Here is a 174,948-nt window from a genome sequence, read left to right on the forward strand (position 1 = left end):
CGAAGTGACTTGGCGCTGCTCTACGACTATGTGAAAGACGGTCTTTCCAACTATGAGATTCTGGAACGCTGCCCCATGTTTATGACCCGACTAACTGATATAGACCGTGCTCGTGCAACAATTCGCAGAGAACAATATAAGAACACCTTCCGCCATCTTCAAGTCATTTATATATCAGGAGCCACCGGCACAGGAAAAACAAGAACTGTCATGGAAGAAAACGGATATGAAGCTGTGTATCGTGTGACTGATTATGAACACCCCTTCGATTCCTATGCTGGTCAAGAGGTTCTGGTGCTGGACGAGTTCCGAAGTCAATTAAAGATTTCTGAAATGCTCAATATTTTGGACGGTTATCCGATTGATTTGCGATGCCGCTATGCAAACAAGGTGGCCTGTTTTACTACCGTTTATATTATAAGCAACATTCCATTATATGAGCAATACCCCAATGTGCAGACGAGTGACAAAGAAACCTGGAACGCTTTGTTGCGCAGAATCCACACCGTCAAGGATTATCATAAGGATGGCAGCGTCCATGAATATACAATAGAAGAATACCTGCATGGCTTTATAACCCTTGATCCTGCCCGTTATCCTCTCCCATTCAAGAACCAATATAATAGGGAACCCCGTCTCATTTCATCTGAACAAACCGATTTAGCCCAGGCATTTTAAGGAGTGTTTTATATATGTTTGAAAGCTATCCTGAGATTCTGACCACCAAAGATTTGCAGCAGATTTTTCCCAAAAACAAAGGGGCCATTTATGACCTACTCAAAACCGGGCAAATTCAAAGCTTCAAGATCGGGAGAGAGTATATGATTCCAAAGTCCAACCTAACGGACTTTATTAACCAGCAGATGAAAAAGTAATAGCATGTTCATTATAGGGGTGTTATACTTTATCTGTACCCGGTTCTTCTGCAAGCAGACCTGCCGCAGTAATTGGAAAGGATGCTGTATATGACAGGCAGATTGCAGAAGAAAAACGATTATTATTATGTGGTACTTCAACTGAGAGACACGGACGGAAACCGCAAACAAAAATGGATTGCCACAGGATTGCCGGTAAAAGGAAACAAGGCAAGGGCCACCGAAGAGATGCGAAAGATTCTAAACGAGTATGAGAGGGCCAATCTTTTATTTAGCCCAAACGAACCGTTTGTTGATGTTCTAGAGCAGTGGCTGGAGCACGCCAAACTTCATTTGGAGATTAACACCTATTCCAATTATGAGATTATTTTCCGTGCTCACCTTCAACCCTATTTCCTGGAACACCCCATAGAGCTGAGAAAGATTCAGACCGCCCATATTCAGGCATATTGTAATTATAAGCTGAAAACCCTCAGCCCTGTTACCGTCAAAAAGCATTTAAGCAATATTTCCTGTGCTTTAGAAGAGGCCCGAAAGAATCACATTATACCCTATAACCCCGCCCATGATGTGATCCTTCGGGGGAGCAAGAAGTTTATTCCGAACTTCTACGATGAAAAGCAGATTGCCCAGCTCTTCCAGGCAGCACGGAAAAGCAAAATTGAAACTGAGATTATTTTAGCCTGCACCTATGGCCTGAGAAGAAGCGAGGTTGCCGGGCTTACATGGTCACAGGTCGATTTTGAAAAGGAAACTATACTCATTTCCAAAACTGCCGTTATCAGCAAAGGCGGCACCGTCTACAAAGAGCGCACCAAAACAAAGAAAAGCTGCCGTGTGCTTCCTATGAGTTCAGAGATTAAGCAATACTTGCAGAACCTCTATAATAGGCAGCAACAGCAGCAGCAAAGTTTAGGCGCTCATTATCACCCATCCGACTTTGTATGCCGACAGGCAGATGGAAGAGTTTTCTCCGTTGAAGCAATCAGCAGCAACTTCAAGAAACTTTTAGCAGACAACGATCTTCCCCCGATTCGGTTTCACGATCTTCGACACTCAGCAGCCACAAAACTTCTAGCAGATGGCTATAATATGAAGTGCGTTTCTGAGTTCCTGGGGCACTGTGATATTCACACAACCATGAACATCTACGCACATGTGAGCAATCAAACCAAGAAAGAAATGGCTGGCAGCATGGGGGGATTATTAAACAGTCTGAATGATCCACCGCCTCAAACACCGGTAGAAGCACCGGTAGAAAAGATTATCTACTTCCCAGCTTCCCGCGCAATATAAGGAATCAGGGTAGAAGATGGTAGAAAAGCGGTAGAAAAAACCTTCACATCAGGGGAATTCCATAATAGGAATATATAGCAAAACCCCTGTAAACCATTGAGTTTACAGGGGTTTTAACTGGTGCGGATGAAGGGACTTGAACCCCCACGGTATCGCTACCACTAGAACCTGAATCTAGCGCGTCTGCCAATTCCGCCACATCCGCATATTCTCTCTCGCTTCGGCCGTTCACCTCAGCGACGTGTTTTATTATAGCACGGATTCAGAGAATGTCAACACCTGTTTTCAAATTTTTTGAAAATATTTTTCCCGGCGGTTTTGCTACCTTTGGAATTGACATTCCCTTTGCGGATGCGTATAATATATAAAATGTTAGGACAAAGGCGTCCATCCCAAGGCGGTAGTATCCGCTTTCACGGGATGGGCGCCTTTTCTTTCTATTATTGCGTTATGAAAGACACCATCTTCAAGGGGGATATTGGGATTATGGCAAGCAAGCATATTTTTGTGACCGGTGGCGTGGTTTCCGGCCTGGGCAAGGGCATCAGCGCGGCCAGCCTGGGACGGCTGCTCAAGCAGCGCGGCCTGAAGGTGGCTGCCCAGAAGCTGGACCCTTATGTGAACGTGGACCCGGGCACCATGAGCCCTTACCAGCACGGTGAGGTATTCGTGACCGAGGACGGTGTGGAGACCGACCTGGACCTGGGCCACTACGAGCGCTTCATCGACGAGGATCTGAACAAGCTCTCCAACCTGACCAGCGGCCGGGTCTACTGGAACGTACTGCACAAGGAGCGGGCTGGTGAATATCTGGGCCACACGGTGCAGATCATTCCTCACGTAACCAACGAGATCAAGGAATTTGTTTACGGCCTGGGCGAATACACCAAGGCAGATGTGGTCATCACCGAGATCGGCGGTACCATCGGCGATATTGAGAGCCAGCCGTTTCTGGAGGCCATCCGGCAGATCAGCCGGGAGGTCGGCCGGGAAAACTGCCTGTTCCTGCACGTGGTGCTGGTTCCCTATCTGAAATGCTCCGGCGAGCACAAAACCAAACCCGCCCAGCATTCGGTGCATGAGCTGCAGAGTATGGGCATCATGCCAGATGTGATCATCGCCCGCTGTGACGAGCCTCTGGAGGACGGCATTTTGCAGAAGATCGCCGCCTTCTGCAACGTGGAGCAGGACTGTGTGATCGAAAACCGCACCCTGCCCAGCCTGTACGATGTGCCGCTGATGCTGCACGGCGCACGGCTGGACGAGCTGGTCTGCCGCCGGTTCGGCTTTGCCGCGCCGGAGCCGGATCTGACCGAGTGGCGGCAGATGTGCACCCGCATCAACGGGCTGAACCGTTCGGTGACCATTGCCATGGTGGGCAAGTATGTGGAGCTGCACGACGCTTATCTCTCGGTTGTGGAGGCGCTGCGCCACGGCGGCTATGAGAACAGCGCGGCAGTAAGCATCCGCTGGGTGGATGCGGAGCAGCTGAGCGAAGCAAATCTGAACGAGCAGCTGGCCGGCGTGGACGGCATTCTGGTGCCCGGCGGCTTCGGCCAGCGCGGCATCGAGGGTATGATTCTGGCGGCGCGCTACGCCCGGGAGCACTCCCTGCCCTATCTGGGCATCTGCCTGGGCATGCAGATCGCCGTAATCGAAGCAGCCCGGAATATGGCCGGTCTGACCCGGGCCAACAGCCGGGAATTCACCCCGGAGAACGACCAGTGCGTGATCGACCTGATGCCGGATCAGACCGGCGAGCTGCCCAAGGGCGGCACCATGCGTCTGGGTGCGTATCCCTGCGCGCTGGCAGTGGGCAGCCGGATGCGTGATATTTACAGCGGCGCTGAACTGATTCATGAGCGCCACCGCCATCGCTACGAAGTAAGCAACGCTTTCCGCCCGGTGCTGGAAGAGGCGGGCGTACGCTTCACCGGTACCTCGCCGGATGGCCGTCTGGTGGAGGCCATGGAGCTGCCGGAGCATCCCTTCTTTGTGGCGGTGCAGTATCATCCGGAGTTCAAGAGTCGCCCCAACCACGCTCATCCCCTGTTCCGTGAGCTGATCCGCGCCTGCCTGAAGGGCTGAGCACTTTCTCACCATTTCAACAAAAGCGTGCCTTCCGTCCGCATTGTGCAGATGGAAGGCGCGCTTTCCTTTTACAGGCCAACCCAGCAGACCGAAGCGAGCAACTTTTGCTCGACGAAAAAACACCCCGTTCGCAGCATCGTATTTTCTACGATTCCGCAAACAGGGTGTTTTGTTTTATCTCATGGTCACATGGGTGCGTAAAGGGCTTTGTACTGGTTTTCCGGATTGGGCTCCAGCACCCAGAAGGGGCTATTCAGCAAAGAGTCCAGATCTTCATCAAAGGCGGTGCAGAACTGCTCCAGCAGGGGCCGGATGGCCTCCTTGTCTGCCTGCTGTGCCCGACGGCAGAGGATCTTTTCGGTCAGATCCCGGGGCGGTATCGCACTTCTCAGATAGATCCGGCCGCCGTACATGCCGCGGCCACAGAAGCCGCCCACCACCGGCTGGCCCTCCGGTGCTCCCAGGCCCAACACCACGATCACACCACCTGCTTGGTACTCGCCCAGGAAGCTGCCCGCCGTGCCGCCGATCACGATGTTGGCGCAGGAGTCGCCGAAGGCCTTCATATGAACGCCCGCCCGGTAGCCCACATCGCCCCGGATCATCAGCGCACCGCCTCGCATGGCATAGCCCGCAGCATCACCCGCACGGCCTTCTACCCAGATAGTGCCCGCATTCATGGTATCGCCCACCGCGTCCTGAGCATTGCCGTGGACCCGGATGCTGCCGCCGTCCAGATAAGCACCCAGCGCATTGCCCGGTGTCCCCCAGATTTCCAGCTCACGGCCCTGCATGCCGCTGGCAATATACCGCTGGCCGCAGCAGTTGTGAATCTGAACATGGGAATCAGTACAGGAGCGCAGGCAGCGGCCCAGCTCCTCGTATTCCATTCCCGTGGCATCGATTTTCATTTATGTTTCTCCCCTCTCTCATTCCCCGGCGTGCTTCACGCCCAGGATATCCAGCTCCTTCTGGGTAAGCCCAATTCCACGCAGCGCCAACCGGTTGCCGCACAGCGCCTCGATGGAGTTGATGCCCATGCCGCCCATCATCTCGCGGATTTCACGGGTCCAGGCGTTCACCAGGTTTACCAGACGCCGTGCGCCCTCGTCCGGGTCCAGACGGGCAGCCAGGTCCGGGCGCTGGGTTGCAATGCCCCAGTTGCACAGGCCGGTATGGCAGGAGGCGCACAGATGGCAGCCCAGCGCGCACAGGGCAGCTGTGCCGATGGACACCGCGTCCGCACCAAGGGCAATGGCCTTGACCACATCTGCCGAGTTGCGGATGGAGCCGGAGGCAATGACGGAAATACGGCGGCGGATCTGCTCCTGGCGCAGCCGCTCGTCCACCGCAGCCAGGGCCAGCTCGATGGGAATGCCCACATTGTCCCGGATACGGGCAGGAGCTGCACCCGTACCGCCCCGGAAGCCGTCGATGGCAATGGCGTCCGCGCCGCTGCGGGCGATGCCCGAGGCGATGGCCGCGATGTTGTGCACCGCCGCCACCTTCACGATCACCGGCTTGGTGTAGCCGGTGGCTTCCTTCAGCGAGGCCACCAGCTGGCGCAGGTCCTCAATGGAATAAATATCATGATGGGGCGCGGGACTGATGGCATCCATGCCTTCGGGCACCATGCGGGTGCGGGCCACATCGCCCACGATTTTGGCGCCGGTCAGATGTCCGCCGATGCCGGGCTTTGCGCCCTGACCAATCTTGATCTCGATGGCCGCGCCCGCCATCAGGTATTCCCGGTGCACGCCGAACCGGCCGGAAGCAACCTGCACGATGGTATTGGCTCCATATGGATACAGATCCCGATGCAGGCCGCCCTCACCGGTATTGTAATAGGTGCCCAGCGCTTGGGCCGCCCGGCTGAGGGCCGCATGCACATTGTAGCTGATTGCTCCGTAGCTCATGGCCGCAAACAGGATGGGGGTCTTCAATTCCAGATGCGGCGGCAGGGTGGTATCCAACTTGCCGTCCGGCCCACGGTGGACCTTATCTGGGCGACGGCCCAGATAGACCTCGGTTTCCATGGGTTCCCGCAGGGGGTCGATGGGCGGATTGGTCACCTGAGAGGCGTTCAAAAGCAGTTTATCCCAATAGCAGGGCACCTCCTCCTGCCCGCTGCCCATGCTGGACAGCAGCACACCGCCGGTGGCCGCCTGGCGGTAGATTTCCTGCCGGGAGTCCTGGCTCCAACCCGCATGGGGCCGGAAGGTATTTTCCGCCGGGCGGATTGCCAGCGCCCCGGTGGGGCAGCAGGCCACACAGCGCTGGCAATCCACGCACAGGGTGGCATTTGCCTGCATCCGGCCTGTTTTTTCGTCCTTTTTATGCACACCAAAGGCGCATTGCTGCTCGCAGATGCGGCAGTTCACGCACAGCTCCCGATCCCGCAGAACCGCAAAGCGGGGCGTATCCCATTGTATCTTCATTATTTCCGTTCCTCCTCCTTCAGCCGCACGATCACCGGTTCGCCGCCATTTGGCGCCCAGATACGGTCCAGCTCCGGTTCAACCGCCCGGATGGCGGCCTCTTCACTGGCAAAGTATACCCGGTCGCCCCGCTCGGCCACCACCAGACTGCGCAGCTTGAGCCGGTCATTCAGGGCCATCATGCCGCCCTCGAAGCCCACCAGAATAGAGAACGGGCCGGTGATCAGCAGATCACTGTACATCTGGCGCAGGAAACGGCGCTGCTTCTGCTCCGGCTGAGGCATGGCAGCCAGCTCACTCCAGAAGGGAGCCGCCACCACCTGGGCAGCCTCCTCCAATGTGAGGCCCTGATGGCGCAGCAGATAATCTAATGTATAGGTAATGACCTCGGTGTCGGTGAGCAAATTGCAGCGATAGCCGTACATCTCCACCGCACGACGGTTTGCATCGTAGGAAGAAATCTCACCATTGTGGACCACCGACAGATCCAGCAGTGCAAAGGGGTGCGCACCGCCCCACCAGCCCGGTGTATTGGTGGGATACCGGCCATGAGCGGTCCAGGAATAGCCCTCATATTCCTCCAGGCGGTAGAAATCCGCCACATCCTCCGGGTAGCCCACTGCCTTGAACACGCCCATATTCTTGCCGCAGGAAAACACATAGCAGCTCTTGAGCTGGTCGTTGATGCGAATCACACAGCGGGCGACATATTCCTTTTCGTCCAGATGGCTGTCCGCCAGCTTGTGGGGCAGCGGCTGCACAAAATATCGCCAGATCAGCGGCGCATCCTTGATCTTGGGGGTGGGCCGGGTGGGAATTTTAGAAAGATTGATCACATCGAAATGGCGATCCAGAAACCGTTCGCACTCCTCCCGGGCGGTCATATCATCATAAAACACATGCAGTGCATAATGATTTTTGTATTGCGGGTAGATGCCGTAACCGGCAAAACCGCCGCCCAACCCGTTGCTGCGCTCGTGCATCACCGCGATGGACCGGCGGATCACCTCACCGCTGATGGGCTGACCGTCCCTGGCAAATACTCCGCTGATGGCACATCCGGACGGGATGCGCACCTGGCCTTCCTTTAACATGGTCCTCCTCCTTTTTCACCGCGCACCGCGCGGAAAACAAAAAGGCGCCCGCACCGGTGCCTTTGCATCGATGCGAACGCCTTTGTTCGTATGCGTTATCATAGCACCGCATTAAAGCAAAAGTCAAGTGTTTTTTTACTCTTTTAACACTTTCCCGCAGTTCCGACAAAGCACTCTGGGCAAATGCGTGCAACTTTTGTGCAAAGACAAAAAATTGCTTTTTGCAGTCGCTTGCCCCCTTGACGCGGCGCCGTTTGGGGGCTATAATGCAGCTATTGGCACAGCAAAGGCGCTGCGATCCCCCACGGATTTGCGGCGCCTTTGTCCTTTTTTATTCCCGGCATTCAAGGAGGAATTGTCCATGAGCCACACCCTTTCGCAGCTTATGCAGTTCATAGAAGAAAACGACATCAAGTTCATTCGCCTGGCCTTCTGCGATATGTTCGGCGTACAGAAGAACATTGCCATTATGGCCAGCCAGCTGCCTCACGCGGTGGAAAGCGGCATCTCCTTTGACGCTTCCGCCATTGCGGGCTTTGCCAACGTTGCGGAGTCGGACCTGTTCCTCGCTCCGGATCTGGACACCTTCGCCATTCTTCCCTGGCGGCCCAGTGAGGGCTGCGTGGGCCGGTTCTTCTGCAACATCAAATATCCGGACGGCCGCCCCTTCGAGGGCGACGGGCGGCATTTGCTGCAGACCATGGAGCAAAAGGCGGCACAAGCCGGATACCGGTTTTTGCTGGGTCCGGAATGTGAGTTTTATCTGTTTGAAACCGATGAAAAGGGCCGCCCCACCCTGGAGCCTTTCGACCGGGCGGGCTACTTCGACATCGCTCCCATGGACCGGGGCGAAAACGTTCGGCGGGAAATCTGCCTGACGCTGGAGGAGATGGGCATCCAGCCCGAGCGAAGCCATCACGAACAAGGCCCCGGCCAGAACGAGATCGATTTCCGGTGCGCTTCTCCCCTGCACGCGGCAGATGACCTGATGACCATGCGGGCCGCAGTAAAAGCCATTGCCGCCCAGAACGGCTTGTTCGCCTCCTTCCTGCCAAAACCGTTGCAGGACGAGAGCGGCAGCGGGCTGCACATCAATCTTTCCATCTTCCAGAACGGCGTGAATCTGTTTGAGAATTTCCGCACCGACCCGCACCCCACTGCTGCCGCTTTCCTGGCAGGTATTCTGCGGCGCATTCCCGAGATCACCGTTTTTGCTGACCCGCTGCCCGGCTCCTATGAACGGCTGGGCCGCTGCGAAGCGCCGGGTGTGGTAAGCTGGTCCTGCCAGAACCGTTCTTCTCTGGTGCGTGTGCCTGCTGCCAGCGGACCCGACTGCCGCATGGAACTGCGCAGTCCGGACCCCTCCTGCAATCCCTATTATGTAACCGCATTGCTGCTGGCTGCCGGGTTTGAGGGTGTACAGGAAGGACTAAGCCTGCCCGCCGCTGCGGACTATGACGCATTTGCCCGGCCTGCCGGACTTACCCCGCTGCCCGCCAGCCTGGACGAAGCGCTGGCTCTGGCCCGGGAAAGCGAGTTCTTAAAGCAGGTTCTGCCGGAAAAACTGCTGGTGGATTATCTGGGCCACAAGCAGCGGGAGGCGGATGCTTACGCCGCAGAAAGCAAACCCTATGAATATGAGATCCGCCAGTACTTTGAACGGATCTGACCATTGGTTTCGAAAAGTGAGGTGAACGGGGATGCCGGGTGTTCTGATCGCAAGCGACAAGCAATACCACGAAACGCTGCGGGCATTTTTTGCCGCCGGTCAGCCTGCACAGTGCTGCGCCAACGCCGGGGAAGCCCGACGAGCCATGTGCGGCGGCTCCTTCGAAACCCTGGTGATCAACGCGCCGCTCCCCGATGAATTCGGCCGGGAGCTGGCCGTACAGGCGGCGGATGCCGGTATGGATGCCATTCTCCTCTGCCCCGGACCCCAGGCCGACAAGCTGGCCGCCGGGCTGGAAAAATACGGAGTCTTCGTGCTTGCCAAACCCCTTTCCCGCCAGCAAACCGCTTTTGCGCTGCGGCTGATCCGAACCGGCCGCCAGCGGCTGCAGAAGCTCACCGCGCAAAACCGCCGCCTGACCAAGCGGCTGGACGAAGCCCGGATCATCAGCCAGGCCAAATGTGCGCTGGCGCTTTGCCGGGGGCTGACCGAAGAACAGGCCCACCGTTTAATCGAAAAAGAGGCCATGGACGGCCGCATCTCCAGCCGGGAGGCCGCACTGGAAATCATGCGAAGACTGGAAGACGAAGGCCTTTTATAACTGCTTTTTCCATTTCACAATTGATAATAAATACGCCAAACAGGCAAAGGCGCCTGCATGAATGCTTGAGGAGATTTCTCCCCGGGCTTTGTGCAGGCGCCTTTGCTTTTAAACCATACAAAGTGAGGGACATTTTTATGCAGAAACTTCCCCGGCATATGCCGATTCATTACGAAGACTACGCACCTGATCTCGCACCGGAGCAGCGCAAAGCATTTTACGGTCTGCCCAAAAACGTGCAGTTCTGCCGTGAGTGTGTGATGAGCAACCAGAAGCCCAACAGCTGCTACGAGTTTGAGCACACCATTCATTCCAAAAAGAAGACTATGGTTATCCAGGAGGACGGCGTCTGCGATGCCTGCCACGCCTGCCACAACAAGGAAGGCAAAATTGACTGGGCCGACCGGGAGCGTCAGCTACGAGAGCTGTGCGACAAATACCGCAAAAATGACGGCAGCTACGACTGCCTGGTACCAGGCAGCGGCGGCAAGGACAGCTTTTACGCCGCCCACCTTCTGAAGTACAAATACGGCATGCATCCGCTCACCGTAACCTGGGCGCCTCACATCTACACCGACTGGGGCTGGAAGAACTTCGAGGCCTGGATTCATGCCGGGTTTGACAACTACCTGTGCACCCCCAACGGCCTGACCCACCGGCTGCTCACCCGCCTGGCCACCGAGAATCTGTTCCATCCCTTCCAGCCCTTCATTCTGGGCCAGAAGCAGCTGGCACCCAAGATGGCCGCGAAGTTTGGCATTCCTCTGGTGTTCTACGGCGAGAATGAGGCCGAGTTCGGCAACCCCATCGCGGATAACGACAGCGCCCTGCGGGACGAACACTTCTTTGCCACCAACGACTTCGATCACATCTATCTGGGCGGCGTTTCGCTGCGCCAGCTGGAGGAGGATTTTGGTGTGGATAAGGCGGACCTGGCCATCTACCTGCCCTGCGAGACCAGTGATCTGGAAAAAAACCACATTCAGGTGCACTACATGGGCTATTACGAAAAATGGCATCCTCAGGGTGCATACTACTACAGCGTGGAGCACGGCGGGTTCATGCCCAGCCCGGAGCGCACCGCCGGTACCTACTCCAAATACAACTCCATCGACGACAAGGTAGATGACTTCTTCTACTACACCACCTACATCAAATACGGCATCGGCCGCTGCACCTACGATGCAGCTCAGGAGATCCGCAACAACGAGATCGACCGGGATGAGGCAGTGCTGCTGTGCAAGAAATACGACGGCGAATTCCCCAGCCGATTCGCCGATGAGTTCTTCCGTTACATCTCCATCGACAAGGAGCACTTCGGCAAAGCAGCCGACTGCTTCGAGCAGCCCACAATGGATCTGGACTACTTTATGCATCTGGCGGACCGGTTCCGCTCGCCCCATCTGTGGCAGTACGAGAACGGCGTCTGGAGCCTGCGGCACACTCCCTTTGAGGGGCCGAGCCTGTGCGGCTTCGGCGCACCGGAAAAAGGCGGTGCCAAATGAGCGCGGCACTTCGGCTCATCGCCCGGCTGGACGTAAAAGACCGGTATCTGGTGAAGGGCATCCAGTATGAGGGCCTGCGCAAGCTGGGCGATCCCCACGACTTTGCGCTGGACTATTACCGGCAGGGCATCGATGAGCTGCTCTATCTGGACACGGTGGCCAGCCTGTACGGCCGCAACAACCTGAGCGGCATTCTGGAGCAGGTCACCCGGGATGTGTTCATCCCCATCACCGCCGGGGGCGGCCTGCGCAGCGTGGAGGATGTAGGCACCGTACTGAAGGCCGGTGCAGACAAGGCGGCCATCAACACCGCCGCCCTGCTCCGTCCCCAGCTGATCAGCGAGGTGGCCCGGGCCTTTGGCAGCCAGTGCATGGTGCTGAGCATTCAGGCCAAGCGCCGGGACCCGCTGAATCCCGCCGCCGGTTGGGAGGCCTATTACGACAACGGCCGGGAGCACTCCGGGCGGGATGTTCTGGAATGGGCCCGCGAAGCCCAGCAGCTGGGCGCGGGTGAAATTCTTCTCACCGGTGTGGACCGGGAAGGCGTACGCCGCGGCCTGGACCAGGAACTGATCCAGGCGGTGTGCAGTGAGGTAACCATCCCGGTGATCGCGGCAGGCGGCGCAAGCAATTCCGGTGATCTGATGCAGGCCGCCCGCCTGGGCGCAGGAGCCGTGGCAATGGGCAGCCTGCTGCATTACAAACAAGCCACAATCCCCCAGCTGAAAAAGGAACTGGCGGGAAACGGTGTGGAGGTGAGACCATGCATCCAATAGTGACCATTGTGGATTACGGGCGCAGTAATCTTTTGAGCGTGCAGCGCGCCCTGGAATACTGCGGCGCGACAGTGGAATACGCCTCCACCCCTGAACAGGTTACCGAGGCCACCGCGTTGGTGCTGCCCGGCGTGGGCGCCTTTGCAGACGGCATGACACTGCTGCGGGAAAGCGGCCTGGCCCGGGCGGTCTGCACCAGAGCAAGGCAGGGCGTTCCTCTGCTGGGTATCTGCCTGGGAATGCAGTTTTTGTTTGATTCCAGCAGCGAAGGCGGGATTACTCCCGGCCTGGGTCTTTTACCGGGCACGGTGCAGGCCATTCCTGCACACTCCACCCAGGGGCAGCCGCTGCGGGTTCCGCACATCGGCTGGGCACCGCTTTATCCCGCCCAGCAGCGGGAGGGCTTTTCGGGCAGCACTCTGGAAGCCATCCCAGCAAAGAGCCAGGTGTACTTTGTACACGGCTACCGGGCGATGCCCGCCCGCCAGGCCGACCGGCTGGCAGATACGCTGTATGGTGGGCACCGCATCTGCGCCGCCGTTCAGCGCGGCAATATTACCGGGGTACAGTTTCACCCGGAAAAAAGCGGCGAGGTGGGACTTGCCATTCTGCGCACGTTCCTGGGCAATTGCCCGGCGTGAAGATAGAGGGTAACTTTTAAGGAGGGAATTTATTATGAAACAGACCTATCGACCTGCTCTGAGCCTTTACGAGACCCAGAGTGCCATCGGCATGATCAAGCAGTGCTTTCCCGCACACCTGACCCGCCAGCTCCGGCTGACCCGGGCCACCGCTCCCCTGTTCGTGGACCCCACCACCGGACTGAACGATGATCTGAACGGCGTGGAGCGTCCGGTCTCCTTTGACATTCCCGCCATTCCCGAACTGGAAAAGGATGCTCAGGTAGTACACAGCCTGGCCAAGTGGAAACGCCAGGCACTGGGCCGCTTCGGCTTCGCACCGGACACCGGTCTGTATGCGGATATGAACGCCATCCGCCGGGACGAGGAGCTGGATGAACTGCACTCGGTGTATGTGGATCAGTGGGACTGGGAAAAGGTCATCACCCGAGAGACCCGTACCGAGGAATACCTGAAGAACACCGTGCGTTCCATCGTGAGCGCCGTCTGCGCCACACTGGAGGAGGTCAAGAAAGCCTATCCTCAGCTGTGCGTAAATCTTTCCGAGCATGTGAGCTTTGTGACCACCCAGCAGCTGGAGGATATGTGGCCCGACCTGACGCCCCGTCAGCGGGAGAACGCTTATGTGGAGCAGCACCCTACCACCTTTATCATACAGATCGGCGCACCTCTGGCCAGCGGCAAGCCCCACGACGGCCGCGCCCCTGATTACGACGACTGGAGCCTGAACGGCGACCTGCTGTTCTGGGACGACGTTCTGGGCTGTGCGCTGGAGGTTTCCAGCATGGGCATCCGGGTGGACGCCGAAGCCATGGAGCGTCAGTGCAAGGCGGCTGGCTGCCCCGAGCGGCTGGAGCTGCCCTTCCACAAGGGCGTGCTGGGCGGCACTCTGCCCCTGACCATGGGCGGCGGCATCGGCCAGAGCCGCCTGTGCATGCTGCTGCTGGGCAAGGCTCACATCGGTGAAGTACAGGCCAGCCTGTGGCCCAAGGCCATGCGGGAGCAGTGCGAGGCTGCCGGAATCCCCCTGCTGTAAGCGTATCCGCACATTTTGATCTGAATTTGAAAAGGAGCTGTGACATATATGAATCATGTACCTGAATTGTTCGGCAGTATGGTATTCAACGACAAAGTCATGAAAGCCCGCCTGCCCAAGGAAGTTTACCGTTCTTTGAAAAACACCATCCAGCGGGGCGCTCCCCTGGACCCCAGTGTGGCCGATGTGGTGGCCGCCTGCATGAAGGACTGGGCCGTAAGCAAGGGCGCGACTCATTTCACCCACTGGTTCCAGCCCATGACCGGCATCACCGCCGAAAAGCACGACAGCTTCATCAATCCCTGCGGCGACGGCAGCGTGATCATGGATTTCTCCGGCAAGGAGCTGGTCAAAGGCGAGCCGGATGCCTCCAGCTTCCCCTCCGGCGGGCTGCGTGCTACCTTCGAGGCCCGCGGCTATACCGCCTGGGACCCCACCAGCTACGCCTTTATCAAGGATGACACCCTGTGCATCCCCACTGCCTTCTGCAGCTACAACGGCCAGGTGCTGGACAAGAAGACTCCCCTGCTGCGCAGCATGGATGCCATCAGCAAGCAGGCGGTTCGTGTGCTGGCTCTGTTCGGCAAGGACGTGCAGCGGGTAAACGCCACCATCGGACCTGAGCAGGAGTATTTCCTGATCAACAAGGAAGATTACGCCCGACGCCCCGATCTGATTCTGACCGGCCGCACCCTGGTTGGCGCTCCCGCCCCCAAGGGCCAGGAGCTGGAGGATCACTACTTCGGTTCCCTGCGGCCCCGGGTCAAGGCCTTCATGGCCGACCTGGATGAGGAGCTGTGGAAACTGGGTATCCTGGCCAAGACCGAACACAACGAGGTGGCCCCCTGCCAGCATGAGATGGCTCCCATCTTCGCCACCGCCAACATCTCCACCGACGCCAACCAGCTGACCATGGAGGTGATGAAGAAGGTTGCCGACCGTCACGGCTTTGCCTGCCTGCTGCACGAAAAGCCCTTTGAGGGTGTGAACGGCAGCGGCAAGCACAACAACTGGTCGCTTTCCACCGACGGGGGCGAAAATCTGCTGGACCCCGGCACCACACCCGCCGAGAACACCCAGTTCCTGCTGTTCCTGACCGCTGTGATCAAAGCGGTGGACGATTATCAGGACCTGCTGCGCATCAGCGTGGCCAGCGCGGGCAACGACCATCGCTTGGGCGCCAACGAAGCACCCCCGGCCATCGTTTCCATGTATGTGGGCGACGAGCTGCAGGCCGTAATTGACTGCCTGGTGGCGGGCAAGCCCTGCCAGCCCAACGCTCCCACCGTGCTGGACACCGGCGCTGTGGTGCTGCCCAATCTGCCCAAGGATACCTCGGACCGCAACCGCACCAGTCCCTTCGCCTTCACCGGCAACAAGTTCGAGTTCCGCATGCCCGGCTCCTCCTTCAACATCGCCTGCACCAACGTGATGCTGAACACCGCTGTGGCGGAATCGCTGCGGCAGTTTGCCGATGTACTGGAGCAGGCCGACGATCTTCCCCGTGCTCTGCTGGAGCTGGTCCGCAGCGAGCTCACCGCTCATCAGCGCATCCTGTTCAACGGCAACGGCTACAGCCAGGAATGGGAGGCTGAGGCCGCGCGCCGCGGGCTTTCCAACTTCCGCACCACCCCTGAGGCGCTGGTTCACTACACCGACTCGAAGAATGTGGAGCTGTTCGCCCGGCATGGCGTCTACACCCGGGATGAGATCCAGTCCCGTCAGGACATCCTGCTGGATGAGTACGCTAAGGCCATCCGCATTGAGGCATTGACCCTGCTGGATCTGGTGCGCTGCCGCATCTTGCCCGCCTGCGTGACCTATGCCACCGGCCTGGCCCAGGGTGTGAGCACCAAAAAGCAGCTGGGCATTGAGGTTCCCCAGGAGGAAACACTGGCCCGCCACATTTCCTCCCTCACCGGTCAGCTCATCCAGGCTGCCGACCAGCTGGAAGGCCATCTGGCCGACCCGATGGCCGAGGATGTTGCCGGTGCTGCAAGCTGGTGTGCCCAGACGCTGATTCCCGCAATGGATGCGGTACGCACCCCGGCTGACCGTCTGGAGCAGCTGGTGGACCGTTCCGTCTGGCCGCTGCCCACCTACAGCGACATGCTGTTCTATGTTTGATTTCTTCTAATTTTTTGTTTTCTCCCCTATAAAAATGCGCAGAGCGCGCGGTTTGCCGTTTCGGCAATGCCGCGCGCTCTGCGCATTTTGTGTTATTGAGTCAAATTGGGATTTTCTAACCCCATGGTCCGGTAAACTGCGTCCAGGTCCAGACTGGCGCGCACCGCATCCGCCAACAGATCATACTGGCTTTGCTGGTAATCCCAGTGGCTCTGGGGCCGGAAGTTTTCCCGGGCAATGCCCTTACGGGCCAGCAGCCAGGCAGCCAGCGCCTCGGTGAGCGAGCCCTCGTCAAACAGGCCATGCAGATAGGTGCCAAACACATTGCCCTGTGCTGCACCTTCCTCCTGACCGTTTTCCAGCAGGCACAGAGGCTGACCCGCCATCCGCTTCGTACGGCCCATGTGGATCTCATAGCCCTGAATCGACGCCCCGGCAAAGGGACCGGCCATCACCTTTGCCGTCGTGCGGATGCGTGCCTTGCTGGGGGTGAATTCCGTCTCGCAGGGCAACAGGCCCATGCCGCGCATCTCGCCCGCCTGCTCTACGCTCTCCGGGTCCCGCAGGGTCTGGCCCAGCATCTGATAGCCGCCGCAGACCCCCAGCACCGGGGTTCCGGTTGCCGCCAGCTTTCGCACCGCCGCCTCCAGGCCGTTCTGCCGCATCCAGCCAAGATCCGCCATGGTGCTCTTGGTACCGGGCAGGATAATCAGATCCGGCGCACCCAGACCGGCGGCCTGCTCCACATAGCGCACACCCAGTGCGGGATGGCTTTCCAGCGGGGAAAAGTCGGTGAAATTGGAGATGTGCGGCAGCCGGATCACCGCCACATCCACCGGCCGGTGAGCCTCGTGGGCGTTCAGCCGGGGAGCCAGACTGTCCTCATCGTCGATGTCCACCCGGGTATAGGGAATCACACCCACCACCGGCAAGCCGGTAAGCTCCTCCAGCTGGGTAAGGCCGGGACGCAGAATGCCCACATCGCCCCGGAATTTATTGATGATAAGGCCCTTAACCCGCTTGCGCTCCTCTTCCTTCAGCAGCGCCACCGTGCCGTACAGCTGGGCAAACACGCCGCCCCGGTCGATATCGCCCGCCAGCAGCACCGGTGCATCCACCAGCTCGGCCAGGCCCATGTTCACGATGTCGTTTTCCCGCAGATTGATCTCCGCCGGGCTGCCCGCGCCCTCAATGACCAGAATGTCATTCTCCTCTGCCAGACTGTTGTAGGCCTTCAGCACATGGGGAACCAGCTGGGTTTTGTTTTTGAAGTAATCCGCCGCCGAGTAATCACCCCAGACCTCGCCGTTCACGATCACCTGACTGCCGGTATCGCTGCTGGGCTTGAGCAGGATGGGATTCATCCGCACATCCGGCTCGCACCCGGCCGCCTGCGCCTGCACCGCCTGGGCGCGGCCCATTTCCAGGCCGTCGGCGGTGATGCAGCTGTTCAGTGCCATGTTCTGGCTTTTGAAGGGGGCTACCCGCCAGCCGTCCTGCGCAAAAATACGGCACAGTGCGGTGCAGAGCAGGCTCTTGCCCGCCCCGCTCATGGTCCCCTGAATCATAATACATTTTGCCTTAGCCATTCTCGCAGCCACACACCTTTCTGAGGGCAGCGATCAGCTGCCGGTTTTCCCGCCGGGTGCGCACCGCCACCCGGTACCAGCCCTTGTCAAGGCCGGGATAATTGGAGCAGTCCCGAATCAGCACGCCCAGCGTTCGCAGCGGGGATGCCAGCTCCGTTTCGCTGTACAAAAGCAGATAATTGGCACTGCCCGGCAGCACCCGCAGGCCAAGAGCGGCCAGCTGACCCGTCAGCCAGGGGCGCTCTGCTTGAATGACCGCCCGCAGCCGGGCCACATACCTGTGCTGGCCCAGGGCCGCAAGCCCCGCCTCCTGCGCCGGGCCGGACACCGCCCAGGGCTGGCCGCAGCGGGCCATGGCCTTCAGCAGGGCTTCGTCCCCGCACAGGCAGTACCCCAAGCGCAGACCTGCCATGGCATACAGCTTGGTGAATGCCTTTAAAATCAGCAGATTGGGAAAGCGGCCCAGCTCCCCCTTCAGGGTGTGGGCGGCGGAGTCATCCAGCCAGTCGTTGAAGCACTCGTCCACCACCAGCAGAGTACCGCAGGCCGCACACCGCTCCAGAATCTTTCGCAGCAGATCCGGCTCGGTGAGCGCTCCGGTGGGGTTATTGGGCTCACACAGAAACAGCATATCCAGTTCCGGGGTGATTTGCTCCAGAATGGCAGGCGTGACAGCAAAGCCGGTTTCTTCGGTGAGCATGTGATGCCGCACTTGGCAGTCCACCGTTTCCAGCGCCTGGCCGTATTCCGCGAAGGTGGGCGCGGTGACAAGAGCCGTGCGGGGCTTTTTCGCCAGCACCACCCGGAAGATCAGGTCCGCCGCGCCGTTGCCGCACAGGATCTGCTCCTGCTTCACACTCTCGTGCCGGGCCAGCGCCTCGGTGAGCCGGCGGCAGAGGGGGTCCGGGTAACGGGCTGCCTGCCGGGCTGCCTTTGCCACAGCCCGCCGTACCGCCCAGGGCACTCCCAAAGGGCTCACATTGGCGGAAAAATCCAGCGGCGCGCGGCCATACTCGGCCTCAAAGCCCGCCCAGTCTCCGCCATGGGTCAGTTTTTGCTGCATTGCAGTTGATTCTCCTTTTTCTTATAAAGCCAGCAGCACCGCCCAGCGCACCGCCGCCAGCACCGCCAGACCCAACAGGCTGGCGGCCAGCATCATCCGGTTGGTGCGGGGGATGTCCTCCACCTCCACCGGGCGCAGCGCGTCGCCCAGCGTGGGCTTTTCGTGCAGCTTGCCAAAGTACCAGGCCGGGCCGGCCAGCTGAACCCCCAGCGCACCCGCACAGGCGGATTCCGGCTGGGCCGCGTTCGGGCTGGCATGCTTGCGCCGATCCCGACGCCAGATGCGCCAGGCGTTTGCCGCGTTGCCGCCGGTGAAAAAGGCTGCGGCGATCCAGAACAGGGCGGACAGCCGGGCGGGGATGTATCCGGCCGCGTCGTCCAGTTTGGCTGCGGCCCGGCCGAAGTACAGATACTTGTCGTTTTTATAGCCCACCATGCTGTCCATGGTGTTGATGGCCTTGTAGGCCAATCCCAGGGGCGCGCCGCCAATAAGCAGATAGAGCATGGGGGCAATGACGCCGTCCGAGAAGTTTTCCGCGATGGTTTCCACCGCGGCCTTGGTCACGCCTTCACTGGTGAGGGACTGGGTGTCCCGCCCCACCACACGGCTAACCGCTTTTCGGGCGACAAGCAGATCACCTTTACAGAGCGGTTCGTACACATGCATGGTCTCCACCCGTAGGTCCTTCACCGCCAGCGCCTGCCAGCACCAGAGCACCTGCACCGCAAAGCCCAGCGCGGGATGAATCCGGCCTGCCAGCCAGATAACACCTGCACTGAAAGCAAGCGTTCCCAGCGGCAGCACTACCGCCAGCACCACACCGCCCCAGAACAGAGCGCGAGGTGTATCCGGCAGAAGGCGGCGCAGCAGCCGTTCCAGCCGGGTAATGGCCTTGCCCATGTACACCACCGGGTGGGGCATCCAGCGGGGGTCGCCCAGAATCAGGTCGACACAAAAGCCCAGCAAAACAGCCAGTAAGATCGTCATACCTGCCCGCCTCTTTCATAGCACACCGTGCACTGGTATTCCAGCGTGTGGTCCTTGTGCCAACACTCGGCATCGGTGGTCACCAGATAGCCACCGCCGTTGGGGCCGCACCAGCTGTAATAATCCTTTTTGGGCAGGCCGTACTGCTCCATCAATGCCATCTGAGTACCGCCATGAGCCAGAATCACCAGCTCCTTCTCCCCGGCTGCTAAAGCATCCTCCAGCAGGCGACAGAAGGCCTCGCAGGTGCGCTGAGTGAACTCCGCCTTGGTCTCGCCGCCGGGGCAGCGGCCGGTGCAGTCCTCCCCCACCCAGGCAAGATAGTCCGGGTCCTTTTCCATCTCGATGTAGTTGCGGCCCTGAAACACGCCGAAGCACATCTCCTTCAGGTCCTCCACCTCCACCAGCTGAGCCTCCGGGAAAAGGATCTCGGCGGTGCGGCGGGCGCGAATCAGGGGGGAAACATATACCGCCTTGGGTGAAATCGGCGCTTTTTGCAGCCGGGCAAGGCCCTCGGCGCTCAGGGGGATATCCAGCGTGCCCTGGTAGCGTTTTTGTTTGTTGTATTCCGTTTCGCCGTGACGAAGCAGATAGATATTCATTCCGGCAATTCTCCTTTTAATAAGATGGGCAGGCCGCAGAAGACCCGCACCACGGTATCCGCCCGCTGGGCCAGCAGGCAGGCCAGACGGCCAGCCGCTTCCCGGTCGGCCCGTTGCTTTGCATCCACCGGCACCACGCCGCCGCCCACCTCGGTGGCGATGACCACCGGCCAGGCTGCGAGCTGTTCCGCCAGCTCCTCCGGGGTCTGCTGCCCGGCCAACTCCTGTACATCCCACACCGCATGTCTGGCAAGCTCTTCCGCTTTACAGCCTAGAATGCGGCAGGCAAAGTCCCGTTTGCCCGCAAACAGCGGGCCTGTGATAAAAATCATAACGCTGCCTCCAACAGCTGCACCGCCACAAGGGCAGCCAGCATCCAAAGTTCCGCAGTCTGCAAGAACCAACCCGCCAGATCGCCGGACAAGCCGCCGAACTGTTTGTCACTCATGCGGCGGTAGTAGAGCAGCACCAGAAAGGCCGCTGCCGCCATGGCCGCGCCCTCGGCCCGGCCCACCGCGCACATACAAATCGCCAGCAGGATCGCCAGCACCAGCAGCACCCGGCGCACCGCCGCCCGGTCCGCCGAGGTGGCGAAGGTGTGGGCAAGGCCGGTGTTTTTGGCCAGCGGGAAGATGGCCACCGCCCAGCCGGACAACGCCCGGCTGAGCACAAAGCTCATCCCAAAGCAGACAAGGGCCGGACTGTCCAGCCGCACCGCAGTACACAGGGCGAAGCTGGCCACGAACCAGACGCCCAACCGAATTACTGCAAAGGCACCGCAGCGGGGGTCCTTTAAAATCTCCTGCTTTTTCTCCGGCGGCGCGCAGCTGGCCAGCGCGTCGCTGGTGTCGGCGTAGCCGTCCAGATGGATGCCCCCGGTGAGCAAAATGGGAATCAAACAGAGTCCCGCGCCCCGCAGCATTTCCGGCATGCATAGCCAATTAGCTGCAATCAGCCACAGTGCCTGCGCCAGCCCAATCACCACCCCGATCAGGGGCAGCGCGCACAGCGCATACCGCATATTGCGCGGCCCCCACACCGGCTGAGGCACCGGGATGGCGGAAAACATGGCAAAGGCCACCGCGATGGTCTCAAGCACGATCATGCAGATAGGGCTCCTTTCCTTTATAATACCGGGCAATGCCGCATTGTACTTCGCACACATTGTCCGCCCAGGCGGCCAGCTCCCGGTTGAGCCGGGCCAGCAGCCGCAGGTATTCCAGCGTATCGCCCTCGTATTCGCTGCCGCCGCTGAATACCTCGTTGCTCACAAGAATCAAATCGCTGCACTGGCTGAGGAGCTTGTCCACCCCGTCCAAAATGGAGCAGAAGGCATCCTCACCCGCACCCGCGGGATCATATCGTTCGTTGGCCGCCAGATTGCTCAGGCATTCCAGCAGCACGGTGCCTTTTTCCGGCAGCTGCAGGCCCGCCAGATTCAGCGGACACTCCACCGTCTCAAAGCCTTTGCCCGCCCGCATGGCCCGGTGCCGGGCAATGCGCTGACGGGTCTCCTCACCCCAGGGCTGCATGGTGGCAATGTAAAACCGGCGGGCCGCCGGAGCCGCCACCGCCAATCGCTCGGCGTATTCGCTTTTGCCGCTGGCCGCACCACCCACGATCAGGGTAAACATGGCTCGCCTCCCTGGGGCTGGTAGGCCTCCATGCCGTAATTTTCAAAGGTGTTGGATTCCTCGTACACCGCCTGGGCCATATCCAGCAGCGGCATGGCCGCCAGCGCTCCGGTGCCCTCGCCCAGGCGAAGCCCGGCGGTAATCAGGGGATGCTTGTCCAGCGCATTCAGCAGCAGCGCACCCGCAGGCTCCGCCGATACATGGCTGGCCAGAATTGCCTTGCCCGCATCCGGGCAGAGGCGCACCGCCAGCAGAGCCGCCGCCGCGCTGATCACACCATCCATAAGCACCGGCACCCCAAAGGCCGCGCCGCCCAGAAATGCGCCGCACATGCCTGCGATGTCAAAGCCGCCCAGCTTGGCCAGCACATCCAGCGGGTCTTCCGGGTCTGGTCGGTTGATTTGAATCGCCCGGCGAATGGCTTCCTTTTTGCGGGCAAGTCCTTCATCGGAAAGGCCCGCGCCCCGGCCGGTGATGGCTTCCGGCTCACAGCCCAGCAGCACGCTGGCCACCGCGCTGGCGGTGGTGGTGTTGCCGATGCCCATTTCTCCGGTGGCCAGAAGGCCCACGCCCTGCTGCTTGCAGTCCTGTACCAAAAGCGCGCCGGCCAGAATGGCCTGCTCGGCCTGCGCACGGGTCATGGCCGGCCCTTTAGAAATATCGCCGGTGCCGTTGGCCACCCGCCGGTCCAGCACACCGGTCTGCGGGGTAAAATCCTTGATGCCCATATCCACCGGAATCAGCTTACAGTTTGCCCGCCGGGCCATCCGGCAGGCGGGCGTAGTCCCCTCGGCAAAGCCGCGGGCCACCATTGCCGTTACCTCGCTGCCGGTCTGGGTCACCCCCTGGGCCACCACGCCGTTGTCCGCGCAGAAGATCAGCAGGGCTTTTTTGTTCAGATCGATGTCCGCTGAGCCGGTGACCGATGCGATCTGGCACAATGCATCCTCCAGAAGGCCCAGACTGCCCAGCGGCTTTGCACAGGCGTTCCAGCGGCGGCGGGTTTCCTGCTCTGCCGCTTCGTTTTTCGGCTCGATCTGTTTTAAAAGCTGTGCCAGTGTCACGCCTCTTTCTCCTCTCGCTGTGCATATTCCTTTGCCGCTGCCGCAAAACGCTCGGCCAGCGGCAGGTCTCCGGCAAGATACAGGTGCGGAAAGCCTGCGTACAGGCTCTGGGTGGCAAAGCAGCAGCTCCACTGCCTGCCGCCGGAGGTCTTTTCCGCCTGCAGGGCCGCGCCGTTCTCGGTGCTGTCCCAGCAATGGAACTCGTGGGCGTTGGTGCTTTCGTCGGTGCGCAGCAGCATGCTGTCGCTGCGGGCGGTCAGCCGGTTGTAGCCGAATCGCACCAGTCCGCCGGTTTTATGGCCCGCGCCGGGCAGCACCCCGGCCATGGGCCAGGCGTCGCCGTTTGCGTCCTCCAGACTCTGGCCCAGATACAAAAAGCCGCCGCATTCCGCCACAGTGGGCATCCCTCGCTCAACTGCCGCCCGAATGGCATGCCGCATGGGGCGGTTCTCGCTGAGAGCCTTGGCGTGCAGTTCAGGATAGCCGCCGCCCAGATACAGGCCCGCCGCACCGGCCGGAAGGCTCTCATCATGCAGCGGGCTGAAAAAGTGCAGCCGCACTCCGGCCCGGCGCAACGCGTCCAGGCTCTCTTCATAATAGAACTGGAAGGCCTCATCCCGGGCCACGGCGATCATCGGGCCATCCGCACAGGGCTGCTCCGCAATTGCGGGCCCCGACTGCCGCCCGGTCTGGTAGACTGCCAGAAAGCGGGGCCAGTCCATTGTGGTTTCCAAGCAGGCTGCAATGGCCCGCACCCGCTGGGCCAGATCCTCCACCTCGCCGGCGGTGACCAGACCCAGATGCCGGCTGGTCAGGGACGCCTGCTCCAGCTCGGGCAGATAGCCCAGCACCGGTACGCCGATCTCCTCCTCCAGCATGGGTTTAAGCGCGGCGTACAATCCGGCGCTGCACCGGTTCAAAAACAGCCCTTTGATCCGGCTGTCCTTCCGGAAGGAGAGCATTCCCTTCACCTGAGCCGCCAGCGTCAGGCTGGAGCCGTAGGGATGCAGCACCAGCAGCACAGGAAGTTCCAGCAGGCGGGCCACGTCCCAGGCGCTGGCCTTGTCGCCGCCGAAGGTCATGCCGTCATAAAAGCCCATCACGCCCTCGCATACCGCAGCATCGCAGCCCGCCGTGTGGCGGCGGTAGAGCCCGCGCACCCGCTCTTCTCCGGCGAGAAATACATCCAGGTTGCGGCTGGGTACCTGCAGCACCGAGCGGTGGAACATGGGGTCGATGTAATCCGGCCCGCACTTGAAGGCCGCGGGGGCCAGGCCCCGGTCTTTCAGCGCCTGCAGCAGGCCGCAGGTGACGGAAGTTTTGCCGCTGCCGGAAGCCGGGGCGGCGATCATCACTTCGAGCATTGCTCCTCCTTATCCAAACAGCGGGCTTTGCCGCCGCACAGAGAAAAAGGCCTCTCCCGCCTTGCCGGATAGCAAAGCGAAGAAAGGCCCGGAAACGTACAACCCACACCGGCCCAGCAGCCGGTGCTTTGCCCTGCGCACGTTTGGTCCGTCCGGCGCGGGGGTTCCTGCCTTTGGCAGTGATTCGTCCGTCAGGCAGGTCTTCCGGCTCAGGCCTTGCGCGCACCGGCAGCGCCTTCCCGGGAAATAACTTCCCAGTGGCTTTTTCTGCCGGAGCTCAGCCTTTACGGCGGCGGTCCCGCATGGGCATTGCACCCATTTCCCTATTCTCCCGGACAGCCTTACACGGCCCCGGGCACCCGGCGGCGATTTAACCTATACACTATACCACAAAATCGGCTGCTTGTATAGGCAAAACGGCCACAAATTCAGGCGGCACTGCCTGCAGGCTTTCGCCGGGCCAGGATGGCCTGCACCGCGTCCCACAGGCCAAAGCGGAGCATCAAAAGGCAGTACAGCCCGCCGGTGACAAGGCAGCCCAGCAGCAGCTGCGGCCAGTCGCCACTCACTCCCATCAGGCGCAAACTCCTCTGCCCCAAAAGCGCTGAGATCAGAAAGATCAAGGCAGGCTGCACAAACCACCGGTACCAGCGAGTGCGAATGCGTGCCACCTTCTCGATGCGGAAGATGTTCAGCAGCGCGGACAGCACGTTGGAGCAGATCATCACAAACAAAAAGCCCTTCATGCCCATGCGGGGCATGAGCAGAATCACCAGACCGATTCGAATCAGGGAATCCCAGATGCTGTAGCGGAAGGTAGCCACCTCCTCGCCCAGGCCCTTTAAGATGGAATCGCCCATGGCGTCCAGGTACATGCCCGGCAGCACCGGGGCCAGCACCGCCAGATAAAAGCCGATGGTCTCATCGTGGTAGAGAATGCGGCCCAGCGGGTAGGCATACAAAGCGATCAGGCCCCCGGCCAGCACCGAAAAGGTGGTGGTGAACAGCATGATGCGCCCCACCAGCGTTTCCAGCGTTTTCTGCCGTCCTAAAATGTGAGCTTCGGTGACCTCCGGCATCAGCAGGGTGGCCAGCGGAGTGAGGAAGGAAAACGGAAACAGCAGTATCGGCATGGCCATGCCCTTGAGTGCGCCAAACTGAGCCAGCGACTCCTCCCGGCTGCCCAGAAAGGCCAGCAGGCAGGCGGGAACCAGCGTGTTTTCCACGGTGTGGAGGGCACTGTCCAGGCAGCGGCCTCCTTCCACCGGGGCCAGAATGCGCCAGATTCGCCCGGAGGTGCCCCTGGGCACCTGGGCCGGGGCATCGCCGAAGGTCCGGTTCATATCCCGCCGGTAGTACCACATCACCAGCAGGGTAGATACAACCTCGCTGACCATGCTGCCCACCAGCACCGCAGCGCAGGCGTACTGCACACCCCGCTGCACCGCACCGGGAAGAATCAGCAGCACCAGGACAATACGGATGATCTGTTCAAGAATCTGACTGACCACATTGGGACCCACCTTGCGTCGGGCGAAGAAATAACCCCGGGCCGCTGAGCCCACTGCCATGAAGGGCAGACTGGGCGCCAGCAGTGCCAGCGAGGGCGCTGCCCGTACATCCCCCAACCAATAGCGGGCGGCAGGCCAGGCCAGTATCAGCTGCACCACCCCTGCGGCAAAACCAAAGGCTAAGGCAAGCGCCATCACCCGGCCCAGAACTCCTTTTGCCCGGACGGGCTGCGGGCGGGCCAATTCCTCCGCTGCCAGCCGGGTGGCTGCCACCGAAACACCCGCAGTGGCCACCGTGATGCACAGGCTGTAAAGCGTGAAGATCAGCTGATACAGGCCCATACCCTCGGCCCCGATGCGTGCGGCGATGTATACCCGAAAAAACATGCCCGCCGCCCGCAGCCCCAGGCCGGTGATCGTGAGGATTGCCACATTCTTTAAATAGGTTTTTAGTCTGCCCATGGGCCCACCCTTTCTTTCGGCTCAAGCTGCCTGTTCCATGGGTATTCATTCGGGTGACAGAATATGCTTTGATGCGGCAATCGCTTTTGGTTTGTTGGCGGATTCTTTTCTTTTGTTGACAGGTGTGGTAAAATCATTACCGGACACTTTCACTTTGCCCGCGCGCGTTTTGCGGCGGGCCGCAGGAGGATTTACAATGATGATGGAAACCATTCAGCAGGCGGCCGATCTGCTGCGCAGCCGTCTGCCCGAAACGCCCACTGTGGGCATCGTTCTGGGCAGTGGACTGGGCGGGCTGGCCGATCGCATTGAAGCGCCGGTATATGTGCCCTACAGCGAGATCCCGGGCTTTGCGGTCTCCACCGCGCCGGGCCATGCAGGCCGCTTTGTGGCCGGGCAGCTGGCCGGCAAGCAGGTGCTGTGCATGCAGGGTCGGCTGCATTACTACGAAGGCCACTCCATGCAGGACATCGTGTTCCCCATCCGGGTGATGAAGGCTCTGGGTGTGGAAACCCTGATCCTGACCAACGCCGCGGGCGGTGTGAACACCAGCTTCTCGGTGGGCGATCTGATGCTGCTGGAGGATCACATCAACTTCATGGGTGCCAATCCCCTGACCGGCCCCAACGACGAAGCCGTCGGCCCCCGCTTCTGCGACATGACCTTCGCCTACACCCCGGCACTGCGTGAGCTTGCTGAGCAGGTGGCTGAAAAGCAGGGCGTTGCATTGCAGAAGGGTGTGTATCTGGGCTACATGGGCCCCAGCTACGAGACCCCCGCCGAAATTCGCGCCTTCCGCACCCTGGGTGCGGACGCAGTTGGCATGAGCACCGTGCCCGAGGTGATCGCTGCCAGCCATTGCGGCTTGAAAGTTCTGGCCATGAGCCTGATCACCAACATGGCCGCGGGCATTGAAAAGAAGAAGCTTTCCGGTGATGAAGTCATTGAGATCGCCAACCAGCGCGCACAGGTGCTGCAGAATCTGGTGAGCGGCATCATTGCCGAGCTGTAATAGAAAAAAGGAGAGAAACAAATCATGAGCGAATGTTCGCATGATTGCAGCAGCTGCAGTCAAAATTGCTCCAGCCGTCAGAATCCTCAGGATTTCCATGAGGCCCCCCACAAGCTGAGCAGCATTAAGAAGGTTATTGGTGTGGTAAGCGGCAAGGGCGGCGTCGGCAAGAGCATGACCAGCGCCCTGATGGCCGTGGAGATGCGCCGCCGCGGCTACGGCGTGGGCATCCTGGACGCCGATATCACCGGCCCCTCCATCCCCAAGCTGTTCGGCATCCATGGCCGCGCCATGGGCGACGAGAACGGCATCTGGCCCATCGAAAGCCGCATGGGCATTGATGTGATGAGCATCAACCTGCTGCTGGAGCACGAGGAGGACCCCGTTGTATGGCGTGGCCCCGTGATCGCCGGCGCGGTGAAGCAGTTCTGGCAGGACGTGATCTGGAAGGACGTGGACTTCCTGTTCGTGGACATGCCTCCGGGCACCGGTGACGTTCCCCTGACCGTGTTCCAGACCCTGCCGGTGGATGGCATCATCGTGGTTGCCAGCCCGCAGGAGCTGGTAAGCATGATCGTGGGCAAGGCCGTGAAGATGGCTCAGATGATGAACATTCCCATTCTGGGCGTGGTGGAGAACATGAGCTACGTGGAATGCCCGGACTGCGGCAAGCAGATCAAGGTATTCGGCGAGAGCCATGTGGACGAGGTTGCCGCCAAGTACGGCATCTCCGTTCTGGCCAAGTGCCCCATCGACCCCAAGCTGGCAGAGTGCGCCGACCAGGGCCTGATCGAGGTGTATGGCGGCCAGTACCTGAACGCCGCAGCCGACGCGGTGCAGGCGCTGCTGAAGTAAGCTATCCTGGCTTATGGGAGGCGCCAAACCACCGAAGGAGTGGACCCGGATGTTCCGCGAGCATCTGACCGCCGGGTATCTGCTCGGCTTTCTTTTGATCGTTGCGGTGATCTTCATCGCCGGAGCCGTTTTCTGGTCCACCGCCTTATTCTGAACCGAATGCCCCGTGGCAAGCCGGGTGATCCTTCCCGCCTGCCCGGGGCATTTTTTTATCTCACCAAGGAGGTATTTTTCCATGCACATTCCCGCCTGCGAAACGCGGCAGCTTGAGATCCTCACCTTTCAGCAAGCCATGGAGCACCGGGACCAGAGCGCCGAATACGACCGAAGCCGTTGGCTATACATCCCGGATTTTTACTCGGAATACCGGTATATTCTAGGCACCGTGGGCAAGCGCCCGCTGATCACCATCGGCATCAATCCCTCCACCGCCGCCCCCGACGCGCTGGACAACACCCTGAAATCCGTGCAGCGCATCGCTCTGGGTAACGGTTTTGACTCCTTCATCATGTTCAATGTGTACGCCCAGCGAGCCACCAACCCGGACCAGATGGACAAGGAGTTCAACGAGCCTTTGCACCGGGAGAACATGAACGCCTTCCGCTGGGTGCTGGAGCGCAGCGGCGAACATCCGGCTTTGTGGGCGGCCTGGGGCACCATCATCGAAAAGCGTCCCTACCTGAAGCAGTGCCTGGCGGACATGATGGAGCTGGGCCAGCAGTTTGGTGCGGTGTGGTATCAGGCGGGCAAGCCCTCGGTGAAGGGACATCCCCACCACCCGCTGTATCTGAAAAAGGATTCCGCTCTGGACCCCTTTGACGTGGCTGCCTACCAGGCAAGTCTGTAAGAAAAAACACCCTGAACCCGTTTTCACGGGATCAGGGTGTTTTTTTCATTGAATCAACCGGAAGTGCTCCGCCAGTGCGGCGCGGCCCAGTGGAGCATCGCCGGTTTGCAGCGCCTTCAGAATCCGGCGGTGGGTATCCAGCAGAGGGGTGCGGGTGGCCTCGTCCAGCTGGGCAAGCGTCTCCCGCCGGTAAAGATCCCCCTGGCTGGAAAGTGCCTCCATGATCGCGGCGATGAGTTGATTCTCCCCCGCCTCGATCAAGCTCCGGTGAAACCGGCTCTCGGCCTCTTCCAGCTGGCCCGGCTCCTGTGCCTGCTCCATCGCCTGCACCGCCTGTTCCATCGCCTGGATTGGCTGCGGAGGAGCAAGGCGCACCGCCCGTTCGTAAGCGGCACCTTCCAGACTTTCACGCAAGGTAAGGAATTCGCCCCGGTCACTCTGGCGAAGCAGCAGCATCATGGAAAGGATGGAGGAAAACCCCTGCCCGGCCTCGTTCACCAGAAAACTACCCTGCCCGTGCACACTGCGCACAAAGCCCATGTTTTCCAGCTGGCGCAGCGCCTCCCGCACCGAGTTGCGGCTAAGTCCCAGCTCCGCCATCAGGCTGCGCTCAGAGGGCAGCTTCGCCCCCAAAGTCAGCTTGCCCTCCAGAATCTGGCCTTTCAGGTATTCCAGCACCAGATCGTAGGTACGGGCGGTGGATTTCTCCTCACTTGCTGGTGGCTTCGCTTTCATCCAGCAATCCCCTCCAGCGCAGATAGTTCAGAATCATTTCCACGCAGCCGTCCACGCCCAGAATCCCACTGTCCAGACAAAGCTCATAGCCCTCGGCCTGGCCCCACTGCTCACCAGTGAAATACTTGTGGAACTCAGTTCGTTCCTCGTCCACCTCCTGCATGCGTATCGCTGCCTTTTTCGGCGAGATGTTCTCCAGCTGGGCAATGCGCTGGCAGCGGATCTCGGGAGCCGCATGGATAAACACACTCACGGCGTTTGCATCCGGGCGGAAAATCACATTGCCGCACCGGCCGATCAGTACACCGCTGTGATCCTGCATCAAGGCGCGAATCCGGCGGAACACCGTCTCGCTTGTTACGGCAGGCTCCTCATTCATGGCAATGGCATAGAGCAGGCTGTTCACCGGCCGCTCCTCATAAAAGGCCTTGACCTCGCTGTAATCCGGCGTGCTGCGGGCAATGGACATCAGCTTTTCCTTATCGTAAAAATCCACACCCAGGCGCTCGGCCAGCTTTGCGCCCACCAGACGGCCGCTGCTGCCGTATTGACGGCCCACCGCCACGATCAATGGTTGTTTCATGGTTATCCCCTCCGCAGGTTACATAAATTGGGCAAACACCGAAGCGCCCACCACGGTGCACAGGCCCGCCACCGCAATGGCCAGGCTGCTCATGGCACCCTCTACCGCACCCAGCTCCATGGCCTTGGCGGTACCGATGGCATGGGCGGAGTTGCCCAGCGCCAGACCCTTCGCCACCGGCTCTTGGATATGGAACAGCTTGAACACACCGTCCGCGATCACATTGCCCAGAATGCCGGTGATGATGATGGATGCCACCGTGATGGTGACAATGCCGCCCAGCTCCTGAGACACGCCCATACCGATGGCCGTGGTGATGGACTTGGGCAGCAGGGTCACATAAAGCTCGTGGTCCAGCCCGAACAGCTTGGCGCAGGCCAGCACACCCACAAGGCTTGCCAGAACGCCGGACAGGATGCCGCAAACCACTGCCTTCAGATTCTCCTTCAGCAGGCTCAACTGCTCATACAGGGGCACCGCCAGGCAGACCGTTGCCGGGGTGAGCAGGTAGGACAGATACTGCCCGCTGGCGTTGTAGCTCTGGTAATCCACACCCAGCACCAGGTTCACCCCGATCACGCAGATCACCGCAATGAGCAGCGGGTTGAGCACCGCCAGACGAAATTTCTTTTTCAGCGCAAGGCCCAGCTCGTAGGCCAGCAGGCTGACCGCCGCCCCATAAAACAGCGACGAGGCAAAAAACTCACGCATCCTTTTTCCCCTTTCCCCTTTGGATCACAAACTGAGTGGCCCGGCCGGTGACCACCATCACCAACACGGTGGTGAACACAACAGTGAGCGCAACCGGCCAGAACACCGAAGCCAAACTGGGCCAGGCATCGGTCAGGCCCACCGCCGCCGGGATGAACATAACCGGCATGATCTCGATGAGAAACAGCGCCGCCTCCCGCACCTGACTCACCCGGAGCAGACCGGTGCACAGCAGCACCAACAGGATGACCAGCCCGTATACACTGGCTGGAATCGGCAGCGGAATAACCGCTTTCAGCACCTCACCCACAAAGGAGATGGCGAGGATGCGGGTCGCTTGCTTTAAAAACTTCATTCGACTTCCCCACTTTATCCAAGCATTGCGCAACTGGTAGGACCAGTTGCGTTTTTGATTATACGGCGCACTTCCAGCCTTGTCAAGACAACGGAAAACAGAAAACCGCCCGCGGAGGAAAATTCCCCCGCGGGCGGTCATTCATAACAGACTGGTCAGAAATTGCTTCCGTTCCAGCCCCAGTATTCCGTTTCGGCGTATTTCACATAGATGCGCTCCGGCTGCACATCCAGCGTGCTTTCCAGAATTTCGGTGATCCGGCTGGTCAGATCGTCGTAGGCATCGTAGCGGGCACCGCCGTACAGGCTCACCTCGGCCAGAGCCGCCGGGGCATCGCTGCCCGCGAACCACAGGCGGGCGTCGCCGGTGAAGTTCAGCATCAGCCAGTTTTCGTTTTTGCCGGGCAGAATCTCGATGGCGCGGCCCAACTGGGTTTTCAGCATCTCCTCGGTATTATCCGGAATGGAAGCATTGGTCACAATATGAATATAGGGCATGAAGATTGGTCCTTTCTGATTATGAAGTAAATCCGACTCACGATTACTCGGTGCGCCAGTAGGCCACGCTGTAGGGCGGCATCTGGCTGCCGCCGCCGAAGTCATGGTCCGCACCGGTGATCAGGTCCACCGCGCGGCCGGCCTGGGCATCGAAATGGGCGGTGTAGGTCTCGCCGGAGGCGTTCACTGCCACCAGCACCCGCTCATCCTCAAATTTGCGCTCGAAGATGATCTGGTGATTGGTGAGCATCACGTTGCGGTAGTTGCCGTAGCACAAAGCCTTGCTTGCCTTGTGAGCTGCCGCCAGCTTGGCGATCCACTCGGTAAGCTCATTTTCCCGGGGCAGCTCGATGGCCGGGCGCAGGGCGGCGTCGCCATCGCTCTTTTTACCCTCAATGCACCACTCGCTGCCATAGTACACCGCCGGAGTGCCGGGCATACCGAACAGAAGGCCATAGGCCGGGCGCAGGTGTTCCTTGTTCTGCAGAATGCTGGCAATGCGTTCCACATCGTGGTTATCCAAAAAGGCCAACAGGTGCTTGCCCTTGTAGAGGGTCCACTGCTCGGGGCCGAACTGGCGGGCCAGACTGTGGCCGATCTCGAACATATTCATGCAGTTGAAGCTGGAATACAGACCCTTGTAGCATTCGTAGTTGGTGACGGAGTGGCACATCTCGTCGTTCATCCAGCGGTTGTAGTCCCCGTGCAGGGTCTCGCCCATCAGTGCGAAATCCTCCTTCAGACCGGAGGTGAAGCCGCGCAGCTGCTTTAAGAACTCCGGTGCCAGACTGTAAGCCACGTCCAGACGCAGGCCGTCGATGTCAAACTGCTCCACCCAGCCGCGGATGGAACGGAACAGATAATCCACCACCGCCGGGTTGTGGAGATTCAGCTTGACCAGCTCGTTGTGGCCTTCCCAGCCTTCATACCAGAAGCCGTCGTTGTACTCGGTGTTCCCATCGAAGCTGATGTGGAACCAGTCCTTGTAGGGGCTGTCCCATTTCTTTTCCCGCACGTCCTGGAAGGCCCAGAAGCCCCGGCCCACATGATTGAACACGCCGTCCAGCATGACGCGCAGCCCGGCCTCATGCAGCGCCGCGCAGACCTTTGCAAAGTCCTCATTGGCGCCCAGGCGACAGTCCACCCGGGTCATATCACGGGTATCGTAGCCATGGCGATCGCTCTCAAACAGCGGGTTGAACAGCACGGTGTCCGCCCCGAGGGCTTTGATGTGCTCCACCCAGTCCAGCACCCGGAGAATCCGGTGTTCCTGCACTCCGTCGTTCTCCGCGGGCGCACCGCACAGGCCCAACGGATAGATCTGGTAAATCACTGCTTCGTCAAACCACATATCGCGTTCTCTCCTTTATGCCCAAAAGGCATCCGTTTCTGCTTTCCAGTATACCATAGATTTGCCTAAAATTACACAAAAAAACGCGCACAGAACGAAAACTCTGTGCGCGTTATGCTTATTGACTTTCCGAAAGAGTTTTCTCTCCGGGAGCAACCGCTTCCGGCTCCAACGGCTCGCCATTTGCAGTAATGCCCTTGGCCTTCAGCTGGCTGGCAAGGAAATCACTGGTGAGCGAATACAGCACCGCGAAGGTGGGCACGCCCACCACCATACCGGCAAAGCCGAACAGACCGCCGCCCACGATGATGGCCACCAGCACCCAGATAGCGGACAGACCGGTGGAATCGCCCAGGATCTTGGGGCCCAGAATATTGCCGTCAAACTGCTGGAGCGCCAGCACAAAGATGGCAAACTTGATGGCGTCGATGGGACTTGCCATCAGCAGGATCATAACGCTGGGAATCGCACCAATGAAGGGACCGAAGAAGGGAATCACATTGGTCACACCCACGATCACGCTGATCAGCAGAGTGAAAGGCATGCCCAGCAGGCTCATACCCACAAAGCAGATCACGCCGATGATGGCGCTGTCGATGATCTTGCCAATGATAAACCCGCTGAACACCTGGTTGGCATGGCTGCACACCGTGAGCACTCGCCGGGCCTTGGGCAGCGGCAGGAAAGCATAGGTGATCTTGTGCAGCTGACTCAAAAGCTTGTGCTTGTCCATCAGCATGTAAACCGAGGCGATGAGGGCCGTGAGGGCACTCACCACGCCGCTGCCCACTGCCATACCGTAGTTGAGGATCTCCGGCATAAATCTGGTCGCCAGCTGAGTAGCCTGATTCATCAGATCGGTATAGGAGACCAGCATGCCGGAGGTGACCTCCGGGTCAATGTTCAGCCGGTCGCCCCAATTGTTCACTACCCCGTTCAGATTGTTCAGATAACCCGATGCATTGTTGATGAGCATGGTCACACTTTGTACCAGCTGCGGAATTACAAAGCTGAGCAACACCACCAGCATGGCGACTGCCAGCAGATAGCTGATGAGAATGCTCAGAATCCGCCGTCCGCCAAGCTTCGTTTCAAACCAGCGCACCGGGGCATCCAGCAGATAAGCCACCACAAAGCCCCAGATAAACGGCGCAAGAACATCCATTACGGTTTTCAAAGCGCCATGGACCAGATCCAGATTGGACATGGCCAGATAAAAGGTAATTCCAATCAACACCACCGCCAGATTGGAAAAAAAGCGGTGGTTGGGCCGCCATTTGTTCACACTGTTTCCTCCGTTAAATCGATTCCTTATTCATTTACATTCCGCCGGAACTCACAATATCCGCCGCAAACGGGGCTGCATTTTGAGTACATAAACATGCAGCAGATTGTTCAGCGCCGCGTCGTAGATCCAGAAGCAGGCGTTGCCCATGACCAGAAGTGCCGCCAGCATCCACTGCGCTGTTTGCGCAAATTCCTCCATCAGACTCGGCATCGGAAAAACGAACAGCAGAACGCCGTACATTGCCAGCACCGCACCATTGAAGAAAACTGCCTTCACCAGCATCTGTAGCGCCCTGGTCGGAATCCGCTGGATGTACGCCTTCAAAAGCGGATAACACCCGAAGAAGAAGACGAAAATCGCTGCCATCTCCTTATCCGGCACAAAAAGCACCGACAGCACACCAATGGCCCCATAGCTCACCCAGGCCAGCCGCATCCCACATTCCACCGCCACCGGCATAAGCAGAAGCCCGCTCACTGCCGGAGCACAGAAGGTCGCAAAGGGAATAATGCTGCCGCTGAGCATCAACACAATGGAAAGCCCGCACATCACACCGCACAGTGCGATCCGGCCGCTTTGCCGCCTGCGCATCTCAGCAGCACCCCTGCCCGCCGCAGCTGCAGCAAAGATCCATGCAATACATGGCCATGCACATATCGCAGCAGCTGCAGCCCACCGCATTGGCCTGCGCGCCGCCGTAGGGTCCGTAGGGATTGCCGGGCATCTGCCCCTGGGCGCTGCTCTGCAGGTTGTGCAGGGCAGCAGCATACTCCCGGTTGGCCGGGTCCAGCCGGCAGGCCTGCTGGAAGTAGCGCAGCGCCTCGTTCATCCAGCCCTTGTAATAATAGGCACTGCCCATCAAGAAGTTCCACTCGGCATTGGCCGGGCCGTTGGGAATGCTCTGCAGCTGAGCCAGCGCCTCATCCGCACGGCCCGCGCGAATCAGCGCCCGGATCTCCGGGTAGCTGCCGGTCGCCCCCTGGGGGCCGCCCTGCTGCTGGCCGGGATTCTGCCCGTAGGGATTTTGGCCATAGGGATTCTGCGCGCTGTTGCCGGAGCTTCCGGTGCGCAGCTCGCTCATCACCGTGTCAAAGGCCTCGTTGATCTGGTTCATCTTGCGCTCGGCATCCTCCCGCAGGGGACCTGCCTCGTAGTTTTCCGGGTTGTACTTCTGCGCCAGTGCCCGGTAGGCTGCTTTTACCTCTTCCTCGCTTGCGCCCCGCGCAAGGCCCAAAACCTGATATGAGTCCATTCTCGTCCTCTCCTTCTCTCATTCCATGCAAATTCAATTCAAACCGCCGCGCCGTGCGCCGCGTGCCGGCATTCCCGCCCGCTGAATACTGCCGGGAATGCCCAGGAAAATAATGTTATCCAAAATCGGGCGGTTCAGCCGCAGCTCCAGCAGATTGTAGCAGCGGGCTGCTTCCCCCGCTGCCAGCCTGCACTGCAGCCTGGCCTGCTCCACAGCCTGTTCCTTGCTCAGGCCATTTTGCAGAAATACATTGTACCGGTGCTTTTCCCGGTCCTCCTCGTAGTCCTCCGCCGCGTCCAGCCAATAGAGAATCTTGCCCAGAAACAACCCCAGGCGGCGCAGCACCCGCTCCTGCTCCGGCGTTTCGGCGCAGGCCGCCAGGATCTGAGCCGTCATATTTCCGGTGGGCTCGGCCGCTTCGTCATAAATAGCCGTCTGCTTTTGCTCCACCTGCTGCTGCAGCTCGGTCTGGCGCGCCAGCTCTGCGTCGATTTCAGGATAAAACGCCGCCGCTCGTTTATAGGCCCGCCGCAAAGCAAACCGCAGCATACGGGCCGCCAGCCGCTTGAAAGCGATCTCGTCCGCTTCATCATCCACCAGCTTGTACCAGCTGAGCAGTACAAGACCCGCAGCCGCCAGCCGCAGCCCCTGGGTGCCCTTCTGCACACAGCGCTTTTGCAGCGGATTGGCAATGCACCGTTCCCGGCAGGGGCTTCCCGTCTCGCCGGAAAGGCCGTCGGCCAGAAGGGCCACCGTGACCAAGTCGTAGTTCAGCAGCATCCGGGGCAAAAAGCCGTAATCTGCTTTAAGCTGCTTGCACAGCCCGCAGTACATGGCCCGGTAGCTCTCGAATTCCTTCACTTTCATCTCCGGTTTTTCCGGAGTGACATATCCGAACATTCCACCGTTTCCTTTCCGCGTTTTGTGTGAAGCCCTGGGCAAACATCTGGCAACGCCGTATCATCCATTCTCCTTGGAATCATGCGGTATTGCACTAGGCTATCATACAATATTTTATCGCGCTTTACAACGCGAATGCACCTTTTCCTGACAAAGTTCCAAAAAAATTTACAAAGAAAATCTCCGGCCCGAAACCCGGGAGCACACAGAAAGACCGGGGCATGGATGTACCCCGGCCTTTCTGACTCAAATCTGCTGATCCAGTTCGCTGATGCCGCAGAACCGGTAGCCGTTTTCCGAAAACCAGTCAATAATATCTGGCAGAGCCTTCACCGTATTCTTGGTAGCCTTTGTATCGTGCATCAGCACCACGCAGGTGGTTTTGCCCTCAGCCTCCTTCACCACATTTTCGTAAATCGTTTCAGCGCTGGGATGGCCACCCGCCGCATCCTCCGCGCAAACGTTCCAGTCCACATACCGATACCCTTTTTCCTCCGCCTGCTCCTTCAGGGTTTTCATGATCCCGCTGCCGCCGTACTTGTGGCTCACCGTATTGGTACTGCCGCCGGGAAACCGCAGCCAATGAATGGCATCCAGATCCACATAGGGTTCAATGGTCTGACGCAGTTGCTTGATGTCCGCCCAGAAAGCCGTGGGACTTTCGTAAATGGTCTTGTAACTGTGGCTGCAGCTGTGCAGGCCGATCTGATGCCCCTCCTCGGTCATACGCTGCAGCAGAGGGAGATATTTCTGGTTATTCTCGGCTCCCACTACAAAAAAGGTGGCACACGCCCCTTTCTCTTTTAAAATATCCAGCACCGATTCCGTGGTGACGTTGGGGCCGTCGTCAAAGGTCAGAAACACCCGCTTTTCCTGCTCTGGTGTCTCGCTTTGTCCCGCTGCCGCCGGAACCACCGGCACGTTGGTCAAGTCCGCATTGCTGCATACCGCACTCTGCCCGGCAGCCCAGAGCATTGCCCCGGCCACTGCCGCGCAGCACACTCCCCACGCGGCCAGCCAGAAAATACGCTTTCGTTTCATGGATGCTTTCATATCCGATCCCCTCGTTTTCCGTTGTTGATTTGCCCCGGCAAACCTTTTATACTTATAGCTATGAAGTTCGGGGATGGGTTATCCCCTTTTTAAAGGAGAAAAACATGGAAATTGCAACCCTTGTACTGGCCGCTCTGGCCTGTGTATTCAGCCTGCTGGCTCTGCTGCGCCGTCCGCCGCAGAGCGATTTGTCCGGGGAGGACCTGGAAAAGGTACGGCAGGACCTGCTGGCGGAGATTCGCCAGACCCGTCAGGAGCTGAGCGGCCGCGTAATGGCCGGCATGCAGGCGGGCGCCAACCAGACCGAGCAGAAGCTGGAGAGCATCCGTACCACCATGGAGGTGCGTCTGAACTCCATGCAGGCCAGCAACGACCGCCGTCTGAACGAGATGCGCCAGACTGTGGATGAAAAACTGCAGAAGACCCTGGAGGACAAACTGCAGAAGAGCTTTGGTCTGGTAAGCCAGCAGCTGGAGATGGTCTACAAAGGGCTGGGCGAGATGCGCACTCTGGCCGCCGGTGTGGGCGACCTGAAAAAGGTTCTGAGCAATGTAAAAACTCGGGGCATTCTGGGTGAGATTCAGCTGGGAGCAATTCTGAATGAAATTCTGGCCCCGGAGCAGTTCGCTGAAAATGTGGCCACGGTACCCGGCAGCTCGGACCGGGTGGAGTTTGCCCTGCGTCTGCCCGGTGACGGTGACAGCCAGGTATGGCTGCCCATTGACGCAAAGTTTCCCTCGGACGCCTATTCCGCCCTGCTGGCCGCTTACGATCTGGGCGACCGGGCCGCAGTGGAAACCGCTGCCAAGGAGCTGGACAAGCGTATCCGAAGCTTCGGCAAAGACATTCGCGACAAGTACATTGCTCCTCCTCACACCACCGATTTCGGGGTCATGTTCCTGCCGGTGGAGGGGCTTTATGCTGAAGTGGTGCGCCGCGGCATTGCGGAGCGGCTGCAGCGGGAATTCAAGATCGTGGTGGCAGGCCCCACCACCATGGCAGCGCTGCTGAACAGCCTGCAGATGGGCTTCCGCACCCTGGCGATCCAGAAGCGTTCCAGTGAAGTTTGGAAGGTGCTCGCCAGCGTGAAGGCGGAATTCGACACCTTTGGCCAGGCACTGGCACAGGCGCAGAACCGACTGAACCAGGCCAGCCATGAATTGGAGAATCTGGTGGGCGTGCGCACCCGGCAGATCCAGCGCAAGCTGCGCCAGGTGACCGAGCTCCCGGCAGACAGCGATCCTGCCGCCATGATCGTTTCGAGCGGCCTGGAAGAAAATGAAAGTTAAGTATTGACTTTTTGCTTTAAACCTGATAGACTATTTCTTGCGGTCACAATCGGCCGCAGGATTATGCGAGGGTGGCGGAATCGGCATACGCGCATGTTTGAGGTGCATGTGGTTTTTACCTTGAGGGTTCAAGTCCCTTTCCTCGCACCAGAAAAGAAAAGCCCCGGTCTTTGACCGGGGCTTTTCTTATTTTCTGTTTCAGCGGGAACCGATAAAGGAGCGCGGCTTGGGCAAACGGCTGACCATGGAGCAGCAGTTTCAAATGCTTCAGGACTTCAAGGTCTGGCTGAAGGACAACGGGCTTGAGTGCCCTTATCTTAAATAATGACTCTGTCTTTATTTGTTTTAACTTTGTGTTATCCAGAAAACCATCAAAAAGCAGAAAAGGGGCGGGAGTTTTTGGCTTCCGCCCCTTTCCTGCTTATCTCAAATAAAGCTGTACCATAATACATCACCCGCTCATTGTTGAAGCGCAGGAATCTGACAAACCCACAGATTCTCACTGCTGTTGATGTATCCGCTAAATTCGTAAACCGGCTGATAAAAACCCTTTGTATCGTAACGATACTCCAGTTTGCATTCCGTGATATGCAGTGTATCCCCTGGCTGGAATGGTACATACTGTTCAAATTTGCCCCGCCGCACCTGCTCATACGCTTCCTTTTCTGAAATAATCGGTTCGGTGCACACATATTCATTCCAGGTAACCTGATAAAAGAAATCCGCCAGCAAACCGGATTTATCCAATCGAATCATCACAGAACCCTGCTGAAATGCCTTTTCCCCTTCAAACAAACTGGAAATTGGCAGAACATCCCACCTCAGAGTATCACCGTTCTGGACAGAAAACTCTACATTTTCCGGAAGCAACTCCTGTTCGTTCATCCATACTTCATAGCGCACTCGCAGCGAATCTATGGTTTCTTCTGTCAGTCGCGCAGCTGTTTCTACAAACGTAGTATAGCTCCACTCTCCTGTTCGGGAGAAAAAAATCATTCGGCATTCCGCTCCTTCCGCATTCTCCCCCAGACATCCAATATTCTCATTCTCTCGACGAATGGCTCTGGAAAAGGTTAGCGGTTCCAATTCTGCAATGGCTCCTCTGATCTTCTCGAACCTGCTCTTATCCCCGGAAAATTTGTTCTGATACACTGCAGCTGATACCTTTTGACACGAGGACTCCCATTCTTGTACAATTTTGATTGCTGACAGATCCTGATCTGCCGCCGGTAGGATGTCCATATTTCCATATGGCTGATTGTAATAGGCCCAAAATACCACTCCCAGAATCAGAGCAATCAGTGAAGGAATCAAAAAGACTTTTCCGAATGGAGCAAGACGGAGTTTCTTTTCTCGAGCAACATCCAAACCCGCCATAATACAGAAATATCCAAACATGCTGCCAAGTAGATTGTGAAACAGATCATCCAACTCAAAAACTCCGGTTCCCGTAAGGAGCTGAAATACTTCTATTCCCCCGGTCAGGCAAAGGGATACCACAACCGTAACCCACATTTTTTCCGCCTTTTTCCATAACAGTGGCAACAGGAAGCCCAGTGGCGTAAACATGATAATATTGAAAAGAATCAGCTGCAACTCACTGATCGACCAGTTATTCCATGCGCTGATATACCCACTAAGGAAGTCGACGTTAATAGAATCAGTAAAGTTTGCACCACGGCTCATTGATGTGAGGCAAAACACCAGGAATAGCCAGCAAATCAGCAGCCCTGCACAAATCACCTTTTCTATTGTTATTCTTTTCTTTCCATGAAAGAGTTTTCTGTAAATCAGATAAACTCCCCCAAGTGTCAGCAGCAGAATCATTGTGCCAACCAGCGCAATGATTCCCCAGTGAAACAGGGTTTGAAAAATTGTAATAACATCCATATATAATCCTCCTTACAAATTACAATGCTGACTTTTTGCTTTTATCTTAATTTTTCTTTTATCAAAACGATAATCCATTCCTTTTGTTTTCAATGAGAAAAGATTACATTTTCCAAGCCGTCCCCCCTCTTCATCAGTAATTTTTTCCGCTGTTACCTCGCCAGTATCCATTAACCGGGCACAAAAGTGGCCACCGAAAATTTCTTACGATTTGTGGGAACACATAGCGCTCATACAGGATTTTTCTCCATCTAAACATTAAAGGTGCGGTAAACATGTCCGTCTTTGGCTTTTTTCGAAAAAAGTGCTATACTATTAACGAAAGAAATATTGCCTGCTTTGTCCCCCAGTGGAAAGCCCGGTTGTGGGTGAAGCAGGCAGATATTCCCGCGCTTTGCTGCCGATCACATCGGCGGCAAGGCGCTTTCTTACAGGCAAAATCACACGGGCTTGAAATGTGAGGTGGAGCATGTATCAAATCGGACAATACATCATTTATGGCAGCACCGGCGTATGCAGGGTGGAAGGTGTGGTGGAGAAGCCTCCACTTGGTCTTTATTATGTTTTATCTCCTCTGTACGAGAGCGGCACCATTTATACCCCTGCTGAGCATCCCAAGGTTTTTATGCGGCCAGTCATCAGCCGTGACGAGGCGGAGGCGCTGATCGATCAGATTCCTCAGATTGTTGCCCGGCCGGACTGGACCAAAAACCTGCAGGAGCTGCGGGAACACTACCGCACCGCCGCTTGCAGCCATAACTGTTCCGATTTGATCCGGCTCACCATGTCGATCCATGCGAAGAAAAAGGAACAGGAGGAGCGCGGGCGGCGCTTCGGCCAGGTGGACGAGCGCTTTATGAAACAGGCGGAAAGCAGTTTGTTCGGCGAGTTTGCCGTTGCACTGGGCATTCCCAAAGAGGAGGTCCATGCCTATATTTCCCGCCGGGTGGAGAATCTGCGTGCCATGCAGGTATAAGTAATTTATAAAGCCGCATTTGCATTTTGACCAACAGGTCAATGCAAATGCGGTTCTTTTTTGCTTTTTCATAAAACTTGTTCATCATTACGCCATATTTTTGTATAATTGTTTGTCTAATTTATCAATTGAAACAATTGCATAAAATATTTATACTATATATCAACACACTGAACGACAGATTTTAGAAGGGGGTGTACGGAATGAGCGAACCTACCGCACGCGAACTGTTGGTTCAGCTGACCCAGGAGGCGGAACGTCTCCGGCTGTTGGATTTGGCAGACCGTTGCCGTTCTTTGGACGAACTGAAGGACTGCCTGCGCGCCATGTTGAAAGGCGTTGTTTGATTATATCCTTTATCTTTGCTCTCTATCATCTCTACATAGGGAAAGCCCCGGGCCAATCGGCCCGGGGCTTTCCTTTTCTTGTATTATTCCGCTGCCTCTGCATCTGCAGGCGGCGCTTTTTTCAGATAGCGGGAAGCGAATTCCTCCGGTGGAATGGGGCAGCTGTAGAAGAAACCCTGCCCATATTCACAACCAATGGAAGAAACGAACTCCTCATCCTGCTGCACCTCCACGCCTTCGGCCACGGTGGTGATCTGCAGGTCTTTGGCCAGCTTGACCACATTTTTCAGAGCCAGCTTGTTTCTTTCCTTCTTATCCGGCGCACTTTCCAGCAAAAAGTCCTTGTCGAACTTTACCTCGTCCACCTGGATGCCCGCCAGCACATTCAGAGAAGAATATCCGCTGCCGAAATCGTCCAGCGACAGGCGGAACCCTTTTTCATGCAGCTGGGTCAGCGTTTTGTTCATCTGTTCGATGTTCTCGATGGCCAATCCTTCCAGAATCTCCAACTGAATGAATCCGTTCGGAATGCCGTACCGCTGCAGAATCGAACACAGCCGGTCCACATAATCGGATTGATAGAACAGCAGCCGGGACTGATTCACCGAAATACAAATCGGCTCATAGCCCGCATCGATCCATTCCCGCAGCTGGCTGCAGGTCCGATCCACCATATAAAGGTCCAGACGTGCGCAAAAACCGTTCTTTTCGAACGCAGGGATAAACTCATTGGGATAGACCAGCGTTTCATCCGGGCGAATCCAGCGCACCAGGGCCTCGGCACCTTCTATCTGACCGGTCTGCAGGCGTACCTTGGGCTGCAGGAACAGCTGGAATTCCTGCTTGGCCAGCGCATTCTGCATGCTGCTTTCGATGCTGTTCTGGAAATTCTCCTTCCGATGCATGGCCCAATCGTAGAAAGCAAGCACGTTCTGATATTTTTTCACTGCATGCTTTTGTGCAAATTCCGCCTTGTGCAGCAGAAGCCGTACCTGATCCTCCGGCGGCGCGTCCTCCTGCACCACCGCTGCGCCCGCATACAGAATGATGGGATAGCTTACATTCAGCTCCTGAGCAATGCCTCCGGCACGTTCCATGATCTGCTCCACCCGAACACGAACCTGCTGCTCCTCATTGGTGTGAAGGAACAGATAGAACTGGTCTGCACTGGAGCGGCAGAAACATTCCTTCTCCCCCATCAGCTGGCTCAGCACTGCCGCCAGCTTTTTCAACACCTGGTCCGCCTGCGCTTTGCCCAGAATCTCGTTGATATACTGAAACTGCCGGATGTTCATGGTGACCAGCGCGTATGAAGTATCCTCCTCCAACAGATCCTCGGCACACTGCGTGAATTTTTCGAAATTATAGGTACCGGTCAGCCGGTCATAGTAGGCCAGCTTCATCAATTCCTTATTGCTGCCCCACATGGCCCAACGCACATACCACAACAGGCCCAGACACAGCAAAATGATCATTCCGCTGAGCACGTTGGAGGTGATGAGAATGGAATAAATCGGGCTTTTGCCGGAGTTCACCGTATCTGCATAACCCAGATACCAGCCATTCATTCCGAAAGGCTGCATATAAACGGTTTGGTCATTTCCCTCCAGATGGAAGGTGAAATGAAACGCTTCATTATTTTTCATCTGCTGCAGAGCCGACTGTGCAGCCTGTTCCTCCACGCCGGACTGGCTGAGGAAATTCTCCGTTCCCTGCGGGGCAAGCGGATTATTTTCCGAAGCCGCAATGATCTGTCCGCTCTGATCCACCCAGACCACATCCAGCTTATTCTGAGAGATAGGAGGCTGTGCGAGAATCTTCTGGAAGGCACTCAGATCCTTGGACGCTGCCACCACGCCAGTCACCTGCCCATCGGCAGACTGCACCGGCGCAGCATACATAATCAGCTGCTGCTCCATGCCCAGATCGTAATAAACCTGAGAAGCGGTTTTTTTGCCCTGCAGCGCATAGCGAATCAGCTGCTGCACCTCCGGCTCCAGAGACTCCATGGAGATGTTCTCTTCCAATGTACCATCCGCCCGGACGCGGCTCTGCATCCCCTGCCAGGTGTAATATCCCATGCGCAAAAAGGAATTTTCCTGGCGAGCATCCTGCAGATCGATCGCAAAGCTGCGGAACTCAGTGCTGGATTTTCCCTGCATAAACTCCGCCAGAATCTGCAGTGCCTCCCGGTCGGTACTCATTCGGTTGCGCATCTCCAGCCAATATTCGTTCATGGAGGTTTGCAGCTGTGTATTATAGGACTTTCGGTTGGCCTGCTGGATCGATGCAATTCCCATACAGGAAACAACAATCAACGAAACACCGATCAACACCGTGGAAAGGGTGATCTGCACAAAGCGCTGATGCATCCGAGGCCGTGACGCCCGTTTGACTGTTCTGTTCTTTTTCAGGAGCGCCATCTCCTGCCTCCTTTCCCGGCATTTTCCACATTATAGATTTTTATAAAAACAGCAAAATTCTTTTAATATTTTACTCCATATCAGCTATTGTGCGCAAGATGTTGCCGGGCCCTTCGGCTGGATAAATGGCCTGTGCGGCAAAATTTTCTTCGCCTTTATCCGTTTTCGCCTCTTTTGGGACTACCCCCTATTATATAGGTAACAACCATGCTGCCCGATGCAGCAGGCAAAAAAAGATTCAATTTTTTTAAGTTTTCCCCTTGACAATTCCTGGATTCTTGCTAAAATGTACTTAAATAATTTTAGTTAAATAATTTTAATTAAAATTATAAAACCATTTTTTGACACATTTCAACACATCAAAAAAACAACCCAAGAAAGTGAGAGTTTTATCATGTTTGAGAAAGTACGCGACATCATTGTGGACACCCTGAGCTGCGACGCTGACAAAGTGACCATGGAGGCCAGCCTGGCCGACGATCTGGGCGCTGACAGCCTGGACGCTGTTGAGCTGAACATGGCTCTGGAGGACAACCTGGGCGTTGCTATCTCCGACGAGGAGCTGGCCAACATGAAGACCGTCGGCGACATCGTGAATTACCTGGAGGCCAACGCCTGATTTTTGCGGCGTAAAGCAAAGCGCTTTTTACCGGCGTTTTGCATCAGCTCTGGCAGGGCGGCCGGAACGCGGCGATCCGCCGCCTGTTCCGGCCTGCTCTCTGCCGGGGCTGATTTTCTTTTGGCGCAAAAGGCAGCGCAGCGCGCCGCCTTCCTGTGCCCGACTACGATTTATAAGGAGGTTCCCGGCATGACCTTGGAACAAATCACCAGCCTGCTGAAGGCGTTTGACGAAAGCTCCGCCAGCCGTTTGAAGTACACCTGCGGTGAGGAGCAGATCACTTTGGAAAAAGCAGTCGCCCAGAGCGCCGTCGTTTGTGCGCCGGTCGTGGAGGCTGCCCCTGTTGCTGTGGCCCAGCCCGCAGCCGCACCCGCCGCTGCTGCCCCTGCTGCCGGGGCCACCATCGATGCTCCTCTGGTGGGCACCTTCTATGTGGCCAGTGCACCGGGTGAAGCCCCCTTTGTGAAGCCCGGCGACACGGTGCATAAGGGTCAGACCATCGGCCTGATCGAAGCCATGAAGATGATCAACGAGATCCCCGCTCCCTGCGACTGCGTGATTGAAAGTCTGGTCGCGCAGGACGGCGCTCTGGTGGGCTTTGGCGATCCGCTGTTCCAGATCCGGGAGCTGTAAGCCATGTTCAAACGAATTTTAATTGCCAATCGCGGCGAAATCGCGGTGCGCATCATCCGCGCCTGCCGCGAGCTTGGCATCGAGACTGTGGCGGTGTACTCCACCGCCGACGCCAGCGCCCTGCATGTGCAGCTGGCTACCCGGGCCGTATGCATCGGCCCTGCTAAGGCGGCTCAGAGTTACTTAAACCAGACCGCCATTCTGACCGCTGCGGTGGAAAGCGGCTGTGAAGCCATCCACCCCGGCTACGGTTTCCTTTCCGAAAACGACGAATTCGCGGATCTGTGCACTCAGTGCGGGCTCAAGTTCATCGGCCCCAGCGGCGATGTGATCCGCAAGATGGGCAACAAGGCCGCAGCCCGCGAACTGATGATCAAGGCGGGCGTGCCGGTGGTGCCCGGCTCCGACGGCGTGATTGAAAGCGCCGAAGACGCTTTGAAGGTAGCCGAGCGCATCGGCTACCCGGTGCTGCTGAAGGCCAGCGCCGGCGGCGGTGGACGCGGTATGCGCCGGGTGTTCAGCCCGGAGGAGCTGCCCGCTGCCTTTGCCTCTGCACAGGCGGAGGCTGTGGCCTGTTTTGGCAACGGCGAGATGTATCTGGAAAAGCTGGTTCTTTCCCCCCGGCACATTGAATTCCAGATCATGGCCGACCAGCAGGGCCATGTGGTCCATCTGGGCGAGCGCGACTGCTCGATCCAGCGCAAGAACCAGAAGCTGATGGAGGAATCCCCCTCCAAGGCGCTCTCCCCCGAGCTGCGCCAGGCCATGGGCCGGGATGCGGTAAAGGCCGCCCAGAGCTGTGGCTATGAGGGCGCGGGCACCATTGAGTTCGTGCTGGACCCGGACGGCAACTACTACTTTATCGAGATGAATACCCGCATTCAGGTGGAGCACCCGGTCACCGAGATGGTCACCGGGCAGGATCTGGTGAAAGAGCAGATCCGTGTAGCTGCCGGGCTGCCTCTCTCCTTCACTCAGGAGGATGTGAAGCTGAACGGCCACGCCATCGAGGTGCGGATCAACGCGGAAGACCCCGCCAAGAACTTCGCCCCCATGCCCGGCAAGACCGAGTTCGTGCACTTCCCGGGCGGCTGCGGCGTGCGGGTGGATTCCGCTTTGTACAACGGCTATGAGCTGAGCCCCTTCTACGATTCCATGGTAGCCAAGCTCATCGTGCACGCCCCCACCCGCCTGGCCGCCATCCGTCGGATGCGCCGGGTGCTGGAGGAGTTCATCGTGGAGGGCTACCCCACCGGCGCGGATCTGGCTCATCTGATCCTGTATCACCCGGATTACCTGAAGGGCGACTACAATACCTCCTTCATCGAGAACAACCTGGACGAGGTGCTCAGCTGGATGGAGAAGGGTGCGCCTCTGGCCGACGAGGAGGAACGCTAAATGCTGAACGAACGATTTTCTGACCGGCGGCAGCGGCTGCTGCGCCTGAAGGTAATGCGGGAGGGCGGACGTCTGCCCTCCTCCAGCCGCATCGACGCGCCGGCCATTTTCGAGCAGTGCCCTGCCTGCGGCGAAGCCGTGAGCAAGCGGCAGTGGGCCGATCAGCTGTACGTCTGCCCCCACTGTGGCCATCACCGGCCCATCGGCGCATACCAGCGACTGGCTCTCACGCTGGATTCCGGCACCTTCCAGGAATTGAACGACGGCCTGTGCGGCGATAACCCCCTGGATTTTGAGGGTTACGACGCCAAGCTGGAGGGCCTGCGCCGCCGCACCGGACTGTCTGAGGCGGTGGTCACCGCCAAGGGACTCATCGGCGGCTGGCCCGCTGTTGTGGCTGTAATGGATGGCCGCTTCCTGATGGGCAGCATGGGCGTTGCGGTGGGTGAAAAGGTGGCTCTGGCCGCCGACACCGCCCGCAAGGCGAAGCTGCCCCTGGTGATCTTCTGCGCTTCCGGCGGTGCCCGGATGCAGGAGGGCATCCTCTCGCTGATGCAGATGGCCAAGACCGCCGAAGCCATCACCCGCTTCCAGCAGGCGGGCGGGCTGTACATTGCCTGCCTGACCCATCCCACCACCGGCGGCGTGACCGCCAGCTTTGCTTCCCTGGGCGATATCACCCTGGCTGAGCCCAAGGCTCTGATCGGCTTTGCCGGCCCCCGCGTGATCGAGCAGACCATCGGCCAGAAGCTGCCGGAGGGCTTCCAGCGCTCCGAGTATCTGGAGGAGCACGGCTTTGTGGACGCGGTGGTTCCCCGCGGTCAGATGAAATCCACACTGATGCAGCTGCTTCGGCTGCACGCCAAAGGAGGTGCCCGCCGTGGCTGAACTGCATACCCCCGCTGAGAAGGTAGCGCTGGCCCGGCATGCGGGCCGCCCCGGTACGGCGGATTACATCAAGGCCCTGTTCACCGATTTCTTTGAGCAGAAGGGCGACCGGCTGTGCGGCGAGGACGCGGGCATTCTGGGCGGCATCGCCATGTTTCATGGCCGCCCGGTCACGGTGATCGGCCATCGCAAGGGCCGTAATCTGGAGGAGAACACCCGCTGCAACTTCGGCATGCCCAGTCCTGAGGGCTACCGCAAGGCCCAGCGGCTGATGCGCCAGGCAGACAAATTCGGCCGGCCCATCATCACCTTCATCGACACCCCCGGTGCCTACCCCGGCCTGGAGGCCGAGGCCCACGGTCAGGGCGAGGCCATTGCCCGCAGCCTGGCTGTGATGAGCGAGCTGAACGTGCCCCTGATCGCGGTGGTTACCGGCGAGGGCGGCAGCGGCGGCGCGCTGGCGCTGGCCATGGGCAACACCGTACTGATGCTGGAGAACGCCATCTATTCGGTACTTTCCCCCGAGGGCTTTGCCAGCATTCTGTGGAAGGATTCTTCTCGCAGTGCCGAGGCCTGCGATGTGATGAAGCTTACTGCCCAGGATCTGGAGCAGCTGGGCATCATCGACGGGATCATTCCCGAACCGGCGGAAGGCGCACACGCAAATCCCGCCGCAATGTTTGACGCGGTGGATGCGGCGCTGCAGAAGGCCCTGCGCCAGGCGGACCGCATTGCCGATCCTGCGGCTCACCGGCACAAAAAATTCAGAACCATGGGTTCCGCATTCCTGCAAGAGCCCGGAAAGGACTTTTTCTGATGACGGGACTGGAAATTCTGGGCACCGGGCGCTGCCTGCCTCAGCGCTGTGTGACAAACGACGATATGGCCCGCATGGTGGACACCAGCGACGAGTGGATCTCCACCCGCACCGGCATCCGCCAGCGGTATTTCTGCGGGGAAGACGAGGGCGTTGTGAGCCTTTCCACGGGCGCAGCCCGCAAGGCACTGGAGAAGGCCGGTGTGAGCGCGGATCAGCTGGGGCTGATCCTGACCGCCACCTTCACCCCGGACAGCTTTACTCCTTCGGTGGCCTGCCAGGTCCACGAGGCGCTGGGCTGCACCGCCACCATCCCCTGCTTTGATCTGAACGCCGCCTGCACCGGCTTCATCTACGCGCTGGAGACCGCCCGCTCCCTTCTGATGGCGGGCAGCGCCGGGGAATATGCCCTGGTCATCGGCGCGGAGTGCATCTCCCGCGTGCTGGACATGGAGGACCGCTCCACCTGCGTTCTGTTCGGCGACGGCGCGGCCGCTGCTGTGGTTCGTCTGGCCGATGTGCCCTACGCCTGCATTCTGGGCGGCCGGGGCGAAGCTGCCGGTCTGCATGCCAACAGCCTGCTGCCCGGCCAGAACCGCTATCTGTTCATGGACGGGCGGGCGATCTTCCGCTTTGCGGTGGACATCATTCCCAAGTGCCTGAACCAGCTGTTCGAAAAGAGCGGCACCAGTCTGGAGCAGGTGGACCATGTGGTCTGCCACCAGGCAAACAGCCGCATCATCGACCATGTGGTGAAAAAGCTGGGCGCACCGGAAGACAAATTCTACAAGAACATGCATCGCTACGGCAACACCTCCGCCGCCAGCATTCCCCTCGCTTTGGACGAGATGCTGGAATCCGGCGCGATTCGGCCCGGTCAGACCGTGGCCTGTGTGGGCTTTGGCGCGGGGCTGACCTGGGGCGCGGTACTGCTGCGCTTCTAAGGAAAGGCCCCTCTGATAAAAAAGGAGTAACAATATGCGTTTGAACGAAATTCTCGGAACCGAATTCCCCTTTATCCAGGGCGGTATGGCTAACATCGCCACCGGCACCTTCGCCGCCGCGGTTTCCAACGCGGGTGCGCTGGGTCTGATCGGCGCGGGCGGCATGACCGCCGACATGCTGCGGGAGCAGATCCACATCTGCCGCAGCCTGACCGACAAGCCCTTCGGCGTGAACATCATGCTGATGAATCCGGACGCTGAGAAGATGGCTCACATCGTGGTGGAGGAAAAGGTTCCCGTTGTGACCACCGGTGCTGGCAACCCCGGCGCTTACGTTCCCATGTGGAAGGAAGCGGGCATCAAGGTGTTCCCTGTTGTGCCTGCTGTTGTGCTGGCCCGCCGCATGGCCGGTCTGGGTGTGGACGGCATCATCGCCGAGGGCACCGAGAGCGGTGGCCATGTGGGCGAGATGACCACCATGGCTCTGGTGCCTCAGGTGGTGGATGCTATGAAGGAGTACAATCTGCCCGTGATCGCCGCCGGCGGCATCGCTGACGGCCGCCAGCTGCTGGCTGCCTTTGCACTGGGTGCCTGCGGCGCACAGCTGGGCACCTGCCTGCTGGTGAGCGAGGAATGCCCCATTCACGAGAACTACAAGAACGCCGTGCTCAAGGCCAAGGACAACGACACCGTGGTCACCGGCCGTATCGCCGGTACTCCCGTGCGTATCCTGAAGAACAAGATGGCCCGGGCCTATGTGGCGCAGGAGAAGGCCGGCGCCGACAAGATGGAGCTGGAGAAGTACACGCTGGGCTCTCTGCGCCGCGCCGTATTCGAGGGCGACACCGACACCGGCAGCCTGATGGCCGGTCAGGTAGCAGGCATGCTGCATGAGGTACGCCCCCTGCGCGCCATTTTCGAGGAGCTGAACAACGGCTGCGCCGAGCGGCTGCGTCAGCTGGAACAGGAGTAAGCTTATGCAGGCTGTAACCATTCGCGGCCGCACGCTGCAGCTGCCCATTCTGCAGGGCGGCATGGGTGTGGGCGTGTCCCTGGGCGGTCTGGCCGGTGCCGTGGCTGCCTGCGGCGGCATGGGCACCATCAGCACCGCGGTGGCCGGTTTCAACGAGCCGGATTTCGACCGCGACCCCAACGGAGCCAACCTGCGTGCTCTGGAAAAGGAAATCAAAAAGGCCAAGGAGCTGGCCGGCGGTCTGGGCATGGTGGCCATCAATGCCATGGTCGCCACCACCCAGTATGCGGACAGCATCCGCACCGCCATCAAGGCCGGTGTGGACGCGGTGGTCTGCGGCGCGGGCCTGGCGGTGGATCTTCCCGCCATTGCCGGTGATGCGGATGTGGCGCTGGCGCCCATTGTGTCCAGCTCCCGGGCCGCTGCCACCCTGTGCAAGCTGTGGTACAAGCGCTTCGGCGTGCTGCCCGACTTCATGGTGGTGGAGGGTCCCCTGGCGGGCGGTCATCTGGGCTTTGAGGAGCAGGACGTGAAGAACGGCTCTGCTCAGTGCCTGGAGACATTGGTTCCGGCCATCACCGAGCAGCTGCGCCCCTTTGAGGAACTGGCAGGCCGCCCCATTCCGCTGTTTGCGGCGGGCGGTGTTTACACCGGCGAGGATGCGGCCCGGCTGGAGCAGCTGGGTGCGGCAGGTGTGCAGCTGGCCACCCGGTTCATCGGCACCTACGAGTGCGACGCCTCCCCCGCTTACAAGCAGGCCATGCTGGACGCAAAGCCCGAGGATGTGCGCATCGTGCACAGCCCGGTGGGCATGCCCGGCCGGGCGCTGAACAGTCCGCTGATCCAGCGGCTGGCTGCAGGCGAGACCTTCCCGCCCAAACGCTGCGTAAACTGCCTGGTCCCCTGCAAAAAAGCCGATACCATCTACTGCATTGCCAATGCGCTGATTGAAGCAGTGCGCGGCAACTGGCAGGAGGGACTTTTCTTCTGCGGCGCCAATGTGGGCCGCATGACCAAACTGGTTCATGTGCGGGAGCTGATGGATGAGCTTGCCGCCGAATGGAGGAAACAGACACAATGAAACTTGCGATTTTGTATGCCGGTCAGGGCGCTCAGCACGCCGGGATGGGCAAAGATCTTTACGAGAGCGAACCCTTGTTCCGCGCCGCGCTGGATGCCGCGGACACTTCGGTGGATTTCGACCTGAAGCAGCTGTGCTTTGAGGGCCCGGATGAGACCCTGAGCCAGACCCAGTTCACCCAGCCCTGCATGGTAGCCTTCGCCGCCGGTCTGACCGCCGTGCTGAAGGACAAGGGCATCGAGCCTGCCGCTGTGGCGGGCCTGAGCCTGGGCGAGTATTCCGCCCTGTGCTGCGCCGGTGTGTTCGACGCAGCCACTGCCGTTTCCCTGGCCGCCTTCCGCGGCAAGGCCATGGAACAGGCCGTGACCGGCCGTCCCTGCGGCATGGCCGCTATTCTGGGTCTGGACCGTGAGGCGCTGAGCGCCGCCTGCGCCCAGGCTGCCCAGGCCACCGGCGGCGTGGTGGAGATCGCCAACTACAACTGCCCCGGCCAGATGGCCATTGCGGGCGACCAGGCCGCTGTGGACGCTGCCTGTGAGGCTGCCAAGGCCGCCGGTGCAAAGCGCTGCGTGCCCCTGAAGGTCTCCGGCCCCTTCCACACCTCGCTGATGGCTCCCGCCGGTGATGCGCTGCGGGAGAAGTTCAAGGAGGTATCCTTCGGCGAGATGAGCTGCCCGGTATATTTCAACTGCCTGGGTGCTCCCAAGGCCGACAGCGACACCATCCCCGCCCTGCTGGAGAATCAGGTACAGTCCAGCGTGTACATGGAGGACATCATCCGCCGCATGGTCGAGGACGGTGTGGACGCATTTTTGGAAGTAGGCCCCGGCAAAACGCTGGCCGGCCTTGTGAAGAAGACTGTGAAGGGCGCTGCTGTTCGCTCGGTGGAAACCGCTGAGGATCTGACCGCCGCCCTGGAATGGCTGAAAGGAGAAGCCTGATGGAAGCAAAACAGAGTGCACTGGTAACCGGCGGCAGCCGCGGCATCGGCCGGGCCATCTGCCTGGCCCTGGCCGCGCAGGGTGTGAATGTTGCCGTAAACTACGCGGGCAGCGCCGCTGCCGCCGAGGCTGTGGCCGAGGAGTGCCGCGCCCTGGGCGTGGAGGCCTTCGCCATTCAGGGCAACGTGGCCTGTGAGGCTGACGCCCAGAACCTGATCGCCCAGACCGTGGAGCGCTTCGGCCGCATCGACGTGCTGGTGAACAATGCGGGCATCACCCGCGACAACCTGATGATGCGCATGAGCGAAGAGGATTTTGACGCGGTGCTCGCCACCAACCTGAAGGGCGCCTTCCACTGCATGAAGGCCGCCTGCCGCCCCATGATGAAGCAGCGCAGCGGCCGCATTGTGAACGTTTCCAGCATCGTGGGCGTGCGTGGTAACGCGGGCCAGGCCAACTATGCGGCCAGCAAGGCCGGTCTGATCGGCATGAGCAAGAGCCTGGCCAAGGAGCTGGCTGCCCGCGGCGTGACCGTGAACTGCGTGGCCCCCGGCTTCATTGAGACTGATATGACCGATGTGCTGCCCCAGGCCGTGAAGGAGAAGCTGCTTGGCGAGATCCCCATGGCCCACCTGGGCAAGCCCGAAGATGTGGCCGCCGCTGTGGCGTTCCTCGCCAGCCCCGCTGCCGGTTATGTGACCGGTCAGGTGCTGTGTGTGGACGGCGGCATGGCCGTTTAAAAGCCCTGAATTGAAGGAGGAGCTTACAGATGGATAAACGACGCGTTGTAATCACCGGCATGGGCGCGGTGACTCCCCTGGGCCTGACCCTGGAGGAAAGCTGGGCCGCCGTAAAGGCCGACACCTGCGGCATCGGCCCCATTACCCAGTACGACACCACCAACCAGAAGGTAAAGCTGGCGGGCGAGGTGCGCGGCTTTGAGCCCGAGCAGTACATCGACAAGCGCGAGGTTCGCAAGACCGACCGCTTTGTGCAATTCGCTCTGGCCAGCGCCGCCCAGGCCATGGAGCACAGCGGCCTGGTGATGGAAAATGAGAACAGCCAGCGCTGCGGCGTGGTATTCGCCAGCGGCATCGGCGGTTTCTCCACCGTTCAGAATGAGTGCCTGAAGGGCAACGAAAAGGGCTACGATCGTGTAAGCCCCTACTTCATCCCCATGGCCATCTCCAACATGGCAGCAGGCAACATCGCCATCCGCTTCGGCTTCCACGGCATGTGCACCTGCCCGGTGACCGCCTGTGCCTCCGGCACCAACGCGGTGGGCGATGCCTTCCGTCAGATCCGCGACGGCTACGCCGATGTGATCCTGGCCGGCGGCAGCGAGGCCACCGTCACCTCTCTGGCGGTGGGCGGCTTTACCTCCCTGCATGCCCTGCACACCGGCAGCGACCCCAAGCGCGCTTCCATCCCCTTTGACAAGGAGCGTTCCGGCTTCGTGATGGGCGAGGGCGCGGCCGCTCTGGTACTGGAGGAGTACGAGCACGCCAAGGCCCGCGGCGCCAACATTCTGGCCGAGGTTGTGGGCTACGGCTGCACCTGCGACGCACACCACATCACCGCTCCCCTGCCGGACGGCTCCGGCGCGGCGGGCGCCATGACCCAAGCTCTGGCCGACGCGGGCGTGGACGCTGCCAGCGTGGATTACATCAACGCTCACGGCACCTCCACCGCCATGAACGACGCGGGCGAGACCGCCGCCGTGAAGCTGGCCTTCGGCGAGCATGCCAAGGAGCTGGCCATCAGCTCCACCAAGTCCATGACCGGCCACCTGCTGGGCGCTTCCGGTGCTGTGGAAGCTGCCTTCACCGCCATGGCCCTGCACGACGGCTTCATTCCCGCTACCCTGGGCTACCAGGTGCCGGACGAGGCCTGCGATCTGGACATTGTTCCCAATCACGGCCGTGAGGCTGCCATCCGGTACGCCATGTCCAACTCTCTGGGCTTCGGCGGCCACAACGCAAGCATCCTGTTGAAGAAGTGGGAGGAGTAAACCAATGACTTTGAATTCCAACGAGATCATGGAGGTTCTGCCTCATCGCTTCCCCTTCCAGCTGGTGGACCGCATCACCGAATGCGTGCCCGGCCAGATGGCAGTGGGCCGCAAGTGCGTGACCGTAAACGAGCAGTTCTTCTGCGGCCACTTCCCCCAGAAGCATGTGATGCCCGGTGTGCTCATCATCGAAGCACTGGCTCAGGTGGGCGCGGTTGCCATTCTCACCGAAGAGGAGAACAAGGGCAAGATCGTGCTGTTCGGCGGCATCAAGAATGCCCGCTTCAAGCGTCAGGTGGTTCCCGGCGATGTGCTGGAGCTGAAATGCGAGCTGACCGCACGCCGCGGCCCTGTGGGCTTTGGCAAGGCGGTTGCCACCGTGGACGGCCAGATTGCCGCCATGGGCGAGCTGACCTTCGCCATCAGTTGATTTGCTGCAGCACCGCACAATTTTAAATGGATGTGAATTGTGCGGTGTTGCCTTAACCGACGCATCTTGGTATAATATTATCACCGCAGCAGGCATACGGTTTTTTCACACCGTCCCATGCTCTTTTGCCTGGGCCGCGCAGTCAAGGAGGATCGAACGAATGCTGGAGCAAGCATTTGCAGATGTGTATTCGAAATTCAAATTACATTTCTATCAGAAGGTATTCAGTCGGTTCCAGGCGCGGGAAGCCAGCCTGACTACTGTGGAAACCTTCTGCATGGAGATCATCCAGGCGTTGGGGAAGCCCACCATCAACGAGTTTGCCAGCTTTGTACAGATCTCCCCGCCCAATGCGGCCTACAAGGTGAACAGTCTGATCAAAAAAGGCTACCTGAAAAAGGTGCAGTCGGAAAATGACCGCCGGGAGTATTTTTTGGTGGTGACCCAGAAGTACGAGGATTACTACAACATCAGTTACAGCTATCTGTCCACCGTGATGAACCGGATCAAGGATCGGTTCTCCCCTGAGGATGTGGCCAAGATTGAGGAGATGCTTACCATCATTTCCGACGAGCTGATGCCGGAGATTCCGCTGAAGTCACCCAACGCCAATCACTACGCCCCGAACGCCTGAATCCATCGATTCTCAAGCCCTTTATTGCCCGGCAGGCAACCGTCTGCCGGCAGTAAGGGCTTTTTGTGCTTGTGTGCCCACTGAAAAATAACAGGGCACCGGCGCGCGAAACCCCTGTGCACAACATTCCTATCCTGGAGGGACCCCTCATGAGCGTTACATTAAAACAGGCACTGGTACTGCCCAGCTTGCGCCAGGCCACCCTGCTGGCCGGCTTTGATAATCTGGACCGGCCCATCACCTCGGTAAACGTGCTGGAATACATCGGCACGGAACCCCTGCACCAGCAGAACGAAACAGCAGGCCGCTTCGCCGGCGGCGAGCTGGTCCTCACCTGCTTTTCTTCCATCCCCACCAACGTGAACGCCCAGTGTGAATGTCTGCGCGCTCTGGCCCAGGTGGGGCAGGCCGGTCTGGTGCTGTATTATGTGGGTACCGTAATGCCTCAGGTGGACCCTGCACTGGTAACGCTGGCTCAGGAGCTGAATTTCCCGCTGCTGGTAATGCCGCCCCGTATGGAGCTGCGCTACAGCGAGGTGATCGGCGATGTGATGGACGCCATCCTGCGGGATCAGGCGGACAACACTCATCTTCTGGGAGATATTCTGGAGCACATGACCCTGCTGCCGGAGCACCAGCGCACGGTGGACACCGTGCTGCAGCTGCTCAGTGACCGGCTGCGGGCTACCGTGCTTCTGCTGGACGGCACCGGGCAGCTGCTGGGCGCCTGCGCCTGGCCCCGGGGCTCTCAGACGGATATGACCGATCTGCTGATCCAGGCCCGACAGGGCAACGCGGATCAGTGCTGCCGTTTGACCATCGACCCCGGCGACGCGGCCCCCATGGAGCTGTGCCTGCTGAAGGCGGGTCAGCCGCTGAGCAACGAGGTACAGCAGCAGGCCCAGGACGTGATGCAGCTGGCACTGAACCTGTGGAGCCTGAAGCACGCGGAGCTGGCCATTGAAGAGCTGGTGCGGGCCATCCTGCGGGACGAGCCCATCAAGATGCGCCGTCTGGCTGCCCTGTTCCGTCTGAACGTGGCTTCCATCCACTGCATGTGGATGCTCAGCCCGTTGGACCCCGCCTGCCGGGAGGAGTTTCTGCGCCGGGTGCCCACCATTGCCTCCCAACTGCTGGAGCCCCACTGCCAGGCCGCCATTGCCGGCAGCTACCAGGACTTTGTGATCGTTCTGGCCGACAACGGCGTGTTTGGTCCCGAAGGAGAGGCACTGGCCGCCCAGCTGGGTCAGCAGCTGAAGGCTGAGGGGCTGGGCGCAGGCTTTGTGTGCTGCCAGGGTCTAGAGAACACCGCTCAGGTGCGCGCCGCCTTTCTGCGCAGCAGCGAGGGCCTGCCCAGCGCGCAGACCATCTGGCCCACCCGCACCGTACATACGCTGGGCGAGATCGATTTTGCGCTGCACTGCAAGAACGATCTGGTACAGGACGAGGCCAGCGTGACCCGCTGCCGGGCAGTGCTTGCTCCGCTGCACAGCTCTTCCGAGGAGCTGCCTCTGGTGGATACACTGGCGGTCTACCTGCTGGATGCGGACCAGAACATTGCCCGCTGTGCTCAGCAGCTGTTTTTGCACAAAAATACGGTAAAATACCGCTACCAGCAGATCACCCACCGGCTGGGTCACACCCCGGACAAACTGCCTGAGCTCACCGCCCTGTATGAAGCGGTGGCACTGTACCGGCTTCTGGAAAAATAATGGCACGACCCCCACGGGCGGCGGAAAAGCCGCCCGTTTTTCGTGTTTCTTTTACAGCAATTTGTGCATTGCTTTGCTGCTTTTCCCGACGCATGGTATAATAATTTTGTTCGCCGACTGTCTTTGTCGGCCGCTTTGAGATTCTATTTGTGAGGTAACCGCCCATGCATTCCGCCCTTTCCTGGCTGCGAAAAAATCCGCACGCCTGGCTGATGGGGTACTGGGCATTCTATCTGTTCGGCTTCTTCAGCCTGGAACAGCTGGACCCGGAATACACCATCATCCACTGCTTCATCGACGACCTGATTCCCTTCAACGAATGGTTTGTGATTCCCTACTGCCTGTGGTATCTGTGGATGCCCGGCACCATGCTGTATCTGTTTTTCAAGGAAAAAACCGACTACTGCCGCCTGTGCTTCATTATGTTTGTTGGCATGACGGTGGCCATGCTTACTTATCTGGTCTGGCCCAACGGTCTTGATCTGCGCCAGCCGATTCTGCGGCAGAACGTTCTGTGCCAGCTGGTGGAGCTGCTGCGCGGCATCGACACCCCCACCAATGTCTGCCCCTCCATCCACATTTCCAGCACCGTCTCCATTGCTATTGTGGGGCTGCGCTGCAAGCTGTTCCGGGGCAACCTGCCGGTGCATGCGCTGATCTGGGCCATGACCATCCTGATCACTCTGTCCACTTTGTTTTTGCGCCAGCATTCGGTGATCGATGTGGTGGCCGGTGCGGCACTGAGCCTGGTATTGATGATCCCCGCTTATCGAATCCAGTGGGAAAAGATCTTCCCGGAGATCGCGCCCTCTGCAAGCAAGGCGATCCGACACCCGACACAAAACCAAACAACTTTCTAAAGCGAGGGACATTCCCCTCGCTTTTTCTTTGCACGTACTGCCGCAATTGCACCTCATCTTGTATATTTTTGTGCAAATTGCCCCTTGCTTCCTTCCTATCTTATGCCTATGATAATAGTAGAACAGGGTGCGAAGTATCTCGCCGCCCGCCGGAAAGGAGCGTGTTTCCAATGCACCAAACCATCGAATCTCTGCTTTTGGCCCACGGGCGCGCCATTCTGAATTCCCCGGGAATGCAGCTGGAGCAGCAGTTCATCCAGCACGGCAATGTGACCTGCTTTGACCATTCGCTGGCCGTGGCTTATCTGAGCCTGTGGATCGTTCTGCGGCTGGGTCTTCGCCTGGACCTGCGCAGCCTCGTGCGCGGCGCTTTGCTGCACGACTACTTTTTGTACGACTGGCATGAAAAGGATGAAAGCCACCGCTGGCACGGCTTTCATCACGCCCGCCGGGCCCTGGACAACGCCAGCCGGGATTTTGAGCTGAACTGCATTGAACAGGACATCATCGAAAAGCACATGTTCCCGCTGAATCTCACTCCGCCCCGCTTCGTGGAAAGCGTGGTGGTGACCTGCGCGGACAAGATCTGTGCCTGCTTTGAGGTGTTTTCCATCCTGCTCTATCGCCCGGATTTTTCCCGTCTGGGCCTTGCGGCAACCAACAACAATTGACCAACCGCTCCGGGTAAGCTGCATGCCCCCGGAGCGGTTCTTTTTGTTTCGGGCAATACCGCATAATTCACGCCTCACGGCTCAGACGGTGTTACCGTAATTCCTTGCAAGCTTCTGTGAATTGTTTTCAATTTATTCACATTTACCCCATTGACAGAAGATGTCAAAAGGGTTACAATTTAGTTGCAAGAAAGTTACACCCCCTTTTTCATGTGTTGTGAGGCGTCTCCGGTTCTTCTCCTCCTTCCGCCCCCCTAGCGGTTCTTTGATCCGGCTGAGCAGGGCGTCTCGAAATTCCTGTGGCAAGCTCCACCGCCCATTCCCGGGCGGTGGAGTTTGTTTTTGCCCTTTTTCTCTTGTGCCTGCCGCCCGCAAACGGTATGATAAAAACAGCACGGGACTTTTCGTCCCATCTAAAAGGAGCGTTTTCCATGTCTGCTGTTTTTTCCCGGCTTGCCCCGCTGCGGGTAGCGAAATATGCCCTGGGCGGACTGCTTGCCAGCTTTTTTGCTGCCCTGCTCGGGCTTTCTTACAGCACCTCCGCCGGAGTGATTGCCATTCTGAGCATCCAGACCACCCGCAGGCAAACCCTGGCATTGGTGCTTCGGCGTTTTACCGCCTTTTTCGCGGCCATGGCACTGGCCTTCGGCTGCTTTTCCCTTCTGGGATATCATCTGATCGCCTTCGGGCTGTTTCTGCTTTTGTTTGCCGCCTTCTGCCAGTGGTTCGGCCTACAGGAGGCTCTGGTGATGAACACCGTGCTGGTGCTGCATCTGTACGCAGAGCGCACCATGAACCTGTTCTGGCTGCGCAACGAGCTGCTCTTGCTTTTAATCGGTGCCGGGATCGGGATACTGGTGAATCTTTACATGCCGGGTGCGGCAAAGGCCATTCGCCAGAGCCAGGCCCAGGTGGAACAGGCCTTCCGGGACATTCTGCAGCGGATGGCGGACCGGCTGCTGACCCGCAGCAAACAGGGCTACACCGACAGCTGTTTTGCTCCGCTGGAGCAGCAGCTGGAGGGGCTTGCTCGCAAAGCCCGGGAAAACCAGGACAACGCCCTGCTCAGCGACCAGTGGTATTTTGTAAACTACGTAAGTATGCGCCAGCGTCAGCTGACGGTACTGCGCCGCATTTATGACAACATTCACCGACTGGATCAGGTTCCCGAACAGGCCCTGAGCATTGCCGATCTGCTGGAGGAGATCAGCCGCTCCTTCCATGAGCACAACAATGCCGCCGCACTGCTGCAAAAGCTGCACGGAATGCAGATTTCCATGCGGGACGAACCCCTGCCTCAGAGCCGCGCCGAGTTTGAAAACCGTGCATTGCTTTATCGGGTACTGTACGATCTGGAGGACTTTTTGCAGCTGAAGGCAGACTTTGCTGCCGCGCTCACCGAGCAGGAACGCAGCCGGTTCTGGGGAGACTGACCCGAAAAATTTTTGCTTTACCTTGGTAAATTTCAACCAAGATAAGTCATACTTAGGCCAGTTTTTCGACAAATTGCCGGTTTTCCCGGTTCGGGGTTTGAAAAGTTTGGCGGCGGTGCATTTTGTATTTTTCGGCCAAATATGATACACTTTTTAAAACCACCCGGCACGCAGGGCCACCGGCGCAGGATTTGTGCAAATTTGCGCTTCAAATGCCCGCGTTGTTCTTGTTAGAAAGGCGATTCTGCCTTATAATAAAAGGAACGAAGCGTTTTGCTGGAGAATTGTAATTGCAAAGGAGACAAGGAATATGGCTTATTATTTTGAGGAACCTTCCCGCACGTTTGGCGAGTACCTGCTGGTACCCGGTTACTCTTCCTCCGCCTGCGTACCGGACGCTGTGAGCCTGAAAACACCGCTGGTTAAGTACCGCAAGGGCGAGGAGGAATGCCCCCTCACCATGAATATCCCCATGGTAAGCGCCATCATGCAGTCGGTTTCCGGCGATCGCCTGGCCATCGCGCTGGCAAAGCAGGGCGGCGTATCCTTTATTTACGGTTCCCAGTCTGTGGAAGATGAGGCCGCTATGGTTGCCCGCGTGAAGAGCTACAAGAAGGGCTTTGTAACCAGCGACTCCAACCTGAAGCCCACCGCTACCCTGGCGGATGTTCTGGAGCTGAAGAAAAAGACCGGCCACTCTACCGTTGCCATCACCGAGGACGGCACCCCCAACGGCAAGCTGCTGGGCATCGTGGCCAGCCGCGACTACCGTGTCAGCCGTATGTCCATGGACGAGCCTGTTGCCAACTTTATGACCCCCATGGAGAAGCTGGTCTGCGCTCCAGACACCACCACCCTGAAGGAAGCCAACGACATCATCTGGGACAACAAGATCAACTCCCTGCCCCTGGTGGATGCTGAGGGCCATCTGAAATACATGGTTTTCCGCAAGGACTATGACAGCCACAAGGAAAACGTGAACGAGCTGCTGGACGCCAACAAGAGCTACGTTGTGGGCGCCGGTATCAACACCCGCGACTACGCTGAGCGTGTTCCCGCTCTGATCGAGGCCGGTGTGGATGTGCTGTGCATCGACTCCTCCGAGGGCTTCTCCGAATGGCAGAGCCGCACCATCGCCTGGATTCGTGAGCGCTACGGCGACAAGGTGAAGGTGGGCGCCGGCAACGTGGTGGACCGTGAGGGCTTCCGCTTCCTGGCACAGGCCGGCGCGGACTTCATCAAGGTCGGCATCGGCGGCGGTTCCATCTGCATCACCCGCGAAACCAAGGGCATCGGCCGCGGCCAGGCTACTGCCGTGATCGAGGTTGCCGCGGCTCGTGACGAGTACTACAAGGAGACCGGCATCTACATTCCCATCTGCTCCGACGGTGGCATTGTGCACGACTATCACATGACCCTGGCTCTGGCCATGGGCGCTGACTTCGTGATGCTGGGCCGTTACTTCGCCCGCTTCGACGAGAGCCCGACCAACAAGCTGCGCATCAACGGCAGCTACGTGAAGGAGTACTGGGGCGAGGGTTCCAACCGCGCCCGCAACTGGCAGCGTTACGACCTGGGCGGCGCCACCAAGCTGAGCTTCGAGGAAGGCGTGGACAGCTATGTTCCCTACGCCGGCAGTCTGGCTGACGGTGTGGGCACCACCCTGTACAAGATCCGCAGCACCATGTGCAACTGCGGCGCTCTGACCATTCCCGAGCTGCAGGAGAAGGCCCGTCTGACTGTGGTTTCCTCCACCAGCATCGTGGAGGGCGGCAGCCACGACGTTATCCTGAAGAACAACCCCAACAACTAAGCTTACCAAACGAACAGGGCACCCGCTGCGGCGGGTGCCCTGTTCTTCGTTTCTCACTTATTCCACATTCCCTATGAATTACGCACCCGAAGATGCGATTGGCTCGTTTGCCCGGTCACGGCATGATGCGCCGTGCCTCCATGTAATAGCGCTTATCCTGCGCACGGCCCATGGAGAAGGTTTTGCGAGGCAGAACGCCGTCCAGCACCACGCCCCGGAACAGGTCCTCCTTTCGGAACTCCGGCAGCACAAAACCGATGCACTGCGGACCGGCACTGAGGGTACACAGGGTTTCTTCCCCGTGGATGTAATCCGGCTTTGCTCCCTGCCAATGGGGCATTCGGTCATCCAGAAAGGCCTGGAGCGCCGCCACCGGCAGTGCCCATCGCCCATTGGGCCGGATGGAAAGCCAGCCGGTTTTCTCCCCTGCCACCCAGCGGATGGCCCAGAGGTCTTCGCTTTCCGGTGTCTGCTCCAGAAGCTGCGCCTGCGCGCCCTGGGCGGCGAAGTAGCTTACCGCGTCCTGTAAGACTGTTTGGCGGTCCGCACCGGCCACCAGGCGGTGGATGGGCTCGATCTCCAGGCTTTCGTCCTGCAGGTTCACCACCTCGGCCAGCGCCCAGCGGGCCGGATGCTCCAGCCGCTGCTGCGGGGTAAGCGTCTCGCGAATCTGCTCCCAGCGGACCCGGGCGGCTGCCATGGAATGGTTACCGTCGCCGGTGGCAAACTGCAGGGCCGGGGCATCTGCCGGAGCGCCATACCGTTCGCTCAAGTGTTCCGGTGCAGCCAGCGCCTCCAGCGCCTGCTGGATTTTCTCGGTGAGCGCCCCCTCCGGAATAAACCAGCCGGTCAGCTGGCCGCCGCCCAGCATGAGCGGTGTATCGTAGGCTTGCTCCAGTTCGCTGCAAAGAGCGGCCACCGGCTCGATCACCGACCGCTGCGGGTCGTCGATCAGCAGCAGGATGTGGGGCAGCTCCAGTGTGGCTGCCTCCCGCACCGCCAGCCGGGCTGGAATACGCTCCGGCACCGTGCGCTCGGTGGGACGAATCAAAGAGCGGGAGCCCTCCCGGTAATCATAAGCCTCCAGGTCCACCGCCATCACCAGACCCCAGCGGGGCGCGGCCACGTCTTCCATTTGACGGCGTACCAGCATCATGCCGGGCGCGGTGGGTCGGAGCAGTCCGTTTACCTGATATTCCTCCATGGTCTGCCCGATGGTTTTGATCCGCTCAGGCGCGTCCGGCTCTTCCAGCCAGATCTCCGGCAGAGTCAGCCGCAGGGTGGAAGGGGCATCCCCCACCAGCTGCTGCACCTTTTGCCAGTAATCCGGCTGAGAGGTGTATTGATCGCAGGCCACCACCGCCCACTTTTCCAGATTAATCTCCGGGGCGGGCAGCAGCATGGCCGCAGGTTTTGTGCATCGCTGCATGGTCGTGTTCTCCTTTCCCCGCCCGTCAAATCAGGCGTACTCGCAGAACACCGGGCTGTGCGGCAAGCTGATCCAGCTGCTCCGGGGCTGGCTCGGCTTCCAGATCGGCCAGCAGGCAGCACCGTTCTCCCTTTTTGGCATCTGCACGCCCTGTTGTTTTCCAGCCCGCCAGAAGCTGACCTGCATTCAGGTTTTCACCCAGTACACAAAGCCGGGGCGCAGCAGTTTTTGCACCCAGCGTGCAATCCGGGTAGTTCACTGCGTTGCGCAGGGTACCCTCCTCCAGAAAAGCCTTCAGCTGGTCCACTGCCATGCAGGCACAATTGTCCTCCGATTCCTCGGTGGAAGCGCCCAGATGAGGAATCACCAGCGCGCCGGGCAGATGCACCACGGCCGGGTTGGGGAAATCCGAAACATAGCGGCGCACAATCCCCTGCTCCATGGCTTGAGCCAGCGCCTCGTCGTCCACCAGTTTATCCCGGGAGAAGTTCAGCAGCACCGTACCGGGCTTCATTTTTGCGAACACCGCCCCATTGATCATCTGACGGGTAGCATCGTTCAGCGGCAGATGCAGCGTAATGTAATCGCAGCTTTCGTAGATTTCTTCCGGTCCATCCAGCAGGTGAACCTCCTGGGCCAAGCCGGGGATGGTGCCATCGCCCTCCGGCAGGGTGTAAGCCCAGACCTCCATACCCAGAGCCAGGGCGGCGTTTGCCACCTTTACTCCGATATGGCCCAGACCGATGATGCCCAGGCGCTTGCCCAGAATCTCACCGCCGGCAAACTGCTTTTTGGCTTTTTCGGTGTCCTTGGCAATGTCCGGGTCCGACTGGTTGGCGCGGACCCATTCCACGCCGCCCACCACGTCACGGGCGGCCAGCAGCATTCCCGCCAGCACCAATTCCTTCACGCCGTTGGCATTGGCGCCGGGGGTATTGAACACCACGGTGCCCTGTTTTGCCAGCGCGTCCAGTGGAATGTTATTCACACCGGCTCCCGCCCGGGCCACGGCCAGCAGCCCGGCAGGCGCGGTCACGGCGTGCATGTCGGCACTGCGCACCAGCGCCAGCTGTGCTTCCTCCAGCGGGGCATCCAGCTGATAGCCCGCGCCGAATCGTTCCAGTCCCACCTTGGCAATGGGGTTCAGGCATGTTACCTTTGTCATCGTTTCTGCCCCCCCTTAGCCGTTCTCGGTCTCAAACTGCTTCATGAAGTCCACCAGCGCCTGCACGCCTGCCAGCGGCATGGCGTTGTAGATGGAGGCGCGCATACCGCCCACGGTGCGGTGCCCCTTCAGATTCACCAGGCCCTTGGCGGCCGCTTCCTTCACAAATTTCGCATCCAGATCCTTGTCGCCGGTCACAAAGGGAACATTCATCAGCGAACGGTCCTTTTTGTCCACCGTGCCCCGGAACAGGCGGCTCTCGTCCAGGAAATCATACAGCAGCTTTGCCTTTTCCAAGTTGCGCTGCTGCATCCCCTCCAGGCCACCCTGGGCTTTAATCCACTGGAACACCTTTCCGCAGATATAGATGCCGTAGCAGGGAGGTGTATTGTACAAAGAATTGTTGTCCGCATGGATTTTGTACTGCAGCATGGTGGGCACAAAAACCGGAACCTCCTCCGGGATCAGATCCTCCCGGATGATAACCACCACCACGCCCGCCGGGCCGATGTTCTTCTGAGCTCCGGCAAAGATCAGCCCGTAGCGGCTCACATCCACCGGCTCGGACAAAAAGCAGGAGGACTGGTCAGCCACCAGAGGCTTGCCCTTGGTGTTGGGCAGGGTTTTGAATTTGGTGCCATAGATGGTGTTGTTCTCGCAGATATACACATAATCCGCATCCGGCGAGACCGGCAGGTCGGTGCAGTCCGGGATATAGGCGAAGGTGCGGTCCTCACTGGTGGCCAGCTTGTTGGCCTTTCCATATTTCGCACCCTCTGCATATGCCTTCTTCGCCCACTGACCGGTAACGATATAATCCGCCACGCCGTTTTTCATCAGGTTCATGGGCACCATGGCAAACTGCTGAGATGCACCGCCCTGCAAAAACATGATCTTGTAATTATCCGGCACTGCCAGCAGGTCCTTCAGATCCTGCTGGGCCTGATCCAGGATGTTCTGGAAGGAACTGGATCGATGGCTCATCTCCATTACACTCATGCCGCAGCCCTGATAGTCCAGCATTTCCGCACAAGACTGGCGCAGCACCTCCTCGGGAAGCATCGCCGGTCCGGCGGAAAAGTTGTACACTCTGCTCATTCTCGATCCACTCCTTTTGTTTTAGATTTGCCAGCAATGGGCAGCGCTCTTTCGCGCCGCATCAGTTCACTGCTTTAGCTTATTGAATAGATTAGCACATTGCAGAGCAAATGACAACTGCCTTTTTTCACAACTTTGACAAGTAATCCTTTGGAACTGTCCGTCATATAGCCAATTTTGTTCTCGATGAGAAAACAAAATTGTGATTTTGGGCAAAAACGAGAAAAAGCGCTCTCACGCAGTGCCCGACAAAAACCTTATTGGCTTTGCCTTCGGGCTGCGTGAAAGCGCTTTTCTACTATTTTTGATAGAATTGCTCCCCTCAGAAGCGGAGCTCTGCCTCAAAGCAGCATTTTCCCTCGCGAGTACCGGATGCATACCAGCCGTTTTGCGTGCTGCCCCGCTGAACCTGGAAGTGCTCGCCCGCCGGGACCTCATTGTGATAGCTGATGCTGATGCGGCGAACTGGATTCTGGCGCAGCTGCTCCAGCGGCAGTGCATCGCAGGCGATGTCTGCGTAGCGGGTATTGTTCAGGTGGCCGTTGATGTCGCAGAAGGTATAGTAGGCAGCCGCCTGACCCACCTGCTCTACCTCCTGGGGGCGCTCGATGGTCATGTCCAGCTGATAGTCCACATCGTCTCCAAAGGGAAGATTCTGAAAGGCTTCAGGCGGGCGGCGGATGATACGGCGGGCCTGCGGGTCCACCAGAACCCATCGGCTGTCGGTCATGCCCAGGGCATTCCCCTGCTCATCCTGCACCGTGGTCACGCGCTTATAGGTGGCTCGCTTGCAGTTTTCCGGCCTGGTGGTCAGGGTGATAACCTCGCCGCAGCGGGGAACCCGCTCCCACTGAAGGGCCATTTTCGCCATGAGAAAAATCGCATTGTTCTTTTCGTAAAATTCCTGATTCAGCCCGATTGCCTCGCAGTGATCGGTGGAAAGCTGCTGCACCATACGCAGAAATGCGCCGGGCATCAGGTATCCATTCAGATCGCAATCGGTGTCCTTCACCCGAAAGGTCTGGGTGTAGGTAGTCAGCTCCTGCATTTTCTTTTTCGCCTTCTTTTGCATTGAAATTTCCTTCTTATTATAGCACAAATTCACGCAAAAATAAAAACTCTGACCTGCTGCATTTTCGCCGGAACGGAGCACGGCGCCCCCTGCCTTTGCAGAGAGCGCCGCACAATTGGAGGATATCAATCCGGGTGCTGAAACCCCGGGGAAATGGTTACGGACGAGCTACCTGATTGAGTCGGGCATTGATGGCAAGCAGCTGCTCCTTGGTCAGCTTGTTCTCGCCCAGAGTACCCACCAGACCTGCCATACGCAGTACCGTGAAGCCGCCGATCATTTTGGCAAAATCTCCGCTGAGATCGCCTTTTCCGCCCATACCCACCGAAGCAAGCAGCTCCAGAATGATCTGCTTGCCCTGCGGGGCCTGCATGATGTCTCCGATCAGGTCATTCAGGGAGAAGAAGCCCTCCTTTTCGGTCACATCAAACCAGTTGAGGATTGCCCCCTGCTCCTTCAGGCGGTAGCTTTCGTCCGGCGTATCCACATGGCAGATCTCTCCCTGGTCACGGCAATCGCCTGCCACTGCCTCCAGCTTCGTTACCCCTTCGTTGGGCACAACGAAACGGAAGAAGTGATCCTCTGCGTGCTGCACGCCCAGCGAGACTCCGTTGGCGAACAGCTCCACCTCGGGCTGGTTGGAATAGACGGTGATCTTCACCGTGTCACCGGTGTGGTTCACAAACCGCTTGCCGCACAGGTGGACGAAGGGCTCGTCGGAAAGCCAGGCCTTGTAGGCATAGAAGGCATCCTTTTTGTATTTCCGGTCCATGGTCACCAGGCCCTTGTGGTTCTGGCCGTTTTCGCCGCCCTCGTTGCGGGCGTCAGCGCCGAAGTCAAACATATTCCACACATGGGTCGCCCACAGGTAGGGCCGGGTGAACAGCTGCTTGATCAGCTCTTCGTGGTAATATGCCTGGTACTCTTCGGTGTAATCGCCCTGCTGGGGGGCATCCGAATGCCAGTTCAGCGCCTCGCAGCCGTATTCGCTGCAGCCAATGGGCAGGGTGGGATGCATTTCGTGGAACTTGTCAAACCAGGGGCCGTTCATGTCGGTATTGCCGCCGTACCAGCCGAAGTAATGGTTGTAGGATACCGCATCGGGAATCTCCAGATAGGGGCTGTCCATGGGGCACATGCTGATCACCGCCATCACAGTGGGACGGGTGGGGTCCATGGCATGGCACAGGTCATTGAGCTCACGATGGTTTTCCATCATATCCGGGTCACGGTCACCCTTCATGGTGATCTCGTTGCTCAGGCCCCACACAGCAATGGACGCATGGTGATGATTCTGCACGATCAGCTCACGCATCTGGCTGATGGTGTTTTCCCGGCCGGCAGGCATATGCTGAGAGATGTAGGGGATCTCTGCCCAGACCACCATGCCCCGCTCGTCACACAGATCATAGAAGAACTGGTCGTGCTGGTAATGCGCCAGCCGGATGGTATTGGCGCCCAACTCACAGATCAGATCCATATCCCGGATGTGATCCTCCCGGCTGAGCGCGTTGCCCTCGCCCCAGCAATCCTGATGGCGGGAAACACCGCGCAGCGGATAGCTTTCCCCATTGAGGAAGAAGCCCTGTTCGGGGTCGATCCGGAAGCTGCGGAAACCGAACCGACGGCTGACCGTATCCAGCACGGTGCCGTCCCGCAGCAGCTCGGCGGTCAGGGTGTAGAGATAAGGGTCCTTGCGGCCGTGCCACAGGTGAACCTGCTCCACCTGCAGCGCGTTTTTTTCTTCCCGGCTGCAAGCCTGAGCCACCGTCTCCCCTTCGGCGTTGCGGATGGTATAACGTACCTCAGTGCCATCGGCAGGGCCGGTGAGCCAGCGCTCCACCTCCACACGGCCGCTCACATCCGGGGTCAGATGCAGCCCGCAGCCGCCATAATAGGAAAGGTCAAAATGGGTCTCAGGGACACAAATGATGTTCACATCCCGGTACAGACCACCGTAGAAGGTAAAGTCCGCCACCTGGGGATAAACGTGGTCGCTGGGGGCGTTGTCCACCGTAATGACCAGCAGGTTTTTCTCCTGCAGGGCATCGGTTAGCTCCACTCGCCAGGTGGAATAGCCGCCGTCGTGGTGAGCCAGCTTTTTGCCGTTGAGATAAACATCCGCCGACAGGTTGGCACCGTTGATCTCCAAGAAGCAGGCCTCGGCTTCGGGCAGATCCGCCCGCTCCAGCGTGCGCACATAGACACCAGTGCCGCGCCAGTAATCGTTGCCGCCGTCCTGGCCGTCGATGTTGTTCCAGGTGTGCGGCAGATTGACGATGTCCCAATCCGCCGGGAAGTTCTCCGGCAGGGGCGCGCCCTTGCGGAATGCCCATTTATGATTGATATTCACAACATTTCTCATAACAAAACCCTCCTGATCGATCATTGCCCGGCAGCGCGTTTTTTCTTCAGCGTGAGCACATTCTCGTTAACCTGCTTTTTGTGCAGCGGGTACCAGAACCAGAGGATCAGCGCCAGCAGCGCGAATCCCAGCGCAGGTACCAGAACCGAGATATTGAGCAGCCCCTCCTGCACCTTGGGATCGGTGCGGGTAGCAGCCGAGTAACCAATAAGCTCCAGCAGCAGGCCGCTCAGTCCGGCGGAAGCCGCCTGGCCCAGCTTGCGGGCAAAGGAATACAGCGCATACACAGTGCCGTCCTCACGGCGTCCGGTTCTGCATTCCGAATCGTCGATCACGTCAGTGATCAGAGCCCAGGAAACCATGGAGAACATGCCCAGAGCCAGCCAGCAAAGGAACTGGAAGCCCACATAGACCCACACATTTGCCGGACGCACCACAAAGAGCACCAGATTGATAACCACCGCGGCAACGCTGGATACCACGCTGACCTCGCATTTGCCGAAGCGCTTGGCCAGCGGCTTGACCAGAGCGGCAGCCAGCAGCATGGCCACCATCATAACCAGATTGGAAACCGACTGCGCCGACGCATTGTTGTAGTAATCCGGATATACATAGCCGCTCATGTTCTGGATGGTCAGCTGAGCCAGCAGCATCACAATGGAGGCGGCAATGATGGAAATCAGCGAACGGTTGTGAATGGCACTCTTCATCATCTGCACAACGGACTCCTGTTTGCCCTGCGGTGCCTCGATACGCACACGCTCGGTAACTAAATTATAGCACAGCAGATAGCAGATGACCGCCAGAACAGAGAAGATGCCCGCTGCCAGGGTAACCCGGGAGCCGATCAGCGTTTCCACACCGTCCACCTTTTCGTAAGCAACGAGAGGAAGACCCACGCCGATCACAACGCCGGCCAGAGTACCGCCCATGGTGCGGAAGGTGGAGAGGGACTGCCGGTCGTCCGGGTCCTCCGAAATGGCGGAGGCCATGGAACCATAAGGAATGTTTACGGCGGTGTAGAAGACCGAGCCCCACAGGATATAGGTTACAAACAGATATGCGACTTTTACCCCCATGGGCAGGCCGGCCAGTCCGCTCTGATAAATCAGGAAGGATGCCAGTGCCACCGGCCCACAGATACGCAGCAGCCAGGGCTTGAACTTGCCGTGCGCCGTGGTGCGGCTTCTGTCGCAGATGCGGCCCATGGTCACATCGGTAAAGGCATCCACAATGCGCGCCACCGTCATGATAAAGCCGACTACACCTGCGGAAACACCCATAACATCGGTGTAGAACTTCATGAGCATCATGGTGGAAAAAATAAACGTAAAATCGTTGCCAAAATCTCCGAACAGGTAACCGACCTTGTCCCGAATCCCAAACGGACGCACCGTTGTGCTGCGGTTCATACGATCACTCCTTATCCAATACATTGAAGGTATATATCACGTTGTCCGGACGATGTAAGTATCTTACCAGAATTCCCTCACATTGAATTAGAAGTATTTCGTGTGAAATCTTCATTATTTTTGTTTTTCCTCTTGTCATTGTGCAGAAAAAAGCGCATACTGTTCGTACAGTTTGCTGATCGTTCTGCACTTGAAAGGCCGGTTTTGTATGTTTTGCTCAAATGAATTCTCTTTTTTTATACAAGTACTCCAAAAATCCGGGATTTCCCATCAGGAGTTTCCTTTGCCTGTTGCGGAGGATCTGGAAATCGACGGCGGGCTTCGGCGGCAGCTGGGTGTGACCCCTTCGGTGTTTGAAGGATGCCGTGCCCTGTTTCAAAATATGGAGCCAGGCGCCATTTATCATGTGACAGACTGCTTCTACCTGCACTATCTGTTTTTCTGCTGCCCGGTACACCCCGCTGTATGGCGATTGGGCCGTTTCTCACGATGCGGCCGCTTGACCGCCAGATCTTTGAGACAGCGGAGCAATACGAGCTGTCCCCTGCCCGCATTCATCTGTTGGAGGAGTTCTATTCCTCCCTGCCGCAAATTGCCGATAACAGCCCCTTCTATGCCATGGTGTACTGCCTGTGCGAAGCGCTGTATGGTCCTCGGGTGGAGGTACGCTCCATCAGTTTGGATGACGCGCTTTCTTCCACTGCCCTTTCCTCTGCGCCGGAGGACATTCATCTGCCCACCGTCATGCGTCGGCTGGAAAACCGCTACCGCCTGGAGGATGAGCTGCTGCAGGCTGTAGCGGACGGAAATCGCACCCGGCTGCACCAGCTGCTGCACGGCACCGACATTAACATGGCAGTGGAGCCGCGTTTGGCCGACCCCGTGCGCAACATAAAAAATTACTGCATTGTGCTGAATACCGCACTGCGCAAAGCGGCTCAGTACGGCGGTGTGCACCCCATTTATCTGGACGATCTTTCCCGCACCTTTGCCGCCCGTATTGAACAGCTGCCCACCACCACAGATGCCCAGAAGCTGATCAGTGAAATGTCGGATGAATACTGCCTGCTGGTGCAACAATACAGCGCCATCGGCTGTTCTCTGCCAGTACAGACTGCCATGCTGTATGTACGCCAGCACCTGGCCGAGCCGCTGAACCTGCGTACCATTGCCGCCGTGCTGAACTGCAATCCCAGCTATTTTTCGGCTCGTTTCAAAAAAGAAACCGGCCAAACGCTGACCGACTTTATTCTGCAGGAACGGATTCGTCTGGCCGCCAATCTGCTGCTTACCACACGCCTGCAGATCCAGACCGTGGCGCAGCACTGCGGGTTTCTGGATGCGAACTACTTTTCCCGGATTTTTCATCAGACCATGGGCTGCAGTCCCACTGAATATCGAAAGACCGGCCGCTCGCTCCACGTGTCCTGATCTGTTTGCCTGTTCTCCGCTTCTTTTTACGGAGCAGCAGGCGCACAACCACTTCCTTGCTTGCACAGATTTTCCCCCTGTGCTATACTAAAGAAAACTGATTTTGATCGCATTAGGGCTGGTCGGCTCAGCCTGACAAGGAGGCATCTGGCAATGGTCCAAAAAATCTGGGGACCCGGTTCCCTTTCGGCTCTTCTCTGCCTGGTGGGCGTGTTGTTCTGCTGCACCCTGCCCGGCGGGTTCTGCCTTGGCGACTGGCTGTTCGGGCTGGTTGGAATTTCACCCTGGTCTTCCGGAAGCGGAATTCATTATCCTCCCTATGCGGCACTGGTTTTCTTTGTACCGGCTGCAGTGCTCGGATGGCGTTTTTCCGACCATCGGCTGGCAAGCTGGGGAAAATGGGTGGCCACGCTGATCCTTGCTTTTCTTGCCGTCAGCCTGCTTGCTGTTGTAATTTGAATTTCAGCACAAAAAAGCCTGTTCCCTTCCGGAAAACCGGAACGGGAACAGGCTTTTTATTTTTGATTAATACATCTGACGGCGCTTTTTGCGGGCACGGCGGCGCCACACATTGAATACCGTCATGGCGATGGCCACCAGCAGGAACACCGGGACCAGCCACTGGTTTCCGGTGTCGTCGAAGCTCTTCATCTGACTCCAGGCCATATCCATGGCGCTGTTCAGCTCGTCCGAGATGACGCTGGGGTATTCGCTGCGCTCGATCAGAGCGGGGTCCGGGTACATCAGCTCGCTGTCCCGCAGTTCAGCGGGCAGCAGCTCACGCACCGCCTCCACCGGCGAGGTGTACTGCACAAACAGTGCGTTCTGCAGCGCCACATCCACCTCGCACATGTAGTTGATGAACATCTCCGCCGCTTCCTGATTCTGGCTGGAAGCCGGGATGCACATGGCGTCCACGCACTGCAGAGTGCCCTCTTCCGGGATGAACATGCCCAGGCTGGGATTCTCGGCGATCATGGTCAGACCGTCGCCGGTGTAATAGGGAGCCAGCGCAGCCTCGCCGCCCTCCATCTTATCGAACACCTCATCCATCACGTAGGCCTGCACCAGGGGCTTCTGCTCCTGCAGTTTGACCAGAGCATCGTCGATGTCCTGGGTGCTGGTGGGGTTCATGCTGCGGCCAAGGGTTTTGAGCGCCATGGCAAAGCAGTCGCGGCTGTTGTTGAACTGCAGGATCTGGCCGGTGTAGCGGGGGTCCCACAGCAGATTCCAGCCCTGCTCCAGGTCCGCTTCGTCCACCATATCCTTGTTGTAGGTGATACCCACCATACACCACATGTAAGGCACGCTGTACACATTACCCGGGTCGTATTCCTTGTCCAGATACAGCTCGGAAATGCCCGCCAGGTTGGGGATGTTCTCCTTGTTCAGGGGAAGCAGCATACCCTCGTTGGCCATCTTGCCCAGCATATAATCGCTGGGCAAGATCACATCGTAGACCGCGCCGCCGCTTTTCAGCTTGGCGTACATGCTCTCGTTGGTGTCGAAGGTGGTATAGTTGATGTCAATACCGGTCAGCTCCTCAAAGGCGGAGATCACATCCACGCTTTCGTCCGAGCCGTCCGAGATGTAAAGGCCCCAGTTGTAAACGTTCAGGGAGACGCCCTGTCCCTTGAACCGGGTCCAGTCGTAGTCGGCGCTGACGGAGATGTCCTCGGTGACCTGGATCTTGTCCTCCGCCGCAAAGGTGGGAAGAGCAAAACTTCCGGCCGCCAGCACCAGGGTCAGCAGCAGGCTGATCGCTTTTTTCATCGCACGCATCCTCCCTTATTCCTTGATCCGCTTTTTGCGGTAGCTGCGGCTTTCCAGCGCATTGCTCACCAGAATAATGCACAGGATGGCCACAAACATGATGGTGGACAGGGCGTTGATCTCCGGGCTGACCTTTTTACGGGTCATGCTGTAGATGGCAATGGGCAGCGTCTGCAGCGTGCCGCAGCTGAAGTAAGAGATGATGAAATCATCGATGGAGTAGGTCAGGCTGATCAGGAAAGCAGAGAGGATGGCGGGCATCAGCTCCGGCAGGACCACCTTGAAGAAAGCCTGACGGGGATTGCAGCCCAGATCCAGCGCCGCCTCATACATGCGCACATCCATGCGGCGCAGCTTGGGCGCCACATTGAAAATCACGTAGGGCACGCAGAAGGTGATGTGAGCGATGAGCAGGGTGCCGAAGCCGAAGATGTTCTCCGGCAGGAATTTCAGAAAGCCGGGCACCGACGGATTGGAGTTCAGCCAGTGTGCGACGTTCACATACACCACGAACAGCATCATCAGCGAAACACCGGTGATGATCTCCGGGTTGACCACCGGCAGGTAGCTCACAGTGTTGATCACACCCTGGGTACGCTTTTTCATGCCGCTGATGCCGATGGAGGCCATCACGCCCAGAATGGTTGCCACGGTAGCGGCCAGGAAGGCCACCACCAGGCTGAGCCATAATGCTTCCAGGATCATCTCATTGTGCAGCAGGCTCTTATACCATTTCAGTGTGAAACCGGTGAACAAAGTGCGGCTCTTGCTCTCGTTGAAGCTGAACACCATCATTACCGCGATGGGCACGTACAGGAACGAGAAAATCAGACACAGGTAAACCTTTTGCAGGGCGGCCAAATGTTGCTTTTTCATTACACCACGCCCTCCATATCCTCGTCGTCAAAGCCGTTGGTGAAACTCATGCACAGCAGCACGATCACCATCAGCACCAGACTGAGCGCGCTGCCCAGGTTGTAGTTGTAGCTGTTGCCCAAGAACTGCAGCTCGATCAGATCACCGATCAGCATATTGGAGCCGCCACCCAGCATCCGGCTGATGATAAAGGTGGAGACACTGGGCACAAACACCATGGTGATGCCGGTGGCGATACCGGGAGCGGACAGAGGGATCAGCACCTTGGTCAGGGTTTTGAACATGCCCGCGCCCAGATCCTGCGCGGCCTCGATGACGCTGTTGTCGATCTTGGTCATGGCAGTGTACAGCGGCAGAATCATGTAGGGCAAAAAGTTATACACCATGCCCAGCACCACCGCGCCGCTGGTATAGATCATCTGGAAGGGGCCGATGCCGAAGAAGCCCAGAATCCGGTTGATGATGCCGTTGTTCTCCAGAAGGCTCATCCAGGCGTAGGTGCGCAGCAGAAAGTTCATCCACATGGGCAGCATGACCAGCATAAGGAAAATCTTCTGCTTGGCCGCACGCTGGCGGGAGAGAAAATAGCTGACCGGGAAGCTGAGCACCAGGCAGATCACAGTGGCTTCCGCCGCCAGCAGCAGACTGCGCACAAACACCGTGCTGTACTGCCCGATGATCATCAGGTTTTCCAGGGTAAAGCTGCCTTCCTTGTCAGTGAAGGCGAAGTAAGTGACGATGGCCAGCGGTACCAGGATGAACACAACCATCCACACCAGGTAGGGCGCGGCCAGTTTACGGTTCTTGATCATGGCCTTAACCCTCCGTGCGGGTCATAATGTGGATCTCATCCGGCCCGATGCACATGCCGATCAGCTCGCCGGGAGCGCTGGCCTGGGTGGAATGGATGATCCACTCGTAGCCGGCCTGCTCCACGCGCATCTCGTAGTGAACGCCCTTGAAGATGACCTCTTTCACCACGCCGGTAAGCTGGCCCTGGATGGCGGGCACCACCTGGATGTCCTCCGGGCGGATCACCACCTGCACCAATTCATTGTGGCCGAAGCCCTTATCCACGCAGGTAAACTCGTTGCCGGCAAATTCCACGCAGAAGTCCCGCAGCATGATGCCGTCGATGATGTTGCTCTCACCGATGAAGGAGGCCACGAAGGCGTTCTCCGGCTCGTTGTAGATGTCGATGGGGCTGCCGATCTGCTGGATGTTGCCATCCTTCATAACCACCACCGTATCGGACATGGTGAGCGCTTCTTCCTGGTCGTGGGTCACATAGATAAAGGTGATATTCATGGCCTGCTGCAGCCGCTTGAGCTCCAGCTGCATCTCCTTGCGCAGCTTCAGGTCCAGTGCGCCGAGAGGCTCGTCCAGCAGCAGCACCCGGGGATGGTTCACCAGACCGCGGGCGATGGCCACACGCTGCTGCTGACCGCCGGACAGATTGGTGGTATCCCGGCGCTCGAAGCCCTTCAGGCCCACCACTTCCAGCATTTCCAGCACGCGGCTGCGGATCTCCTTCTCGTCCATCTTCTTCAGACGCAGACCGAAGGCCACATTCTCGTATACATTCAGGTGCGGGAACAGGGCGTATTTCTGGAATACGGTGTTCACCTGACGCTTGTAGGGCGGCAGATTGGTGATGTCCTGCCCGTCAAAAAAAACATTGCCGGAGCTCGGCTGGACAAATCCGCCGATGACCCGGAGTGTCGTGGTCTTACCGCAGCCGGAAGGGCCCAGGAAAGTGACGAACTCCTTGTCGTGAATGTCCAGCGAGAGACCGTTGAGCACGTTCTCCCCGTCGAAGCCAACAACAATGTTCTGCAGTGATACGATTTTACTCATTGTTTTTGATTCCCCCTTTGCGGAATTTTGCCGTGGTTTGCATACACAGGCGGCGCACATGGTACCACCCCGCAAAAGGTTTGTTACACCAGCCGAAGCGTTGCAGCTTTGGCCGGTTACAGCGGTACATCCAGCGCCTATGTACCCGGCAAAAAGGCGCACTTTCCCCTTATAGAGTGCCGGGCACAACTGCTACTATACAAGCTGGACCTGACAATGTCAAGCAGTTTTTCAAAAAATGCAAAAAAACGCTGGATTTCCTCACCTGCAAGCGGAAATCCAGCGTTTTATGGGTTTATTTTTGGTTTGCTCCTGTATCCTTGCGTTTTCTTTTATTCACAAGGATTTTTCTCAGGTTTTACAAAGGATTCAGCCCTGCTTTTTGAACGCCTTGCGGGCAGCGCGTTCCACCCGGACAAGCTCCACCCCGGCCTGGGCGGCAGCGGCGGCCATATCGCCGTATTCCACCTTGCACTTCTTGATCGCATAGCCGGTTCCCTGCTTGACACGGACAACGCCGTATTTGGTCTTCACCGGCACGATGCGGGTGGTGAGCACACTGCGGTCCATCACACTGGCGCGCACGCCCCAGGTGGTGGTGTGGCGCAGCATCAGCTGGGTGAGCTTGTCCTGCTCGGACGGACGGCACAAGCAGCACAGCAGCACCGCCGGACGGCTCTTCTTCATCTGGATGGGCGCGGTGTACACATCCAGTGCGCCCGCCTCCAGCAGCAGCTCCGAAGCGTAGCCAATGGCCTCGCCGGTCATATCGTCCAGATTGCAGCGCAGCTCCACGATCTGCTCCTTTTTCTTCTGCTCCTGCTCTGCGTCGCAGCCCCAGAACACCCGCACCACATTGGCGGCTTCAAAGTCTTTGTTGCCCACGCCGACGCCCACCTTTTCGGTGACCATCACCGGCATGGGACCGAAGGACTGGGCAAAGGTCTTGAGCAGAGCTGCTCCGGTGGGGGTGCACAGCTCGCCCCGGATGGTACCGGTGTAGGCGGGAACCCCCTGCAGGATATAGGCGGTGGCGGGCGCAGGCACCGGCAGAATGCCGTGGGCACAACGCACCTGACCGCTGCCCAGATGCACCGGACTGGCAATAATCTTTTCCGGTGCCAGCATGTGCAGCAGCAGGCAGACGGCGGTCACATCCGCCACTGCGTCCAGCGCGCCCACCTCGTGGAAGTGAACCTGGTCCACCGGGCATCCGTGGGCGGCGCTTTCCGCCTGGGCAATAACGCGGTAGACCTGCAGCGCCTGCTCCTTCACCTCCGGGGGCAAATCAGTTTTCTGAATGGTCTGCTCCACCCATGCCATGGTGGCGTGATGATGATGCCCGTGGCCATGATCGTGTTCATGGGGATGGTCGTGGCCGTGCTCGTGCACATGGTCATGATGATGCTCGTGCTCGTAAACGTGGTCGTGGTCATGGGGATCATCATGGTCATGATGGTGGTCATGTTCATGCATATGTTCGTGAGGATGGTCATGAACGGCCGGAGCGGGATGCACCTCCGGATGAACCGGGCCGTGGTCGTGGCTGTGCTCCTCTTCCCCGTTCACCAGCACCTGCACATGCAGGCCCTGTACACCGCATTTCTGTGCGGGATTCACCTTGACCTGAACCCCTGGCAGCAGCCGGTTCATCTGTCCCAGAAATGCCTGCTGCTCCTCCACACTCAGCAGGTCCAGCAGGGCGGCGGTGAGCATATCGCCCGCCGCGCCCATGGCACATTCAATATATAAAGTTTTCATTGGTCACTGCCTCCCATATGATTGATCATACTGGCCAGATAGCCCGCACCGAATCCATTGTCGATATTCACCACGCTCACTCCGCTGGCACAGGAATTAAGCATGGACAAAAGTGCAGACAGGCCGTTGAAATTAGCGCCGTAACCCACACTGGTGGGGACCGCGATCACCGGGCAATCCACAAGGCCGCCCACCACACTGGCCAACGCACCCTCCATGCCTGCCACGGTAATCACCACACGGGCCTGCATCAGCACATCCAGCTTGGACAGCAGCCGGTGCAGCCCGGCCACGCCCACATCATACAGCCGCTCCACCTTATTGCCCATGGCGATGGCGGTGCGGGCAGCCTCCTCGCAGACCGCCATATCACTGGTACCTCCGGAGACCACGGCAATGTAGCCGGGTGCGGTGATTTTTCCGGTGGGGTGCACGATGCCCAACCGGGACATGGGGTCGTAGTCCATCGGATGGCGCTGCGCCACATAGTCCGCCGCCTGCTGGCTCATGCGAGTCACGATGATATCGGTGGCGTCCCGGCTTTCCATGGCGGTGAGGATGCCGTCGATCTGCTCGGCGGTCTTGCCTGCGCCGTAGATCACCTCCTGCGCGCCCTGGCGCAGGCCCCGGTGATGGTCCACCTTGGCATAGCCCAGGTCCTGAAAAGGCTGCAGCTTCATCTGAAGCAGTGCCTGTTCGGGCGTGAGCGCTCCCTGCTGCACCTGCTCCAGCAGAGTGAGCATCTCCTGTTTTTCCATTCTTATTCCTCCCCTCGGGGTTCCAGATCCAATACGACCGCTGCAAATTGCGGTTTCAATGCATCCACCAGCTCTTTTCGCCGCTCCAGCGCCTTGCCGAACTGGGCGGCAGGCAGCTGCAGCTTGGCGGTGTTGCCCATGCAGCGCACCCGGAAATCGGAAAAGCCCAGCCGGAACAGCTCGTTTTCCGCCGCTTCCACCTTTTGAAGCGCCTCGGGAGTAATGGCGGTGCCGGTGGGGATGCGGGTGGCAAGGCAGGCATAAGCGGGCTTGTTCCAGGTGAACAGGCCCAGTTCCCGGGAGGCCTGCCGCACCTGTGCTTTCGTCACGCCGCACAGCCGCAGCGGACTGTAGACCCGCATCTCCTCCAGCGCCCGCATGCCGGGGCGGTCGGATGCATCATCCGAGGCATTGGTTCCGTCGATAATCTCTTCGAAGCCATCCGCTTTGGCGGCGGCCAGAATCGCCCCGAACACCTGCTTTTTGCAGTAATAACAGCGCATCGGACCGTTCTGCCGCACGTTTTCGTCCGCCAGCGGCTGGGCGAGCAGCACCTTCAACTCCACCCCCTGCTCTTCGCACAGGCGGCGGGCATGCTCCAGCTCAAAGCGGGGCTGGAAGGGGCTGTCCACAAAATAGGGCTGGATCTGGCAGCCGCAGCGCACGGCCTCAGCCAGCAGATAGGCAGAATCCACCCCGCCGGAAAGGCCCAGGGCCAGACGGGGATGCTGCACAAAAAACTCCTGCAATGTCATGGTGAGTGGTTGCTCCTTGTTTTTTCTTGATTATACACGATTAAAAAAAGACTTTACAGCTCAATCCGGCGGGTACAGACCCGATCCAGAAGCGGGGCGGAATGACTCACCGCCACCAGACCGATGCCCCGGCGGGTGGTTTCCTCCACCAGAAAGCTCCACAGCTGTGCCTGAGTCGCCAGATCCAGCATGGCACTGAGTTCATCCGCCAGCACAAACCGGGTGGCGGGCCCCAGTGCCCGGGCGATGCAGAACCGCTGCAGTTCACCGCCGGACAGCTCTGCCGGATAACGGCTGAGCCATTCCGGCTGGATGCCCAGCGCCTGAACCAGCCGCTCCTCCGGCTCTCCTGCCTCCCGCAGGGTTTTCCCTAACGTCAGGCGGGGGTCCACAACCTGCTCCGGATGCTGCCAGATCAGCTGCACCGGGCAGTAGCCCCGATAGCTGGCAAGAGGCTTGCCGTCCAGCAACACCTGGCCGGACTGGGGCTTCTCGTAGCCCGCCAGCAGCTTGCACAGGGTGGTCTTACCCCGTCCACTGGGGGCGAAAATACCCACTCGCTCGCCGCCTTCCACCCGCAGGGACAGGTTCTGCAGCACGCTTCTCCCGCAAGGATAGGTAAAGCAGAGATTCTTTGCTTCCAGCGTCATAGCTGTTCTCCTTCCGGGTGCAGGCAGCGCACATAGCCTGCACCCCGTTTTTCATAGGCGACCGCACCCTCATGACATTCCGGCCCCGCCTTGGGGCAGCGGGGCGCGAAAGCACAACCTGCCGGCAGCTGGCCCACCGGCTGAGTACCGGGCAGCGGAACAAAGCCATGGTTGGGGCTGGCCTGCCAGAGTGCCTGGGTATAGGGGTGTTGCAGCAGCTCCTTTGCTGCAAAGCTGGCCGCCGGAGCCTCCTCTACCGCCGCGCCCGCATAGAGCACGATCACCCGGTCCGCCACTTCCAGTGCGGCCTCCAGATCGTGGGTAATCAGCAGTACGCCCGCGCCCGCCTGAGCCAGCTCCTTAAAGTGGCCCAGCACCCGCCGGGCCGCTTCGGGATGCAGGCCGGGAGTGGGCTCATCCGCTACCACCAGCTTCGGGGAATGCTGCACCGCGGTGGCAATCAGCACCCGCCGGGCCATGCCGCCGGACAGCTGAAAGGGATACAGCTTTTCCACCTCGGGGCCAAGGCCATAACGCCGCAGTGCCGCCGAGGCTTTCTCTGCGTCGCCCTTTTCCCCCTTCACCTGCTCCCCGACCTGCATCAGCGGGTCCAGATAGGACACATTCTGGGGCACCAGCACAATCTCGTGGCCCCGCAGCTTTTCGGCCCGCTTGTCGTCCAGCGGCTGGCCCTGGTAGAGCACCTGTCCGCCCACCTGGGCATTGTAGGGCAGGATCCCCAGCAACCGGTGAGCCAGCAGGCTTTTTCCGCTGCCGGACGCGCCCACCACCGCCACCAGCTCGCCTTCATCCAGCGAGAAGCTCAGATCCCGCACGCCGGGCAGCGTCACCCGCCGGAAACCCTTTGCATACCGGGAAAAGGAAACGGTGAGCCCCTGCACCTGCAGCAGCGGGGCTTTTTGTCTGTTTTCTTCCATTATGCCGCCTCCTGTTCCGCGTTCACTGACCAGAGCGCTGCCAGGCTTTTGCCCGCCAACTCAAACAGCAGCACCACCGCCACCAGACACAGACCGGGCAGCAGCGCCAGCCACCAGCGGCCGGTGGCCAGATACTGCATACTTTCCGACAGGATCACGCCCACCGCGGGCTGTTCGCTGGTCAGACCGAAGCCCAGAAAGGTCACGCTGGCCTCGTGGAGGATAGCGTGGGGAAACAGCAGCACCAGCCCGGTGAAGAACTGGGGCAGCACGCCGGGCAGGATGTGCCGGGCCGCGATGGCTGCCGGGGATGCCCCCAGCTTGCGGGCCACCTGCACATAACCGCTCTGCCGCAGTTGCATCACCTCGCCCCGGATCAGCCGGGCAAGGCTCATCCAGTGGGTGGCCACGATGCCGATGGTCACACCCCAGAACCCGCGCCCGCAGGCGCAGGAGATGAGCACCAGCAGCAGAATGTGCGGGATGCCCATAAACAGATCAATCAGCCAGGTGAGGGCGCTGTCTGCCCAGCGGCCCAGCAATGCGGCGCTCACGCCCGCCGCCAGCGCCACCACTGCGCTCACCGCAGCGGTAACCACACCGATGCGGATGCTCAGGGAAAGGCCGCTCAGGGTACGGGTAAGCATATCACGCCCCATCCAGTCGGTGCCGAACAGATACTCCGCGCAGGGGGCCAGATTCTTGCGGGTGAAATCCGTGGCAAGGGCCTGCTCCCGACAGGCCATACCTGCGATCATGATTGCCAGCAGGATTGCAGCAGCAAAAATCAGCCGGAGCAGCGCGGCGGTGCGGGGTTGGCGAAGCTCATAAAAACACTGCTTCATGCTCGGTCCGCCCCCTTTCGGATGCGGGGGTCCACCAGACCGTACAGGCAGTCCGCCGCAAAGTTTGCGCCGAAGACCATGGCGCTGCAGATCACCGTGATGCCCAGCAGCAGCGGAAGATCTCCGCCAAGGCCTGCCGTCACTGTGGCCTGACCAAGCCCCGGATAGGAAAACACCTCTTCCACCAGCACCGAGCTGCCCAGCAGCTCGCCCAGACTGGCAAATTGCAGAGTGATGGCAGGCAGCAGCACATGCCGCAGCACATGACGCAGCAGGATGCCCTTTCCGCTCTCTCCCCTGGCCCGGGCAAACAACACAAAATCCGATTCCAGCGCCTGAATGGTTTTCTGCCGGGTATGCAGGCAGACCGATGCGGTGCCGGTAATGCTGAGGGCCAGCGCTGGAAGGATCGCATGGCGCAGACGGTCCGCCAGTGTGACGGCGGTGGCTTCCAGCCCGATGGGTACGCTGAGCCCCACCGGCAAAAGCTTGAGCCAGACGCCGAAGATCATCAACAAAAGCAGAGCCACCCAGAAGGCGGGCGTGCTGGCAATGATCATGGACCAGCCCCGAATCAGCTTGTCCGGCCAGCGGCCCTGCGTCGCTCCGGCCAGTACGCCCAGGCCGAAGCCCAGCAGCCCGGAAATCACCCAGGCCAACACCAGCAGCCAGAGGGAATTTGCCAGCTTTGCGCCAATCACCGTAAGCACTGGCTGACGGTAAAGCAGCGAGACACCGAAATCCCCCTGCAGCATTCCGCTTACCCAGGCTGCGAACCGTTCCAGGGGCGGGGTATCCACACCCCAGTACGCCTGAAGGCGCTCGATTTGCTCCGCGCTCATGCTGCCCATCGCCGCCTGGCCCACATTCTGCTGCAGCGGGTCGATGGGAGACAGGCTCAGCAGCACAAAGGCTGCCAGACTGGCGCAGAAGATCAGCAGCAGCATCCGGATCAGCTGCCTGACCGCCATGCGGGCCATTCGTTTTGCCATAAAAACTTCTTCTCCTTTTTCCTAACGGGCAGCCGCACTGCTCCGTTCAAAGCAATGCGGCCGCTTTGTCTTCGGTCAGGCCTGGTTCCAGGTCCACTGATCCACGTTGTTCACCAGCGACCAGCCGTGGCCATGGGGATGCAGCTTCTGCTGCGCCACTTCCAGATTCTGATTCACCCAGTACAGATGATCCACATTCACCATCCAGACCCAGGGCACGTCGTTCACGATCTCCTCCGACTGGGCCTGCTGCCACAGCGCGTAGGACTCTTCCAGATCGCTGCAGGCCAATGCCTGGTCCATCAGCTCATCCACCCGAGCATTGGCATAGGGAGAATACCGGGCCAGATCGCCCACCGTGTGGTAGATATTGTACATCTCCATGGGGCTGTGAGTTCCCCAGCCCCAGACCAGCGGAGTGTTCTGGGCCCGGTCATAGGCGGTATCCCAGCCCACACCCTCGGTGCTGGTCTGGATGCCCAGCTCAGCCAGCTGGTTGGCCATGTCGGCCGCAAGAGCCTGGCGGGTGGAATCGCCCATGGGGTACAGCAGGTTCAGACTGGCGGTCCGGCCGTCCTTCTCCCGCACGCCGTCACTGTTCAAGGTCCAGCCCGCTTCCTCCAGCAGGGCGGCAGCCTTCTGAGGATCGTAGGTCACCTCATCCGCCTCAGAATACCAGGGCATGCCGTCGCACACACTGTAGGCCGGGGTACCGTAGCCGTTGAGCACGTTATCGATCATCTCCTGCCGGTCAAAGCCGATGTTGATGGCCTGACGCACCCGCACATCGGCGGTGAAATCGTTGCCGATGCTGTTTTCTTCCTCCACTGCAGGCAGGTTAATGCCCCGGTTGTCCACGGTCTTCACGGCCATCAATTCAAAGCCGTCAATGGTCTGGTCCGTATAGGAAGCGGCGGTGTAGGCCACATCCACCTGACCGGCCTTGGCAGCAGCAAAGGCAGCATCCTCGCTCATGAAGAGGATGACAACCTTTTTCATCTTTACTTCCTCACCGTAATAATCCGGGTTGGCTTCCAGGATCACCTGCTGGCCCTTATCCCACTGCTTGAGGATATAGCGGCCGGAACCAATGGGATTCTGGCCATAATCCGGGCCATAAGCGTGCTCAGGAACAATGCCTACCACCGCCATGGAATAGGGCCAGGTGGAATAAGGCCGGTTCATGTGAAACACCACTGTGGTGTCATCCACTGCCTCAGCGCTGTCCAGCATGGTGAAATCGTTCACCGTGCTCTCTGCCTTTACTGTATTATAAGTAAAGGCCACATCCGACGCGGTGAGGGGCTCGCCGTCGGTGAACTTCACGTCATCCCGGATGGTGACCGTCCAGGTCAGGCCATCCTCACTGACCTGCATGTCAGTGGCCAGGTCATAGCCAATGCTCATATCCGCATTGGTGACCACCAGCGTGCTCTGGATCAGCGGCTCATGCACATGCTCGCCCGCACCCCAGCCATACGCCGGGTCAAAGCCGGATGCCGGTTCGGATTCCACATTCATTGCCACCACCACAGTGTCGGTCTGCTGCTGGCTGGCGGTGCTGGCCGCAGCTGTGGACTGGCTGGCCGTCTGGCTGCAGCCCGCGGCACCAATCGCCAGGCACAGGGCCATGACCGCTGCAAGGATTTTCGTTTTTTTCATGCTCGTCTTTCCTTCCCTTCGCTGAACTTGCCGCGCAGGCGCACCCCGGATGGGCACAAAAAAACCACGCAGGCAAAGAGCCCCGGCCATAACGTGCCGAAGCATCATGCCTTCGTGGCATTCAATTCGCTGTTGCAGAATTTCTCGCCTCTCCTTCGTGAAGAAGCAACAAAAATATATTAACATAAATTCGTGTGTATGTAAAGATGCACGGAAGAAAAAGACGGCGGGCGCACCTCATATTCGGTACGCCCGCCGGTTACTTTTTGTTATTTACGCTTTTCCTCTCCGCTTGGTCATTCAACCGACTGATCAAACTGCAGATTGTCGAAGCCGGTCAGCTCCTGGGCCTGGCTGGTGCGAGTGTAGTACTCCACCTTCACCTGATCTCCCGGCTGCGTGATGGCCAGCTCGGCGGACAGACTGCCCTGCACACTGAACAGCAGCTCGGGATGCTCGTTCAGCACCAGATAATAGGTAGTGCCGCTGCTGTTGTACTCGCTGCCGATGCGCTGCACGGTACCGGTCAGGCTGCTCAGCTCGCTGTTCACGTTGCCTACCATGGTACTGCCGCCTGCACGAAGAGCCTTTTCATAGCTCAGGCGTGCCTCGTCGATGGTATCGCCCACGCCCACGGTCTGGTAGTCCTCCACCGACACATACGCGTACTTTTTAATCAGGCCCTCGTTGTCCTTCAGGGTCATGAAGTAGGTGGGCCGGCTGTTCAGATTAACGATCAGCGGGAAGGCCGCCTGGTAGCCGTACTGCTGCACCTCGCCCTGGGCCGACTGCTGGGCCGCGGTCTCGGTGGCACCGCTGATGCGGTACAGGTGGGGTTCCTTGGTGACCATGTCCACCATCACAAAGCCGATGGCGCTCTCGTCGCCGCCCACGCTGGTCAGGCCGGTGAACAGATAGCAGCTGCCGTCGTTGTAGATCAGGGTCTCGCCGGGGCTGGTGCGGTATTTGTCCTTGTCGCTGAAGTTCAGATAACCGTGTACGTACTCGCCCTTGTTGTTCAGCTGGGTTACGATGAAGTCCTCCGGCTGAACACGGTCCACCCAGTCGGGCAGCTCTTCAATGCTGTAACGCTGGCTCTCGCCGGTGGAGCAGTTGAGCACCACCGCGCCGGTGGCCTCCGGCAGCGAGAAGCCCCGCAGGTATTTATAGGTAGTAATGACCCAATAGGGCTGGCCGGAATCGTCCAGCTCAAAGCTGTAGTCGGTCAGGCCGGTGAAGGGCGCGGCGGTAAAGCGGGCATAGAACAAAAGATTCTGCCACAGATATGCACCCGGCTGGTATTTAATGGTGTAGCCGTCCACATACTGCACATCCTGAGGGTTGATGGCGGACACCACCACATAACCGGGAGTGCCCTCCAGATTGGTAAGCCACTTGAAGACGCCGGAATGGTAGGTGGGCACCGCCCAGACCAGTTTGCCGTTCACCTGCTGCAGCGTAGGCTCACCAAGCACCACCTGACTGCCCAGACTGGGGCGCTCGCCCAGCTTTTTATCCGCCAGCTTCTGAGCCATGGCCTTATCCACAATGGGCAGCTGGCTGGTATCGGTGGTGTCGAAGTCCTCGGCGAAGTCCATCTGGATCAGTTCCGGCATCTGGTCCCGGAAAGCATTCACCTGGAACAGAACGCTGGACCCGGCCCATACAATAAAGTATACGCCCCAAAGCACTGCCACCAGAATCAGCGGCCAGCGGCTGCCATTCTGGAAGCGCTCAAAACGCACGCTGCCCGGCACGCCCTGCACCGGTCCCGGCTTGGCCACCACCCGGCCGATCCGATCCAGCGTGAAGATACCCACCAGCACCGTGATCAGTACACAATACAGGAATGCCGACTCCGGATAGAGCGGGTTCAGGTTCGGGTGCTGAAACACCACATACAGCACGGCCACCAATAATGTGAGCAGCACCGCCTTCGCTTTCCAATGTTTCATATTTTTGTTCCTTTCTCTGCTGTGCGGATGCGTTTTCACCGGATCTCGGCCGCTCCGCTGCTTACTGGTATTCTATCACCGATAGCTCCGAATTCCAAGAAAGAAACGGTTAAAATTTTCCCAAAGGCAACCAGCCGGACTGGAAATCCCCGTCCGGCTGGTTTTCTGCCTGTTATTCGCAGGGCTCCGGCTCACAGCCGCCGCCCCGCTGGTCCGGCGCAGGCTGCACCGCCTGCACGGAATCACCTTGAATTTTTTGCACGCCACCGGGCAGGATCATCGGGTCCACCCAGGGCAGATAGGCCCCGAAGCCCTCCTCCGGGTCAGTCTGGTGCTTTTTCGCACCGCTTTGGCTGGGCTTGTCGCCCAGATCCACCTGACCAACAGCGTTCTGCCCCTGATGATGAGGCTGTGTATAGTTGTTATCCATTGTATTTTCCCTCTTTTCTGATGTATGACAGACCGATAAAACGGATTTCTTCCCTGTTTTCGGGCTTTTTCCGCCTCGTGCGCTGCCTTTTGCAGATAGTATGACCAATCGCATAGATATTATCCGGAAAACTTTTATAAAAAACAGAAAACCGGATTTTTTCCGTTGACAAAACCCATTGCATGGTCTATAATAGACAATGTCGCCGGTGAGAACACCGGGCCGGACATCCGGGTGTAGCGCAGTTTGGTAGCGCGCTTGAATGGGGTTCAAGAGGCCGTGAGTTCGACTCTCGCCACTCGGACCAAAAGCCATCAGCTGAAAAGCTGGTGGCTTTTTTGTTGCTGTAATGCGGGTTTGCGGGCGGTTCCGAGGTTCGGAACCGCCCGTTTTTTATTTCTGCTGCAGGGGCTGTTCTTTTGCATTCTTTCCTTTCCGGAAACGCTTCCGTCAGCCGTTCCCTTATTCAAACCGCTTTCCCACCACATAAAGAGGGGCAAATAAGCCGCCCAACGTTGTACCTAGCATCACGGACAGCTCCATCTGAGGCCATACCACAGGCCACATCCACCAAAGGCCCATACAGAAAGCAGGCAAGGCTGCCATCACTGTGCAGGACCAGATCCGGCCCACCGTTAGAATATGCGGCCAGTTGCGATTGCTGAAACGCAGCCCCGGCACATTCATGCGGAACGGCCCATCCATTATTCCGTATATTCGGTTCTCGTCATAGAACCGTGGCAGATCCTTCCGGGCAAAAAAGCAGAACCATGCCCCAAAAACAGCTCCCAGCAGCACAGCCGTTTGCACGCTCTCCATTGGGATTTCCAGCCGTAGGCTCAGCAGCAGCTCCGCCATTCCCAGCAGCAATGAAAGTACATACCACAAGGGCCACCAGCCACAGCTGCGCCAGACTCTTTTTCCATCCTTCTTGGAGTATGCGATTGCTGTTTTCACCACATCCTCCACCGCCTTTGCATCCATTGGCTGCTGGCTAGCCTGACGGCGGCACATCAGAAGTTCCGTAACGGTCACTCCCAGCAGTTCCGACAGCGGAATCAACAGAGCAGTGTCCGGAATAGATGCTCCCGTTTCCCACTTGCTGACCGCCTTATCCGACACGAACAGTCGCTCTGCCACTTCCTTCTGCGTCATCCCCTTCTCCTTGCGCAGCTGCGCCACAAAGGCTCCAAATTTTTCTTTATCGATTGCAAACACTTTGCTCACCTCGAGAAAATCATACCAGTGATCCAGCTGAGTAGCAACCGAACAGCAGTAGAGTCCCCCTTATCCACCCGCTCAACAAGGGATTCTCAGCCCCTTCTCAGAAAGCACGGAATACCTGCCCCGTCTATTGACACCCTGCCTCAATTCCTGTATTGTTTGTACAAAGACAGTTTTAAAACACCGTGCGCTTCGTCATCTGAAAGGCACCAAATTCAATCGAGCAGAAAGGGATGTTGGCTCATGAAATGCTATGATGAACAGCTGCGTCAACTACAGGCCCAGTGCGCCCGCAAGAAAAAGCTGGAAGCTTCCATAGATGAACTGCGCGCCCAGCGCAAAGTTTATGCCGACCGTGCGGATGAGCTTCGAAAGATCCTCTCCAAAGAGCAGTCAGATGTGGAACGGCTGGAGGGGCGCAGTCTGGCTGCTTTCTTTTATCAGATGGTTGGCAAAATGGACGAAAAGCTGACCAAGGAGCAGCAGGAAGCCTATGCCGCTCAGGTAAAATATGACGCCGCCGCTCGGGAGCTGGAAGGCATTGAGCGGGATTTGAAGCGATGCGAAGACGAGCGGAATTCGCTCTGGGGCTGTGAGGCTCGGTACGATTCCCTTTTGCAGGAAAAAACGCTTGCCGTAAAGGCAGCCGGCGGGCCCACTGCGGAAAAGATTCTGCAGCTGGAAGAACGGAACGGCTATCTGGACAGTCAAAAGCGGGAATTGCAGGAAGCTTTGATCGCCGGTAATGCCGCACTGTCCTGCGCGGATCAAATTCTATCCGAACTGAACAGTGCAGAAGGCTGGGGAACCTGGGATCTGGTCGGCGGCGGACTGCTCACGGATCTTGCAAAGCACAGCCATCTGGACCAGGCCCAGGCTTCGGTGGAAACATTGCAGGCACAGCTTCGCCGCTTCAAAACCGAGCTGGCCGATGTAACAATCGATGCGGACATTCAGGTCAGCATTGATGGCTTCCTGCGTGTGGCCGATTACTTTTTTGATGGAATCTTTGCCGACTGGGCCGTACTGGATCAGATTCGCCAGTCCCAGCAGCAGATACAGCGCATCCGGAATCAGATTGAAATTGTTCTGAACCATTTACACACATTGATGAACCAGACAGACGCAGAGCTGGCCCGCATTTCCAGGGAAATAGAGCAGCTGGTCGCAGGGATCTCCATGTAAGGATCGCAAGCGATTCGTTTACCGATCGCGTTGCTTTTCGTTGTTCCATTCCGGATTTTATCTGAATGAAACCAGAAAGTTTACGTACTTTTTCTTTCTTTTAGTGAACATCAAAGGAGGTATTTTCGATGCGTAAAAATTTTGGAGCCAAGCCATGGACCTATCCGCAGCCGGTATTCATCCTGGCCACCTATGATGAGAACGGTGTTCCGGATGCCATGAACGCCGCCTGGGGCGGTATCAGTGACGACAAGGAGCTGACCATGTGCATCAGCGCCAGCCACAAAACCACCGCCAACATTCTGGCCCGCAAGGCTTTTACCGTGAGTATGGCCACTGCCGACCAGGCTGTCGCCTGCGACTATGTGGGCATTGAATCCGGCAAGTGCGTGGCCAACAAGCTGGAAAAGGCCGGCTGGCACACCACCAAATCGGAATTTGTGGATGCTCCTCTGGTGGATGAGCTGCCCATGGCAGTGGAGTGCCGCCTGGTGAGCTACGACCCGGAAAGCTGCTGTCTGGTGGGCGAGATCGTGAACGTATGCGCGGAGGAGTCCGTGCTGGACAGCGAGGGAAAAATCGATGTGGAAAAGCTTGCGCCCATTACCTTTGACCCGGTGCACAATGTTTATCGCAAGCTGGGCGAGGTCGCGGGCCATGCCTTCCAGGATGGCGCAAAGCTGAAATAATCCGGTGACACCATCCTGGTGACAGTCCGCCGGATTTGAACGCCTTGCCAGGGGCATTTAAAACAACCTCATAAAAAATCAGAGGGGGCCTTCGATACAGGAAGGCCCCCTCTGATGCTTTTTATCCATTCTTTCGGAGATCTCCGACAGCTTTTGCCGGGGCGTGATAACGCCAGCGGACATCTTTGTCCGGGTGCTCTGAATCAGGCTTGACAGCCGGCTTCTCCGCCTCATTGCTGCCGGGTGTTTTTCTGCGGCCTGCCAGCTGCCAGAGCAGCAGCCCACAGGCAAACAGTACAACCGCTGCCGCACCCAGCACCGCAAGCTGCCTCGCCGCTTGCACCGCTTCGGCCAAATAATCGCTGTTTTCGGCCAGAGCCTGCGCGGCAAGCAGCGGATTCTGCTCATCTGTCTTAAAAAACTCCGCCGGCAGATCCACTCCGCAGAAGGCCAGGTTCAACACCGCCACTGGTAAAATCAGCCGGGCCAGACACCAGCCAAACGCCTGTTTACGGCCGCTGAGCATACTGCCCCACCGGCCATACAGCCGCACCGCATTCAGATAGCCCCGCAGCAGCACGCAAGCGCAGAGCAATACCGTGCAGCACAGGATCACTGCGTACACCTCCTGACGCAGCAGCTGCCGCCACAGGCCCAGATCCACCCCCTCTGTCTTCGGGGTGTAGTTTGCTTTTGCCTGCAAATCATACAGCACTGAAAGCCGCAGCCGGTCGTTCTGGGCAAGCAGCATCCGGTTGGGTGCAAGCGTACTGTTCGACTGATCGGGATGAGTGCTCAGATAGAGCGGCGCGGTTTCACCTTCCGGCTGGTATACACCGCACACCGCGTAATCCACGCCCTCGACGGAGAGCGTCTGCCCTGCTGCCGCGATGCCCTCCGGCACCACCGCCTGGTACTGCCGCAGCAGCACCGCCTGAGGCTGGTAGAAATCGCCCTCAATAAACGCAAGGCCTGCCACCTGGCCCCAGTTGGACAGCGCCACCCGGGTCGTCATCTGCTGCGTTCCGCCGGGCAGCTCCACCTCCAACTCTCCCTGCCAGGCGGCACTGTTTTCCGTCTTTTCTCCCACCCGGCGCTGGAACACCTCCAGCGTGAGGGGCGGCGTTTCGCCCAGCTCCGGGTATTCCAGCAGCATGGGGATGTACTCCAGCGCACTGCGGCAGAGCAGCACCTGCCGGGCAAACACCGCCGCACAGGCCGCCAGCAGCAAAAGAGCCAGCACACGCAGGGCCACCGCTGCCTTACTGCGCGGTCTGCTCGTTTTCATTCGCTCCATCCGGCTGCACCACCTTTACCAAATCCCCGTCCTGAATGGGCGCAGCCCCATAGGCCGCAATTCGAAACTCTCCGGTCTCGCCCAGATTCACCACCGCGCTCTGGCCGTCGGAGGCGTACACCTCCACTGCGACCGACACTGCATAGTTCTGCTTGCCCCAGGGGGTCCAGCGCTCCTCCAGCTTCATTACCATGGTGGAGCCATCCTCCTGGGTTTGGATGGCGGACAGGGGCAGCTTGTACCATCCTTCCGTGAGGATGCGGGCCTGGATGATCACCGGGCCTTCCGGCAGTTCCGGCAGCGGATTTTTCTGCCGCAGGATTACTGCGTCTTCGGTCTGTTCCTCTTCGGCGGCCAATTCCAGGGCCAGCAGGTTCATCTCGCTCTCCGGCGGGAAGGCCAACAGCGAGGCAGTCTGCAGAATCTGAGCATCTTTGCCCTGTACCGGCACGCGGATGCGCAGCGCCGGACGCTCGTCCTCGGTGCGGTAGACTGTCCCGTTGAAAAAGTACTCCTGGTTCACACTGCCTCGGGTGGTGAAAACTGCCTCCACCTGGGGCGCAAGAGTCCATTCCACCAGCCAGGCGGCCGAGGTACACAGCACTGCCGCCAGCACCACCGCCAGAAAAATGGCAAAACGCCGCTTGTTGTTTTTTGTTCGTTTCATGCTGTTTTCCTCCCGGGCGGCGCTTATTTGATGCCGGTAAATTCGATGCCCTCCACCAGTTCCTCGTTGAAGAACCAGAACAGCAGCAGTACCGGCAGCATGGCCAGCACACCGCAGGGGAACACCACGGCCAGTGCATCCCGACTGGTACTGGCCAGGAACACCGAAAAGGGATATTTTGCGCTGTCCTTCAAAAAGGCCAGCGGCTGCTCCACCATGTTCCAGGCATCGATAAAAGTGAGCAGACACAAACTAACCGCACCCGCCCGTCCTGCGGGCAGCAGCACCCGGAACAGCACGGTCAGGGTGCCCGCCCCGTCGATCTGCCCGGCCTGCAGAACCTCGTCCGGCACAGCCTTGAAGATCTGGGTCATCAGGAAGGTTCCGAAGGGCAGGAACATGGCCGGAAGAATCAGCGCGCCGTAGCTGTCCAGCAGATTCAGCCGTTCCAGCACGATGTAGTTGGGCACCAGTGTCACCTGTACCGGCATGAGCATGAGCACCACCAGCAGGTAAAACAGCCATCGTTTGCCCGGGAAGGAGAACTTCGCAAAAGCAAAGCCGCCCAGAATGCTCACCAGCAGCTGCCCGGCCACGATCACACCGCACATGGCCAGCGTGCGCCAGAAGCGCAGCCAGTAAGCAGTGCGCCGCAAGAACACCTGCAAATACCCTTGCAAAGAAAACTGTTCCGGCAGAAGGCTTAAATCCAATTCCCCCGTACCGGAGGCCAGCGCACCGTATCGCTGCACTGCCTCCTGGGGAGACAGAAAACTGTTGCACAGCACATAAACCGCCGGGAACAGCACGATCACCGACAGCACCAGAAACAGCGCCGCCAGAATCCAGTCCCGCTTTCTTCGTTTCCGCTTCACAAGACCGCCTCCCCATCCTCTGACTGCATCCGGTACAGCACTGCCACCAGCACCATCATGCCTGTGAACAGCAGAATCGCCGCCACCGACAGCCGGGAATAGGTCATGTTATTGAAGTTGTTATTCAGGTAATGCTGCAGAAAATACACGCTGGTATGGGGATGTTCACCGCCCAGCAGGAAGGCTTCCCGGTAGGATTTGAAGGCATTGATCACACTGATAACCACCACAAAAAAAACTGTGGGCCGCATCAGGGGCGCGGTGATACGCCAGAACACCTGCCGCTCGTTTGCGCCCTCCAGCCGGGCGCACTGATACAGCTCCTCCGGAATCATGTTCAGCCCGGCCAGCAGCAAAATCACATTGTAACCGCAGTTTTTCCACACATACAGCGCCATCAGCACCCAGAAGGCCGCCGGGCTTTCCATCCAGCGAACCGGCGAAAGGCCCACCGCTTCCAGAACTGCATTCAGCGCTCCCTGCTCGGCCAGGAACACATCCACCACCATCACAATGCCCGCCACCGGCACCACCATGGGGAACAGCAGCACGTTGCGGAAAAGCCTTGTGCCCGCAAACTTTTTCTGCAGCGCCAGGGCAAGCAGCATGCTCACCACCAGAATCAGCGGTACACCCAGCCCCAGAAAGCGCAGGGTGTTGCCTGCCGCCAGCCGGAAGCTGCGGGTGCTCAGCACATAGGCGTAGTTATCCAGCCCCACAAAGGTCTGGCCCCCAGGTCCGAAGGTAAGCGAATACCAGAAGGTAAGCCCAAAGGGCAGCGCGAAAAAAATCAGTGTTCCCAACAGTACCGGGGCGGCCAGCGCATAGCCGGTCAGGGCCTGGCGCCGTTTCCATCGGCTGTGTTTGTTCATGGCGGCCCGCCTCCTTTGCAGTAATTTTTGACAAATGCACTTTGAATGTTTATCATAGTAGTGTACTGTACATTTCAGCATAGCACACCCTCTACGCTTTGTAAAGTCAAAAGGCAGAGGCTATGCCGGGAGGGATCTTGCATGATACGAAATCGCATTTTCCGCTGTCTGCTGGCGGCCGCGCTGCTGCTGGGTCTTGCCTGCGGCTGTTCTGTGCAAACGACCGAAGAAGAGCCGCAGCAGGACGTGATGGTCATCTGCGCCGAACTGCGGGACTACCGCAACGTGATGAAGGGTGTGAACTATTACTCGGTGCGCTACTATCCCAACGCCCAGTTTGAAATGCTTTGGCTGCCGGACCCGCAGGTGGACCCGGAGGGACGCGAGCAGCTGATTCGTCAGCTGCGCACCCAGATCATGGCAGGCAAAGGGCCGGATGTTTTTCTGCTGCGGGGCACCGATAGCCTGCTGAACCCCTCGGATTCCAGTGAATATCTGTTTGAGGATCTGCACAAGGCGCAGACGGCCGGGCTGTTCTGCGATTTGACCACCCTTTTGAGCGACCAGGATTTCGCCGGGTTGATTCCCGCGCTGGCCGAATACAAAACCAATGGCGAACCGCTGTATCTGCTTCCGCTGGGCTATCTGCCCCTCACCGTGAGCTATACCGGCAGGATGCCGGATGCCTTTGCCCAGGCGGCTCAGAGCACCGCTCCCCTGCTGGACTACCTGCCCTCGCTGCTCAGTCAGGCGGGCGATGACCACTCGGGAGAGCTTTCCGGCCTGGCCCGGGCGCTGCCGCTGGCGGGTGGCACTGGTGATCTGAGCGAGACCATTGACCGGGAGGGTTTTCCGGCTCTGCTGCGTCTGCAAAAGCAGTTGATGCAAACCGGAGCCGCCGCTCGGCCTTCCGTTTCTTCGCTGAAGGAATCCCCCGCCGGCGGCAATGCCCTGTGCTGGACCGGCTTGCCTCTTTACGACCCGTTTTTAGAGCAGGCCAGTCTGCTGGCTGCCCAAAACAGCGAACCCTATTTTTCGGCGGTGCCCAATCTGGAAGGCGGCGTTACCGCCATGGTCACCAGCTACGTGGGCGTGCGGGCAAACTCCACCCATCTGGACCAGGCCCGGGAGCTGATCCAGCTCTTGCTCAGCGAACACATCCAGACCTGGGAGACCAATTTCCCAAACCCCGGCTACCGGGAGCTGAGCAGTGCCGACCAGGGCCTTCCGGTGTGCAAAACTGCCTTGGCTGCCATGCTGCGGGACCGCAACCGCTACGGTCCCGCCGGCGGCTTTGTGTGGGATGAGATCAGCGATGCCACCATCGCCCGCTATGAGGATTTCCAGAACAGCGTGACCCACATCACCCTGATGGACCGGCGGTACGAGCGGTATCTTGCAATCTGCGAACCTTACTTTGCAGGCACTCAGAGTGAGGAACTTACTCTGGAGAAATTGCAGCGTGAGTTCGTGATCTATGCGGACGAATGACCCGTCCTTGCTAAAACAAAATCCACAAAAAAGCCTCCGCAGAAGCTTCTTCTGCGGAGGCTTTTATCTGTTTATTTTTCCGACGGGACGCGGCGGCGCAGCAGGCTGTAGGCCGGCAGCGCAGTCTCGCAGGGAATGGTGTACTTCATGGTGGCGTGAGGGGTGCTTTCCACCTCTTCGCCCAGCTCATTTTTGATCCATTCCGGGGTCAGGGTGATGCGCTCGCCCAGCGGGGTGAGTGCCTCGATGGTATCGCCCAGGCAGAACTTGCCGCGCTGGCTGCACTGAGCCACGCCATCCTGCCAGCCCTCCACCACGCCGATGAACTCCCAGTGGCGCAGGTAGCCGCCGTTTTTGGTCTCCTGCTTGGCCTGCTGGCGGCCGAAGTAGAAGCCGGGAGAATAGGGCCGATGGCTGGTGCGATCCAGCTCCTCAAACACATCATCCGGGCAGGTGTATTCCTCGGCGGTGGGGTCCTGCAGGAAGGCATCCAGCGCCTTGCGGTAGGCGCTGGTCACACTGGCCACATAATAAGCGGTCTTGGCCCGGCCCTCGATCTTCAGGCTGTCCACACCGGCCTGGCAGATCAGGTCGATGAAGGGGGCGGTGCACATGTCGTTGGCGTTCAGGATGTAGCTGCCCTCTTCGGTCTCGCCGATCTCCATGAACTGGCCGGGGCGGGATTCCTCCACCAGATGGTACTTCCAGCGGCAGGGCTGGGCACACTGGCCCCGGTTGGCGTCCCGCCCGGTCATGTACTGACTGAGCAGGCACCGGCCGGACACGCTCATGCACATAGCACCGTGCACAAAGGCCTCCAGCTCCAGATCTTCGGGCACGTGGGCGCGGATCTCGGCAATGGCCCGCAGGTCCAGCTCCCGGGCCAGAACCACCCGCTTGGCACCCAGATCATAGGCGGCCTTGGCGGCGGCCCAGTTGGTGATGCCCGCCTGGGTGGAAAGGTGGATCTCAGTATTGGGAGCGTACTGCTTAACCATGGCCAGCACGCCCAGATCGGCCACGATGAAGGCGTCCACACCGGCGGCCACCGCATCCTGAATGGCCTGGGGAATACGCTCCAGCTCCTCGTTGGTGGGCAGGGTGTTCATGGTCAGATAGATCTTTTTGCCCCGGGCATGGGCGAAGGCTGCGCCCTCGGCCAGTTGCTCGGGGGTGAAGTTACCGGGTGCAGCACGCATGCCGAACTCGGTCAGGCCGCAATATACCGCGTCTGCGCCGTAGCGAATGGCATATTGCAGCCGCTCCAGATCCCCCGCGGGGGCCAGTAATTCCGGAATGGGAAGCATAATCGTTTTCCTTTCTCACAGCCGGGCGGGCGCACAGGGAGTTTTTCGCTCCCGTGCGCCCGCCGGTTTTGTTTTCCTGTTATTTTACGCTGAAGGCTTTGGACACATTGGCATCGTGCTCGGCCTTGGTCTTGGCGTAGTAGTATACGCCGTTCTTGTCGGTCACGAAGAAATAGTACTTGCCCTCCAGGTATTCTTCATCCGGGTAAAGGGCTGCCTCAATGGCATCAATGCCCGGGTTGGAAATGGGACCTGCGGGCAGACCGTTCAGCTCGTAGGTGTTGTAGGCATTGTAGATATTTTCGGGGATATTGTCCCAGCCGCCGTAGTAGGGGGCAATCCAGTTGTAGATGTAGTTGTTGTCCTCCGGGTTCTGCACGTAGCTGCTGGCGTTGCTCTCCAGCCGGGGATAGGGAGAATCCTCTGCCAGACGGTTGTGGAATACGGCAGACACACGCGCATCCTCCGCGTTGCCGGCCTCCTCCTGCACGAAGCTGGCCAGGGTGATGGCCTCTTCCAGGGTCATGCCCAGATCGCTGGCCCGCTGGCGCATCTCCGGGGTAACCTTGGCGTCAAACTCGGCGTAGAGCTTGTCCACATAGTTATAGACGGTGTCATCCACAAAGAACTCGTAGGTATCCGGGAACAGATAGCCCTCGCACTTCATGAAGCGGTTGGGGTCCTCCGGGATCTCATTCCAGAATTCGTACTGGCTGAAATCGCCGTTGTTTGCCACATCCAGGAATTCCTCGGCGGTGCACAGGCCGGCCTCCTCCATCAGCTGGGCAAACCGCTGGGCGGTGATGCCCTCGGGGAAGGTGACGCTCACGGTCTCCCGTTTCACATACTGACTCATGGTCTCGATGATGGAATCGTAGCTCTGGCCCTGAACCAGGGTAAAATCGCCATACTGCAGATTGGCGCTCTTGCCGGTGTACTTAAGGTAGTAGCGGAAGATGTTGGGGTATTTGATGACCCCCGCATCCTTCAGGCTGCGGGCGATGGACGCACTGTTTTCGCCCTGCTGCACGGTGACCAGAACCTCATCGCCCAGCTTGTCGCGGCCGTTCACATCCTGCATCACACTGAAGGCTCCGAAGGCGGCAGCCGCCAGCAGCACAATGACCAGCACAATCACCACAAAGCAGCCCTTGTGACCGCGCTTTGCCGGCTGGTCCGGGTTTTGGTAGGTTTCACGACGGTATTTAGCCATAGTAACTTCCCTGCACTTTCTTATTCCTTGGGCGGCACGGGGTGCGCCGCTCCATGATTCACTCCAGATCCAGCATCAGGCGCATGTAGCCTTCCTGCACATCGAAGGGCTGATCAAAGAACTGGATCATGCCGTAATCCCGGGGCGCGCCCTCACCCAAAAACAGATTCTGCTGAGCCCCCAGAGTGATGTGGGCCTTACTGGCACCGGTTTTGTCCCGCGCGGCCTCCATCAGCTTTTCCGCAGCCCGGTCGCCCTCGGCGAACAGTTCCACAAAATCCAGAGTATCGTCATCCTTTTTGAAGTAGATGCCGTAGCCGTCCTCATTGGAAACGATGGTTGCTCCCAGGGTATACAGATCGGTGAGCACCAGAATGTATCCCGCGTTGTTCAAGAACACGCTGTCCGGTGCAAAACGGCGGCGCAGCGCCTCCAGCCCCTTGGCAGTCACCGAGTCAAAATCCGCCTGAGCCCACAGGTTGCGGCGGATAGGCCGGGTGAACTCCCGCAGCCCAAAGGCCTTCTGAAAGCCCCTCTGGGCATAGAAGTCAAACAGGCTGGCGCTGGCGGGGATCAGCACCGCAAAGCTCCAGCCGCGCAGCAGCAGCTGAGCGCGGGTGTAGTCCATCAGGCCAGTCATCAGCCCCTTGCCCCGCTGGTCCGGCTGGGTACACACGCCGTAGTAGTAAGCACCCTTGCGCCCCTGCAGTGTGACCGGCACCGCACACAGACTGGCGATGACCCGGCCATCCTCTTCGGCGAGGAAGGTATTCTCGTACCCGGCAAATTTTTCAAAGATATTGGCAGCTACCAGCTCCGGGTCTCCGAACACCGCCGAAAACAGCCCGGTCAGCTGGGCCGCATCGCTTTTTGTTGCCACACGAAACATGGCTTCTCTTCCCTCCCCCCTGACCGCCTTGCGCGGCAAAGGTTATTTGTTCAGTACCGCCCGGTACTTGGGCTCGATGATGATGGGATTGTAGGACAGCTTGGCCTTGCGCAGTCCCTCGGAGCCCACATCGTCCTCCCGGTTGATCATCTCATAGCGGGCGCAGACCTGACGGGCCATTTCCCGGTTGATGATATTGTAGGCGCCGTTCACCTCATACAGCGCCTTCTCCACGTTGGTGTCGAAGATGCGGTCGTTGATGGCGCTGCCGAAGGAGTAGGCCACCACACGGCCGCCTGCGGTGATGTAGCCGCCCTCAATGGGCAGCTCGGTGTAGTGATCAAATACCATTTCGATGGCCTCGTGCTCCATCTGGATGCCCAGGTCATCCTTGTTGTCGGCCAAAGCGGCCCATTCCCGGTTGAACTGCCGCACCAGAGGCAGCGATTCCTCGGTGATGGGGTGGAACTCCCAGTCCGGATTTTCCCGGATAAAACGGGACACATGGTTGCGCTTTTTCTGGAATTTCTTGCCCGGCAGCTCGGCCAGCTCGGCCCGGTCGTAGATGTACTCATAGTCATCCCGCACCGCCTCGATGGTGAACAGGCCCGGGTACCACTGCTCCAGCCGCTGCTTGGCCTCCACCGAAACGCCGTAGAACCAGGCGGGCTCGCTCTGGGCCTTGGCATCCTCGATGATGGCATCCACGGTGGCCTTTTCGTCGCCGTGGCCGGAGGGGTACAGATAATGGAAAATACCGCCCCGGTGGCTGCGGGCAATCACATGATCGCCGAAACGGGCCACCTGGGTGTCGTACGCCTTGCTCCACAGATACAGGGTCACAAAGGCGTAGGTACTGGTCATGTAACCGCTGGCATGCAGCAGCGGGGTCACCCACTGGGCATCCTGCGGTTCGATAGGTTTGAATGTCAGCATAAAATCTCCTTGGTCGCACGCAGCACATCCTCATGAATCTGCTGGATGGTGCGCATTTCGCCCGCATGGCAGCAGGCGACGGTCACCCAGCCCAGCGCGGCGGCGCAATGCCGGGCCGCCTGCTGGCTGCGTGCCAGATACTCGGTATCCTTTTCGTGTATGTCTTTCTTCGCTTCGTCGCCCTGGTAGCGGCCGGTCATCAGCGCCTGGCTTACCGCCGGGTCCACCTCCAGATAGATCACGCTGTCCGGGGTGGGAATTCCGATTTTATTATACTCAAAATCGAACAGCCAATCCAGAAACGCATCCCACTGATCCGGCGGCAGCTTGGAGCACTGGTGCACCGCGTTGCTGGTGGTGTAACGGTCGGCAATGACAATGCCGCCCTTGCGGTAAAATTCGCCCCACTTCATCTTGTAACTGGCGAACCGGTCCACCGAGTAAAAGGCGGAGGCGGCGTAGGCGTTCACATCGTCCGGATGGTTGCCGAACTGCCCGCCCAGGTACATCTTGACCAGGGCGGAGGAATCGCTGGCATAGTCCGGGAAGGTGATCTGCATCACGTCCCTGCCCTGGGCCTGCAGGGCCTCGGCCAGTGCCCGGGCCTGGGTGGCCTTGCCGCTGCCGTCCAGCCCTTCGATCACGATCAGCTTGCCGTTCACGGTTTCAGCGCCTCCTCTTTCAGCGCGGCGTATTTCTCCCGCATGGCCAGGGTTTCGCCGCAGCTCATGGCCCCCTCCGGGCAGGCTCCCTTCACGCAGCCGGGTCCGGCCATCTTGAACAGGGACGGAGCGATGGGGTACACCAGACGCAGCATCTCGTCCGCCAGAGCCCGGATCTCCCACTGGGCCCGGTTGCAGCACCGGTGCCGGAAGAAGTTCTGCAGGCTGCGGGCATTCATGGTCACCACCATCTTGGTGTCGCAGGCGTTGGGCAGCACGAAACGGGCATCCTCAATGGCCATCTTCTCGGCCTTTTTGACTGCCTCGGTCTCGCTCATGCCCTGAGCCATCAAGCGACGGATGTGGCCGTCCTTCAAAAGGGCCGCAATGCGCTTGTAGTTCTCGTTTTCCTGGGCCATGGCGGCCTGGAACTCCTCCAGGGCCGCCGGGTCCGCCTCAATCTCGGGCGGGGTCACATAGTCAAACTGATCCAGCCGCACATAACGCTGGCTCTGCACGCTGTAGCTGGCAATGCGGTGACGGGTGATCTGCGCCAGCAGGCTGCGGGACACCCCCTCAATGCCAAAGGTAAAGCTCACGTGCTCGGTGGGGCTTTCGTGCCCCAGCTTGGCCAGCCGCTCCACAAATTCCCGGCTCTTCTCCGGGGTCAGGCCGGACAGCAGATCGTCGATGTGCGCATTGGAATAGCACAGCTTTGCCGCTGCGGCCACCACCTTTTCCGGTTCCGGGGTATAAGCGATCAGAGATACTTTCAACATTGGGTTGCCTCCAAAGGTTATTTAATCAGGGTCAGGGGGGCGTAGTTCGCCATGGTCTTTTTCACACCGGCCTTTTCAAACCGGATCTCCACGATGGTGTCGCCCGCCGCGGGGGTCGCCTTGAGCACCACGCCCCGGCCGAACACCTTATGCTCCACCACGTCGCCGGGCTTGAAGCTCTTGGACCCGGCCGCTGCCGAAGCTGCCGGGCGCGCGGGAGCTGCCGCGCCCACGGTGGAAGTGCCAAACCGGCCGGAGGGCGCGGAGCCGAACCGGCTGCCGCCGCCAGCGGATGCCGATGCAGTCCGGCCGCCGAAGCTCCCGGAGCTGCCCCACTCCCGCCGGGGAGAAGCCGCTGCACCGCCGCCAAAGCCCGCGCCGGAACCGAAGCCGTGGCTGCTCTCGCGGGACGCACCGCCAAAGCCGCCGAAGCTGCCGAAGCCGCCGCCCCAGGAACGTCCGCCGGACACCGCCGGGCTCTCCTCCATGTCCAGCAGATCGGAATCGATCTCGTCCAGAAAGCGGGAGGGCGGATTGCGCTGGGTGCGTCCGAAGATCATCCGGCTTTGGCTGGAGGAGAGATACAGCTCCTTCTTGGCCCGGGTGATGCCCACGTAGCACAGGCGGCGCTCCTCCTCCAGCTCCTCGTCCGAGAAGCGGCACATATCGCTGGGGAAGATGCCCTCCTCCATGCCCACGATAAACACATAGTCGTATTCCAGGCCCTTGGCGGAGTGCATGGTCATCATGACCACCACATCGTTTTCCTCATCGTAGCTGTCCAGATCCGAGATCAGGGCCACTTCTTCCAGAAAGCCTGCCAGGGTGGCCTCCTCGCCCTTCTGGTCCGCGTAGGTTTTCACGCTGGAAATCAGCTGACCAAGGTTTTCCAGCCGGGATGCGCCCTCGTCGCCCTGAGCTTCCAGCATCTTTTTGTAGCCGGTGATCTCCAGCAGGCGGCTCACGAACTCATCCAGCGGCAGGGTCTCGCTGGCCTGGACCAGCTTCAGGTAGATACCGTAAAAACCGTTCAGCGCGCTGGCCGCCCGGCTGATGGCCGGGTAGTCCTTGGCGTTTTCGCATACGCTCAGCAGGTTGACACCCAGCCCGGCGGCGATCTCGCTCATTTTATCCAGCGTGGTGGCACCGATCTTGCGGGCGGGCTCGTTGATGATGCGCTTTAAGCGCAGGTCGTCGTTGGGGTTCGCCACGATGGACATGTAGGAAATGATATCCTTCACTTCCTTACGGTCGTAGAACCGCTGGCCGCCCACGATCTTATAGGGGATGCCTGCCCGGGCGAAGTAGGTTTCCACCGGGCCGGACTGGGCATTCATACGGTAGAGCACCGCGTGATCCCGCAGGCGGGCGCCCTCCTTCAGGTGCTGGCCGATCACGGTGGCGATGTGAGACGCCTCGTCCTGCTCGCTTTCGGCCAGGTAATGGTGTACCCGGTCGCCCGCGCCGTTCTCGGTCCACAGGGTCTTGCCCTTGCGGCCCTGGTTATTTTTGATGACGCAGTTGGCCGCATCCAGAATGTTGGAGGTGGAGCGGTAGTTCTGCTCCAGCCGGATGACCTGCGCACCGGGGAAATGCTGCTCGAAATTCAGAATATTCTCGATGGTGGCACCGCGGAACCGGTAAATGCTCTGGTCATCGTCACCTACCACGCAGACATTCTTGTAGCCGCCCGCCAGCAGACGCACCAGATGGAACTGAGCCACACTGGTATCCTGATACTCGTCTACCAATACATAACGATACTTCTGCTGATAATACTCCAGCACATCGGGATTTTCCCGCAGCAAAAGCACGGTATAGTAGATCAGATCGTCGAAATCCATGGCACCGGCCTTTTTCAGCCGGGCAGAATAATTGCGGTAGACCTTGGCCAGCAAACCGGCCTTGGTGTCCTGCGGGGCCTCCATGGCCTCGTCCGGGCTGATGAGCTGGTCCTTCATGCGGCCGATCTGACCCATAGCGGATTTGATGGGCAGGAACTTGTCGTCCACCAGCAGCTCCTTGTAGACCTCCTTCATGGCCCGTTCCTGGTCGCTGGTGTCGTAGATGGTAAAGCTCTTGGGGAAGCCCAGCCGGTCGGCGTCCCGCCGCAGCATCCGCACACAGGCAGAGTGGAAGGTGGAGGCGTTTACGTCCGCGCCCATCTCCTCGCCCAGCATGGCGGCCAGACGGGCCTTCAGCTCCCCTGCCGCCTTGTTGGTGAAGGTGATGGCCAGCACGTTCCAGGGGCGGGCGTTCTCATACCGCAGCAGTCGCTCCAGCCCGGGGGTAAGGGGCGCGCCGGTTTCCACCGCGGCCTTCAGAGCCGCCAGCTCTGCTTCGCCCACCGGCCCGGGCAGCCAGTCGGAGCCGTGGGCCTTGCCGAAGCGGATGATGTTGGCGATGCGGTTGACCAGCACGGTGGTCTTGCCGCTGCCCGCGCCCGCCAGGATCAGCAGCGGGCCCTCGATGGAAAACACGGCCTTTTTCTGCACCGGGTTCAGCCGGCCGAACTGCTTCTCAATAAAAGCGTCGCGGTATTTCAAAAACTCATTGGTCACGTTCATGGAAACTCCTTGTCCCGGCCGGACCGGAACATCCTCGGCCAGCCGCGCAGATATGCACTATTGGTTAACATTATAGCACAAAGCCTTCGCCAGAGAAAGACGGGTTTGGCGGAAATCGGCGATCTAGTCACAGACAACCAGCATAGCAGCCTGAGAACGCACTGTCTGTGGCCAAGGCAACAAGCCGGTTCACGCAAAACGGCAGCCCCCTGCCCCACATGGAGGGGACAGGAAGGCTGCCGCAAGAATATCGAGAATCAGCGCCGGCCCAGCCGGGGGGTGGCGTCCTGGAAGCCGGTCTCCAGATCTTCGCCGATGGCCAGGCAATGGGCAGTGCCCAGTGCCACGCAGTTGACCGGGTCCGGCGAAACACGAACCTTTACCTTCAGCTCCTGGCTCATGTACTCGTCCAGGCCCTTGAGCATGGAGCCGCCGCCGGTGAGCATAATGCCGTCGGTGAAGATATCGCCCGCCAGCTCGGGGGGCGTTTTTTCCAGCACCTGATGAGCCGCCACCGTGATCTGCTCCACCAGAGGCATCACCGCCTCGTACAGATCCTCGGTCTTCACGGTAAACTTCTGGGGCAGGCCGGTGAGCAGACTGCGTCCCTTTACCTCCATACTGGAGGTAAAGGCGCTGGGTTTGCAGCAGGCCACCTGCTTTTTCAGCTCCTCGGCAGTGCGCAGACCAATGGCCACACTGAACTTGGAGCGCACCAGCTTCATAATCTCGTCATCAAAGGTGTTGCCCGCCACATTCACGCTGGTGGCACGAACCTTGCCGCCCAGGCTGATGACCGCAATGTCGGTGGTACCGCCGCCGATGTCCACCACCATGTGGCCGGCCGGCTCGCGAATGTCGATGCCGGAACCAATAGCTGCTGCCATGGGCTCGTCGATCAGGAAGACCTGACGGGCACCCGCGGCCACCACAGCCTCCACCACAGCATCACTCTCAATGCCGGTGATGGCGGCGGGAACGCAGACAGCCACCCGGGGCTTGATCAGGCGGGAATCGTAAACCTTATTTACAAAACGGCAGATCAGCTCACGGGTGAGCATGTGGTTGGAGATCACGCCGTCCTTCAGCGGACGGATGGCGGAGATGTAGTTGGGGGTACGGCCCACCATGGCCAGTGCCTCGTCGCCTACCGCCAGCACCTGATCCTTGCGGTTGTCCACCGCAACCACGCTGGGCTGATTCAGAATAACGCCCTTGCCCTCCACCGCGATGATGATGGTGGTGGTGCCAAGGTCGATGCCAATATCATACTGTGCCATAACTTCATTCCCTCTCTATCTGCATGCGCGGATTCACCGCGCGGATTGTGTTTCTGCCAGAGTAACCGCAAAGATATCCAGCGCACCGGCTGCACGCAGCGCCTTGGCGCAGTTGGACAAGGTCGCCCCGGTGGTGATCACATCGTCCACCAGAAGCACCCGTTTGCCCTCCACACAGGCCGGGTCTGTTGCCTGATAGGCGTTCTTCACGTTCTCCATTCGCTGGCGGGAGGTTTTGCCCTCCTGTTTTTCGGTGCGGCGGGTCTTCTTCAGAGCATGCGGCTCCAGCGGAGCATCCAGCGCCCAGGCCAGCTGCCGGGCCAGAAGCTCCGGCAGATTGTAGCCCCTGCCGCGGTCGCCCGCAGGCACCGGAACCACCAGATCAAACCGGCGCAGCACCTGTTGTTCTTCCAATCGTATTATACCACGCTGCTGCCGGAAAGTACATCCGAAAATCACCGCTGCCATCCAGATGCCCAGCTCCTTTGCGCAGTAGCCCTGGCCGCCGTTTTTCATCCGAAGAATGGCATCGCGCACACAACCGTCGTAGCGGTAAACCGCCGCCGCGCCGCTCAGATGCTCCATGCAGTGCTCACTGTCCGGCAGGCGCGGGATCATCAGCTTCAGCGTTTTCAGCTCCGGCTCACAGTCCGGGCAGCGGGTGAGAAAACCCAGCACCCGCCCGCAGAAAGGGCAGCGCCGTGGAAACAGCAGCACCCGCACCTGCTCGCCCCACAGCCACAGCCTTGCTCTTTTCATAGCTTGGCCCCGTTTCGCAGCAGGTCCGCCAGGCAGCTGTAGCGCAGGTTCTGGCGGATGTTTTCGGTCATGCGGGCCACGGTGTCCGGCCGACCGGCCAGGATACACAACCGCTTGGCACGGGTCACGCCGGTATACAGAAGATTTCGGTAGCACAGCTTCTCCGGCAGATCGCTCACCGGAATGACCACCGCCGCGAACTCGCTGCCCTGGCTTTTGTGCACCGTAACCGCGTAGGCAATCTCCAGCTCGGGGATGTTCTCGGCGGTATACACCAGCTTGCGGTCGTCCATCTGCACCAGCAGCGCCCGCTCGCCCGGGTCCACACCCAGGATCACGCCCAGGTCGCCGTTGAATGCACCCACGCCCGCTTCGCCGCCGTCCCGCTCATAGGGAATCAGGTAGTTGTTGCGCACCTGCATCACCTTGTCGCCCAGACGGAAGACCTGCCCCGCCATTTCCAGCTGGGGCTTGTCCGGCGCGGGCGGATTGAGCATAGCCTGCAGCCGCTGGTTCAGCGCGGCGGTGCCCACCGGGCCGATCTTGGTGGGACACAGGACCTGAATATCCCGGATGGGGTCCAGACCGTAGCTTTTGGGCAGCCGGGTGGCCACCAGGTCACACACCAGCTGCTGGCAAGCCAGTCCGCTGGCCTGCAAAAAGAAGAAATCGCTGTTCCGGTCGCCCCGCTGGGGCACCAGCCCATGCACGATGCGATGGGCGTTTTCCACGATCATACTCTGATGCTGCTGGCGGAAGATGCGGGTCAGACAGACGGTGGGCACCACCCCGCTGCGAATCACTTCGCTGAGGATGTTGCCCGGTCCCACGCTGGGCAGCTGGTCCGCGTCGCCCACCATGATGATCCGGCAGCCGTGCTTCAGCGCCGCCAAAAGGCTCTGGAAGAGTTTGGCATCCACCATACTCATCTCGTCCAGCACGACCACGTCGCACTTGAGCAGATTTTTCTCGTTGTGGATAAAGCGCAGCAGATGGATCTGCGGGTCGTAGTCCACCTCCAGCAACCGGTGGATGGTCTGGGCCTTCTGGCCGGTGAGCTCGCTCAGCCGCTTGGCCGCGCGGCCGGTGGGGGCACACAGAGCCACCCGGTCCGCCTGATTCTGGAACAGAGCCAGAATGGCATTCACGGTGGTGGTCTTGCCGGTACCGGGACCGCCGGTGAGCACCATCACATTGCTGCACAGGGCCGTTTCGATGGCCTTGCGCTGCTCCGGCGCATAGGCAAAGCCCTGGGCACGCTCCAGCGCCCGGATATTCGCCTCCAGATCCCGGGGCTGGGTGGCCGGATACCGGGTCAGCTCCCACAAACGGGCGGCAATATCCTGCTCGGCCCGCAACAGGTCCGGCAGGTACAGGTATTCCCTTCCCTCGCAGATGTATCGGGCCACCTCGCCTTCTGCGATGGCGGCGTCCAGCTCCCGGTCGATGGCATCCTCGCCGATCTTCAAAAACTTGGCTGTGGTAGTCAGCAGCTGGGACCGGGGCAGACAGGTGTGGCCGTTGCCCCCGTTGTGGCGCAGCACATACAGAATGCCCGCCCAAAGGCGCAGACTGCCGTCCTGCGCCAGCTCCATCTCGGCGGCGATGGCATCCACCTGGGCAAATTTGAGCCGCAGCGGTTCGCCGCACAACAGATACGGATTCTGCCGGATGGCCTCCACCGTATTGGGGCCCAGATGGCGGTAGACCTCCACCGCCCGCACCGGGCTGATGCCGAACCGGCCCAGGTAGGCCACCGCCTCCCGCACGCCGAACATGCGGCGGAATTCATTGCTGATGGCCATTGCCTTATCCGATGTGATGCCCCGCAGGATGGTGAGCTTCTCCGGCTGATTGGCGATCACCTCCAGGCTGTCTGCGCCAAAAGTTTCCACCAGCTTTTTCGCAGTGGCGGGCCCGATGTAGGGCAGCGCTCCACTGGAAAGATAAGCCAGGGTTGCGGCTTCGTCCTGGGGCATGGAGGCCTCGCAGGAGGTGGCCTTGAACTGGGGGCCATGGGTGGGGTGATTTTCAAAATGGCCGTAGAGGGTGACGCTTTCGCCCACGTTCACCTCCCCCAGCACACCGGTGACCACATGCAGCTCGCCCCCGGCGTTCACCTCGAACACCACATAGCCGGTATCCTTATTTTCGTAAATCAGATGCTCGATGGTGCCTTCCATCCGCAGCAGCTGCTGTTCCTGATCCATTTTCTCTGCCCTCCTTTGCCCGCCTTTCGCGTTTTTTACTGGTTTGTTTTTCGCTGAGCCGTCTTTTCCGGCGGGTCACCCAGATGCTCAAAAATACTGCGCAGCACCAACACTGCCGCAATGCTCAAGATGACCTCGGCCACGGTCTGGGCATAAGCCAGACCATAGAGGGGCCAGATCAGATTCAGAATCACCAGCGCGGGGATCTCCATCACGATCTTGCGCAGCACCGCAAACAGCAGCGCCTGCCGGCCCATGCCGCAGGCCTGGAACACGCCCACTGCCAGAAAATCCATGCACAGGAAGGGCAGTGCCAGGCACATGCCATGCAAAAAGCGGGAGCCATAGGCCACCGTCTCGGGGTTTTCCATAAACAGGGCAATCAGCAGATCGCTGTTGAACCAGTACACCACACTGAGCACCACCAGGAAGGAAAGCGCCAACCGCGCTGCAAAGAAGAAGCAGCGCTTCATGCGGCGATAGTTCCCGGAGGCGTAGTTATAGCTGACCAGCGGCATCAGCCCCTGCGAAAGGCCAGACGACACATAGAACGGCACCTGGTTGATCTTCTGGGCAATGCCCATGGCAGCCACCGCATTGGACCCGTAGGCGGAGGTGAAGTTGTTCAGCACCGTCATTCCGGTCACATTCAAGAGGTTCTGGATTGCGGCGGGAATGCCCACGCCGCATACGCCCAGCACCACCTGCCGGTCCGGCTTGCAGGGCCGCAGGCTGATACAGCTGCTTTCGCGCCGAACCACCATCAGCACCAGGAAGTAACCGCAGGCCACACAGTTGGACAGGAACGTGGCAAGGCCCGCGCCCGCCGCACCCATATCCAGACCCCAGGGAAGAATAAAGAAGGGGTCCAACAGCATGTTCAAAAAGCAGCCGCTCATGGTTCCGATACTGGCATGCAGTGCCGCTCCCTCACTGCGCACCATATATGCCATTACCACATTCAGAATAGCCGGCACCGCGCCGCAGCAGGTAGTCCAGAACAGGTAAGCCTGCGTGGCGGCCATATTTTCATCGCTGGCACCCAGCGCCCGCAGAGCCGGAACAGAAAAGAGCAGGAAAAACAGGGAGATCAATGCCCCACAGACAAGAGAGCACCAGAAACCGAAGGATGCACTCTGACGAGCGGTCTGTTTATCTCCCCTGCCCAGCGCCCGACTCATCATGCTGGAGGAGCCCACACCGAACAGATTGTTGACCGCATTAAAGGCCAGCAGCACCGGTGCAGCCAGGGTGACTGCCGCATTCTGTACCGGATTGTTCAGCATACCCACAAAATAGGTATCCGCCAGATTATACAGCACCATCACCAGCGAACTGGCAATGGTGGGCATGGCCATGGAAAGAACCGCCTTCGACACCGGAGCCTGCTCGAACAGATAAGTGCGATCGTTCTGCATAGTACCCTCCCCGCCTGCCGTATCGCGGGCGTTTACCCGGCACGGAAGCGCTCTGAAAAGCATCCGAATTTTTCGGCAGCCGCACACTTGCCCGGCCCTGTCGGGCGGACGGAGTGCCAAACTGCCGCAATACATTTTATCATAGCACAGTGACCGGCGTTTTTCAACGCTGTCAGCTGCCTTGGGCAAGCCCTTTTACTCCGGCTGCTGCTTTGTGATACAATGGCATAAAACCGACAAAAATAAATTCAGGAGGAATGCAAAATGTTCCGACCGATGCGAAGGAAAAGCAAGGAAATCGACCTGCAGGCAGCCAAAGAGCTGCTGCACCGTGCCCGATACGGCGTGCTGGCTGTTCAGGGGGACGGCGGCTACCCCTATGCAGTGCCCGTGAATTATCTGTATGAGGAGGAAACCCGGCGCATTGTGTTCCACGGGGCGGCCGCGGGGCACAAGACGGACGCCCTGCGGGCCTGCAGCAAAGTCTGCTTCACCGTGGTGGGCAGCGAAACAGTAAAAGCCGAGCCCTGGGCTCCCTTTGTGCAGAGCACGGTGGTGTTCGGCCAGTGCCGCATGGTGGAGGACCGAGAGGAAACCCTGCGTCTGGTAAAAAAGCTGGCCATGAAATATTATCCGGACGAAGCCACCGCCGATATGGAAATCGCGTCCTCCGGCGCGGCCGTCCGGATGTTTGTGATTGAGATCGAGCATCTGAGCGGTAAGGAGATTCAGGAGCGCTGAGCCCTCGCCGTCCGCTTTGCTGCAAAAAACCGCCCGCCGGCACCTGAACAGGCCTTCCGGAGGACGGTTTTTCTTTTATTTTTCTGTTTTACAAACAGGGCAATCAGCCGATGAACACACGAATCAGTACCAGAGCAAATACGATCTGGCAGGCACCCACGCCCACGCCGTAGAGCATGGCACGGGGACCCTCGGCGGCCAGGTCGCGGAACTTCACCCGCATGCCGATGGCAGCCAGGGCGATGATCTCGAACTGCTGGCTCACCAGCTTGGCCGCATGACTGACCACCGGAGGAATCACGCCCACGCTGTGCAGGATGGCCATGATAAAGAAGCCGATGATGAACCAGGGCACACCCGCCTTCACCGCACCGTTCCCCCCTGCCTGGGATTTGGAGAACAGCGGGGTATCGTCCTTTTCCACATTCATGCGGGAGTAGACCAGCGCTACCAGCACGATGAACACGATGCGGATGATTTTGAAGATGGTGGCGGTCTCCACCACCTCGCCGCCCACCAGCTGAGCGGAGGCAATCACCTGACCGATGGACTGCAGGGTGCCGCCGATCATGGCGGAGGTGTGCATCACCTCATGCTGATAGACCACGCCGGTGAGGATGGGCAGCACCACCATCAAAATGGTGCCGGTCACGTTCACGATGGTGATAGAGATGCCCTTGTCCTTGCTGTCGGCCTTGACCACCGGCGACACAGTGGCAATGGCGGAGGAGCCGCATACCGCGTTGCCTGCACCCATCAGCAGACTGAACTTTTTGCCGAAGCCCATCTTACGGCCGATCAGGTAAGCCACCATCACGGTGAGAGCCATCTGGCAGGCGATGAAGCCCAGGCCCCGCAGGCCCAGGGCCAGAATGTCGCTGAGCAGCAGGCTCGCGCCGGTGAGAACGATGGAGTATTCCAGCAGATTCCGCTCGGAGAACTTGGTGCCCGCGTCAAAGCAGGACTTGTTCAAAAAGGTATTTCCACACAAAATGCCCAGACCGATGGCGAACAGTGCCGCGCCGATGCTGGGGAAAAACTTTGCAATTCCCTGGGCGATCAGTGCCAGCACCAGGCAAACCAGAAAGCCGGGAGCGTGTTTGGTGACGAACTGTTTCATAGTAAAGCCGCATTCCTTTCGTAGTTGCATGTTCCGGAAGGCGGCTGCTGTTCTGCGCCGCCCGGCGCGGAAAAATGCTGCCTTGCCTGGCAACATTTCTCTGCCTGCACTTGATTATACGGCCGATTTTATATAAAATCAAATTAGTATTTATCGCCAATTTATAAGTTATATTTATAGAAAGTGTGATCACATGCTGGACCCAAAGCTTCATACCTTTTTACTGCTGGTGCAATGCCAAAGCACCACCCGCTGCGCCGAGCTGCTCCACCTGACCCAGCCCGCCGTGAGCCAACACATCAAGGCGCTGGAATCAGCCTATGGGGTAAAGCTGTTTATAAAGGAAGGGCGGCGGCTGGCGCTCACCCCGCAGGGGCAGCGACTGGCCCAGCTCTGCCGCCGTCTGGCCACGCTGGATGAGCAGATTGCCCGGGAAATGCGCCAGGGCGATGCGCTCACTCTGCGCTTTGGAGCCACTCTTTCCATTGCGGACGGTCTGATGCCCACGGTGCTGCCCCAGCTGGTGGATCATTTTCCCGAGATCCAGTTTCACATGGTGGAGCAAAACACCCACGTTCTGCTGGAGCAGCTGGAAAACGGACTGCTGGATTTTGCCCTCATTGAAGGCAATTTCGACCACCGGCGCTACGATTACCACCCCTTCTTTGTCAGCCGCTTTGTGGGGCTGTGCAGTCCGAACAGCCCCTATCGGGCTTTTCGATGCCTGCGGGATACCCTGCAGGCTCCGCTGATTCTGCGGGAAAGCGGCAGCGGCACCCGGGACATCTTCGAAGGGGAATGCCGGGCCCACAATCTGGCTGTGACCGACTACGTGAGCCTGTGCGAAATCGAACACATTCCCACCCTGCTGGGGCTGGTTGCCGCGGGCAAGGGCATCACCTTCGCCTATGAAGCCGCTGCCCGAAACCTGCTGACACAGAATCAGCTCCAGGTGATGGAACTGGAGGACCTGCAGCTGGAACGGCCCTTTCACTTTGTCTGCCTGCCCGGCAGCCCCCAGTCCGAGCTGCTGGCCCGGCTGGCCCGGACGGTGGAGCAGGCGGCCGAAACCTGCACAGTAAAGATCCTTTGAAAAAACACCCGCCCGCCGGAAGCCTCCGGCAGGCGGGTGTTCTGCTTGTTTTCTATGTTGGATTCAATCAGGCCAGAGCGGCTTTCAGGGCGTCCACACGGTCGGTGCGCTCCCAGGCCACACCCAGGTCCTCACGGCCCATATGACCGTAGGCGGCCACGGCACGGTAGCCGGGCTTGCGCAGCTCCAGCGCGCTGATGATGGCAGCGGGACGCAGGTCAAACACCTTGCGCACCGCGGTCTCCAGCTCCTCGCTGTTGTACTTGCTGGTGCCGAAGGTATCCACCAGGATGCTCACCGGCTCGGCCACACCGATGGCGTAGGCCAGCTGGACCTCGCACTTTTCCGCCAGACCGGCAGCCACGATGTTCTTGGCCACCCAGCGGGCAGCATAAGCGGCACTGCGGTCCACCTTGCTGGGGTCCTTGCCGCTGAAGGCGCCGCCGCCGTGACGGGCATAGCCGCCGTAGGTATCCACGATGATCTTGCGGCCGGTCAGACCGGAGTCACCCTGAGGACCGCCCACCACAAAGCGGCCGGTGGGGTTGATGTAATACTTGGTGTTTTCATCCAGCAGCTCGGCGGGAATCACCGGGCGGATCACCTGCTCCATCACATCGCGGCGCAGCTGCTCCATCTCCACATCCGGGCTGTGCTGGCTGGAAATAACCACCGCGTCCACACGCACAGGCTTGCCGTCGTCGTATTCCACGGTCACCTGGCTCTTGCCATCCGGGCGCAGATAAGCCATCTGGCCGTTCTTGCGCACCTCGGTCAGCCGCTTGGCCAGCTTGTGGGCCAGGCTGATGGGCAGGGGCATCAGCTCGGGGGTCTCGGTGCAGGCATAGCCGAACATCATGCCCTGGTCGCCGGCGCCACCCACCTGGTCGTTGGTGCCCAGCGCAATGTCCGGGCTCTGCTCGTCAATATTGGTCAGCACGGCGCAGGTGTCGGCATCAAAACCGTACTTGGCACGGGTGTAGCCGATGTCACGGATCACATTGCGAGCGATGGTCTGGATGTCCACATAGCAGCTGGTGGTGATCTCGCCCATCACATGAACCAGGCCGGTGGAGCAGGTGGTCTCGCAGGCCACGCGGGCATCGGGGTCCTTTTCCAGGATGGCGTCCAGCACAGCGTCGCTGATCTGGTCGCAGATTTTGTCGGGATGGCCTTCGGTTACGGATTCAGAAGTAAAAAAGCATTTCGGCATGGTGTTGCCCTCCTTGATTTGTATGCGCTCAGAACGCAGCGTTTGGCTGAAAAGCAACTTGCCGGAAACTGCAACAAAAAGCGCCCAAAGGCCCGAAAGCCTTTGAGCGCTGTTACGCTTATCTTTCGGTTTCCCGCAGGATTTGGCACCTTGCATCATGCAGGTTGCCGGACTTCACAGGGCCTGTTCCCTCCGTCACTCTTGATAAGTTGCTATTCAATTTTCGAAATACAGTGTAACACAACCCAAAAGGTCTGTCAAGCACTTTTTTACCGGTTGCGGCCATGCAGCACCGGGCTGAGGGGCTTGTAGATCAGGAAGGTGATCAGCGAAACGATCAGGCCCTTGACCAGAGTGAAGGGCATGTTGAAGATCAGCAGGCATTCCAGCAGGCCGTTCACGCTGGGACGCAGAGCACGGTAGGCATCAATGATCAGGTCGATGCCGCCGAACATGGCGCTGTAGACCGGGTAGCTCAGGAAATAGTTCACCGGCACCGAGATCACAGCCATAACCACCGAGCCAACCAGAGCGGCGATGACAGCACCCATGCGGGTCTTCTTATACTTGTAGATCACACCGGCGCTGCCCACAAAGGCTGCACCCAACAGGAAGTTGCACACCTCGCCGATGCCGCCGGTGGAGCCATGGAAGATGGCCGCCAGAATGTTCTTCACCAGGCAGACCACCACGCCGGACACAGGGCCCATGCTGAAGGCAGCCAGCAAAGCGGGCAGCTCGGAGATATCCATCTTCACAAAGCTGGGAATGAACATGGGCAGGCTGAAATCGAAGAACATGAGCACGGCAGCCACGGCGGACAGCATGGCGGTAACGGTCATGTTGCGCACCCGACGGGTAGAACGGGCCATAGTGGTGGGTTCGGCAGTTTTTGCGTTTGTCATAAGTATTTTCCTCCCGGGCATTATGCCCAATAAATTTTGGAAAGTCGGCCCCAGTGTGTTGCCCGGCAGGTAAAACAAAACGCCCTTTTGCAGACGGGTACACCTGCAAAAGGGCGAACAACAAACCTAACGCTGCCGTTTCTTTCATCCGGACTATACCGTCGGCTCTGGAATTTCACCAGATCAGCACCCGGAAACACCGGGTGGTCGCGGGCTGTACCGCCGGTGGGGAATTTCACCCCGCCCTGAAACTGCTTTCTTGACTTTCATTATATGCGCGCTTGCCAGAAAATGCAAGAGTTTTGTGAATTTTGTTTTGCAAAAGGCGCATATAACTTTTTTGAAAGCGGGGTGTATGGTATACTATGGATATACCCGTGTTCAGCGATTTGCACGGAATAAAAAATTCAACAGGACGGATCACTACTATGATTGAAAAAATCACAGGATACATTCTGAACACCGAAGGGGCGCTCTTTCAGCTGGCCATCAGTCTGATCGTATTCGCCGTCTCCTATCTGATCAGTCGGCTGGTTCGCTACAAGGTCATGCCCTGGCTGATGAATCTTCTAAACAAAAAGGAGAAGAAGGGCCCTTATGTGCTGGCCAAGGGCTTCTCTCGCCCGGCCCCGGTTGCAGTGTGGACCACCGGCATCTTTCTGGCCTGCATTCTGCTTCCCTTACCTGCGGATCTGGCTCTTCCCTTTGGAAACCTGATGAGCAAACTGTTGCGCGTGACCATGATCTGCCTGCTGGCCTGGGGTCTGATCGGCAGCAGCGACCTGGGCCCGGTGCTCTTCCACGATGTGCGGGGTAAACTGGACCTGGAAGTGGACAACACCGTTGCCAACTTTCTGAACAAGATTCTCAAGGGCACCATTCTGGTGTTTGCCATTCTGATGCTGCTGCAGGAGCTGGGGTTCCCGGTGGGCAGCCTGATCACCAGCCTGGGCATCGTCGGCCTGACCCTTTCGCTGGCAGCCAAGGATTACGCCACCAACTTTTTCGGCGGTCTGGTGGTCATCTTTGAAAAGCCCTTTGCCATCGGTGACTGGATCTGGTGTAAGGATGGCGAGGGCGAGGTTGAGGATATCGCCTTCCGCTCCACCCGCATCCGCCAGCTGAATGACTCAGTGCTGGTGATTCCCAACAGCATTCTGGTCAGCAACGCCATGATCAACTACAGCCAGATCAACCGACGGCTGGCGAAATTCACCCTGGGCGTGACCTACGATACCACCCGCAGCCAGCTGGAAAGCCTGCTGGCGGACATCCGCGCCATGCTGGCCGCCCGGGAGGATGTTCATCCGGACACCATCCGGGTACAGATGACCGGCTTCGGCGCTTCCAGCATCGATATTCTCATTCAGTTCTATGCAACCACCGGTGCGCTGGCTGAATTTTTGAAAATTCAGGAATCCATCAATCTGGAACTGATGGATCTGGTTTATAAAAACGGCTGCAGCTTCGCCTTCCCCTCCACCAGCGTTTACATCGAAAAGGCCCCGGCCTCTGCGCCCCGGTCCTGACACAAAGCAAAACAAATGCCGCCGGGCGGATTCCTGTTGTGGAAACCGCCCGGCGGCATTCTTTTTTACTGCTGTTCTGCCTGCTGCCAGCCGCGCAGGATCTCCAGTGCATCGGCAAGACTTGCAGCCGCGGTAACGCCCTCCGGAACCGGTCGGCCCTCGGTATTCAGCCAGATGGTACGGATGCCCAGCTTGGCCGGGCCCAGGGCGTCGCCCTGCAGCGAGTCACCGATGTGCACCACCTGATCCGGCGCAAGGCCTGCCAGCTCCAATGCCAGCTCATAGATGCCCGGATGAGGCTTGGGGCAGCGGGCCTTTTCACTGGTGACGATGCCCGCCGGGGCGATTCCGCACTGGCGCACCGCCTGCTCCACAAAGCCGGTATCACTGTTGGTGACCAGCCAGACCGGCAGACCGCACCCGGTCAGGAATTCTGCAGCACCCTCGCACAGGCCCGGCGCAGCCCAGTGCTCGGCCATTTTGTCGCAGAGGGCTTTCGCATCCTCGCTGGAATGGTACTCTTCCAGCAGCTCCTGATAGCTTTCCAGCGCCAGTTCGTACTGGGTACGGAAGGCATCCCCCCAGGCAGCCTGCTGCTTTTCGCCGTAACGTTTCCACCAAGCGGCGACTACCGTCTTCGGGTTTTTCTCGCTGCCGCTTTCACAGACACGCCGGATCACCTCGTAGGAGGCGGGGCCGTATTCCGGCACCAGTGTGCCGTAAAAATCGCAAAAAATTGCCTGAATCATATGCCATTTCCCTTCCGGCGGCATCTGCCACCCGTTTTATGGCAGCACCGCACAATTCCAGGTGGTGGAGCGCGCCGGAAATTTTGGCGTGATACGCCGCCTGAGCCGCGAGGCGTGCATTGTACGGTGTTGCCTTATCTTTATCGTTTACGAGCGCTCAAACACAGATTTGTCCAGCGCCTTGTTCTGATGGGCCACAATGGTGGTGCACACTGCGTCGCCGGTGATGTTCACCGCGGTGCGGGTCATATCCAGAATACGGTCGATGCCCATGATCAGACCGATGGCCTCCACCGGCAGACCCACCGAGTTGAACACCATGGTCAGGGTGACCAGGCCAACGCTGGGAACACCCGCCGTGCCCACCGAAGCCAGGGTGGCGGTACCGATGACTGTGATGTAGTCCATCATATCCAGATGGATGCCAAAGGCCTGAGCTGCAAACACAACGGCCACACCCTGCATGATGGAGGTACCGTCCATGTTAATGGTGGCGCCCAGCGGGATGGTGAAGGAGGAGATCCGCTTGGATACACCCATCTTCTTGGCCAGCGTGTCGATGGACAGAGGGATGGTGGCGTTGGAGGTGGCTGTGGAGAAGGCAAAGGCCATGACCGGGAAGAAGTTCTTGATAAACTTGATGGGATTCAGGCCGGTGAACAGCTTCAGCATGCTCAGGTAGACCACGAAGCACTGGATGCCCAGCGCCAGGAACACCGCCACCATGTATTTCGCCAGCGGCAGAAAAGCGCTGAAGCCGATGGTGGCAAAGGTGCGGGAAATCAGACAAAATACGCCCACCGGAGCCAGCGACATGACCATCATGGTCATCTCCATCATTACATCGTTGAACTGGCTGAAGAAGCTGCCCACGGTCTCGGCCCGCTCCCCCAGCTTAGCCAGAATAACGCCCACAATCAATGCGAACAGAATGATCTGCAGCATCTCGCCCTTGGCCAGCGCGCCGATGGGGTTGTCCGGGATGATGTTGAGCAGGGTCTCGGTGAGAGAGGTGGCCTGCATGCTTTCCACCTGGGTGGTGGTGCTCTGCAGCACACTCAGGTCCAGCCCCACGCCGGGGTTGAGCAGATTACCCACCAGCAGAGCCACTGTCACCGCACAGGCAGTGGTGCACAGATAGAAAATCAGGCTGCGCACACCCACGGTGCCCAGCTTCTTGGTGTCGCCAATGGACATGCTGCCGCACACGATGGAACAGAACACCAGCGGTACAACCAGCATCTTCATCAAACGGATGAAGCCCTGGCCCACCACATAGAGCACACCCTCCACCAGAATGTCATTCTTGAAGGAGCCATCCGGAACCAGGTAGCACAGGGCCACACCGAAGACAACACCCGCCAGAAGTGCAATGAAAATTCGGGTGGTCAGACCCATCTTTTTGGTTTTCTTTACGCTGCGCTCCATCTCAGCCCTCCTTTTCTTCCAGATATTCCTCCAGCGATGCCTGCCATACCGGCATCGAGTACAGGTCAATGATTCGCAGAATGAAGTTATCCAGCACCGCGTAGGCCGGGCGAGCCAGATAGTGCTCGGCCTCGCCGGTGGCACCGGGGCACAGCTGGCCCTGCAGCCCCGCCTGCCGCAGAATCTCCTGGGCAAACTCGTAACGGCTGCATACGCCTTTGCAGGTGGCATGGTAGGTGCCGTACTCATTGGTGTGGATCAGATGCAGAATCAGCCGGGCCAGATCCTTGGCACTGGTGGGACTGCCGTACTGGTCCTGCGGAACGTACAGGCTCTGGCCCTTTTGAGCCGCCGCCAGCACACCATTCACAAAGTTGTTGCCCTTGCCATATACCCAGCTGCTGCGGATGATAAAGTGCTTGTGGGTGAACTCCTTCACGTAGTTCTCGCCCGCCCGCTTGGACGCACCGTACACCGTTTGAGGATTGGTGTCATCAAATTCGCTGTAGGGCTTTTCGGCATGGCCGTCAAATACATCATCGGTGGAAAGCTGCACCATCTTCGCCCCCACCTTGCGGGCCACCAGGCTCAGGTTGCGCGCACCCAGGGCGTTGACCCGGTAGGCCAGCTCCGGGTTCTGCTCACACAGGGCAATGTCGGTAATGGCCGCGCAGTTGATGATCACATCCGGCCGGTTGATCTCGCCGAAGCTGAGCACCTCGTCGGTATTGGTAATATCCAGTTCAGCCCGGTCGGTGTTGAAGGTCTCCATTTCCAAGGGGTCCAGGATTTCGTTTATCGCCGTGCCGATCTGGCCTTCCGCACCGGCGATCCATACTTTCAGCATCGCTAAGCTCCTTTCGCTGTTTGGTTAGTCGGGCTGTTTACCCTCTTTTCCTATTGTACACAATTATCGTATACAATCTTTTTTATTATACCAATCGGGCTTTCCTCCTGTCAATTCCTCTGCCCCGGGTGGGACAAAACAAAGCAGCCCGCCGTTTTCAGCAGACTGCTTTGCGTTGTCTTTTATTCCAATTCCGCAGCCGGGCTCTGGATGCAGATCTCCGCCCTGGCGGCCGGGTCGTCCCGGATCACTTCCCCCACCTGGGGAACCCGGATACAGCCCTGGTAGGGATTTTTGATGCTGATCAGCGGCGCGGTGAGCTCCGCCTCCACCTGGCTCTTTTCAAAGGCCAGGTCTGCTTCATCCATCCGGCAGTTGATGAGCCGCAGCCCCTTGCAATAGCACAGTGGCTGCGTACCGATAATATGGCAGTTTTCAAAGGTAACGTTCTCACAGTACCAGGCCAGATACTCGCCCTTGACCACGCTGTTTTTCACCACCACATTTTTGGCGTGCCAAAACGCATCCTTGGTATCAAAACGGCAGTTGTCAAACACCGCACCCTCAATGTACTGGAAGGAATACTTCCCCCGGAAGGTCACATCCGTAAAGCGGAGTGCACGGGAGCGCATCATGAAGTACTCACTTTGCGCAGTGCAGCGGTTCATGGTGATACCGTCCACCGACCAGCCGAATTCCGGCGAAATGACGTCACAATCCTCCATGGTCACATCGCCGCACTCCCGCAGCGCCTTGATGCCGTGCAGTTTGCTGCGGCGGATGGTAATGCGGTTGGAATACCACAGTGCCGCCCGGCAGTTTTCCGTGAGCTCACAGCCGGTAATTTTCAAATTCCAATCATGCCAGAAGGGATACCGCAGGTCGAAAAAGCTGTTTTCCACCTGGATGTTCCGCCCCTCCTTGAAGGCGCTTTCCCCATCGGCAGGACCTTCAAAGGCGCAATCCTTTACCAGAATATCCTGTTTTCCATACAGGGCACGCTCCTGATCGAAGCGCTGCCCGCAAATGGTTTCCATCTCGTTCGTCTCCATTCCTTTTCTCTCCTTACAGCAGCTTGTTTGCCTGAATCCGATGTACCGTATCCGGATGAGCGATTTTGCAGACCCGGACCGGAAAAGCTCCCACTGCCCTGTTCGCAGGCACGGCAGGCTCCGTCCGTGTCCATTGCTCAATCGCCAACTTCATTTTCGCTATCTTTTTCAGTATACGCTCTTGATCTCCACATAGCAAATACTTATTTGTTATGATTTAACATTCATTTTCGCTATGCTTGATCATTCTATGAGCCACTGCCACCCCGTCGTTGAAATACACAGCCAAAAAGCAAACCCAGCCCCGGCCGGAGCAGCATGCACCGGTCAGGGCTGGGTTGTTTTTTGATATGAATCAGGAGTCGTCTTACTCCTCCTGCGCCAGGGTGGTTTCGGCGGCCAGCATCAGCAGACGGATAAACTCCTGCTTTTCCGCCTCGCTCATGCGCTGAGTCATCTGGGCAAGGCCGTCATCGATCTGCTGCTGGATGAAGGGATAGACCTGCCAGGCCTTTTCCGTGGGGAGAATGTTGTAGGTGCGCTTATCCTTGGGGTTTTGCTCCCGCACAAGAAAGCCGGTCTCCTCCAGCTTGTTCACCGTTTTTGCAATCACGCTTTTGTCCAGCGAGAGGCGCTTGGTGATCTCGTCCTGAGTGAGTGTTTTAAAATCGCAGACAATCAGGATCACCACCGCCTGTGCCGCGGTCAGATCATACTGTGCACAGCTGTTGTTCAGCCAGATGTGGGATTTGCGGTACAAGATCGAGATTGCCTTGAACAGGCTGTCGGCAATGGTGGACATAGCAAAGGCCTCCTGGTTCTGTTTTTGTTATTATAGCCTCATCCGGTGGCATTTGCAACCAGTTATTGACGCGGTGGCCGTTCCGTGCCATTCTATAAATGGCGGCAATTGCCACCATTTTAAATTTTACGCAAAGGAGCTTTTCCATGAATTCGAGTGAAATAATCTGGAATCGGCGGTTTATTCTGCTGTTCATAACAAACCTGCTGGTTCTGGCCGCGTTTTATGCGTCCATCCCCATCATCTCCATCTACTGCCAGGAGATCGGCATCACCGGCTCCAAGGTGGGTATCGTGCTGACCGCCATGTCGGTGGCCACCATCCTCTTCCGCCCGGTGGCCGGGTATCTGCTGGACAACTTCAACCGCTACCGGATCTATCTGGTGTTCCTGGCGCTGTTCTGCCTGTCCTTCCCTGCATTCCTGGCCTTCCCGCTGTTCGGTGCACTCATTGTCGTCCGTCTGTACATGGGCGCGGTGTACTCGGTATGCGGCTCCGCCACCATGACACTGGCAGGTGATGTTCTGCCCGTTGCCAAAATTACCGAGGGCATCAGCCGGTTTGCGTTCACCGTGTCCATCGGCATGGCGGTGGGCCCCTATGTGGGCCTGCAGGTGCAGAGCCATATGAGCAGCGCCGCCTCCTTCTGGACCATCTTCGGCATCACCGTGGCCGCGCTGATCTGCGTATCCTGCTGCCGTATCCGGTACCCCAAGGTACAGCGGAAGAAATTCTCCATCCGGGACACCATTTACGGCCCGGCGCTGCCCTTCATGTTCAACATGATGTTCCTGATGATTCCCTACGGCGCAGTGATCGCCTATTCCTCCATCTTCGCCCAGGAGAAAGGCCTGTCCGCTTTTCTGCCCTACTTCTACATCTTCCTGGTGGCGGGCATGCTGGTCTCCAAGCTGTCCACCCAGAAGATGATCGACGCGGGACGGCACCGTGTGCTGGTGTACATCAGCCTGGCGGTGCTGATTCTGACCATGCTCAGCTATCTGTTCCTGAACAGCGGCATCCATCTGCTGGCCGCCGGGTTCTTCTTTGGTCTGGGCTATGGCATTCTGCAGCCGCTGTTCCAGGCCTTCGTTACCGGCACCACTCCCGCTCCTCAGCGGGGTGTGGCCAACGCTACCTACATGCTTTCCTACGATGTAGGCATCGGCATCGGCTCGCTGCTCATGGGCTTTATGCAGGAGCGCATCGGCCTGCCTCTGGGCTTCGCCCTCACTGCCATTGCCTACGCCATCGGTGGTGTGGTTTACCTGAGCTATGTGGACGGCTACTACCGCCGTTTGCGGCAGAAGTAAGTAAGGCCATTGAAGCTGCAATTCATACCTACAAAAAATGCCGTGTCGGACAAGATCCGACGCGGCTTTTTCTTTGCGCTGGAAGATCAATAAAAATTTTTCGTCTTCCTCTTGACTTTAACGTACCGTCAACGGTTATGCTTGTTCACAGGGAGGGATTTTTATGGAGTATTCCATTCAGGAACTGGCGCGCCTGGCCGGAGTGACCACCCGCACTCTGCGCTGGTACGATCAGATCGGTCTGCTGAAACCGGGCCGGGTGGCCGAAAGCGGCTACCGCTACTACGGCGATGCCCAGGTGGACCGCCTGCAGGACATCCTTTATTACCGCACCCTCGGGGTGGAGCTGGCGCAGATCAAGGAATGCCTGGATGACCCCGCCTTCGACCGGCTTGCCACCCTGCGCAGTCATCTTGCTGCGCTGGAGACAGAACAGGCTTGTCTGGCCGGGTTGATCCGCTCGGTAAAAGCCACCATCGACGCAGAGGAAAGGAATGAGACGATGAACGACGAACAGAAATTTGAATGCTTTAAAAAGCAAGCTGTGGCAGAAAATGAAAAGCGCTACGGAAAAGAAATCCGGGAAAAATACGGCGACGCACAGGTGGACCAGGCTAACGCCGCCATGATGGGCATGAGCCGGGAGCAGCACGCCACCTGGACCGAACTGGGCGAAACGCTCCAGCAAAAGCTGGAGGATGCGGTGCGCTCCGGCTGCACACCTGACAGCGAAGAGGGGCGGCAAATCGCCGAGCTGCACCGCCAGTGGCTTACCCAGACCGGCATCCCCTATACCCCGGCCAAGCACCGGGGCATCGCAGAACTTTATGTGCTGGACGAACGCTTTACCGCCTATTATGACAAGCATCTGCCCGGCTGTGCCCGCTTTCTGCGGGACGCGGTCGTCTGCTGGATTAAGTAAAAGCAAGGGGCTCCCGCCGAATAGCTGGGAGCCCCTTGCTTTTTATAACGTGGTTTATGCAGCTGTGTTTTTACAAGCTGATTTTTCTTACCGGGTGGCGGATCACGGTTTTCAGCCGTTCCGGCTTGCAGCGACGCACATCACTCAGGTAGATTTCATGGTGGAAACGGTTTTGCCCGAAGTCCTCCACATAGCCCTCTTCCTGCGCATAACGCTGCATGGCAGCCACGGTGGCGGGCTCGTCATCATAAGGCCCGATGTGCATACACTGCACGCAAAGGCCCTCCTCCCAATGGAGAAATTCCACCGGGGAAAAATCCTGCTGCTTCTTTTCTGTGGCTTCCCGCATCGCCCAGTCGAAGGCATCCCGAGTGACGAACTCCGGCAGTCGAATCAGAGAAATCCACTGGAAGTCTTGCTTGCGGGAATAGTCCACCCCATGAATGCCATCCTGCCACCACAAACCCTCCAAAGGAGGCACCACATAGTCGAAGTATCCCTCCAGTTTGTGGCCGCCCTTTTTGCTCATTTTAATGGTATACGCCACTGCATACAGCAGTCCGATGGCCTGCTTGTATGCGCTGTCCTCTTGGTTAGGGTCACCTGCACCCCGGACCGCCAGAAAATCCATAGCCGGTACCGTGACAAGCTCCGGCGTTTTCGGTGGCAGGTAAAATTCCTTGTATTCCTTTTTGTAATCGAAGGGCATGATCATTTCTTCCTCTTCTTCGGCTGCAGCATCAGCGCTTCACAGGTAATTCGAACAAGTTTAGCAAGCTGTTCCCGGTCATCCACATCTTCCACAAGAAAATAGTCCCTTGCCCCTGAATACGGTGGAGCTTTGGGAAGATTCGGAAAGTCAGCCTCGCCCTGGGGCGTGATTTTTACAAACAGCTGGTCATCACAGATAACGGCAAAGAACACGCCATCGCAAAACAGACCGTACTCCCCGAACATTTTTTTGCTGCGGATGCTCCCCGCCTGCTGAATCTGGTCCACCACATACTCCACAAAATCCGCATGCGAGGCCATGGTTAATCCCTCCGTGTATCCACTTACACTTCTGCGCTTTCACACTCTTCAGACTTTATAGCAATCATTTCCATATATTATTGCTCCGTATTTCGTCCCTCATAAACTCCCACGTTCATGAAATGTTCAAAATACAGCTTCCAGTCGTCACCGAATGCCATATTCAAATCATCGTACTTCTGCCGATATGTTTTTACATTAAACACATTGCTTGATACGCGACCTTCCATCATGCCCCGTGCCACAAAATGTTCCAATGCCAGATAGTCATCGCGTTCTGCCATTTGCGCTACATCCGGATTTTCTGCCACATAAACATCATAATCATATACCAGCGAGTAATCAACACCCTGATATACAGTTATGTGAAGACTGCCTTCCCAGCTTCCGGCAGTCCGCCCTTCATATCTGCCATTTTCCATATAATGCTTATAGTAGGCCGAAAGGTCGCTTCCAAACGTTTGATAAAGATCCTGATATTTAGCTCGATACGTATATACATTAAACCGGTCGCTTGCGATTCTGCCTTCAGAAATACCACAGTTTACAAAATGTTCAATCGCTTTTTCATCGTCGTTGCCGAACGCCGTTTTAATGTCAGGGTTATTATTCAAATATGTATCGAAATCATATATCGAAGAATAATCCACGTTGTTGTATACAGTTGTCGGATAGGTGGGGTCTGTATCCCGTGCAGTTCTGCCTTCATACCGCCCGACATACAGGTAGTGTTGAAACAGATTAAGCCAGTTTGCGCCATATACATCCCGAAGGTCGGAATAACGATTTTGATAGGCTCTCACGTCAAATTCCTTGCTTGCGCAGCGCCCTTCCATCATTCCGCGCACCACAAAATGCTCCAGTGCCAGATAGTCATTCTTTCCTACTGCCTGCGCCACATCCGGATTTTTGCTCAAGTAATCTTCATAATTGTAAACCGCAGAATAATCCACGCCCTGGTAAACCGTTAAGTGCTGGTATGGGTCCGTCAGACGCGCAGTTCGGCCTTCGTTTTTTCCGCTGATTACATAATGCAGATAATATTGTGTAAGATCATTCCCGAAAGCATTATAAAGGTCTGAATAGCGAGCTCGATAGATGTAGACATTAAAATCTGCACAGGCCTGCCGCCCTTCAATCATTCCTCGCGTCAGAAAATGATTTAGTGCCTCATTTCGATTCATTCCCGCCAAATCCGGATTGTTGGAAACGTAATACTCATAATCAAATATCGGCGCATAAAACCGGAATTCCGCATCCTCGTACACATCCAGGGACGCTCCATACCAGTAGTTCAGATCCACTCGCCCGTTGATTCCGCTGACTGATCCCGCATTGCTGTACTGCCAGGCTTCATATCGTCCATCGTAACCACAGGAGCTGCTCCAATGCGCAATCCAATGATAGTAGTTCGGGTTACTCGTGAACCAATCCTGGAAATAGTACTGCCACCAGCTCAAGCTTGCATATACACCCGCTGCATAACCGTTTTGGTCCAGAATGCTGCAGAATGTATCCGCAATTTGAGTGATCATTTCTCCACCCAGTACCTGAGTACGAGGCTCTTCCAGGTCAATGAACACTGGCAGAGAAGGCGATGTTCCTTGCAAAAGGCGGAGGGCATGTGCTGCCTCACTTCGCGCCTGGTCCAAAGAAGTAGCATAGGAATAGAGATATACGCCATAAGGAATCCCCAATCGTTCACACGCTTCCACATTCTCACGCCAACGGCTATCATCCTGATCACTGTAATCGCTGCCAAATCCACAGCGAATGATTGCAAAATCAATGCCGGCAGCCTTTACTGCATCCCAATCGATTTTGCCTTGATGATGGCTTACGTCAATTCCCCAATAATTTCCGGTTTCCGATTGCAACTGAAGGTCTGCATACGGCACCGCATCGCCCGATTGTATCAGAGAACCATTCTGGTAACGCCAGCTGTTTTCTTTTCCGCTCTGTTCCAGCTCGGACAGCGTTCCATTATGCAGCGCATCCCATACATTGCACATCTCTTGTACAGATGCCGCCGCATTTTCCAGTCGATTCAGCTCTTCTTCCAGCTCCACACGCTGTGAATCATTCAACCCTTGTTTTAAGGCATTTTGAAACTCCCTGATCTCCTGAGAAAGCTGCCGCAGTTCTTCTTCGCTCAGCCAGCCAATGTTTGCGGCGCTCCCAACAATTTCGTCAACCCTCTCCTGAACCTGCCAGTTTTCGAACAGCTCTACAATCTTCTCATCAGCCAGCTGAGGCGTTGCAGTCGGCTCTGGTGTAGCAGTTGCTTCCGGAGTCGCAGTCGGTTTCGGTGTGGCAGTTGGAGCCGGTGTGGCGGTTGCGTCCGGCGTTGCAATCGGCTCTGATTCAGATATTTCGCTATTTTCCGGCAGCAGCATGTCCTCTTCCCTCGAGGCATCTGAACTGCTTATCTCCTCAGTTCCAGCCTCCGGGGATTCCTCATTCGTATTTTCATCCGAAGCATTTGAAACTACCGTTGCGTTACTGATCGCTGATACTTTCAACTCTTCATGCTCTGCGGCCGCTTGCAGAGGAAAAGAAGCCAAGAGAAGGACCGCCAAACCAGCTGCAATGAATCTTTTAATTTTAAAACTCATAGTTTGTCTTCCCATTTTCTTTTACTTAACGATAGAACATTGCCAGGCCCGCTGTTTGCCGGCCTGGCAATGTGTCTTATCAGTTGAAATTAATATTCGCTAAAATATTCGAACTTCTGCTGAGCAAAGGGCAGATGCTGCTTGTCCTTCGCGCTCGTGATCGGTTCACAGCCGCAATCCGGCCATTCGATTCCAATCGTAGGATCGTCGAACGGAATTCCGCCCTCTGCTGTCGGATCATAGACATCCGTGCATTTGTAGCAGAACTCCGCGGTATCACTCAGCACCTTAAATCCATGGGCGAAGCCCTCTGGTACATAGAACATTTTTTTATTCTCTGCACTCAATACCACGCCCACATACTGCCCGAAGGTACTGCTGTTGGGCCGACAATCCACCGCAACATCGTACACTTCACCGGAAATCACCCGGACCAGTTTTCCCTGGGTATGCTTTGTTTGGAAATGCAGGCCACGCAGAACACCACGCACCGAGCTGCTCTGATTGTCCTGTACGAACTCCTTATCGATTCCCGCCTGTACAAAGTCCTCTTTTTTGTAGGTTTCCATGAAGTAGCCGCGCTCATCGCCAAATACTTTCGGAGTAACAATGATCACACCCGGAATCTTGGTTTCTTCAAATTTAAAATTAGACATCGCTCTGCTCTCCTTTTTCTTCGGTAAGCCAACAATGTTCTGGAGAAATCTTTTTCACCAGATATTCCAGTCTTATCTTTTCTTCTTCACTCATATACTGATAGCATTTCTTTTTGGTAAATGCATTGCCCAGCAAGAGCATTGACACCGGCTTTTCATACAACAAGGCGTAGTTGTTCAGGAAACGGCTCATATAATAGCTTTCCTTCAAATACGGTTCACATTTGAATCCCGCATCCACCAATTTTTTAGTGAATTGGGATTCGCAATTCGCCACTACATCAATAAAGCTGGTGTAATCAGGCATCTGCTGCCAGAAATTCCAGAATGTATCGCTTTCAACCACATTCCGATGGAATACCATAAAATAGCTCTGGATGTGTTCCGGAATGCAGTCCTTTTTGATATAGTCTCCGTCCGGGCTATACGGGAAAATTGTATTCCCCCAGAAGTCCACATTTCGCTGTTCCATCTGCGCAAAAACCTGATTCAGGTCATACAGCGGCGCAAAAAAGCTGTTGTTAAACAGGACCAGTTCATCAAACTCAAGAACCTTTTCTTTGCCCAGCTTTAACAGCATGTCTCTCCATGCACCGAAATCCAAACCGATATTCTCCCGGCTTTCCACACGGTTCACAAAAGAGCGGATGGGCTCCAGTTCCTCTTCCGCCAGCTTGGAATTGCTTACAAAGACCAGTTCATCACACAGCCCGGAAAACACACGCAGCGTATCCACGTCGCTTTCCACCAGAATGTTTCGGACATCGTAATGGACATAGATCCCCAGCCGCTTCTTTTGGGGAACCTCCATTGGAATCGGGCAGTTATTGAACAGCTTGCAGTAATGATATCCCGCAGCCTGTGCAATGTAGACCCAGCAACGTTCAATTTGATGTGCAATGGTTGCGTTCACCTGCCCGGCCTCCGCAGGGAAATCCATCTGCGTCAGCCCCAGCTGAAACAACCGTTTTACTGCGGCAGATCGTGCCCAGAACATGTTGCCCACCGGGAATACCGGCACTTCCGGCAGCTCCTTGGCAATGCCCATACGCCTCAACAGTGCATTGCATCCTTCCCGGTTTCCGCCCCATTCTGCCTGCAGCTCCAGCACAGGATAGGTTTCCGGCATGATCAAGCCAAGCTGCTTGTCGTTTTCGAAACAAGCAAAAAGGCGTTTCAGATACGCTTCGCTGCCAAACAGATGTTTGAAGATGTAGGTGCGCCATTCATTGCCATGGTCATTGGTGCGCGTCTTTTTCGAATGGATATGGCAGAAGTATTCATAGTTGTTCACAACTGGTGCCATCTGCTGCAGGAACGGCGCAACATCGCGACCCCGGTTTTTCATCACATCCACCGTTACATTACGGCAACGGCAGTTTTTCTCAAAAGCCGCCTGAATCTGCTGTGCTTTTTGCGGAGTATCCGTGGTAACAAAGCAGTCAAACGCATACGGAAGATAGTTCAGATTCCGGATGGTTTCATCCAGTGTGTCCAAGTAAAACATATGGACCTGCACCGCGATGCGGGGATTCTCCTGTGCAGCATCAAACGATTCTGCATCCACCACCGATGAATCCAGATCAACAATTTGCAGATCGTCATTCAGCGGCATGCGGAACAGCGCTTTGGCTACCGTGTTGATGTTTGCATATCCATACTTTTCATCCGGCTCCAGATATGTACCCTCGCCCCATTCGTTCCATGCATTCACAAAGACGAACCGTTCCTCTTCGTCAAAATCCTTGCGGGCTCGGTCTGCAATAGCCAGCACCCAACGATACAGCGACTTTAAAGAGAAGGCATAGTAGGTAAACCAAGCATTTTTCCGGCGCGCAGCATTATCCCACGCCATCATGCAGCTGTGATGGACCGGAACCGGGGTAGGCTCGTTCTTTTTCAGTTTTTCGCACAGATAATCCACCAGACACTGGTAATTATACAGGAATGCAGATTTTCCGTTCAATTCCATATCGCGAACAGCAATCGACTCCAGCCACATGTTATGGGGCGGGAATTCCACCTCTGCATCAATGCAATCGGTGATTTTCAGAATCTCGGCGGTATTGTTTGCGGTCTGGCAGGTCCAGATCAGGATCTCGCCCAGGCCGATCTCTTTTGCCACCCTGCGCCAGGTAGCAAAACTCTTATGACAATCGGGAATGTGGCCGGGATTATAGACCATGACCAGCGGCTTGCCGTGAATACGGATATAACGGGGATCATCAATGTACTTCTTCATATCCCGCATAAAGCGCTCATCGTCCGCATCCGAATATTCCTGACCAATCAGCACATGCTTGTTTTGGCCGTCCCATGCACGGGTCCAGTTTTCATTCGCCCAGCACAGACAGAACGGCAGATCGATCTCCGGATGCTCCAGCAGCATATCCACCGGCTTTTCCATAAGACGCTTGCCCGAGAACCAGTAGTAATAGAAGCAGAATCCGTAAATTCCATGCTGCTTGGCCAGTTCTGCCTGTTTGCGCATGGTGTCGATGTCTTCCAGGCTGTAATATCCGATATCTTTATGAGGCACCCGGGGCTGGTAATGTCCCGGGAAGCGGGAATCGCCGGAACGAACATTTGTCCATTCCGTGAATCCCTTGCCCCACCACTCATCATTTTCCGGGAAGGTATGGAACTGGGGCAGATAGAACGCCAGCATTTTTACATCAGTGCTCTGCCCGGTGAAATCCTGGTTGTCCTGATAATCCGCATCGTATGCTGCGTAACCATCCTTATTGTTGGGCAGCTTCACCTGATCCACCGGCAGCCCGGTCAGCGCGGCGATTTCCTTTTTCTGCGCACGCTTTTCCAGATAGCGTTTAAACGCACGCTTCAGTTCGCCGAATCCCTTATGACGCAGCACCGAAAGTGCCTTGTATGCCTTGGTCGTAAAGCTGGTTTTATGCATCAGCTTGCGCAGTGCTTGACCCATATGATACAGCGGGCGGGTAATTTTCCAGGTAAAAGAATTGTGAATATCCTCAATGTGCTGTTCCTTTTCGGACAATTCCTGGCGAACCGCAATCAAAGTACTCTGCGCATCCTGTACCTGCTGCTCTTTCTCAGCCAGTTCCTGGCGAGCAGAACACAAAGCACTTTGTGTTTGCTGTATCTGCTGATCTTTTTCGGTTAATTCCTGACGAATTAATTGCAGTTCTTTTTTTGCATTTTCCACTTCCTGCATCAGCTTATTCTCTTGATCTTTTTGCCCACGCAGACTCAGTTGTGTATCTTCCACTTGCTTTGCAAGAACCAATTTCTCCATGTTAAAACTTCCCAATAATTCAACTAATTGCTTTCGATCCATTGGGTACGCCTTCATCGAAAATTCCAGTAGTTCTTCACCACCCACCGGAACAGTATAACTTGGATCCAACGATAGAAGAACCTGTTTGTCGTTGATTTTCAGTTCACAGCTCGAATGTACATTTGCAGGCTGTTTATCCAAAGTCAATTGTACATTATCTACCATTAAAATCTGGTCTTCTACCGGATCAATGCGTACCTCTTTTACACCAACAGGAATTTCCCAGTTTAAGTAATACTCACCTTCTTTCCTTGTGTACGGTATTTGCACCATATTCTCTATATTGTATCCGTTGCCATAATCATAATAGACATTTGCAACTTCCATTACTTGATCTCGTCTATCATTCACAAACGTATTTATCTGGTAGAATCTTTCAAGAAGTTCTTTCCCCAGCCAACTTTCTTTCCGACGTCCAGTTATGATAATGTCTTGTATCTTTTTAAAATGATCATCAATTTCCGTCAACAACGATTCATCAAATTGTACCGGACGGCTAATCTCCTCTCTGAAGCGCTCAAACAGCTCTGAAACTTCAGTGATTTCCCATTCCGGATGCCCCATTTGCATTAATACACCCTTGATTTTACACAGTTTCATAGCATTAATGCATAGAGCCGTTTTATCGTACACATAAGAGACAACCGCACCATGCATGCTCGTTCCAACGTATCCGCTGCTTGCTGCCAAAACCGCCGTCATCTCTCTGGTATCCAGTTTACCATTTAACAACTTTATTCGAGCAGTATTGATCTGATTCAATTTTTGCAAAAAGTTTTCATCTTGGTGTATATAGCCAATGGGGAACAACAACACCTGATAATCAGTCTGTTCGACAACTTGCTTCAGAAATTCCTTGATACACTCTATATATTTTGTATCATTCAAATGGCTGATATTATGCTGGAATACAATATAATTTGTATCAAAAGGAATTTTCCCTTGTTGATACAATTCTTTTTGCAAATTCAGCATATCATTTTTATGATACAGTCGCTCTAGCGAAAAAACTGTATCGGGTACTACCTGAACTTCAGCGTCTCCACAACATTCCAAGATCTCTTTTGAGGTGGTATCTCTTACCGCCACATATTCGCTTGCCTTCAGGAAATCCTGAACCAGAGCTCTTTCATTTTGCGAGAAATGGAACGGAACGCCCGGAGCATTCCAAATAACAGGAATATTATACTTTTCGCCCAGAAGGATAGGGATCTGCCATATATCATAAGAGTGATAATTCACATCCTCATAGATGTGCGATATCATGGTGCTTAAACAAATCAGATCGCCTCCGCCTATTACTAATGCGTCATATTTTTTCTCTCGGCAAAGTTGTTCCAGCTGAGAAATCGGAAACACATGCCAATCTGTAAAAGGTTTATTGCAATTTCCTCGGGGAGAAAAAATATCCAGTTCAATTTCTAAATTCAACCGGTTTATATTATTTTTGAAAACATCCGGAAACAGGATATCTCCATAATTTTCCACATCAAAGGTTCCTATCTGTGCGATTCGGTATACCTGTTTTTTTGACATGATAATTTCTCCTTTATACTTCTCCTTAACGTTTTTTCCCAATTACAACCCACGAGTTAAATTTATAATAATACGACGGATGAGTATTGCAGAGGATGTCATACGTTTTATCCAAATCCGGCTGTTCTTCGGGTTGATACCATCGGTGGCAGCAAATCATTTTACTATCTAGTCCAGTTTGTTGCAAATAATCTGCGGCATCTTTACCCCATTGTGTTTGCACCAACGCACCATTTCGATAGACTTTTCGTTTGTTTTTGATTCTGGACCGTGTGTCCATAGACTCATACACAGGAACCGTTAAAATCAATGCCCCATTCGGTTTTAAAAGTTTTGCCAGTCCTTCAATAACACGCCGTGGATCAGAAACACATGTCATTAACTCTTCCACAAAAATCAAATCCAGTGAGGAGTCCTGCACCCCCAAGCTCTCGGGATGCTCAATCATGGCACTGCGCTCTTTTGATGTTCCTTCCAGATTACGGAAGCCATCAAATTGCTTAAGAAACGCTACCAAAGCGCCCTGATTAGAGGAACAAAGAATTTTTTTATCTGCAATTTTTTCTTTGCATGTCACCAAATCTGCATCGGATAAGTGAAGTATTTCACTCAAATATACTCCTACCGCATCCGAATTTCTCAGCGTAACCCCGCAATGAGAGCAGAAGGCTTCCGTGTGATAGGTCATGCCGGGTTCATTGTGGAATTCAACCATTTCCCCACACAAATGGCATTTTCCTTTATACACAGTCTGATATTCCCGTTTTTGTTCTTCCTGCCCACGCTCCATATTACGATATGCATTGCATACTTCAAAAGTAGGGCCAATCATTTTGGGCTTACTTTTTTCGATCCACAGCACACGATCACACAATTTCTCGATTTGATCGATGCTGTGGGAAACGATCAGCACCGTGGTTCCGCCAGCCATCAGTTCCCGAATACGATTCTCACATTTCTGCTGGAACAGGAAGTCGCCCACCGCCAGAATCTCATCCACAATCAGAATATCCGGCTTCACCACCGTCGCAATGGCAAATGCGATACGCGCCACCATACCGGAGGAGTAGTTTTTGATGGGCATGTCCAGAAAATCCCACAGCTCCGCAAAATCCACGATGCTGGTGAATTTTTCTTCAATGAACTCCTTGTCATATCCTAAAACCGCGCCGTTCAGGAAGATATTTTCCCGGGCGGTCAGATCGCCGTCAAAGCCCGCACCCAATTCAATCAGCGGAGCAATTTTGCCAACCGTTTCCACCGTGCCGCTGGAGGCCTCCAGAATGCCGGAAACGATTTTCAGCATCGTAGATTTGCCGCTTCCGTTGGTGCCTACGATTCCGAAAACTTCGCCTTTTTTTACTTCAAAGGAAACATCGTCTACCGCAATGAATTCGCGATAAAACAACTGATGCTTCAGCATTTTGATCACATATTCTTTCAGACCGTCCACACGTTCAGATGCCATGTTGAACTTCATTGTTACATGATCAACTTTAATCGCATAATCCTTATTGTTTACAGCCACTGCCTTCACCGCCTTAAATATACAAAATAAACTTGCCCTGCCGCTTAAAGAAGAAACTTACGCCAATTGTCAGAGACAGGATTCCCAATACGACACACACAACATTCTGTGCTACGCTGGGCGCTGTGCCGTACAAAAGGATCGTCCGCAGATAGGTAATATAATGATATAGCGGATTCAGCTGCATAATTTTCTGCATCCAATCAGCCAGCGAAGAAACCGGGTAGAAAATCGGCGTCAGATAGCTCCACCCCATCAGGAATAAGCCGTAAAAATGCTGGGTATCCCGCAAAAAGACCATCATTGCGGAGAGGAACAACGCAATTCCAAGCGTAAAGCAAAAATACGAAACCATTACTACCGGCAGATAAATAATATTAAGCGTAAGAGGAATGCGATAGAATGCCAGCACTCCCGCCACGGCAATAAACGAAATCAGGAAATTCAGGAACGAAAAAACAGTTTTGCTCAGCGGGAAGATATATTTTGGCAGATACACCTTCTTGATCAGCTGACCGGAACCGATAATGGTGGTAACACCCACCTGGGTCGCCTCTGAAAAGAAATTGAACATAACCTGGCCTAGGATCAGATATACCTGGAAGTTTTCAATTTCGAACCGGAACACAAACGAAAAAACAGACGATACAATGATCATCATGAACAACGGATTCAGCAGGCTCCACAATATGCCCAGATAGCTGCGTCGGTATTTGGTTTTAAAATCCCTGCTGACCAGCTGAGACATCAGGAACTGATAACGATCAAAAATATGCCCAAATTCCACTGCCGGTGTTTTCCGCCCGGCAGCCTCGTTGCTTTTCTGGCGAAGGCAGAAACCTGTAAACAGGGCCAGCAGAATTACAGCGCTGCCCCAATACCAGGCGGTATAATAGGCATCACGATATGCGTCCGGAACCAGATACAGCATCTGTTCCTGCGCCTGACCATTAACCTGAAGCTCACATTCCGGCTGCTGTTCCCCTGTCCACAGCGTTACGGCTTTTCCAGGGGCACTTCCCTGCGCCGTCACCGTTACTTCAATCGTTTCTCCGCGCTCGACCGGAATCAGCCCGTCAAAATTCACATAATATTCCTGACTATCCGGTAATTGCTCAGCCGGAACAGTTTTATTCGCCAGAAGCGTTCCATCGGCAGTCGAGACCTCGATGAGGATTTCACCCTCCGGAATATTTCCAAAGTTCGCAAAACGAAGAGAGATTCCTTTTAAATAATCGGCATGATTCACAATACTCTGCGTGACAACAGCCCCATCACCGAGTTCACCCAAAGTCTGGAGCGACTCAACCGCACTGTAATCTTCCGTAAAATACTTATAGGTCTGATCTTCTTTTCCCGCAAAATAATATACGATGCTCAGTAAGATCAATACCGGAAGCCCGATCCTCAAGATATTCGTCCACAACTGATTCGAACGCATAATTACTCCTTTGTCTTGCAAATTTGCATTCTATAATTTTTTATACCTGCCTGGACAGCACCCGGCGAAAAATACTCCAGGGCAAAAACGGCATTCCAACTTCAAACAAAGCCGCTTTGTGGGAAAGACTGCGATTTTTCCAAAATTTCGGAAATGCACTCCAGTCTCTATTCTGCCAACGCAACCTTGCCTGTACCCAGGACTCTACTTCCCGGATCCTTTTTTCCACATCCGGCGCATGGGCAAACCTTCCCTTACAGGATCTCGCCCGTATCTCCAGGCTTTTAATCCGCTTTTCAATATATTCCTGCTTTGTGCGAATTTGTTTCAGCACTGCCGACTGGTTGTTTCCATGTACCCTGTATTCCACCAACGGCTTCTCCACATAGACCAGTTTTCCCCGGCTCGCAGCCCAGAGGCTGAACCAGTGGTCATGTGTCATCTCTTCCGGAAGCGGAAGAGCCTGCTTTGCCAATTCTGCTGGAAACAGCATTGTGCAGCCATAAATGCAATTTTTTACGAACAGATCCGGTGCACATCCATCCCCCTGCAGAAAGAAATCCCCTTTTCTTACGGCATGAATGTCCTGGCCGATCACATTTCCCTGTGCATCAATGATCTGTTGGCCGCAATACGCCAACGTAACGCCCGGTTCCCGAAATGCATTTTCAAGGGTTTCCAGTTTGTCTTTCTTCCATCGATCATCCTGATCACAGAACGCGATATAATCTCCCTGCGCCTGCTCAACCATAGACGCAAAGCTTCTGCTTGGCCCCAGATTTTCTTTTCCTATTTCATATTGAAATGGGATTTTGGTCAGACAGCGCTTAAAAAAATCGATTCCAACCGGATCCTGCGGACAATCATCCCGGATGAGCAACTCCTTGCACGGCCAGGTCTGTTCCTGAATGCTTTCAAGCTGCTGCTCAAGCCATTCCAGATTGGGCCGATAGATCGACATAATGACTGTTATTGATTTCATTCCATCTTCTCCGAGTGAATCATCCAACCCAACCGCAGCATCCATTCACCACCACAGGCGAGAAGCGCTGCAATTCGGTTTTTTCTTCTTGCCCTGGGGTCTTTCAAAACGCGCAATCGACTGTTTTTCAGTACAGTCCATATCTCCCTGCGTTTTTGTCGGTAGCTCTCTTCTGCGGGAAGCATCAGCAACACCTGGCAATAACAGCTAAACCGGCGGCAGCAAGCGGCAGGCTCCTGTTCCGGAAACCGCATTTGAATAAAGTGATACATTTCGTCTGCACTGACCAATTCGTCAAAGCGGCGGGGTTCGAATTTTCTTGCCATGATACTATCCGGTCGCTGCCAGTAGTAATATAACGCAGCATCGCAAACCGCAATTTTTTCTGCCATAGCGAAAAAACGATAGGTGGTGGCAAGATCTTCAAACAGTCGCCCTTCCGGATACAGACACTCTTTTGCATGGCGAGTCAAATACAATTTTCCCCATGCATTGGTCTCTATCCGTCCCTGATATAACATTTCTGCCAACGCGTCCTGCCGGTTCAGGCAGAAAAAGCGATTTTCGACCTCATCTGCAGTTACATCTTTTTCTGCTGACACTTTCTGGTTTCCGCAAACCGTCAGCTCTGCGCCCGTACGCTCCGCCAGTTCCCACAAACGCTCCACATATTCCGGATGAACCCAGTCATCACTGTCAACAAAGGTGATATATTCACCCTTCGCATCCATTGTTCCTGCATTACGCGCCGCGGAAAGACCCCGGTTCATTTGATGAATTGTACGGATACGCGCATCCTGTGCCGCGAAAGTATCGCACATTTCTCCGCAGCGATCCGGACTTCCGTCATCGACCAGTATGATCTCTAAATTCGGGTATGTTTGGCTCTGCAAGCTCAACACACAGCGGGAAAGATACTCCTGAACCCGGTAAACCGGGACCACAACAGAAATGAGTGGCTTCATCTCTCTTCCCCCTTACCGGCCAGTCTTCGATAATACTCCTGCAAATCCCGGGCTTGCTGGGCACCATCAAATCCTTTTTGCGCGATGAGCGCGGCTTTTTCCTGTCTTTGGTCAGGGATTCGCGCATTTTCAACAATCCAATGCGCCCATTGACATGCGGTATTCTCCAGTGAAAACCGTTCTGCCCGGTTTGTGAGAATCGCCTCCTCTGTCACTTGATCGGACAAAAGACACGGCAGTCCGCTGCACTGCGCTTCTATTGCAACGACCGGCAACCCTTCATAAAAGCTTGGCAGGCAAAAAGCATCCATTGCATCATAATAAGGCGCCGTATTCTGCTTACCGCCCAAAAAGACAACGTCTTTTTCCAGCCCTTTCTCACGCACCAGATCCTGGATTTGCTGTGTCAACTCTCCTTCACCGATCATTAGAAGCTTTGCTTTGGTCATTTTACGCAGTTCCGCAAATATTTCCACCAGGAAACGGTGATTTTTCTGATAACAAAAGCGCCCAACATGCCCCAGCACCAAAGTATCCTGCTCAATTTGCAGCTGCTCCCGCAACCGATTGCGCTGCCCCTCATCGAAGGCAAACCGTGCCGTATCAATGGCATTGGGCAAAACAATAACCTTCTTTTGCTCCACGGCCCGATGACCATACATCCACTCCGCAGCTTTTTTTCCGCAGGCAAACCAGTGGGTGGCAAACAGCTTGTTGAATGGACGCAGCAAATATTTTAAAATCGTCTTTTTCCCTTCACCGCGGTGGGCGGTGGAATGATTGTGACAGATCCGCACCGGCACTCCTGCTCTCCAGGCGCAAAACATCGAGAACACATTCATCGTGTTGATATGCGCATGTACAATCGCATACCTTCCCTGGCGCAGCTGTTTCGTCAGCTGTTTTTGCCAGGCCCACATGCGGGAATAGGGCGGAAGCATAAATATGCCCGCCCCTGCCTGCTCCAGCTCTTCTTTTTGCGGAAACTCGGAATCCGAATCCACAAAGAAGTCGAACTGAACCTTCGTTTTGTCCATGGCGCGGTAGTAATTCATCACCACCGCTTCCACGCCTCCCCGGTTCATTTTGCCCATGATCTGGGCAACACGCAACGGTTCACTCATGGGATTTCTCCGTTCCACTTTCGCTTACCCGAACACGCGAAAGTTTTCCATCTCTTGCTCAGGCCAGTTCAGCACACACTCGGTTCAGCGCCACTTCCACGACCTTGTCCATATCGTAGTACTGATACTCACCCAGACGGCCACCGAAGATCACATTTTCCTCACCAGCGGCCAGTTCCTTGTACTTTGCATACAGAGCGCTGTTCTTCTCATCGTTCACCGGGTAGTAAGGCTCATCACCCAGCTTCCATTCCGCACTGTATTCCCGGCTGATGACTGTCTTCTCCTGAGTACCAAATTCAAAGTGCTTATGCTCGATCACACGGGTATAGGGAGTCTTCGCATCGGTGTAGTTCACCACCGCGTTGCCCTGGTAGTTGGTCTCATTCAGCACCTCGGTCTCAAAGCGCACGCTGCGGTACTCCAGCACGCCCAGCTTATAGGCAAAGTAGGCGTCAATGGGGCCGGTATAGACCACCTTATCGGCCAGGGCGTCCCAGGATGCCTTGTCAGCCAGATAATCCTGGCCCAGGCGTACCTCCACGCCCTCCAGCATTTTGGCCACCATGGCGGTATAACCGCCCACGGGAATGCCCTGATACAGCGCGTTGAAGTAGTTATTGTCGTAGGTGAGGCGCACGGGCAGGCGCTTGATAATGAAGGCGGGCAGCTCGGTGCAGGGGCGGCCCCACTGCTTTTCCGTGTAGCCCTTGATCAGCTTCTCATAGATGTCCACACCCACCAGATTGATGGCCTGCTCCTCCAGGTTTCTGGGATTCTCGGTGTAGTTTGCTTTGCGCTGCTCCTCAATTTTGGCGGCAGCTTCAGCAGGAGTGATCACACCCCACATCTTATTGAAGGTATTCATGTTGAAGGGCATGTTGTAAATTTCACCCTTATAGTTTGCAATAGGACTGTTGGTATAACGATTGAAAACAGCGAACTGATTCAGATAGTCCCAGACTTCCTTATTGTTGGTGTGGAAGATGTGGGCACCGTACTGGTGCACCTGAATCCCTTCCATTTCGTGAGTATAAATATTGCCTGCGATATGGTCCCGTTTATCGATCACAAGGCAGGTCTTACCCGCTTTGGTCAGCTCCCGGGCAAACACCGCGCCGTACAGACCAGCACCGACGATCAGATAATCATATTGCTTGTTCATATTATTTTCTCTCCTTGGAAATGGTCGCTATACTCCATGCTAATAACTAATAATACCTCTTTTCCGCATTTTTTGCAACGTAACACGGTGTTTTTTTGCTGCCAATTCATTGCAAACAGACCAATCTTCCCTTTTTATCACACAAAAAGGAGGCCGCTCAAAAAGAGCGGCCTCCTGCATTCACAGATATTTAGTAATCTTCGGGAATCAGCACGCCATAGGTGCCGTTTGCCCGGCGGTAAACCAGCTGGATCTGGTCATCGTCCATGTTGCGGTACAGGTAGAAGCTGTGCCCCAGCAGATTCATCTGCAGGATCGCCTCTTCGGTGGTGCAGGGTTTCACCACGAAACGCTTCTCGCGGATCACATCGTAGCTTTCCTCCGGTTCCGGCTCGGCGGGCCATTCCACGGCTGCCGAGCGGGTGAGCTTGTCGCCCAGGCGCTTGCGGTTTTTCACGAGGCGGCGGGTGAGCAGATCAACTGCATCGTCCAGGGCGTCTTCCATGCGTTCCTGCATCTTTTCCGCCCGGATCACAAGGCCCTTTTCCCGCACTGTTATCTCAACGGTCTGGCCGCTTTTCTCCACTGTCACCGTTACCTGCGCGTCGGCCTCGCCATCAAAGAACTTGTCCAGCTTGTCCAGCTTTGCCTGCGCTTTCTCGATGAAACTGGGTTTCAGGGAAACTTTTCTGCCAGTGCATGTGACCTTCATAAAACCAATGCCTCCTTTGTGGCAAATATCCCGGATATATTTTGTGCTATCCGCATTGATATCTGCCGTTCTGATGGTTATATTGTATCACATTTGTACAAAAAGAAACAGAGTAAAACCGCACTAACTTGTAAACTTTTTGTGTTGCAACAGTGACAAAACGCTTTCGGTCAGGAAATGAACAAAAAAACCGCGGCCGCTGCCTTTTAGCAGTGAACCGCGGGTTTCTTTTACTGTTCCCAGCTGATCATCCACGCCGGCGGGAATAACCGCCGCCGCGCCGGTTTTCGGTGACGCGCTTCAGGTCGGAGATCTTCTCCTCACTCTGGCTCTTGAACTTGGCCATCATATCCTCAAAACTCAGATCGCCCTGGGGCTGCTGCGCCTTGGGCTGCCACACACGGGGACCATCGTTCCGGTTCTGACGGAGAGGACGGCCGCCGTTTGCGCCGCCCTGGCGGGCGGGCCGGGCCGGACGGGGCTCCGGCGGCAGAGTGCGCTTGATGGAGAGGGCGATCTTGCCGTCCTCGCCGATGTTCATTACCTTGACCTTCACGGTCTGACCTTCGGTGAGCACCGTGGACAGATCCTCAATAAAGCTGTTGGAAACCTCCGAAATGTGTACCATGCCGGTTTTGCCTTCCGGCAGCGCGACAAACGCGCCGAACTTCTTCACACCAGTAATCTTGCCTTCCAGGATCGCTCCTACCTCTAACTGTAACGCCATGTAACCCCTGTTTCTCCTATTATTTCAAAAATTATTTTTTATGTAAAAGGCCCGCAACACCGGCATCAAATACCGGCCGCCCTTTGCATCCTGTTTATTTTCCGGTCATATCCACAAAGACACGCTCGTTGGGCTTCGCATATCCCAGCTGGTCCCGGGCGACCCGTTCCACGATCTCTTCATCGGTGCCGGACTGCAGAATCCGGCTGAGCTCGTCGTTCTGGGCCTGCTGTGCCTCCAGCTGCTGCTCCACTGCATCCAGCTGCTGCCGCTTGGCGGCAATTTCCACCTGGTTGAACACCATGCCCACTACCAGATAAGCGGCCAGCGCCACAAGGCCCAGCCGCAGCACGAGGGAAGAAAAGCCACCCTTCTTTTTTTCGATCTTGGTCATACCCGGCAGCCCCCCTTTGCCGGCGTGCTTTGCGGTACGCCTTAAACCTGGTATTGATTAGAATTATACAACACCTTGGCCTTTTTTTGCAACTGTTTTGTTTGTCGTTTTACCAGAGCAGTGCGCAGTTTTTTCGCCGTCCGGCCTGTTTCGCGGCCGCACAGACGGCCCACCGGGCGCACTGCTGTGATCCATACCAGCCGCACAGGCAGCAGCACCAGCCACCGAACCAGACTTCGCACCGCGGCAAGCCCCGGCGCCAGCACAAAAAAATACCCCCACAGCCCGGCAGCGGCGCCGGCAGCCATATACCAGCGCACCGTGCCGCTGTAGCTGCGGCCTGCGGCAAAGCTGTGCAGCAGCACTGCCGCACACACAAAGGCAGCCAGATCCAGAATCAGACACACCGGGCGGCTGCCACCCAGCAGCCAGCGCGCCCCGTCGTAAGCCGCCGCCAACAGCAGGCCCAGTCCCAGGCAGCACAGCGCGTCCGCCAGGACCAGTGCCTCGGGAATGTGCGCCGCCATACACGCTCAGCGGGCCAGGCGGCGCAGAAAGCCGCCCGGGCTCTTCACCGGCTCCGAATACTGCATATACTCGATGGTGCCGAAGATCTTCAGCTCCCCGGTCTGGATGGAAAGCTCACTCACCTGAATGTTCCTCCCTCCGATGACCAGTGTACCCAGCTGGGTTTCCAGAGTAGCCCCCTGTTCGTCGTAGCTTACGATCCGGGTCACACCGGTGGCGGTAAGGGTCCGCCGATCCTCCACGATCAGGTTGTGGGGCAGCTTGACCGGTTCCGGCGCGGGCTGTTCAAAACGTTTTTCCTGCATTCTTTCACCTGCTTTTGCCGCAAGGGCTTTTTTCACATTGTATGCAAAAGCAGGCCAGCATTATTCCTCGATGACCTGGTACATCTCCCGGGCCACATCCTTGCCCATGGGTGCGTCAGTGGACAGCACCTTTACCTTCACCGGCTTGTTGCCGAAGGTAATCTCGATCACGTCGTCCACCTTTACCGCATAGCTGGCCTTGGCGGGCTTGCCGTTCACCAGAATGCGGCCTGCGTCGGCCACTTCGTTGGCCACGGTACGCCGCTTGATCAGGCGGCTGACCTTCAGATATTTGTCAATGCGCATTGCTTGTTCCTTTCCTCGGATACGAAAAATCCCGCCGCCGGGACCGTGAGGCCACCGGAAGCGGGCAGTGTATTCCAAAAAGCTTACTTCGCCACAGCGTCCTTCAGGGCCTTGCCAGCCTTGAAAGCGGGGGTGGTGGTAGCGGGGATGGTGATCTCCTCTTTGGTGCGGGGGTTGCGGCCCTTGCGAGCGGGACGCTCACGGGTCTCGAAGGTGCCAAAGCCGACCAGAGACACCTTGTCGCCCTCGGCCAGAGCCTTGGTGATGGCCTCTACAGTAGCATTCACAGCCTGCTCAGCGTCTTTTTTAGAAAGGCCGGCGTTCTCGGCGACCGCGGCGATCAGTTCAACTTTCGTCATGTTCATATACCTCCAAATGATTTATCAGTAACAAAGGTGTTACACCTTTGAGGACTGCTCCTCGTTCTTGGCCTGCCGCCAAAGGGCGCGGCGCTCCTCATCGTTCAGACCGGCAAGTGTTTCACTCCCGGCCAGCTCCTCACAGCGGATGATCCGGCTCTGGTACCGATCGGACGCACCGGTGAGCACCTGCTCCGGGTCCACGCCCAGCGCACGGGCCAGACCGGCGGCGGCAAACAGCAGATCGCCCGCCTCTTCGGCGGCATTCCCCTGCCCCTGCATCGCCTGCTCCAGCTCTGCCAGCTCGTCCTTCACATCGTTCAGGGCGTCCCGCGGCTGCTGATAGGCAAAGCCGTAGGCCCCTGCCCGCTTCTGCAGCTTGGCTGCCCGCATCAGCGCCGGAAAACTACGTGGTACGCTCTCCAGCCGATCCGTGGCTGTGGCACGGCCCTTTTCGGCGTTTTTCAGCGCTTCCCAATTGGCCAGCGCCTGACCGGTGGTGGCTGCGGCGGTCTCCTCACCAAACACGTGGGGATGGCGGTAAATCAGCTTTTTGCAGATGCCGTCGCACACATCGTCAAAGGTAAATGTGCCCTTCTCGGCCTCCATCTGGCTGTGCAGCGCCACCTGGAGCATCACATCACCCAGCTCCTCACACAGCAGATGTGCGTCGTTCTGGTCGATGGCATCCACCGCTTCATAGGTCTCCTCAATGAAGTTCATCCGGATGGACGCATGGGTCTGCTCCCGGTCCCAGGGGCAGCCGCCCTGCGGTGCACGCAGCTGCGCCACGATGCGCACCAGGTCCTGTGCATCATACCGCTCCTTGGGTGTGAAGCCCATGGAAACCGCCCCCTTCGCTTTGTGACTCCTCATATTCTACCCTAGATAAAGCGCCATTTCAAGCCCTTTTCCCCTATTTTTGGCCCCCGAAGGCCGTTTTCATACCATGCTATAGAAATCCTGCCCACTTTGGCGCTTTTTTATGGTGAAAACAAAGATTTTTCGCGGGTTTTCTCCCCACCGTTTCTTCACAGAAAAAGCGGGCGGCGGACATTTTTTCGCCCGCCGCCCGCAACAATTCAATTGGTCTCACGGTTTTTGGCAGGCAGAGTGAACACTACCGCCTGGCCCACGCCCGCGTCGCCGATCTTAAAGCTGTGCCCCACAGCCAGAACAAAACAGGGCATCCTCATCAACCTCCGCGCCGCACTGGGGGCAGGTCTTTTTTCCGGGCTCCTGTGCAGGTGCGGTGTAGGTGTAGGTATAGGTGCTCTGACCCTGGCTCTCCTGCTTCTTCAGCGTTTCGATCTCCTCTTCAATGGCGCTGATCGCGTCCACGTACTTCTTCACCAGCAGATCGTTCTTCTCGCCGTTCTTTTCCAGGCTGTAGACCAGTGCGCCCAGCTGGCGCTGCGCCTTGCTCAGGCGGGTCTGGGCGTTCATCAGGTCCACCTGCTTCTTGCCCTTCTGAGCCAGATCGGTGGCAGTCTTCTTTGCACTGTCGGCCAGCTGTGCACCGGTTTCCAGGATCTTATCCAGATCGATATTCATTAGCCAAACACCTCTTTCTTTTATGGTGCGGCGCGTCAGGCGCGCCGGGAATGCATTGCTTGTTGTTTCATTATACTCTAAGGTGCTGCAGCACGCAACGGCTCAGCCTAAAAATTCCCGGAGCATGGAATTCTCCGGCACCAGGTCCAGGCTCAGCGGGTCCACCAGCGAAAAGCAGCCCGCCAGAGCATTCAGCCGCTCGGCATTGGGATGATCCTCCGGCAGCTCGCCCGCCAGCGGGGTCACAAAGGGTGCCAGCAGACAGATCTCATAGCTGAAGGAAGTATCCATCAGCAGGTCTGCCTCCTTCTTGAACACCTTGATGAACTTATCCTCACCGGCACACACCCGCTCCCACATGTTCAGGGTCTTTTCCAGGCTGTGGCCCCGGAACTTATAGTCCCGCACCATGCGGCGGGCCAGGCGGATATCCCGTGTGGGCAGCACCCGCTGTCCCCGGTAACTGTATTCCTCCCGCAGGCCCGCGTATACCTTATACACCTGATCCCGGGGGAGGCTGTCGGTCAGCTGGGGATTCAGGGCGTGGATGCCCTCCACGATGCACACCCCGCCCTTCAGCTCCAGAGGAATCTTTTCCGGCTTCCGGTTCTCGGTGAGGAAGTCGAATTCCGGCAGCTCGGTGCGCCCGGTGGTGATCAGCTCGTTCAGGCATCGCTGGATCTCATCCACATCCAGCGCGGTGATGTTCTCGTAATCCTTGCTGCCGTCCGGCAAACGGGGATACTCGTTCAGGTTTTTATAAAAATTGTCCAGGCTGACCACCTGGGATGCCACGCCGCGCAGCCGCAGCGCCTCAGCCAGCTTGTGGGCCGTGGTGGTTTTGCCGGAGGCAGAGGGCCCGGTGAGCATGACCACCGAGCAACCGCTGGCCAGCACCTCGCTGGCGGCGGCATGCACCCTGCCCTCATATTCGTGCTCACAGTGGCGGGCAAAGCTGGCCGCACTTTCGGCGGCGGTATTGATCAGACTGACCTCAACCAGTCGTTTCGGAATCCAGATAGCGGGCATAGAATGCACTCACTCCTTCTTTGCGGCGGAGGATCTCGTCGAATCCTTCGATGTATTCCGCCGGGTATTTGTAGTTGAAGATCCGCTCGATGCGGCTGCCGCCCGGCTGGCACAGCTTGGTGCTGCCGCCCGCGCCGGCGGACAGAATGGAGTGGATCTCCTCCATGATATAAATATTATAGTACCCCTCATAGCCGGGTTTACACCAGCCGGTGTTTTCCAGGTTCTTCAGGGTATTCTTCTGCCGGTAGAGATAGTACGGCCGGTAGCCCGCATCCGCCAGACGCTGGTTTGCCAGCTCCACCATGGCGGCCACATCGGCATAGGCCTCATCCCGGTTTTCGATCACCAGATTGGACGCCCGCTTCAGGGTGAGGGTGTGCACGGTGATATTCTCCGGGTCCAGTGCGATGGCCTGATCCAGACTGGCAGCAAAGCTTTCCACCGTGTCGCCGGGAAGGCCCGCGATCAGGTCCATGTTGATGTTGCCGTGACCGACCTGCCGCGCCTCGGAAAAGCACTGCAGGATGTCCGCCGCGGAATGCTTGCGGCCGATGTTGGCCAGCACCTGATCGTTGAAGGTCTGGGGATTGATGGAGATGCGGCTTGCGCCGTATTCCTTGATGACTGCCAGCTTCTCTGCATCGGTGCAGTCGGGACGGCCCGCCTCCACGGTGTACTCCTCCAGCCGGAAAAGGTCGAAGCATTCCCGCACGGTGCCCATCAGCTGACGCAGCTGGTCTGCCGAAAGGCTGGTGGGGGTGCCGCCGCCGATGTAGATGGTTTTCAGATTCAGCCCGCAGTGCTCGGCCTGCCGCTTCATCTCCCGCACTTCCTCGCACAGCTTATCCACATAGGGCTGGACCAGCTTCTGATCCCGGCCGATGGTGCGGGACACAAAGCTGCAGTAGCTGCATCGGGAGGGGCAGAACGGGATGCCGATGTACAGGCTGTAGTCCAGCGGCTGCCGACCGGCGATGATGGGCTTTTGCAGGTCCGCGATCTGCAGCGCCAGCGAAAAGCGCTCCGGAGTGCAGTCGTAGCGGTCCACAAACAGGTCCCGGATGGCCTCTTCCGACCAGCCCGCAGCCCGCTTGTCGTGGATGATGCGCACCGGGCGTACGCCGGTGAGCTTGCCCCAGGGCATACGCAGACCGGTGGCCTGACCCAGCAGCTCATACAGAAGGCTGCACAGGGCAAACTCCACGCTCTCGCCCTCCCGGGGCAGGGGCGCGGTACGCACCAGACACTTACCGCCCCTCCGAACACCCGCCGCCAGACGGCAGCGGCCCGCAGCGGCAAAGACCAGATCCTCACTGCGAACATACTTGGCAGTCAGGCTGGCACCGGGGAAAAACATACGGGCAATGTTCTCCGGCTCATAACCGGAGATGCCGCCCTTGATATGAATCAGCATAAATGCTCCTCGTCTTGCTTCAAACAAACATCAGATAGGGATTCTCGGCCTTTTCCTGGCCCAGGGTAGTGAAATCACCGTGGCCGGGCAGCACCGTGGTATCGTCCGCCAGAGGCAGGGTCTTGATCTTTTTCAGGCTGGCCCGCTGATCGGCAGGGCTGCCGCCTTCCAGATCGGTGCGGCCCACACCACCGGCGAACAGGGTATCGCCCGCAAAGAGCAGGCCGGCACACTCGATGATCCAGGAACCGGCAGTATGCCCCGGCGTGTGCCAGGGAGTAAACTGCGCCTCATCCACCTGAATGGAGGTGCCGTCCTCGTAGCAGGCGTCGTTTTTGGCCACCGGGTACATCTCATCCCCCTTCGCGTCGGCGGGGTCCAGCCAGACCGGGCAGTTCCAGCGGCGGCGCAGCTCTTCCACGCTGTAGACATGGTCAAAATGGCCATGGGTCAGGAAGATATGGGTCAGCTTGGCGTTCTTTTCCGCCAGCAGGCGGTCGATCTCGTCCGCCGCCGGGGCCGGGTCCACTGCCACGGCGTTGCCCTGTTCGGTAACGATCACAAAGCTGTTGGTGTAATAGGGCGCAGGGCCCCGCAGATGATATACGTTCATGGGGTCTCCTTCTTGTTCGGGAAATCGTTTACCACTCGTCGGTATCGATCACAATGGTCACCGGGCCGTCGTTGGTCAGGCTCAGCTGCATATCGGCACCGAATTCGCCGTGCTGTACCTCTTTCAGGCCCTGCTCATTCATCTTCTCCAGGAACAGCTCATAGGCCTGCACCGAGAGCGGGGGCTTGGCGGCAGCAATGAAGCTGGGCCGCTTGCCTTTCTTTGTGTCCGCGTAGAGGGTGAAATTGCTCACCACCAGGGCGGAATAGCCCAGCTCCACGGCGCTCTTGTTCAATTTGCCCGCCTCATCGGAAAAGATGCGCAGATGAGCGCATTTTTCCGCCAGCTTGGGCACAATGGCCAGGGTGTCAGTATCCTTCACGCCCAGCAGAATTACCAGACCGGGGCCGATGGGCCGGGGTGCGCCCCCGTCCACCACCACACTGGCGCTGGTCACACGCTGTATTACAGCTCGCATTGGTTTTCTCCTTGTCCTTGAGATTTATACGCGCATCACGCTGACAACGTCCTTCACCCGGCGCAGCTTGGCCAGCACGCTGTTCAGATGCTCGGTGCTGGCGATGCCGATGGTCAGCGACATGGAAGCGCGTCCGTTGTCCACCGCGCGGGCACTCATGGCGTATACCGGCACCCGCAGGTCGGCCAGGGCCATGGCCACATCGCCCACCAGACCGTTGCGGTCCATGGCGGTCAGCTCCAGAGTAGCCTTGTAGTTCTCCTGTTTGGTATCCTCCCAGTAAGCGCGTACCCAGCGGCCACGGTTCTCCGGGTCGTTCATGCTGGCCTGGGCATTCTGGCAGTCCTTTTTGTGGATGGACACGCCGAAGCCACGGGTGATGAAGCCCACGATCTCGTCGCCAGGCAGGGGGCTGCAGCACTTGGCGAACTTCACCGGGCAGTTGTCGATGCCTTCCACCACAACGCCGTCGCTGCCCTTGTATTTTTTCAGGGGGATGTCCGCCAGCAGGTTGGCTTTCTCGTCGCCCGCCTTCAGCTTGCCGTATTCGTCCTTGATCTTGCCCATCAGACGGCTGATCTGCAGACCGCCGTAGCCCAGCGCCGCATACATTTCGTCGGCGCTGTTCAGCCGCTGGCGGCGGGCGATCTCAGCCATGAACTCATCCCACTTGTCATCCGGGACAGTGATCAGGTTGCGGCGCATCTCCCGCTCCAGGGCTGCGCGGCCCTCCTGAATGTTCTCCTCCCGGCGTTCCTTCTTGAACCAGTTCCGGATCTTGTTGCGGGCCTCGCTGGTGGTCACGATCTTCAGCCAGTCACGGCTGGGACCCTTGTCCGCCGGGCCGGTGATGATCTCGATGATCTCGCCGGTGACCACTTTATGGTCGATGGGCACGATGCGGCTGTTCACCTTGGCACCGATCATCCGGTTGCCCACCGCCGAATGGATGGCGTAGGCAAAGTCGATGGCGGTGGCTCCGGCAGGCAGGTTGATCACATCACCCTTGGGCGTGAAGGCAAACACCTCTTCGGGCAGCAAGTCGCCCTTGATGTCCTGCAGCAGGCTGCCGGCATCCTCGTTCTCCCGCTGGCTTTCCAGCAGCTGGCGAACCCAGGCCAGGCGCTCCTCCAGACGATCGCTTCCGCCGCTCTGGATACCAGCCTTGTATTTCCAGTGAGCCGCCACGCCGTATTCCGCCATCTGGTCCATCTCGCGGGTGCGGATCTGCACCTCAAAGGGGATACCCTCGTGGCCGATGACGGTGGTATGCAGCGACTGGTAGCCGTTGGGCTTGGGGGTGGAGATATAGTCCTTGAACCGGTTGGGCAGCGGGTGGTACATGTCGTGGATCACGCCCAGCGCATTGTAACACTCGGCCACCGTATCCAGGATGATGCGCACCGCGTACACATCGTAGATCTCCTCAAAGTCCCGGTTCTGCATGAACATCTTGCGGTAGATGCCGTAGACGCTCTTGACGCGGCTCTTCATAATGGCTTCCGGCATGCCGTTTTCCGCCAGCCGTTCCCGGATGACCTCGGCAATGTGGGTCACAAATTCCCGGCCGCCGTTTTCTGCCAGCAGCTCCTTGATATTCTCATAGCCCACCGGGTCCAGATAGCGCAGGCTGCGGTCTTCCAGCTCTTCCTTGATGTTGCTGATGCCCAGACGGTGCGCGATGGGCGCATAGACCTCCATGGTCTCCAGAGCCTTGTCCCGCCGCTTCTGCTCGGGCCAGGCATCACCGGTACGCATGTTGTGCAGCCGGTCGCACAGCTTGATGATCATGACCCGAACATCCTGGCTCATGGCCATGAGCATCTTGCGCAGGTTCTCGGCCTGCTGCTCCTCCACCGAGGAGAACTGGATCTTGGTCAGCTTGGTGACACCGTCCACCATATGGGCCACATCCGCGCCGAACTGGCTTTCCAGCTCATTCAGTGTGACCGAGGTGTCCTCCACCACGTCGTGCATCAGGGCGGCGGCCAGGCTCTCGGTGTCCATGCCCAGATCCACCAGCAGCATGGCCACATGCAGCGGGTGACAGATATAGGGCTCGCCGGAGCGGCGGAACTGGCCGCTGTGGGCCCGCTCCGCCAGCTGGTATGCCTTGTCCAGCATCTCCATATCGTAAGGACGGCCCGATTCCAGGACCATTTGCTTCAAATCATCGTATACTACATATCCAGCCATGGATCATGCCTCCAGTGCCTTGAGTATCGGGGCCGAGAACAGGTCCTGTTTCTGGGCCACCGGTACCGGCGCATACTTTTTAGCCCCGCCGGTCTCGCAGATCTCCACGAGACCCAACTGGGTCAGGGCGGTCAAACCCGCCAGAATCCGCCCGGTATTCTCCGGGCCGAGTTTCGCAAAAACCGGCTGCAGATCCTGCGCCCACACCTCGCCCTTCTGGATCATGCGGTAGAGTGTCACGATCAGGGCGCGCTGGGGCAGCAGCTCCTGCCGCTGCCGGTCAGGCAGTTTGCTGCCGTGTAAAAAGGCGTCAAAAAGCGCCGCCTGCCGGGCAGTCTGGGCAGGCAGGCCCGCGGGGCGCAGCTCCCGGATACGGCCGGACAGCTGGGGCCCGTTCTTTCCTTGATAGATGGACAAAGTGATGGCTGCATCCACCCGGTCGCCGGTCTGGTAGGGCAGCTGGGCCACACTCACGCCAAAATAGGCAGCGTACAGACATCCTCCACCCTGGCGCAGCCGCAGCCGGCAGTGACGCCCGTCGCTCACCGGATAAACGCCCTCGATCAGTGCATTTTCCAGAAGGAACAGGGGCGCGGGATTTCCGTTGCCGCAGGGGGCCAGGTAGTCCAGGCCCTCCACCTCCTGCACGGTCAGCGTGTCCAGCCGGACGGTCACATCCAGCTCCAGCGGCGGGCTTTCCAGCACCGGGTATTCCCGGGCGGCAAACTCGTTCAGCGCCTTGCGCAGCGCCGGGATATTTTCCTCCTTCACCGAGAGACCCGCCGCCAGCGCATGGCCGCCAAAGCGCAGCAGCAAATCGCCGCAGGCGCTGATGGCCTTATGCAGGTTGAAGCCGGGCACACTTCGGCCGGAGCCCTTGCCCTCACCCTCCTGCACGCTGATCACGATCACCGGCTTGCCGTAGTGCTCCACCAGACGGCTGGCCACGATGCCGATCACGCCGGGATGGTAGTCCTCGCCCCAGACCAGAATCACCCGGTCGTTCTGGCGGGCGGGGTCTGCCGCCAGCTGAGCTTCGGCTTCGGCCATGATGCGCTGCTCGGCCTCCTGCCGGGCGATGTTGCTGGCCACCAGCTGGTCGGTGAGCTGCTGGGCTCTTGCCTCGTCCTCACACAGCAGCAGCTGCAGCGCGCTCACCGCGGAATCCATCCGCCCGGCGGCGTTCAGCCGGGGCGCGATGGCAAAGCTGATGCTCTCGCTGGTCACGGGCTTGTCGCCCAGACCACAGGCCTCCAGCAGCGCCAGAAGGCCGGGCCGCTCGCTGTTCTGCAGTGCATACAGGCCGTGCTTTACAATGGTTCGGTTTTCCCCCTGCAGCACCATCACATCCGCCACGGTACCGATGGCCGCCAGATCCCCGCAGAAATCCAGCAGCAGCTCCGGCTCGCAGCCGTCCAGCGCGGCACACAGCTTGAAGGCCACACCCGCGCCGGAAAGGGTCTTGCAGGGGCTTGTGTCGTCCGCCCGCGCAGGGTCCACCACCGCCACTGCCTCCGGCAGAGTTTCGCCGGGCAGGTGGTGGTCGGTGATCACCAGGTCCACGCCCAGCTCCTTGGCGCGCCGGGCCTCCTGGACGGCGGTGATGCCGTTATCCACCGTGATGATGAGCTTATAGCCCTTTTCGGCCAGCTGCTCCACGATGGCGTTGGTCAGGCCGTAGCCATCCTCCTCGCGGCTGGGCAGCTTGCAGCGCACATTGGCGCCCATCCCACGCAAATGAGAATATAAAAGGGCGGTGGCAGTCACGCCGTCCACATCGTAATCGCCAAAGATCACGATGGGCTGCTCTTCGTCCACCGCCTGTAAGATCCGCTGGACTGCTTTGTCCATATCCCGCATCAGAAACGGGTCGGACAAGGGAGCATCCTGCTCCAGAAATTCCATGGCCTGCTCGGGGCTGCTCATGCCCCGGACCACCAGGATACGCGCCAGAAGCAGCGGCGCGCCGATGGCGTTCGCCAGCCGTGCGGCGGCCTGCTCATCGGGCTGCTTGACTTGCCAGGCTCGATAGGTCATTGATTGCTTTGCTCCTTTGAATAGAAAGTATCGTCCGCCGAAAGACCGTCCTGGGCCAGCATGGCCTGCATGGCGCTGATCTCGGTGGATACATCCAGCGCGGCGTCGCTGAGCAGATCGTCGCGCAGGTTCTCGAAGGCACGGTTCACCGTATGCAGGATGCCGGTGATCTCCAGCTTGATGTTCCCTGCCACGTCGCCCTTCTGGTCCTTCACATCGTCGTAGGTTTTCAGCAGCTTCAGGGTGGTGGGCATGTAATACCGCACCAGACGGCGCACCTTTCCGGCGCTGTTCGGGTGGTCCTCCACCCAATCCAGAATTTCACCGGCCTGGGTCTGCATGCGCACCAGCTCCTGCTGAAGGTCCGGTTCGTCCGCCGCGGCGGCTGCATGCTCACCCAGCACCTTCAGAAACTGGGCTCCCTGATCCAGAGTCGCCCGCAGCTCGGCCCCTGCCGGGTCTGCCTCCTCCTGCTGACGGCGGGTCTCCTGGGCGCGGCGCTCCTCTTCCTGTTGGCGCTGCAGCTCCCGGTATTCCGCTGCGTTCAGGAAAAATCGTTCTTCTTCCTCATCCAGATAGGCGTTGGGCAGCCAGCCCTTGCGAATCATAAGGGTCAAATCCTTCTTTACGAAGGAAACCGGGCGCTGCACCACTTCACTGAGCCGGGTCAGCGGCACATTGGTCTGCTGGCCCATACCCATCAGGTAACGCTTGCGGCGGAAACGGCGTCCCGGCTGCACAAACAGCCAGCGGGCGCCCAGGGAAACAGCAACGCAGAGTCCCAGTGAGATGAAACTGAGCACGACATCTGTTGCAAAAACTTCAGGAATGCCATACATAAATCCGGCCACAAAGATCAGTATGCTGAACAAACCCAGCACCACCGCGCAGCCCACTGCAATGGTTCCGCCCATCATGCAAAGACCGTTGGCCAGCGTTTCACCCAGCCGGTCCGCTGTCCGGTCCATGCGTGCAACCACTCGGCTTGCCGCAGCCTGTGTGCGGGGTGCGTTGTAACGGGGCGTACTGGTGGCGGAGGGGCGCACGGGCTGCGGAGGCTGCTGGCCCTGCTTGCCTGCGGCCTGGGCCTCGTTCAGGCTTTTCTGCACCTGCTCCCAGCCCTCCTTCAGGCCTCGGCCCACCTCGGCGGCCACGGCAACGCCCAGCTCGTTCATGCTGCGGCATACCTCGTCCAAGTAGGGGTCCTGGCTGCCGGGGGTGCGGCCGCTGCCGGTCTGGCTGCGGCGCTGCTGGCCCTGTCGGCCCCAGGCATCGTATTCATACGGTCGTTTGTCTGCCATCTTCTCTTCCCCATCCATTCCGTTTTACTGTTCTGCTTTTTGAGCTATGCTCAAAATGCAAAGCTTATGTCATTCCTGTGGGCCGCCAAAGGCCATCAATGCCCGGGCACAGCGCAGCCCATCCACAGCGGCACTCACGATACCGCCCGCGTAGCCCGCGCCCTCGCCGCAGGGATACAGTCCCGGCAGCGCGGTGCACTGCAGATCCTCCCCGCGCTCCAGTCGCACCGGACTGGAGGTACGTGTTTCCAGGCCGGTGAGCACCGCATCTGCCGCGGTATAACCCCGCAGCTTGCGCCCGAAGGCAGAAAGGCCGGTACGCAGCGTTCCGGCCAGCTCCTCGGGCAGCAGACTGCCCAGATCACAGGCACGAACCCCTCGGTCATAGGTAGGCTCTACCCGACTCAGGTCCAGCCGCCCCTTACCCTGCAGAAAGCTTTGTACAGTTTCCGCGGGAGCTGCATAACCGCCGCCGCCCGCTACATAGGCCGCCCGCTCCAGCTGGCGCTGGAAGGCGATGGCCTTGGCCGGGTCCTGGTCAAAATCCCTGCCGTCCACGCTGACCACCACCGCTGCGTTGGCGTTTTTGCCCGCCCGGGCGTGGTAGCTCATGCCGTTGGTGAGCGCACCGCCCTCTTCGCTGGCCGAGGCGACCACCTGACCGCCGGGACACATGCAGAAGGTATAGACACAGCGCTCGCCCACATGCTGGCTGAGCTGGTATTCCCCCCGGGGCAGAGCCGGATGGCCCGCCGCCTGGTGATAAAGACTTTTTTCGATCTCGGTCTGCAGATGCTCCGCCCGGAAGCCCACCGAGAAAGGCTTGCATACCAGGGGCAGGCCCTCATTTTGCAGCATCTCGAAGGTATCCCGCGCCGAGTGACCCACCGCCAGAATCAGCGCCGGAGTGGCGATATCTCCGCCGGTAGTCTGCACACCGCAAAGCTTGCCATTTTCCCGAATCAAGCCGGTGAGGCGGGTGTTGAAGCGCACCTCGCCGCCCAGCTGCTGGATCTCGCCCCGGATGGACTGGATCACGCCCCGCAGCAGATCAGTGCCCACATGGGGCTTCTGCCGGTAGGCGATCTCGGCCGGTGCACCGTGGCGCAGCAGCGTCTGGGTCACAAAACCGCACAGCTCGTCGTTGATGCGGGTGGTCAGCTTACCGTCGGAAAAGGTGCCCGCGCCGCCTTCACCAAACTGGATGTTGGCGTTGGGGTCCAGCTGACCGGTGGCGGAGAAGTGCTCCACCGCCTTGACCCGCTCCTCCAGAGCCGGGCCACGCTCCAGCACGATGGGCCGGTACCCCGCCCGGGCCAGAGCCAGCGCGGCAAACAAACCTGCCGGACCGAGGCCGCACACCACAGGGCGCCCGCCCAGCGGTGTTTTTGCGATTTCAGGCCGGAATTCCACCTGCTTGGATATAGCAACGCAGGGCGCGGCCCCGGCCAAGGCCGGTTCCGCACCCTCGTTTCTCAAGGTGATGGCGATGGTATACACCAGCACGGGCTTGCCGTGCCGGGCATCCACCGAAAGTTTTGCCACCCCCGCGCTGGCCACCTGGCTTTCAGGCAGGCGCAGGGTTTTCAAGGCCATGGCTTTGGCCTGCTGCTCGGGCTGGGGTACATTCAGCCCCACCCGAAGCCCTCGAATCAACAGCATATTTTCTGATCAGCTCCCGGAATTTACTGTGATGGAACACTCTACCGAATAGCTGCCCACTGCGAAAATGGTGCTGGAAGAGGGTACCGATATGGAGGCCGAAAGGTTCTCCGTGCCTGCGACCACCTGGCTCTGGCTCATATCCACCGTGGCCACCACGCTGCTGGGAGACAGCTTCTCCAGCTCTTCCTCGGGGCCGATCAGGGTCACGTTCGCAACCTTGGTGTCGTTCACCGTCACGTTGTAGCCATCCGGCAGATTGACAGCGCGGATATTCGCCACATTCAGGGTCCGGCTTGCAAGGCCGGTGGTGTCGAAGCTCAGGGTAATGGTCTTCACATTGTTCTTGCTTTCCACACCCTTGGGCAGGTTCACGGTGAGGCTGTAGGACTTATCCAGCTCGAAGGTGGACAGATCAAAGTCGCTTACCGCCAGTTCGGTCAGGCTTTCCAGCGTCTCGGGGCGGCCGCTCACCACCATGGTCTCCTGGGACAGGGTGTAGTTCAGACTATTCAGGTCAAAGCCCTCCGGCACGTTGATGAAGTTCACCGCCAGGGGCAGTTCCTTGGTCTGATAAATATTGATGGTCACATCCACCACCTTGGTATCCATGGTGGTGTACTGCAGGCTCAGAGGCTGACCCTGAGCATCCTGCGCCTCCAGTGCAACCGTCTTGATCTTGCTTTCCGACATGTTCTCCAGGTCAGAGCTGGACTCCACCCGGGCCACGATCCGGTCGATGCTGTCCACCTCACTGGCCGGGCCGCTCACGGTCACCGAGCTGGGGGAAGCCACGGTGCCCTGCAGGATGTAGCCGTCCGCGATGGTCAGATCGCTGGCCTGCACCTGTACGGTAAAGGTCTTTTCCTCCACGGAATCGAACACCACGGTGACCCGCTCATCCTTATTCACGGTGGCCTTTACCTGGCTGGCGCTGTCCCGCACCAGCACACGCAGGGGAAGCGTTACCTCGCCGGGGCCGTTCACCGAAGAATAATCCGGATAAACCACAAAGTCTTCCGCCTTCAGGCCGCTCAGGTCATACCCGTTGCCCTCCAGCTTCAGAGAAACATTCTTTTGGGGATTATTCACGATATCCAGCCCTTTGCTGGTATAGCTTGTGGAGTTGTAATTAAAATCCACCGGCACATTGTAAATGGTGAAGGTGGAGTTGGGGTTGATCACCATGGTAACTACCATCCACATTGCCACCGCCAGCAGGATGGACAGCGGAATGGAAAAACGCCGGTCGTCCAGCAGAGATTTATCTTTGTCCTTTTTCATTCTTTTTTCTCCAGAAAGAAGATTTTTTAGGAGTGTCCTGCTGTTCGGGAGGAACCAGCTCCTCCTGCAGCAGATTGAACAGATTCTGACGGTCCAGCCGACGGATCAGCACGCCGTTCTTTGCCAGCGAGATGATGCCGGTCTCTTCACTGACCACCACCACCACCGCGTCGGAGTTTTCGCTCATGCCCAGCGCCGCCCGGTGACGGGTACCCATATCCTTGCCGATCTCCAGATTATCCGAAAGAGGGAGCACACAGCCGGCCGCCTTCAGCATACCGTCCCGCACCACTACGGCACCGTCGTGCAGCGGGGTACCTTCGTAAAAAATGGTGCCCAGCATTTCCCGGTTCACATCGCCGTTCAGCGGGGTGCCGGTGCGGATGATCTCGGACAGATTGGTGTTGCGCTCCAGCACGATCAGCGCGCCGGTGTTGGTGTCGGACAACTGCTCCGCGGCGTCGCAGATGGCCAGGCAGGCGTTCTGCCACTGGGCACGCAGGCCCGGGTCCATTCGGCGGCTGCGCAGCAGCTTGGACGCCCATTTGTCCGTGCGGCCCATCTGCTCCAGCGCCCGGCGAAGCTCCGGCTGGAACAATACCACCAGCGCCAGGATACCAACCTGCAGCACGCTGTTCATGACCCACATCACGGTGCGCAGCCCCAGGATATACGCCAGCGCATAGACCGCAACCACAACAACCGCGCCCTTGGCCAGCTGTGCGGCCCGGGTCTTGCGGATCACTGCCAGCAGCTCGTAGATCACGAAGGCGACGATGGCAATATCCAGAATATTCTGCGGCTGCAGCCAGATGGACATCAAATTGCCCACAAACTGGCTGATTTCAAACCCATTCGCCACAAAAAAACCTCCTGTTTGCGTCGATCCGGCCCGTTGGTCCGGCGGCGCAGTGTTTCAAAACTCCATGTGATTTCTATATGGCGTGCCCCGGTCAGCTCTGCCGGATCACACACCATATCTGCGCATGTTACCATTGTTAGTATATCACACGCCCGCAGGCTTGAAAACCTTTTTTTGGGTCTGCCGGTCAGCGGGTGATCAGCGCCACTGCGTGTACCGCGATGCCCTCACCCGCGCCGGTAAAGCCCAGTTTTTCCTCGGTGGTAGCTTTCACACTCACCTGCTCTTCGGAAATGCTGAAGGCTTCGGCCAGATTCCGGCGCATGGTGGGAATGTGGGGTGCCAACTTGGGCGCCTGGCACAGGATGGTGGAGTCGATGTTTTCGATTTTCCAGCCCTGTTCCGCCATCAGGCGGGCCACATGCCGGGCCAGCTCCAGGCTGTCCGCTCCCTTGTAGGCGGGGTCGGTATCCGGAAAATGCTTGCCGATGTCGCCCAGCGCAGCAGCACCCAGCACCGCATCCATCACTGCGTGAGCCAGCACGTCCGCATCGGAATGACCCAGCAGGCCCTTCTCGTAGGGGATATCCACCCCGCCCAGAATCAGCCGGCGGCCCTCCACCAACTTATGTACGTCGTATCCGTGACCAATGCGCATGCTTGTCTCTCCTTTCAGGTCCTCAGGTGTGGTGATCTTATAGTTTGCGTAGTCGCCCGCGGTCAGCACCACCGTCCGGCCTGCCTGCTCGAACAGCTGGCAGTCGTCGGTAATGGAATCGTCCGCCGCGTGGGCCAGCAGCTCCAGATACAGCGCCCGGTCAAAGCACTGGGGCGTCTGCACTGCGAACAGAGTCTCGCGGGGAGGAGTCCCCTTCACCCGGCCGTCCTCTGCCTGCTTGATGGTGTCCTTCATCGGCACCGCCGGGGCCGCCGCACCGATGCTTGCCGCTGCCTCCAACGCCTGCGTGATCACTGCCTCGCTCACAAAGGGGCGGGCCGCGTCATGGATGGCCACCAGCTCACCGCTGGCCGCGCTCACGCCGTTGCGCACGCTGATCGCCCGGGTGGCTCCGCCGCGCACCAGGGTCACTGGCTTTTCACAGGCAGCTGCCGCCGCACGGGCGGGGCCATCGTTCTCGCCGGTCACCAGCACGATGTCCTTCACCAGCGGGTGCCGGTCGAAGGCCCGCAGACTCATTTCCAGCACGGTGCCTCCGGAAATTCGGCAGGAAAGTTTATCAAAGCCCATCCGGCGGGAAGAACCGGCGGCCACAATCACAGCGGTAACTGTTTTATTCATGCTTGGTGCCTCCTGGCGCGGAATCGCCCGTCCTGCAAAGCGTTCCGCTTTCATTCTTTATAACAGATACATTATATCGTATCCTGCTCTAAAAATCCACCAGGTGCACACCACCCGCGCACAAAAAACAGGCCGCCTCGGCACCATATGCCGAAACGGCCCGTTCTCTCCCCCGCCTTTTTCCCTTCTCAGGCCTGGCGCTGCTTTTTGTCCAGCCGCATCCGGTCGCTGATCATGGCCACAAACTCCGAATTGGTGGGCTTGCCCCGCAGGTTATGGATGGTATAACCGAAGTAGCTGTTCAGCGTATCCACATCACCCCGGTCCCAGGCCACCTCGATGGCGTGGCGGATGGCCCGCTCCACCCGGCTGGCGGTGGTTCCGTTCTGCTTGGCAATTTCCGGATACAGCCGCTTGGTCACCGCGTTGATGTAATCCTGGTCCTCCATGGTCAGAAGGATGGCATCCCGCAAAAACTGGTAGCCCTTGATGTGAGCAGGCACTCCGATTTGGTGCAGGATCTCGCTGACCCGTACCTCATCATTGCCGGTGCCGATCTGCCGGTGCACCGGTGCCTTGCCCAGAGCCTTCATCGCCCGGCCTGCCAGAATCTGCTCGTCGAAGGGGCGTACATAATAAAAGGCAAACCCGCTTTCCAGCAGTTCCTGTTCCGCCGCCTCGTTCTGGAAGGGACCGGTGGCAAAGAATACGGCGCTGCCTCCCTGGGCCTCGTAGCGCTGCTTTACTGCCAGTGCGTCCAGCCCGGGCATGAACACCTCCAGCAGCACTGCGCGAGGCCGGTATTCCAGCATTTTCTCCAGTACCTGCGTACCGTCCTTCGGGCACACAACAACCTCCATACCGCGGCCTTCCAGCGCGGCAACGCAGGCGGCAGTGGCCGCTTCGCCCAGATCGGTCATCAAAAACTTCATGGTTTCCATTGTTGCTTCCTCCTGTTTTTACATCCGTTTTGCGGGTGGTTTCGCTGTGTTGTTTTAACAATGGAAATTTTACCATATATTTCCAGCTATTGCAATAGTTAATTCCAGTTTTTACCATATTATTGGAAATATTTTCCTGATTCTTTTCTCCTTTTTTCGGCTCCTTGTGCACAAAACTGCTGGGTTTCCCCTTTGTCCGGCAAATCATGTCCCCCAGGAAAACTAAAACGCAGCCCTGTACACATTGGCACCTGGCTGCGTTGCTGCTATTTTTATATGTAATATCGGGCATTCCGCTGTGGCTGCTGTTTTTTCAGACCTGCTTTCTCCTCTCCCAGGCATAGCCGAGCCCAAAGACCACGATCATGTAAAGAACTGCAATCACCTGCAGTGCCAGTGCGGTTGCCTCGCCAATAAAATTAGGCTGGGATTCAAACAACATTGCCAGTCTTCCGAAAAGATAAGTGGGCGTAGCCGCAGAAAACATCTGCGACGCCGCCACCAGGAACAGATTCACATTTTCCTCCGGCAAAAGAACACGCTGCCACACATATACCACCAGCGACAGAAACCCCGTTGCATTCCCTATAAGAAGCGAGCGCAGCACATTCCATCCGATGCGGGCATACCGTCCTCCGAGATAAAACCAGAACACCGTTGTGGCCAGAGGCAGCAAAAAAAGAGGAGCGAACCGATCACAGGCAGGCGCAAGGTAAAATTCACAACAAGTCCGACCGCGACTGGAACCAGCGTCAGTAAAACCAGCGTACTTTTCTTCATACTGCTCACTCCTTTTTCAATTCCGATCGGAGTTTTCTCTTACTATTATTATAATACTATCCCTATCTGCTGTTGTCAGCCCTGTTTTTACAATTATGTAAGGCAGCCTGCCCGGCTGCCAATTTTACTCGCCAGATTTTATCGAGAGTGAGCCGTCCGCCGTTTCCAGCATGGTCTGGGCGAAGATGCCGTAGCCGCGGGTAGGGTCGTTCACCAGCACATGAGTCACCGCCCCCACCAGCTTGCCGTCCTGCTCGATGGGACTGCCGCTCATCCCCTGCACGATACCTCCGGTGGCACTCAGCAGCTGCGGGTCCGTCACCCGGATGACCATATTCCGGTTGGGGTCCTCCTGCCCAAGGGAAACCCGCTCGATCTCCACATCGTACCACTGTGGGGTAGTGCCCTCCAGTGTGGTAAGGATGCGGGCCGGACCGCATCGCACCTCCTGCACCTGTGCTACGATCATATCCTGCCCGCTGCACAGCACCCGAATGTTCCCATAAACCCCGGTGGCCCCATTGACCAGAATGTCTCCCATGGCGATCTGACTGGTAAAACGCCCCTTCAGCTCGCCAGGCACCCCAGCCTCTCCTTTTTCATAGCCGGTGATAGTCACCGGGGCAATCTCGCCGCTGCGCAGGGCAATACTCTGACCGGTATCCGCATCGCTGATCGGGTGTCCAAGGCCACCGTATATGCCGATGGAATTGTCCACAAAGGTAAGGGTGCCGATGCCTGCGGAGGAATCCCGCACCCACATGCCTGCCCGCCAGGAGCCGCTTTCCTCATCCCGCACCGGTTCCAGGGTGGCGGTATGCTGCTCACCTCCGCGCTGGTAAATCACCTCCACCGGACGGCCTGCGGCTTCCTGCAGAGCATCGGCCACATCCTGATTGTCGTGGGTGTCCGCTCCATCAATGGACAAAATACGATCGCCGATTTTCAGTCCGGCGCTTTTTGCCGGGTTTGCGCCGCCACCCGGGGCCGGAATGTCGGTAAATCCTACGATCGTTGCACCTTCGGCAAACATTTTGATTCCGAAGGGTGTACCGCACACGGTTACAGCCCGCTGGTCCACTGCCACCGCGCGCACGGTCTTCACCGGAATGCGGCCCAGTATGCTCAAGGTTACATTGTAGCTGCTGCCCACAGGCACTGCGCCTGCCTGGGCGGCACCGCCTTGCTGCATGGGCTGCAGCCAGGGCAGCTGTGCAATGCGCAATGTCTGCCCCTGCTCCACCAGAAAGGTATCGGGCAGCTGGCAATACAGATATCCCCAGCCGCACACGAACAACGCGCCGACCGCCGCAAGGGCAGCAAGACCGCGCCGGACCCAGTGAATCATACCAAACGCTCCTTTGAAAATGGTCTTATGGTTCAGTATGTACCGTTTGGGGCCATTTCATGTAAGCAGGTAAAACGTAGGGCAGCCTCCGGGCTTTTGATTGACAAAACCAGCCGGGTCTGATATAGTAAAAGCACATTCCCCGTATTTTATACACGGAATGCATGCGGATCAGGCGTTTTGCCCCGCCTCGGGTGTCCTCCCCGGGTGAAAATAGAGGATTTTTTCTTGTGCGGATATGGCGGAATTGGCAGACGCGCTGGTTTTAGGGTCCAGTGTCCAAGACGTGCAGGTTCAAGTCCTGTTATCCGCACCAAAAAGCCCAGCCGATTGGCTGGGCTTTTTTCTGTTTATTTGGTGCTTTTGCCCACAAAATGATATAATGGAAGCAAACAGCAAGCCTCCACACATTCAAACGAGGTGAAGTGCCATGAAGAGAACCATTGCTTTTGTGTTGACCGTTCTATTGAGCATCCTTTTGACCGGGTGTACCAGAACCGAACACATTGCCCTTCCTTTCACTGCTTCCGATGTGGAACGCGTAGAAATATTTCACTACGTTGTACCCGCCGACGCAGAGAAGAAAACCGTCACACGACCGGAGGACATTTCCGATCTGGTGGACACCTTCGATGGTCTTTCGGTAACAGACAAAGAAACCGAGCCGGTTGCGGGCGGCTCGATCACCAGTTTTCGATTCCGGCTTTTTGACGGAACAGTTTATGAAATCGTGTACTCCTCCATCGCCGTCAAATCCGGCCGGATCAGCACAACCGGCTCCAAACATGACTTTTTTACCTCCGCAGACATCGAAGCCAGCTGGAGCAACTGCGATTATGAAGCTGTGCCCGCAGCAGAAAATGAACTGCCGTTTGTTTTCTGACCGGGCCGCACTTGCTGTAGAAAAACCGCCGCAAAGAGCAGAAATTCTTCGCAGCGGTTTTTTGAACTGTTGTTCTTCCGTGTTCGTTATTCCATATCCTGAGCTTTCATCTTTGCAAGTTCTTTTTTTCTGGCAGCTTCATGCCCTTCGGCCCACATGAAGAAGAAAATCAGCGTGGGAGACACAATGATTTTCCAGTCCTGTGGCCAATTGACCATACCATGGGAGAACGCAGCTGCCAAAAGGACGAGCCACGCCAGCGGGATGATGCCGCCCACATACCAATACCTTGTCGGGCGGCGGCTGGCCCAATAGTGGAACACAAGCACTGCAAGGGCAACCACAAGTGTTATCGCAAGTCTCATAGCTGTTCTTCTCCTTCCTTTATAGATCCTTCACTCGCATTTGTTCCATTTCCTTCTGCTGCAGCTTTTGGTATTTGTCCCGTCCGGTTCCCCAGTCGCCAAAAAACAAGGTGTTCAGAACAATGAACTGAAACAGATACCGCATTTCCAGCGGAACCGCGCCGCTGGAAAAAACCCAGATGGTCCCCGCAAGAATCAGACACGGAATAATGCCGCCCCACAGGGGATTTTTCAGCTTTGTACACAAAAGATACTCGGCCACCATCAACACCAGAGCAATGGCAAAACCGGCAGCAAGCTCCAAAACCGACACATCCATCATTTGAATCTCTTCCTTTCCTCGCATATCTTTTGCCCGATTGCGTTTCTCTTCGGCAGGTTTGCACTTCACCTTTCAAAAAGCGCAAAGAAGCTGGTTGCACGAACTCCAAAATTTCAATGCGGTGCGTATCATTCCCCCTTTTCCTGCTTGTATTTATCGATGATAAGCTTTGCCGCTTCCAGATCGATCCGGGAATCCACCGCCAGGCCCTTGATGAATGTGGCAAATGGCTCCTCCTCTTTTTTGTCCCCCAGTTCGATTTTCTGGATCAATTTATCCAGGCGCAGCCGGACTGTGGGATAGGACACCTCATACAGCTGGGCGATCTCCTTCAGCGACCCGGATTTTAAAACAAAGTTTTTCATGAAAGCGGCGTCTTCCGGCTCCAGCGCAAGAATCCACTGCGGAATCTCGTCAATCTTCATTTCAGTTCTCCTTTCGCTTTAGCTTTAACTATATTCAATATATCATAAATAAAATTAAAGTCAATAGTAAAATTTCACTTTGAATCACAAAAAAGCAGGGAAGCAAACCGCTTCCCTGCCTTTTTTCTGCTTTCAAAGCATTTGCAGTTTTCTTACCCGGTCACCGCAAACCAGACCAGCAATGCGGCTCCGATGAGTCCTGTGCCGGTGCCAACCCAGGCATAGGGCTTTTCGCCGTACTGATCGTACTTATAAAGCAGCTGGACTGCCGCGCCAAAAAACAGCAGCGACAGGCTGCCCTTCCATGCCGGATTCCCCTTCACAAGGCACAGCACGGTAAGCACCTGAGTGGCCGCGATCACAAAATTCAGTGCCGAACTTCTGGAGCGGGTATCGATCTGCTTATCCCGCTCTTTCTTTGCCGGTGTGTCTGCCTTTCTCTGCTTCATGCCAGATTCCCTTCCTGTCCGCTCAAAGCCACGCGAAAACCATTGTATCCTTTATCGTTCGGTATGCCAACATCTTATTCCTATCCTGCTCTGCTGTCAAGAAAGCACCCGGGGCTGCTGCACCGGCCCCCATAAGAAAATTGCAAGAAATTTTGCAGAAAATCGCAGGATTTCCGAAAGGGAAAGCAAACAACCGGCGCGCCTGATTCTGCTATGCTTTTTTCATCCGAACAAGTCTTTCTTTTGGGAGGTTTTGGAATGAAACGAATTGTAGTTTTCTTTGGCGGCTGTTCCAGCGAACACAGTGTATCCCTTCAGTCTGCCCATGCCGTTCTGACTCATATGAACCGGTCCCGTTATTCTCCTGTTCCGGTGGGCATCACCCGGGAGGGGCGGTGGCTGCATTATACCGGCGATCTGGATGCCATTCCCGACGGCCGTTGGCAGGATGGCCCCTGTATTCCCTGCACGTTGTGCCTGGACCGGGAAAGCAGAACCCTTCTTCTGCTGGATGGCAGCGGGGATACGCTTTGTTTTGACGCTGCCTTCCCGGTGCTCCATGGCAAAAACGGCGAGGACGGCACCCTTCAGGGACTGCTGGAGCTGGCCGGAGTGCCTGTGATTGGCTGCGGGGCACTTTCCTCCGCACTTTGTATGGACAAGGACCGTTCCCACAAGCTTGCGGCGTTGGCAGGGGTAAAAGTTCCCCGCAGCGCAATGTTCTCCCGCGGCGTAAAAGCAGACGAGCTGCAGCGGGCCGCGCAATCACTGGGCTATCCCCTTTTTGTGAAGCCGGTTCGCGCCGGGTCATCCTTCGGCGTCAACATGGTTCGTGCGCCGGAGGAGCTGGCCGAAGCGGCAGCGTGCGCGTTTGCCAACGACCGGGAGCTTCTGCTGGAAGAGGCCATTCCCGGTTTTGAAGTGGGCTGCGCCGTGCTGGGCACCGAATCGCTCACCGTTGGCGCGGTGGATGAGATCGAGCTCTCGCAGGGCTTTTTTGATTTTGAAGAGAAATACACCCTGAAAACCTCTGCCATTCACTGTCCTGCCCGGATTTCCGCCGAAAAAGCCGCAGAAATCCAACAGGCGGCCCAAACCATCTACCGGGCTTTGGACTGCAAGGGCTTTGCCCGTGTGGATCTGTTCCTCACACCGGAGGGAGAAATCATCTTCAACGAGGTAAACACCATCCCCGGCTTTACCGCCCACAGCCGGTACCCCAACATGATGCGCGCCGCCGGGCTGGATTTCACCGCGCTGATCAGCCGCATCATTGAAACCGAGGTGACCGCATGAGCCGCCATCCCCAAACCGGTCCGCTGCTGCTGGTGAACGCCAGCCACCCCCTTCCCATCTCCGAAACACCGGACCTGGTTTGTGCGGACCCCCGTTGGCCAGAGGTACAGCTGGAGCGGCAGGCCGCCGGGCAGCTTCGTGCCTGCATCCGGGCAGTAAAGGGAGAAAACGCCATTGTTCCCGTCTCCGGCTGGCGCAGTCTGGACCAGCAGCAGGCCATTTGGGACGACACCATGCGCAAGGAGAGCGAGGCCTTCACCCGCCAGTACGTGGCCCGTCCCGAATGCAGCGAGCACCAGACCGGCCTGGCCATTGATTTGGGGCTTGCCGCGGAAACGATCGATTTCATACGGCCAAACTTTCCCCATTCCGGCGTGTGCGGCGCATTCCGGAAGCTGGCCGCCTGCTATGGCTTCGTTCTGCGATATCCAGCCAGGAAGAAATCCATCACCGGCATCGCTCACGAGCCCTGGCATTTTCGGTATGTGGGCACTCCTCATGCCCGATTTATGACGGATCAGTGTCTGGTTTTGGAGGAGTATGTGGAGCTGCTGCGGCAAAAACATTCCAAACAGCCGCTTTTTGTTCCGGCAGGGGCTCGCACCTATCGAATCCGCTCCTGCAGCGAGCTTGTCCAGGAGGACTGGGACGCCGCATCGGAGGGCCGCTGCCAGATCTCGCCGGACAACTGCGGCGGGTATATCGTCACGGACTGGAGGTGAGGCGTCATGTGGTTTCGGGAATTTTTCACCGCCTGCTCCAAAGGGGACCAGATGGCCGGTTTCTGGCTGCTGTACCGCCTGCAAAACCATGCCGGGCACAAGCTGACCCGGGATTTCTGGACCTTTTTGCTCAACCGCTCCGCCCGTCGCCATGGCGGCTATGTGGGCCCCGGCGCAGCAATCGCAGGCGAGCCGGTACTGCCCCATGGCCTCCATGGCGTTTACATCTCCCGGTTTGCCGTGATCGGTACGGGGTGCCGCATCTACCAGAACGTAACCATCGGGGAGGTGAACGGCCGGGCCCCCGTCATCGGGGACGGCTGCCTGATCGGCGCAGGGGCTGTGCTGGTTGGGAACATTCGTATTGGAAATCACGTAAAAATCGGAGTGGGAGCGGTGATCCGGCAGGATCTTCCCGATGGCTGTACCGCAGTGACACAGCCGCCCCGCATTCTGGAACGAGGAACTACAGATGACGAGAACGACAAGCCGGGCCTGGCGGGAAACAAATCTGAGTGCTCTGGCCCATAACGCCCACACAATTCAATCCGCTCTGGCACCCGGCTGCCGTCTGATGGCGGTGGTAAAAGCCGATGCCTACGGGCACGGCGCTCTTCTGGTGGCCCGGCGGCTGGAGGCGATGGGCATAAAGGACTTTGCAGTGGCCTGTCTGTAGGAAGGGATCACCCTGCGGCGCTCCGGCATTCAGGGAACGATTCTGATTTTGGGTTATACCCCGCCGGAACTGGCCTCCCAGCTGCACCGGTGGAAGCTCACCCAGACGGTGGCAGATGCAGCCCACGGGCAGGCGCTGGCCGCCTGCCGGCTGCCGCTCTCCGTCCATCTGGCACTGGATACCGGCATGCACCGTCTGGGCATTCCAGCGGAGGACCACAATGCCCTGTGCCGCCTTTACGAGCTGCCCGGCCTGCACGTGGAAGGGGTGTTTTCCCACCTGTGTGTCGGACAGTCTTTCCCCGGAGAATACCACCTTCACCCGTCTTCAACTGGACCGATTCTACGAAGCGATTCAATGGCTCAAGGAGCACCACCTTGCACCCGGCAAAACCCACATCCAGGCCAGCTACGGCATCTGGAATCTACCGCCTCAGCCCTGTTCCCTGGCCCGGGCAGGAATCGCTCTCTACGGGGTTTGCAGTGACGATTCCCCCACAGCGCGAACGCTGGACCTAAAGCCTGTGCTTTCGCTGCGCGCCCGGGTCACCTGTGTGCGCACTCTGGCTCCCGGCGAGGGCGCCGGATACGGACTGGCATTCCGGGCAGACCAACCACGCCAACTTGCGGTGGTGGCAATCGGCTACGCGGATGGCCTGCCCCGCAGCCTGCCGCAGCAGGGCGGAGAGGTATTGCTGCATGGAATGCGCTGCCCCATGGTGGGGCGTATGTGCATGGACCAGCTGCTGGTGGATGTGACCGGCCTGCCCGGTGTAACGCCCGGCGATGCCGCAACGCCGATTGGCACAGACGGACAGCAGCAAATCTGTGCGGAAGATATAGCCAGGCAGTGCGGCACGATCACCAACGAGATTCTTTCCCGGCTGGGCGCCCGCTTGCCCATCATTACAACAGAGTAAACACGCCCTTCCGCAAAAAAGCCAAGCTCCAGCTGGAGCTTGGCTTTTTGCTGTTTGGTGTTGGATTTCGGTTTATCAGGAGTTCTGGCCCAGAACGATGGCCTGCACCGCTTCCACCAGATCCATGGCTTCGGAGCGGCTTACCAGCGATACGGTCTCGCCATCCACCTCCACCAGGCACAGCTCACCGTCGTAACGGGTGATGCGTAACTTTTGCGGTGCTGCTGACTGGAAATCCTGTCAATGCTCTGGGAAATGGCATACAGGGCGGCAATGGTGTGTCTATCGTCATAAATTCAAAATTCATTCGGTGTGTTCCTCCTTTTTCTTGGCTCGTTTGGATAAATAACGGGGGCAGTCAACCACAACCGCCCGGAAGCTCTGCTTGCACCCATGCTGGCATTTCCGGCATAATTCGTTGTAAGTGACACGCCCCCGGTCATTGAGGTAAAAGGAAAGCTCATGTTTCCTCTTTTTGCTCATTCTCGGCATATTGTGTTTCCTCCCGTTTTCGTGTATGGTTTCGGGGCGATTTTCGGCAAAAATACAGCCATAGAGCCGCTTAAAATCTCCCGAAGTATCAGCCCGATAGGGCAGACTATCCCCCTATCAGATTGTCGTGTTTCGGTATCATTTCGGTGTCAGTTCGCCAGTTCTCCCTGGTGTCGTTCCTCCCCTGAATCTCACAGCGGCGTATCGCTCCCTTTGGTACGCTCGTTTTGGTCAGGATTCCTCCACATCCCTGCCAAAAGTCATGGCACTACATCGCCGGGGAAGCATATCCCACACAGGCTGGTCATTCGATTGGAATAATCCATCGATGAACTACCTGTATCATAGAACATTTTTGTACCCTGTGCCGTATGTCCACAAAGTAGGAATTAAGGGTAAAAATCAGAAATTTCCACGATTGCGGAAAGTGTGATATAATCCAGTTAAGCGGCAGCAATGAAACCGTTGGAAAGGAGCGTGTGCCCATGAAAGGAGCGACAAGCATACAGGAACGCCTTTAGGAACTCCGCAAGGACAAAGGCTTAAATCTGGAAGAATTATCAGAGTTGACGGGTATTTCCAAATCAGCTCTTGGAAGTTATGAAAAAGAGGATTATAAGGAAATCAATCATGGCAACCTTATCACGCTGGCAGACTTCTATGGAGTTTCCGTTGATTATCTGCTGTGACGGACAGAGAACAAGGAGCAGATCAACACGCCATTGACGGAACTGCATTTGAATGATGAGATGGTCGCACTTCTGAAAAGCGGTCGGATTAACAACCGTCTGCTCTGTGAGCTTGCCACACATAAAGATTTTATCAAGTTTCTTGCAGATATTGAGATTTATGTAGACGGGATTGCCACCATGCAGATTCAAAACCTCAATGCACTTGTCGATACTGTCCGGCATGAAATCATTGAACGGTATCGCCCCGGCGAAGATGACCCACATTTGAAGGTGCTGCAAGCTGCCCATATCAGCGATGATGAGTATTTCAGCCACATGGTTCTGGATGACCTCAACCGGATTATCCGGGATATTCGGGAAGCCCACAAAAAGGACAGTGAGAGTGCGCCCCAGACCACTGTTGCCGATGAACTGAAAGAAAATCTGGAAGCGGTCGAAAATTTCAAGGGCAGCCGGGATGAAAAGCTCGTTGTCCTTTACTGCAAGCAGCTCGGCATCAACTATAAAAATCTGTCAGACGAAGAATTTCGCTGGCTGATTCGGATTCTCAAAAAATCAAAGAAAATGGGAACGCCTATCAGCCAGAGGAAAAAAGGTAAGGGAAAACCGCTGTTGCATGGTTTGTTGGCTCCCATGTAGCAGCGGTTTGTGCTGTGGTTATTCAGTTGAAAATCAGAACGGCAAACTGGAATTGTCTAAAATAGTAAAGCCGTACCGCTTACGATTTTTTCTTTTACTGCTGAAACAGTATCTTTGATTGAGTGCGCAGTTGTATCTATAACATTTAATTCATAGATTCCTAAATTGGAAAATTGTTTCCACATTGTTTCAACTAATTCAACATTTGTTTCTCTATCTAACTTTGAGCGTTCGATAGCTCGCTTCATAGTTTCTTCTTTACTTGCCCTTAAAACGATATAGTGTACTTCATAATGCTCTTGAACAATGTTGAGCCACGGCTCTAAAAACCACGGTCCTACAATGCCATCCACAATTACATCATATCCACCACGAACATATCGCTTCGCAGCTTCTAAAAATGCTTCAATGACAACCAAATTTTGCTCATTTGATTCTGGCAAATGTGGTGGTATTGCCCCTTTACTCAAATAATGGTAAAAGTCATCTGTGTGCATATGCACAGACTTTTCTAAATCTGATTCTTTTGCAACAGCAGATGCCGTTGTAGTTTTCCCTGTTCCCGGCGAACCTGTGATTACAATAATTCTACCTTGATTCATCTATGTTTTACCTTCCCAACTTCTAATTTTTTACATCATATCCCAAAAGCCTTGTCGTACTCAATAACTCCATTTAATTTGTTTTGACTTCCGTTAAGATTAAGTGCCATAAAACTTTCATCGTCAACTTCAAATGGCGCTTTTATTCCACACTCACTTGCCGGAATATATCCTGCCTTTGGATAGTATTTGGAATGTCCCAAAACAACTGAATATTCATATCCCAATTTATGTGCTATACTGTGTCCTTCTTTCATCAAAGATAATCCGATTCCCCTGTTCTGATAATCGGGTAATACAGAAAGAGGGGCAAGCGCAAGAACCTCACCCCCTTGAACAACTGCTTTTGTAAAAAGAATATGTCCTACAATTTTTTTCATCCTCGACAGCAACAAGAGAAAGTTCCGGAATAAACGATTTGCTTTTTCTTAACGCAGCAACTAAGTTCTGTTCATTTCCATCTGTATATTCAGCATTTTCAAATGCTTCTTTTACAACATGATATACCGTATCATAATCTTCTGGTCTTTCTTGTCTTATAATCAAAATAGATATCTCCATAGTTTTAAGTTTTTTTACAATTACAGGAAATAGCAAATCTACTATCTACCTCTCAATTTTTATGGCTCTGACAATGATAATATCCGGGATTTCTTTATTAAAATAGCATTCTTCGTAAAATCCGTCTATGACAAAACCAGCATCAAAACACAGATTAAAAATATCCTGTAAAGAACGATGATAATAACATTGTTTTTGTGGCTGTCCTTCAATCGCAATATCGTAATAGCTGTGCGGCGTCATATATTTTTCTGTAAGCGTTACAAAACAGGGGTGCTGTGTCGCAAATACAAATACTCCGTTATCCTCAAGCAATTTATAAACAGAGGTAAAAAGCGGCTTAATATCTGTAATATCCATGACCGCCATGTTTGAGACTGCTTTTGTAAATGGCTTATTTCTTTTTAATGCCATCAGACTTGTTTCATTCGTAGCGTCTGCTACACAAAACTCAATGTGATCAGCATACCGTTTTTGACGCTTTTTTGCCAGTTCCACCATTTTTTCACTATAATCAAAAGCCAAAACAGAGACAGCTTTTTCTGCAAGATATGCAGAATAATTTCCATTCCCACAGGCAATATCTAAAATATAATCTGTTGGATCAGGATTTAGAAGCTCTGTTACTTTTGGACGGACAACTTCTCTGTGAAAATCATTTGATTCATCCCCCATTGAACAATCCCAAAATTCAGCGTTCTGATTCCAGATTGCTTTACTTTCTTCTTTTGAATACTGTATAATATCCTCTTTCTGCAAAATTACTTTTTCTCCTTCGCCGCATGGCTCCTGAAATGCGTGATAATGATGTTCCAATATTTCATCTGTTATCACAAACGGCGAATTGGCATCTAAGACCTGATTTCTTTTATATAGTCTTTTTTGCAAAAGCTCCTTACTGGCTTTCATATGGACAAGTTCCGTTTCAGCGCCTGATTTTTGGATCAGCTCTTTATAAAAATTCCGATTTTCCTTACTCCAGAAACTAAAATCAATCACAACGTCTTTTCCCTGCTGAATCAGGGACAGCAGCTTTTTTTGAAGCGCAGCCTCCACCTGCTCTGACAATTTTTCATATTGTTCTTCCGGATAATCAATTCCCTTTCTCCCATAAAGTTTCCACATTTCTTCATCAATGGAAAGTCTGATATATCCTTCCTGTTCTTTTTTCTTGGCGTAAGTAGTCTTTCCAGAACCACATACGCCGCACATCATAATAACTTTGCTCATAAAACTCCTTTTCTTTTTCCGAAACGGCATCTATCAATTTGCACTACACAACAGAAAGTTCTTCAATCGCTTTATCTAAAAAAATCATACCGTCCAGATGTTCCAGCTCATGGCAGAAGCATTTTGCCATTTCATCTTCTCCGTCAACTATAATTTCCTCTCCATATTCATTGAGTGCCTGAATCGTGACCTTTTGTGGACGAATTGTTTTTACAAAACGGTTCGGGAAACTAAGGCATCCCTCAACACATTCCTGCACACCGCTTTGGCTTATCATTTTCGGATTTACAAGTTTTAATCGTGTATCGTTAAAATCAATGACAACCAACCGTTTCAAAACGCCAACCTGATTTGCTGCCAGTGCAGCTCCATTTTCTGTTTCATGTAATGTATCAAGCATATCATCTAAGAGCTGCCTGATTTTATCATCAACTTTTAGGACAGCTTTACATTTTTTCTTAATATAGGGTCGCTGTCATAACGAAGAAATCTTGTTGCCACTTTTTACCTCCTGTCTGCTGCTGTCAGCTCTTGATTTTCTCAAACTTACATCAAATAAAAATACCTCCTCAATGGCACACTCAAATACTTTAGAAATATCATATGCAAGCCAGATAGATGGTTCAAATTTTTCTGTTTCTATGGCATTTATCGCCTGCCTTGAAGCTCCAACCAGTTCTCCTAATTGCTCTTGCGTCAGCCCTCGCTGTTCTCGCAATTCTTTTATTCTGTTTTTCATAGTTCCTCCAAAAGTAAGGTTAACATTACAATAATTATATATGTTTTTCTTGTAATGTCAACCTTACACCCATTTTCTGTTACACAAATATTTATAAAAACAGGAAACGATACCATGTTTCAGATATCGTTTCCCTATATCATACCCTTATGAATAGATCATCTCATGCAGAACAATTTCTTCTGCCCGGTTACGGATGTTATTGCAACGCTGCACCCATTCCATTTGAGAAGTACGCTTTAATTCCTCTGTCACGCCCTCGGTAGCTTTCATTTGCTCCATGATAGTGTCTAACCGTTCCTGTGCCTGTTCGTTCAGGTCTGCAAGATATGTCCACAATTCTCCGGTCAGTATCAGTATGTTCAATCTGGATGGGTGGACTTCTCTTAAATATTCCCGGTGCATCCGTCCGTACTTTCCAATAGGGCGGTGTTCTTCCGGCAGTTTCAGGTTCGGGATGTAGTAATCTCCGACAAGGATATAATCAATTCCGTTTTCTGTTATTCTTGGTTTCAATTCGCTCATGTTCCTTACCTCCTGTGGAAGCAGACTCGTCTGCTACTAACTCAATCACATCGGTAATCTCACAATTCAGCGTTTCGCAGATACGGGCTAATGTGTCCATGCTGATGTGCTTTCCCTCTTTGCTCATGTTGGCAATCATATTCGTTGTCATCCCGGCGGCAAGCCTTAAATCCTCTTTCCTCATATCACGCTCTAACAGCGTGTGCCAGAGTGGTTTATAGCTGATGTGCATATTGTTTTCCTGCCTTTCTATCCATACCACCGGGGCAGTTGCCCCGGCAGGAACTTTTCTCTTATAACATCAATCTTGTGAAATCACAATTTATTCTTGTAGCTTACCGCTGATACCGTCTGGATTGTGCTTTTCCTTTCTTTTTGTTCCCTTTAATTAGCCATGAACTGGGCAATGGCCTGGGACTGGCGCTGGTGCACCGCATTGTGGAGCTGAGCGGTGGTTCCATTACCGCCGAAAGCACCCTGGGCAGGGGCAGTACCTTTCGGCTGGGCTGCCCGTTCATCCCGCAGGTTGAGCTGGCTCCCCCCTCCGTTTTGACCCGGAACGGGGGGGAAAAATATTTTTTCAAAAATTTGAAAAAAGGGGTTGCATTTTGTAGAATGCGTGATATAATAAAACACGTCGCTGAGGTGAACGGCCGAAGCGAGAGAGAATATGCGGATGTGGCGGAATTGGCAGACGCGCTAGATTCAGGTTCTAGTGGTAGCGATACCGTGGGGGTTCAAGTCCCTTCATCCGCACCAGCAAAAAACCCCGTAAAGTTCAGGCTTTGCGGGGTTTTTGCTATATATTCCTATTATGGAATTCCCCCGATGTGAAGGTTTTTTTCTACCGCTTTTCTACCATCTTCTACCCTGATTCCTCATATTGCACGGGAAGTCGGGAAGTAAACAATCTTTTCTACCGGCGCTTCTACCGGCGTTTGAGGCGGTGGATCATTCAGACTGTTTAATAATCCCCCCATGCTGCCAGCCATTTCTTTCTTGGTTTGATTGCT

164 protein-coding genes, 5 tRNA genes, 6 pseudogenes and 3 riboswitches are annotated in these 174,948 nt (G+C 57.2%); of the genes and pseudogenes, 57 read left to right on the top strand and 118 right to left on the bottom strand.

Features of this window, described 5'->3' with window-relative positions; translation table 11 throughout:
- The 3 genes and pseudogenes from B5F28_RS04200 to B5F28_RS04210 form a co-directional block, all read left to right on the top strand.
- Positions 1–678 (top strand): annotated as a pseudogene (locus B5F28_RS04200) (hypothetical protein); the annotation flags it as partial.
- A 14-nt stretch (positions 679–692) separates the two neighbouring features.
- Positions 693–875, top strand: a complete 183-nt coding sequence (locus B5F28_RS04205) for a helix-turn-helix domain-containing protein (RefSeq protein ID WP_087293701.1) — start codon at positions 693–695, stop codon at positions 873–875.
- Between the two features lie 90 nt (positions 876–965).
- On the top strand, positions 966–2,171 hold the full coding sequence (locus B5F28_RS04210) for a tyrosine-type recombinase/integrase (protein WP_158097512.1): 1,206 nt from the start codon (positions 966–968) through the stop codon (positions 2,169–2,171).
- Positions 2,172–2,289: 118 nt separating this feature from the next.
- Here B5F28_RS04210 and B5F28_RS04215 read toward each other — a convergent pair.
- A tRNA-Leu gene (locus B5F28_RS04215) sits at positions 2,290–2,376 on the bottom strand.
- 281 nt (positions 2,377–2,657) lie between these two features.
- Here B5F28_RS04215 and B5F28_RS04220 point away from each other — a divergent pair.
- Positions 2,658–4,259: a CTP synthase gene (locus B5F28_RS04220; protein ID WP_087293999.1), complete on the top strand. Its 1,602-nt coding sequence runs from the start codon at positions 2,658–2,660 to the stop codon at positions 4,257–4,259.
- A gap of 188 nt (positions 4,260–4,447) precedes the next feature.
- Here B5F28_RS04220 and B5F28_RS04225 read toward each other — a convergent pair whose 3' ends face one another.
- From B5F28_RS04225 to B5F28_RS04235, 3 genes are read right to left on the bottom strand one after another with little or no spacing between them, the layout of a single operon-like run.
- Entirely contained in the window at positions 4,448–5,173 is a 726-nt protein-coding gene (locus B5F28_RS04225) for a GltB/FmdC/FwdC-like GXGXG domain-containing protein (RefSeq protein WP_087293705.1), read from the bottom strand.
- 18 nt (positions 5,174–5,191) lie between these two features.
- Positions 5,192–6,700 (bottom strand): glutamate synthase-related protein, encoded by a 1,509-nt coding sequence (locus B5F28_RS04230; protein WP_087293707.1) that lies wholly within the window; start codon positions 6,698–6,700, stop codon positions 5,192–5,194.
- Positions 6,700–7,794, bottom strand: a complete 1,095-nt coding sequence (locus B5F28_RS04235; protein WP_087293709.1) for a class II glutamine amidotransferase — start codon at positions 7,792–7,794, stop codon at positions 6,700–6,702. The genes B5F28_RS04230 and B5F28_RS04235 overlap by 1 nt, the downstream gene beginning before the upstream one ends.
- A gap of 361 nt (positions 7,795–8,155) precedes the next feature.
- Here B5F28_RS04235 and B5F28_RS04240 point away from each other — a divergent pair, with 361 nt between their 5' ends.
- The 7 genes from B5F28_RS04240 to B5F28_RS04270 all read left to right on the top strand — a co-directional run bounded on the left by B5F28_RS04240 (position 8,156) and on the right by B5F28_RS04270 (position 16,149).
- On the top strand, positions 8,156–9,463 hold the full coding sequence (locus B5F28_RS04240; protein ID WP_206423047.1) for a glutamine synthetase family protein: 1,308 nt from the start codon (positions 8,156–8,158) through the stop codon (positions 9,461–9,463).
- 31 nt (positions 9,464–9,494) lie between these two features.
- Positions 9,495–10,064 (top strand): ANTAR domain-containing response regulator, encoded by a 570-nt coding sequence (locus B5F28_RS04245; RefSeq protein WP_087293713.1) that lies wholly within the window; start codon positions 9,495–9,497, stop codon positions 10,062–10,064.
- A 137-nt stretch (positions 10,065–10,201) separates the two neighbouring features.
- Positions 10,202–11,569: an N-acetyl sugar amidotransferase gene (locus B5F28_RS04250; RefSeq protein WP_087293715.1), complete on the top strand. Its 1,368-nt coding sequence runs from the start codon at positions 10,202–10,204 to the stop codon at positions 11,567–11,569.
- Positions 11,566–12,345: an imidazole glycerol phosphate synthase subunit HisF gene (gene hisF, locus B5F28_RS04255; RefSeq protein WP_087293717.1), complete on the top strand. Its 780-nt coding sequence runs from the start codon at positions 11,566–11,568 to the stop codon at positions 12,343–12,345. Before B5F28_RS04250 ends, hisF begins: the two co-directional genes overlap by 4 nt.
- Positions 12,333–12,986 (top strand): imidazole glycerol phosphate synthase subunit HisH, encoded by a 654-nt coding sequence (gene hisH / locus B5F28_RS04260; RefSeq protein WP_087293719.1) that lies wholly within the window; start codon positions 12,333–12,335, stop codon positions 12,984–12,986. The genes hisF and hisH overlap by 13 nt, the downstream gene beginning before the upstream one ends.
- Before the next feature lie 34 nt (positions 12,987–13,020).
- Complete coding sequence (gene asnA, locus B5F28_RS04265; protein WP_087293721.1) at positions 13,021–14,022, top strand: aspartate--ammonia ligase; 1,002 nt, start codon at positions 13,021–13,023, stop codon at positions 14,020–14,022.
- 48 nt (positions 14,023–14,070) lie between these two features.
- Positions 14,071–16,149 carry a glutamine synthetase III family protein gene (locus B5F28_RS04270; protein ID WP_087293723.1) on the top strand — a complete coding sequence of 693 codons (2,079 nt, stop codon included), beginning with the start codon at positions 14,071–14,073 and terminating at the stop codon, positions 16,147–16,149.
- Between the two features lie 92 nt (positions 16,150–16,241).
- Here B5F28_RS04270 and B5F28_RS04275 read toward each other — a convergent pair whose 3' ends face one another.
- The 11 genes from B5F28_RS04275 to B5F28_RS14690 form a co-directional block, all read right to left on the bottom strand.
- Positions 16,242–17,738, bottom strand: a complete 1,497-nt coding sequence (locus tag B5F28_RS04275; RefSeq protein ID WP_087293725.1) for a cobyric acid synthase — start codon at positions 17,736–17,738, stop codon at positions 16,242–16,244.
- Positions 17,731–18,801 (bottom strand): threonine-phosphate decarboxylase CobD, encoded by a 1,071-nt coding sequence (gene cobD, locus B5F28_RS04280; protein WP_087293727.1) that lies wholly within the window; start codon positions 18,799–18,801, stop codon positions 17,731–17,733. The genes B5F28_RS04275 and cobD overlap by 8 nt, the downstream gene beginning before the upstream one ends.
- A 21-nt stretch (positions 18,802–18,822) precedes the next feature.
- Positions 18,823–19,788, bottom strand: a complete 966-nt coding sequence (cbiB, locus tag B5F28_RS04285; protein ID WP_087293729.1) for an adenosylcobinamide-phosphate synthase CbiB — start codon at positions 19,786–19,788, stop codon at positions 18,823–18,825.
- Positions 19,785–20,390 (bottom strand): histidine phosphatase family protein, encoded by a 606-nt coding sequence (locus B5F28_RS04290; RefSeq protein ID WP_087293731.1) that lies wholly within the window; start codon positions 20,388–20,390, stop codon positions 19,785–19,787. Before B5F28_RS04290 ends, cbiB begins: the two co-directional genes overlap by 4 nt.
- Positions 20,387–20,722 carry a bifunctional adenosylcobinamide kinase/adenosylcobinamide-phosphate guanylyltransferase gene (locus B5F28_RS04295; RefSeq protein WP_087293733.1) on the bottom strand — a complete coding sequence of 112 codons (336 nt, stop codon included), beginning with the start codon at positions 20,720–20,722 and terminating at the stop codon, positions 20,387–20,389. The genes B5F28_RS04290 and B5F28_RS04295 overlap by 4 nt, the downstream gene beginning before the upstream one ends.
- Positions 20,719–21,495, bottom strand: a complete 777-nt coding sequence (locus B5F28_RS04300; protein WP_087293735.1) for an adenosylcobinamide-GDP ribazoletransferase — start codon at positions 21,493–21,495, stop codon at positions 20,719–20,721. The genes B5F28_RS04295 and B5F28_RS04300 overlap by 4 nt, the downstream gene beginning before the upstream one ends.
- On the bottom strand, positions 21,482–22,024 hold the full coding sequence (locus tag B5F28_RS04305; protein WP_087293737.1) for a bifunctional adenosylcobinamide kinase/adenosylcobinamide-phosphate guanylyltransferase: 543 nt from the start codon (positions 22,022–22,024) through the stop codon (positions 21,482–21,484). Before B5F28_RS04305 ends, B5F28_RS04300 begins: the two co-directional genes overlap by 14 nt.
- Positions 22,012–23,088: a nicotinate-nucleotide--dimethylbenzimidazole phosphoribosyltransferase gene (cobT, locus tag B5F28_RS04310; RefSeq protein WP_087293739.1), complete on the bottom strand. Its 1,077-nt coding sequence runs from the start codon at positions 23,086–23,088 to the stop codon at positions 22,012–22,014. Before cobT ends, B5F28_RS04305 begins: the two co-directional genes overlap by 13 nt.
- On the bottom strand, positions 23,085–24,452 hold the full coding sequence (locus B5F28_RS04315; protein WP_087293741.1) for a cobyrinic acid a,c-diamide synthase CobB: 1,368 nt from the start codon (positions 24,450–24,452) through the stop codon (positions 23,085–23,087). Before B5F28_RS04315 ends, cobT begins: the two co-directional genes overlap by 4 nt.
- Positions 24,453–24,629: 177 nt before the next feature.
- A riboswitch (cobalamin riboswitch) is annotated at positions 24,630–24,830 on the bottom strand.
- Between the two features lie 50 nt (positions 24,831–24,880).
- On the bottom strand, positions 24,881–26,425 hold the full coding sequence (locus tag B5F28_RS04320; RefSeq protein WP_087293743.1) for an oligosaccharide flippase family protein: 1,545 nt from the start codon (positions 26,423–26,425) through the stop codon (positions 24,881–24,883).
- Positions 26,426–26,470: 45 nt separating this feature from the next.
- Positions 26,471–26,638, bottom strand: coding sequence for a hypothetical protein (locus tag B5F28_RS14690; RefSeq protein WP_158097513.1), 168 nt, complete (start codon positions 26,636–26,638; stop codon positions 26,471–26,473).
- Between B5F28_RS14690 and B5F28_RS04325 the strand changes: the two genes are divergently transcribed.
- The 3 genes from B5F28_RS04325 (at position 26,622) to B5F28_RS04335 (ending at position 29,139) form a co-directional block, all read left to right on the top strand.
- Positions 26,622–27,437, top strand: a complete 816-nt coding sequence (locus tag B5F28_RS04325; protein ID WP_087293745.1) for a purine-nucleoside phosphorylase — start codon at positions 26,622–26,624, stop codon at positions 27,435–27,437. The genes B5F28_RS14690 and B5F28_RS04325 overlap by 17 nt on opposite strands.
- 24 nt (positions 27,438–27,461) lie before the next feature.
- Positions 27,462–28,292: an Mrp/NBP35 family ATP-binding protein gene (locus tag B5F28_RS04330; RefSeq protein WP_087293747.1), complete on the top strand. Its 831-nt coding sequence runs from the start codon at positions 27,462–27,464 to the stop codon at positions 28,290–28,292.
- A gap of 235 nt (positions 28,293–28,527) precedes the next feature.
- Positions 28,528–29,139 carry a DUF1643 domain-containing protein gene (locus tag B5F28_RS04335; RefSeq protein ID WP_087183717.1) on the top strand — a complete coding sequence of 204 codons (612 nt, stop codon included), beginning with the start codon at positions 28,528–28,530 and terminating at the stop codon, positions 29,137–29,139.
- A gap of 45 nt (positions 29,140–29,184) precedes the next feature.
- Here the strand turns inward: B5F28_RS04335 and B5F28_RS04340 are convergent, their stop codons facing one another.
- The 11 genes from B5F28_RS04340 to B5F28_RS04390 form a co-directional block, all read right to left on the bottom strand.
- Positions 29,185–29,874 (bottom strand): FadR/GntR family transcriptional regulator, encoded by a 690-nt coding sequence (locus tag B5F28_RS04340; protein WP_087293749.1) that lies wholly within the window; start codon positions 29,872–29,874, stop codon positions 29,185–29,187.
- On the bottom strand, positions 29,849–30,457 hold the full coding sequence (locus tag B5F28_RS04345; RefSeq protein ID WP_087293751.1) for a cytidylate kinase-like family protein: 609 nt from the start codon (positions 30,455–30,457) through the stop codon (positions 29,849–29,851). The genes B5F28_RS04340 and B5F28_RS04345 overlap by 26 nt, the downstream gene beginning before the upstream one ends.
- A gap of 18 nt (positions 30,458–30,475) precedes the next feature.
- Positions 30,476–31,168 carry an LrgB family protein gene (locus tag B5F28_RS04350; protein ID WP_087293753.1) on the bottom strand — a complete coding sequence of 231 codons (693 nt, stop codon included), beginning with the start codon at positions 31,166–31,168 and terminating at the stop codon, positions 30,476–30,478.
- Positions 31,161–31,523, bottom strand: a complete 363-nt coding sequence (locus B5F28_RS04355) for a CidA/LrgA family protein (RefSeq protein WP_087293755.1) — start codon at positions 31,521–31,523, stop codon at positions 31,161–31,163. Before B5F28_RS04355 ends, B5F28_RS04350 begins: the two co-directional genes overlap by 8 nt.
- 155 nt (positions 31,524–31,678) lie before the next feature.
- Positions 31,679–32,020, bottom strand: coding sequence for a phenylpyruvate tautomerase MIF-related protein (locus B5F28_RS04360; RefSeq protein WP_087293757.1), 342 nt, complete (start codon positions 32,018–32,020; stop codon positions 31,679–31,681).
- A 43-nt stretch (positions 32,021–32,063) separates the two neighbouring features.
- Entirely contained in the window at positions 32,064–33,371 is a 1,308-nt protein-coding gene (locus B5F28_RS04365; RefSeq protein WP_087293759.1) for an alpha-amylase family glycosyl hydrolase, read from the bottom strand.
- Between the two features lie 118 nt (positions 33,372–33,489).
- Positions 33,490–34,656 carry an AI-2E family transporter gene (locus B5F28_RS04370; RefSeq protein ID WP_247643399.1) on the bottom strand — a complete coding sequence of 389 codons (1,167 nt, stop codon included), beginning with the start codon at positions 34,654–34,656 and terminating at the stop codon, positions 33,490–33,492.
- Between the two features lie 51 nt (positions 34,657–34,707).
- On the bottom strand, positions 34,708–35,250 hold the full coding sequence (locus tag B5F28_RS04375) for a hypothetical protein (RefSeq protein ID WP_087293761.1): 543 nt from the start codon (positions 35,248–35,250) through the stop codon (positions 34,708–34,710).
- Position 35,251: 1 nt separating this feature from the next.
- Positions 35,252–35,911, bottom strand: coding sequence for a J domain-containing protein (locus B5F28_RS04380; protein WP_087293763.1), 660 nt, complete (start codon positions 35,909–35,911; stop codon positions 35,252–35,254).
- A 33-nt stretch (positions 35,912–35,944) separates the two neighbouring features.
- Complete coding sequence (locus tag B5F28_RS04385) at positions 35,945–36,811, bottom strand: DUF5685 family protein (RefSeq protein WP_087293765.1); 867 nt, start codon at positions 36,809–36,811, stop codon at positions 35,945–35,947.
- Between the two features lie 246 nt (positions 36,812–37,057).
- Positions 37,058–37,864, bottom strand: a complete 807-nt coding sequence (locus tag B5F28_RS04390; protein WP_087293767.1) for a polysaccharide deacetylase family protein — start codon at positions 37,862–37,864, stop codon at positions 37,058–37,060.
- 104 nt (positions 37,865–37,968) lie between these two features.
- Here B5F28_RS04390 and B5F28_RS04395 point away from each other — a divergent pair, with 104 nt between their 5' ends.
- Positions 37,969–39,153, top strand: coding sequence for a DNA recombination protein RmuC (locus B5F28_RS04395; protein ID WP_087293769.1), 1,185 nt, complete (start codon positions 37,969–37,971; stop codon positions 39,151–39,153).
- Positions 39,154–39,218: 65 nt separating this feature from the next.
- A tRNA-Leu gene (locus B5F28_RS04400) sits at positions 39,219–39,303 on the top strand.
- 309 nt (positions 39,304–39,612) lie between these two features.
- On the opposite strand, the gene B5F28_RS04405 is transcribed toward B5F28_RS04400, so the two are convergent.
- Entirely contained in the window at positions 39,613–41,043 is a 1,431-nt protein-coding gene (locus B5F28_RS04405; protein WP_087293771.1) for a VanZ family protein, read from the bottom strand.
- A 469-nt stretch (positions 41,044–41,512) separates the two neighbouring features.
- On the opposite strand from B5F28_RS04405, the gene B5F28_RS04410 reads away from it, so the two are divergent.
- Both B5F28_RS04410 and B5F28_RS14695 read left to right on the top strand, forming a co-directional pair.
- Complete coding sequence (locus B5F28_RS04410; protein ID WP_087293773.1) at positions 41,513–42,019, top strand: CarD family transcriptional regulator; 507 nt, start codon at positions 41,513–41,515, stop codon at positions 42,017–42,019.
- Between the two features lie 203 nt (positions 42,020–42,222).
- Positions 42,223–42,366 (top strand): hypothetical protein, encoded by a 144-nt coding sequence (locus tag B5F28_RS14695; RefSeq protein ID WP_156417385.1) that lies wholly within the window; start codon positions 42,223–42,225, stop codon positions 42,364–42,366.
- Between the two features lie 83 nt (positions 42,367–42,449).
- On the opposite strand, the gene B5F28_RS04415 is transcribed toward B5F28_RS14695, so the two are convergent.
- Positions 42,450–44,738, bottom strand: coding sequence for a bifunctional diguanylate cyclase/phosphodiesterase (locus B5F28_RS04415; protein WP_158097514.1), 2,289 nt, complete (start codon positions 44,736–44,738; stop codon positions 42,450–42,452).
- 445 nt (positions 44,739–45,183) lie between these two features.
- Here B5F28_RS04415 and acpP point away from each other — a divergent pair, with 445 nt between their 5' ends.
- From acpP to B5F28_RS04505, 18 genes are all read left to right on the top strand, one after another.
- The gene (gene acpP, locus B5F28_RS04420; RefSeq protein WP_412906082.1) at positions 45,184–45,408 is read left to right on the top strand and encodes an acyl carrier protein; all 225 of its coding nucleotides are present in this window, start codon (positions 45,184–45,186) and stop codon (positions 45,406–45,408) included.
- Positions 45,409–45,597: 189 nt separating this feature from the next.
- The gene (gene accB, locus B5F28_RS04425; RefSeq protein WP_087293777.1) at positions 45,598–46,041 is read left to right on the top strand and encodes an acetyl-CoA carboxylase biotin carboxyl carrier protein; all 444 of its coding nucleotides are present in this window, start codon (positions 45,598–45,600) and stop codon (positions 46,039–46,041) included.
- A 3-nt stretch (positions 46,042–46,044) separates the two neighbouring features.
- On the top strand, positions 46,045–47,439 hold the full coding sequence (gene accC, locus B5F28_RS04430; protein ID WP_087293779.1) for an acetyl-CoA carboxylase biotin carboxylase subunit: 1,395 nt from the start codon (positions 46,045–46,047) through the stop codon (positions 47,437–47,439).
- Positions 47,440–48,327 carry an acetyl-CoA carboxylase, carboxyltransferase subunit beta gene (gene accD, locus B5F28_RS04435; protein ID WP_343212734.1) on the top strand — a complete coding sequence of 296 codons (888 nt, stop codon included), beginning with the start codon at positions 47,440–47,442 and terminating at the stop codon, positions 48,325–48,327. It begins immediately after the preceding gene.
- Complete coding sequence (locus tag B5F28_RS04440; RefSeq protein ID WP_414600582.1) at positions 48,311–49,144, top strand: acetyl-CoA carboxylase carboxyltransferase subunit alpha; 834 nt, start codon at positions 48,311–48,313, stop codon at positions 49,142–49,144. Before accD ends, B5F28_RS04440 begins: the two co-directional genes overlap by 17 nt.
- Positions 49,144–50,088: a beta-ketoacyl-ACP synthase III gene (locus B5F28_RS04445; protein WP_087293784.1), complete on the top strand. Its 945-nt coding sequence runs from the start codon at positions 49,144–49,146 to the stop codon at positions 50,086–50,088. Before B5F28_RS04440 ends, B5F28_RS04445 begins: the two co-directional genes overlap by 1 nt.
- 34 nt (positions 50,089–50,122) lie before the next feature.
- Positions 50,123–51,061, top strand: coding sequence for a nitronate monooxygenase (locus B5F28_RS04450; protein WP_087293787.1), 939 nt, complete (start codon positions 50,123–50,125; stop codon positions 51,059–51,061).
- A gap of 4 nt (positions 51,062–51,065) precedes the next feature.
- Positions 51,066–52,142 carry an NAD(P)H-dependent flavin oxidoreductase gene (locus B5F28_RS04455; RefSeq protein WP_087293789.1) on the top strand — a complete coding sequence of 359 codons (1,077 nt, stop codon included), beginning with the start codon at positions 51,066–51,068 and terminating at the stop codon, positions 52,140–52,142.
- Positions 52,139–53,083, top strand: coding sequence for an ACP S-malonyltransferase (gene fabD / locus B5F28_RS04460; protein ID WP_087293791.1), 945 nt, complete (start codon positions 52,139–52,141; stop codon positions 53,081–53,083). The genes B5F28_RS04455 and fabD overlap by 4 nt, the downstream gene beginning before the upstream one ends.
- Positions 53,083–53,823 (top strand): 3-oxoacyl-[acyl-carrier-protein] reductase, encoded by a 741-nt coding sequence (fabG, locus tag B5F28_RS04465; RefSeq protein ID WP_087293793.1) that lies wholly within the window; start codon positions 53,083–53,085, stop codon positions 53,821–53,823. The genes fabD and fabG overlap by 1 nt, the downstream gene beginning before the upstream one ends.
- A 29-nt stretch (positions 53,824–53,852) precedes the next feature.
- The gene (gene fabF / locus B5F28_RS04470) at positions 53,853–55,094 is read left to right on the top strand and encodes a beta-ketoacyl-ACP synthase II (protein WP_087293797.1); all 1,242 of its coding nucleotides are present in this window, start codon (positions 53,853–53,855) and stop codon (positions 55,092–55,094) included.
- 4 nt (positions 55,095–55,098) lie between these two features.
- Positions 55,099–55,524: a 3-hydroxyacyl-ACP dehydratase FabZ gene (fabZ, locus tag B5F28_RS04475; RefSeq protein WP_058966095.1), complete on the top strand. Its 426-nt coding sequence runs from the start codon at positions 55,099–55,101 to the stop codon at positions 55,522–55,524.
- Positions 55,525–55,684: 160 nt separating this feature from the next.
- The gene (locus B5F28_RS04480; protein WP_087182064.1) at positions 55,685–56,158 is read left to right on the top strand and encodes a MarR family winged helix-turn-helix transcriptional regulator; all 474 of its coding nucleotides are present in this window, start codon (positions 55,685–55,687) and stop codon (positions 56,156–56,158) included.
- A 149-nt stretch (positions 56,159–56,307) separates the two neighbouring features.
- Positions 56,308–57,870: a PucR family transcriptional regulator gene (locus B5F28_RS04485; RefSeq protein WP_087293799.1), complete on the top strand. Its 1,563-nt coding sequence runs from the start codon at positions 56,308–56,310 to the stop codon at positions 57,868–57,870.
- Between the two features lie 164 nt (positions 57,871–58,034).
- Entirely contained in the window at positions 58,035–58,730 is a 696-nt protein-coding gene (locus B5F28_RS04490; RefSeq protein WP_087293801.1) for a phosphatase PAP2 family protein, read from the top strand.
- A 170-nt stretch (positions 58,731–58,900) separates the two neighbouring features.
- Positions 58,901–59,401 (top strand): HD domain-containing protein, encoded by a 501-nt coding sequence (locus tag B5F28_RS04495; protein ID WP_087293803.1) that lies wholly within the window; start codon positions 58,901–58,903, stop codon positions 59,399–59,401.
- A 431-nt stretch (positions 59,402–59,832) separates the two neighbouring features.
- Positions 59,833–60,834 (top strand): aromatic acid exporter family protein, encoded by a 1,002-nt coding sequence (locus B5F28_RS04500; protein ID WP_158097515.1) that lies wholly within the window; start codon positions 59,833–59,835, stop codon positions 60,832–60,834.
- 310 nt (positions 60,835–61,144) lie between these two features.
- Positions 61,145–62,647: an IMP dehydrogenase gene (locus B5F28_RS04505; RefSeq protein WP_087293807.1), complete on the top strand. Its 1,503-nt coding sequence runs from the start codon at positions 61,145–61,147 to the stop codon at positions 62,645–62,647.
- Between the two features lie 115 nt (positions 62,648–62,762).
- Here B5F28_RS04505 and B5F28_RS04510 read toward each other — a convergent pair whose 3' ends face one another.
- From B5F28_RS04510 to B5F28_RS04535, 6 genes are all read right to left on the bottom strand, one after another.
- The gene (locus tag B5F28_RS04510; protein ID WP_087293809.1) at positions 62,763–64,076 is read right to left on the bottom strand and encodes a DUF1015 domain-containing protein; all 1,314 of its coding nucleotides are present in this window, start codon (positions 64,074–64,076) and stop codon (positions 62,763–62,765) included.
- Positions 64,077–64,101: 25 nt separating this feature from the next.
- Positions 64,102–65,241 carry a 3-phosphoglycerate dehydrogenase gene (locus B5F28_RS04515; RefSeq protein ID WP_087293811.1) on the bottom strand — a complete coding sequence of 380 codons (1,140 nt, stop codon included), beginning with the start codon at positions 65,239–65,241 and terminating at the stop codon, positions 64,102–64,104.
- A gap of 15 nt (positions 65,242–65,256) precedes the next feature.
- Positions 65,257–66,339: a 3-phosphoserine/phosphohydroxythreonine transaminase gene (gene serC / locus B5F28_RS04520; RefSeq protein WP_087293813.1), complete on the bottom strand. Its 1,083-nt coding sequence runs from the start codon at positions 66,337–66,339 to the stop codon at positions 65,257–65,259.
- A gap of 322 nt (positions 66,340–66,661) precedes the next feature.
- Positions 66,662–67,387: an acyl-[acyl-carrier-protein] thioesterase gene (locus B5F28_RS04525; RefSeq protein WP_158097516.1), complete on the bottom strand. Its 726-nt coding sequence runs from the start codon at positions 67,385–67,387 to the stop codon at positions 66,662–66,664.
- A 181-nt stretch (positions 67,388–67,568) separates the two neighbouring features.
- A complete protein-coding gene (locus tag B5F28_RS04530) occupies positions 67,569–69,776 on the bottom strand; it encodes a glycoside hydrolase family 2 protein (RefSeq protein WP_087293817.1) in 2,208 nt (735 codons plus the stop codon).
- 20 nt (positions 69,777–69,796) lie between these two features.
- Complete coding sequence (locus B5F28_RS04535; RefSeq protein WP_087293819.1) at positions 69,797–71,188, bottom strand: MFS transporter; 1,392 nt, start codon at positions 71,186–71,188, stop codon at positions 69,797–69,799.
- A 489-nt stretch (positions 71,189–71,677) separates the two neighbouring features.
- Between B5F28_RS04535 and B5F28_RS04540 the strand changes: the two genes are divergently transcribed.
- On the top strand, positions 71,678–72,619 hold the full coding sequence (locus B5F28_RS04540) for an AraC family transcriptional regulator (protein ID WP_158097517.1): 942 nt from the start codon (positions 71,678–71,680) through the stop codon (positions 72,617–72,619).
- Positions 72,620–72,772: 153 nt separating this feature from the next.
- A complete protein-coding gene (locus B5F28_RS04545; RefSeq protein WP_087293823.1) occupies positions 72,773–73,078 on the top strand; it encodes a hypothetical protein in 306 nt (101 codons plus the stop codon).
- A gap of 66 nt (positions 73,079–73,144) precedes the next feature.
- Here the strand turns inward: B5F28_RS04545 and B5F28_RS04550 are convergent, their stop codons facing one another.
- The 14 genes from B5F28_RS04550 to B5F28_RS04615 form a co-directional block, all read right to left on the bottom strand.
- The gene (locus tag B5F28_RS04550; RefSeq protein ID WP_087294005.1) at positions 73,145–74,392 is read right to left on the bottom strand and encodes an ABC transporter substrate-binding protein; all 1,248 of its coding nucleotides are present in this window, start codon (positions 74,390–74,392) and stop codon (positions 73,145–73,147) included.
- Positions 74,393–74,407: 15 nt separating this feature from the next.
- Positions 74,408–75,268 carry an ABC transporter permease gene (locus B5F28_RS04555; protein ID WP_087293825.1) on the bottom strand — a complete coding sequence of 287 codons (861 nt, stop codon included), beginning with the start codon at positions 75,266–75,268 and terminating at the stop codon, positions 74,408–74,410.
- Positions 75,268–76,080, bottom strand: coding sequence for an ABC transporter permease (locus B5F28_RS04560; RefSeq protein ID WP_087293827.1), 813 nt, complete (start codon positions 76,078–76,080; stop codon positions 75,268–75,270). The genes B5F28_RS04555 and B5F28_RS04560 overlap by 1 nt, the downstream gene beginning before the upstream one ends.
- 4 nt (positions 76,081–76,084) lie before the next feature.
- Positions 76,085–77,125, bottom strand: coding sequence for a spermidine/putrescine ABC transporter ATP-binding protein (gene potA, locus B5F28_RS04565; RefSeq protein WP_087293829.1), 1,041 nt, complete (start codon positions 77,123–77,125; stop codon positions 76,085–76,087).
- Positions 77,126–77,494: 369 nt separating this feature from the next.
- Entirely contained in the window at positions 77,495–78,886 is a 1,392-nt protein-coding gene (gene larC / locus B5F28_RS04570) for a nickel pincer cofactor biosynthesis protein LarC (RefSeq protein ID WP_087293831.1), read from the bottom strand.
- Positions 78,883–79,644 carry a nickel pincer cofactor biosynthesis protein LarB gene (gene larB / locus B5F28_RS04575; RefSeq protein WP_087293833.1) on the bottom strand — a complete coding sequence of 254 codons (762 nt, stop codon included), beginning with the start codon at positions 79,642–79,644 and terminating at the stop codon, positions 78,883–78,885. The genes larC and larB overlap by 4 nt, the downstream gene beginning before the upstream one ends.
- 2 nt (positions 79,645–79,646) lie before the next feature.
- On the bottom strand, positions 79,647–80,399 hold the full coding sequence (larE, locus tag B5F28_RS04580; RefSeq protein ID WP_087293835.1) for an ATP-dependent sacrificial sulfur transferase LarE: 753 nt from the start codon (positions 80,397–80,399) through the stop codon (positions 79,647–79,649).
- Between the two features lie 53 nt (positions 80,400–80,452).
- A complete protein-coding gene (locus B5F28_RS04585; protein WP_087293837.1) occupies positions 80,453–81,049 on the bottom strand; it encodes an ABC transporter ATP-binding protein in 597 nt (198 codons plus the stop codon).
- Positions 81,046–81,987 carry an ABC transporter ATP-binding protein gene (locus tag B5F28_RS04590; protein WP_087293839.1) on the bottom strand — a complete coding sequence of 314 codons (942 nt, stop codon included), beginning with the start codon at positions 81,985–81,987 and terminating at the stop codon, positions 81,046–81,048. The genes B5F28_RS04585 and B5F28_RS04590 overlap by 4 nt, the downstream gene beginning before the upstream one ends.
- Positions 81,987–82,832, bottom strand: a complete 846-nt coding sequence (locus B5F28_RS04595; RefSeq protein ID WP_087293841.1) for an ABC transporter permease — start codon at positions 82,830–82,832, stop codon at positions 81,987–81,989. The genes B5F28_RS04590 and B5F28_RS04595 overlap by 1 nt, the downstream gene beginning before the upstream one ends.
- Entirely contained in the window at positions 82,829–83,824 is a 996-nt protein-coding gene (locus B5F28_RS04600; RefSeq protein ID WP_343212735.1) for an ABC transporter permease, read from the bottom strand. Before B5F28_RS04600 ends, B5F28_RS04595 begins: the two co-directional genes overlap by 4 nt.
- Positions 83,825–83,899: 75 nt before the next feature.
- Positions 83,900–85,486: an ABC transporter substrate-binding protein gene (locus B5F28_RS04605; protein ID WP_087293843.1), complete on the bottom strand. Its 1,587-nt coding sequence runs from the start codon at positions 85,484–85,486 to the stop codon at positions 83,900–83,902.
- A gap of 296 nt (positions 85,487–85,782) precedes the next feature.
- Complete coding sequence (locus B5F28_RS04610) at positions 85,783–87,441, bottom strand: hypothetical protein (protein WP_087293846.1); 1,659 nt, start codon at positions 87,439–87,441, stop codon at positions 85,783–85,785.
- Between the two features lie 172 nt (positions 87,442–87,613).
- Positions 87,614–87,871: a hypothetical protein gene (locus B5F28_RS04615; protein WP_087293848.1), complete on the bottom strand. Its 258-nt coding sequence runs from the start codon at positions 87,869–87,871 to the stop codon at positions 87,614–87,616.
- 230 nt (positions 87,872–88,101) lie between these two features.
- Between B5F28_RS04615 and B5F28_RS04620 the strand changes: the two genes are divergently transcribed.
- Positions 88,102–88,178: transfer RNA gene (locus B5F28_RS04620), tRNA-Pro, on the top strand.
- A gap of 155 nt (positions 88,179–88,333) precedes the next feature.
- Here the strand turns inward: B5F28_RS04620 and B5F28_RS04625 are convergent.
- The gene (locus B5F28_RS04625) at positions 88,334–89,098 is read right to left on the bottom strand and encodes a helix-turn-helix domain-containing protein (protein ID WP_143424684.1); all 765 of its coding nucleotides are present in this window, start codon (positions 89,096–89,098) and stop codon (positions 88,334–88,336) included.
- A 240-nt stretch (positions 89,099–89,338) separates the two neighbouring features.
- Here B5F28_RS04625 and B5F28_RS04630 point away from each other — a divergent pair, with 240 nt between their 5' ends.
- Together B5F28_RS04630 and B5F28_RS04635 are read left to right on the top strand one after the other, a co-directional pair.
- A complete protein-coding gene (locus B5F28_RS04630) occupies positions 89,339–90,280 on the top strand; it encodes a coiled-coil domain-containing protein (protein WP_087293852.1) in 942 nt (313 codons plus the stop codon).
- Positions 90,281–90,408: 128 nt separating this feature from the next.
- Positions 90,409–90,969, top strand: coding sequence for a flavin reductase family protein (locus B5F28_RS04635; RefSeq protein ID WP_087293854.1), 561 nt, complete (start codon positions 90,409–90,411; stop codon positions 90,967–90,969).
- Positions 90,970–91,090: 121 nt separating this feature from the next.
- Here the strand turns inward: B5F28_RS04635 and B5F28_RS04640 are convergent, their stop codons facing one another.
- Genes B5F28_RS04640 through B5F28_RS04655 form a run of 4 tightly spaced genes read right to left on the bottom strand, consistent with a single transcriptional unit; the run spans position 91,091 to position 94,680 of the window.
- Positions 91,091–92,266 carry an ABC transporter permease gene (locus B5F28_RS04640; protein ID WP_143424685.1) on the bottom strand — a complete coding sequence of 392 codons (1,176 nt, stop codon included), beginning with the start codon at positions 92,264–92,266 and terminating at the stop codon, positions 91,091–91,093.
- Entirely contained in the window at positions 92,232–92,933 is a 702-nt protein-coding gene (locus B5F28_RS04645) for a hypothetical protein (RefSeq protein ID WP_087293858.1), read from the bottom strand. The genes B5F28_RS04640 and B5F28_RS04645 overlap by 35 nt, the downstream gene beginning before the upstream one ends.
- Before the next feature lie 23 nt (positions 92,934–92,956).
- On the bottom strand, positions 92,957–93,808 hold the full coding sequence (locus B5F28_RS04650; protein ID WP_087293860.1) for a carbohydrate ABC transporter permease: 852 nt from the start codon (positions 93,806–93,808) through the stop codon (positions 92,957–92,959).
- Positions 93,805–94,680, bottom strand: a complete 876-nt coding sequence (locus B5F28_RS04655) for a carbohydrate ABC transporter permease (protein ID WP_087293862.1) — start codon at positions 94,678–94,680, stop codon at positions 93,805–93,807. Before B5F28_RS04655 ends, B5F28_RS04650 begins: the two co-directional genes overlap by 4 nt.
- A gap of 141 nt (positions 94,681–94,821) precedes the next feature.
- Between B5F28_RS04655 and B5F28_RS04660 the strand changes: the two genes are divergently transcribed.
- Complete coding sequence (locus B5F28_RS04660; protein WP_087293864.1) at positions 94,822–96,171, top strand: hypothetical protein; 1,350 nt, start codon at positions 94,822–94,824, stop codon at positions 96,169–96,171.
- 71 nt (positions 96,172–96,242) lie between these two features.
- Here B5F28_RS04660 and B5F28_RS04665 read toward each other — a convergent pair whose 3' ends face one another.
- The 11 genes from B5F28_RS04665 to B5F28_RS04715 form a co-directional block, all read right to left on the bottom strand.
- Positions 96,243–97,478: a peptidase U32 family protein gene (locus B5F28_RS04665; protein ID WP_087293866.1), complete on the bottom strand. Its 1,236-nt coding sequence runs from the start codon at positions 97,476–97,478 to the stop codon at positions 96,243–96,245.
- 79 nt (positions 97,479–97,557) lie between these two features.
- Positions 97,558–98,691, bottom strand: a complete 1,134-nt coding sequence (gene mltG / locus B5F28_RS04670) for an endolytic transglycosylase MltG (protein WP_087293868.1) — start codon at positions 98,689–98,691, stop codon at positions 97,558–97,560.
- A 58-nt stretch (positions 98,692–98,749) separates the two neighbouring features.
- The gene (locus B5F28_RS04675; RefSeq protein ID WP_087293870.1) at positions 98,750–99,580 is read right to left on the bottom strand and encodes a GNAT family N-acetyltransferase; all 831 of its coding nucleotides are present in this window, start codon (positions 99,578–99,580) and stop codon (positions 98,750–98,752) included.
- Between the two features lie 42 nt (positions 99,581–99,622).
- A complete protein-coding gene (locus B5F28_RS04680) occupies positions 99,623–100,516 on the bottom strand; it encodes a DUF2156 domain-containing protein (protein WP_087293872.1) in 894 nt (297 codons plus the stop codon).
- Positions 100,510–101,178 carry a dTMP kinase gene (locus B5F28_RS04685; protein ID WP_087293874.1) on the bottom strand — a complete coding sequence of 223 codons (669 nt, stop codon included), beginning with the start codon at positions 101,176–101,178 and terminating at the stop codon, positions 100,510–100,512. Before B5F28_RS04685 ends, B5F28_RS04680 begins: the two co-directional genes overlap by 7 nt.
- The gene (gene thyX / locus B5F28_RS04690) at positions 101,175–101,957 is read right to left on the bottom strand and encodes an FAD-dependent thymidylate synthase (protein ID WP_087293876.1); all 783 of its coding nucleotides are present in this window, start codon (positions 101,955–101,957) and stop codon (positions 101,175–101,177) included. The genes B5F28_RS04685 and thyX overlap by 4 nt, the downstream gene beginning before the upstream one ends.
- A gap of 17 nt (positions 101,958–101,974) precedes the next feature.
- Positions 101,975–104,524: an ATP-dependent helicase gene (locus tag B5F28_RS04695; RefSeq protein WP_087293878.1), complete on the bottom strand. Its 2,550-nt coding sequence runs from the start codon at positions 104,522–104,524 to the stop codon at positions 101,975–101,977.
- 257 nt (positions 104,525–104,781) lie between these two features.
- Positions 104,782–105,804, bottom strand: a complete 1,023-nt coding sequence (gene mreB, locus B5F28_RS04700; RefSeq protein WP_087293880.1) for a rod shape-determining protein — start codon at positions 105,802–105,804, stop codon at positions 104,782–104,784.
- Between the two features lie 33 nt (positions 105,805–105,837).
- Positions 105,838–106,563 (bottom strand): ComF family protein, encoded by a 726-nt coding sequence (locus B5F28_RS04705; RefSeq protein WP_087293882.1) that lies wholly within the window; start codon positions 106,561–106,563, stop codon positions 105,838–105,840.
- Positions 106,560–108,773: an SF1B family DNA helicase RecD2 gene (gene recD2, locus B5F28_RS04710; protein ID WP_087293884.1), complete on the bottom strand. Its 2,214-nt coding sequence runs from the start codon at positions 108,771–108,773 to the stop codon at positions 106,560–106,562. The genes B5F28_RS04705 and recD2 overlap by 4 nt, the downstream gene beginning before the upstream one ends.
- Positions 108,774–108,808: 35 nt before the next feature.
- Positions 108,809–110,191, bottom strand: coding sequence for an MATE family efflux transporter (locus B5F28_RS04715; RefSeq protein WP_087293885.1), 1,383 nt, complete (start codon positions 110,189–110,191; stop codon positions 108,809–108,811).
- A gap of 264 nt (positions 110,192–110,455) precedes the next feature.
- On the opposite strand from B5F28_RS04715, the gene B5F28_RS04720 reads away from it, so the two are divergent.
- Positions 110,456–110,932, top strand: a complete 477-nt coding sequence (locus tag B5F28_RS04720; RefSeq protein ID WP_087293887.1) for a pyridoxamine 5'-phosphate oxidase family protein — start codon at positions 110,456–110,458, stop codon at positions 110,930–110,932.
- A gap of 103 nt (positions 110,933–111,035) precedes the next feature.
- On the opposite strand, the gene B5F28_RS04725 is transcribed toward B5F28_RS04720, so the two are convergent.
- Positions 111,036–112,052: a YeiH family protein gene (locus B5F28_RS04725; protein ID WP_087293890.1), complete on the bottom strand. Its 1,017-nt coding sequence runs from the start codon at positions 112,050–112,052 to the stop codon at positions 111,036–111,038.
- A gap of 193 nt (positions 112,053–112,245) precedes the next feature.
- Between B5F28_RS04725 and B5F28_RS04730 the strand changes: the two genes are divergently transcribed.
- Positions 112,246–113,145 carry a LysR family transcriptional regulator gene (locus B5F28_RS04730; protein WP_087293892.1) on the top strand — a complete coding sequence of 300 codons (900 nt, stop codon included), beginning with the start codon at positions 112,246–112,248 and terminating at the stop codon, positions 113,143–113,145.
- A 67-nt stretch (positions 113,146–113,212) separates the two neighbouring features.
- Here B5F28_RS04730 and metK read toward each other — a convergent pair whose 3' ends face one another.
- Together metK and B5F28_RS04740 are read right to left on the bottom strand one after the other, a co-directional pair.
- Entirely contained in the window at positions 113,213–114,358 is a 1,146-nt protein-coding gene (gene metK, locus B5F28_RS04735; protein ID WP_087293894.1) for a methionine adenosyltransferase, read from the bottom strand.
- Positions 114,359–114,473: 115 nt separating this feature from the next.
- A riboswitch (SAM riboswitch) is annotated at positions 114,474–114,569 on the bottom strand.
- Positions 114,570–114,627: 58 nt separating this feature from the next.
- Positions 114,628–115,263, bottom strand: coding sequence for an ECF transporter S component (locus B5F28_RS04740; protein ID WP_247643400.1), 636 nt, complete (start codon positions 115,261–115,263; stop codon positions 114,628–114,630).
- Positions 115,264–115,395: 132 nt separating this feature from the next.
- Positions 115,396–115,520, bottom strand: a riboswitch (FMN riboswitch).
- A 171-nt stretch (positions 115,521–115,691) separates the two neighbouring features.
- On the opposite strand from B5F28_RS04740, the gene B5F28_RS04745 reads away from it, so the two are divergent.
- Positions 115,692–116,792, top strand: coding sequence for a mechanosensitive ion channel family protein (locus B5F28_RS04745; RefSeq protein ID WP_158097518.1), 1,101 nt, complete (start codon positions 115,692–115,694; stop codon positions 116,790–116,792).
- 65 nt (positions 116,793–116,857) lie between these two features.
- On the opposite strand, the gene B5F28_RS04750 is transcribed toward B5F28_RS04745, so the two are convergent.
- The 5 genes from B5F28_RS04750 to B5F28_RS04770 form a co-directional block, all read right to left on the bottom strand.
- Positions 116,858–117,541, bottom strand: a complete 684-nt coding sequence (locus B5F28_RS04750; RefSeq protein ID WP_158097519.1) for an HAD family hydrolase — start codon at positions 117,539–117,541, stop codon at positions 116,858–116,860.
- Between the two features lie 147 nt (positions 117,542–117,688).
- Complete coding sequence (locus B5F28_RS04755) at positions 117,689–118,969, bottom strand: dicarboxylate/amino acid:cation symporter (RefSeq protein WP_087293900.1); 1,281 nt, start codon at positions 118,967–118,969, stop codon at positions 117,689–117,691.
- A 1-nt stretch (position 118,970) separates the two neighbouring features.
- On the bottom strand, positions 118,971–119,816 hold the full coding sequence (gene rfbD / locus B5F28_RS04760) for a dTDP-4-dehydrorhamnose reductase (protein WP_087293902.1): 846 nt from the start codon (positions 119,814–119,816) through the stop codon (positions 118,971–118,973).
- A gap of 182 nt (positions 119,817–119,998) precedes the next feature.
- Positions 119,999–120,868 (bottom strand): DUF3737 family protein, encoded by an 870-nt coding sequence (locus B5F28_RS04765; RefSeq protein ID WP_343212736.1) that lies wholly within the window; start codon positions 120,866–120,868, stop codon positions 119,999–120,001.
- Positions 120,869–121,235: 367 nt separating this feature from the next.
- Complete coding sequence (locus tag B5F28_RS04770) at positions 121,236–121,670, bottom strand: MarR family winged helix-turn-helix transcriptional regulator (protein ID WP_087293904.1); 435 nt, start codon at positions 121,668–121,670, stop codon at positions 121,236–121,238.
- 146 nt (positions 121,671–121,816) lie between these two features.
- On the opposite strand from B5F28_RS04770, the gene B5F28_RS04775 reads away from it, so the two are divergent.
- Together B5F28_RS04775 and B5F28_RS04780 are read left to right on the top strand one after the other, a co-directional pair.
- Positions 121,817–122,983, top strand: coding sequence for an MFS transporter (locus B5F28_RS04775; protein ID WP_087293906.1), 1,167 nt, complete (start codon positions 121,817–121,819; stop codon positions 122,981–122,983).
- A gap of 163 nt (positions 122,984–123,146) precedes the next feature.
- The gene (locus tag B5F28_RS04780) at positions 123,147–123,905 is read left to right on the top strand and encodes a MerR family transcriptional regulator (RefSeq protein WP_087293908.1); all 759 of its coding nucleotides are present in this window, start codon (positions 123,147–123,149) and stop codon (positions 123,903–123,905) included.
- A gap of 70 nt (positions 123,906–123,975) precedes the next feature.
- Here the strand turns inward: B5F28_RS04780 and B5F28_RS04785 are convergent, their stop codons facing one another.
- The 34 genes from B5F28_RS04785 to spoIVB all read right to left on the bottom strand — a co-directional run bounded on the left by B5F28_RS04785 (position 123,976) and on the right by spoIVB (position 162,398).
- Positions 123,976–124,614: a GyrI-like domain-containing protein gene (locus B5F28_RS04785; protein WP_087293910.1), complete on the bottom strand. Its 639-nt coding sequence runs from the start codon at positions 124,612–124,614 to the stop codon at positions 123,976–123,978.
- A gap of 2 nt (positions 124,615–124,616) precedes the next feature.
- A complete protein-coding gene (locus tag B5F28_RS04790) occupies positions 124,617–124,937 on the bottom strand; it encodes a TfoX/Sxy family protein (RefSeq protein WP_087293913.1) in 321 nt (106 codons plus the stop codon).
- Positions 124,938–125,014: 77 nt separating this feature from the next.
- Complete coding sequence (locus B5F28_RS04795; protein ID WP_143424686.1) at positions 125,015–127,552, bottom strand: glycoside hydrolase family 25 protein; 2,538 nt, start codon at positions 127,550–127,552, stop codon at positions 125,015–125,017.
- 89 nt (positions 127,553–127,641) lie between these two features.
- A complete protein-coding gene (gene rfbC, locus B5F28_RS04800) occupies positions 127,642–128,208 on the bottom strand; it encodes a dTDP-4-dehydrorhamnose 3,5-epimerase (RefSeq protein ID WP_087293918.1) in 567 nt (188 codons plus the stop codon).
- The gene (locus B5F28_RS04805; RefSeq protein ID WP_158097520.1) at positions 128,201–133,012 is read right to left on the bottom strand and encodes a glycoside hydrolase family 99-like domain-containing protein; all 4,812 of its coding nucleotides are present in this window, start codon (positions 133,010–133,012) and stop codon (positions 128,201–128,203) included. Before B5F28_RS04805 ends, rfbC begins: the two co-directional genes overlap by 8 nt.
- A gap of 73 nt (positions 133,013–133,085) precedes the next feature.
- The gene (locus B5F28_RS15390) at positions 133,086–134,588 is read right to left on the bottom strand and encodes an ATP-binding cassette domain-containing protein (RefSeq protein ID WP_087293923.1); all 1,503 of its coding nucleotides are present in this window, start codon (positions 134,586–134,588) and stop codon (positions 133,086–133,088) included.
- Between the two features lie 13 nt (positions 134,589–134,601).
- On the bottom strand, positions 134,602–136,029 hold the full coding sequence (locus tag B5F28_RS14995; protein WP_247643401.1) for an ABC transporter permease: 1,428 nt from the start codon (positions 136,027–136,029) through the stop codon (positions 134,602–134,604).
- Positions 136,030–136,069: 40 nt separating this feature from the next.
- The gene (locus B5F28_RS04820; protein ID WP_158097521.1) at positions 136,070–137,011 is read right to left on the bottom strand and encodes a glycosyltransferase; all 942 of its coding nucleotides are present in this window, start codon (positions 137,009–137,011) and stop codon (positions 136,070–136,072) included.
- Positions 137,008–137,976 carry a glycosyltransferase family 2 protein gene (locus B5F28_RS04825; protein WP_087293927.1) on the bottom strand — a complete coding sequence of 323 codons (969 nt, stop codon included), beginning with the start codon at positions 137,974–137,976 and terminating at the stop codon, positions 137,008–137,010. The genes B5F28_RS04820 and B5F28_RS04825 overlap by 4 nt, the downstream gene beginning before the upstream one ends.
- The gene (locus tag B5F28_RS04830; protein WP_087293929.1) at positions 137,973–139,100 is read right to left on the bottom strand and encodes a glycosyltransferase family 1 protein; all 1,128 of its coding nucleotides are present in this window, start codon (positions 139,098–139,100) and stop codon (positions 137,973–137,975) included. The genes B5F28_RS04825 and B5F28_RS04830 overlap by 4 nt, the downstream gene beginning before the upstream one ends.
- A gap of 58 nt (positions 139,101–139,158) precedes the next feature.
- Positions 139,159–140,265 carry a UDP-galactopyranose mutase gene (gene glf, locus B5F28_RS04835; protein ID WP_087293932.1) on the bottom strand — a complete coding sequence of 369 codons (1,107 nt, stop codon included), beginning with the start codon at positions 140,263–140,265 and terminating at the stop codon, positions 139,159–139,161.
- 190 nt (positions 140,266–140,455) lie between these two features.
- Positions 140,456–140,977 carry a ribosome hibernation-promoting factor, HPF/YfiA family gene (gene hpf, locus B5F28_RS04840; RefSeq protein WP_087293933.1) on the bottom strand — a complete coding sequence of 174 codons (522 nt, stop codon included), beginning with the start codon at positions 140,975–140,977 and terminating at the stop codon, positions 140,456–140,458.
- A gap of 247 nt (positions 140,978–141,224) precedes the next feature.
- The gene (locus tag B5F28_RS04845) at positions 141,225–141,704 is read right to left on the bottom strand and encodes a S1 RNA-binding domain-containing protein (RefSeq protein ID WP_087185169.1); all 480 of its coding nucleotides are present in this window, start codon (positions 141,702–141,704) and stop codon (positions 141,225–141,227) included.
- A gap of 94 nt (positions 141,705–141,798) precedes the next feature.
- Entirely contained in the window at positions 141,799–142,098 is a 300-nt protein-coding gene (locus tag B5F28_RS04850) for an FtsB family cell division protein (protein WP_087293935.1), read from the bottom strand.
- 41 nt (positions 142,099–142,139) lie between these two features.
- Complete coding sequence (locus B5F28_RS04855) at positions 142,140–142,625, bottom strand: hypothetical protein (protein WP_087293937.1); 486 nt, start codon at positions 142,623–142,625, stop codon at positions 142,140–142,142.
- Positions 142,626–142,631: 6 nt separating this feature from the next.
- Positions 142,632–142,931: a YabP/YqfC family sporulation protein gene (locus tag B5F28_RS04860; RefSeq protein WP_087185172.1), complete on the bottom strand. Its 300-nt coding sequence runs from the start codon at positions 142,929–142,931 to the stop codon at positions 142,632–142,634.
- Between the two features lie 60 nt (positions 142,932–142,991).
- Positions 142,992–143,237: an RNA-binding S4 domain-containing protein gene (locus B5F28_RS04865; protein ID WP_058966714.1), complete on the bottom strand. Its 246-nt coding sequence runs from the start codon at positions 143,235–143,237 to the stop codon at positions 142,992–142,994.
- 83 nt (positions 143,238–143,320) lie between these two features.
- Entirely contained in the window at positions 143,321–143,596 is a 276-nt protein-coding gene (locus tag B5F28_RS04870; protein ID WP_058966716.1) for an HU family DNA-binding protein, read from the bottom strand.
- Positions 143,597–143,635: 39 nt separating this feature from the next.
- A complete protein-coding gene (mazG, locus tag B5F28_RS04875; protein ID WP_087293939.1) occupies positions 143,636–144,439 on the bottom strand; it encodes a nucleoside triphosphate pyrophosphohydrolase in 804 nt (267 codons plus the stop codon).
- A gap of 309 nt (positions 144,440–144,748) precedes the next feature.
- Positions 144,749–145,150, bottom strand: coding sequence for a zinc ribbon domain-containing protein (locus B5F28_RS04880; RefSeq protein ID WP_242956194.1), 402 nt, complete (start codon positions 145,148–145,150; stop codon positions 144,749–144,751).
- Positions 145,151–145,252: 102 nt separating this feature from the next.
- Positions 145,253–146,179, bottom strand: coding sequence for a nucleoside kinase (locus B5F28_RS04885; protein ID WP_087293941.1), 927 nt, complete (start codon positions 146,177–146,179; stop codon positions 145,253–145,255).
- Positions 146,145–147,596, bottom strand: coding sequence for a coproporphyrinogen dehydrogenase HemZ (gene hemZ, locus B5F28_RS04890; protein WP_087293943.1), 1,452 nt, complete (start codon positions 147,594–147,596; stop codon positions 146,145–146,147). The genes B5F28_RS04885 and hemZ overlap by 35 nt, the downstream gene beginning before the upstream one ends.
- Positions 147,597–147,615: 19 nt before the next feature.
- Complete coding sequence (locus B5F28_RS04895) at positions 147,616–148,209, bottom strand: MBL fold metallo-hydrolase (RefSeq protein WP_087293945.1); 594 nt, start codon at positions 148,207–148,209, stop codon at positions 147,616–147,618.
- Between the two features lie 28 nt (positions 148,210–148,237).
- Positions 148,238–148,687 carry a D-aminoacyl-tRNA deacylase gene (dtd, locus tag B5F28_RS04900; protein ID WP_087182205.1) on the bottom strand — a complete coding sequence of 150 codons (450 nt, stop codon included), beginning with the start codon at positions 148,685–148,687 and terminating at the stop codon, positions 148,238–148,240.
- 24 nt (positions 148,688–148,711) lie between these two features.
- Positions 148,712–150,883, bottom strand: a complete 2,172-nt coding sequence (locus B5F28_RS04905) for a RelA/SpoT family protein (RefSeq protein WP_087293948.1) — start codon at positions 150,881–150,883, stop codon at positions 148,712–148,714.
- 3 nt (positions 150,884–150,886) lie between these two features.
- On the bottom strand, positions 150,887–152,920 hold the full coding sequence (recJ, locus tag B5F28_RS04910) for a single-stranded-DNA-specific exonuclease RecJ (protein WP_087293950.1): 2,034 nt from the start codon (positions 152,918–152,920) through the stop codon (positions 150,887–150,889).
- The gene (locus B5F28_RS04915; protein ID WP_143424687.1) at positions 152,917–154,221 is read right to left on the bottom strand and encodes a hypothetical protein; all 1,305 of its coding nucleotides are present in this window, start codon (positions 154,219–154,221) and stop codon (positions 152,917–152,919) included. Before B5F28_RS04915 ends, recJ begins: the two co-directional genes overlap by 4 nt.
- Positions 154,222–154,290: 69 nt before the next feature.
- Positions 154,291–155,883, bottom strand: a complete 1,593-nt coding sequence (locus B5F28_RS04920) for an NAD(P)/FAD-dependent oxidoreductase (RefSeq protein ID WP_087293954.1) — start codon at positions 155,881–155,883, stop codon at positions 154,291–154,293.
- A gap of 9 nt (positions 155,884–155,892) precedes the next feature.
- The gene (locus tag B5F28_RS04925; protein WP_087293957.1) at positions 155,893–157,167 is read right to left on the bottom strand and encodes a CdaR family protein; all 1,275 of its coding nucleotides are present in this window, start codon (positions 157,165–157,167) and stop codon (positions 155,893–155,895) included.
- Entirely contained in the window at positions 157,148–158,029 is an 882-nt protein-coding gene (gene cdaA / locus B5F28_RS04930) for a diadenylate cyclase CdaA (RefSeq protein ID WP_247643402.1), read from the bottom strand. Before cdaA ends, B5F28_RS04925 begins: the two co-directional genes overlap by 20 nt.
- A 187-nt stretch (positions 158,030–158,216) precedes the next feature.
- Positions 158,217–159,329 carry a 2-C-methyl-D-erythritol 2,4-cyclodiphosphate synthase gene (gene ispF, locus B5F28_RS15260; protein WP_087293959.1) on the bottom strand — a complete coding sequence of 371 codons (1,113 nt, stop codon included), beginning with the start codon at positions 159,327–159,329 and terminating at the stop codon, positions 158,217–158,219.
- 188 nt (positions 159,330–159,517) lie between these two features.
- On the bottom strand, positions 159,518–160,270 hold the full coding sequence (gene spo0A / locus B5F28_RS04940; protein ID WP_087293961.1) for a sporulation transcription factor Spo0A: 753 nt from the start codon (positions 160,268–160,270) through the stop codon (positions 159,518–159,520).
- 313 nt (positions 160,271–160,583) lie between these two features.
- Positions 160,584–160,787, bottom strand: coding sequence for a hypothetical protein (locus tag B5F28_RS04945; RefSeq protein WP_143424688.1), 204 nt, complete (start codon positions 160,785–160,787; stop codon positions 160,584–160,586).
- Between the two features lie 387 nt (positions 160,788–161,174).
- Positions 161,175–162,398, bottom strand: coding sequence for a SpoIVB peptidase (gene spoIVB / locus B5F28_RS04955; RefSeq protein WP_087293968.1), 1,224 nt, complete (start codon positions 162,396–162,398; stop codon positions 161,175–161,177).
- Positions 162,399–162,630: 232 nt separating this feature from the next.
- On the opposite strand from spoIVB, the gene B5F28_RS04960 reads away from it, so the two are divergent.
- Together B5F28_RS04960 and B5F28_RS04965 are read left to right on the top strand one after the other, a co-directional pair.
- Positions 162,631–162,714, top strand: a tRNA-Leu gene (locus B5F28_RS04960).
- Between the two features lie 114 nt (positions 162,715–162,828).
- Entirely contained in the window at positions 162,829–163,281 is a 453-nt protein-coding gene (locus tag B5F28_RS04965) for a substrate-binding domain-containing protein (RefSeq protein WP_087293970.1), read from the top strand.
- Positions 163,282–163,367: 86 nt separating this feature from the next.
- On the opposite strand, the gene B5F28_RS04970 is transcribed toward B5F28_RS04965, so the two are convergent.
- From B5F28_RS04970 to B5F28_RS04985, 4 genes are all read right to left on the bottom strand, one after another.
- Positions 163,368–163,646, bottom strand: a complete 279-nt coding sequence (locus B5F28_RS04970; RefSeq protein ID WP_087293972.1) for a hypothetical protein — start codon at positions 163,644–163,646, stop codon at positions 163,368–163,370.
- 19 nt (positions 163,647–163,665) lie between these two features.
- A complete protein-coding gene (locus B5F28_RS04975; RefSeq protein WP_247643403.1) occupies positions 163,666–163,968 on the bottom strand; it encodes a hypothetical protein in 303 nt (100 codons plus the stop codon).
- A gap of 128 nt (positions 163,969–164,096) precedes the next feature.
- On the bottom strand, positions 164,097–164,393 hold the full coding sequence (locus B5F28_RS04980) for a DUF2089 family protein (protein WP_087293974.1): 297 nt from the start codon (positions 164,391–164,393) through the stop codon (positions 164,097–164,099).
- Positions 164,394–164,545: 152 nt separating this feature from the next.
- Positions 164,546–164,842, bottom strand: a complete 297-nt coding sequence (locus B5F28_RS04985) for a hypothetical protein (protein WP_087293976.1) — start codon at positions 164,840–164,842, stop codon at positions 164,546–164,548.
- Positions 164,843–165,100: 258 nt separating this feature from the next.
- Between B5F28_RS04985 and vanG the strand changes: the two genes are divergently transcribed.
- The 5 genes and pseudogenes from vanG to B5F28_RS15395 all read left to right on the top strand — a co-directional run bounded on the left by vanG (position 165,101) and on the right by B5F28_RS15395 (position 168,455).
- Complete coding sequence (gene vanG / locus B5F28_RS04990) at positions 165,101–166,138, top strand: D-alanine--D-serine ligase VanG (RefSeq protein WP_087293979.1); 1,038 nt, start codon at positions 165,101–165,103, stop codon at positions 166,136–166,138.
- Positions 166,135–166,860, top strand: coding sequence for a D-alanyl-D-alanine carboxypeptidase family protein (locus B5F28_RS04995; RefSeq protein ID WP_087293981.1), 726 nt, complete (start codon positions 166,135–166,137; stop codon positions 166,858–166,860). Before vanG ends, B5F28_RS04995 begins: the two co-directional genes overlap by 4 nt.
- A gap of 6 nt (positions 166,861–166,866) precedes the next feature.
- Positions 166,867–167,391, top strand: a complete 525-nt coding sequence (locus tag B5F28_RS05000) for a serine O-acetyltransferase (RefSeq protein WP_087293983.1) — start codon at positions 166,867–166,869, stop codon at positions 167,389–167,391.
- Positions 167,333–167,954 (top strand): annotated as a pseudogene (locus B5F28_RS15010) (alanine racemase); the annotation flags it as partial. The gene B5F28_RS05000 and the pseudogene B5F28_RS15010, both read left to right, overlap by 59 nt.
- Positions 167,955–168,059: 105 nt before the next feature.
- Entirely contained in the window at positions 168,060–168,455 is a 396-nt protein-coding gene (locus B5F28_RS15395) for an alanine racemase C-terminal domain-containing protein (RefSeq protein WP_481808387.1), read from the top strand.
- Positions 168,456–168,758: 303 nt separating this feature from the next.
- On the opposite strand, the gene B5F28_RS05025 is transcribed toward B5F28_RS15395, so the two are convergent.
- On the bottom strand, positions 168,759–168,947 hold the full coding sequence (locus tag B5F28_RS05025) for a hypothetical protein (protein ID WP_025544156.1): 189 nt from the start codon (positions 168,945–168,947) through the stop codon (positions 168,759–168,761).
- A 548-nt stretch (positions 168,948–169,495) separates the two neighbouring features.
- On the opposite strand from B5F28_RS05025, the pseudogene B5F28_RS05035 reads away from it, so the two are divergent.
- A pseudogene (locus tag B5F28_RS05035) lies at positions 169,496–170,278 on the top strand (helix-turn-helix domain-containing protein).
- A 56-nt stretch (positions 170,279–170,334) separates the two neighbouring features.
- Here the strand turns inward: B5F28_RS05035 and B5F28_RS05040 are convergent.
- The 7 genes and pseudogenes from B5F28_RS05040 to B5F28_RS05070 form a co-directional block, all read right to left on the bottom strand.
- Positions 170,335–170,880, bottom strand: coding sequence for a P-loop nucleotide/nucleoside kinase family protein (locus B5F28_RS05040; protein ID WP_033126564.1), 546 nt, complete (start codon positions 170,878–170,880; stop codon positions 170,335–170,337).
- Positions 170,881–170,915: 35 nt separating this feature from the next.
- Positions 170,916–171,441, bottom strand: a pseudogene (locus tag B5F28_RS05045) (GNAT family N-acetyltransferase).
- 45 nt (positions 171,442–171,486) lie between these two features.
- Positions 171,487–172,671 carry an AAA family ATPase gene (locus B5F28_RS15270; RefSeq protein ID WP_206423050.1) on the bottom strand — a complete coding sequence of 395 codons (1,185 nt, stop codon included), beginning with the start codon at positions 172,669–172,671 and terminating at the stop codon, positions 171,487–171,489.
- 43 nt (positions 172,672–172,714) lie between these two features.
- A pseudogene (gene def, locus B5F28_RS05055) lies at positions 172,715–173,172 on the bottom strand (peptide deformylase).
- Complete coding sequence (locus B5F28_RS05060; protein WP_008981865.1) at positions 173,147–173,410, bottom strand: helix-turn-helix transcriptional regulator; 264 nt, start codon at positions 173,408–173,410, stop codon at positions 173,147–173,149. The pseudogene def and the gene B5F28_RS05060 overlap by 26 nt, the downstream one beginning before the upstream one ends.
- Before the next feature lie 147 nt (positions 173,411–173,557).
- A complete protein-coding gene (locus B5F28_RS05065; protein WP_087293992.1) occupies positions 173,558–173,935 on the bottom strand; it encodes a TnpV protein in 378 nt (125 codons plus the stop codon).
- The gene (locus B5F28_RS05070; RefSeq protein ID WP_481808386.1) at positions 173,895–174,197 is read right to left on the bottom strand and encodes a helix-turn-helix domain-containing protein; all 303 of its coding nucleotides are present in this window, start codon (positions 174,195–174,197) and stop codon (positions 173,895–173,897) included. The genes B5F28_RS05065 and B5F28_RS05070 overlap by 41 nt, the downstream gene beginning before the upstream one ends.
- Before the next feature lie 113 nt (positions 174,198–174,310).
- Between B5F28_RS05070 and B5F28_RS15400 the strand changes: the two are divergent.
- Both B5F28_RS15400 and B5F28_RS05080 read left to right on the top strand, forming a co-directional pair.
- Positions 174,311–174,436, top strand: a pseudogene (locus tag B5F28_RS15400) (ATP-binding protein); the annotation flags it as partial.
- Between the two features lie 171 nt (positions 174,437–174,607).
- Positions 174,608–174,694, top strand: a tRNA-Leu gene (locus B5F28_RS05080).
- The last annotated feature ends 254 nt before the right edge of the window (positions 174,695–174,948 follow it).

It is taken from the genome of Gemmiger sp. An194, from assembly GCF_002160145.1.
Classification (GTDB): domain Bacteria; phylum Bacillota; class Clostridia; order Oscillospirales; family Ruminococcaceae; genus Allofournierella.

Bases quoted from the DNA above. Each gene is read 5' to 3' on its own strand.
- B5F28_RS04205 (WP_087293701.1), top strand. From the start codon at position 693: ATGTTTGAAAGCTATCCTGAGATTCTGACCACCAAAGATTTGCAGCAG.
- B5F28_RS04210 (WP_158097512.1), top strand. From the start codon at position 966: ATGACAGGCAGATTGCAGAAGAAAAACGATTATTATTATGTGGTACTT.
- B5F28_RS04220 (WP_087293999.1), top strand. From the start codon at position 2,658: ATGGCAAGCAAGCATATTTTTGTGACCGGTGGCGTGGTTTCCGGCCTG.
- B5F28_RS04225 (WP_087293705.1), bottom strand. From the start codon at position 5,173: ATGAAAATCGATGCCACGGGAATGGAATACGAGGAGCTGGGCCGCTGC.
- B5F28_RS04230 (WP_087293707.1), bottom strand. From the start codon at position 6,700: ATGAAGATACAATGGGATACGCCCCGCTTTGCGGTTCTGCGGGATCGG.
- B5F28_RS04235 (WP_087293709.1), bottom strand. From the start codon at position 7,794: ATGTTAAAGGAAGGCCAGGTGCGCATCCCGTCCGGATGTGCCATCAGC.
- B5F28_RS04240 (WP_206423047.1), top strand. From the start codon at position 8,156: ATGAGCCACACCCTTTCGCAGCTTATGCAGTTCATAGAAGAAAACGAC.
- B5F28_RS04245 (WP_087293713.1), top strand. From the start codon at position 9,495: ATGCCGGGTGTTCTGATCGCAAGCGACAAGCAATACCACGAAACGCTG.
- B5F28_RS04250 (WP_087293715.1), top strand. From the start codon at position 10,202: ATGCAGAAACTTCCCCGGCATATGCCGATTCATTACGAAGACTACGCA.
- hisF (WP_087293717.1), top strand. From the start codon at position 11,566: ATGAGCGCGGCACTTCGGCTCATCGCCCGGCTGGACGTAAAAGACCGG.
- hisH (WP_087293719.1), top strand. From the start codon at position 12,333: ATGCATCCAATAGTGACCATTGTGGATTACGGGCGCAGTAATCTTTTG.
- asnA (WP_087293721.1), top strand. From the start codon at position 13,021: ATGAAACAGACCTATCGACCTGCTCTGAGCCTTTACGAGACCCAGAGT.
- B5F28_RS04270 (WP_087293723.1), top strand. From the start codon at position 14,071: ATGAATCATGTACCTGAATTGTTCGGCAGTATGGTATTCAACGACAAA.
- B5F28_RS04275 (WP_087293725.1), bottom strand. From the start codon at position 17,738: ATGGCTAAGGCAAAATGTATTATGATTCAGGGGACCATGAGCGGGGCG.
- cobD (WP_087293727.1), bottom strand. From the start codon at position 18,801: ATGCAGCAAAAACTGACCCATGGCGGAGACTGGGCGGGCTTTGAGGCC.
- cbiB (WP_087293729.1), bottom strand. From the start codon at position 19,788: ATGACGATCTTACTGGCTGTTTTGCTGGGCTTTTGTGTCGACCTGATT.
- B5F28_RS04290 (WP_087293731.1), bottom strand. From the start codon at position 20,390: ATGAATATCTATCTGCTTCGTCACGGCGAAACGGAATACAACAAACAA.
- B5F28_RS04295 (WP_087293733.1), bottom strand. From the start codon at position 20,722: ATGATTTTTATCACAGGCCCGCTGTTTGCGGGCAAACGGGACTTTGCC.
- B5F28_RS04300 (WP_087293735.1), bottom strand. From the start codon at position 21,495: ATGATCGTGCTTGAGACCATCGCGGTGGCCTTTGCCATGTTTTCCGCC.
- B5F28_RS04305 (WP_087293737.1), bottom strand. From the start codon at position 22,024: ATGTTTACCCTGATCGTGGGTGGTGCGGCCAGCGGCAAAAGCGAATAC.
- B5F28_RS04315 (WP_087293741.1), bottom strand. From the start codon at position 24,452: ATGCTCGAAGTGATGATCGCCGCCCCGGCTTCCGGCAGCGGCAAAACT.
- B5F28_RS04320 (WP_087293743.1), bottom strand. From the start codon at position 26,425: ATGGGCAGACTAAAAACCTATTTAAAGAATGTGGCAATCCTCACGATC.
- B5F28_RS04325 (WP_087293745.1), top strand. From the start codon at position 26,622: ATGATGATGGAAACCATTCAGCAGGCGGCCGATCTGCTGCGCAGCCGT.
- B5F28_RS14690 (WP_158097513.1), bottom strand. From the start codon at position 26,638: ATGGTTTCCATCATCATTGTAAATCCTCCTGCGGCCCGCCGCAAAACG.
- B5F28_RS04330 (WP_087293747.1), top strand. From the start codon at position 27,462: ATGAGCGAATGTTCGCATGATTGCAGCAGCTGCAGTCAAAATTGCTCC.
- B5F28_RS04335 (WP_087183717.1), top strand. From the start codon at position 28,528: ATGCACATTCCCGCCTGCGAAACGCGGCAGCTTGAGATCCTCACCTTT.
- B5F28_RS04340 (WP_087293749.1), bottom strand. From the start codon at position 29,874: ATGAAAGCGAAGCCACCAGCAAGTGAGGAGAAATCCACCGCCCGTACC.
- B5F28_RS04345 (WP_087293751.1), bottom strand. From the start codon at position 30,457: ATGAAACAACCATTGATCGTGGCGGTGGGCCGTCAATACGGCAGCAGC.
- B5F28_RS04350 (WP_087293753.1), bottom strand. From the start codon at position 31,168: ATGCGTGAGTTTTTTGCCTCGTCGCTGTTTTATGGGGCGGCGGTCAGC.
- B5F28_RS04355 (WP_087293755.1), bottom strand. From the start codon at position 31,523: ATGAAGTTTTTAAAGCAAGCGACCCGCATCCTCGCCATCTCCTTTGTG.
- B5F28_RS04360 (WP_087293757.1), bottom strand. From the start codon at position 32,020: ATGCCCTATATTCATATTGTGACCAATGCTTCCATTCCGGATAATACC.
- B5F28_RS04365 (WP_087293759.1), bottom strand. From the start codon at position 33,371: ATGTGGTTTGACGAAGCAGTGATTTACCAGATCTATCCGTTGGGCCTG.
- B5F28_RS04375 (WP_087293761.1), bottom strand. From the start codon at position 35,250: ATGCGCAGGCGGCAAAGCGGCCGGATCGCACTGTGCGGTGTGATGTGC.
- B5F28_RS04380 (WP_087293763.1), bottom strand. From the start codon at position 35,911: ATGGACTCATATCAGGTTTTGGGCCTTGCGCGGGGCGCAAGCGAGGAA.
- B5F28_RS04385 (WP_087293765.1), bottom strand. From the start codon at position 36,811: ATGTTCGGATATGTCACTCCGGAAAAACCGGAGATGAAAGTGAAGGAA.
- B5F28_RS04390 (WP_087293767.1), bottom strand. From the start codon at position 37,864: ATGAAAGCATCCATGAAACGAAAGCGTATTTTCTGGCTGGCCGCGTGG.
- B5F28_RS04395 (WP_087293769.1), top strand. From the start codon at position 37,969: ATGGAAATTGCAACCCTTGTACTGGCCGCTCTGGCCTGTGTATTCAGC.
- B5F28_RS04405 (WP_087293771.1), bottom strand. From the start codon at position 41,043: ATGGATGTTATTACAATTTTTCAAACCCTGTTTCACTGGGGAATCATT.
- B5F28_RS04410 (WP_087293773.1), top strand. From the start codon at position 41,513: ATGTATCAAATCGGACAATACATCATTTATGGCAGCACCGGCGTATGC.
- B5F28_RS14695 (WP_156417385.1), top strand. From the start codon at position 42,223: ATGAGCGAACCTACCGCACGCGAACTGTTGGTTCAGCTGACCCAGGAG.
- B5F28_RS04415 (WP_158097514.1), bottom strand. From the start codon at position 44,738: ATGCATCAGCGCTTTGTGCAGATCACCCTTTCCACGGTGTTGATCGGT.
- acpP (WP_412906082.1), top strand. From the start codon at position 45,184: ATGTTTGAGAAAGTACGCGACATCATTGTGGACACCCTGAGCTGCGAC.
- accB (WP_087293777.1), top strand. From the start codon at position 45,598: ATGACCTTGGAACAAATCACCAGCCTGCTGAAGGCGTTTGACGAAAGC.
- accC (WP_087293779.1), top strand. From the start codon at position 46,045: ATGTTCAAACGAATTTTAATTGCCAATCGCGGCGAAATCGCGGTGCGC.
- accD (WP_343212734.1), top strand. From the start codon at position 47,440: ATGCTGAACGAACGATTTTCTGACCGGCGGCAGCGGCTGCTGCGCCTG.
- B5F28_RS04445 (WP_087293784.1), top strand. From the start codon at position 49,144: ATGACGGGACTGGAAATTCTGGGCACCGGGCGCTGCCTGCCTCAGCGC.
- B5F28_RS04450 (WP_087293787.1), top strand. From the start codon at position 50,123: ATGCGTTTGAACGAAATTCTCGGAACCGAATTCCCCTTTATCCAGGGC.
- B5F28_RS04455 (WP_087293789.1), top strand. From the start codon at position 51,066: ATGCAGGCTGTAACCATTCGCGGCCGCACGCTGCAGCTGCCCATTCTG.
- fabD (WP_087293791.1), top strand. From the start codon at position 52,139: ATGAAACTTGCGATTTTGTATGCCGGTCAGGGCGCTCAGCACGCCGGG.
- fabG (WP_087293793.1), top strand. From the start codon at position 53,083: ATGGAAGCAAAACAGAGTGCACTGGTAACCGGCGGCAGCCGCGGCATC.
- fabF (WP_087293797.1), top strand. From the start codon at position 53,853: ATGGATAAACGACGCGTTGTAATCACCGGCATGGGCGCGGTGACTCCC.
- fabZ (WP_058966095.1), top strand. From the start codon at position 55,099: ATGACTTTGAATTCCAACGAGATCATGGAGGTTCTGCCTCATCGCTTC.
- B5F28_RS04480 (WP_087182064.1), top strand. From the start codon at position 55,685: ATGCTGGAGCAAGCATTTGCAGATGTGTATTCGAAATTCAAATTACAT.
- B5F28_RS04485 (WP_087293799.1), top strand. From the start codon at position 56,308: ATGAGCGTTACATTAAAACAGGCACTGGTACTGCCCAGCTTGCGCCAG.
- B5F28_RS04490 (WP_087293801.1), top strand. From the start codon at position 58,035: ATGCATTCCGCCCTTTCCTGGCTGCGAAAAAATCCGCACGCCTGGCTG.
- B5F28_RS04495 (WP_087293803.1), top strand. From the start codon at position 58,901: ATGCACCAAACCATCGAATCTCTGCTTTTGGCCCACGGGCGCGCCATT.
- B5F28_RS04500 (WP_158097515.1), top strand. From the start codon at position 59,833: ATGTCTGCTGTTTTTTCCCGGCTTGCCCCGCTGCGGGTAGCGAAATAT.
- B5F28_RS04505 (WP_087293807.1), top strand. From the start codon at position 61,145: ATGGCTTATTATTTTGAGGAACCTTCCCGCACGTTTGGCGAGTACCTG.
- B5F28_RS04510 (WP_087293809.1), bottom strand. From the start codon at position 64,076: ATGCAGCGATGCACAAAACCTGCGGCCATGCTGCTGCCCGCCCCGGAG.
- B5F28_RS04515 (WP_087293811.1), bottom strand. From the start codon at position 65,241: ATGACAAAGGTAACATGCCTGAACCCCATTGCCAAGGTGGGACTGGAA.
- serC (WP_087293813.1), bottom strand. From the start codon at position 66,339: ATGAGCAGAGTGTACAACTTTTCCGCCGGACCGGCGATGCTTCCCGAG.
- B5F28_RS04525 (WP_158097516.1), bottom strand. From the start codon at position 67,387: ATGCAGGAGCTGACTACCTACACCCAGACCTTTCGGGTGAAGGACACC.
- B5F28_RS04530 (WP_087293817.1), bottom strand. From the start codon at position 69,776: ATGAGAAATGTTGTGAATATCAATCATAAATGGGCATTCCGCAAGGGC.
- B5F28_RS04535 (WP_087293819.1), bottom strand. From the start codon at position 71,188: ATGAACCGCAGCACAACGGTGCGTCCGTTTGGGATTCGGGACAAGGTC.
- B5F28_RS04540 (WP_158097517.1), top strand. From the start codon at position 71,678: ATGCGGCCGCTTGACCGCCAGATCTTTGAGACAGCGGAGCAATACGAG.
- B5F28_RS04545 (WP_087293823.1), top strand. From the start codon at position 72,773: ATGGTCCAAAAAATCTGGGGACCCGGTTCCCTTTCGGCTCTTCTCTGC.
- B5F28_RS04550 (WP_087294005.1), bottom strand. From the start codon at position 74,392: ATGAAAAAAGCGATCAGCCTGCTGCTGACCCTGGTGCTGGCGGCCGGA.
- B5F28_RS04555 (WP_087293825.1), bottom strand. From the start codon at position 75,268: ATGAAAAAGCAACATTTGGCCGCCCTGCAAAAGGTTTACCTGTGTCTG.
- B5F28_RS04560 (WP_087293827.1), bottom strand. From the start codon at position 76,080: ATGATCAAGAACCGTAAACTGGCCGCGCCCTACCTGGTGTGGATGGTT.
- potA (WP_087293829.1), bottom strand. From the start codon at position 77,125: ATGAGTAAAATCGTATCACTGCAGAACATTGTTGTTGGCTTCGACGGG.
- larC (WP_087293831.1), bottom strand. From the start codon at position 78,886: ATGAAAACTTTATATATTGAATGTGCCATGGGCGCGGCGGGCGATATG.
- larB (WP_087293833.1), bottom strand. From the start codon at position 79,644: ATGGAAAAACAGGAGATGCTCACTCTGCTGGAGCAGGTGCAGCAGGGA.
- larE (WP_087293835.1), bottom strand. From the start codon at position 80,399: ATGACATTGCAGGAGTTTTTTGTGCAGCATCCCCGTCTGGCCCTGGGC.
- B5F28_RS04585 (WP_087293837.1), bottom strand. From the start codon at position 81,049: ATGACGCTGGAAGCAAAGAATCTCTGCTTTACCTATCCTTGCGGGAGA.
- B5F28_RS04590 (WP_087293839.1), bottom strand. From the start codon at position 81,987: ATGGAAGAAAACAGACAAAAAGCCCCGCTGCTGCAGGTGCAGGGGCTC.
- B5F28_RS04595 (WP_087293841.1), bottom strand. From the start codon at position 82,832: ATGAAGCAGTGTTTTTATGAGCTTCGCCAACCCCGCACCGCCGCGCTG.
- B5F28_RS04600 (WP_343212735.1), bottom strand. From the start codon at position 83,824: ATGGCAAAACGAATGGCCCGCATGGCGGTCAGGCAGCTGATCCGGATG.
- B5F28_RS04605 (WP_087293843.1), bottom strand. From the start codon at position 85,486: ATGAAAAAAACGAAAATCCTTGCAGCGGTCATGGCCCTGTGCCTGGCG.
- B5F28_RS04610 (WP_087293846.1), bottom strand. From the start codon at position 87,441: ATGAAACATTGGAAAGCGAAGGCGGTGCTGCTCACATTATTGGTGGCC.
- B5F28_RS04615 (WP_087293848.1), bottom strand. From the start codon at position 87,871: ATGGATAACAACTATACACAGCCTCATCATCAGGGGCAGAACGCTGTT.
- B5F28_RS04630 (WP_087293852.1), top strand. From the start codon at position 89,339: ATGAAATGCTATGATGAACAGCTGCGTCAACTACAGGCCCAGTGCGCC.
- B5F28_RS04635 (WP_087293854.1), top strand. From the start codon at position 90,409: ATGCGTAAAAATTTTGGAGCCAAGCCATGGACCTATCCGCAGCCGGTA.
- B5F28_RS04640 (WP_143424685.1), bottom strand. From the start codon at position 92,266: ATGGAGCGAATGAAAACGAGCAGACCGCGCAGTAAGGCAGCGGTGGCC.
- B5F28_RS04645 (WP_087293858.1), bottom strand. From the start codon at position 92,933: ATGAAACGAACAAAAAACAACAAGCGGCGTTTTGCCATTTTTCTGGCG.
- B5F28_RS04655 (WP_087293862.1), bottom strand. From the start codon at position 94,680: ATGAACAAACACAGCCGATGGAAACGGCGCCAGGCCCTGACCGGCTAT.
- B5F28_RS04660 (WP_087293864.1), top strand. From the start codon at position 94,822: ATGATACGAAATCGCATTTTCCGCTGTCTGCTGGCGGCCGCGCTGCTG.
- B5F28_RS04665 (WP_087293866.1), bottom strand. From the start codon at position 97,478: ATGCTTCCCATTCCGGAATTACTGGCCCCCGCGGGGGATCTGGAGCGG.
- mltG (WP_087293868.1), bottom strand. From the start codon at position 98,691: ATGGCTAAATACCGTCGTGAAACCTACCAAAACCCGGACCAGCCGGCA.
- B5F28_RS04675 (WP_087293870.1), bottom strand. From the start codon at position 99,580: ATGTTTCGTGTGGCAACAAAAAGCGATGCGGCCCAGCTGACCGGGCTG.
- B5F28_RS04680 (WP_087293872.1), bottom strand. From the start codon at position 100,516: ATGCTGACATTCAAACCTATCGAACCGCAGGATGCCCAGTGGGTGACC.
- thyX (WP_087293876.1), bottom strand. From the start codon at position 101,957: ATGTTGAAAGTATCTCTGATCGCTTATACCCCGGAACCGGAAAAGGTG.
- B5F28_RS04695 (WP_087293878.1), bottom strand. From the start codon at position 104,524: ATGAACGTGACCAATGAGTTTTTGAAATACCGCGACGCTTTTATTGAG.
- mreB (WP_087293880.1), bottom strand. From the start codon at position 105,804: ATGGCACAGTATGATATTGGCATCGACCTTGGCACCACCACCATCATC.
- B5F28_RS04705 (WP_087293882.1), bottom strand. From the start codon at position 106,563: ATGAAAAGAGCAAGGCTGTGGCTGTGGGGCGAGCAGGTGCGGGTGCTG.
- recD2 (WP_087293884.1), bottom strand. From the start codon at position 108,773: ATGGATCAGGAACAGCAGCTGCTGCGGATGGAAGGCACCATCGAGCAT.
- B5F28_RS04715 (WP_087293885.1), bottom strand. From the start codon at position 110,191: ATGCAGAACGATCGCACTTATCTGTTCGAGCAGGCTCCGGTGTCGAAG.
- B5F28_RS04720 (WP_087293887.1), top strand. From the start codon at position 110,456: ATGTTCCGACCGATGCGAAGGAAAAGCAAGGAAATCGACCTGCAGGCA.
- B5F28_RS04725 (WP_087293890.1), bottom strand. From the start codon at position 112,052: ATGAAACAGTTCGTCACCAAACACGCTCCCGGCTTTCTGGTTTGCCTG.
- B5F28_RS04730 (WP_087293892.1), top strand. From the start codon at position 112,246: ATGCTGGACCCAAAGCTTCATACCTTTTTACTGCTGGTGCAATGCCAA.
- metK (WP_087293894.1), bottom strand. From the start codon at position 114,358: ATGCCGAAATGCTTTTTTACTTCTGAATCCGTAACCGAAGGCCATCCC.
- B5F28_RS04740 (WP_247643400.1), bottom strand. From the start codon at position 115,263: ATGACAAACGCAAAAACTGCCGAACCCACCACTATGGCCCGTTCTACC.
- B5F28_RS04745 (WP_158097518.1), top strand. From the start codon at position 115,692: ATGATTGAAAAAATCACAGGATACATTCTGAACACCGAAGGGGCGCTC.
- B5F28_RS04750 (WP_158097519.1), bottom strand. From the start codon at position 117,541: ATGATTCAGGCAATTTTTTGCGATTTTTACGGCACACTGGTGCCGGAA.
- B5F28_RS04755 (WP_087293900.1), bottom strand. From the start codon at position 118,969: ATGGAGCGCAGCGTAAAGAAAACCAAAAAGATGGGTCTGACCACCCGA.
- rfbD (WP_087293902.1), bottom strand. From the start codon at position 119,816: ATGCTGAAAGTATGGATCGCCGGTGCGGAAGGCCAGATCGGCACGGCG.
- B5F28_RS04765 (WP_343212736.1), bottom strand. From the start codon at position 120,868: ATGGAGACGAACGAGATGGAAACCATTTGCGGGCAGCGCTTCGATCAG.
- B5F28_RS04770 (WP_087293904.1), bottom strand. From the start codon at position 121,670: ATGTCCACCATTGCCGACAGCCTGTTCAAGGCAATCTCGATCTTGTAC.
- B5F28_RS04775 (WP_087293906.1), top strand. From the start codon at position 121,817: ATGAATTCGAGTGAAATAATCTGGAATCGGCGGTTTATTCTGCTGTTC.
- B5F28_RS04780 (WP_087293908.1), top strand. From the start codon at position 123,147: ATGGAGTATTCCATTCAGGAACTGGCGCGCCTGGCCGGAGTGACCACC.
- B5F28_RS04785 (WP_087293910.1), bottom strand. From the start codon at position 124,614: ATGCCCTTCGATTACAAAAAGGAATACAAGGAATTTTACCTGCCACCG.
- B5F28_RS04790 (WP_087293913.1), bottom strand. From the start codon at position 124,937: ATGGCCTCGCATGCGGATTTTGTGGAGTATGTGGTGGACCAGATTCAG.
- B5F28_RS04795 (WP_143424686.1), bottom strand. From the start codon at position 127,552: ATGAGTTTTAAAATTAAAAGATTCATTGCAGCTGGTTTGGCGGTCCTT.
- rfbC (WP_087293918.1), bottom strand. From the start codon at position 128,208: ATGTCTAATTTTAAATTTGAAGAAACCAAGATTCCGGGTGTGATCATT.
- B5F28_RS14995 (WP_247643401.1), bottom strand. From the start codon at position 136,029: ATGCGTTCGAATCAGTTGTGGACGAATATCTTGAGGATCGGGCTTCCG.
- B5F28_RS04820 (WP_158097521.1), bottom strand. From the start codon at position 137,011: ATGAAATCAATAACAGTCATTATGTCGATCTATCGGCCCAATCTGGAA.
- B5F28_RS04825 (WP_087293927.1), bottom strand. From the start codon at position 137,976: ATGAAGCCACTCATTTCTGTTGTGGTCCCGGTTTACCGGGTTCAGGAG.
- B5F28_RS04830 (WP_087293929.1), bottom strand. From the start codon at position 139,100: ATGAGTGAACCGTTGCGTGTTGCCCAGATCATGGGCAAAATGAACCGG.
- glf (WP_087293932.1), bottom strand. From the start codon at position 140,265: ATGAACAAGCAATATGATTATCTGATCGTCGGTGCTGGTCTGTACGGC.
- hpf (WP_087293933.1), bottom strand. From the start codon at position 140,977: ATGAAGGTCACATGCACTGGCAGAAAAGTTTCCCTGAAACCCAGTTTC.
- B5F28_RS04845 (WP_087185169.1), bottom strand. From the start codon at position 141,704: ATGGCGTTACAGTTAGAGGTAGGAGCGATCCTGGAAGGCAAGATTACT.
- B5F28_RS04850 (WP_087293935.1), bottom strand. From the start codon at position 142,098: ATGACCAAGATCGAAAAAAAGAAGGGTGGCTTTTCTTCCCTCGTGCTG.
- B5F28_RS04855 (WP_087293937.1), bottom strand. From the start codon at position 142,625: ATGGCGGCGCACATTCCCGAGGCACTGGTCCTGGCGGACGCGCTGTGC.
- B5F28_RS04860 (WP_087185172.1), bottom strand. From the start codon at position 142,931: ATGCAGGAAAAACGTTTTGAACAGCCCGCGCCGGAACCGGTCAAGCTG.
- B5F28_RS04865 (WP_058966714.1), bottom strand. From the start codon at position 143,237: ATGCGCATTGACAAATATCTGAAGGTCAGCCGCCTGATCAAGCGGCGT.
- B5F28_RS04870 (WP_058966716.1), bottom strand. From the start codon at position 143,596: ATGACGAAAGTTGAACTGATCGCCGCGGTCGCCGAGAACGCCGGCCTT.
- mazG (WP_087293939.1), bottom strand. From the start codon at position 144,439: ATGGGCTTCACACCCAAGGAGCGGTATGATGCACAGGACCTGGTGCGC.
- B5F28_RS04880 (WP_242956194.1), bottom strand. From the start codon at position 145,150: ATGAATATCGATCTGGATAAGATCCTGGAAACCGGTGCACAGCTGGCC.
- B5F28_RS04885 (WP_087293941.1), bottom strand. From the start codon at position 146,179: ATGCCCGCTATCTGGATTCCGAAACGACTGGTTGAGGTCAGTCTGATC.
- hemZ (WP_087293943.1), bottom strand. From the start codon at position 147,596: ATGCTGATTCATATCAAGGGCGGCATCTCCGGTTATGAGCCGGAGAAC.
- B5F28_RS04895 (WP_087293945.1), bottom strand. From the start codon at position 148,209: ATGAACGTATATCATCTGCGGGGCCCTGCGCCCTATTACACCAACAGC.
- dtd (WP_087182205.1), bottom strand. From the start codon at position 148,687: ATGCGAGCTGTAATACAGCGTGTGACCAGCGCCAGTGTGGTGGTGGAC.
- B5F28_RS04905 (WP_087293948.1), bottom strand. From the start codon at position 150,883: ATGGCTGGATATGTAGTATACGATGATTTGAAGCAAATGGTCCTGGAA.
- recJ (WP_087293950.1), bottom strand. From the start codon at position 152,920: ATGACCTATCGAGCCTGGCAAGTCAAGCAGCCCGATGAGCAGGCCGCC.
- B5F28_RS04915 (WP_143424687.1), bottom strand. From the start codon at position 154,221: ATGGCAGACAAACGACCGTATGAATACGATGCCTGGGGCCGACAGGGC.
- B5F28_RS04920 (WP_087293954.1), bottom strand. From the start codon at position 155,883: ATGCTGTTGATTCGAGGGCTTCGGGTGGGGCTGAATGTACCCCAGCCC.
- B5F28_RS04925 (WP_087293957.1), bottom strand. From the start codon at position 157,167: ATGAAAAAGGACAAAGATAAATCTCTGCTGGACGACCGGCGTTTTTCC.
- ispF (WP_087293959.1), bottom strand. From the start codon at position 159,329: ATGAATAAAACAGTTACCGCTGTGATTGTGGCCGCCGGTTCTTCCCGC.
- spo0A (WP_087293961.1), bottom strand. From the start codon at position 160,270: ATGGAAACCATGAAGTTTTTGATGACCGATCTGGGCGAAGCGGCCACT.
- spoIVB (WP_087293968.1), bottom strand. From the start codon at position 162,398: ATGATTCACTGGGTCCGGCGCGGTCTTGCTGCCCTTGCGGCGGTCGGC.
- B5F28_RS04965 (WP_087293970.1), top strand. From the start codon at position 162,829: ATGAAGAGAACCATTGCTTTTGTGTTGACCGTTCTATTGAGCATCCTT.
- B5F28_RS04970 (WP_087293972.1), bottom strand. From the start codon at position 163,646: ATGAGACTTGCGATAACACTTGTGGTTGCCCTTGCAGTGCTTGTGTTC.
- B5F28_RS04975 (WP_247643403.1), bottom strand. From the start codon at position 163,968: ATGATGGATGTGTCGGTTTTGGAGCTTGCTGCCGGTTTTGCCATTGCT.
- B5F28_RS04980 (WP_087293974.1), bottom strand. From the start codon at position 164,393: ATGAAGATTGACGAGATTCCGCAGTGGATTCTTGCGCTGGAGCCGGAA.
- B5F28_RS04985 (WP_087293976.1), bottom strand. From the start codon at position 164,842: ATGAAGCAGAGAAAGGCAGACACACCGGCAAAGAAAGAGCGGGATAAG.
- vanG (WP_087293979.1), top strand. From the start codon at position 165,101: ATGAAACGAATTGTAGTTTTCTTTGGCGGCTGTTCCAGCGAACACAGT.
- B5F28_RS04995 (WP_087293981.1), top strand. From the start codon at position 166,135: ATGAGCCGCCATCCCCAAACCGGTCCGCTGCTGCTGGTGAACGCCAGC.
- B5F28_RS05000 (WP_087293983.1), top strand. From the start codon at position 166,867: ATGTGGTTTCGGGAATTTTTCACCGCCTGCTCCAAAGGGGACCAGATG.
- B5F28_RS05025 (WP_025544156.1), bottom strand. From the start codon at position 168,947: ATGCCGAGAATGAGCAAAAAGAGGAAACATGAGCTTTCCTTTTACCTC.
- B5F28_RS05040 (WP_033126564.1), bottom strand. From the start codon at position 170,880: ATGAATCAAGGTAGAATTATTGTAATCACAGGTTCGCCGGGAACAGGG.
- B5F28_RS15270 (WP_206423050.1), bottom strand. From the start codon at position 172,671: ATGAGCAAAGTTATTATGATGTGCGGCGTATGTGGTTCTGGAAAGACT.
- B5F28_RS05060 (WP_008981865.1), bottom strand. From the start codon at position 173,410: ATGAAAAACAGAATAAAAGAATTGCGAGAACAGCGAGGGCTGACGCAA.
- B5F28_RS05065 (WP_087293992.1), bottom strand. From the start codon at position 173,935: ATGAGCGAATTGAAACCAAGAATAACAGAAAACGGAATTGATTATATC.